Annotated in this window: 198 protein-coding genes, 1 pseudogene and 1 riboswitch (2 of these 200 only partly in view); of the genes and pseudogenes, 93 read left to right on the forward strand and 106 right to left on the reverse strand. The window is 53.9% G+C overall.

The window, feature by feature from the left end; all coding sequences use genetic code 11:
* Positions 1–21, forward strand: partial view of a flagellar assembly protein FlgT gene (locus HCH_RS06155; RefSeq protein ID WP_011395305.1) — the final stretch only. The gene continues 1,209 nt to the left of window position 1, outside the view; 21 of the gene's 1,230 nt are visible here — the last part of the coding sequence; its start codon lies beyond the left edge, outside the window; it ends in the stop codon at positions 19–21.
* Positions 22–47: 26 nt separating this feature from the next.
* On the opposite strand, the gene hmpA is transcribed toward HCH_RS06155, so the two are convergent.
* From hmpA to HCH_RS06170, 3 genes are all read right to left on the reverse strand, one after another.
* Positions 48–1,253 carry an NO-inducible flavohemoprotein gene (gene hmpA, locus HCH_RS06160; RefSeq protein ID WP_041598460.1) on the reverse strand — a complete coding sequence of 402 codons (1,206 nt, stop codon included), beginning with the start codon at positions 1,251–1,253 and terminating at the stop codon, positions 48–50.
* Between the two features lie 179 nt (positions 1,254–1,432).
* Positions 1,433–2,620, reverse strand: coding sequence for an NnrS family protein (locus HCH_RS06165; protein ID WP_011395307.1), 1,188 nt, complete (start codon positions 2,618–2,620; stop codon positions 1,433–1,435).
* Positions 2,621–2,630: 10 nt separating this feature from the next.
* Complete coding sequence (locus HCH_RS06170; protein ID WP_011395308.1) at positions 2,631–2,879, reverse strand: hypothetical protein; 249 nt, start codon at positions 2,877–2,879, stop codon at positions 2,631–2,633.
* A gap of 173 nt (positions 2,880–3,052) precedes the next feature.
* Between HCH_RS06170 and norR the strand changes: the two genes are divergently transcribed.
* The 4 genes from norR (at position 3,053) to HCH_RS06190 (ending at position 6,783) form a co-directional block, all read left to right on the forward strand.
* Positions 3,053–4,648: a nitric oxide reductase transcriptional regulator NorR gene (gene norR, locus HCH_RS06175; protein WP_011395309.1), complete on the forward strand. Its 1,596-nt coding sequence runs from the start codon at positions 3,053–3,055 to the stop codon at positions 4,646–4,648.
* 125 nt (positions 4,649–4,773) lie between these two features.
* Complete coding sequence (locus HCH_RS06180) at positions 4,774–5,304, forward strand: hypothetical protein (RefSeq protein ID WP_011395310.1); 531 nt, start codon at positions 4,774–4,776, stop codon at positions 5,302–5,304.
* 156 nt (positions 5,305–5,460) lie between these two features.
* Positions 5,461–6,153, forward strand: a complete 693-nt coding sequence (locus HCH_RS06185; RefSeq protein WP_158304931.1) for a substrate-binding periplasmic protein — start codon at positions 5,461–5,463, stop codon at positions 6,151–6,153.
* Between the two features lie 351 nt (positions 6,154–6,504).
* Positions 6,505–6,783, forward strand: a complete 279-nt coding sequence (locus HCH_RS06190) for a hypothetical protein (protein ID WP_041598461.1) — start codon at positions 6,505–6,507, stop codon at positions 6,781–6,783.
* A gap of 1,091 nt (positions 6,784–7,874) precedes the next feature.
* Here HCH_RS06190 and HCH_RS06195 read toward each other — a convergent pair.
* From HCH_RS06195 to HCH_RS06220, 7 genes are all read right to left on the reverse strand, one after another.
* Positions 7,875–8,588, reverse strand: coding sequence for a transposase (locus HCH_RS06195; RefSeq protein ID WP_011395314.1), 714 nt, complete (start codon positions 8,586–8,588; stop codon positions 7,875–7,877).
* A 573-nt stretch (positions 8,589–9,161) separates the two neighbouring features.
* The gene (locus HCH_RS06200) at positions 9,162–9,881 is read right to left on the reverse strand and encodes an RHS repeat domain-containing protein (protein ID WP_011395316.1); all 720 of its coding nucleotides are present in this window, start codon (positions 9,879–9,881) and stop codon (positions 9,162–9,164) included.
* Positions 9,882–9,893: 12 nt separating this feature from the next.
* On the reverse strand, positions 9,894–10,040 hold the full coding sequence (locus tag HCH_RS34135) for a hypothetical protein (RefSeq protein ID WP_011395317.1): 147 nt from the start codon (positions 10,038–10,040) through the stop codon (positions 9,894–9,896).
* A 251-nt stretch (positions 10,041–10,291) separates the two neighbouring features.
* Entirely contained in the window at positions 10,292–10,639 is a 348-nt protein-coding gene (locus tag HCH_RS06205; RefSeq protein ID WP_041598462.1) for a hypothetical protein, read from the reverse strand.
* A 15-nt stretch (positions 10,640–10,654) separates the two neighbouring features.
* Positions 10,655–14,950 carry a DUF6531 domain-containing protein gene (locus HCH_RS06210; protein ID WP_011395319.1) on the reverse strand — a complete coding sequence of 1,432 codons (4,296 nt, stop codon included), beginning with the start codon at positions 14,948–14,950 and terminating at the stop codon, positions 10,655–10,657.
* 123 nt (positions 14,951–15,073) lie between these two features.
* Positions 15,074–16,174 carry an SO2930 family diheme c-type cytochrome gene (locus HCH_RS06215; protein WP_011395320.1) on the reverse strand — a complete coding sequence of 367 codons (1,101 nt, stop codon included), beginning with the start codon at positions 16,172–16,174 and terminating at the stop codon, positions 15,074–15,076.
* Complete coding sequence (locus HCH_RS06220) at positions 16,167–17,291, reverse strand: parallel beta-helix domain-containing protein (RefSeq protein WP_011395321.1); 1,125 nt, start codon at positions 17,289–17,291, stop codon at positions 16,167–16,169. Before HCH_RS06220 ends, HCH_RS06215 begins: the two co-directional genes overlap by 8 nt.
* 408 nt (positions 17,292–17,699) lie before the next feature.
* Between HCH_RS06220 and HCH_RS06225 the strand changes: the two genes are divergently transcribed.
* A complete protein-coding gene (locus tag HCH_RS06225; protein ID WP_011395322.1) occupies positions 17,700–18,140 on the forward strand; it encodes a GNAT family N-acetyltransferase in 441 nt (146 codons plus the stop codon).
* Positions 18,127–18,627, forward strand: coding sequence for a YbaK/EbsC family protein (locus HCH_RS06230; RefSeq protein ID WP_041598463.1), 501 nt, complete (start codon positions 18,127–18,129; stop codon positions 18,625–18,627). The genes HCH_RS06225 and HCH_RS06230 overlap by 14 nt, the downstream gene beginning before the upstream one ends.
* A gap of 47 nt (positions 18,628–18,674) precedes the next feature.
* Here the strand turns inward: HCH_RS06230 and ribB are convergent, their stop codons facing one another.
* Both ribB and HCH_RS06240 read right to left on the reverse strand, forming a co-directional pair.
* The gene (gene ribB / locus HCH_RS06235) at positions 18,675–19,337 is read right to left on the reverse strand and encodes a 3,4-dihydroxy-2-butanone-4-phosphate synthase (protein ID WP_041598464.1); all 663 of its coding nucleotides are present in this window, start codon (positions 19,335–19,337) and stop codon (positions 18,675–18,677) included.
* A gap of 119 nt (positions 19,338–19,456) precedes the next feature.
* Positions 19,457–19,603: riboswitch (FMN riboswitch) on the reverse strand.
* A 149-nt stretch (positions 19,604–19,752) separates the two neighbouring features.
* Positions 19,753–20,028, reverse strand: a complete 276-nt coding sequence (locus tag HCH_RS06240; protein WP_011395325.1) for a DUF6127 family protein — start codon at positions 20,026–20,028, stop codon at positions 19,753–19,755.
* 244 nt (positions 20,029–20,272) lie between these two features.
* Between HCH_RS06240 and HCH_RS06245 the strand changes: the two genes are divergently transcribed.
* Positions 20,273–21,613: a sensor histidine kinase gene (locus tag HCH_RS06245; protein ID WP_041598465.1), complete on the forward strand. Its 1,341-nt coding sequence runs from the start codon at positions 20,273–20,275 to the stop codon at positions 21,611–21,613.
* Positions 21,555–22,124 (forward strand): response regulator transcription factor, encoded by a 570-nt coding sequence (locus tag HCH_RS06250; RefSeq protein ID WP_049780855.1) that lies wholly within the window; start codon positions 21,555–21,557, stop codon positions 22,122–22,124. Before HCH_RS06245 ends, HCH_RS06250 begins: the two co-directional genes overlap by 59 nt.
* Before the next feature lie 279 nt (positions 22,125–22,403).
* Here HCH_RS06250 and HCH_RS06255 read toward each other — a convergent pair whose 3' ends face one another.
* From HCH_RS06255 to HCH_RS06280, 6 genes are all read right to left on the reverse strand, one after another.
* Positions 22,404–23,315, reverse strand: a complete 912-nt coding sequence (locus tag HCH_RS06255; protein ID WP_011395328.1) for a pseudouridine-5'-phosphate glycosidase — start codon at positions 23,313–23,315, stop codon at positions 22,404–22,406.
* Complete coding sequence (locus HCH_RS06260; RefSeq protein ID WP_011395329.1) at positions 23,312–24,406, reverse strand: PfkB family carbohydrate kinase; 1,095 nt, start codon at positions 24,404–24,406, stop codon at positions 23,312–23,314. The genes HCH_RS06255 and HCH_RS06260 overlap by 4 nt, the downstream gene beginning before the upstream one ends.
* A gap of 74 nt (positions 24,407–24,480) precedes the next feature.
* Positions 24,481–26,448, reverse strand: a complete 1,968-nt coding sequence (gene fhuB / locus HCH_RS06265; protein ID WP_011395330.1) for a Fe(3+)-hydroxamate ABC transporter permease FhuB — start codon at positions 26,446–26,448, stop codon at positions 24,481–24,483.
* Between the two features lie 47 nt (positions 26,449–26,495).
* Positions 26,496–27,452 carry an ABC transporter substrate-binding protein gene (locus HCH_RS06270; protein ID WP_011395331.1) on the reverse strand — a complete coding sequence of 319 codons (957 nt, stop codon included), beginning with the start codon at positions 27,450–27,452 and terminating at the stop codon, positions 26,496–26,498.
* A 54-nt stretch (positions 27,453–27,506) separates the two neighbouring features.
* Positions 27,507–28,280 (reverse strand): ABC transporter ATP-binding protein, encoded by a 774-nt coding sequence (locus HCH_RS06275; RefSeq protein ID WP_011395332.1) that lies wholly within the window; start codon positions 28,278–28,280, stop codon positions 27,507–27,509.
* The gene (locus tag HCH_RS06280; RefSeq protein WP_011395333.1) at positions 28,267–29,049 is read right to left on the reverse strand and encodes a siderophore ferric iron reductase; all 783 of its coding nucleotides are present in this window, start codon (positions 29,047–29,049) and stop codon (positions 28,267–28,269) included. The genes HCH_RS06275 and HCH_RS06280 overlap by 14 nt, the downstream gene beginning before the upstream one ends.
* A 247-nt stretch (positions 29,050–29,296) precedes the next feature.
* Here HCH_RS06280 and HCH_RS06285 point away from each other — a divergent pair, with 247 nt between their 5' ends.
* Positions 29,297–31,549: a TonB-dependent siderophore receptor gene (locus tag HCH_RS06285; protein ID WP_011395334.1), complete on the forward strand. Its 2,253-nt coding sequence runs from the start codon at positions 29,297–29,299 to the stop codon at positions 31,547–31,549.
* 62 nt (positions 31,550–31,611) lie between these two features.
* On the forward strand, positions 31,612–31,761 hold the full coding sequence (locus HCH_RS33000) for a uracil phosphoribosyltransferase (protein WP_083769718.1): 150 nt from the start codon (positions 31,612–31,614) through the stop codon (positions 31,759–31,761).
* Between the two features lie 31 nt (positions 31,762–31,792).
* Here the strand turns inward: HCH_RS33000 and HCH_RS06290 are convergent, their stop codons facing one another.
* The 4 genes from HCH_RS06290 to HCH_RS06305 form a co-directional block, all read right to left on the reverse strand.
* On the reverse strand, positions 31,793–33,598 hold the full coding sequence (locus HCH_RS06290; protein WP_011395335.1) for a thiamine pyrophosphate-binding protein: 1,806 nt from the start codon (positions 33,596–33,598) through the stop codon (positions 31,793–31,795).
* Positions 33,599–33,800: 202 nt separating this feature from the next.
* Positions 33,801–34,193: a DoxX-like family protein gene (locus tag HCH_RS06295; protein ID WP_011395336.1), complete on the reverse strand. Its 393-nt coding sequence runs from the start codon at positions 34,191–34,193 to the stop codon at positions 33,801–33,803.
* Positions 34,190–34,699 (reverse strand): thiol-disulfide oxidoreductase DCC family protein, encoded by a 510-nt coding sequence (locus tag HCH_RS06300; protein ID WP_011395337.1) that lies wholly within the window; start codon positions 34,697–34,699, stop codon positions 34,190–34,192. Before HCH_RS06300 ends, HCH_RS06295 begins: the two co-directional genes overlap by 4 nt.
* 6 nt (positions 34,700–34,705) lie before the next feature.
* Positions 34,706–35,365, reverse strand: coding sequence for a hypothetical protein (locus tag HCH_RS06305; protein WP_041598466.1), 660 nt, complete (start codon positions 35,363–35,365; stop codon positions 34,706–34,708).
* Positions 35,366–35,530: 165 nt separating this feature from the next.
* On the opposite strand from HCH_RS06305, the gene HCH_RS06310 reads away from it, so the two are divergent.
* From HCH_RS06310 to HCH_RS06320, 3 genes are all read left to right on the forward strand, one after another.
* Positions 35,531–36,580 carry a beta-galactosidase gene (locus HCH_RS06310; RefSeq protein ID WP_011395339.1) on the forward strand — a complete coding sequence of 350 codons (1,050 nt, stop codon included), beginning with the start codon at positions 35,531–35,533 and terminating at the stop codon, positions 36,578–36,580.
* A gap of 107 nt (positions 36,581–36,687) precedes the next feature.
* Complete coding sequence (locus HCH_RS06315) at positions 36,688–37,230, forward strand: macro domain-containing protein (protein WP_011395340.1); 543 nt, start codon at positions 36,688–36,690, stop codon at positions 37,228–37,230.
* Positions 37,231–37,332: 102 nt separating this feature from the next.
* Complete coding sequence (locus HCH_RS06320; RefSeq protein ID WP_011395341.1) at positions 37,333–37,881, forward strand: NADPH-dependent FMN reductase; 549 nt, start codon at positions 37,333–37,335, stop codon at positions 37,879–37,881.
* Between the two features lie 3 nt (positions 37,882–37,884).
* Here HCH_RS06320 and HCH_RS06325 read toward each other — a convergent pair whose 3' ends face one another.
* From HCH_RS06325 to sufB, 9 genes are all read right to left on the reverse strand, one after another.
* A complete protein-coding gene (locus tag HCH_RS06325; RefSeq protein ID WP_011395342.1) occupies positions 37,885–38,433 on the reverse strand; it encodes a DinB family protein in 549 nt (182 codons plus the stop codon).
* A 151-nt stretch (positions 38,434–38,584) separates the two neighbouring features.
* The gene (locus HCH_RS06330; RefSeq protein ID WP_011395343.1) at positions 38,585–38,977 is read right to left on the reverse strand and encodes a hypothetical protein; all 393 of its coding nucleotides are present in this window, start codon (positions 38,975–38,977) and stop codon (positions 38,585–38,587) included.
* Between the two features lie 55 nt (positions 38,978–39,032).
* Positions 39,033–39,494, reverse strand: coding sequence for a SufE family protein (locus HCH_RS06335; protein WP_011395344.1), 462 nt, complete (start codon positions 39,492–39,494; stop codon positions 39,033–39,035).
* Positions 39,495–39,558: 64 nt separating this feature from the next.
* Positions 39,559–40,095, reverse strand: coding sequence for a putative Fe-S cluster assembly protein SufT (gene sufT, locus HCH_RS06340; RefSeq protein WP_011395345.1), 537 nt, complete (start codon positions 40,093–40,095; stop codon positions 39,559–39,561).
* Positions 40,096–40,100: 5 nt separating this feature from the next.
* Positions 40,101–40,466, reverse strand: coding sequence for a HesB/IscA family protein (locus HCH_RS06345; RefSeq protein ID WP_011395346.1), 366 nt, complete (start codon positions 40,464–40,466; stop codon positions 40,101–40,103).
* Between the two features lie 13 nt (positions 40,467–40,479).
* On the reverse strand, positions 40,480–41,718 hold the full coding sequence (locus HCH_RS06350; RefSeq protein WP_011395347.1) for an aminotransferase class V-fold PLP-dependent enzyme: 1,239 nt from the start codon (positions 41,716–41,718) through the stop codon (positions 40,480–40,482).
* On the reverse strand, positions 41,715–43,034 hold the full coding sequence (sufD, locus tag HCH_RS06355) for a Fe-S cluster assembly protein SufD (protein WP_011395348.1): 1,320 nt from the start codon (positions 43,032–43,034) through the stop codon (positions 41,715–41,717). Before sufD ends, HCH_RS06350 begins: the two co-directional genes overlap by 4 nt.
* A gap of 11 nt (positions 43,035–43,045) precedes the next feature.
* Positions 43,046–43,804, reverse strand: coding sequence for a Fe-S cluster assembly ATPase SufC (gene sufC, locus HCH_RS06360; RefSeq protein ID WP_011395349.1), 759 nt, complete (start codon positions 43,802–43,804; stop codon positions 43,046–43,048).
* 157 nt (positions 43,805–43,961) lie between these two features.
* The gene (sufB, locus tag HCH_RS06365; protein WP_011395351.1) at positions 43,962–45,410 is read right to left on the reverse strand and encodes a Fe-S cluster assembly protein SufB; all 1,449 of its coding nucleotides are present in this window, start codon (positions 45,408–45,410) and stop codon (positions 43,962–43,964) included.
* Between the two features lie 298 nt (positions 45,411–45,708).
* On the opposite strand from sufB, the gene HCH_RS06370 reads away from it, so the two are divergent.
* The 3 genes from HCH_RS06370 (at position 45,709) to HCH_RS06380 (ending at position 47,934) form a co-directional block, all read left to right on the forward strand.
* The gene (locus HCH_RS06370) at positions 45,709–46,188 is read left to right on the forward strand and encodes an SUF system Fe-S cluster assembly regulator (protein ID WP_011395352.1); all 480 of its coding nucleotides are present in this window, start codon (positions 45,709–45,711) and stop codon (positions 46,186–46,188) included.
* A 351-nt stretch (positions 46,189–46,539) separates the two neighbouring features.
* A complete protein-coding gene (maoP, locus tag HCH_RS06375) occupies positions 46,540–46,881 on the forward strand; it encodes a DUF413 domain-containing protein (RefSeq protein ID WP_011395353.1) in 342 nt (113 codons plus the stop codon).
* 99 nt (positions 46,882–46,980) lie between these two features.
* Positions 46,981–47,934 carry a hypothetical protein gene (locus HCH_RS06380; protein ID WP_011395355.1) on the forward strand — a complete coding sequence of 318 codons (954 nt, stop codon included), beginning with the start codon at positions 46,981–46,983 and terminating at the stop codon, positions 47,932–47,934.
* Between the two features lie 65 nt (positions 47,935–47,999).
* Here HCH_RS06380 and HCH_RS06385 read toward each other — a convergent pair whose 3' ends face one another.
* The 8 genes from HCH_RS06385 to HCH_RS06420 form a co-directional block, all read right to left on the reverse strand.
* Positions 48,000–48,482 (reverse strand): FKBP-type peptidyl-prolyl cis-trans isomerase, encoded by a 483-nt coding sequence (locus HCH_RS06385; RefSeq protein WP_011395356.1) that lies wholly within the window; start codon positions 48,480–48,482, stop codon positions 48,000–48,002.
* Between the two features lie 76 nt (positions 48,483–48,558).
* On the reverse strand, positions 48,559–49,029 hold the full coding sequence (locus HCH_RS06390) for a group I truncated hemoglobin (RefSeq protein WP_011395357.1): 471 nt from the start codon (positions 49,027–49,029) through the stop codon (positions 48,559–48,561).
* A gap of 35 nt (positions 49,030–49,064) precedes the next feature.
* The gene (locus HCH_RS06395; protein WP_011395358.1) at positions 49,065–50,000 is read right to left on the reverse strand and encodes a DUF3034 family protein; all 936 of its coding nucleotides are present in this window, start codon (positions 49,998–50,000) and stop codon (positions 49,065–49,067) included.
* The gene (locus HCH_RS06400) at positions 49,946–52,297 is read right to left on the reverse strand and encodes a putative bifunctional diguanylate cyclase/phosphodiesterase (RefSeq protein WP_011395359.1); all 2,352 of its coding nucleotides are present in this window, start codon (positions 52,295–52,297) and stop codon (positions 49,946–49,948) included. Before HCH_RS06400 ends, HCH_RS06395 begins: the two co-directional genes overlap by 55 nt.
* The gene (locus HCH_RS06405; protein WP_148212499.1) at positions 52,290–53,051 is read right to left on the reverse strand and encodes a methylamine utilization protein; all 762 of its coding nucleotides are present in this window, start codon (positions 53,049–53,051) and stop codon (positions 52,290–52,292) included. The genes HCH_RS06400 and HCH_RS06405 overlap by 8 nt, the downstream gene beginning before the upstream one ends.
* A gap of 221 nt (positions 53,052–53,272) precedes the next feature.
* Complete coding sequence (locus HCH_RS06410; protein ID WP_011395361.1) at positions 53,273–54,634, reverse strand: sigma 54-interacting transcriptional regulator; 1,362 nt, start codon at positions 54,632–54,634, stop codon at positions 53,273–53,275.
* Positions 54,631–55,149 (reverse strand): hypothetical protein, encoded by a 519-nt coding sequence (locus HCH_RS06415; RefSeq protein ID WP_011395362.1) that lies wholly within the window; start codon positions 55,147–55,149, stop codon positions 54,631–54,633. The genes HCH_RS06410 and HCH_RS06415 overlap by 4 nt, the downstream gene beginning before the upstream one ends.
* On the reverse strand, positions 55,146–56,675 hold the full coding sequence (locus HCH_RS06420; protein ID WP_011395363.1) for a sensor histidine kinase: 1,530 nt from the start codon (positions 56,673–56,675) through the stop codon (positions 55,146–55,148). The genes HCH_RS06415 and HCH_RS06420 overlap by 4 nt, the downstream gene beginning before the upstream one ends.
* Positions 56,676–57,006: 331 nt before the next feature.
* Between HCH_RS06420 and HCH_RS06425 the strand changes: the two genes are divergently transcribed.
* From HCH_RS06425 to HCH_RS06445, 5 genes are all read left to right on the forward strand, one after another.
* Positions 57,007–57,309 carry a hypothetical protein gene (locus HCH_RS06425; RefSeq protein ID WP_011395364.1) on the forward strand — a complete coding sequence of 101 codons (303 nt, stop codon included), beginning with the start codon at positions 57,007–57,009 and terminating at the stop codon, positions 57,307–57,309.
* 59 nt (positions 57,310–57,368) lie between these two features.
* Positions 57,369–57,860: a BON domain-containing protein gene (locus tag HCH_RS32155; protein WP_011395365.1), complete on the forward strand. Its 492-nt coding sequence runs from the start codon at positions 57,369–57,371 to the stop codon at positions 57,858–57,860.
* A gap of 18 nt (positions 57,861–57,878) precedes the next feature.
* Positions 57,879–58,388, forward strand: a complete 510-nt coding sequence (locus HCH_RS06435; protein ID WP_011395366.1) for an OmpA family protein — start codon at positions 57,879–57,881, stop codon at positions 58,386–58,388.
* A gap of 226 nt (positions 58,389–58,614) precedes the next feature.
* Positions 58,615–59,025, forward strand: coding sequence for a PA2779 family protein (locus HCH_RS06440; protein ID WP_011395367.1), 411 nt, complete (start codon positions 58,615–58,617; stop codon positions 59,023–59,025).
* Between the two features lie 59 nt (positions 59,026–59,084).
* Positions 59,085–60,041 (forward strand): PA2778 family cysteine peptidase, encoded by a 957-nt coding sequence (locus tag HCH_RS06445; protein ID WP_011395368.1) that lies wholly within the window; start codon positions 59,085–59,087, stop codon positions 60,039–60,041.
* A 2-nt stretch (positions 60,042–60,043) separates the two neighbouring features.
* Here the strand turns inward: HCH_RS06445 and HCH_RS32160 are convergent, their stop codons facing one another.
* Both HCH_RS32160 and HCH_RS06455 read right to left on the reverse strand, forming a co-directional pair.
* Entirely contained in the window at positions 60,044–61,348 is a 1,305-nt protein-coding gene (locus tag HCH_RS32160) for a sensor histidine kinase (RefSeq protein ID WP_011395369.1), read from the reverse strand.
* Positions 61,348–62,028: a response regulator transcription factor gene (locus tag HCH_RS06455; RefSeq protein WP_011395370.1), complete on the reverse strand. Its 681-nt coding sequence runs from the start codon at positions 62,026–62,028 to the stop codon at positions 61,348–61,350. The genes HCH_RS32160 and HCH_RS06455 overlap by 1 nt, the downstream gene beginning before the upstream one ends.
* A gap of 384 nt (positions 62,029–62,412) precedes the next feature.
* On the opposite strand from HCH_RS06455, the gene HCH_RS06465 reads away from it, so the two are divergent.
* Positions 62,413–62,862 (forward strand): Spy/CpxP family protein refolding chaperone, encoded by a 450-nt coding sequence (locus tag HCH_RS06465; protein ID WP_011395372.1) that lies wholly within the window; start codon positions 62,413–62,415, stop codon positions 62,860–62,862.
* 30 nt (positions 62,863–62,892) lie between these two features.
* Here HCH_RS06465 and HCH_RS06470 read toward each other — a convergent pair whose 3' ends face one another.
* Positions 62,893–64,026, reverse strand: a complete 1,134-nt coding sequence (locus HCH_RS06470) for an acyltransferase family protein (protein ID WP_011395373.1) — start codon at positions 64,024–64,026, stop codon at positions 62,893–62,895.
* A 245-nt stretch (positions 64,027–64,271) separates the two neighbouring features.
* Between HCH_RS06470 and HCH_RS06475 the strand changes: the two genes are divergently transcribed.
* Entirely contained in the window at positions 64,272–65,213 is a 942-nt protein-coding gene (locus HCH_RS06475; protein WP_011395374.1) for a DUF4253 domain-containing protein, read from the forward strand.
* A 45-nt stretch (positions 65,214–65,258) separates the two neighbouring features.
* Here HCH_RS06475 and soxR read toward each other — a convergent pair whose 3' ends face one another.
* Positions 65,259–65,720, reverse strand: a complete 462-nt coding sequence (gene soxR, locus HCH_RS06480; RefSeq protein WP_011395375.1) for a redox-sensitive transcriptional activator SoxR — start codon at positions 65,718–65,720, stop codon at positions 65,259–65,261.
* 80 nt (positions 65,721–65,800) lie between these two features.
* On the opposite strand from soxR, the gene HCH_RS06485 reads away from it, so the two are divergent.
* The gene (locus tag HCH_RS06485) at positions 65,801–66,382 is read left to right on the forward strand and encodes an NADPH-dependent FMN reductase (protein WP_011395376.1); all 582 of its coding nucleotides are present in this window, start codon (positions 65,801–65,803) and stop codon (positions 66,380–66,382) included.
* 9 nt (positions 66,383–66,391) lie between these two features.
* On the opposite strand, the gene HCH_RS06490 is transcribed toward HCH_RS06485, so the two are convergent.
* Both HCH_RS06490 and HCH_RS06495 read right to left on the reverse strand, forming a co-directional pair.
* The gene (locus HCH_RS06490) at positions 66,392–66,661 is read right to left on the reverse strand and encodes a PEP-CTERM sorting domain-containing protein (RefSeq protein WP_011395377.1); all 270 of its coding nucleotides are present in this window, start codon (positions 66,659–66,661) and stop codon (positions 66,392–66,394) included.
* A gap of 277 nt (positions 66,662–66,938) precedes the next feature.
* Positions 66,939–69,647, reverse strand: a complete 2,709-nt coding sequence (locus HCH_RS06495; protein WP_011395378.1) for a LuxR C-terminal-related transcriptional regulator — start codon at positions 69,645–69,647, stop codon at positions 66,939–66,941.
* Between the two features lie 305 nt (positions 69,648–69,952).
* On the opposite strand from HCH_RS06495, the gene HCH_RS06500 reads away from it, so the two are divergent.
* The 3 genes from HCH_RS06500 to HCH_RS06510 are packed head-to-tail and all read left to right on the forward strand — an operon-like array spanning position 69,953 to position 72,376.
* Complete coding sequence (locus HCH_RS06500; protein ID WP_011395379.1) at positions 69,953–71,062, forward strand: S-(hydroxymethyl)glutathione dehydrogenase/class III alcohol dehydrogenase; 1,110 nt, start codon at positions 69,953–69,955, stop codon at positions 71,060–71,062.
* Between the two features lie 18 nt (positions 71,063–71,080).
* Positions 71,081–71,926: an S-formylglutathione hydrolase gene (fghA, locus tag HCH_RS06505; protein WP_011395380.1), complete on the forward strand. Its 846-nt coding sequence runs from the start codon at positions 71,081–71,083 to the stop codon at positions 71,924–71,926.
* Between the two features lie 42 nt (positions 71,927–71,968).
* Positions 71,969–72,376 (forward strand): GFA family protein, encoded by a 408-nt coding sequence (locus HCH_RS06510; protein WP_011395381.1) that lies wholly within the window; start codon positions 71,969–71,971, stop codon positions 72,374–72,376.
* A gap of 216 nt (positions 72,377–72,592) precedes the next feature.
* On the opposite strand, the gene HCH_RS06515 is transcribed toward HCH_RS06510, so the two are convergent.
* Complete coding sequence (locus tag HCH_RS06515; protein WP_011395382.1) at positions 72,593–73,123, reverse strand: hypothetical protein; 531 nt, start codon at positions 73,121–73,123, stop codon at positions 72,593–72,595.
* Between the two features lie 51 nt (positions 73,124–73,174).
* Between HCH_RS06515 and HCH_RS06520 the strand changes: the two genes are divergently transcribed.
* The 14 genes and pseudogenes from HCH_RS06520 to HCH_RS06575 all read left to right on the forward strand — a co-directional run bounded on the left by HCH_RS06520 (position 73,175) and on the right by HCH_RS06575 (position 80,536).
* The gene (locus HCH_RS06520; protein ID WP_011395383.1) at positions 73,175–73,540 is read left to right on the forward strand and encodes a hypothetical protein; all 366 of its coding nucleotides are present in this window, start codon (positions 73,175–73,177) and stop codon (positions 73,538–73,540) included.
* A 410-nt stretch (positions 73,541–73,950) separates the two neighbouring features.
* Entirely contained in the window at positions 73,951–74,349 is a 399-nt protein-coding gene (locus HCH_RS34140; RefSeq protein WP_041598468.1) for a DUF6559 family protein, read from the forward strand.
* Between the two features lie 260 nt (positions 74,350–74,609).
* Positions 74,610–74,888 carry a hypothetical protein gene (locus tag HCH_RS06530; RefSeq protein WP_041598469.1) on the forward strand — a complete coding sequence of 93 codons (279 nt, stop codon included), beginning with the start codon at positions 74,610–74,612 and terminating at the stop codon, positions 74,886–74,888.
* A gap of 109 nt (positions 74,889–74,997) precedes the next feature.
* The gene (locus tag HCH_RS06535) at positions 74,998–75,279 is read left to right on the forward strand and encodes a DUF7660 family protein (RefSeq protein ID WP_041599291.1); all 282 of its coding nucleotides are present in this window, start codon (positions 74,998–75,000) and stop codon (positions 75,277–75,279) included.
* Between the two features lie 129 nt (positions 75,280–75,408).
* Entirely contained in the window at positions 75,409–75,750 is a 342-nt protein-coding gene (locus HCH_RS06540; protein WP_041598470.1) for a hypothetical protein, read from the forward strand.
* Positions 75,751–75,802: 52 nt separating this feature from the next.
* Positions 75,803–75,988: a hypothetical protein gene (locus HCH_RS06545; protein ID WP_011395386.1), complete on the forward strand. Its 186-nt coding sequence runs from the start codon at positions 75,803–75,805 to the stop codon at positions 75,986–75,988.
* Positions 75,989–76,313: 325 nt separating this feature from the next.
* Positions 76,314–76,688 carry a hypothetical protein gene (locus HCH_RS06550; protein ID WP_041598471.1) on the forward strand — a complete coding sequence of 125 codons (375 nt, stop codon included), beginning with the start codon at positions 76,314–76,316 and terminating at the stop codon, positions 76,686–76,688.
* Between the two features lie 133 nt (positions 76,689–76,821).
* Complete coding sequence (locus HCH_RS06555) at positions 76,822–77,139, forward strand: hypothetical protein (RefSeq protein WP_011395388.1); 318 nt, start codon at positions 76,822–76,824, stop codon at positions 77,137–77,139.
* Between the two features lie 118 nt (positions 77,140–77,257).
* Entirely contained in the window at positions 77,258–77,557 is a 300-nt protein-coding gene (locus HCH_RS34145) for a hypothetical protein (protein ID WP_158304932.1), read from the forward strand.
* Positions 77,558–77,675: 118 nt separating this feature from the next.
* Positions 77,676–78,047 (forward strand): hypothetical protein, encoded by a 372-nt coding sequence (locus HCH_RS06560; RefSeq protein WP_011395389.1) that lies wholly within the window; start codon positions 77,676–77,678, stop codon positions 78,045–78,047.
* Positions 78,048–78,174: 127 nt separating this feature from the next.
* Positions 78,175–78,696: a DUF6985 domain-containing protein gene (locus tag HCH_RS06565; protein WP_011395390.1), complete on the forward strand. Its 522-nt coding sequence runs from the start codon at positions 78,175–78,177 to the stop codon at positions 78,694–78,696.
* Positions 78,697–78,849: 153 nt separating this feature from the next.
* Positions 78,850–79,086, forward strand: a pseudogene (locus HCH_RS35165) (CPCC family cysteine-rich protein); the annotation flags it as partial.
* 68 nt (positions 79,087–79,154) lie between these two features.
* Positions 79,155–79,454 carry a hypothetical protein gene (locus HCH_RS06570; RefSeq protein ID WP_041598472.1) on the forward strand — a complete coding sequence of 100 codons (300 nt, stop codon included), beginning with the start codon at positions 79,155–79,157 and terminating at the stop codon, positions 79,452–79,454.
* A gap of 140 nt (positions 79,455–79,594) precedes the next feature.
* Entirely contained in the window at positions 79,595–80,536 is a 942-nt protein-coding gene (locus HCH_RS06575; protein ID WP_011395391.1) for an IS1595-like element ISHch1 family transposase, read from the forward strand.
* A gap of 25 nt (positions 80,537–80,561) precedes the next feature.
* Here the strand turns inward: HCH_RS06575 and HCH_RS06580 are convergent, their stop codons facing one another.
* Both HCH_RS06580 and HCH_RS33600 read right to left on the reverse strand, forming a co-directional pair.
* Positions 80,562–81,200 (reverse strand): IS630 family transposase, encoded by a 639-nt coding sequence (locus HCH_RS06580; protein WP_011395392.1) that lies wholly within the window; start codon positions 81,198–81,200, stop codon positions 80,562–80,564.
* Positions 81,201–81,608: 408 nt separating this feature from the next.
* Positions 81,609–81,845, reverse strand: coding sequence for a hypothetical protein (locus HCH_RS33600; protein ID WP_148212503.1), 237 nt, complete (start codon positions 81,843–81,845; stop codon positions 81,609–81,611).
* 541 nt (positions 81,846–82,386) lie between these two features.
* On the opposite strand from HCH_RS33600, the gene HCH_RS06590 reads away from it, so the two are divergent.
* The gene (locus HCH_RS06590) at positions 82,387–83,595 is read left to right on the forward strand and encodes an efflux RND transporter periplasmic adaptor subunit (RefSeq protein ID WP_011395396.1); all 1,209 of its coding nucleotides are present in this window, start codon (positions 82,387–82,389) and stop codon (positions 83,593–83,595) included.
* A complete protein-coding gene (locus HCH_RS06595) occupies positions 83,592–86,711 on the forward strand; it encodes an efflux RND transporter permease subunit (protein ID WP_011395397.1) in 3,120 nt (1,039 codons plus the stop codon). The genes HCH_RS06590 and HCH_RS06595 overlap by 4 nt, the downstream gene beginning before the upstream one ends.
* Positions 86,712–86,720: 9 nt before the next feature.
* Here HCH_RS06595 and HCH_RS06600 read toward each other — a convergent pair whose 3' ends face one another.
* From HCH_RS06600 to HCH_RS06615, 4 genes are all read right to left on the reverse strand, one after another.
* Positions 86,721–87,497, reverse strand: coding sequence for a substrate-binding periplasmic protein (locus HCH_RS06600; protein WP_011395398.1), 777 nt, complete (start codon positions 87,495–87,497; stop codon positions 86,721–86,723).
* Positions 87,469–89,229 (reverse strand): ABC transporter substrate-binding protein, encoded by a 1,761-nt coding sequence (locus HCH_RS06605; RefSeq protein ID WP_011395399.1) that lies wholly within the window; start codon positions 89,227–89,229, stop codon positions 87,469–87,471. The genes HCH_RS06600 and HCH_RS06605 overlap by 29 nt, the downstream gene beginning before the upstream one ends.
* Positions 89,230–89,342: 113 nt before the next feature.
* A complete protein-coding gene (locus HCH_RS06610; protein WP_011395400.1) occupies positions 89,343–90,638 on the reverse strand; it encodes an NADH:flavin oxidoreductase/NADH oxidase family protein in 1,296 nt (431 codons plus the stop codon).
* A 130-nt stretch (positions 90,639–90,768) separates the two neighbouring features.
* Complete coding sequence (locus HCH_RS06615) at positions 90,769–91,200, reverse strand: hypothetical protein (protein ID WP_011395401.1); 432 nt, start codon at positions 91,198–91,200, stop codon at positions 90,769–90,771.
* Positions 91,201–91,346: 146 nt separating this feature from the next.
* Between HCH_RS06615 and HCH_RS06620 the strand changes: the two genes are divergently transcribed.
* The 4 genes from HCH_RS06620 (at position 91,347) to HCH_RS06635 (ending at position 95,451) form a co-directional block, all read left to right on the forward strand.
* On the forward strand, positions 91,347–92,417 hold the full coding sequence (locus tag HCH_RS06620; protein ID WP_011395402.1) for an extracellular solute-binding protein: 1,071 nt from the start codon (positions 91,347–91,349) through the stop codon (positions 92,415–92,417).
* Positions 92,418–92,585: 168 nt separating this feature from the next.
* Positions 92,586–93,716: an ABC transporter ATP-binding protein gene (locus tag HCH_RS06625; RefSeq protein WP_011395403.1), complete on the forward strand. Its 1,131-nt coding sequence runs from the start codon at positions 92,586–92,588 to the stop codon at positions 93,714–93,716.
* Positions 93,717–93,725: 9 nt separating this feature from the next.
* Positions 93,726–94,586, forward strand: coding sequence for an ABC transporter permease (locus HCH_RS06630; RefSeq protein ID WP_011395404.1), 861 nt, complete (start codon positions 93,726–93,728; stop codon positions 94,584–94,586).
* Between the two features lie 10 nt (positions 94,587–94,596).
* Entirely contained in the window at positions 94,597–95,451 is an 855-nt protein-coding gene (locus tag HCH_RS06635) for an ABC transporter permease (protein ID WP_011395405.1), read from the forward strand.
* A 263-nt stretch (positions 95,452–95,714) separates the two neighbouring features.
* Here the strand turns inward: HCH_RS06635 and HCH_RS06640 are convergent, their stop codons facing one another.
* A complete protein-coding gene (locus HCH_RS06640) occupies positions 95,715–96,584 on the reverse strand; it encodes a CHAD domain-containing protein (protein ID WP_011395406.1) in 870 nt (289 codons plus the stop codon).
* Positions 96,585–96,704: 120 nt separating this feature from the next.
* Between HCH_RS06640 and HCH_RS06645 the strand changes: the two genes are divergently transcribed.
* Positions 96,705–97,529, forward strand: coding sequence for a substrate-binding periplasmic protein (locus tag HCH_RS06645; protein ID WP_011395407.1), 825 nt, complete (start codon positions 96,705–96,707; stop codon positions 97,527–97,529).
* A 19-nt stretch (positions 97,530–97,548) separates the two neighbouring features.
* On the opposite strand, the gene HCH_RS06650 is transcribed toward HCH_RS06645, so the two are convergent.
* The 6 genes from HCH_RS06650 to HCH_RS32165 all read right to left on the reverse strand — a co-directional run bounded on the left by HCH_RS06650 (position 97,549) and on the right by HCH_RS32165 (position 107,397).
* Positions 97,549–99,876 carry a PPC domain-containing protein gene (locus HCH_RS06650; protein ID WP_011395408.1) on the reverse strand — a complete coding sequence of 776 codons (2,328 nt, stop codon included), beginning with the start codon at positions 99,874–99,876 and terminating at the stop codon, positions 97,549–97,551.
* A gap of 235 nt (positions 99,877–100,111) precedes the next feature.
* A complete protein-coding gene (locus HCH_RS06655) occupies positions 100,112–100,606 on the reverse strand; it encodes an NUDIX domain-containing protein (protein WP_011395409.1) in 495 nt (164 codons plus the stop codon).
* A 33-nt stretch (positions 100,607–100,639) separates the two neighbouring features.
* Positions 100,640–102,205: a SpoVR family protein gene (locus tag HCH_RS06660; protein WP_011395410.1), complete on the reverse strand. Its 1,566-nt coding sequence runs from the start codon at positions 102,203–102,205 to the stop codon at positions 100,640–100,642.
* Positions 102,198–103,496 carry a YeaH/YhbH family protein gene (locus tag HCH_RS06665; RefSeq protein WP_202945335.1) on the reverse strand — a complete coding sequence of 433 codons (1,299 nt, stop codon included), beginning with the start codon at positions 103,494–103,496 and terminating at the stop codon, positions 102,198–102,200. The genes HCH_RS06660 and HCH_RS06665 overlap by 8 nt, the downstream gene beginning before the upstream one ends.
* Positions 103,497–103,516: 20 nt before the next feature.
* On the reverse strand, positions 103,517–105,439 hold the full coding sequence (locus HCH_RS06670; RefSeq protein WP_011395412.1) for a PrkA family serine protein kinase: 1,923 nt from the start codon (positions 105,437–105,439) through the stop codon (positions 103,517–103,519).
* A 602-nt stretch (positions 105,440–106,041) separates the two neighbouring features.
* Positions 106,042–107,397, reverse strand: coding sequence for an HD-GYP domain-containing protein (locus HCH_RS32165; protein WP_011395413.1), 1,356 nt, complete (start codon positions 107,395–107,397; stop codon positions 106,042–106,044).
* 393 nt (positions 107,398–107,790) lie between these two features.
* On the opposite strand from HCH_RS32165, the gene HCH_RS06690 reads away from it, so the two are divergent.
* Positions 107,791–108,261 carry an OsmC family protein gene (locus HCH_RS06690; protein ID WP_011395414.1) on the forward strand — a complete coding sequence of 157 codons (471 nt, stop codon included), beginning with the start codon at positions 107,791–107,793 and terminating at the stop codon, positions 108,259–108,261.
* A gap of 135 nt (positions 108,262–108,396) precedes the next feature.
* Here the strand turns inward: HCH_RS06690 and HCH_RS06695 are convergent, their stop codons facing one another.
* Both HCH_RS06695 and HCH_RS06700 read right to left on the reverse strand, forming a co-directional pair.
* Positions 108,397–108,858: an EF-hand domain-containing protein gene (locus tag HCH_RS06695; protein ID WP_011395415.1), complete on the reverse strand. Its 462-nt coding sequence runs from the start codon at positions 108,856–108,858 to the stop codon at positions 108,397–108,399.
* 392 nt (positions 108,859–109,250) lie between these two features.
* Positions 109,251–110,828, reverse strand: a complete 1,578-nt coding sequence (locus HCH_RS06700) for a CRTAC1 family protein (protein ID WP_158304933.1) — start codon at positions 110,826–110,828, stop codon at positions 109,251–109,253.
* Between the two features lie 238 nt (positions 110,829–111,066).
* On the opposite strand from HCH_RS06700, the gene HCH_RS06705 reads away from it, so the two are divergent.
* Complete coding sequence (locus HCH_RS06705) at positions 111,067–113,517, forward strand: M48 family metallopeptidase (RefSeq protein WP_011395418.1); 2,451 nt, start codon at positions 111,067–111,069, stop codon at positions 113,515–113,517.
* Here HCH_RS06705 and HCH_RS06710 read toward each other — a convergent pair.
* From HCH_RS06710 to HCH_RS06725, 4 genes are all read right to left on the reverse strand, one after another.
* Positions 113,498–114,118 carry a DUF6942 family protein gene (locus HCH_RS06710; protein WP_011395419.1) on the reverse strand — a complete coding sequence of 207 codons (621 nt, stop codon included), beginning with the start codon at positions 114,116–114,118 and terminating at the stop codon, positions 113,498–113,500. The two genes, HCH_RS06705 and HCH_RS06710, sit on opposite strands and share 20 nt — an antisense overlap.
* Before the next feature lie 79 nt (positions 114,119–114,197).
* A complete protein-coding gene (locus HCH_RS06715) occupies positions 114,198–115,241 on the reverse strand; it encodes a DUF1338 domain-containing protein (RefSeq protein ID WP_011395420.1) in 1,044 nt (347 codons plus the stop codon).
* Between the two features lie 414 nt (positions 115,242–115,655).
* On the reverse strand, positions 115,656–117,158 hold the full coding sequence (locus HCH_RS06720; RefSeq protein ID WP_011395421.1) for an L-piperidine-6-carboxylate dehydrogenase: 1,503 nt from the start codon (positions 117,156–117,158) through the stop codon (positions 115,656–115,658).
* 110 nt (positions 117,159–117,268) lie between these two features.
* Positions 117,269–118,390 carry a saccharopine dehydrogenase family protein gene (locus HCH_RS06725; RefSeq protein WP_011395422.1) on the reverse strand — a complete coding sequence of 374 codons (1,122 nt, stop codon included), beginning with the start codon at positions 118,388–118,390 and terminating at the stop codon, positions 117,269–117,271.
* Between the two features lie 133 nt (positions 118,391–118,523).
* Here HCH_RS06725 and HCH_RS06730 point away from each other — a divergent pair, with 133 nt between their 5' ends.
* Positions 118,524–118,949 (forward strand): Lrp/AsnC family transcriptional regulator, encoded by a 426-nt coding sequence (locus HCH_RS06730; protein ID WP_011395423.1) that lies wholly within the window; start codon positions 118,524–118,526, stop codon positions 118,947–118,949.
* A gap of 42 nt (positions 118,950–118,991) precedes the next feature.
* Here HCH_RS06730 and HCH_RS06735 read toward each other — a convergent pair whose 3' ends face one another.
* A complete protein-coding gene (locus tag HCH_RS06735) occupies positions 118,992–119,492 on the reverse strand; it encodes a hypothetical protein (protein ID WP_148212504.1) in 501 nt (166 codons plus the stop codon).
* Positions 119,493–119,546: 54 nt separating this feature from the next.
* Positions 119,547–119,978: a hypothetical protein gene (locus HCH_RS06740; protein ID WP_011395424.1), complete on the reverse strand. Its 432-nt coding sequence runs from the start codon at positions 119,976–119,978 to the stop codon at positions 119,547–119,549.
* A 301-nt stretch (positions 119,979–120,279) separates the two neighbouring features.
* Here HCH_RS06740 and HCH_RS06745 point away from each other — a divergent pair, with 301 nt between their 5' ends.
* Positions 120,280–120,729, forward strand: a complete 450-nt coding sequence (locus HCH_RS06745) for a type VI secretion IcmF C-terminal domain-containing protein (protein ID WP_274377844.1) — start codon at positions 120,280–120,282, stop codon at positions 120,727–120,729.
* Positions 120,730–120,765: 36 nt separating this feature from the next.
* On the opposite strand, the gene HCH_RS06750 is transcribed toward HCH_RS06745, so the two are convergent.
* Entirely contained in the window at positions 120,766–121,524 is a 759-nt protein-coding gene (locus tag HCH_RS06750; protein WP_011395427.1) for a slipin family protein, read from the reverse strand.
* Positions 121,521–122,906: an NfeD family protein gene (locus tag HCH_RS06755; RefSeq protein ID WP_011395428.1), complete on the reverse strand. Its 1,386-nt coding sequence runs from the start codon at positions 122,904–122,906 to the stop codon at positions 121,521–121,523. Before HCH_RS06755 ends, HCH_RS06750 begins: the two co-directional genes overlap by 4 nt.
* A 226-nt stretch (positions 122,907–123,132) precedes the next feature.
* On the opposite strand from HCH_RS06755, the gene HCH_RS06765 reads away from it, so the two are divergent.
* Complete coding sequence (locus tag HCH_RS06765) at positions 123,133–124,872, forward strand: leucine-rich repeat domain-containing protein (RefSeq protein WP_158304935.1); 1,740 nt, start codon at positions 123,133–123,135, stop codon at positions 124,870–124,872.
* A 2-nt stretch (positions 124,873–124,874) separates the two neighbouring features.
* On the opposite strand, the gene HCH_RS06770 is transcribed toward HCH_RS06765, so the two are convergent.
* On the reverse strand, positions 124,875–125,366 hold the full coding sequence (locus HCH_RS06770) for a hypothetical protein (RefSeq protein WP_011395431.1): 492 nt from the start codon (positions 125,364–125,366) through the stop codon (positions 124,875–124,877).
* 170 nt (positions 125,367–125,536) lie between these two features.
* Between HCH_RS06770 and HCH_RS06775 the strand changes: the two genes are divergently transcribed.
* Positions 125,537–126,454 (forward strand): DMT family transporter, encoded by a 918-nt coding sequence (locus tag HCH_RS06775; protein ID WP_011395432.1) that lies wholly within the window; start codon positions 125,537–125,539, stop codon positions 126,452–126,454.
* An 8-nt stretch (positions 126,455–126,462) separates the two neighbouring features.
* Positions 126,463–126,906 (forward strand): YchJ family protein, encoded by a 444-nt coding sequence (locus HCH_RS06780; protein ID WP_148212507.1) that lies wholly within the window; start codon positions 126,463–126,465, stop codon positions 126,904–126,906.
* Between the two features lie 8 nt (positions 126,907–126,914).
* Here the strand turns inward: HCH_RS06780 and HCH_RS06785 are convergent, their stop codons facing one another.
* Positions 126,915–127,919, reverse strand: coding sequence for an adenosine deaminase (locus tag HCH_RS06785; RefSeq protein ID WP_011395434.1), 1,005 nt, complete (start codon positions 127,917–127,919; stop codon positions 126,915–126,917).
* A gap of 97 nt (positions 127,920–128,016) precedes the next feature.
* The gene (locus tag HCH_RS06790; RefSeq protein WP_011395435.1) at positions 128,017–129,123 is read right to left on the reverse strand and encodes a BMP family ABC transporter substrate-binding protein; all 1,107 of its coding nucleotides are present in this window, start codon (positions 129,121–129,123) and stop codon (positions 128,017–128,019) included.
* Positions 129,124–129,195: 72 nt separating this feature from the next.
* Here HCH_RS06790 and HCH_RS33605 point away from each other — a divergent pair, with 72 nt between their 5' ends.
* The 3 genes from HCH_RS33605 (at position 129,196) to HCH_RS06800 (ending at position 130,037) form a co-directional block, all read left to right on the forward strand.
* Positions 129,196–129,399 (forward strand): hypothetical protein, encoded by a 204-nt coding sequence (locus HCH_RS33605; protein ID WP_148212508.1) that lies wholly within the window; start codon positions 129,196–129,198, stop codon positions 129,397–129,399.
* Positions 129,400–129,504: 105 nt separating this feature from the next.
* A complete protein-coding gene (locus HCH_RS06795) occupies positions 129,505–129,738 on the forward strand; it encodes a hypothetical protein (protein ID WP_041598481.1) in 234 nt (77 codons plus the stop codon).
* Entirely contained in the window at positions 129,711–130,037 is a 327-nt protein-coding gene (locus tag HCH_RS06800; protein ID WP_011395437.1) for a hypothetical protein, read from the forward strand. The genes HCH_RS06795 and HCH_RS06800 overlap by 28 nt, the downstream gene beginning before the upstream one ends.
* Before the next feature lie 39 nt (positions 130,038–130,076).
* On the opposite strand, the gene thpD is transcribed toward HCH_RS06800, so the two are convergent.
* The 6 genes from thpD to HCH_RS06830 form a co-directional block, all read right to left on the reverse strand.
* Positions 130,077–131,018 (reverse strand): ectoine hydroxylase, encoded by a 942-nt coding sequence (gene thpD, locus HCH_RS06805; protein WP_011395438.1) that lies wholly within the window; start codon positions 131,016–131,018, stop codon positions 130,077–130,079.
* 9 nt (positions 131,019–131,027) lie between these two features.
* Entirely contained in the window at positions 131,028–131,426 is a 399-nt protein-coding gene (locus HCH_RS06810; RefSeq protein WP_011395439.1) for an ectoine synthase, read from the reverse strand.
* A 61-nt stretch (positions 131,427–131,487) separates the two neighbouring features.
* Positions 131,488–132,759 carry a diaminobutyrate--2-oxoglutarate transaminase gene (gene ectB, locus HCH_RS06815; protein ID WP_011395440.1) on the reverse strand — a complete coding sequence of 424 codons (1,272 nt, stop codon included), beginning with the start codon at positions 132,757–132,759 and terminating at the stop codon, positions 131,488–131,490.
* A 142-nt stretch (positions 132,760–132,901) separates the two neighbouring features.
* Entirely contained in the window at positions 132,902–133,447 is a 546-nt protein-coding gene (gene ectA / locus HCH_RS06820) for a diaminobutyrate acetyltransferase (RefSeq protein WP_148212509.1), read from the reverse strand.
* Between the two features lie 549 nt (positions 133,448–133,996).
* Positions 133,997–134,950, reverse strand: coding sequence for a tripartite tricarboxylate transporter substrate binding protein (locus HCH_RS06825; RefSeq protein WP_011395442.1), 954 nt, complete (start codon positions 134,948–134,950; stop codon positions 133,997–133,999).
* Positions 134,951–135,298: 348 nt separating this feature from the next.
* Positions 135,299–135,643, reverse strand: a complete 345-nt coding sequence (locus tag HCH_RS06830) for a hypothetical protein (protein WP_011395444.1) — start codon at positions 135,641–135,643, stop codon at positions 135,299–135,301.
* Between the two features lie 354 nt (positions 135,644–135,997).
* Here HCH_RS06830 and HCH_RS06835 point away from each other — a divergent pair, with 354 nt between their 5' ends.
* A complete protein-coding gene (locus tag HCH_RS06835) occupies positions 135,998–136,996 on the forward strand; it encodes a hypothetical protein (RefSeq protein WP_011395445.1) in 999 nt (332 codons plus the stop codon).
* A gap of 30 nt (positions 136,997–137,026) precedes the next feature.
* Here the strand turns inward: HCH_RS06835 and HCH_RS06840 are convergent, their stop codons facing one another.
* Complete coding sequence (locus HCH_RS06840) at positions 137,027–138,388, reverse strand: MBL fold metallo-hydrolase RNA specificity domain-containing protein (RefSeq protein WP_011395446.1); 1,362 nt, start codon at positions 138,386–138,388, stop codon at positions 137,027–137,029.
* Positions 138,389–138,612: 224 nt separating this feature from the next.
* Here HCH_RS06840 and HCH_RS06845 point away from each other — a divergent pair, with 224 nt between their 5' ends.
* Both HCH_RS06845 and HCH_RS06850 read left to right on the forward strand, forming a co-directional pair.
* Positions 138,613–140,130: a thymidine phosphorylase family protein gene (locus HCH_RS06845; RefSeq protein ID WP_011395447.1), complete on the forward strand. Its 1,518-nt coding sequence runs from the start codon at positions 138,613–138,615 to the stop codon at positions 140,128–140,130.
* Positions 140,130–141,002 (forward strand): ribose-phosphate pyrophosphokinase, encoded by an 873-nt coding sequence (locus HCH_RS06850; protein ID WP_011395448.1) that lies wholly within the window; start codon positions 140,130–140,132, stop codon positions 141,000–141,002. Before HCH_RS06845 ends, HCH_RS06850 begins: the two co-directional genes overlap by 1 nt.
* A 14-nt stretch (positions 141,003–141,016) precedes the next feature.
* Here the strand turns inward: HCH_RS06850 and HCH_RS06855 are convergent, their stop codons facing one another.
* A complete protein-coding gene (locus HCH_RS06855) occupies positions 141,017–142,867 on the reverse strand; it encodes a sensor domain-containing diguanylate cyclase (protein WP_011395449.1) in 1,851 nt (616 codons plus the stop codon).
* Positions 142,868–143,073: 206 nt separating this feature from the next.
* On the opposite strand from HCH_RS06855, the gene HCH_RS06860 reads away from it, so the two are divergent.
* On the forward strand, positions 143,074–144,036 hold the full coding sequence (locus HCH_RS06860) for a D-2-hydroxyacid dehydrogenase (RefSeq protein ID WP_011395450.1): 963 nt from the start codon (positions 143,074–143,076) through the stop codon (positions 144,034–144,036).
* A 178-nt stretch (positions 144,037–144,214) separates the two neighbouring features.
* Here HCH_RS06860 and HCH_RS06865 read toward each other — a convergent pair whose 3' ends face one another.
* Positions 144,215–144,565, reverse strand: coding sequence for a histone-like nucleoid-structuring protein, MvaT/MvaU family (locus HCH_RS06865; protein ID WP_011395451.1), 351 nt, complete (start codon positions 144,563–144,565; stop codon positions 144,215–144,217).
* 676 nt (positions 144,566–145,241) lie between these two features.
* Between HCH_RS06865 and HCH_RS33015 the strand changes: the two genes are divergently transcribed.
* From HCH_RS33015 to HCH_RS06880, 3 genes are all read left to right on the forward strand, one after another.
* Complete coding sequence (locus tag HCH_RS33015; protein WP_011395452.1) at positions 145,242–145,676, forward strand: secondary thiamine-phosphate synthase enzyme YjbQ; 435 nt, start codon at positions 145,242–145,244, stop codon at positions 145,674–145,676.
* Between the two features lie 93 nt (positions 145,677–145,769).
* Entirely contained in the window at positions 145,770–145,922 is a 153-nt protein-coding gene (locus HCH_RS34150) for a hypothetical protein (protein WP_011395454.1), read from the forward strand.
* Positions 145,915–147,282, forward strand: coding sequence for a YihY/virulence factor BrkB family protein (locus HCH_RS06880; protein WP_011395455.1), 1,368 nt, complete (start codon positions 145,915–145,917; stop codon positions 147,280–147,282). Before HCH_RS34150 ends, HCH_RS06880 begins: the two co-directional genes overlap by 8 nt.
* A gap of 26 nt (positions 147,283–147,308) precedes the next feature.
* Here HCH_RS06880 and HCH_RS06885 read toward each other — a convergent pair whose 3' ends face one another.
* The 9 genes from HCH_RS06885 to HCH_RS06930 form a co-directional block, all read right to left on the reverse strand.
* Positions 147,309–149,732 carry a DUF748 domain-containing protein gene (locus HCH_RS06885; protein ID WP_011395456.1) on the reverse strand — a complete coding sequence of 808 codons (2,424 nt, stop codon included), beginning with the start codon at positions 149,730–149,732 and terminating at the stop codon, positions 147,309–147,311.
* 527 nt (positions 149,733–150,259) lie between these two features.
* Complete coding sequence (locus tag HCH_RS06895) at positions 150,260–151,480, reverse strand: hypothetical protein (protein ID WP_011395458.1); 1,221 nt, start codon at positions 151,478–151,480, stop codon at positions 150,260–150,262.
* A 364-nt stretch (positions 151,481–151,844) separates the two neighbouring features.
* Positions 151,845–152,588, reverse strand: a complete 744-nt coding sequence (locus HCH_RS06900; RefSeq protein ID WP_011395459.1) for a 16S rRNA (uracil(1498)-N(3))-methyltransferase — start codon at positions 152,586–152,588, stop codon at positions 151,845–151,847.
* Positions 152,589–152,590: 2 nt separating this feature from the next.
* A complete protein-coding gene (locus tag HCH_RS06905) occupies positions 152,591–153,943 on the reverse strand; it encodes an adenosylmethionine--8-amino-7-oxononanoate transaminase (RefSeq protein ID WP_011395460.1) in 1,353 nt (450 codons plus the stop codon).
* Positions 153,944–154,035: 92 nt separating this feature from the next.
* On the reverse strand, positions 154,036–156,822 hold the full coding sequence (locus HCH_RS32170) for a bifunctional diguanylate cyclase/phosphodiesterase (RefSeq protein ID WP_011395461.1): 2,787 nt from the start codon (positions 156,820–156,822) through the stop codon (positions 154,036–154,038).
* A 227-nt stretch (positions 156,823–157,049) separates the two neighbouring features.
* On the reverse strand, positions 157,050–157,913 hold the full coding sequence (gene metF / locus HCH_RS06915; RefSeq protein ID WP_011395462.1) for a methylenetetrahydrofolate reductase [NAD(P)H]: 864 nt from the start codon (positions 157,911–157,913) through the stop codon (positions 157,050–157,052).
* A 76-nt stretch (positions 157,914–157,989) separates the two neighbouring features.
* Positions 157,990–159,381 (reverse strand): adenosylhomocysteinase, encoded by a 1,392-nt coding sequence (gene ahcY, locus HCH_RS06920; RefSeq protein ID WP_011395463.1) that lies wholly within the window; start codon positions 159,379–159,381, stop codon positions 157,990–157,992.
* 105 nt (positions 159,382–159,486) lie between these two features.
* Positions 159,487–160,647, reverse strand: a complete 1,161-nt coding sequence (gene metK / locus HCH_RS06925) for a methionine adenosyltransferase (RefSeq protein WP_011395464.1) — start codon at positions 160,645–160,647, stop codon at positions 159,487–159,489.
* Between the two features lie 17 nt (positions 160,648–160,664).
* Positions 160,665–161,744, reverse strand: a complete 1,080-nt coding sequence (locus tag HCH_RS06930; protein ID WP_148212511.1) for an ArsR/SmtB family transcription factor — start codon at positions 161,742–161,744, stop codon at positions 160,665–160,667.
* A 294-nt stretch (positions 161,745–162,038) separates the two neighbouring features.
* Between HCH_RS06930 and tkt the strand changes: the two genes are divergently transcribed.
* From tkt to HCH_RS32175, 7 genes are all read left to right on the forward strand, one after another.
* Positions 162,039–164,048, forward strand: coding sequence for a transketolase (gene tkt, locus HCH_RS06935; RefSeq protein WP_011395466.1), 2,010 nt, complete (start codon positions 162,039–162,041; stop codon positions 164,046–164,048).
* 33 nt (positions 164,049–164,081) lie between these two features.
* Positions 164,082–165,095 carry a type I glyceraldehyde-3-phosphate dehydrogenase gene (gap, locus tag HCH_RS06940; protein WP_011395467.1) on the forward strand — a complete coding sequence of 338 codons (1,014 nt, stop codon included), beginning with the start codon at positions 164,082–164,084 and terminating at the stop codon, positions 165,093–165,095.
* Positions 165,096–165,198: 103 nt separating this feature from the next.
* Entirely contained in the window at positions 165,199–166,365 is a 1,167-nt protein-coding gene (locus HCH_RS06945; protein WP_011395468.1) for a phosphoglycerate kinase, read from the forward strand.
* A gap of 121 nt (positions 166,366–166,486) precedes the next feature.
* The gene (gene fba, locus HCH_RS06950) at positions 166,487–167,551 is read left to right on the forward strand and encodes a class II fructose-bisphosphate aldolase (RefSeq protein WP_011395469.1); all 1,065 of its coding nucleotides are present in this window, start codon (positions 166,487–166,489) and stop codon (positions 167,549–167,551) included.
* 191 nt (positions 167,552–167,742) lie between these two features.
* A complete protein-coding gene (locus HCH_RS06955; protein ID WP_202945293.1) occupies positions 167,743–168,846 on the forward strand; it encodes an alpha/beta hydrolase in 1,104 nt (367 codons plus the stop codon).
* A complete protein-coding gene (locus HCH_RS06960; RefSeq protein ID WP_011395471.1) occupies positions 168,843–169,502 on the forward strand; it encodes an OmpA family protein in 660 nt (219 codons plus the stop codon). Before HCH_RS06955 ends, HCH_RS06960 begins: the two co-directional genes overlap by 4 nt.
* Before the next feature lie 256 nt (positions 169,503–169,758).
* On the forward strand, positions 169,759–170,217 hold the full coding sequence (locus HCH_RS32175) for a response regulator (RefSeq protein ID WP_011395472.1): 459 nt from the start codon (positions 169,759–169,761) through the stop codon (positions 170,215–170,217).
* A 97-nt stretch (positions 170,218–170,314) separates the two neighbouring features.
* Here HCH_RS32175 and HCH_RS06970 read toward each other — a convergent pair whose 3' ends face one another.
* Entirely contained in the window at positions 170,315–171,595 is a 1,281-nt protein-coding gene (locus tag HCH_RS06970; protein WP_011395473.1) for a right-handed parallel beta-helix repeat-containing protein, read from the reverse strand.
* Between the two features lie 124 nt (positions 171,596–171,719).
* A complete protein-coding gene (locus HCH_RS06975; RefSeq protein WP_011395474.1) occupies positions 171,720–172,202 on the reverse strand; it encodes a helix-turn-helix domain-containing protein in 483 nt (160 codons plus the stop codon).
* Between the two features lie 226 nt (positions 172,203–172,428).
* On the opposite strand from HCH_RS06975, the gene HCH_RS06980 reads away from it, so the two are divergent.
* Both HCH_RS06980 and HCH_RS06985 read left to right on the forward strand, forming a co-directional pair.
* Positions 172,429–173,244: an SGNH/GDSL hydrolase family protein gene (locus tag HCH_RS06980; protein ID WP_011395475.1), complete on the forward strand. Its 816-nt coding sequence runs from the start codon at positions 172,429–172,431 to the stop codon at positions 173,242–173,244.
* A 190-nt stretch (positions 173,245–173,434) separates the two neighbouring features.
* Positions 173,435–174,478 carry a hypothetical protein gene (locus HCH_RS06985; RefSeq protein ID WP_011395476.1) on the forward strand — a complete coding sequence of 348 codons (1,044 nt, stop codon included), beginning with the start codon at positions 173,435–173,437 and terminating at the stop codon, positions 174,476–174,478.
* Positions 174,479–174,637: 159 nt separating this feature from the next.
* Here the strand turns inward: HCH_RS06985 and HCH_RS06990 are convergent, their stop codons facing one another.
* Entirely contained in the window at positions 174,638–175,759 is a 1,122-nt protein-coding gene (locus HCH_RS06990; RefSeq protein WP_011395477.1) for a DUF4124 domain-containing protein, read from the reverse strand.
* A 147-nt stretch (positions 175,760–175,906) separates the two neighbouring features.
* Here HCH_RS06990 and HCH_RS06995 point away from each other — a divergent pair, with 147 nt between their 5' ends.
* From HCH_RS06995 to HCH_RS07005, 3 genes are all read left to right on the forward strand, one after another.
* On the forward strand, positions 175,907–176,404 hold the full coding sequence (locus tag HCH_RS06995) for a DUF1801 domain-containing protein (RefSeq protein ID WP_011395478.1): 498 nt from the start codon (positions 175,907–175,909) through the stop codon (positions 176,402–176,404).
* Between the two features lie 30 nt (positions 176,405–176,434).
* Complete coding sequence (locus tag HCH_RS07000) at positions 176,435–177,277, forward strand: metallophosphoesterase (protein ID WP_011395479.1); 843 nt, start codon at positions 176,435–176,437, stop codon at positions 177,275–177,277.
* A gap of 114 nt (positions 177,278–177,391) precedes the next feature.
* Entirely contained in the window at positions 177,392–178,240 is an 849-nt protein-coding gene (locus tag HCH_RS07005; RefSeq protein WP_011395480.1) for a hypothetical protein, read from the forward strand.
* Positions 178,241–178,247: 7 nt separating this feature from the next.
* Here the strand turns inward: HCH_RS07005 and HCH_RS07010 are convergent, their stop codons facing one another.
* Both HCH_RS07010 and HCH_RS07015 read right to left on the reverse strand, forming a co-directional pair.
* Positions 178,248–178,934, reverse strand: a complete 687-nt coding sequence (locus HCH_RS07010; RefSeq protein WP_011395481.1) for a metal-dependent hydrolase — start codon at positions 178,932–178,934, stop codon at positions 178,248–178,250.
* 155 nt (positions 178,935–179,089) lie between these two features.
* On the reverse strand, positions 179,090–181,153 hold the full coding sequence (locus HCH_RS07015) for a VIT and vWA domain-containing protein (RefSeq protein WP_011395482.1): 2,064 nt from the start codon (positions 181,151–181,153) through the stop codon (positions 179,090–179,092).
* A gap of 177 nt (positions 181,154–181,330) precedes the next feature.
* On the opposite strand from HCH_RS07015, the gene HCH_RS07020 reads away from it, so the two are divergent.
* Both HCH_RS07020 and HCH_RS07025 read left to right on the forward strand, forming a co-directional pair.
* Positions 181,331–182,320 carry a phosphatase domain-containing protein gene (locus HCH_RS07020; protein ID WP_011395483.1) on the forward strand — a complete coding sequence of 330 codons (990 nt, stop codon included), beginning with the start codon at positions 181,331–181,333 and terminating at the stop codon, positions 182,318–182,320.
* Positions 182,321–182,381: 61 nt separating this feature from the next.
* Positions 182,382–182,921, forward strand: a complete 540-nt coding sequence (locus tag HCH_RS07025) for a DUF2058 domain-containing protein (protein WP_011395484.1) — start codon at positions 182,382–182,384, stop codon at positions 182,919–182,921.
* 12 nt (positions 182,922–182,933) lie between these two features.
* Here HCH_RS07025 and HCH_RS07030 read toward each other — a convergent pair whose 3' ends face one another.
* Positions 182,934–183,644, reverse strand: coding sequence for a cyclase family protein (locus tag HCH_RS07030; protein WP_011395485.1), 711 nt, complete (start codon positions 183,642–183,644; stop codon positions 182,934–182,936).
* Positions 183,645–183,912: 268 nt separating this feature from the next.
* Here HCH_RS07030 and HCH_RS07035 point away from each other — a divergent pair, with 268 nt between their 5' ends.
* Complete coding sequence (locus tag HCH_RS07035; protein WP_011395486.1) at positions 183,913–184,602, forward strand: class I SAM-dependent methyltransferase; 690 nt, start codon at positions 183,913–183,915, stop codon at positions 184,600–184,602.
* Between the two features lie 5 nt (positions 184,603–184,607).
* Entirely contained in the window at positions 184,608–187,127 is a 2,520-nt protein-coding gene (locus HCH_RS07040) for a DNA polymerase II (RefSeq protein ID WP_011395487.1), read from the forward strand.
* A 9-nt stretch (positions 187,128–187,136) separates the two neighbouring features.
* Here HCH_RS07040 and HCH_RS07045 read toward each other — a convergent pair whose 3' ends face one another.
* From HCH_RS07045 to HCH_RS07060, 4 genes are all read right to left on the reverse strand, one after another.
* Positions 187,137–187,673 (reverse strand): XAC2610-related protein, encoded by a 537-nt coding sequence (locus HCH_RS07045; protein WP_011395488.1) that lies wholly within the window; start codon positions 187,671–187,673, stop codon positions 187,137–187,139.
* A gap of 171 nt (positions 187,674–187,844) precedes the next feature.
* Entirely contained in the window at positions 187,845–188,384 is a 540-nt protein-coding gene (locus HCH_RS07050) for an XAC2610-related protein (protein ID WP_011395489.1), read from the reverse strand.
* Between the two features lie 9 nt (positions 188,385–188,393).
* Complete coding sequence (locus HCH_RS07055) at positions 188,394–189,185, reverse strand: glycoside hydrolase family 19 protein (protein ID WP_011395490.1); 792 nt, start codon at positions 189,183–189,185, stop codon at positions 188,394–188,396.
* A 95-nt stretch (positions 189,186–189,280) separates the two neighbouring features.
* Positions 189,281–190,591: an amidase gene (locus HCH_RS07060; protein WP_011395491.1), complete on the reverse strand. Its 1,311-nt coding sequence runs from the start codon at positions 190,589–190,591 to the stop codon at positions 189,281–189,283.
* A gap of 157 nt (positions 190,592–190,748) precedes the next feature.
* On the opposite strand from HCH_RS07060, the gene HCH_RS07065 reads away from it, so the two are divergent.
* The 3 genes from HCH_RS07065 to HCH_RS07075 all read left to right on the forward strand — a co-directional run bounded on the left by HCH_RS07065 (position 190,749) and on the right by HCH_RS07075 (position 193,948).
* Positions 190,749–191,636 carry a LysR family transcriptional regulator gene (locus HCH_RS07065; protein ID WP_011395492.1) on the forward strand — a complete coding sequence of 296 codons (888 nt, stop codon included), beginning with the start codon at positions 190,749–190,751 and terminating at the stop codon, positions 191,634–191,636.
* A 250-nt stretch (positions 191,637–191,886) separates the two neighbouring features.
* Complete coding sequence (locus HCH_RS07070; RefSeq protein ID WP_011395493.1) at positions 191,887–192,861, forward strand: alpha/beta hydrolase; 975 nt, start codon at positions 191,887–191,889, stop codon at positions 192,859–192,861.
* A 22-nt stretch (positions 192,862–192,883) separates the two neighbouring features.
* Entirely contained in the window at positions 192,884–193,948 is a 1,065-nt protein-coding gene (locus HCH_RS07075; protein WP_011395494.1) for a hypothetical protein, read from the forward strand.
* Positions 193,949–194,041: 93 nt separating this feature from the next.
* Here the strand turns inward: HCH_RS07075 and HCH_RS32180 are convergent, their stop codons facing one another.
* The gene (locus HCH_RS32180) at positions 194,042–196,906 is read right to left on the reverse strand and encodes a di-heme oxidoredictase family protein (RefSeq protein WP_011395495.1); all 2,865 of its coding nucleotides are present in this window, start codon (positions 196,904–196,906) and stop codon (positions 194,042–194,044) included.
* Positions 196,907–197,569: 663 nt separating this feature from the next.
* Here HCH_RS32180 and HCH_RS07085 point away from each other — a divergent pair.
* Together HCH_RS07085 and HCH_RS07090 are read left to right on the forward strand one after the other, a co-directional pair.
* Positions 197,570–199,132 carry a vWA domain-containing protein gene (locus HCH_RS07085; RefSeq protein ID WP_011395496.1) on the forward strand — a complete coding sequence of 521 codons (1,563 nt, stop codon included), beginning with the start codon at positions 197,570–197,572 and terminating at the stop codon, positions 199,130–199,132.
* Between the two features lie 1,283 nt (positions 199,133–200,415).
* On the forward strand, positions 200,416–200,727 hold the full coding sequence (locus tag HCH_RS07090) for a hypothetical protein (RefSeq protein ID WP_011395498.1): 312 nt from the start codon (positions 200,416–200,418) through the stop codon (positions 200,725–200,727).
* A gap of 52 nt (positions 200,728–200,779) precedes the next feature.
* Here the strand turns inward: HCH_RS07090 and HCH_RS07095 are convergent, their stop codons facing one another.
* Positions 200,780–201,022: a hypothetical protein gene (locus HCH_RS07095; RefSeq protein WP_011395499.1), complete on the reverse strand. Its 243-nt coding sequence runs from the start codon at positions 201,020–201,022 to the stop codon at positions 200,780–200,782.
* A 224-nt stretch (positions 201,023–201,246) separates the two neighbouring features.
* Positions 201,247–201,654 (reverse strand): VOC family protein, encoded by a 408-nt coding sequence (locus HCH_RS07100; RefSeq protein ID WP_011395501.1) that lies wholly within the window; start codon positions 201,652–201,654, stop codon positions 201,247–201,249.
* Positions 201,655–201,837: 183 nt separating this feature from the next.
* On the opposite strand from HCH_RS07100, the gene HCH_RS07105 reads away from it, so the two are divergent.
* Complete coding sequence (locus HCH_RS07105; protein ID WP_011395502.1) at positions 201,838–202,479, forward strand: helix-turn-helix transcriptional regulator; 642 nt, start codon at positions 201,838–201,840, stop codon at positions 202,477–202,479.
* 29 nt (positions 202,480–202,508) lie between these two features.
* Here the strand turns inward: HCH_RS07105 and HCH_RS07110 are convergent, their stop codons facing one another.
* A complete protein-coding gene (locus tag HCH_RS07110) occupies positions 202,509–203,198 on the reverse strand; it encodes a crotonase/enoyl-CoA hydratase family protein (protein WP_011395503.1) in 690 nt (229 codons plus the stop codon).
* 390 nt (positions 203,199–203,588) lie between these two features.
* On the opposite strand from HCH_RS07110, the gene HCH_RS07115 reads away from it, so the two are divergent.
* The gene (locus tag HCH_RS07115; RefSeq protein WP_011395504.1) at positions 203,589–205,223 is read left to right on the forward strand and encodes a M28 family metallopeptidase; all 1,635 of its coding nucleotides are present in this window, start codon (positions 203,589–203,591) and stop codon (positions 205,221–205,223) included.
* A gap of 261 nt (positions 205,224–205,484) precedes the next feature.
* On the forward strand, positions 205,485–205,967 hold the full coding sequence (locus HCH_RS07120) for a GreA/GreB family elongation factor (protein WP_011395505.1): 483 nt from the start codon (positions 205,485–205,487) through the stop codon (positions 205,965–205,967).
* 50 nt (positions 205,968–206,017) lie between these two features.
* Here the strand turns inward: HCH_RS07120 and HCH_RS07125 are convergent, their stop codons facing one another.
* Positions 206,018–207,187: a hypothetical protein gene (locus tag HCH_RS07125; protein WP_041598487.1), complete on the reverse strand. Its 1,170-nt coding sequence runs from the start codon at positions 207,185–207,187 to the stop codon at positions 206,018–206,020.
* A gap of 284 nt (positions 207,188–207,471) precedes the next feature.
* Here HCH_RS07125 and HCH_RS07130 point away from each other — a divergent pair, with 284 nt between their 5' ends.
* From HCH_RS07130 to HCH_RS07140, 3 genes are all read left to right on the forward strand, one after another.
* Complete coding sequence (locus HCH_RS07130; RefSeq protein WP_011395507.1) at positions 207,472–208,224, forward strand: TIGR00266 family protein; 753 nt, start codon at positions 207,472–207,474, stop codon at positions 208,222–208,224.
* 305 nt (positions 208,225–208,529) lie between these two features.
* A complete protein-coding gene (locus tag HCH_RS07135) occupies positions 208,530–209,135 on the forward strand; it encodes a hypothetical protein (RefSeq protein WP_011395508.1) in 606 nt (201 codons plus the stop codon).
* A 564-nt stretch (positions 209,136–209,699) separates the two neighbouring features.
* Positions 209,700–210,188 carry a DUF5063 domain-containing protein gene (locus HCH_RS07140; protein ID WP_011395510.1) on the forward strand — a complete coding sequence of 163 codons (489 nt, stop codon included), beginning with the start codon at positions 209,700–209,702 and terminating at the stop codon, positions 210,186–210,188.
* 254 nt (positions 210,189–210,442) lie between these two features.
* On the opposite strand, the gene HCH_RS07145 is transcribed toward HCH_RS07140, so the two are convergent.
* Positions 210,443–210,596, reverse strand: partial view of a GNAT family N-acetyltransferase gene (locus HCH_RS07145; RefSeq protein WP_041599312.1) — the 3' portion only. 305 nt of this gene lie beyond the right edge of the window; only the last 154 of its 459 coding nucleotides appear in the window; its start codon lies off the right edge, out of view; the stop codon is at positions 210,443–210,445.

Consider the following 210,596-nt stretch of genomic DNA (forward strand, 5'->3'; position numbering starts at 1 on the left):
GATGTCTTGATCCGCTGGTGACTATTATTGGTTTACCCATTACTGATTTACAGATCGCTATGCGGACCAAATACCTCGTAGTGGATGCGTTCCGCTTCCACGCCGCATGACAGTAGCTGTTGCTTCGCCATCGCCATGAATGGGGTGGGACCGCACAGATAGAACTGTCCTTCCGCCAGTGGGAGCTTGTCCGCAATGCCGGGTATGTCCATCAGTCCCTGGGCATGGTAATCCTGGTTTGCTTTATCCTCGTCGTTAGGTTGGCGATACCAGATGTGCGCGGACAGGTTTTTCCTTTGGCTCAGCAATTCCGTCACTCGCTGTTTGAAGCTGTGTTGCCTCCCGTTTTCGCAGGCGTGCAGATAATGAATGGGCGCGGGCTCCTCCAGCGTGGTCAGCATCTCCAGCATGGACATCATTGGCGTGAGGCCGACGCCGGCGGACACCAGAACGGTTGGGACGCCGGCCTGGGCGTGCAATGTAAAGTCTCCAGCGGGCGCCGCCAGCTCAATCGCGTCTCCTTCCTGTACATGATCGTGCAGGTAATTGGATACCAGACCGGGCTTGTCGCCGGACTCCCGTTTCACGGAAATGCGATAGGTGGCGCCGTTCGGCGCGGCGGACAGAGAATACTGGCGAATCTGCTCATAGCCATCAGGCTCTGGCCTGATCTTGACGCCGATGTACTGGCCGGGATGGAAGTCGATAACGGCGTCGCCGTCCTTCGGCGCAAGTACAAAGCTGGTCACCAGCTCGGATTCTTTTTGCTTCGACTGTACGATAAAAGTCCGGGTTCCCTTCCAGCCTCCCTGAGCGGCGGCGCGCGTTTTATACAGCTCGCCTTCTTTCGCAATGAATACGCCGGCGAGAAACTGATAGGCCTTGGCCCAGGCGTCTCTGATTTCCGGAGTAAATGTGTCTCCGAGCAGTTCCTGCAGCGTTTCCAACAGGTGATGGCCGACAATATCATACTGCGCGGGCTGGATATTGAAGCTCGTGTGCTTGTGAGCGATGCGCTCGATGGCGCCTGCTAGCGCTTCAGGCGTTTCAATGTGCTTTGCATAGGCGGCGATCGCATTGAACAGGGCGACCTGTTGCCCGCCTGAATGTTGGTGGCTGCTGTTGAAAATATTCAGCAGCTCAGGATTGTGGCTGAACAACCTGCGGTAAAAATGCTCAGTGATCGCCACGCCCCCGCTTTCCAATACCGGGATAGTGGCTTTGATGGTTGCGATAGTGTTGGAATCTAACACTCTAACTCCTTCTTGGATGGTAAATAGTCGTAGTGGTATTGAAAGGGAGAGCGCCGCCGAATTTTGTGGCGGCGCTTTCATGAAAGTCGGCTGGAACATCAGTCAGCTAGATTGAAAAACAGACGAGCCGACAAATAGACGAGCCGACAAATAGACGAACCGACAAGTAGACGTTTGCTTCAACCGGGTTTTCCGTCCGCGCGCGGCGCATTAAGAATGCCGGCGTAATGAATAACGAAAACCAGATACGCCAGCGCCCATAGCGCAGCGGAGATGCGCCAGACGGCGGGAGCTGACATAAGTAGCGGTAGCCCGGCGCGTACGACGGCCGCCGCCAGGATCAGCGCAAACGCCCAGGCCATCAGCGCGGGGGGCTGTAGAGGGCGGCCTGTGTGTCCCAATGAGACCCGGGACATCATCGCCAGAATCATGCCTCCGATGGCGCCCACGGTCACCAGATGCAGGGCGTCAGTGAAGTGCGCTCCTTGCGATAAGAGACTCAGGCCCATGCCTAACTGTCCGAGAGCCAGCGCCAGATAGGATAAGTGCAGCGACCACAGCAAGGGGACGCCAAATGTTTTCAAACTGCGCCAGTGCGCGATCCGCAATAGTTGCAACGCGCCTGTCACCAGCAACAGCACTGCGACGGTCGGCGTCAGTGAAGGGATAAAGCGTCCGCTGAAAAAAGCCAGCGCCGTCAGAGGCGTCAGCAGCGCCAGGGCCTTTTCCAGCCACCCTGGCGTCGTGATGGCGTCAACGCCTAATCCCCGTTGCGTGAAAAATGGAATGACGCGCCCGCCTAAAAGGGTGATCAAGACACACATCATCAGGACGCCGGTATTGAGAAGATGCAGAGCCAACCCAGCATCGCTGACGGTGGCGGAAACGATGTCCAAGGTCGCCATCAATAGCAGAACCGGAGCGATGATCAGGTTGCGATGATTGCCTGAACGAACCAGTAAGTTGATGAAAGCCAGGGCCGACAACGCCCACCACAGTATCTCTGCGACGATCGCCAGACGAAGCGCGTCGTCGCCAAGAAAGAATGCGATGCGGGCTGTCAGCCAGAGCAGAACCAGCGCCGCCAGCGCCTTGTTTTTCACGCTGGGCAATCCCGTCCAGGTCTGCACCGCCGTCAGCAGAAAGCCGATAACAATCGCTCCGCCGAACCCGAACAGCATTTCATGGCCGTGCCATACAACCGGCGACATAGCGGTGAGCCAGGGCGCTGCGCCATTCAGCAGCAATATCCAGTAGGCGATGGCGACGATGGAGAACAGTGATCCAAACAGGAAAAACGGACGGAACGCCAAACCCAGTAAAGGCAGGGTGGGGCGTGGGGTGCGGTCGCTGGCGATTTGCGTCATGAGAGTTTATTCAGCCTCCATTCAAAGCGATGCGACGATTGCCGATCAGTCGTAAAACATAGCCTAGTTTCAAGGCTCCGGCTGACACTACCATGGTGATATGAGCGGCGACTTGTTGTCCGATGCTGAAGCTGTCCGCATAGGGATAGCAAATCAGTGCGGTGGCGACGATAACGACAATTGACGTCACCAGCGTTCTGTCGCCGATCTTCATCAGTCTGGCGGCGAAACCGTCAAGGGTTGCGTTGGCCTGGTTCATAGCATTCCTCCTCAAGATGCGTATTAACCGGAAGTGTTGTGTCTTTATGTGCAATTGCTTTGCCAGGTTGGAGTACCCTGAAAATAAAGGGAAAAGCGCTGGATATAAGCGGCGATAGGGTTAAAATCACCTTGATAAAATGAGTCAAAAAGACATGTAAGAGTTTATTTGATATGACCGACGCGCCCCTCTCCGTGCTAGTGGAGATCGCTGTGGATCTCGCCAATAGTCTGACCAATGAAGACCGTTTTGATCGCTTATTGAGCGCCGTGCGCAGAGCCATACCCTGCGATGCGGTGGCGCTGCTCGCCTTGCGCGAGGATATGTTGGTTCCACTGGCGGCGCAGGGGTTGTCGCCGGATATTCTGGGGCGTCGTTTCAAGGCGGACGAACACCCGCGTTTCGAGCGGCTGACGCAGTCGCGACAACCTGTGCGCTTCGCCGCCGACTGCCAGCTGCCGGACCCATACGACGGCTTGCTGCTGGCGACGGAGGGCGATCTCCCCGTCCATGCCTGCATGGGCTTCCCTTTGTATTCTGACAATCGCTTGATCGGCCTGCTGACACTGGACAGTCTCAGCGCGGGGGTGTTCGACGATATTTCCCAGAAGACGCTGTCTATTCTCAATGCTCTGGCCGCTGCGACATTACGATCCGCTGAACTGCTGAACATGCTGGAGTACAAGGCCAGTCACGCCCATGAGGTGGCGTTGGCGTTGACCCAGGAGGCGCTGAGCCGCGACGGCGGCGAGCTGATAGGCGAAAGCGCAGCCATGGCGCAGTTGAAGCGGGAAATCCGTCTGGTGGCGTCCTCGGATTTTAATGTGCTGGTGACCGGGGAGACGGGCGTGGGGAAAGAACTGGTCGCCCGTACTCTGCACATGCTGTCGTCCCGCTGCAATGAGCCCCTGGTTTACGTTAACTGCGCCGCCGTACCCGACGCTCTGGCGGAAAGCGAGCTGTTTGGACATGTGCGGGGCGCTTTCACCGGCGCCAACAGTGATCGTATGGGCAAGTTCATGCTGGCGGATGGGGGCTCCCTGTTTCTCGATGAAATCGGCGAGTTGTCCCTGGCTGTGCAGAGCAAACTGTTGCGGGCGCTGCAAAGCGGAGAAGTGCAGAAAGTAGGGCGGGACAAACCGGAGAAAGTGAACGTGCGGGTGATCGCAGCCACCAACCGGGATCTTGCGCGGGAAGTGAAAGCGGAAACGTTTCGCGCGGATTTATATCACCGTCTGAGCGTCTACCCCATTCAGGTTCCGCCCTTGCGCGAGCGCGACCAGGACGTCTTGTTGCTGGCGGGCTATTTTATCGCTGCGACGCGACGCAAGCTGGGTATGGAGCAGATTCGATTGGCCCCGGCGGTGAACGAGGCGTTGCTGGCTTATCCCTGGCCGGGGAATGTGCGAGAGCTGGAGCACACCATCAGTCGGGCGGCGCTGCGCGCCAGAAGTGAACAAGCCGGTAAGCGGATCGTGACGATCCTGCCGGAGCACTGTGACCTTTCTGTTCCACCTTCCTCTTCCACGATATTGCAGCCTGACCGCACAGTTTCCGCCGAGCTGGCTTCATCGCATAAGCCTGTTAACCTGAAAGAAGAAACGGAACGGTTTCAGCGTGAGCTGATTCATCGCACACTCACCGAAGCGCAGGGCAATTGGGCCGCCGCCGCCCGTGCTCTGTCTTTGGACCGCGCTAACCTGATCAGGCTGGCCAAGCGATTAGGCGTTCATGTGGAAAGGCGGCATGCTGTCGTGCGCAAGCAATAGAGCACTAACAAAGTCTGTACTCAATCAATAGTGAGGAAGCAAGGCGCTGGTTGGTCATATTGGCCATATTGCTGAAAATAAGGATTGGGCGCGAGACTGAAAATCGAAAACTGGAGTAGTCGTTTATGTTCTGGAAAAAGCAAAGCAAGAATGAGAAAGAAACCGAACTGTTGAAGGACCCCAGACCGCATCATTACACGTTCGCCCACATCGCCATGCGTAAGTTTTGCGAAAGTGATCCGTTGCAGTTGTTCGCCTTGATCCCTACCGAGGAGCGAGCGCATCTGATTGACTTTCTCTGGTCCAAAGTGTGCGAAAACTGCGATCCGGAGGGCAAAGCGGATTTTGATCCCAATGACATTGAGTTCGCCACATTACGGGTGAAAGACTATCCGACCATTCTGATGAAAATGCCTGAGGCCAAAGCCGTCGCTGAGGCGATGCTGGTGGCGATTGTGCTGACGGCGGAACCGGAGATGAACGTGGAAAACGAATCGCCTCCATTCCGCTATTTCACCCTGGAGCTTGGCGTAAACACGGAAGGCGGATTGCGTACCGTTATGTGTGAGTGGCGCGGCGACTCTCACGCCAATCTGGGCGATGGACCTGAGCCGGAGGCGAGAGCGTTCCTGCAGCGGGTGGAGAGTCTGGTCTGAGGCGCTTCGCTCAGGCGGTGAGACTTTACAGGGGGTTGGCAAGAGCTAGACTTATAGCCACTCCCTTGAATTTTGCGGCGGGAAGTCATGCAAGTCTCACGCTGGTTCTGTGTCTTTATGCTATTACTTTGTCGCGCCCTGCCGGCTGGCGCTGAGATGTCTGGGGGCGCAAACACTGCGTTAGACGTTTATATTTCCGAATACCCTCCCTTTTGCTACACGGAAAATGGCGTCGCTAAAGGCATGGCGGTCGAAACCGTACAAGAAATCATGCGGACGACAGGGCAATCCTATCCGATCCAATCCACGCCCTGGAAACGGGGTTTGCATTACTTGGCCAGTAAACCCAACGCGGCGCTATTCACCGTGACTCGAACCGAGCAACGAGAGCCGCTGTATAAGTGGGTAGGGCCGGTGGCGATCTCCAATCTGGTGTTTTTCGCCCCTAAAAACTCCGATATCCGAATTAGCAGCATGGACGATGCGCGCGCAGTGCCTCGTATCGGCACAGTGCAGGGATACTCTGCAGAGAAATTATTGCAGCGCCAGGGTTTCACCAATTTGATCAGCAGCTCTGGGAGCGAACAATTCAATCCGGGTAATTTGGTGCGTGGCTACCTGGATCTTTGGGTGACGGTAGATGTGGTTGGCGTCTATACGGCGAGGTTGCAGGGTATAGATCCTGGTCTGATGAAAGTCGTTTATGTCATCCAAGAGCAGCCCAAATACATCGCTTTTTCAAAAGATGTTCCAGATAGCGTGATTCAAATCTGGCAGGACGCTCTGGACGAAATGAAGCGGGACGGACGCATGCAGAGCATTACGCAGAAATGGCTGGGGACGCCGTGAGCCAGAACGCTCTTTTCTAACGACTTAGATATCGCGCCACTGGCTGATCAATACTTGATCGCCTAACGTAAAATGCAACTGTACGTTTGATTTTCAACAGAGAGCTTTTTGACGGTTCATGGTGAAAAGGAGGCTGAATTAGCGCTTACAGTCACTCCAAATTGCTCTTGGCTGAACTGCCTTTGTTTATTTAACATTATGATAAATAACAAAAAATTAGGCCGTAATGTATCTAGAGTCCCAAAATAGAAAAAATGATGTATTATTGCGGCTCGTTTTCAGACGAAATCCTGACAGCGCCCGATGATATACACAGACGAAAAGCGAATCCTGAATCCCACAGGCAAACCAATGACCATATGGATAGAGCCCTGGGCTCTTGAAGTGGAAGTCCCACCGGGAAAAACCGCCTTATTCACTGCCGACAGCGAAACGGCAGGCCAATTCGAAGTGCGGATCAAAGACGATACCTACACCATCTACGCCTGGTGCGGCAGCAGCCTGAAAGTCACCATCGACGGAGAAAAAGTCTGGGACCTGGACACCCTGAGAGTGCCGGAACTCCCAGAAGGCGTCACCGTACGCAACTTCGTGGAGATGAGTTTTGAGGGGGAGAGTGGGGGTGTTTGAGGAAGGCTGCGCGTCTTTTAGTCGAAAATAACTCCCGCTCACTTCTTCTAACGTTTTTAGCAGCTTGTAAAAAATGGCCCCGGCAATTGCGGGGCCATGTAGTTAAATAACCTATTGAAGCTACTAGCTTAGCTCTCGAATAGACAGCCTCTTTGATAGCTAAAAGATACTACTAACGCCGTAGGTATTTAATTAAACCAGTTTTTGATGGTCGGTATCTTTGCGCCATATTGTCTTAAAATACTATTACAGCTTGGATCTGTATCTACCTTTGATATCCAGGTCGAATCAGCTCTATCTCTATATTCTATTAATAGGAAGCACTTTGCTTTATTCTCTCCGAAAAACTTTAATGCATATCTATGAATAGCCCCCGCCCTTTCCTGGTGAGAATTTTGGTGTTTCTATAGGTAGCGCTTGCGCCAGTTTTTCCTTGCTAGCTTTGAAACATTCATCTGTAATTTCATAACCGTCCAAATTGCATAACCAGAGCTCATCGGAAGATAAAGTGTAGCTTCTTAACTCTGATAGTAAGGACGTTTGCCTCCTCCATTCATAGCTATAATGAAGGGCGGCAAGTATCATTGGGACGATAATGAGTAATAGCTTGTATTTTTTCATTAAAGAATAAAGATATATGCGTTCCAGAATGATTGTGTCAATAGAGGCGAAGTCATAGATTCTTCATTACACAAAACTCCATAGAATTACTATCCTCATTTCTTCCTAAAAATGAATAAGCAAGATAAGAAAAATATAATTATTAGAGAGAAGCCAATAGAGTAAATTAATGCGCCATATATTTTCTTTTCTAATTCCATGCATAGGCATCGAGGTCCTATTAACAACCCGGCAAATCCAATAAGGACTCCAATAAAAATAAAACCGAATCTCTGTCTATTAATTAACCTGGGTGTAAGAAAACCGAGTACAGAGAATACAATGATTGGCGCAGCCAACCAAACTACACTTTCTATACCCATGTTTCACCTAAACTATTATGTGCAAAATCTGAATGGACAATACTGCCCGTTCTGCTATGTCTTTTTCAACCCCAAAAACTCTGAGCTGTTGTATCAATAGGGTCAGAGTCATTGATCTTTCATCACGCGAAACTTCTCAGACTTCCTATCTCCTCCTCGTCCCAATGGCTTTGCCCGTCTTCCAGTTTTGGCTTCAATCTCAGCCTTAAAACGATCATTACCCAACACCCAAGCCTTGTTAGTCGCTTCCCGGATCGCAGATAAATCTTGTTCTGGCATCCGACCACGAAATAATAGTCGGTAATGCTTCTGGCGTTCTTCCGCCGTTTTACCCAGTTGCTGGTAAATCGAATGCGGCCTGATCAACTGAATCATTCTCCCAAGGGCATTGTGCCGATAGCTTGACCAAGGATACTCAGAAGCATGCTCCACCATCTCCGCTCTGACAGGGTTTAGCTCAATATAGCGATAAACTGTTAACAGGTATGTCTCAGAATCAACTAAGGTGGACTTGTAACGTCCTTCCCACAGAGTGCCGGTGCGGCTATGGGTGTAGTTAAAGTACTGAACATACTTGCGTCCTTGCGCCTGCATCATTCGACTTATTCCCTGGTCGTCTACAGGGGTGGCAAGTATATGAACATGGTTGGTCATCAAGACAAAAGCATGGATGTCGACCTGATATTTGTCTGCCGCATCCTTTAGAAAAGAGAGATAAGCTTTGTAGTCCGCCTCATCGTAAAAGCAGGGTTCACGATTGTTGCCCCGCTGAATGATGTGATGAGCACAGCCTGGGAGATAAAGGCGAGGTAAACGAGCCATCAGAATAATCCGTTTCTGAAATTGAGGCCGGTAGGTTAACTCTTAAGCATGTAAGAATCAATGACTCTGACCCTATGATTCTGCTATGATTCCTTGACCCTATGATTCTTGAAGATCATGTGTTGAGGAATAACGTCTCTTCACGATGTATTGATAAGCCTTCTCTACTGCTTTGAACTATATTTTCTTGCAAGAAAATAATTAACAATTATTGCGCCTGAAAGTAGGCATGCACATAAAGAGATATCCCTAACAAAATATGGCAATTCAATAGGGGGGAATGTGGGAGTGCCCAATAAATAGAAATATATTATATATGCTGTAGAGAGTAGAAGTAATGCTATCGATATCATGCAGATCATGCTGGATATTCTGCGTTTTGATTTGATATATATGATTGCTATGGACCAAAGCATACATAGAGAGACATAGGAGGTCATTAAAAGGCTAAGAACACCATGCTCGCCCAGTATTGCCTCATATAGCTCACCTGCCCTCATGTAAAGATACACGGAAGACTGTCCAACTATGATTGCGCTCATTACATATATCGAATAAGCTAAAGTCCTCACATCACATTCTCTTCGGATATGGAGATCGGGTAAAAGTAGTTGACCATATTTCAATTACGCATTTACTTTTACATGCGGTAAGTCCAGCAGTGTTTCCATCTTCAACGGTGTTTCCATCTTCGCATGGCTCTTTATTACCTGGGTCGCTCTTACATTTCTGTTCACATTCTTCCTGTTGGACTATTTTTTTCCAGACTGAATAACCAGTGTATAAGGCAACCAACACAACTATCACCTGCACAGATTCTCCAGTTTTGTCATCACTACCAATAGGGCTATTCTTCACATAAGTATAACTATCATTTATCTGCGTTGAGTCTACGTATGGTATAGATATCCCCGTCATTCCAGCAACGATTCTCTGTGGGTCATTAAAGTCAAATAATATTCCTCTAGGATCACTTTGAACATACCGCCCTAAACTCGGATCATAATCTCGAAAGTAGTTATATCTTAAGCCTGACTCTTGATCAGCGTACTGCCCTGGAAATCGTAGGGGTTGAATAATTGAGCCCGTCTCTTCCACTCTCTCACCAAATGGAGTCTGCAGGGTTTTCCAGACTACATTTTGTTCGTTATCGGTCATTACCTGAGGCGTGCCCAGGTGGTCTGAGTGGATAAAGTACAGATCGGCTTCCGCATGCGCTTGTGCGCTGAGTAGGGTGGCCAATGAGAATAGGGTGCTGAATAGGGTTGATGTTAATTGGTATAGTTTTTTCATGTCTGTTACTCCTTATTCGCCGGCCCAATCCATTATGATGGCGTCTGCAATGACGTAGCCGTTGGCGTTGTCAGAGACGGAGACTTTTGCGTTGGCGTCCAGGGGGAATACGCCGATCTGGCTCCAGGAGTCGCCTCCCTGTTGTTGGTTCACTTGCACGTTGTGCGTTCCTGTTTTGTCCGAATGCCTTACATCAAGTTACTGATTTGGGCTGAGCCGTTGCTCCCGGGGTGTAAATGCTGTCATTGCCAAGCAAAGGGTCTTAAATAAAGACCCTGTTTCCTGAGCTAGGTATTTGCCAAGTTGAGCTTAGAGAAAACCGGAAAATCCATCTGTCATTAGTTTGCATCTTGGTGGCGTAATTGTTGTTAATAACGCCTAACTCAGGTCTAGGAATCTGGAGTAGAAATTTACTTCAGCAAATATATGGCTGCTGGCGCTGGCGCCTCGGTGTGAGCTGGAAGGCTTGCGCAGTTCTCCGACGCTACATCTTTGTACCAAAGCCTTACAGGTTTTCCAGTATACAAGGCAGTTTGTAAAGTAGAGGTCCATAGTTTGCAAACATCGCCAGAGACGCTTTTAAATGCGCCGTTAAGATCGCAAATTCTTTGCGGGTTGGCGTTCCACTCTCCCTTTATGTAGACACCTTGCCAAGAGCCAATTTGAACTAACTCTAACTTTCCTTCGCATTCTAATGTTACAGCTCCAACGCTATATGAAGAGAAAAGCAAAACTAATGCTGTCCAGAACTTGTTCATTTTTATCTCCTTTCATTAATAAATCATGGGGTAAACTTTGAGTGCAGGTATCAGGACCTGCAGATCCGGAATGTAATCCGCTGGGTCAGTAGGGTCGGTATGATCCTGGAATTCTGTCGAGTCTGTTGCTTTATCGCCGTCAAAGTCTTCCGTACCGTTCCGTTCAATAGTCGCGAAATACAGAACTTCCCAGCGATCAAGCAGCCCGTCGTTGTCGTCGTCAGCCCCAAGTCGCCCTCCGTTATGCTTGTTCGTCGGATTTGTCCAATGTTGGAACTCCTGAACGTCAGTGAACCCATCGCCATCAAAGTCTTCGGCGCCATTGCGGCTCATGGTGGCGAAGTAATAGAACTCCCATTGGTCCAACATGCCGTCGCCGTCTTCATCCTCGCCCAGCTTGCCTGCGTTACGCTTATCAGTTGGGTCGCTATGGTCCTGGTATTCACGCAGGTTGTTGTAGCCGTCGCCATCAAAGTCGCCGGTGGCAGTTTGATCAAGATTGCCAAACTGGCTCAGCTCCCATTCATCTGGCAGTCCATCCTTGTCGGAGTCCTCTGCGGCGTCCCCAGGACGGCTATCTTCCACCGGGTTTAATCCGAGAATAAACTCTTCTCTGTCCAAGACGCCGTCCGAGTCAGAGTCGCTGTTGCCGTCCCGCTCCAGATTTCCGAAGTATTGGCGCTCCCAGTCGTCGGACATGCCATCGGAGTCGCTATCATCGTCTGCGCCGGGCTGAGCCACGGATATCGGGACGCCATTGGCGTAGATATATTCGCGTATGAGTCGTCCTGTGCTGTCGTGTTCAGCCAACAGCTGGCCGTCATCGCCATAGAGGAAGTGAGTATCGGTATAGCCGGGGGAATTGGAGTGTTTAACTACTCGTTGCCCCATGGCGTTATACCGGTAGTTAACCGTTACGCCGTTATGAGTGTAACTTTCCATCCGGCCAGCTTTGTTGTAGGCGAAGGACTCGCCAGCAATGCCTCTGGAGAGCATGCTGCCATTGGCGTCATACTGGAATGAGCGGGCTGCTTCCCCGGTTTTCTCCAGACTCCATAGGCGGTTGCTGTCTTGTTGCGAGGTCTGTGGATTGATGTAACCGTAACTCTCCGTGATTTCTGGAGTTGGGTCTCCATCAAGACTAAGCTCTCTGGTCTGACGGTTGCCGTTATTGTCATAGCTGTAACTTAGCGCCCCGTAGGCGCCTTGGGCGCTAATGAGGCGATCAACCAGATCATAATTGAAGGACTGACTGGCTGAGCTTTGATTATGGTCGGCAATGCCCACAATATTGTTGGCGGAGTTCCATTCCAGGCTCCGGCTCATGATTGACGAGTCGCCCTGGCTTTCGATTGAGCTGATACGGTATCCCTTATCATATCCCAGCTGGTTCACCACGCCGTTTCCGGAGGTGTAGGCGGTGACACCGCCAAAGGGCAGGTAGCTGAAATCGTAAGCGACAGCAACTTCCTTCGCACCTTTCCAGGCGCGCGTGTATATGGCTTTCAGGCGGCCGCTAAGGTTGTCCCATTCGTAGCGGACTTGACGACCGCTTGGATAACGTAGCGTCGCCAAACGTCCTGCTGAGTCGTAATCGTATTCCCAGAGATAGTGCCGATCCCCGATCTGGGTTAGCTTGTTCGTTATGCGCCCTAGGTCGTCGTAGTAGTAGTTGGTTTGTCCTGACTGATCCTGAACCTCGGACAGGCGACCAACTCCGGCGCTGCCATAGTCAGTCTGGTCATAGATGTAAGTAATATTTTCCTCAAGGCTATAGGGGTAAACGACGGACGTCAGCCGGTCCAGCTTGTCGTAAGCGTAATAAGCCGTGACGCCTTGCTCGTTGGTCTGGCGGATCAGGTTGCCATTGTCGTCATATTCATACAGCGTGGTTCCTGTATCCGGGCTTACCTGTTTGACGAGTTGATTGAAGCCGTCATACAGATACTGAGTTGGAAGCCCGTTGCCGTCCTTCACCAAAGTAAGGTTGCCTTGATCTTCATACTCGTAAGAGACGCTTGGCTCGTCGCCGCTATTGTCCGCAGCATAGCTTATCTCCATCCAGCCATTTTGGTGATAGTCGTAGCGATAGGTGCGGTCTGGCGTGGTTGGGTCGCCTTTAATGACTTTACGCGTCATGCGGCTGTTGAAGCGGGCGTCTTCGTAATAGTAAAGCGTTTGGGTTCCTGCGCCGGTCTCGGTTTTGACCAGCCGGTCCAACGCGTCATAGACGGCGACTTCGGTGCGTACGGGCGTCTGTTCATCGGATTTGAACCAGGCAGTGGATACTGTTTTCTGGTGCGTCGTTTCACGATCGGTTTCTTCCTGGATAGTCAGGTAGTCGCCGTTACTTTGAGTGATTCTGGTTAAGGTTCTGGCGCTGTTGTACGCATATTCCGTCCAATATCCGCCGGGCAGCGTGATGCGCTTTACCAGTCCATTCTTGTAATAGTCGTAGCTTGTCGTCCGCCCTTCAGTCGTTGTGCTCAATAACCAGCCACGGTCGCTGTAGGTCAGCGTTGTCGTCACGCCATTGGCGTCGATTATCGTCTGAGGTTGTCCCTGGGAAGTGTGATTCAAGTACTGGACCTGATGCCCCGCGGCATTCACGAACGAGCTTAAAAATCCTTCAGGCGTGTACTCATAGGTCGAGCTGTGATTTTTCGGGCTTTTGACAATATGCCGCTGTAGCGCTCGGCCTTCCGCATCATAGTAGCTGTATTCGTGACTCCAGGTGCGCTGCCGGCCGGTTGTTTCAAACGGTAAGCCTTGCAGGGATTTCCTGTCAGTAATGGTCTTGGATTGTACGCGGCCATGAAGAGACGCGCCGGAGCCTGCGAGGGCGTAATCATAATCGACGGTGCGCCAGAGGTTATTTTGTGGTCCGCTGTACCGATCAATGTGAGTGACGCTTCCCAACTCGTTGTATGCATACTGATCCAGCGCAATGGTTCTTTCCGTCTTTCCATCGGCATTCAGAGAGGAACGGCGGCGGGTTTTATGCTTCTTGAGTTCGCTGTCCCAGTTGTCGCGGTGCTCGTAGATGTTGTCCGCGAATTTGTTAGGCATGCCGCCTTCCAGTAACCCGCCAGCTTTATATTCATCCTGACCTGGGTACTTGCTATAGTGTTCGAGTACGCCAATCATGTCGCAGCCCGGACGATCATCTGCGCCCTGGACGTAGTTCAGCCAGGGGTTTACCGGATAATTTTTGCCGCGAATATAGCTGTGGTGGACGTACTTGATTTTGCAGCCATAGGCGTTTTTGACATATGCAGTGTGCTGTTTGGCCCCTTCCATTTCCACTGGCGTCACGTCAATAACCTTGGTTTTTTCTGACTCATCGCCCAGGTAATTCTGGATTGCGTGCCCGTATTCGTTATAGCTCCAGTGCGCCTTTTGCCGGCCTTCCTCATCGGTCACCGATTCCAGTGCGGTTTGATACAGCCAGTCCGCTGCGGGATTGCTGTAGTTATCAAGATAATGGAAGCCCACTACGGAGTCGTTGGCGACAGCGTAGCTGGGGAAGGTGATGTCCGTAAGCAGGTTCACCGCCGCACTGCTTCGCCAGTTAAAGGAGTACGTTTTACCTTCTGGGTCCGTCAGTTGTATCGGAAGATTCGCTTCTGAATACTTGATGACGATCTCTTGCCCACTGGAATGGGTCACGGTGGCTTGTTTTTGGCTTCCAACAAGCTCCCAGCGAAGCTGATGATATTCGCCTTGCTTGTTCTGGACCTTCACCAACGCGCCGGAGTCGTCGAAGTAGTAGCTCAACTCATTGGGCGCTTTGTAGATATAGACGCCATCCTCGCGACTGAGGGAGCCCCACTTGGCGACGGACTGGTTGCGTAAGGTGGGCTTGAATTTACCTGCGCCTGCGTCCTCGAAGATAATCTGCTGGCCCTCAGCGGTAATCACCGTTACAGAACTATTAACAAAGCTCAGTCGTTGCCCGTAGGAATAGGTCCACTCGCCATGAAAGTAGGAGAATGAAGAACTGGGTCTGACGCGGCTGTTATAAAAGAACGCAAATGTGAGCGGGAAGCGACCGCCACTTTGGTATACCTCGTGAGGGAAGTAGACGTTTCCGGTGCCAACGTGAATAGGATCGCCAACCCCTTCGTTACCAACAAAACTGCCGGGGCCGCCGGTACAGCTAGGGGGAGGACCTCCTCCACATCCACCGCCACCCGGAGGGCCGTTGTCGGCGCCAGTCCAAGTGCCGGCGGTGTTTCCCGCCCAAGAGAAAGTAGATACGCTTGCCGCCATGGCAATGGCGATCGTCAAGCCGCTTAATCCTTTTGTCATGTTCAGAGCATTCCTGAATGGCGAGGGAAAAAGAGGCGTTATCCTTTCCCCTGTGATAACGAGTCGATGTGACGAGGCGCGAATCTTATCAAGAATTAATTATTTAGCAACGAATTCTTAACGTTATTTCTCGCAGATTCCAGATAACTGCCTGATCCAGGCTGACACTAAATCAACTCCCTCTTGATCGACCCGTGAACGCCCTAGCTCAGGCATCATAACCTCAGGCGTCACCGACGAAAGGCGTCTAAGTAACAGTGATTTCTCCGGCTTTCCTGGCACAATGTCGTACTTCAGGCCCAGGGAGGCATTGCCTGCTGCGATTGGGGGCTTGCATACCCCCAGACGATAAAGGTTTTGAATATCCCTTGTCAGGTAAAGGCGGGAACTGGACGCGAGACCATTGGCGTTATGGCAATGCCCGCAATGCACATGTAAATAATCTCGTGCGCTGTTGGTGTCCAACACGGTGTTATTTTGGGGAATGGTATCTAGCGTCAACAATCCCGATAGAAACCAGAGCTCTAATTGATTCACTGCTTTCGATGCATACTTAACTTCAATGTTGAGTTGTTCGATTACCGGCCCCAGTGGGGCCAGGTCTCCGGAGAGATCGTATCCACCATGACAGTCAACACATTGGTGTCGAGAAGGGATAAGATATGTAAAGTTTTGGGGCTCTAATTGACTGTCAGCAGAGATGGTTTCCAAACCTCCGCCGTTTAACAATTCTGCGTCGCTTTTCGACTTATTCCAACGATAAACAAGAGGCTGCCAAACGCTTCCCCTCTTTATCAGAACTCTGGTTTCTATCAAAGAACTATCCCGAGCAATGTTCCGCGTTAGAGTTTGGACTAGAGCAGGAGAAGTGTTGGGGGGGCTTGTATCGGCCGATGGGTAGTAAAAGGTTTTGACGAGCACAGTGCCTTCCGGATAGCTTAAAACGCCGCTTGCATCGGCTCGAATTTTTTTACCGACAGGAACTTTTATTGCGCGATATTTCTTTGCATAGTCCGCAAATAACTCCAGCTTGACGTTGTAGGGAAGATACTCCCGGTTTAATGACAGCTTATTTTCTGTGATTGTAAATATTTCCCAGCTTGAGAGCTTTGCTGGCGGCCACGACTCATCCTGCTGTTCAGCCCTTGCTGGTCCGGCCAAGGAAATGAGGACAAGAATAATTAATCGTTGAAACAGTAGCCGATAGAGGTTTTTGTCAAACATCTGGAGACATTACCTCAAACTGTTCCGGCTTGGACAAGCTGCAGTGAAGCTTATTGCTTGTTATAACTTTTTTTTCCTGCCCGAGAGTGCTTACAACAGCCTCGCCACTTACACACAAAGGGAGTGGGTCTTCCTCTGTGGTTTCACCATCCCATAGAATATTTACAGCACCAAATGGATTACTTATTGAAGTGCTTTTGACCCAGGGCGTAAATGCTGCTCCATAGGGGGGGCGATTCAGGAAATGATAACCGGCAATCAGAATGTCTGCATTGTCATTCTTTGATAAGACAGTACTGTTTATAAAAACATTGCTGGTTGCAATTAAAGCGATACCTATGCCAGGAGAAAACTGAGAAACAACATTTCCTTCCAGTGCGAAGTTTTTTAGATTGTTGTCATCTATAATATTTTCTTCGAAAATAATATTGTCTGACTTGGGGTAAAGCATGTCTGGCAAAGATACGATTAACGCTCCGACTGTATTGTTTTGAAGTCTGTTATTTTTAACATGAACATGTTGGCTGTTTTCGGCATTAACTCCAGTGACATTGTCATGCGAATAATTATTTTGGATTAATGTGTAAATAGACTGTCCGATATAAATTCCAGCATCGGAGGCGCCAGAAACCTCAGTGTTTTCTATGGTTATGTGTCGACTGCTTACGGGATAAATACCGTACCCCCCATTGCTGGATTTTGGAGCTTCTCCCATATTTATTCTGAGGTTTGATATCAGTACTTTTGAGCTATTTCTAATGACTACACCATCACCACCAGGATGAGCTATAGAAAAGTTTTTAAGCGTAATATTCCAGCCTCTTACAAACAAGGCCTGCGCTCCCTGCTTTTGATTGGAGAAATCCAGAATTGTCTCGCGAGGACCTGCTCCAGTAATCGTCAGACCTTTTGTGGATACTCTAAGCTCTCGGTCGAGGAAAAAATTTCCGTGAGGTAATATGATCGTATCTCCGTTCTCTGCACGATCTAGTAACTTATACAGATGGGCGCTAAAGTTATTTTTATCTACTTTGTGCTCTTTAGCGTAAAGTGAAGTCGCTTGGCCGATGCTGATAGTAAAGGCGATGAAATGTATGATCAGTTGATGGATTTTCATTCTGTTTAGAGACTGTGAAAAGAAGAGCTGTAACTTAACCAGCGATACCGGTATTGCAAGGCTGAAGGTTTCCGAGGTCGCTGTGGAGTTTATAGATCAAGGGCTAGTGGTTCAAGAATTGGCGTTATTGAGAGGTGACGGAGGCTTCTTGATGACCGTATGCCCTTAAACACAATTAACTATATACTTCAGCCCGAATTTTCAGATAGTCCCTAACTCAGGGAAATCTCAGGGGTGCGTATTAGCTAGCTGAAAACCACCCCAATATATGTCTTATTTTTGAGCGTTTTTAACTCTCTACAGTAAAAGGTGACGGCAGTATGCTGGACGATAAACCTGTAGCTGTCAGATAGACTTCATTCCAAATAATTATGGAATGCTGATGCATCATTATTTAAAAGGACAAATATGAACTTCGTATTAACGGATTCCCCCACACAAGAAGATATCGACGTTATTCATAATGGCTTGATTGCCTATAATCTGAACTATATGGATATACGGGAGATGAAGGATCTGGCGGTTTTTTATTCTGATGATCAGGGCGTCAGGTTGGCGGGGGTGGTTGGGGAGACGCTTGGGAATTGGCTTAAGGTTAAATATTTATGGGTGTCCGAGGCGTTACGCGGTAAAGGGATTGGTGGGGAGTTGTTGGCTCGCGCTGAGGCGGAGGCGATTAAGCGTGGATGTCGTTATGCCGTTTTGGATACATTCAGCTTTCAGGCGTTACCTTTTTATGAGAAGAAAGGATACATGCTGCAATTTACATTGGAGTCTTATCCCAAGCACAATCAGGCCAAGCATTTCCTTACTAAAGAATTGATTCAACCGGACAATGAGAACGCTTAACGATTTATATCGGGACACGATGGCTTTATTGCAGAAGGCCAATGTGAATTACCGCGAAGAAACTCATGAACCTGTGTTCACCTATGAGAAGGCGGAAGAGGTGGCCAGGCGTTTGGGTTTCACTGGCGCGGAAAGCAAAAGTCTGTTCATGAAATTGAAAGACGGGCGCTTTTGCATGTTGGTGACGCTGCAGCATCAGCGCCTGGATTGGAAGCAGTTAAAGAATGCGCTAGGCGGTAAAGCGTCTTTCTGTAGCGATGAAGAGTTAAAAGAAAGGACCGGGTGTGAGCCGATGTGCGCCTGTCCTTTTGGGCATCCGGCTGATATTACGCTGGTGATTGACGAGTGCGTATTCGCCAGCGAGAAGCTGGTGTTCTCTCCAGGTCCGCCTGAGAAGACGGTTGAGATCAGCGTTGAGGATGTACGCAAGGTGCTGGACTGTTGCGATAATCCGGTGGTGTATCTGGCTGAGCGGGAGATGGAGTAGACGGAGCCATTCGGCCCCGTCTGAGACAGGTTTGTGGTGTCGGGTGATTAAACCGCTTGTCCCATTGTCTCTGTCCGGTATTTCACCAAATCTTCGATGGTGAGCACTGGCATGGCGTGTTTCTCTGCGAAAGCGACGATTTCCGGCAGGCGCGCCATCGTGCCGTCGGGATTGGTCAGCTCGCAGAGGACGCCAGTGGGCTTCAAGCCCGCCAGACGCATCAGGTCAACCGTGCCCTCGGTATGTCCACGGCGGGAGAGTACGCCGCCAGGTTGTGCGCGCAACGGGAAAACGTGACCCGGGCGGGCCAAGTCTTCCGGCTTGGCGTTGTCGGCGATGGCGGTGCGGATAGTGGTGACCCGGTCCGCGGCGGAGACGCCGGTGCTGACGCCTTCGCGGGCCTCGATGGTGACTGTGAATGCGGTGCCGTTCTTACTGGAGTTCTCCGACACCATCATCGGCAATTGTAGACGGCGGATGACGTCGTCAGTGAGGCACAGACAAACAATGCCGCTGCACTCGCGGATCAACAGCGCCATTTGCTGCTCAGTGAGCGTTTCTGCGGCGTAAATCAGATCGCCTTCGTTTTCGCGGTCTTCATCGTCCACCAGCAGGACGCCCTGACCATTGCGAATCGCTTCCAGGGCTTTTTCCACCCGGGTAATAGCGTCGCCGAACGGCGTTAATAAAGAAGTTTGTGGCTGATTCATGGGATCTCCATTTGAGTTACCAGAATCAGGGCTGTGGGAATACGACCGATTTTCACCGGTCAACAGGCGTACAACGGCAGCAGGCCGTGGCGAAATCCGCGGCCCCGCTGCGACATTGGCCTTATTCTCTCCCATCCGGACTGTCACCGTCGGCTCCGGCCTCTCACCGGATCTGCTGACCCTGCTGTACTGCAGCAGGCGCTCGCGGGCTCGTCCACGGGGGACATACCGCCGGTAGGGAATTTCACCCTGCCCTGAGAATAAGTTGATTGATTGTGCTCTTTAATAAAAGCGGGGGCAGGATACCCCAGCGAGGATGGGTTCACAATGTTCAATCTTAGAGGCGGGCGGCCTGAACGACTGGGTCGCCCGCACCGGTAGCGTTTGTGGACAGACTTGACTCAAGCCGAGGCGGTTAGACCAGTTGGAATTTGACCGCGAGTCCTCCCATCAGCGTCAGAATCAACCCGGTCGTGCCAAGTCGTATCAACGTATGCCAGGCGGTCTGCTTGGCGTGTCGCAGCGCTTGCAGCAGCGCTCTTAGTTCTCGGATATCCGAGAAAGCGTCTTCTCCCGTCAGACCAAGATCAAGCAGCGCCCGTCGGGCTCCTTTCTCCGCCGCGCAATCCAGCAGCGCGTCCAGTTCGTCACGGGCGAGGCTCACCATGAGTTGGGTTTTTGAGGTGTCCATGTTCTCCTCCTGAGGTGTATTGGCGTATCGATGACTTGCATTGATGATCGAAATTCCTTCTTCGTTTGCGCTCTTCGCGCGCCCTTCTTGGAGAGGGCTACCTTGCAGCTTATCCACCAAAACGACTAAAAAATGCAGGGACGAATTGCGGAGGTTAAATTCATCAATGTGCGGCAAAATGTCGCATAGGGCGCGGACGGCTTCGCTAGTGGTATCATGCCCACAACTCCGGGGTTTGATCGATATGAATACAACACAATATTTGGCTTGGCTGGCTGCGCCATTGCAGCGGGACAGCCTGCGTTATCTGGCTTATTACCTGATCATGCAGTCCATTTCTCTGCTGGCCTTGCTGGCGTTGTTCTCGGGCCATTGGCGGTTGGAGCTGCCGTCGCGTCTGCCCTGGGCGGTGATGCCGGCGCAGTTGGCGATTACGGCGTTGACCTGTCTGGCTTCCGTCCGGATAAGGGAATTGACCACCGGGCGCTATTTGGCGGTACTGCTGGCTTCCACTTTGTTGTTGGGCTGGTTTCTCCATGACACCGGCGGACATACGAATCCATTCATTTCATTACTGCTAATGCCGGTGGCCATGGGCGCTGCGCTGCTTGGGTGGCAGTCCAGCCTGATTCTGGCGGCAGTCTGCGTGAGTATCTACTTTGCGCTGACGCAGGATTTCGTCGCGCTTACCAGTAGCCGCCCGGACGGCTTACAGAACTTTATGCGTTTGCATTTGGCGGGGATGTGGCTGACGTTTTTGTTGTCCGTCGCCCTGCTGCTGATCGTGGTGGCGCCGCTTACTCTGGCCATACGGAAGCAGCGTGAACAGATCGCTGCGCAACGGGAGCAGATGTTGCGCGATGAGCGTTTGGTGGCCACTGCGATCTTCGCCGCCGGCGCTGCCCATAAACTCGGCGCGCCGCTGGGAACCCTGGCGTTGTTGGTGGATGATTTGCGTCAGGACATCGTCGATGATCAGGCGCAGGAAGACCTTCGCGCCATGGCGACTCAGATTGATTTGTGCAAGCAGACGCTGTCTTCCATGATGCGGCAAGCGGAGGATATCCGTACGGGCGTGGTGCGCAGCGAAACCCTGCAGGGGTTCGTGCAGCGTTTACGGGAGGAGTTCTCCCTGCTGCATCCAGCGGGCTCCTTGCGACTGGCGAAGATTGAGAATCCCGACGCGGAAGTGCGCTCGGAAGAAATGCTGGATATGGCGATACTGAATCTGCTCGATAACGCCGCTAAAGCCAGTGCGGAAGATCCTGTGCTGGACGCGCGTTTGAGTGATGGCGAACTGCTGTTGCGCATTCATGACAAAGGACCGGGACTGCCGGCGCTGGTAAGGCAGAATCTGGGCAAATCTTTTGTTTCCATGCGGGAAGGCGGCAATGGATTGGGGCTGTTTTTGTCTCATTCCACTATTGAACGCCTGGGCGGCAGCTTGAGTTTGATCGACGCCGCTGATGGAACTATTACGGAAATCCTGTTGCCAATGCCGCAGGGCGCGCGCTGCGACGGGGAGAATGCGACTCTTTCACAAGGAAATCCAAACGGTGACTACGCCGCTACTACTCATCGATGATAATCAAGTCTACCTGCAAACTCTCGCCCGATCTTTAAGTCGTCGCGGGGAGTCAGTCCTTACCGCAAGCTGTGGGGAGGAAGCGTTAAGTCATCTGGAGGAAGCCAGCCCGGCTCGTGCGGTGCTGGACCTCAACCTGGCGGGCGACAGCGGGCTGCAATTGTTGAGCGAAATGCTGCAGCGGCGTCCGCAGTTACAGGTGGTCATGCTGACGGGGTACTCCAGCATTGCGACGGCGGTGGAAGCCATTAAACGGGGCGCGTTGAATTATTTGTGCAAGCCTGTCACTGCTACGGAACTGCTGGCCGCTTTCGGAGAGCCTCGTGAAGAAGCGCCTGTCGAGTCTGAAATGGATACGGATGCGACGCTGTCTGTGAGGCGTTTGGAATGGGAGCATATTCAAAGGGTGTTGCAGGAGAATGAGGGCAATATCTCTGCGACGGCGAGAGCGCTGAACATGCATCGCCGTACTTTGCAGCGGAAACTACAAAAAAAACCCGCCCGGCGTTGATGGCCGGGCGATAAAGTTTCCGCAGAGTTTCGGGACGCTGAATGCCCGCCGTGAAGCCGGACAAACGACGACCCTGGGAAGGAATGCGTTCGGAACTGCGCAAAGGGGAGTTTGCGCCGAACGCTCTGTACCTTGCTGTGAGAGGAAGTTTAGAAGGAGTCGGTCACTGTCGGGAAGACGGCAAATTGTCGCACCCAGAATGGCTTAGATCGGCAGGCTGAAAATGATCGAACGGAGTGGTTTGGCGAACGCCGTCAAACCACTCCGTAGACAAAGAGTTTAAGCGTAGTAGGACGCAGCGATGCGCGCCGCCAGGGCTGCGTTATTGAACACCAGCTGGATGTTGGCTTTCAGGCTGTCGCCACCGGTAATTTCCGCCACTTTCGCCAGCAGGAAGGGGGTGGAGTCTTTACCGCTGACGCCCTTGTCGTCCATCTCCGCCAGTGCTGCGCTGATGGCGGCGTCGATTTTGCCGCGATCCATGGCGTAGGCTTCCGGAATTGGATTGGCGATCACGACGCCGCCCTGCAGTCCCATTTCCCATTTGGCCTGCAGCGCCTGGGCGATCTGCTCTGGCGTATCCAATTGATAATCCACATCGAAATCGCTGTCGCGGGTATAGAACGCAGGCAGGGTGGAGGTCTGATAGCCCACCAGCGGCACGCCATGAGTCTCCAGGTACTCACGAGTCAGGCCCAGGTCCAGGATAGACTTGGCTCCGGCGCAGATGACCGCCACGTTGGTGTGGGCCAGTTCCTGCAAGTCCGCAGAAATATCGAAAGTTTCCTGAGCGCCGCGATGCACGCCGCCAATGCCGCCGGTGGCGAAGACTTTGACGCCGGCCATGGCGGCCAGAATCATGGTGGAGGCGACCGTGGTGGCGCCGTCGCCGCCCCGGGCGATGATGAAGGGGATATCGCGACGGCTGGCTTTGGTGACGTTCAAGCCGGCTTTGCCCAGGTATTCGATTTCCTCTTTGCTCAAACCGACTTTCAGGCGGCCTTTGATGATGGCGATAGTGGCGGGAACGGCGCCGTTGTCGCGCACGATCTGCTCCACCTGCAACGCGGTTTCCGCATTCTGCGGCCAGGGCATGCCGTGGGAGATGATGGTCGATTCCAGCGCCACTACAGGTTCGCCTGCGGCCAGAGCTGTTTGTACTTCGGGGGAGATGTCCAGATAAGCATTCATGAATAGGTTTCCTCTAACAAACGGTTTACTGCCGCCAGGGACATGTTCGGGTTGATAGTGGCCTGATGCGACATAGCCACTGCCGACGCGGCGGTGGCGAAGTTAACGGATCTTGGCGTGGACCATTGCGCCAGCCAGCCATAGGCGAGCCCGGCGAGAAATGCATCGCCGGCGCCATTGGCGTTGACCGGTTGAATGGGCGGCGGCGGATACAGTTGATGGCGGCCGGCTTCGCTGACATACACCCCTTGGGCGCCAAGGCTGATGCAGATGCGCTTAATGCCTTTCCGATGAAACCAGGACGCCAGTTGCGGTAACTGTCCTTCGTCCTTTGCGTCTACGCCGGAGAGGCGTTTCGCTTCCGCCAGATTGGGTTTGAAGGTGTGGATCGCGTCAAGCAACCCGCGCAGTTTTTCCGATTTGGGGCCGGACACAGGGTCCGCGAAAATCGGCAGGTCGGGGAACTGGCTGAGCAGATATTCCAGTACGTTGGCGGGCAGGTTGGCGTCCACGATCAACAGGCTGGCGCGGCGAATCATGTCCGCATGACTGCGCAGATATTCCACACTGAGACGCTCAAGGATCTGCATGTCGTTGATGGCGACGGACATGTCTCCACTCTCGTCGAGCACGGACAGATAGGTGGAAGTGACGGCGTCGTCCAGTTGCAGACAATGACGCATGTCTATGCCGCACTGCAGCCCTTGCTCCAGCAGTGTCTGTCCGTAAACATCCTTGCCCAGGGGCGCTATCAGGCGCACGTCGACGCCGAGACGGGCCAGGTTTTCTGCAATGTTGCGCGCCACTCCGCCGGGAGAACAGCTCACGCGGCCGGGGTTGGAGTCCCTGGCGAGCAGCTTGTCGCAGGGTTGTCCGAGAATGTCCATGTTGGCGCCGCCGATCACCACCACATAGGGGCTATCCGCCAGGATATAGCCTTTGCCGCGAATGGCGCCTTTGTTGGACAGGTTCATAATGTGGCCCGCCACCGCGGAGCGGCTGACGCCAAGACGGTCGGCCAGGGCCTGTTGGGAGATAAGCGGGTCCTGGCGGATCAAATCCAGGATTTCCTGTTCGCGTTCAGTTATCACAAACAAATGTCCGTATGGCTAACATTTGTTTGTCAGTTTACCGGTATTTCACCAACAGGCAAGGAGAAATCGCTTCAAGCGGCGCGTCGGCGGGTGAGTAAGTAGATGAAATATCCGCCGCCCAGAAGTGAAGCGATAGCGCCGGCGGGCATTTGCGCCGGATACAATAGGGTGCGTCCGAGCCAGTCGGACAGCACCATTAACAGCGCCCCCAATATTATGGCGAGCAATAACTGCTGAGCTGCTTTGCGGGCGCCAAGCATAGCCGCCATGTGTGGCGCCAGCAGGCCGACGAAGGCCACCGGCCCCATCACTGCGGTCACCAGCGCACAGGCCAGCGAAGCCAGGAACAACAGCGCCAGACGGGCGCGTTTGACGTTCAGTCCCCGGGCCAGAGCGATATGGTCGCCAGCGGAAATTAACGTGAGCCACCGTGAGCAGGCCGTACACAATACGACGAGAATCATGACGCCGGCCAGCAACAACAGGGCTTTTGTGGCGGTGGTCTGATAAGTGGAGCCCGCCAGCCAGCCGAGAATGGAATAGGCGCTGTCGCTGCCTTTGGCGAGGGCGAAGCGCACCAGGGCGTCAATCAACGCCGCCAGAGAGATGCCGGTCAGCACCATGACGCCGGGGGCGTAATGATGACGACGTCCCAATAGCAACAGAATCAGAAGCACGCCCAGACTGCCTGCAAAAGCGATCAGCGGACCGGCCTGGTAAATGGAGCCGCCGAACAGTAATACGGAAAGCACCAACATCAGCGAGGCGCCGGCTGACATGCCAAGTATGTCGGGACTTGCTAGAGGATTTCGAATCAGGCGCTGCAGGATGACGCCGGCCAGCGCCATACCGCCGCCGGCCGCCGCGGCGGTGACGATGCGCGGCCATCGCAGGGAGAAAACCAGATCGGAGGGCCAGCCAAAGCGCCAGGTAACGGCGTTGGCCCCTTCCGGCGACCATAACAACGCGATTACAGCCATGATGGGCAACGCCAGCGCCAACAGGATCAAAGCGGCTTTGGATAATCGTGTGACGCCGGCGGGCAGTTGCAGGGAACTGTGGTCGGCGGCGCTCAGTTTGCGGGGGGTGAACCAGATTAAGCCCGGCGCGCCGATCAGCGCCGCCGCTGCGCCGCTGGGAACCAGATCGGTTGTCCATTGGCTGGCCAGCACGGGGATAGCGTCCGTTCCCAGTAATAGCAATCCGCCCAATAACAGGCTATACGCCAACTCATCGCCGGCGCGACGGGCGCCCAGAGCGCGGGCGAGATTGGGCGTCAGCAAGCCAATGAAACTGATAACGCCCACTGCTGTGATGGAGCACGCCACCAGCCAAAGCGCGGCGGGCAACAACAACGCCAGGGTGGCGATAACGCCCATGCCGCGGCCTCGAGCCCCTGCCTCTCCCAGGCGCAGCAAGGTTAGGGGACGGTGGGCGAACAGCAGAATCAGCAGGGCGATGCTCAGTTTAGGGGCCAACCAGATAACCCAGTTCCAGTCGGTCTGCGTCAGGTCGCCCGCGCCCCAGATAAACAGGTCTCTGGCGTACTGGTCATTGAGCAGTACGATTGCGGAAGCCGCGGCGCCAAGCAGGATATTGACGGCCATACCCGCCAGCACGACCGGTAATCCGGCGAGACCTCCACGGCCGGCGATCAATAGCACCAGCGTGACGGAGAGACTGGCCCCCGCCATGGCGATCCAGGCGCCGTAATCCGCCATCAGAGCGGGCGCCCAAACGCTGGCGCAGACGAGCGCCAGCCAAGAGCCTGACGCTGCGCCCAGGGTCATGGGGGACAGCAGGCGATTTTGCGTGGTTTGCTGCAGCAAACTGCCAACCAACCCCATGGCTCCGCCAACCAGCAACGCCAACACCGCGCGGGGCAGGGTGGCGTAGAAGAACTGGAAGTCCTCGAACTCAACGGCTTCGCCGCCGCTGATTAACGTCCATTGCACGCTGAGCGACGGCGGCGCGTTAAGTTGCAGGTAGGCGAACAACAGAACCGGCGTCAGAGCCAGGGTGATCAGATAGCGGCGCATACGACTTCAACCTGTAGCGATTATTATTAATGGTCTATCGGGCTTGATCACGGCGTTAGAGTTAATAATGCGTCAGTGATGGATTCCGCCAGATACTGTACGGATAGCGGGCCGCCATAAGTCCAGGTGGAGCGGGCGGCGGCGAAACGTTCGCCACGCACGAACGGCATGGCGCGCCACAAAGGGGCGGAGAACAGGTCGTCCGCCTGTTCGAACGGCTCGATGTAAATCACCACGCCATCTTTGATGCGGCCCAGGTCCGTCACTTTTTTCTGGGTGATGCCCCATTGGGTGGCGGGTTGCGGCAGGGCGGGCTGCAGGCCCAGTTTGGTCATGGCGGCCTGCGCCATGGAGTTGTCGCCGAAGATGCGCAGGACGGAAGGCGTAGTGAAGCGCACGGCGGCCACTTTGGGCAAGGCGCCGTGGTAGTGTTCGGTCAGTTGCGTCCGCAGTTCGCCAAAGCGGGCCTCCATGGCCTCCAGCTTTTGTTGCGCGGTCGTCTCTTTGTGGAACAGGCGGGCCAGTTGCAGGAAGATCTGCTTGGAGACTTCGAAGTTGTCGTGATCCGCCCGGAAAGAATCAAAAAACAGCACCGGCGCCACTTGCTCCAGCTTTTCCAGCATGCCTTCCTGCATGCTGGAAATAAGAATGACGTCAGGCTTTAGCGCTGCGATGCGTTCGATGTTGGGCTCGGCGCGCGTGCCTACGTCGGTGATGGAGTCCGCCAACTGCGGCCGCACCACCCACTCCCGATAGCCTTTGATATCGGCGACCCCCGTCGGCGTTACGCCCAGTTCCACCAGATTCTCCGCCATGGACCAGTTAAGCGCGATGACCCGTTGCGGCGTTTGCGCGAACTCATGTTCGCCGCGGCTGTCGGTAACCGTAATCGCCTGCGCGGAGGCGCTGGCTATAAACGTCAGGATGGACGTTGCGGCGATAAGAGGGCGTCTATCTTTGAGGGCGGCGCCAGTAGTGAACATCAAAGTGAAGAATGCAGTCATGAATTTAACCCATTGCGAAGCGTTAACAGGAATGCTGAAAGTCAGTAGCCAGCGTCATGCGACCACCGCGATTTTGCCGCTCTGCCGAGGGTGATCGACCAACGCTATGTCAATGCCATACAGCTCAGCTAACAGGGTGGGGGACAGCAGCTCTTGCGGCGCACCGTCGAACGCCAGACGGCCTTGTTTCAGTGCGACGATGCGATCGGCGAAACGGGCGGCAAGATTGACGTCATGCAGAATGACGATCACGCCGCGTCCATGTTCCAGATTCAGACGGCGTAACAGCGCCATCACTTCGTACTGATGGGACAGATCCAGCGCGGAAGTCGGCTCGTCCAGCATCAGCAGCGGGGCCTGTTGAGCCAGCAGCATGGCGATCCAGGCGCGTTGACGTTCGCCGCCGGATAATTGGTCCGTCAGGTGGTCTGCGTAGCGGGTCACATCGGTCTGCGCCATCGCCGCGTCGATGATGTCTCCATCTTCTTGGCGCCAGCGTCCGAAGGTTCCGCGCCAGGGGAAGCGGCCCAGGCGTATCAGTTCGCGCACATTGAGGCCGGCGACCTCGGGCAGGTTTTGCGGCAGAAAGGCGATGTTTCTGGCCAGATCCCGTTGGGAGTAGTCGTTCAAAGGCCGATTTTGCAGCGTGATGGCGCCGGCGTCCGCCTGGATTTGTCGCGCCAGCAGATTGATCAGCGTCGATTTCCCTGAGCCGTTGTGGCCAAGAATCACGGTGAAACGGCGTGGGTCCAGGGTCAGACGGGGCAGCGACAGAATTTCTCTCCCTTCCCGGCGCACGCGGATATCTTCCACTTCAAGCATAGGCATTCCACTCTTCCGTCAGTCGTTTTATGCGTACTTCCGGCTTTTGTTTGGGGCATGACGCGCACAGTTCGCCGTCCTGGCGCAGGTAGTGCAGACAGCAGGCTTTACGATCCAGGGTCAATTGCAACCTCCCATTGCTTAGCGGGACAGGCGTCAGACTGCTGTATCCGCAAAGGTTCATGGCCCTCAGCCAGGCCTGCGCCCATTGCTGAATGTCTTCATTGCTGGGAGCGGGAGTGAGCAGACTGAGCCGGGCGAGCGCGGATAGCAGACTGTCCGCGACCAGACGCATGGCGATCAGCGGTTTAACCTTGGCGATGCGGTTGAGCTGCGCCAGCAAGGCTTCGCACAGTTGCGCCAGCTCTGCGCCGCTGCGCTCGATTAGCAGGGGAACGGGAGCGGGACGCAATGCGACGGGAGGGATGCGGAATCCCGCCACTATGCCTTGTGCGTACTTTTGTCCAAGCGTCGACAAGGGCGCTGCGACCCCGACGCCATGCACCGCCGCTACAGCGATAAAGGTCGGTTGCCATATCAGCATGGTCCAACTGCGCACCGCCCAATAAGGGCGGCCCGCCTCAGGGCACGCGGCGCGCCAGTATTCGTGTAATTGCGTCAGGATATCGTGATTGTCGGTCTGCGCGCCTATCAGTCCGGCGTTATCTGCGCTGATTTCTCCCGCCAGCGCAGGGTGCGCCAGTGCTGCGGCCTGTAACAGCGCATCCAGCGGGGCCGTGGCGTCAGACTGATAAATTGGCGACTGCGTTGGCATGCTCACAGGGTTATAGGGATGTCCGAGTTGGTGGCTGCGGAAGACGGTTTATCCGGCTGCGCCGATGCCTGTCAAAGTTAGGTTGCCGGAGGTCTTCTGCGTTGCATTGGCCTGAGCGTTCAGGTTGACGCAAATCTAAAATCAAATGATAATGATTTGCGTTTAGATTATCAAATAATGCATTGCCGCATTGGCCCGGACGCCACCTAGATTTCCATTCACATGTAACCTGAGAGGAACCCGCAGTATGGCGACGCACCGCTATCCCGGTAAACTTGCGCCCAGATTTTTCCCAAACTCGTCCCATTTATTCAGCGCCTCGAATCGCTCTCAACCTGCCCCGCCGTACGCCGGCAATAGACTGGCTTTGCGGGTGGCGGCGTTGTCATTGGGCGTTCTGGCGTCAGGGAGCGTTGCGGCGGAAGACGTGCAGCAGCTGCAGCCGGTGACGGTAAACGCTAAGGCGAGCGTGTCCGCTCCCAGCGAGGGAAGCGGGTCATACCGGACCAAGTCGAGCAATACCGCATCGCGAATGAACATGTCTCTGCGGGAGACGCCGCAGTCCGTATCGGTAATCACGCGCACGCAACTGCAGGACTTCGCGCTGACGGATATTAACGACGTACTTGAGTACAGTCCTGGCGTCACCGTAGAGCGGGTGGAAACCGACCGCACCTATTTCACGGCGCGGGGATTCGATATCACCAACTTTCAACTCGACGGCATTGGCGTTCCTTTCGTGTACGGCAACCTGTATGGCGACATCGATACCGCTATTTATGATCGCGTTGAAGTGTTGCGGGGCGCCAATGGATTGATGACCGGCACGGGGACGCCTTCCGCAACGGTTAACTTTGTCCGCAAGCGGCCTGCGGTGGATACTCAGGCCTCCGTGGGCCTGACATACGGCTCATGGGACAACCGGCGTGTCGATGCGGATGTTTCCGGCGCTTTGCTGGATTCCGAAAGAGTGCGCGGCAGACTGGTGGCGTCCTATCAGGACAAAGAGTCCTATTTGGACCGCTACGAGCAGGAAAAGTCGATTTTCTACGGCGTGATAGAAGCGGACTTAAGTGACAGCACCATGCTGACGTTAGGCCACAGCCGCCAGGACACCCTCTCCAATAGTCCAATGTGGGGAGCGTTGCCGCTGTATCGGACAGACGGTTCGGCGACGGATTACGACGCCTCCGTCAGCACCGCTACGGATTGGGCGTATTGGGACGGACAGATCGATAGCTCGTTTGTCGAACTCGCCCATGAGTTCGCCAACGGCTGGCTGGTCAAAGGCGTGGTGACGCGCCAGCAAGTCAAAGCCGACACCAAGCTGTTTTATGTCTACGGCACGCCCAATCCGGATACGCCGGGATCGGATCTTTACGCCTATCCAAGTTTGTACGGCTTCGATAACGAGCAGTGGATCGCCGATATCTATGCGACAGGGCCGTTCACACTGGGAGGGCGCGAGCACGAAGCGGTGCTCGGGGTGAACTGGTCAAAATCCGAAGTGTGGGATGAATCCAGATATGGCGCAGGTATTGGAACAGAGGTTGACGATATCGAAGATTGGGACGGCGACTATCCTGATCCGGAATACAACGCCGGCGTCGCTGGCAGTGAATTCACCGATAAGCGTAAAAGCCTGTACGCCGCCACCCGGCTCAAGCCCATGGATCGTCTGACTCTGATTACAGGCTTGCGTGTGACAGACCTGGATAGCAACGGAGTAAGCTATGGCGACAGCAAGCAGGAGTCCCAAAGTGGAGAAGTGGTTCCCTATGTTGGCGTCGTGGCGGACGTTCATGAGAATCATTCGGTGTATGTCAGCTACACCAAAATCTTTGATCCCCAGTTCAAGGACGACATCGACCACAACCGCCTCGATCCAGTGAAGGGCGATAACATCGAAGCCGGGTTGAAGAGCGAACTGTTCAACGAGCGCCTCAACGCCACCCTCGCTTTCTTCAAAACCGAACAGGACAACGTCGCGGAAGTGGCGGGAACTTACCCCGGAACCAGCACGAATTACTATGAAGGCGTGGATGGCGTCACCAGTAAAGGATATGAACTGGAAATCGCCGGAGAAGTATCTCCCGGCTGGGAGGTGGCGGGCGGCTTCACCTATGTGTCTATTGAAGACAAAGAGGGCGAGGACGCCAAGACCTACGTGCCCCGGCGCATGCTGCGCTTGTCCTCCAGCTATCGCGTTCCCAGTCTGGAGCAGCTGAAAGTGGGCGCCAGTTTGAGCTGGCAGGACGATATCTATAGAGAGCAAGGCGTCGCGACGACCGGTCCGAATGCGGGCGAGTCTATCCGCACCACTCAGGAGGATTACATGCTGGTCAACCTGATGGCGAAGTATGATTTTACGGATAACTGGAGCGCTACCTTGAATCTGGACAACATCACAGACGAAAAATACCTGAACAGTCTGTACTGGGCGCAGAGCTACTATGGCGCGCCGCGCAGCGCCAAGCTGACGGTTAACTGGACCTACTGATCTCAGCAGGCCCTGTCGTTGCAGACAAATAGATAGAAGGAAGCTATTTGTCTGCCTGATTAATAGCCGCCCCGGAGGGCGTCAGTCTGTTCCGTGAGGAGCATCCGGAGGTTCCCGGGTATGCGGGAGTGATCGACAGTCGCCTGGATAACCACGCCTATATCCGACCCGGTGTTGGCGACGCAGGGGATCGGATAGTCAGCGCCAGGTGAATGTAAGTGCGCTTGCATGCACCATCACGAGTTATGCGTTGCTCAGCGTTGGCGCACGAGGAGCCGGACGCGACGCCTCCAGGTTTTTAACGCGTTGTCCTATCGGCGGAGGGACTTCCTTGTCCACCAGAATATCCAGCAGCACCGGGCCCGGCCGCAGGAACAGTGACTCGATATCCAGACGCACCAGTTCCTCGAAGTCCCTGATGCGATAGGACTCCACTCCCATGGACTGGGCGAGTATTGCGAAGTTGGTCTGCGGCAGTTCATTACCGAAACTCTTCATGCCGCGCATGCGTTGCCCGTGCATAACGGTGCCCAGCACGCCGTTGTTCAGCACCAGAATCACCACGTTGAGGTTGTGTTGCTTGGCGACGGTGATCTCCTGCGCCGTCATCAGATAGCTGCCGTCGCCGGTGATGCAAAGCACCGGAATATGCGGGTTGGCGAACTTGCCGCCGATGGCGGCGCCGATCGCCCAGCCCATGGCGGCGAAGCCCATGGATATCGGCATTTTATTCACATCGATCACAGATGCTGAGCGAGGGTGCCAATAGTGGGTGGCCCAGAAAAAGGCGTTGCCGGCGTCCGCATAGAGATGCACTCCTTTCGGGGCGCACTGGCTTAGACGCCAAAACAGACGACGTGGATTAATAGGAATCGTGTCTGTATTACAGTCTTCAATGTGCAGCACACTGATATTTTGGGGTAGGATATTGTCGTTGCGCAGGGCGGGGAGCGCATCTTCACTTAGCCCCGGCGCCGGGGCGGCCTGGTTCTCCTGATTAAGATAGTCGAACACGATGCGCGGGCTGCCCATCAGGTTCATCTGCGCCATATGGGATTTGGCGAGGTGCTCCGGGTTGTTGTTGATATGCACCAGACGCCGCGACAGGATCGTACTGCCGTCCCAGCCGCAGGTGGCGTGTTCGTCGAGATTGGCGCACACCACCATAATGATGTCCGCTTCTTCCGCGGTCAGGGTTTTGCGGGCGGATTCATGTCCCGCCGTGCCGAATACGCCTCGATACAGGGGATGGTCTGCTGACATCAGGCCGCGTCCCATTGGCGTGGTGACGATGGGCCAGGCGCGCCGCTCCGCATAACAGAGAATTTCCCGCATGGCGCCGGCGCATCCGTTGCCAATGACGATGACGCCGCGCTGGTAGCCTCGCAAGATAGTGTTCAGGCGTTGTAGTACGACTTTGTCTGGGGTGATTTCCTGTCCCAGAAACGTATGCAGGGAGATTGGGTTGCGGCTGGATGGGACCGGCGTTTCGAAAATATCCAAAGGGATACTGATGTGCACGGGGCCGGGAGTGGGGCCGGTGGCGTGACTCAACGCCGCCAGCAGGTTGTGCTCCAGCTGTTCCGGGTGGGAGACCAGCGTATTGTAGCGGGTGCATCCCTTGAACATGAGAATGGTGTCGACGCCGGACGCGCTGCTTTCCTGCATGGCGCCGCGGCCGAAGGTGCTGATGGTGCTTTGTCCCGTAATGACCAACATAGGAACGCTATCCACGAAAGCGTTGCTCACGGGCGTCAATAAATTGGTGCAACCTGGGCCGGAAGTGGCGCTGCAGACGCCGATGACGCCGCTTTCCCTGGCGAAGCCGTCGGCCATGAATCCCGCTCCGGCTTCGGAGCGCGTCAAGATCCAACGGACGTGAGTGTTGTCCTCATGGCGGGCGAGAGCGCTGCCCAGTGGGTCGATATTGCCGCCGGAGACACCGAATACATACGGCACTTTTAACAGACTGAGATATTTAACAATTAACTCTGCGCAACTGATCGCATTCGCTTGACCAGTTTGGGTAAGGAGCGGTTTGGATTCCATGGGCGTTGTCCTGTGTTGAAGAGAGTTTAACAACAGGCGTGAAACCCCACCTGGGCGCTGCTGCCGGAAAACAGGAGGCGGCGCCTGAGGCGCGGTGTCTTTCAGGGGAGGGGACTAATCACGGACATCAAGTCACTTTTTTATCCCTAACAGCATAGCAAAAGCAGGCGAAAATCCAGGGGCGGGTAAGAATAATTTCGGCTTATTCGGGACTTTTTTGTATCTCTTTGCTGACCCAGGCGATCCAGACCAACGCCAGAGTGGCCAGATTGACGGTCACCGGGTTGAAGGCGTCCGTCAATAAACCCGGGGAAAACCAGGCTACATCCAGCAATAGACCGACAAGCGCGACCCCGGCGGCCAAGAGCGGGAGGTTGCTGCGCAACGGCAGGGCGATAAGCAGTCCTAAGAGAATTTCCGCCACGCCGCCCGCCATAGCGATCTGCGGCGCATACTGGCCCAGCCCCTGGGCTTCGATCATGGCCAGCTCAGTCGGGCTGAGCCATAAAATCTTGGGGACCAGGCCGTGATAAAGAAAAACGCCGGCCACGCTAAGACGCGCAACCCTGTGAATACGGTGCAATACATCCCTCATGAAGATGTTCCTGTGGTCATGCTTTCCCTTGTCGCGGGTTTGTTTTTGGGCGGCGCATGGCCACTCAGAAAGCGGCTGTTATGGTCTGGCGTGGGCAGCAGGCAGTGGTCATATTTGCCGAACAGACGGTAACGATTCTGAGCGATGAGGTCATAGCCCCAGTCCCGCAAAAAGCGCGGCAGAGTGCGAAAGACTTTCAGGTAACGCCATGGCATGGGAAACTGCGCAATGATGCGCAGGAAGGCGTCGGATTTTTCATAGGCGCGGCCGCCTTCCACGTAAAGCATGGTGTCGAAACGGTCCAGTGGCATATTGAACCAGGCGAGGATCGCCTGACCTTCTGGTGATTGCACGGAGGCCAGTTTGAAGCGCCTGTGCGTGTCGTGTTTGATCAGAAACGACGACCAGGCGTTGCAGAGCTTGCAGACGCCATCGAACAGCACGACCTGATCGTCGCTTTGCATGTGGGGAGGGATATTGGCGTGAGGCGTAGAAGACTGAGTCATCGCCGCCTACTCCGTTGTAATGGGAGCGTTCAGCGGACGCAGCCGATAATGCAGCATCGCATCGAAAGGGTAGCCTTTTTGCGAAGGAACCCAGGCAGGATTCTGCTCAACATCCGGGCCGCTGATGAGCAGCTTTTCAATACTGGCGGCGGCGATTTCCACGCCATGGGCGCGTAAGGCGTCATTCCAAACGGAAGCCAGCGGTTCGCCGGAGAGATAGGCGCTCACGTAGGCGTAAGTGTTGGGCTCATCGCCAGCATGGCTATTGGGGCTGGCCTGAGCGGCGTTCCAGTTTTTATCTTGCGTCGCTTGCGCGACGAGGGCGGCGCCAATCCAGTCATAGTCGATCAGTCTGCCGATAGAGAGGTATTCGAGTTGCGCATCCTCAGGCAGCGCCTTTAGCGCGGAGTTCAGTAGTGCGAGAGTCTCCTCTTGTCTGGCGCCGCAATAAAAAGTGTCTCCGTGAGCCAGCCGGAACCCCAGCGCTTGCGCCTTGGCGTTGTATTCAATGGTTCCCTGACATTGTCCCATTTTACCCGTCGCCAGGGTCTCCGCATGGACCGGCAAGGAAGAAAGAGCGGGGGAGAGCGCTAAGGTAGTCAGCGCCAACGAACGCAAAGTCGAGAGGGGGCGATGCATGAGTGCTTTGGGGGTAGCGGTCTCCATAAAACTCCTTGGAGTAGCCAAAAGGGAATATGTTCTCAGTATGCCCCACAACGGTGAGACGGCAAAGTCCGGCATTAAATCCCTTTAAGGTGCTATCGCGGCGCTTTATTTTGTGAGTGGCCGGTTGCAGAATCGAACATAACGGATGGAGACAGGAGCGCTGTCATGGAACAGATCAGAAAACTCATCGCCTTACTGCTGACGTTGGCTTGTATCGCCGCCTCTTCCGCCTGGGCCGAGGAAAACCGGGCGCAAGAGGCGCCGGCGGCAGTGAAAACACCTGCCCAAGGCAAAGAAAAGAATACGCCCCCAAGGGGAATATACAGCAGCCATGTGGTCGGCAAGGAGGCGGAGTCATTGCGTCCGGCTTTTGTGAAAGGCGGGCTGGTGAGAGTGTTCTGGTCGGATATTGAGCCCAAACCGGGACATTATGACTTCACTGTTATTGAAGCCCAGCTACAAGGCGTTCGTCGCTATGGCAAGTTATGGTCGCTTGCTGTGCTGGCGGGTCCCCGGGCGCCGGATTGGCTGTTCGATGACGGCGCCGGCTCCATGGATATACGCTTTCGTGGGGACAAAGTCCGCATCGTTCCTTACTGGGATTTGGTTCTGCAAGCCAGACTCAAACTGCTGGCGGAAGCCTTGGGGAAGAAATACGGCGACGATGAAACGCTGCAGCTGGTGTATGTGCCGCAAGCCACGTCCAATGGCATTGAAGGCCACTTCAACGGCAATCGCTATGAAGATCTGCAGCGCCAGGGCTTCACGCCCGACAAATGGGTGCGCGCGGCGGGAGAAGCCATAGATTCGTTTTATCGTGCGTTCCCGCAAAAATACCTCGCTTTCGAAGTGCATGAAATCGGCACGGTGGAAACGCCGGAACGCATCATGCGTCTGATCGAAAAGAACTATCGCGACCGGGTCGGCATTGCTGTCTGGTGGCTGTCAGGACGGGAAAACTATCAGCACGCCCTCCTGCAGGAAGTCCGCGATTTTCGCGGCTACAAATACGCTCAGGCCATTGGCCGCTCCGACCAGGGCCGCCGCTTCGGCGCCGGCGGCTACGGCGGCATATTCGAACAAGCCAAAAAACTCGGTATCCGCTATATCGAAGTCTGGAACTACGAAATCACCCGCAACCGCAACCCGGAAGTCACCCAATCCATTGAGGGGTTTAGCCGCAGTGAGGCGGTGCAGGGGGAACCTGGAGCCTGAGCCGAGGTCTGTCGACTTGGAAAGACATTCCCCCGATCTGTGCAATACTTGTTTGTAGAAGCGTTTTTCAGGGTTGCATGTAGACAATATCGCACGGGGTGAGTGGAATGATTGAGTTTCTATGCGGCGACATCACCGAGTTGGAGGTGGACGCCATTGTTTGTCCCGCCCATAAATACCTCAGTAAAGGCCGGGGGTTGTCCGCGCAGATTTTTGAACAGGCGGGAGAAGAGGCATTGGAGGCGGCCTGCTCTCAAGCGGGAGGGTGTAAGGTTGGCGGCGCCTGCCTGACGCCGGGCTTCAAACTTCCCGCCAAACATATCATTCATACGGTGACGCCGCAGTGGACGGGCGGCGATCAGTGGGGCGGTTCTGACCTGCACTTGCTGGCCAACTGTTATGACAGCGTCGTCCGGCTGGCGCTGGAGCAGGGCGTTAAAACCATCGCTTTCCCAGCACTTGGCGCAGGAACCAATAAAACGCCGCAATCCATGGCCGCCCATGAAGGGCTGGAAGTATTAGTGAAATACGCAGACAGCTTTGAGCGTCTGATCATCTGCCTGCACTGGGAAGCCGGACTGGATACCTGGCGGCGCACCTACGAGGATTTTTTCGCGAGAAGAGTGGAGCAGTCCCGCAAAACCGGCTGAAGGCTGGTTATGTCCGCATGAGTCGTTAGAATAGGTCGCTCATCGGCGCGGCGTTAAGGGCGTCGTCGTTTTATTCGACTTGGCGGATGGGAAAACTGTACTGTGAAACCTCTTAACATACTGGCCATCTCCGGCAGCCTCAGGAAGATCTCCTACAACACGGCGGCGATAGAAGCCTTAAGTCGGCTGGCCCCAGAGGATGTAACAGTGAAAGTCTATAAAGGGCTGGGTGACCTGCCGCTCTTTAATCCCGACCTGGAAAGTGAATTACCTGTCGCCGTAAGGGAGTTGAAGTCCGCGCTGGCGCAATCGCAAGGTTTGATTATCGCCAGTCCGGAATACGCTCATGGCGTCAGCGGCGTCATGAAGAACGCCCTTGATTGGCTGGTGAGCGGAGAAGAGTTCGTATACTTGCCTGTCATGCTCATCAACACCTCGCCCCGGGCCAGTCACGCCCAGGCCGCTCTGCGCGAAGTGGTGACCACCATGTCCGGCCGCATCATAGAAAACGCCTGCGTTTCCGTGCCTCTGCTCAGCTCCAATCTTGATGTGGAGGGGGTTATGCAATCCCCTGACATCGCCGGCCTCCTGCAGCTGAGGCTGCAGCAGTTCGTCGCTGGAATTGAAGCGCTGGGCGGAGCCGACGATTGAACCTCAGTTTGATGACGCGAGATCTGGAATATCGATCACAAAGTCAGTGACGCCGATATCCTGTCCGGCCTGAGACAGTAATGTGCTCGCCTGTCCCCGGTGATGCGTCTGGTGGTTAAAAAAGTGCGCCAGCAGCTCGCCGAAGTTACGTATGCTTTTTGCGCCCGCCATGCTGCTGTAGTGGAGATTGAGAGCGTAGTCTTCTTCCGCTACTTCGTCGGTAAGCCAGCGAATGATCAGCGAATCCAGTTGACGTCGTTTCTCCGATAGCGCATTGAAATCCGCATATAAAATCTCACTCAGCGCTTTGGGCCTGGAGAATTGCGACAGTTCCAGCAGGGACTGGTAACGGTCTGAAAGTGAGGCGTATCGGCCCAGCCAGACCAGGTCCGCCACCATAATATGATTCAGAGTGCCCAGTATGGAGCCGAAAAACGCGCCAGAATCTCTAGTGAGGATGTTCTCGTCCAGTTTTGCGGCCGCCGCATAAACCTGATTGTTCATGCGTTGGTTGTATCCGGCCATCAGTTGATAGTGCTGTTTGAATCCCATGGAACGCTGCTCCTGTTTTTATCGTCGTTTTTCCGTAGTCTAAGCGGAACAGGAGCATAGGCAAGTGTCTTGAGCTAGGCTTTGTCTCTTTGCTGGGATAAGAGATTGGTCGGTAAAGTAGAGAGGGCGCTGGCCTGTGAGCTATGGAGGGCTACTTGCTCCGTTGCGTCTCATCTATCAGTACGGTCTCTTGTTCTCCGGCATTGAGTGCGCGGAAGGGCGTTGTCAGTACGCCGCGGTATTGCAGTTCCCGCATGTAATCAATGGGAGATTTTTCTGTTTTGAAGGTCCCCCAGAAAACGAAGTCGAGTTCGTGCAGGCGCAAGCAGATGTCACTGAGGCGCTCGTTGTGGGTAAACACATAAGTAGTGGGGCTGAAGGCGTCGTAAGTGGGATAGGGAATAAAGTAAACGTTTGGCGTATCCCGACTGTGCTTTGAGGTCTTGTTGAGCTTGAGTCCCAACTGAGTCAGCTGCGTCTTATCAAAGTCCTGTGACACGGCTATTTCTATCTCATTGTCAAAAATCCATTTAACCAGATTCATGGCGTTGCTTAGATTCCTCGCCTTAGATGATTAGCCGTCCGCAACTGGCCTTCCGCTATAAAGCGCTGCGGGCGGCGTCCTGAATCTTTTTCACCATGGCGCGCAGGCCGTTGCCGCGAGTCGGGCTCAAGTGGCGCATCAGGTCCAGCTCCGTAAATAGCGAGTCCATATCAAAGTTTACGATTTCCTGCGGGGACTTGCCGTTGAAGGCGCACATTACGACAGCGGCGAGGCCTTGTACGATCATGGCGTCGCTGGCGACCAGGACATACATCGTATTGGTTGCAGCATCCAAATGGTGAATAAACCAGACCTGACTCTGGCAGCCGTGCACAAAGTTTTCATCCACTTTGTGTTCTTCTGGCATCGCGGGGACCTGTTTGCCCAGGTCAATGACGTAGCCATAGCGCTCTTCCCAGTCATCCAGAAACTCAAAACTGTCTTTGATGTCGGCGATGGTGGTGTCTTTGCCCAGTGGGTTGGCGGTGAATATGTCGGCTTGGTCTACAGCGGTCATGGTTATCGGTTCTGTCTGCTTAATTCATCGTCTGCAGGCGGTGCTCATGGCGCCTGCGGTTAGCTTATAGCATGCCTAGTTCGAGTTTGGCTTCCTCGCTGAGCATATCGTTGCTCCAGGGAGGATCGAAGACCAAATCCACTTGCGCTTCGTCCACATTGGGCACCAGCGTGAGCTTATGCTTTACGTCATCGGCGATGACAGGGCCCATACCGCAGCCGGGCGCCGTCAGGGTCATTTCCACATTAACGCAGTTTTTGCCATCCTGCTTATTGACTGCGACGTTGTACACCAGGCCCAGATCAACAATGTTTACGGGAATTTCCGGGTCATAAACGGCGCGTAATGCTTCCCAGACATGACGTTCATTGACTTCGCCTTCCGTGACGTCATCGAAATTGAAGTCAGTGACGTTTTTGCCCAGCGCGTCGGCGTCCCGGCCCTCAACTCGGGCCAGGTTGCCATTGACGACAACGGTGAATGTGCCGCCCAACGCTTGGGTGATAGTGACGAAAGTATCCGCCGGGATGGTGATTTCCGTGCCCGCGGGAACAAGGCGCGCGACGCAGTCCCGTTTGGTGAGTACAACCTCTCTTTCCATATCGATCAGGCGTCCTCTTTTATGGAAAAGCTTTCCCCACAGCCGCAGGATGAGTCTACGTTGGGATTGTTGAACTTGAAGGCGTAATTCAGGCCTTCTTTGACGAAGTCGATCTCCGCCCCATTGATGTAAGGCAGGCTCTTGGCGTCCACATACACAGGGATGTCGTCAGCGAGCACGAACTTGCGATCGTCGTCGGAAGGGGTTTTAACCAGATCCACGATATATTTAAAGCCGGAGCAGCCGCTGGCTTTGAGGCCCAGGCGGAAGCCCTGGGCGTCGGGATGCTGCCGCAGCTGCTTGCGGATGTGCTCAGCCGCAGCGTCGGTGATACGCAATCCCACTTCAGGCGTAAAGGTTTGCGCGGACATAGTGGTCTATCTCCTAAATAAACAGTCTGGTTATCTTCTGTAGGGCGGCGAACAGTTTTTCAACCTCTTCGCGAGTGTTATAGAACGCGAAAGAGGCTCGGGTGGTGCCGGGAACGCCCAGGCACTCCATTAATGGTTGCGCGCAATGGTGCCCGGTGCGAACCGCGATGCCTTGCTGGTCCAGCAAGGTGCCCAGGTCGCTGGGATGCAGGCCGTCCACCAAAAAGGAAAAAACGGAAACTTTGTCTTTCGCCGTACCCACCGGACGCAAGCCGGGGACGGACGGCGCCAGCTCCGCCGCAAGTTGCAGCAGGCTGTCTTCATGGGCTTTCAGTTGCGCTTTGTCGAATTGACTCAGATAGTCCAGCGCCGCTGCGAAACCGATGGCTTCTGCAATGGCTGGCGTGCCGGCTTCAAACTTAAATGGAGGCACGTTGAACGTAGTGCCGGAAAAGGACACGCGCTCAATCATTTCGCCGCCGCTCTGATATGGGGGCATGGCTTCCAGCAACGCTTTGCGGCCGTATAACGCGCCGATGCCGGTAGGGCCAAACGCCTTGTGGGCGGAGATCGCATAGAAATCGCAATCCAGGTCCTGCACGTCTATTTCCAGATGCGGCGCGCCTTGGGCGCCGTCTATCAACGTCACCGCGCCGACGCTCTTAGCCAAACGAATCATTTCCTTGACGGGATTCACCGTGCCCATTGCATTGGACGCATGGTTCACCGCCACGATGCGGGTTTTTTCGTTCAGCAGCGCCTGATAGGCGGCCATGTCCAGTTCGGCGTCAGGCGTAATCGGAATGACTCTTATCTGCGCGCCGGTCTGTTGCGCCACAATCTGCCAGGGCACGATGTTGGCGTGATGCTCAAGCTGGCTGACAATAATCTCGTCGCCGGGCTGCAGAGTGCTGCGGGCGTAGGATTGCGCCACCAGGTTGATGGCCTCAGTGACGCCGCGCACCCAAATAATCTCTTCACGAGACGGCGCGTTGACGAAGGCGCGCACTTTGTCTCGGGCGGCTTCAAACTCACCTGTGGCGCGGTCGCTCAGGCTGTGAGCGCCGCGATGCACGTTGGCGTTAAACTCCCGATAATACGTGTTCATGGCCTCGATAACCGCCAGCGGCTTTTGCGCGGTAGCGGCGTTATCCATGTATACCAGAGGTTTGCCGTTCACCTGCTGCTGCAGGATAGGGAAGTCCTCGCGGACGGACATAACATCAAAGGGACGTTTAATCGCCTGGGTCATGCTGTAGCCTCCTGCGCTCCTTCATTATAGAAACGCTCCGCCAGTTCGAGTACGTAGGCGTGAGCCGTTTCGATCTCCATTTCCGCCATGACGGATTCCACGAAAGCGCGGCTCAGCATGCGGTGCGCGTCAGACCGGGTGATGCCGCGGGACCGAAAGTAGAACAACGCCATGTCGTCCAACTGGCCCACGGTGGCGCCGTGCGCGCATTTGACGTCGTCGGCGTAAATTTCCAGTTCGGGCTTGGTGTTCACCTCCGCGGTATTGGTCAACAACAGGTTATTGTTGTTCATGGCGGCGGAAGATTGCTGAGCGTCGCGATGGATATGTACGCGCCCGTTGAATACCGCTTTGCCTTTACCGTTGATGATGCCTTTGTAGGTTTCTTCGCTGACGCAATGCGGCGCCACGTGCTCGATGGTCGTGTGGAAGTCCACATGCTCGCGGCCGCCCGCCAGATAAACGCCATTCAACTTGCAGGACGCCAGTTGTCCCAACAATTTCACGTTGATGTCGCGACGTTTCAGTGCGCCGCCAGTGGCGAAAGCATGTTGTTCATACTGGCTGCCGCCTTGCTGTTCGACGAACACGCAACCGGTATGAATTTGATTGGCGCCTTCGCAGTTCAGGGCATAGTGCGTCATCGTACTGTTGGCGGCGAGAAACACTTCCGTCACAGTATTTTGGAAAACTTTGCGCTCTTTGGTGTCGACATAAGTTTCCAACAGCTCCAGTTTGGAGCCGGCCTCCACTACCACGATCACGCGGTTGTAGCTGGATGCCGGGTCGCCGGAAACGTCGGCGGTGTGTACGATTTGCAGAGGCTTGAGCGCTTTGCTGTCTTTCTTGACGCGGATAAGCGCGCCGTCTTGCAAAGTGCCTGCATTCAGCGCGGCAAAGGGGTGCCTGGCGGCGTCGAAGGTCTTGCCCAGGTATTCCTTGATCAGCGCCTGACCGGCTGCGTCCGCTGACGAGAAGGGGATCGCTTCCAGAGCGGAGTCGTCGATATCAGATGCGGTCAACTGACCATTGTGGAATGTCAGAGTATAGAAGTCGCCAGTAATGCCTTGCGGGGCGTCAGCAGATTCCGTTGTCCGTAAACGCAGAATGTCGCCCTGAACGATAGGCGCGATAGGCGTATAGCGCCAGGCTTCGGTTTTACGGGTCGGTAGCTCCAGTCCGGCGAAAAGGCTGCGGCCTTCGCTGCGAACGTCGTCAAGCCAGCGTAGACCTGCGCCCAGTTGTTCGCCCCAGCTTTGTGAGGCTTCCAGACATTGGCGGTGAAAATCTGCGTAGGGGTTGCTTTGAGTCGCCATGAATACCTCGCCTACGCTACTTTGTCGTCGTCCAGATTCAACCAGCCGTACCCTTTCTCTTCCAGTTCCAGAGCCAGTTCACGCCCGCCGGATTTGACGATGCGGCCGTTGGCCAGAACGTGTACGTAATCCGGTACGATGTAGTTCAGCAGACGCTGATAGTGAGTCACCAGAACCACTGCGCGGTCAGGGCTGCGCAGCGCGTTGACGCCGTTGGCGACAACTTGCAAAGCGTCGATATCCAGACCGGAATCAGTTTCATCCAGCAGCGCCAGCTTGGGCTCCAGCATCAGCATTTGCAGAATTTCGTTGCGTTTCTTCTCGCCGCCGGAGAAGCCTTCATTGACGCCGCGCTTCAGAAACTCGGGGTCCAGATTGACCATGCCGATTTTCTGACGAGCCAGTTTCAGGAAGGTGGCTGCATCCAGCTCTTCTTCGCCGCGATGTTTGCGAATGCTGTTCATCGCCGTGCGCAGAAATTGAATATTGCTGACGCCGGGGATTTCCACCGGATACTGAAACGCGAGGAAAATGCCTTCGCGCGCGCGGTCTTCCGGCTCCATTTCCAGCAGGTCTTGGCCGTAGTAGCTGATCTCGCCAGAAGTGACGTCATAACCTTCGCGCCCGGACAGAACGTGAGTCAGGGTGCTTTTGCCTGAGCCGTTGGGGCCCATGATGGCGTGGACTTCACCGGGTTTTACGTCCAGCGTCAGCCCTTTGAGAATCTCTTTTTCTTCTACCCGAGCGTAAAGGTCTTTAATACTTAGCATGTTTGATCCCATGTATCAGAAAGACAACTCTGCGACCGTCGCTTTAATTGGTCTATTGGGTCGCGGAATTTAACTCATCAAATATTCGCTGCCTGCTCTTGCGGTTGCCTCATTGCGCATCGCAACTCACCGCAGGCGTTTATGCTCCCGCCGCTTATTAGCCGACGGAGCCTTCCAGACTGACTTCCAGCAACTTGCCCGCTTCCACCGCAAACTCCATGGGCAGCTCTTTGAAAACTTCCTTACAAAAGCCGTTGACGATCATGGATACGGCGCGCTCGGCGTCGATACCGCGCTGACGGCACAGAAACAACTGCTCATCGCTCACTTTGGAGGTCGTGGCTTCATGTTCAACCACCGCGCTGTTGTTCTTGCTTTCGATGTAAGGGAAGGTATGCGCGCCGCATTTGGCGCCAATGAGCAGCGAGTCGCACTGAGTATAGTTGCGCGCGTTGTCGGCGTTGGGGCCGATTCTAACGAGGCCGCGATAGCTGCTGTCGCTGCGACCGGCGGAGATGCCTTTGGAGATGATGGTGCTGCGGGTGTTTTTACCCATGTGGATCATCTTGGTGCCGGTGTCCGCCTGCTGCAGGTTGTTGGTCAGAGCGACGGAATAGAATTCACCGACACTGTGATCGCCTTTCAGCACCACGCTGGGGTATTTCCAGGTGATGGCGGAGCCGGTTTCCACCTGCGTCCATGAAATCTTGGAGTGCGCGCCGGCGCACAGACCGCGTTTGGTGACGAAGTTGTAGATGCCGCCTTTACCTTCCTCGTCGCCGGGATACCAGTTCTGTACAGTCGAGTATTTGATTTCCGCGCCTTCCAGCGCCACCAGTTCAACCACGGCGGCGTGCAACTGGTTTTCATCGCGCATGGGAGCGGTGCAGCCTTCCAGGTAGCTGACGTAACTGCCTTCATCGGCGATGATCAGGGTACGTTCGAACTGACCGGTCTTCGCCGCGTTGATGCGGAAGTAGGTGGACAGTTCCATCGGGCAGCGTACGCCCTTGGGAATGTAAACGAATGAACCGTCGCTGAAGACCGCGGAGTTGAGCGCGGCGAAATAGTTGTCGCGAATGGGTACTACGCTGCCGAGATATTTCTCCACCAGTTCAGGGTGATTTCTGACCGCCTCTGAAATGGAGCAAAAGATAACGCCGGCTTCAGACAGCTTTTCTTTGAACGTCGTGGCGACGGATACGCTGTCGAACACCGCATCTACCGCAACGCCAGCCAGAGCGGCGCGTTCGTGTAGAGGGATGCCCAGCTTTTCGTAGGTTTTCAGCAACTCGGGATCGACTTCATCCAGGCTCTTGGGGCCGTCTTTTTGTGACTTGGGCGCGGAGTAATAGATGATGTCGTTGAAATCAATTTTGGGATAGTGCACGTGAGCCCATTGCGGCTCAACCATATTTAACCATTCGCGATAAGCCTTGAGACGCCAGTTGAGCATGAACTCGGGTTCGTTCTTTTTAGCGGAGATAAAGCGGATAACGTCTTCGTTTAATCCCGGCTCCAGGGCTTCGCTTTCAATGTCGGTGATAAAGCCGGCCTGGTATTCCCGTTTGATGTATTGGTCAACTGAGTTTTCTGGCGTGCTCATGAGAGGGCCTCGATGATCGAAAAGAGTATTTTAACAGCGCGCATATAAAAGAAAGCTCCGATTCGTCCGCGCCTGAATTTTATAGCCTTTTCCCCGTGGCTAAGAGCGCTGACAAATCAGAGTTTTCTTATTCTTGACTTGAATGCTAGGGTACTGAAAAGCCCATTTCAAATCAATACCAAATTGGTAATCAATCGGGATTGCGGTTAGAATCGATGAGGCGTTTATTCCCTGTGCGTCGGGTTCGTTTGGCGAGCCTCGAGCCATGCGTTTGTGAAGCTGATACAGGACTTCTATTATGTTGCGCTTAGCTAGACTTGCCGATTATGGGCTATTGATCGCCTCCTCCCTGGAAGAGCCCGGTAAAGCGCTGGTCAAACTGGATCAGGTCGCTGATCAGACCAAGTTGCCCATCCCCACCGTGCGTAAAATCATGAAGTTGCTGGTGGATGGCGGCGTCGTTCATTCCGAGCGGGGCGTCAAGGGCGGCTATTGCCTTTCCGACGCGGCTTATAATATCAGCATTGCGCGTATTCTCCGAGCGGTGGAGGGCGGCGTGGCGCTGACTGATTGTTGCGCGGAAGAGCGTGTTTGCGACGTTATGCATGCGTGTACAGTGCATAGCAACTGGTCGGTCATCAATCAGACAGTGAGTGAGATTTTTGAGCGGCTCACGTTGCGCGATATGTCCCGCCGTCTAAGCAAGGCCGATGTCATCAGCAAAGTGCGTACGGACGACGACGTGGATCTCGTCATGTTGAGCGAGCTGGCGTCATAAGGGCGCATGCCTTTCATCTCTTATATCTTTCGCTCATATATCCATTCGTTTCAAAGTTAGCGCATTTGGCTCTAACGGTTATTTACTTCTGATTATTTCTGAATTTTAACCAATTCCGAAATTTCCTCTCAGCCCAGTTATTTAGGCGCTTTTCGGCGTCTGGTTACAGAAAGAAAATAAAAAATCAAGACTTTTTTCCTATAAGCGCAATTTTTGGTTGTACTCAGCGCATTGTTTGCAGATAATCGCGCCCAACAATATGGACTATCCTTACAGTAATCGCCGGGAAACAAGCGGTTTAGCTTAGTATCCGGGTTTTGGTTTTATGCTTCTTGCGGAAGGGGTTGATTTATGAACCAAAAAGATTTTGCAAGCAGTAAAGTGTTTTACGATACGAAGCACTTTCCCAGAGGATTCAGCCGGTCTGGTTTCTTTTCCAAGAAAGAGGCGGACATGCTGGAGCGTTCCGGGTATGCATTGCAAGAGCTCACAAACGGCAATCGCAAGCCTGCGACACCGGCGGAAGAACAGCTTCTGACAGTGTTGAGAGGTGAAAGAGCGCCCGGGACGGACATCGAAAAGGTGTGGATCAAGTATCTCAAGCATATCCGCACCAAACGCGTGTCCTACACCACCGGCATGGCGTTCGCCATGTCAGAGGGCGGCGACTTTACCGACGTCGAAACTGATTGACGCTCACTCTTGAAAAAAGGCGCTTTACAGTGCCTTTTTTCTTTCCCGACTCTATACTCAACTGCATTTCCATGCAGAATCCTTTTCTATACTCATTCAATGTCATATTCAGAATTATTACCCGCCAATCGGGCTGTGCTGTTTGCAAACCTGGGACAGGCTTTGCTCAACGGCGAGAAATTTCCCGGGGTGTTCGACTCCGCCGCAGATATTTCGCCTCGCTGTTACGCGGCTAAATTGAACCAACTGGCGGAAAGCGTCAGGCAAGAGGCGGATAAGCCTTTATTGGAGCTTATCCGTGAGAGTGGCGTGTTCCTGCCGTGGGAAGTGCGTTTTATTCAGTTTGGTCTCGCTACCCTGCGCATCGCGGAAGTCTTCGCCCGCCTGTGTGATTACTATGTGTTGATCGGTCGCTCATCTCGCCAGTTATCCGCCTGGTTGGCGGGTTCCTGGTTGTTGTGTTGCTTTACATTGGCGTACCTGCTGTATTTTTTCGCCTTTGGCGCACAGACAACGCTGACCTCCATGAGCGTTTGCGCCTCGGCGGCGGTGGCGGGACTGGTTGTCGGCGTGCGGCTGGCGTCGGTTTTCCTGCGTAATTGGGTGGAGCCGGATTCGCGTTTCTGGAACGCGGCCTCCCGTTTCCCGCAGATTCGGTCATTGGTAGTGGCGCGTAGCGTGTATCAGTATCTGCTGAATTTAGGGTTGTGCGTACAAGCGGGGATGGACCTGCCGCGCACGCTTGGCGTATGCGCGAAATCTGAGCCTGTGGACTGGTTGCGTCAGAGATACCATATCGTGGCGGCGTCTGTGGGTAAGGGAAAAAATCTTTCGAGGGCGTTTCTGGAAAGCGGCGTACTGAGCGAGACCCGCATCACTGCGCATCCAGATGAGAGCAAAGGCAAGCCGGCGCGTTTATGGGACCCGGGAATTATTGAAGTCGTGCGGCAGTCTTTCGATGAACAGCTGCGATATGCGTCGAAAGTGGCTCCATTGTTGTTGCTGGCGCCGCTGGCGGTGGTTTGGCTGGTGATGGCGTTTAGCGTCGGCTGAAACGACCCAGCGCTCCGTTGGTTTACTTGCGTATGAACGTTGAACCGGGAGCGCTGGCGGGAGGCTTAGTGATGGTGTCCGCCGGGGCCATGTACGTGGCCGTGATCAATCTCTGCTTTCTCCGCATCACGCAGACTGACGACTTCCAGGGCGAAAGTCAGCGTTTGGCCTGCATAAGGGTGGTTGATGTCGACGTCGACCATGGAGTGGCCGATTTTCAAGACAGTGACCACTTGCACGCCTTGCTCGGATTTAACCGGGATGGCGTCGCCAACCTGATAACGACCTGCATGCTTTAGATATTTTTTGGAAATGCGTTTGACGCTGTCTTCTTGACGCAGACCGAAGGCTTTTTCCGGGGGAAGGGTGATGTCGAACTTGTCGCCGGCGTCTTTGCCTTCCAGCGCTTCCTCTAAGCCTTGAAGCACGTTGTCATGGCCGTGCAGGTAAGTAATGACTTCGTCTTCATAGGTGTTTTCCAGTTCTTTGCCTTCTTGATCTTTCAGGATGTAGTGGAACTGGACCACTTTATTTTTGCTAATCGCCATAATCGGTCTCCGTAAAAAACTGGCCGGATTTTAGCGCAATTGCGCGCCGGTTACAGCAATTTTGCAGGCGCGTCCGTCACAGATAAATAATGTCCTTCCTCATTGGCGTCAGGAGTTTGAGCAATCTGTTTTGGGTGGGATAGGGCACTCCTTCCTTGTCCATGGCGTTGATCAGCAAGTCTACGGTCTTGTTGAAATCCGCTTCGGAAATCGACATCCCTGCGTGGCTGTCGCGCATGCTGTCGCCGGTATATTCACACGGGCCTCCGCTGAGACTGCAGATTTGTTCGGACAACTTTTCTCTGAAGCGATCAGGGTCTGTGTCGGCAAAGAAAGGGGCGATGTCTTCAGAGTAACTGATCTCTTCCATGAAGCGGTCAACCAGGCGGGCGATCCCTTGCTCGCCGCCCAGCTCTCGATATAAAGACGCTTCCTGTACGACGTTGGCGCAGCCGCTCAGAAGCAAGGTCGCTGCGGTGAGTGCAATGGCGATGGCCTTTGTCGCATCGCAGAGATATGTACTTACTTGAGAGTTGGTTTGCGTCATCTGTGTTCTCCGCGTATTGGGCCTCAGTGGCGGGGTCACCATAGATAGCCGGTCAGTGACAAATAAGCGCCTCGCTGATTGTCCTGGCCGGCGATATCGCCCAAATCCACCCAGGCCAGAGTGAGATTCACGTGCTTGTTGGGAAAGTACGCGATAAAAATATCTCTCCAGTCTTCCTCTTTCGCGAATCCCAGGTTGTCGGGCTTTTGGCGGTACTCCGCCCCGACTGCGAAATGGGCGTTGAGCAGTACGGCGACGGCGGCTTCGATTTGGGGGCTGTAACGGTCGCGTTGATCGCCGCCAAACCCGAGCAGTCCCAGTTGATTGGCTTTGGTGGCGCGTACGCCGAGGCTCCAAAGCAGGTTGTATCCGCCCACTGCGCCGAGTTGCAGTTTGCTGGCGGCCAGGTAAAAATCCGTCCCGTGATCCGCATCAGCAGCCCCAACCGCCTTGGCGATTGCATTGTCCTGCAGGCGTTTGTACTGAAAGCCTGCGCTTACCTGAGGCCAATCGCTATAAATGAGGTCGCCGTAAAGGCGCACTTTGGCGCCATAAATATCCTGGCGAATTTCTGCGCCGGCCTGTTTCAGGTCGAACTTCTGATGCGCTATGCTGATTTCAACCCGATCGTAGAAATTCAGCGCGCCGCCCCATATATCCAGGCGATAGTCGTCAACGCCGACGCGGGAGCTGAAGACGCTGCCGGCGATGTCGTCCCGGGAAGCGTAGCCCGCTAACACAGCCCAGGGAGTGAGACCGCCGCCTGCGCTGCCTTCGATCTGCGTCACGCCCGGCGCCGCCAGTATTTTTCCGTCTCCAGCGTGGGCGGCGGGGAGCAGTAAAACAGCGATGATAATTAACGCGCAGATTTGAACGAGTGCGCTGGGAGAGAAAAGCGAATGACGGCCAATACGGTTCAGACCTTGCCGAATGCTTGAGAGGGAAGTTGCTGCGCGCGCTGTCGTAACCATGAAGCCAGTTCCTTTGCAGGCATGGGTTTGGATAGGAAATAACCTTGAATATAGTCGCATCCCATTTCCGCCAGTAGATCCATACTGCGTTGAGATTCAACGCCTTCTGCGATGACCTTGAGATTAAAGCTATGCCCCAGCTCGATGGTGGAGCGGACGATAATCTTGTCGCTGGCGGATTGTTCCAGAGGGATTACGAAGCTTTTATCAATTTTGATCTCTGACACTGGCATCTGTTTCAACTTGGAAAGTGAAGAGTAGCCAATACCGTAGTCATCTACAGACAGTGTGAACCCGCGCTGACGGAAACGCTGCATAAGGGCGATGGCGTGGTCGGCGTCGCTCATCATGTCTCTTTCGGTCAGTTCAAAAGAAATGGCGCGCGTAGGCAGCTTTAGCGTCTCCAACTGGTTCAGTACGTTGTCCAATAGTTCGTCGCGCTCCAGGTCCTGGGCCGACAGATTGATCGCCGCTTGTAAGTCGATGCCCTGATCGCGCCATTCTGCGACCTGATTGATGACGGTATGCGTCACCCAGTCGGTGAGCGAAGCGATGAGTCCGGCCTGTTCCGCCAGTTCCACAAAGATATCAGGGGGAATAAACCCCTGCTCAGGATGACTCCAGCGAATCAAGGCTTCGCACTTGTCGACCCGGCCGGAGGCAAGGTGCATCTTGGGCTGGTAATACATGCAAAGCTGGCCGTCGTCTTCCGCAATGGCGAGCTTCAGGTCTTGCAGAAGCTGCAATCTGCGCAGGTGCGCTTCGTCTTCGCCGGATTCATAAAAGCGCAGGGCGCAACGTTCGCTGCGGGCTTTGTCCAGAGCGATGCTGGCGCGACGCAGCAGCTCCTCCGCCGCCGCCGCATGCTCGGGGTATTGCGCCACCCCGATGCTGAATGAGAGGGTCAGACGTAAGTCATCCACCTTAAACGGGCGGGCCAGATGGGCCAGCAACTTGTCGCAGATAGTGCGGGCGCTTTCGTTGCCAAAGACATCCACCAGGCATAAAAACTCATCCGCTCCCAGGCGCGCGCAGACAGGGTTTTTGGGAATGAACTCAACCAGCCTTTGCCCTACCGCGCGCAGGCAGTCGTCGCCGACTTTGGGGCCGAAGGTATCGTTGATGTTCTTAAAGCCGTTGATGTTCAGGCTGATGATCAGGAAAGGGGCGTTGTGCCGTCTAAGGGCGTCTTCAACTTCCGCGATCACTTTGTTGCGGTTGAACAATCCGGTGAGGCCGTCGTGGGTGGCCTGATAGGTAATTTTGTATTCCCGCTCTTCAATATCCGAGCCCATTTTTATGAAAGCCTGAAACAGGGTTTTAATTTCACTGGTGGCGATGGAGATGGGGGTGAGGTTGCGGTACTGGCCACGGGACAGGTCGCTGGCGATTTTCACCATGCGGCCAAGCGGCTTGGTCAGGTTATGGGACAATACCATGCTGCCGACAATGGATAATAAAAACGTCAACGCGGAGATCAGCAGGATGCGGTCGCGCAATATCGCGAACTCTGCGAAGGCGTTATGCAGAGGGACTGTCAATACGGCTTCGATGGCGCTGTCGCCCATTCCAGACAGGGGGCGGCGTTTACTGCTGAATGTCTGCTTCTGCTGGATCAGGGAAAGTAGTGTGTCGGGTATGGTTTCCGGAGCCCGCAGCGCTTCATTCAACTTGTCGCGGGGCAGGGTGGACACCACTTTGGCGGCCCCTTGATCTCGCCACACAAAGGAGATGTGCACGTTAGTTATTTGTCTTAACTCTTCCGCAAGTTCGCTGTCCAAACGAAAGCCAATGGCGGCGAATCCTATCGGCGCCGGTGCGTAGACCGGCAGAATGATCATTTGGTAAAGCTCTCCCTGGTAGGCGACAAACTCCGCTGCGCCGCTATGGGTCAAGGCTTGTCGCAACAGATCCTGGTGGGCGAACTTGGCGATAGGGGACGGCGAATCCTGAGTGGAAGCCTGTAAGGCTCCGCTCAGGTCAAGCAGCAGCATTAGATCGGCGCTGATGCGTTCGCTGTGATTGTTGAGCACGCTTTGGATAGTCTGGGTGTCCTGGGTCGCTACGGCTTGTTTGAAGCCAAAATCTGAGGTCAGCACTTCCGCTGTGGTGGTCAGCTGCACTTCCCGGGACTCGATAAGTTGCCCGAAGACTTTGGCGGCGCTGCTGAAATCCTGGTTGATGCGATCACTGGTGTAGTGACCGATGGATATCCAATAGGCGCCGAGTATGGTGAGCGACGCCACGCAGACTAAGCTGACGGAGAGCAGAAGGATCTGGTTACGCAGACTATTCATTCTGTTGCTTTCGGAATTTGCCGCCGAAGCCGGACTTGCCCGGCGTGCGCTCCACGCCACTTCCCTGCATGTTCAGTCGGATAACGTAAGCGTCGCGATCCGCGGCGCTGGTGGGGAGCTCAGATAAAGACAGTCGCAATATGGTTTGAGAATCAATAGAAAGTCCGGGGCTCCAGACCAAGATGTCCTGCGGCGCCGGTATGGCGTCCGGAAAGGTCAGCGTCGCTTTGCCGGATGCATTGGTCTGGGAGAAGTAGGGCGTTTCCGCAACGTAGATGTAGCCAAGCATGCTGTCGTGTATGTTGCAGCCCAGGACCACTACGCCGGGTTGCTGGAAAAGCAAAGGCGCTTCCGGCTGACCGCTGTACAGCTTCAACTCAAACATTTTGGCCGGAGAAAACGAGTAAACGTGGTGACGTACGTTATCACTGTTGGGAAATGCAACAGAGGTTCCAGCCGCTACGGCGAGAATGTGGGGGCGAAACTGTTTCTTCACCTGATCCATGATGGCCGGAGAGCCGGCGTCAGCCGGGGCGGGGGATGAGGTTTGATCAGCAGGCAGGCTGATGACTGCATTCGCTACAGGAGCGTCATTAGCGCTTAAGGCCAGGAATTGGAGAGTTTGCGCCGGTAGCGCCGGGCTCGCCAGGACGAACGCCAGCGTCAACGCCCGACAGGGACGACCGGGGGATATGGCGGCTCGGGCTGGGTCGATTTGGCCCCTGTTTACACGTCGCTCATTTGGAATAACCAAACTTCGATCCTCACGCCTTGATTGACGATTTCCCAGGCGCAGCAGTGACGACGCCAAAACGTCAACAGACCCTAAATCTCTTGATGAATTTCAGTATAGCAAAGGGTTTTGTCGACGAAGTCCGCAGGTACGAACTGTTTCAATGTTTTACGAATGATGGGACGTCAATGGACGTCCCTTGATGGCGGCAAATAGAGGAAGAATGTTTCGATTGGCGAGCGTTATTGACCAACTTTATACAGTTCGGGGTCAATACTGTGCTTTTTCACGATTTTGTAGAAGTCTGAGCGATTACGGTCCGCCATCCGGGCGGCTTCCGGGATGTTGCCATTGGTCATGCTCAGTAGTTTTTCCACGTACTCTTTCTCAAAGATGCGTTTCGCCTCGGAAAGCGTCATCTCCTGATTCTGTTCCCGTTGGAACCGGGGCAGCGCCTGTTCTATCAATTGGCGGGAAATCACGGCGCCGGCATTGAGAGCGTGACATTTCTCGCTAAGGTTGATCAATTCGCGGATGTTGCCCGGCCAGGAATAAGAAATCAGGGCGTCCAGGGCGTCCGGCGCAATGCGCTTGCAGCTTTGGCCGTAGCGTTGGGCCACGCGCTCCAGAAAATGGCTCAGCAGCAGCGGGATATCCTCACGGCGTTCGCGCAGAGGCGGCAGCACCAAATTGACTACATTGAGCCGGTAGTACAGGTCCTCGCGGAATGTCTGCTCTTCGATCATGTTGAGCAGGTCTTTGTGGGTGGCGGATAAGATGCGAATGTCTACATCGATATAGGTGGTGGAGCCGATAGGTTTAATTTTGCGCTCTTGCAGCACTCGTAGCAGCTTGACCTGCAGATGCATGGGCATGTCGCCAATCTCATCAAGGAATACGGTGCCGCCGTCGGCGGTTTCAAACAGTCCCACATGATCGCGAACGGCGCCGGTGAAGGAACCTTTTTTATGACCGAACAGTTCGGATTCCATCAATTCATCAGGTATGGCGCCGCAGTTGATCGGGATGAAAGGCTTGTCCCGACGCGGACTGGCGTCATGGATTGCCTGCGCCAGCACCTCTTTACCGGTGCCGCTTTCCCCTTGAATCAATACATTGACGTCGCTTTGCGCCACCATTTTCGCCTGCTCCAGTAGCTGATAGAGCTTGGCGCTGCGAGTAACAATGGATTGAAATACATTGGCGGCGCTTTCGTTGGCGGAGTGTCCAACCAGGGCTTTTTCGATCGTTGTGCGCAGTTCTTCGCGGTCCACCGGTTTGGTGAGAAAAGCGAATGCGCCTTTTTGGGTGGCGACCACCGCCTCTGAAATCGAGCCGTGGGCGGTTAGCATGATTACCGGGGTGCCGGGCCAGTCCCTTTGGATATGCTCCAGCAATTGAATGCCATCCATGCCGTCCATTTTCAGGTCGGATATCACCAGAATCGGTTGCTTACGGCGAATCTCCCGCAACGCCTCCTCGCCGCTTTCCACCAACCGGGAGGCGTATCCCAGCGCTTTCAGACGCATGGACATCAGTTGCAATAACCCGGAGTCGTCATCGACGACAAGAATATCGTTGTTGCTGGCGATGGGATCGTTCATTTGGGAGACTCTTCCGTACGTTGGTTAATGCCTTCTTCGATGGCGCCTATGGCTTCGATGGTTTGTTCGAGCTTCTGCTTCAGCTTCTGGTTATAAGCCAGCATGCGTTGCTGGGAGTCGGATACATCCTGCATCAGCTTAATGAAACTTTGCGCCCCTGAACTCCAGTCCTGATGTTTGCGCAATGACAGCAATGCGGTTTGCATGACGCCGGGATAGTAGTCTGGCTCGCAACTGGCGATCATGATGGTCTCGAACGCTTCCGCCTGGTTTTTTGAGGTCATGCGCTCCAGGCGTCGGGAACGGGCTTCTTTGCTTCTCTGGCAATGTTTGTCGCGTTGCTCAAGGATATCGGCGAGGCCAGGGGCGGGAACCCGCTCAAGCAGCAGCGGCGAGTTGGGATCGCCCCCCACTGCGTTCGTCACCAGAGCCAGGTTCTTGCAACCTGACTGGACCAGCAGGCCCAGGGCGACGCCAAGGGAAAAAATCACTTTTCTTGAGTTCAATACTGTCATGTGTAATCCGTGAAACTGATATAAAAGCGGGTCCCATTGGGCTCTTCGTCCATGACCTGTATGTCGCCGCCAAGATGGCGCAGGCACTCGGCGACGATCGCCAGCCCGAGTCCGCTTCCTTTCGTCGCTCCCTGGCGCTTATTGTCGCCCTGGAAGAACGGCGTGAATATTTTTTCTTTGTCATGTTTGGAAATACCCGGCCCCTGGTCGCGGACTTCCAGCCACCACCCTGCTGGCTCATCCTCCGCTTCTGTTTTCCCCCAGCCAAGCGCAATGCGACTGCCCGGAGGAGAGAAGTGGATAGCGTTACTGAGCAGGTTGTTGAAGATCATTTCCAATAGCACCAGATCGCTCTCCACGTGGATGGAAGTCTTGGGTATTTCTATGTAGACCTGATTGGCGTTGGCCAGCGAACGGTAGCGTTCAATTGATTTGTGCAGAAAATCAGGCAGCTCCAGCGATTGACGCGGGCCGCCGGCGGCCAGCCGGACGCTGTTGAAATTCAAGAGCTGCTGAATCATTTCCTGCAAGCGGGTGGCGTTGTTGAAAAGGATCTCTACTACCTTTCTCTGCTCGCCGGTCAGAGGGCCGGGAATCTCTTCCGTCAACAGCGCGCTGGCTTCGAAGATCGCCGCCAGCGGCGTTTTCAGTTCGTGAGTGACATGTCGTAAAAACGTACTTTTCTGCTGCTCTATCAGCTCCAGGTTTTCACGCAGCCACTCCAGTCGTTTTCCCAATACCTGAAACTCTTCCGGCCCTTCCACTTTGGCGCTGCCCTCCAGTTCGCCCTCTCCGATACGACGTATTGTCTGCGACAGGTTGTTCAGTGGGCGTGTAATGACATAGGACCAGATCACCATGATCACGAAGGAGGCTGGCAGGGCCAGCAAGCCCAGAATCGCCAACCACCATTGGGTGGTGCGAAAGCCTTCTTTTTGCTCCGCCAGAGAGGCGTTCAAGGCGTCATTGGCCAGGACCGTGATGTTGGATGTAATCTCCGCCGCACTGTTAAAAATAGCCGTCAGGCGCCCCAGGCTGTTGGCTTCAAATTCAGGCCCTACGACTTCGTTGAGGGTCTCTTCGGCTTCAACTCCTTTGGGCGTTGACAGTTGCTCTGGCGCGGCATCCCGTTTGTCTGGCGAGGTGATGGAAAGCGCGCTTCGGTGGGTAACCCGCAGCAACTGACTGACCATATCGCTCATCTTGGCTGAGCCGATGTTGCGCTCCAGCGCCATCGCCTGCTCCTGCAGCTTGGCGTACTTCTCTCCATAGATCTTCTCGAAACGCGCGTCCTGCAGGACGACAAACTGGCGCGCAGAGCGTTCCAGCTCTTTCACTAATTCTTGTAAAGCTGACATTTGCCGGTTAATCGCAGCGGTGGATTCCACCAATTCATTCTGGCGACGGTTGTGTTTGTCCATCGACCAGATCGCATAGCCAACCGCCACGATCAGCGGCGCCACCGCCAACAGCATTCCCAGGGCCCACTGCCGGGTAAGAGAGATAGAGTAAAAAGGAAAACCCATTGGTCGTTTTTGCAGTCCAGAAAGTTTTCGCAACCATACCGAGTTTTCTTCTTTATTCCTAGAGTTGCAAAAAAGCAACACATTAACTTATTGAAATATATGATGTTATGAGGTTTGTCGCAAACCGGGCTGTGTCCGTTAGGCAACAGTTTGCAAGCCTGAGGAAAAAGCGTTAACAAATGAAAATGTTTTTAACTGTTTGATTTGTAAGTGTTAAGTTTTTTGTGGTTCGGAAATTGTTAGTGTTCTTGTATTGTTAATCGGACTGGCGATAACCAAGTCGGTCCCCCTGCTGCTGATATTTGTTCAAGTCTTTGAGAGGAGCCGCATCATGAAATCTCTGCTAACCATAATTCTGGCGCTGTGCGTGGTAGTTGGCGGAGCGCAGGCGGCGACGATCGATAACCAGTTCGACATCACAATGCCAGGGTTTGTGGAGATGGATAAGGATGCGGACGCCTTGATCACCCGATTTGAGGCGCGGAATCGGCAGGATCTGATCGACGCGTTTGAAATGTTCGATATGGATCGAAGCGGCGATATTTCCCTGGTTGAGTATGCGGATTTTATGTCATCGGCGCACAACAAGTCTGCGTCAGTGAAGCGTAGCGTTACGCCGGAGATCAGTTCCTAGTTTGAAGTAGACAGCGAGCTCGGGATGAGCCGTCGGGTTAGCTGTAAGGGAGAGGCGAGATGTGTTCGAGAACGGTTACGCAATGGTTGTATTTATTCGTCCTGATGGCGCTAACCACTGTGACGATGGTCGCCAGGGCCAATGACAATGGACGCAGCCCCTTCGCAGAAGGTTGGAAGGAAGGGGTGATTCAAACCCGCTATTTATTAAACCCGGCGTTGCGGGCATTCGCAATCCAGGTGACGGTGATTCGCGACAAGGCTGTGTTAGAAGGCGATGTCGACACCGAGATTGAAAAAGTACTGGCGGAGCAGGTTGCGCTGTCTGTGGATGGCGTATCCCGGGTGGACAACCGGCTGCTGACTTGTGTGCAACGCCAGGAAGTCAGTCCTTCTATTGAGTCTGATCGGGTTGAGAAGACGCCGCCCCGAACTGATTTTGGGGTGAGAAGGGGGGCTGGCGGAAGAGAATTAAAGAAACCGCTTGGTGATTTTACCGGGCGCCCAAAGATAGGGAGCCGCCTAAGGAATGGTTGCCCCGTAATTAGATAGTAGAAATGAGGAAAAAACATGAAAAACCTGTCTAAATTCAGTTTGTTGGCGGCTGCTGTGATTGGTCTGTCCGCGTGTGCGTCCAGCCAGCCCGAGCCTGTGGTTGAAGAGCCGGTAGTTATCGAACCCGCCCAACCAGAGCCTGTGGTTGAGCCGGCTCCAGAGCCTGTAGTGGAAGCTGCGCCGGCGCCAAGCGCTAATATCGAGTTTGCTTTCGACTCCTCCAAAATCGGTCCTGGCGAGCAAAGCGACCTGCAACAGTGGGCGAGTTATATTCAGGAAGGCGCTTACAACCGTGTTGAAGTACACGGCCATGCAGACGATACCGGTTCTGCAGACTACAACCGCAAACTGTCCGCCGACCGCGCCAACAGTACTGTGCAGGCATTGCGCAACCTGGTTTCCGGTCAGGTTGATTTCGTAGTTGTTCCTCATGGTGAAGAGCAACCCCTGGCTGAAAACTCCGATGAGCAAGGTCGTCAGTTGAATCGTCGCGTGGAGATCGTTCCACAGGGCGCGAGCCTCTAATCAGCTCTGAGTTCGCGACGGATTGCGTAACCTGAACTGCCGACGCCGCAGGTCCGGCGTTAGAAACAATGTAAGCGCCCTGTTGTGAATAAATGTGTCGCAGCGGGGCGTTTGCACTTTCGCAATTGCGTTGCGACACTTAGAATTCTGTTTCTTTCGTCGACGCGACGCTGATGTCGCAGTAATAACTCCAACGAATCTCTTACTTAAGAAATGAGGAATGACTATGAAATCCAAACGCCTGATTAAGCAAGTTACCGCTGTATTGCTGAGCATGAGCATGTTCGTATTGAGCTTGCAAAGTGCTGCGGTGCGTGCGGCGATGGTCTCAACTGACACTCAGATTCAGGTTGAGCAGCAAAACTATGATCGCGAGCAGATTATGCGCATTACCGGCTCTGACGAGGCGAAAGAAGTGTTGCTGAGCCTAGGTGTAAGCCAGGAAGACGTTGAAGCTCGCGTGGCGAATATGACTGCGGATGAAATCGCGGAGTTCAACAAACAAATTAATGAAATGCCAGCAGGCGCCAGTTCTGCGGTAGGTATTATCCTGGTGATTTTTGTTATTTTGATCGTGTTGGATCTGCTGGGAACAACCAACATCTTCCCTGTGATCAAACCCATTGGTAAGCGTTAAGCCGACTTACCATTGTCAAAGCCTTGGTTAAGCAGGTTCAAGCTTATACAGCGGCGATTATGTTGATAATCGCCGCGGCGCTCTCCGGCTGCGGTTCCCTGCCGCAGTCCGCGGCGCTGATGGCGGAGCCGCCCAGCGATATCCCTCCTCAGGCGGAACTTACCGCAACCCCGTTTTATCCTCAATCTGAATATCAGTGTGGCCCGGCGGCATTGGCGACGGTGCTTACAACGCCCGAGCGGCCGGTTCAACCTGAAGACCTGGTTGGTTTGGTTTATGTACCGGACAGACAGGGAAGTTTCCAGGTGGAGATGGTCGCCGCCGCCCGCAGTTATGGGCGTCTTGCATATCCATTAAAACCCCGGATGGAACATATCCTGCGCGAAGTGGCTGCGGGTCACCCTGTCTTGGTGTTTCAGAACCTGGGACTGAGTTGGAGCCCTGTCTGGCATTTCGCTGTAGTGGTGGGATACGACTTTACCAAGTCGGAAGTGATTCTGCGTTCAGGAACTACCGAGCGTGAAACGCTGTTGTTGCGCACCTTTGAACGCACCTGGAAAAATGGCGGCTATTGGGCGCGAGTCATTTTGCCGTCTGGTGAGTTGCCCGCTACCGGGGAGCCTTTTCCTGTCGCCAAGGCGGCGCAGGATTTAGCGAATACGGGACACCCGCAGCAAGCCCGCGCCACTTATGCCGCAGCAGTAAAGCGTTGGCCGGAGTCCTCTATCTTGCAACTGGGGCTGGGGAATCTCGCCTATGCCGCCAAAGATTACGCTGTGGCGGAAGCCGCCTTTCGGCGATTAGTGGCGCTGCAGCCGGAGAAGGCGGAGGGCTGGAATAATCTGTCTTATGCTCTCGCCCAGCAAGGGTGCGATGTGGCGGTGGAGGCGGCGCAATGCGCCCGCGCGCTGGCTCCTGGCGACGCCACTATCTCAACCACGTCGCAGGATGTGGCGGAGATTCTGGGGCGTAAGTCTGTCGTCGCATGTAGGATACCAGGCTGCCCGGCTTTGTAATCCTAAGTATCGCTGCTTAACGGGAACCTTACTATGACGCGGGTTCCCTTGCTCTCCTCGCTTTCTATGCGCAGCTCGCCGCCATGAGCTTTGGCGATTTGTCGACATAGATACAGCCCCAATCCAAGGCCGCCAGTGTGAGCCCGGGATTGGTCGCCGCGATAGAAGGGGTCCGTCAGCATGGCTAACTGCTCCGATTCGACGCCTTGGCCTTTGTCCTCGACCGTCAGCTCGCCATAATCCGGCTGTTGTCTCCAACTGGCGACAACGTCTTTGCCCTCTCCATGTTTCAACGCATTATCAATCAGATTGGCCGCCAGCAGTTTGAAACGTACAGGGTCCAAGCGCGCCAGACTGTTCATCGAGCAATCAAGCCTGATTAGGTGGCGCTGTCTGGCGAAACGCTCTTCGATAAGCTCGCGTAACAATTTGGTTGCATCGATGTCGTGCAACTGGAGCGCACGATGACCTGTTTCCAGCCTTTCGCATTCCAGCAACTCGGTGATCAATCTGTTCATATGCTGTATTTCCCGCACCAGCTCACTGCGCTGTTGTTCGTCTTCAATCATCTCGCCAGCCACGCGCATACGGGTGAGGGGCGATCTGAGTTCATGGCTGATGGCCAGCAGCAACTGCCGCTTAGCGTTAAGCATGGACTCAATCTGGGCGGACATAATGTTGAAGGTGTCGCTCAATTGCCCTAGTTCATCCTGTCTTAGGGTTGGGATACGTTGTTGAAAGTCGCCGCCAGCGACTTTTTGCGCGGCCTGGTTCAGCCAGCCTATGGGTTTATGCAGTCGCTTAATGCTCAGAAAGCAGAGAAAGATCACCAGTAAGATCGACAGCAGCAGGGCGACACCGGTAAAAGTCAGACCGTTCTCATTTTCAAATGGGCGGGCGTAGAAATAGATGGTGGCGTCCTGACGCGGAATTTGCAGGATGAAGTAGCGTCTCCAGTGGGTGAACTCGATACGCCCATCGCCAGCGTCGCGAAACTCAAGGTCCACGCTGGCGAACGGAGGCGTTTCGGACACCCAGGCTCCAGCGGAGTTTTTGACGCCGATCTGAGTATGGGTGCGGCTCTCTATAGAGGCTATGAGCGTCGAGTCGTAGGGTGGCTGGATATCTTTGCTGAGGGAGTAAAAGTAATCCGAAAAAATCTCTTTCCAGAAAACATGGGCGCGCTCTTGCGAAATATTCTGGAAGGCCGCCACGATAAGCAGTAATACCGCGAAGGCTGCAGCCAGAAATATCATCATCAGCCTGACCGACAGAGAACGCTGACGTTGTCGTTTATGTTTGAGCATTACAGCGCTTCTCCGACAAATCGGTAGCCGGCTCCCCAGACGGTCTTTATGAACTCCCTTTTACTTTTGGTCTTCATTTTTTGACGCAGACGGCTGACCGTAATGTCGATCGCGCGGGAGAACAGCTCTACTTCAGTACCTTTGAGGCTGTTCATGATTTCGTCGCGGGAAAACACTTTACCGGGTGCGGAGGCGAATAGCTGAAGCAGGCGGAACTCGGATGTGGTCAGTGTAAGCGGACGCCCGGCCACCAGCACTTCTTGCGTCGTCAGGTTAATTTCCAAATCGCGGAAATACATGAGGGGAACCGGTTTTTCCGTAGAGGCGTGGCGACGGGTGATGCTTTGAATGCGCGCAGCGAGCTCCCTTGGTTCAAAAGGTTTCGGCAGATAGTCGTCGGCGCCTATCTCCAATCCAACGATGCGATCCGTCACTTCGCCGCGGGCAGTCAACATAATGATTGGCGTCGTGTAGTCATGGCGAAGCTTGCGGCACACGGAAAATCCGTCTTCCTCCGGCAACATGACGTCCAGAATAATGGCGTCGGGCTGGCTTTGCTTTAACTGCGCATAGGCGATTGACGGCGCGGAAGCATGGCGCAGTTCCCAGCCGAATCGCTGAAAGTAGCGGTTTAACAGGCGCGCCAGGTCATTATCGTCATCAATCAGCAACAAGTTCATAAGTGTTCGTGGCGAAAAAAAGGGGGAAATCGGAATTACATCATAGTGCGGCTGTAAGCGGCGCTGTAGCGGCAAAGTTTCAGGAATTTGTTTTCTATTTTAAAAATTCCTTTTTAATCATGAAGATAAAGCGTTACAAAGTGAAACAAGCCGATACGACGATGAAAAGAATACCCGCGCGCGTAAACCTACACTGAGCATGTTGATCATCATGTTATTAATCAGGCAGACAAATAGCTTCCTTCTATTTGTCTGCAACGACAGGGCCTGCACAGGTCAGGCCCTGTCTCCCGCGGCTAGACGCCGCGCAGGCGCATCCATGCGCCTGATGATTAACATGCCAATATCATTGCCATATTAATAACTATCACGAGGAAACGCGTTATGAAAATGGGTAAGTACGTAACAAAGCCTATGTTGTTGATACTGGTCGCCGCCATTTCTCTAGGAGCCATGGCCTGTCGCTATGACCCTGAAAAACGATGGGAGCACGCCAAAGAGTGGGTCAGTGATGAACTGGAACTCAATACAGAACAGCAAGTGATCCTGGATGAATTGCTTGCGCAGATCCAGGCGGCGAAACAGAAAATGAAATCGGAGCGGGAAAGCGCTCGTGAATTGCTGATCGGGCAGATCAACAGCGAGCAACTGGATGAAGCAAAAATTCTGACGGCATTCGAAGCGCATCAACAGCAAATGAATGAGACCGTCGCCAGTTTACTGCCAACTCTGACCAGACTGCACAGCACCCTGACTCCTGAACAGAAAGCCACGTTGGTGGCGTTTATAGAAAAACACGCTAAACGCGGGTTTCATGGGGGGAGAGACTGGTAGGCATATAGCTTGACTGATAATTCAAGGTCGTTAATGAACGCTTTTCTCTAGAATACTTCCTGTGGCCTTATGCGTGGGGGAGGTGTTTTTGGAAAGGCGTTTTATCTTTTTCGCCAACCGTATGGAAGGGCGCTCAACCATCCAATAAAGACATTGCGCCGCAACAAGGCTGACTATCAATCCCAGTAAAAACAGAAGCATGGATAAAAACGGCGTTATGATTTGGTCTTCCAGCAGTCGTTTGCCAAAAGAGACGGCTTTCCAACCGATGTCGGAATGTACCAGATAGAGGCTGTAGGATATTTTCCCCAAGTATTGCAGAGGCCATTGCGCCAATCCTGTGGTGAGCCAGCCTGCCAGGCCAAATAGGTAGATAAGGGCCACACTGGCGAGCCCTACGATGACATATCCGTTCACACTGGCGGTGCTTTGGAGTAATACTTCTACGCCCACGAACGCAAAAAACAGGTACTTCATCCAGGCTACACCGCTTAATGCAAAATAAGCCGATACTCCGAGAAAGAAATAATGCCAGTAAGGGAGAAACAAGCCTTGCAGCAGACCGGGTAACGTTTTATGGGTTTGTAGAACGGATATGACGCCTATAGCGAACATAAACAGTAAGCTGTATCGCAATACGTCGATATTGCGCCATGCCTTAAGCTTATTGGCCAACACATACACCAGGACTAAAAACAGGTAGAGTTGGACTTCAATGCAGAGTGTCCAATACACCTCTGATATCACAGGTGGATATCCTAAAAAATATTGCAGGTAAAAAATATGCGCGATGACGTTTTCCACTGATGGGTATATCTGCGCCACCTGAAATACTCTTTGCACCAGCAGCGCCAGGATTATTGTGATGGCGATGGAAGCCCAATAAGGCGGATCAAGGCGTACCGCCCGGCGCAGTGCAAATTTTCCCATGTAACGAAAGTCAGCGCCCTCGCAACGAACAGTGTGAGCGATAACGAAGCCGCTCAATACGAAAAATGTCGATACGCCGAGATAGCCATAATTAAGCGTCGCGCGTATGGGCTCGGGCAACCAATGGAGTTCGCGCCACAGGTTTATGTATAAGTGAAAAAACACTACCGCCAATGCAGCGACGCCGCGCAATGCATCCAACGCTTTGAACCGGCCCCCTTCCTCCATCTTCATTCGAGTCTCCTGTTTGGTCTGCTTCGAAGCAGACCGGCGCCATAATTTCATGTGCGGCTGATTGGCTTTCAATACAGTATATCCTTTTGCTGAGGACTGACTGTGCAGTTGCGCAGATTACACAATCGTTTACATCGGATTGCCTGCCGGGGTTTGGTTTAAACTTTTCCTGCTACTAAACTCAAGATATGAGAAAAGAAGTTGGCCACACATAAAACCTGTTAGATGTGAAGGAAGGTTGCGCAATGTTAAAAACCGAAGACCAGTTATGCGAGATTCTCAGTGGGATCGGTTATGACGAACATGAAATCGTAATGATGGATGTTCCGGGCGTCGCGCGGAAGGCCTTCGCTGTTGAAATTACCGCCGGAGAGGCGATGGATTTGTGGGCGGAGTTTCGTTCTATCTCCGAGCAGACCGGCATGTGGCCGGTGTTGCATGCCTGCTGGTTGAATGATGCCGGCAGCTGGCGCGAGGCGGTGCTTAACGAGGATGCGTTTATGCGGCGTCCTTATGGATGGGAGCCGTCGGGAGCGGATCGGGACCTGTCGCCAGAAGCGATATGCGCAGGCGCGGCGGCGGCCGATATCAAGGCGATCCTGGCCAGCCATGATCGTTTGTATTCAGAAGATCTGGAAGAGAACTTTGAGTATAGCCTGGGCCATACTAAAGAGCGCTTTGGTAAAGTTCCTTCCCTGGATGAAATCAATAAATTGATCGCCGAGAAACAGATCAATGGCTACTTTGAGTTTGAGCGCTGGATGTTGGAATGGGAAATTCAATACTCCGGCGCTGGAGACGTACTGGAGCCTGAGTACTGTGATCATATCGATTGGTATGAGCCCCAGGGACAGGCGCAGGCGTTGATGCTGTTGCCGACCACCAAACCTTGGGAGGCGCTGGCGTATATGCACTGGTACGGCGCGGAAAATGTAGGATCGGAAGCCAGTATCGCCATGTTGCGGCGCTGGCATGACAAGTACGGGGCAGAGCTGGTGGCTCATTACGGAACCATGCTGCAATTCAACGCCAAGTCGGGGCCAAAGGATATTTTCGAATCTTTCGAGCTGGCCTGTGAGCAGGAAGCGCTGGCGCCTTGCACCACTGCGCTGGCGGGGGTGTTACTGCGTGATCATGCCCGTTCGCTCATGAAAACCCGTCGTTGGTTTTTACACGAGCGCCCCTGAATTTCAGGGCTTACAAGTGAAGTAACCGTCCCGTCGCGAGCGGGGTTAATCCCGTTCTAATAAGTGCGGCCCGGGGCCTTGCTCAGCCAACTCGTCCCAGGGATTGCGAAGAGGGCAATCCTCCATCGACAGGCAGCCGCAACCAATGCATTCATCCAGTTGATCCCTTAACTGAGTCAGCTTGCGTATTCGGTCATTCAGCACTTGTTTCCATTGTTCTGATAAACGCCGCCAATCCGCTGCGCTGGGCGCACGCCCTTCGGGCAAAGTGGACAAGGCCTCTTTTATCGCTGACAAAGGCACGCCGGTGCGTTGCGCTACCTTGATAATCGCCACTCTCCGCAGGACGCCTCTTGGATAGCGACGTTGATTGCCGGAGTTGCGATTGCTCTTCAGCAGTCCTTTGGATTCGTAGAAATGTAAGGTGGACACGGCGACGCCGCTACGCTTCGCCACCTCTCCAACGCTGAGTTCTTTGTAAGCGTTACGGGCGTTGAGTTGCGCCATAAAAAACCTCTTGACCTAAAGTTAAGTTGAGGTTTTACACTGCCGCAGACTTGATAACAACCTCTATGGAGTCATGACTTATGGGCAATGATATTAACGTGGCGTTGATCTATGGCAGCACTCGGGAAGGGCGCTTTTGCGACAAGGTGGCGCGCTGGGCTGGCGGACGTATTCTCAATTACCAGGGATTGAGTCTGGATATGATTGATCCGGCGGAGCTGGCGCTGCCTCCGTACCATCAACGCGAGCGCCCTCCTGCGGTCGAAGCGCTTTGTCGTCGCGTCGGACAGGCGGACGCATTTGTTATCGTGACGCCGGAATATAACCACGGCTATCCCGCGCCGCTAAAGTTCGTGATTGATTCCGTTAATAGCGAATGGCGCGCCAAGCCGGTGGCGTTTGTGTCCTATGGCGGTATTTCCGGCGGCCTGCGGGCGGTGGAGCAATTGCGACTGGTGTTTGCGGAGCTGCACGCAGTGACCGTAAGAGACACCGTCAGTTTCGCCAGCGCCTGGGAGCAATTCGACGAGAATGGCGAGCTGCTGGCTCCCGCTCGGGCGCAAAAGTCCATGGACATTATGCTGGACCGACTGGTTTGGTGGGCGCAGGCGCTGCGAGGGGCGCGTCAGACAACGCCTTACGACAGTCGACAGGCGGCCTGATGGATTCTGTCAGTGGGAGGGGCGGCGGCGCAAAAACAGCGCCATCGCTCCCAGCCCCAGAAGCGCGATATGAGCTGGCTCCAGCGCGGTCAGGTTAGGTTGCGACGTGGACTGTGCGTTGGCGTGGTATATCGGCAAATCCGCACTTTGTAACTGGGTCTCGGCTTCAAGCGGGGCCGGCGCCTGATCGCTAACGTTGGCTTGCGTCGCCAGTGTGGACGCCGCTGCTGCTGAGCACAGCGATGAGGCCGCAATGAATAGAATCGCTTTGAACTGCATAGGCCTTTTATCTTTAGTGAGTTGGATAGATACATGCTGACGGGATCTCTCATTCCGAGAGAGCAGTCATGATACCTTTTGCTACGACGCAGTGTGTCGCACCAGAGACGAAATGAATGAATTCGAAGTGCGCGATATACAGGATATCCTGAATAGAGAGTTGGCTTTCGCTGACGCGCGGCGGCGTCCCCAGATGGGGCTCGGTGGTTGACGCGTTCCATGAAAAGCTGCTGAAACCACCTAAATCTCAGCGTTTTTTCATATAAACATCGACTTATTACACCAAGCCCTTCTCCCTTGCGATCGCCAACGCCTGAGTGCGCCGGCGCACGCCAAATTTGGCGTATATGTTGCGCAAATGCGTTTTTACCGTGGAGGCGGCGATGTTCAGCGCGACCGCGATTTCCTCATTACTGCGCCCTGCGGACAAGTGATTCAGAATGGTGGTTTCACGTTGGCTGAGTTCCTCCATTAATGGGGAGTTGCTGTGGTTGCGTTGCGGGCGGGTTTGAGGGGCGGAATAAACGGAGAGTTCCGAGATAAATGTTGTCGCCTGTCCACGGCGCGCCATATCCATCAAGAGCGGTTGCAGAAAAGTAATTTCTTCCCGAAAGGGGCGTCGTACGCCCAGCGGCGCGGCGGCGTTTACGGCCTGAGTGAGAAACTCTCTGGCGCTGCTGGGGCGGGCCTGGGCCAGCTCGTTGAGGCAGCACAGCACCAGCAGATTAATGGAAAAGTACAGGTTGCCGGCTTTCTGGATAAGGGGGAGTCGTTCCAGTAGCAGGTCCAGCTCATCCGCCTGCTGATAAATCTTGATGCGGGCGTACATCATCAGTTCGATCGTTTGTCGTTGCAAATTGACGATAGGAGCCTTCGTATCGTAAGCCGCGGCCCATTGCGCCAGGGGGAAAGGGTTGCCTGATAACGCGTCGAGAAGGACTTTAAGCGTGGCGGGACTGGGGACGACAAAATTCCACTGCGTGAAATGTTGCTGAAAATAGGCGTCCAGCTGGTGCAACGCCTTTTCCGCTTGTTGATAATCTTGTTGCGCCAGACGCAGGGCGAACTCGCCCCATTTGTGGTAAACCCGGTCTACCGCCATGACTCTCTCGTCGGCGCAGTCCCACAGTCGTTCCAACTCTTGAGCGGCCGCTGCTGGCTGCTCTAGCTCAAGTAAGATAAGCAGGCGTAGATAGTGCAAGTTACCCCAGTTCGGCAAACAGTGCATATGACGGCTTTCCAGCCAGGACTGCTGTTCATCCAGCAGCTCTTTGGCGAATTGCAGCTTGCCTTGCTGCAGCAGAACGGGAATCAACCAGGATAAGGTGGCGATCAGGCAAAACCCTTCTTCATATTTGCGACTACTGCGCAAAGCGCGCATCAGCAGGTATTGCGCTGCATGCAGCGAACCGCGAATGTATTCGTCCGCGCCCAGGCCCTGAAACAACCAGGCGGTGAAGGGAGAGTCCTGCTCTGGTAAAAAGTCCCGGCTCTGCTCAAGTTGTTCTGTGGCGAGTTCCGGTTTGTCAGTCATTCGGGCGATGTGGCTGCGCCCGAGAATGATCATGCATTTCAACTCCCTGATGGACTCTGACTCCTGCAACCCGTACTGACGCTTTAAGCGCGTCAGCGTTTGGGGATTCCCGGATTCTTCCAGCATGGCGTCAACGTAACGCTCCGCCAGATCCAGGTCGGCGTCGACTTCATCGAAACGCATTCGCGTCAGCTGTAAAAAGGCCCGCTGCGCCAATAGTTTGGGATATCGACGCATTTGCTCCGGCGGAATTTTCGCCAGCAGGCGCGCCACCAGCGGGTAATGTCCCATACGGAGAATTTCCGGCAGCGCGCGGCCGGCGCATAATGCGGTTTGCTCCCAGTCGCCCGCCAGGGTCCATTGCTCCATGGCCTCTAAAAAGTAACCTTGCTCCGCATACCATTGTGCGGCTTGTCCGTGCAGTATTTGCAGTTCTCCGGGCGGACGGTCTTGATTGCGCAATTGCAGCCAATCCCTCAGTAAATCGTGGAAGCGATACCAGGCGCCATCGGCGCTGGTTTCGGATAAAAACAACTGCCGTTTCAACAAGGTTTCCAGTAACAAGGCGGCGTCGGCGCCGGGACAAAGCTGGTTGGCGAGCTGCAAGTTGAAACGGGGAACCAGGGCCAGATTCAACAAACCAGCCTGCACCCAGTCGTCCTGTTGCTGAAAACACTCTTCCGCCAGATAGGCGGCCACATTCTCTGGCGGCGCGTTCAGGTTTAGCAGTGGGTTGGCGGGTTGCGACTGCAGGTTCAGTCCATACAACTGTAATGCGCCGATCCAGCCGTCCGTAAGGCGATGCAGTTTTTTCATCTCTGCGGCTTCCAGATTCAGACCCAGTCGTGTCTGCAGGAATTTCGGCGTTTCGATTTCGGTGAGGCGCAGATGTTCCGCATCCAGAAGCAGCAGGCTGTCACGGACCTGGCGTCGGGGAATATGCAGAGGAGGAATCGTACGGCTGATCAACGCAACATGGAGGTAAGGCGGCAGGTGATCGAGGAAATAGTCCAGCTGTTGCAACAGTATTGGATCGCTGAGGTAGTGCACGTCGTCAATCGCCATCAGCATACTTTCCGGGCGGCGCCAGGTGCGGCCCAGTTGCGTCAACTCATCCAGCAGGCTGCGTACAGCGTTCAGGGCGTCGTCATCCACTGACAGTATTCGCGCGCTGCGTGGCCCGATTTTAGGGAAGACAGATTCGAATCCCGCGCAAACATAGCGCCAGAATATTCCGGGGACATTGTCCTGCTCGTCCAGGGCGTACCACAGGTATGGCAATTGTTCGCGATGAAGAAACTGCGCCAGCGCCGTGGTTTTTCCAAAGCCCGGCGGCGCCGACACCAGAGTGACAGGCTTCTTCAATATGCCGCCAAGCCTGTGTTGCAAGGCGTCCCGCGGCAGAAGTTGCGTGGGCAGTTGAGGTGGTTGCAGTTTGCTTGTAAGGATCATAATGGTTGTCGCGACGTCCTGAGTCGCGCTCAGTATCGGTCCGGCTCTCAGCGCCTCGCAAGGGAAAAGCGATAGACTGTCGTCAAAAGTGTCGAGCAATTCCCGTTTTGAATCATATCAGTACGCCTTTTGGTGGAGTGCTGCGAAGCCGGCTGCGGGCATTGCGATGCATTCGGGCGGCGCCTATAGTGTCTCACTTGAAATCAAGAGTGTCTCACTTGAAACCAAGAGTGTCTTACTTGAAATCAAGAGTGTCTCACTGGAATCCATTACAACGCATAACCTTATAAATCAGGGAGCTTAATATGAAATCACGCGCAGCCGTCGCATTCGCCGCTGGCCAGCCGCTGGAAATTGTCGAAGTTGACGTCCAGGGGCCAAAGACCGGTGAAGTGCTGGTCAAGATTGTCGCCACCGGCGTCTGTCATACCGACGCTTATACGCTCTCAGGAGATGATCCCGAAGGACTTTTTCCCGCCATTCTCGGGCATGAAGGCGGCGGCGTGGTGATGGAAGTCGGCGAGGGCGTCACATCCGTCAAGCCGGGCGACCACGTTATTCCTCTTTATATTCCTGAGTGCGGGCAATGCAAGTTTTGCTCATCCGGCAAAACCAATCTGTGTCAGGCCATTCGCGTCACGCAGGGTAAGGGCCTGATGCCTGACGGCACGTCGCGCTTCTCTTATCAGGGCAAACAGCTTTTCCACTACATGGGCACCTCCACGTTTTCCGAGTACACCGTACTGCCGGAAATCGCCCTGGCCAAGATCAATCCCAAAGCTCCGTTAGAGAAAGTCTGTCTGCTGGGCTGTGGCGTCACTACCGGTATTGGCGCAGTGTTGAACACGGCGAAAGTGGAGCCGGGATCGACGGTGGCGGTCTTTGGTTTGGGCGGCATTGGCCTGAGCGTGATTCAGGGCGCGGCGATGGCCAACGCGGGCAGAATCATTGCGGTAGACATTAATTCTGATAAGTTTGAGATGGCGAAAGCCCTGGGCGCCACCGACTGTGTGAACCCCAAGGAATTGTCCGCGCCAATCCAGGAAGCGTTGGTGGAAATGACCGATGGCGGCGTGGATTATTCGTTCGAGTGCGTCGGCAATGTGCAATTGATGCGCGCGGCGCTGGAATCCTGCCATAAAGGGTGGGGGACGTCCGTGATCATCGGTGTGGCGGGCGCCGGTCAGGAAATTTCCACGCGTCCTTTCCAGCTGGTCACTGGCCGTACCTGGAAAGGAACCGCGTTTGGTGGCGTTAAGGGACGCAGCCAGCTGCCAGGTTACGTGGATAAATATCTCAGCGGCGAAATCAAAGTGGACCCGATGGTCACTTACAGTTTGTCTCTGGATGACATCAATAAAGCTTTTGATTACATGCACGAAGGCAAAAGCATTCGCTCTGTGATTCTTTTTTAACGCACCGGGAGGAACCCTATGCACTTGATTCAGGAAAATAAATGCCACGGCGGATATTGGCGCCGCTATCAGCACGACTCGGAAACCTGCGGTTGTCTGATGACTTTTTCCGTGTTCGTTCCCGCTGCTGCGGAGGAAGGAAAGTGCGCCACCTTGTTCTGGCTTTCCGGTTTGACCTGCACAGACCAGAACTTCGTGCAGAAGGCGGACGTCGAATCCGCCGCCGCGGAATACGGCTTTATCGTGGTGGCGCCTGACACCAGCCCCCGCAATGTGGGCCTGGACGGCGAAGATCTCAGCTATGACTTTGGCTCCGGCGCCGGGTTTTACGTGGATGCGACGGAAGCGCCCTGGCGTTCCAATTACCGTATGTATTCCTACGTGACGGAAGAGCTGTACTCGCTGGTGGCTGACAACCTGCCCATGGACCCGGAGCGCACTGGCGTATTCGGCCATTCCATGGGCGGGCATGGCGCGCTGACTATCGCGCTTAAGCAACCGGAAAAATTCCGTTCAGTCTCCGCCTTTGCGCCGATTTGCGCACCCATGTCCTGCCCTTGGGGTAAGAAAGCCTTGGCGGGCTATTTAGGAACGGACCAGGAAAACTGGAAAGCCTATGATTCTGTGGCGCTGATCGAATCCGGGGCGAAAGTGAAGACGATTCTGGTGGACCAGGGGGATAAGGATGAGTTCCTGGCGGAGCAATTGAACCCAGAGCTGCTGAAGGCCGCCTGCGCGGAGAAAGACATTCCGCTGACTCTGAACTATCGCTCTGGATATGATCACAGCTACTTTTTCATTAAGACATTCATTCGCGATCATGTGCAGCATCACCACAAGATGCTCAATGACGTAAATAGATGAGAATGTATCGTTAACCTGAATAAACTCGGAGATAAGTGGGATATGAAAGGAAGCTGTCTGTGCGGCGCCATTCAATATGAAGTGAAAACCTTCGAAGAAAACGTGTCCCACTGCCATTGCTCCAAGTGCCGCAAGTTTCACGGCGCAGCGACGGGAACTTATGGCGTGGTGAACAAAGCAAACTTCGCCTGGACGGCGGGAGAAGACCGCATCGCGGTATATCGGTCATCAGATCAGGCGGAGCGGGGCTTCTGCCCCCAGTGCGGTTCCAGCCTGTATTTCCGGTTTCTCAGCAACCCGGACTTTATCGACATCGCCCTGGGAACCCTGGACGAAGAACCGGACCAACTGCCGAAAGATCACATCTACACCGCATCCAAGGCGAAATGGTGCGTCATTGGCGATGGCTTGCCTCAGTATCCTGGGGCAAGACCAATTATCGATGAGTAACTCAACCAGGTTATAAGTAAAGTCGGCGAACCCTGCTGAGCTTCTATTCGGCGGCTGTGCATAAAAAGGAATCAAATGGACAGAGATGTAATGCCACTGAATCGCCCAGGTTTGTCGGAGGCTAATCGGTATAGGCGTGGCGTGACCATCCGGCAAGGAATAGTCACGTCGCTCATCGGCCACCCAAATGTCTAAAAATATCTAGAAATGTCTAAACTAAGACTTGTTAGACATTCGCCAGGACTTGCCTTCAGGCTCAATCAGCCCCTCTTGTTTCAGGGCCTGTAGCAGGTTCTTGACCTTATTATCCTTTTGGGTGGCATCCAGAACATCGGGCAACTTGTCTAAAAGCAGTCTGTTAATGTCTACACGCTTTGCTGTACCGAACTTCTCCAGATATTCAATTATCATCTGCTTGTAGTGCTGATCATCAAAGGCTCTGTTGCGGATATACTGCGCTCGTTCCCCGCTATGGTCGGCCACTTGCGCAGAGATATGAAAGTTAGGTTTGCGGCCTTCGATCAGGCCGAGCACTTTGAGGTGTTTGGCCTGATCCTCAGTGAGCGGTTTACGCTTTTGCACTCGGTCCAGCAGCAGAATGTCTTCTAGAGTCAAGTCTGGGTATTCTGCTAGCTTTCTCGCGTAGGCCATATCCACTACTCGGCCAGTAATGGTTACCTGAACGCGGTTATCCTGTAGCTCGTATTCTGGAAGAGGGAAATAGCGTTTCTTCTGGATGAGAAACATCTTGCGAATGCCGCTGCCGATGGTATCAATAATCGTCGGGATTTATCCAACGTGCTGCACGAAGTGCGCCTGTCATCGAAGCCGCGGCAGCGTGGCAAGGCGGGCGTTTACGTTTCCGCCACCGCCATTAACCCGGAACACTTCGACATGACGGACGACAAGTTTACGGAGCTGGAGGACACGTATACCGCCGGCATTATGAACGCCTTGGGGGAAGGTCAGATCCTGGTTTGTGGTGAAAGCGGCGACATCGAGATAGGCGACTACATTGTCACCTCAAGCCGACCCGGCGTTGGCATGCGCCAGGAGGATGACGTGCTGCGTAGCTACACCATCGCGGAGGCCCGCGAGGCGGTTAACTGGACAGAGGAGGGGAGCGACGAGAGATTGATCTCGTGTAAGTATCTTTGTGGATGAGGAGGGTGCTCCTCCTCACGCCTGCGCGATTTGAGTAAATGCCAGCTTGATGAAACTGGAGCTAGGCCCAGAGCCCCAAGGGACAGCAGTTCCTTGGTGGATCTATACTTCATCTATTGCATACTTTGGAACAAAATTGTAACAGCTAGCCAGCTTTCAGTGGTCCAGAGGAGCACTGGCTCCGTCCGATTCTCCCAGCCGTAGGGATAGAGCTTGCTATTTAATCTCTTTCCAAGCGACAGTGGACTGTTTAAAAAACGGCGCACTACTATGGTGATAAGAGGCTCACACGGTTTTCGTGAATAAAATCATGAATTTGTGCACTGGAATCAGTGGACAGGTGGATGAATCTTCCCACCATTGAAAATCGCGCATGTGCGATATAAAAATGTTAACTTAAAGAGACCAGAGTGAAGTTTTTTAATAAAGTTCTATACAGGTTTCAGTACGCTAAATATGCTAGACAGCTACCCTTTTATCTGATTCGGCATTTTGGAGTTAAGGCGAACTACTCCCCTGGCCAAGTAGATGAAATGATCTCCAAATATGGACTAAATGTTAGATTTTCTCCTATAGGTTATGCGCTCTTTTGTAAACCCGAAGTATATCTAAACCTTGCTAAGACCTATCAACCTTGTCCTAATAGGGAGCAAATTAGAAGCAAGGTTGCTGATATGTATTTCCGAGGAGATATTGGGTATTCGCTTTATGAGCTTATGCAGGTCTCATTGTTTAAATCGGACTGGAAAAATCCGGGCTATTCATCAAGTAGCGAGTATTGGGATTTGATGGCAAAATTTAAGCGATAAAGTTAGTAAGTTTAGACAATCAGACGCGATAAAACCGCGCTGCTTCTAAAAACGTTATACATCTATTCAGGTGCACGGCTATTAATTAGAATTGATAAAATGGCGTTGTATTTTGGAATGAAAAAGATCAAGAATATAGGGAGCCGTTGATTCGTGGTTTGTCAGCATAAAAGCCTAACAAGTGGCTGTTGTCGGACGTGTCTACGCTGCGCTTCGTCACGCCGCAAAGCCAGGCGTTATAAGGCTATGGAGAGTAGGCAGTGTGGCTAAAAATCGCTAATGCTATAGCTGTAAGTATCTTGGCTGCTGCCATATTTTTCTATGCTGGTGTCTTTTCAAATTCATTTAGCCAGAACATGTGCTATTCAGAGGTCTTGTCAAAGCTAGGCTCTGACGCCGAACTGGTTGCACACTCTGAAAACAAAGAAGCCTTCAAGAATTGGGCAAGATTTATTAATAAATTGCCTAACCATGGCTACGAGTCCGACTGCCAAGAAATACTTAAATATTTAGATTCTAAAAAATCATATGCGAAATAGCCGTATAACAATGCGCTCAAATCGCTCAAATCGCTCAAATCGCTCACTTCGTTCGCTGGGACGGGCTAAAACCCGCCCCTTAGCCAAACGTTAAATGTCCAAGGTACGTATGAAAGAATTGCATGAAATCATAGATGAAGTTAAAGATGAAAAGAGCTTCTTAGATTTTGCGAAAGCACTAATGAAGGATCGTGAAGTACATGAGGGTGCGCCTGTAGATGAGGTTGGGTTTGCGGGAGACTGGGCGAACAACGATATTTCCGGTTTCTTAGAATCAGCAATTGCCTGGGTAGAAGATTCTGATTTTGGTGTTAGACAAGATGCTGAGCTTAAGTCAAATAAGTGGAAACAATTCGCGGTGTTTTTGTATTGCGGAAAAATATATGAGTAGCCCCGAATTTAACAAGTTTGTCCAGCCGACGTTTTGGTCTTCTCTCCTTTTTGTGCATGGCCTTCGGCCATTTTTGCACAATAATCCACTACAACCAAAACGCGGCTGACAAAGGCGTTATACGAGAAGATGAAATATCGAGTCAGCAAAGAAAATATCGAGTTTAAGATAGATGACGAGAGCATCACGAGACTAGTTCGTGCAGTACTTAAGGTAGTCGTGCCGTCGAAATTTAATAAGCTGTATTTTCTTGGTATAGAAGGCTACTACTATCCAGATATGAATGAAATGAAGAATTCTGGTCTGGTGGTACTCACTGAAAGTAATCACTCAACCCTAATAAAAAGGGAAAGACTAATTCATAGGCATGGTTGTGCAGTTCTCGTCCCTAGTTTAAATGGCATAGTAAAGCATAACGAATGGCAACCTGTTTGTGAGCGTATTGCAAGTGAATACCGAGAAATCGTATAACAATCGGCAGCCGGGCTGGTGTGCCGGGCGTTAGGCGGCAGGAGAGAGTAAGTTGATCGTAGCAGAAACGACTGGAATTTCGATTTCACTTGATCCTCTGGAAACTGAAGATCAGGTCGGTTCGATTAAATTTGATCTAAATATTAAGTTTAATACTCAAAATCAGGCCTCTGAGTTCACTTTAAATAATCTATGGATTGAAGAAGCTGAACTTAATAAGTTTGAAACGCAACTTTAAAAAAAGCAGGTTTCTGAACTTGTTGATATGGGTGGTTTTACTATTCTTCGCCTACAGCATGTTGATGATTTTACCAAGATAGAAATAAACCCAAATAAAGAACGCATGTCTCAAGAATACGATCGAATTAATATCTCCATGTATGTAGAGTATAATTTAATCACATGTTTATATCGGGCGCTTAATGATTACGCAAAGTGGTGGTAAAGCGCCTAACAAGGCAATGCAATCTGACTCCGCAACCTGTCACTCGTTTTGCCCTAAACCCGGCAAAACCAGCGCCAGATTGCTACGCAGTTGATTGCGGCGTTATAGGTAAATCAGAATGAGCTTTACTGTTGATTTGATTCTTACGGACATTCCTGAAAACAATAAGGATGCATGGTCGTTTATAGAGAAGTTACGAGAGGAATATTATGAAGACAAATCTGTCGCCCATTCTAAATTACAAGAATTCCACGAAGTTTTGACAAAGAAGTACCCTTGTCTTTGCAGCTTCGCTGATGACGATCCTGAAATGGAAAATAGCCCATGGGCTGATGGCCCCATGATAGAAAATTTCGCAAGCAAAATGGGAATGGTGGCAATAGTTTGGTCTAGAGCTGATGAAGTATTCCCATTTGTTTTAGATAGCGCACTAGCATTGGACATAATCGTTGCTGATGGGCAAAGTGGAAAAATCTACCGCCCTGGTATGTGAACAGAAGCTCAGAACAAACCATGGTGGAGAATTTGGTAACAACCCATAACAAGGCGGTGTTGTCGCCTTCGGCTGGGACTGCCATTCCGCTGGCGCTCCATGTTAGCCCCAAACCGCGGCGTTAGGCAGAAATATGGAATTCATAAGTTACGCCCATCAAGACTTGTCTCTTAAGAGTATCAAAAAGCTGGCCAAGCAATATGATGGTGTTAACGTTTGGGATCTCATGGGAATTGATGAAGATGAGTTTCCGTTTCTAATATGGGAGTCCGAAGAGAGTTATAGTGTAATATACTGGACAAAACACAGCGGAATGATGACAAGTTTAGATGGTTGTCCTGTGCTTAATTATGCTTTTGCGCTTTGGTTAAAGGGAAATGCACATCCCGTATTTTCTAATATAGAAGACGCAGAAAAGTATGCAGAAGAACACAATTGGCCGAATAGCTAAATCGCCTAACAAGGTTGTCAAATTGACAGTTTATCCGTCGCTCTTTTTTGTGCTTGATAGCACAAGCGGGCTCCTCCAAAACTGCAATTTACAACGGCGTTAACTTATACGAGAGATTATGGGTTCCGTCACTGAGTCAATAGAAAACTATGAAGTTGTTTTGAAGTCTGCTAGGAATATGGTTTTATCTGGAGCACAAGCGTCCGATGTACTGCGTTATCTAGTTATCGAATGCGGAATACTTGGGAAAGCTCAACTGATTATTGTATTTTGTAAGGGTTTTGGCATTGAACTACGAAGGGCTAGCTGTATTGGAGGCTGGTGGCACGACGATAGTGGCGAACTATCTGACGAGAGAATTAACGAGCTGCTAAACCCAGAGTTATCAAAATATGTGTCTAGCCATGAAAAAAGTTAACAAGTATATCCAGTTGACGTTTTGGCCTACGCTTCGTTTTGGAGTGACTTCTCCACTTTACGCCAAAACTACACTTCAACCAAAATGCAACTGACATAGGCGTTATGCGATTTGAAAAATGAACGAAGATCATAATATCCGATCGTACAAATTGAACGATGATGGAAGTCTAAAGCTACAAAGATTTTACTTTGATTCTCGTTTGTGGCTTATAGTGGTTGCAATTTCAGATGGTGACGTTGAGAGCTATATTTGGTGGAGTATGGAGGACGCAACGGTTCGTGAGTCTTGGGAAACTGTTGCTCTTGAGATCAAAGAAAGACTAAGCGACTCTATTGGTAATAGTTTTGATAGAGTTAGGAAATTGAAAGATTATTGTCCCACAGGATGGGGGCTCTGGGGCTTGGGTAACCCAGCTTGTATTCGCAATAATGATTTGTTTGATGACTTGAATGAGCAAGTATTTCAGGAAGCAACTAGCAAGTTGTAGTCCCGAGCATAACAAGGTGTCGGACTTGGCCCCAGCTGCGTTCCACCAGCATATGTTCGCTTCGCTCACATTAACATATGCTGGTTCCACTCCACTGGACCAGTTGACGAGGCGTTAGGTGGAAACTATGAATAGATCAGAGATTCTTAATTCCATAAGTTGGAAAGAGGAAGAAGAATGGTTTGGGACTGCTCAAGTCGTGGTTCCGGTACTTGGAGGTAAAATAGAGATTCAGTTCCTGGTCGAAAATGAGAGAGATATTTCAGATAGATCTGTAAGAATTGTTAATGAATTGCTTCAACTTGACGAGAGCCATTTAATCAAGATTAAGCATTTTCTTTGGGAAGATTGCAAATTGTACTGTGAAGCTACAGGCTATGGTTTTGATGTGAGCGAAGGCAAAAATGAGACTGAAGTAAATCACCGGGAGTTTGGTGTATTTAACGAAACTGACGCTTATCGCACAAGTAATCTTTTATATGTGATGATCTGTGAGGAAGACGAAAAGTTTGAAGGAAACTATGCTCGTCTTACGTTTGACAACGAATGGAATGGAAATTTGTGTGTTGTGGTCATGAAGGGTGGTGATATTGTGGGATATGGTGATGATGGTTTATACATTGGGGAGTTCGAAGATGTTTCCACCTAACAAACGCATCCAGCCGACCCACAACGGATCGCGGCTGATGTGAAGCGTTATAAGTAAAACTTTATGTTCGAGAAAGTAGATAGCATCTTCAATAATAAAGAACCTGAGTGATATGAGTCGGAAGATCCAACTCCGCGGGAGCAATGTCCGTGCTGCGACTATATTTCTTTAGCCGAGCGTGGCAACTATTTGATTTGTCCAATTTGCTTTTGGGAGGATGAAGGCGGATACGTTGATGAACTTGACTCGTACTCGGGCCCTAATCACATGCCCCTTAGAAATGGGAGAGCAAATTTTAAGCATATAAGTGCTTGCGACGAAAAGATGAAAGAGAATGTGCTCTCGGAGAGTGAAAGGAAATACTTTGAATATAAACCAAGAAACTTATAACCACTCGCTGAATAAAGACGCAAACAACTACGCGCTTATTAGCTGAGTGTTATGCATTGGAGTGAGCCATGAGTCCAGATGAAATAGTTGAAAATCTTAGGTGTTTGGGATGGCGTGAATATACTCGAACGATTCGCTTTGCAATCAAGGATAATATAGATATTGCAGAGGAGAATTTGATATACGCGATTATTGAAATACCTGAACACTATAAGATCTCGTCATTGGCTCGTTACTCTAATGCTGTAAGGCCTATTACAAAGTGTTCTTACGAGAGTATAAAGCAAGCAATTATTCAAGAGGAATGTGTGGAGTCTTACAAGGAGCATTTACTTCAAGAGTTAGCGAACGCTAAGGTAGTTGAATAAAAAATAATAAAGCAGTATAACAATAAATGGTCCTATCAGTGTATGGGGAAATGCATACCTAATCCTAATTACCATCCTTCCTAAGTCATGCTATGCTGTATATATATACAGTTAAATGCTTGATTTCACAGGAGGCCTCCATGGCACGAAACAAAGTGCAGTTTCAAAAAGGCTACAGTCTGGGCGAATTCTTTCAAGCCTATGGTACTGAAGGGCAGTGTTTCGATGCGTTATTCCAGTGGCGATGGCCCAACGGCTTTCAATGCCCGTTTTGTGCCCATGATCAGTATTGCAAGTTGACTCAGCGCCAACTGCTGCAATGCAATCGGTGTCGTCGGCAAACCTCCATTACTGCCGGAACTATTTTACAGTCCACTAAGCTGCCTCTGACGCTCTGGTTTCAAGCTATGTACCTGATCACTCAGGACAAAAAAGGGCTTTCCGCAATGAGGCTTCATCGGCAGTTGGGCATATCCTACAACGCCGCCTGGCGCCTGAAGCATAAGCTCATGCAAGTCATGATGGAACGCGATGATGATCGGAAGCTGGCGGGCTTTATCGAAGTGGATGATGCCTATCTGGGCGGTGAACGAGCCGGCGGCAAGCGAGGGCGTGGCGCCGATGCAAAGACGCCTTTCGTCGCAGCCGTGGAGACCACGAGTGAAGGCCATCCGACACGCATTCGGTTATCGGTCGTCAAGGGCTTTAAAACCCAGGAGATCTTGAATTGGAGCCAAAAATATCTGGAGGTTGGCAGTACCGTGATCTCGGATGGCTTGGCCTGTTTCAATGCCGTGTCGGAAATCGGCTGTGCGCATGACCGGATTGTCTGTGGCGGCGGACGAGCCTCCGTGGAAGAGCCGGAGTTTTACTGGGTAAATACGGTATTAGGTAACTTGAAGACTTCGTTGCGCAGCACCTACCACGCGGTGCGATCCAAATACGCGCAACGCTATTTATCGGAATTCCAGTATCGATTTAATCGCCGATTTGATCTACGCATCCTAATACCCCGCTTGGCTTATGCGGCTGTCAGGACGCCGCCAATGCCAGAAAAGCTTCTGAAGATCGGCTTAGGTTGAGTGGTAATTAGGAATGCATAAGTATCTAAATAAAATTAATCTTATACTCCTGTCCAAATTTTGACAGGACATCGGTGACTGACTCCTTCAGTCTCTCAAACGTCTCATGCGAACCTAGCGGCAGCCAGTTGTACTTCACCTTTCGCCACAAGATCTCTATCAGGTTTAGCTCCGGTGAATATTTCGGAAAATAGATTGGCCATATGCTTTTGTCCATCCAATCCCACCTGTGCCGACGAAACTCTGCAGATCGGTGCACGGAGGCGTTGTCCAGGAGCACCACAGCATTCTTTAGTGGATCTTTACTCTCCGCCAGTTTATTAAAAAGCGCCACCACTTGTGCGGAATCCACCCGTTCCTCGGTTGTATGGAAAATCAGCTTCTGGCGGCGGTTCATAAACCCCAGAACGTTCAGCCTCTTGCTGTGCGAGTAAGATTTCAGCCGCGTCGACTGGCCCACGGGACTCCAGCCATAAGGCAGGTTGGAACGCTGGCTGAAGCCTGATTCATCAAAGTAGTAAAGGTCGATTTCGCCCGCATCCTCCCATGATTGAAGCTCTTTCGCAAAGCCTTGAAACTGGTGGAAAGCGTCTTCATCTCGCAGAGCGCGCAGCGAAAATCGAAATCGAAATAGTGTTGCGGTGGAAGTCGATAATCTCGGCAATGTTATCGATTTTATACCCTTTATTACTCAGCAATATGGCGTGACAGCGAATACGGAAGCGGGAATTCGGGCTGTAACGGAATCCATCAGTTAGTGTTTTGATTTCGGCAGGTTTAAGATGATTGACGTACTTCACGGTGCAAAATATGATCAGCTCGGGTGGTCGTAAGTAGCCTATTTTATTAGGAAATTTATATTTTTCTACTTAGCAGTAGATAGAGTGTAATTCTCCTGATTCTTTCGGTTACACTAACGTCTTGATAAATCCTGCCTTGTCCTATAAAAATGAGTGGTGTTGAGAAGAATGATGATGTGCAAAATGAATTTTGCATTTTTAATTATATACGTCTTTTTGTCATGCTATAGCTTTAATTATGTTGAGTGAGAAATGGTTGACTGATTGTTTATTTAGTCGTAATCCAAATCTGAAATTGAGTAGCGGTACGAGGTTAGCTTTTCTATTTCTTCCGAACGAAATCCACTGAATACGATAGACTCCGAGAGCCGCGCTAGCATGGCGAACGCGTTCACATCATTTTCACTGTCACTATGTATTTCCCACTGATCTTCCTCATAGCGAATAAGCGCGGAGACGTCAGCTAACTCCAGGCGGTTTTCTAAGAGAGCGTTCTTTACCTTGCTCATAATGACTTCAAGGTTGGGGAGAGATTCCTCAGCTGAAATTATAGGTACGTAGGCTTCCGCGAAATAGAACTCACAGCCGTCTATATCAATGGAGCATCCTGATAAAGGTCTGCTTTTTGTGAATGCGATCCAAATATTAGTCATACTTTTCGTCGACGTCTTAATGATGTGATTTTAGAAACGGTTTAGTTTAAGAAAAGTTAAGATATTTAAAATAACTGCTTTTTACAATCCGGGGTACATGTATCTAATATGTCGTTTAATTGAGCTGATTATGAATTGTGCTAATTCTTTTGTGAGTTAACACAACAAAATGACATGGTTAGATGTCTTTGTATGAAATGGCTTCAGCTTTAGGAGTGCAGCCCGTTGTTTTTTGTCAGACTCATGAAGCGTTGTTCATCACCCATTCAGCTCTAACCCACTACACTTAATTAACCAATGTTAATAGCCTATCCTGCGTTCGCGGTGGACGGGGCTTTGCGCCTCGGCGTATAAATAGGCCTAGTCCCCCTCGACCAGACAGTTGCCCGGAAGTCAGATGTTAAAGAAAGTCCTACCGCTAGCGGTGTTAGCCTTATTTGTCGGCGTCGCCTATCTCGCCACTGAGTTCAAACCTCAGGCGAAGCCTCAAAAGGAGCACCCGCAGCCCGCTATCAGCGTTGAAACCCAAACGCTGCAAACCGAAGTGTTTCCTGTGCGAATCTCCACCTTTGGCATTGTGCAGCCGCGTACGCAAAGCGCCATCGTGGCGCAGGTATCCGGGCAGGTGATGGACGTGTCGCCGAATTTGCGGGATGGCGGATTCTTCGCCAAAGGCGAGGTGCTGTTGAAAGTCGATCCTGTGGATTATCAGGTGCAGTTGCGCATCGCCGAAGGCGCGGTGACGGAAGCGAAGCTGGCGCTGGCGGAGGAAGAGGCGCGAGTGCGTCAGGCGAAGAAGGATTGGGAAAAAATCGGCGGCGTTAAAAACGCCTCGGATCTTGCGCTACGTAAACCGCAGCTGGCTGCGGCGCAGGCCCGGGTACAGACTGCTATCGCCCAGCTTACGCAGGCGCGCATCAACCTGGAGCGAACTGAAATCAAAGCGCCGTACGCCGGGCGCGTGCTCAAGAAGCAGGTGGATCTTGGCTCAGTAGTGTCGCCGCAGACCACGTTGGCGGAAATTTACGCTACGGATTATGTCGAAGTGCGCCTTCCCCTCAACAATACCGACCTGGGCTTTATCGACTTGCCAGAACAGCGCCGGGGCGGCGAGCCGCCTGGGGTGACGATTTTTAATAACCTAGCCAGCACCAAAGAAAGCTGGCGCGGAAAGATCGTGCGGACAGAGGGAGCCATTGACGCTACGACCCAGCAGCTCTACGTGGTCGCTCAAATCGATGATCCTTTCGGGCTTCAGGATGCTGAACGTTATCCATTGAAAATTGGCCAGTATGTCAGCGCGGAAATTCAGGGGCGGCGTTTGCCGGAGGCCTTGGTGATTCCTGTCTCCACTATTTATCAGGGCAGTTATGTGTATGTGGCCAAAGGGGACGTATTGCACAGGCAAAACATAGAGATTGGCTGGCAAAGCGGTAAGTCCGCCCTGATCAGCGAAGGCCTGCAGGCGGGTGAGGAGCTGATCCTGACGCCCCTGGGACAGGTCAACAGCGGCGTGCGAATCAAGCGCGCACAGAATGAACCTGAAAAAGTGGCGCGCCGCAATGCGGAAAAGACGACTGACGCAACTGCTGGAGACGTGCAGTGATCGCCTGGTTCGCCCGTAATCATGTCGCCGCCAACTTATTAATGCTGACGATCCTGGCGCTAGGGCTGGGGTCCTTGAGTCAACGTTTGCCGTTGGAGGTATTCCCCAGCGTTGAGCCTTCCAACATCTCCATTTCCGTTTCCCTTCGCGGCGCCACCCCGGAAGAAGTGGAGGAGGGCGTCAGCGTCAAAATCGAAGAGGCGGTGCAGGACCTGGAAGGCGTCGAGCAAATCGTCAGTCGTTCCTCTGAGGGCGGCGCTTCCGTCACTGTGGAAGTGGATAGCGACTATGACGCCCGTCAGCTGCTGGCGGATGTGAAAAGCCGGGTGGATTCCATCAACTCCTTCCCGGGAGATGTGGAAAAACCGGTTATCAGTCTGGCCCAGCATACCCGGGAAGTGATTACCGTCGCTATCGCCGGCCCCTATCCCGAATCCGAGATCCGCACCTTGGCGGAGCACGTGCGCGATGACATGCTGCGTCTGGAGGGCGTCACGCAAGTGGCTTTGGATGGCGTGCGCAACTACGAAATTTCTATTGAGGCGCCCAAAGCGACCCTGCAGCGCTACGGCATTACGCTGCAGACCATCGCCCAGGCCATCAGCAAGAGTTCGCTGGATATCTCAGCGGGCAATATTCAGACCGATGGCGGCGAGGTATTGATTCGCTCCAAAGGCCAGGCCTATCGCCGCGATGATTTTGAAGACATTGTGGTGCTAACCCGGCGCGACGGTAGTTTCGTTCGGGTGCGCGATCTGGCGACAGTGGTGGACGGGTTTGAGGAAGGGCGCGTGCTCACGCGCTTCAACGGTCAGCCGGCGGCGTTCGTAGATGTATTCAGGGTGGGTGACCAAAGCGCTATCGGCGTCGCCGACAAGGTCAAGGAGTATATCGAACGCAAGCAGAGCAGCCTGCCTGTCGGAGTCGAGCTGACCTATTGGCGCGACTTTTCCAAGCTGGTGAAAAAGCGTCTGCAGACCCTGACGGACAACGCGATCCAGGGCGGCATTCTGGTATTGCTGCTGCTGACTCTGTTTTTAAGGCCGTCGGTGGCGTTCTGGGTCTTTTGCGGCATTCCCATTTCTTTTATGGGAGCTTTTCTGGTGATGCCGTACTTTGGCGTCACCTTAAACATATTCACCCTGTTCGCTTTTATTCTGGTGTTGGGGATCGTGGTGGACGACGCCATCGTCACCGGGGAAAGCGTCTATACCCATCTGCGGCGAGCGGAAAACGGCCTGCAGGCGGCCATTGACGGAACCCGGGAAGTGGCGGCGCCGGTCACTTTCGGCGTATTGACCACCATGGCGGCCTTTATGCCTATCGCTTTTATCGAAGGCGTGCGCGGGCAGCTATTCGCGCAGATTGTGGTCGTGGTGCTGCCGATATTCGTGTTCTCGCTGATCGAGTCCAAACTCATATTGCCCGCTCATTTGAAGCATGTGCGCATCAACCCGGACCCTAATGCAGGGTCGCGACTGGAGCGCTGGCAACGGGCTTTCGCCGATGGTTTTGAGAGCGCGATCCTGCGTTATTACCACCCGGTATTACACTGGACCCTGCGCAATCGTTACCTGTTTTTGTCCTTCGCGGTGGGCTCTTTTATCTTGTTGAGCACGTTGGTGGCGTCCGGCTGGATCAACTTTGTGTTCTTCCCCAGGGTGCAGAGCGAGATCGCCAGGGCGTCGCTGACCATGCCTCAGGGAACGCCTTTCGAGGTGACGGACCGCTATGTCTCCAAGATGGCGGACGCCGCCTTCAAGCTCAAGGAAAAGTATCGCGATCCGCAGACCGGGGAAGATCTGATTCTGGATGTCCTGGCCACCAGCGGCGGCTCCAGCGGCTCTCATGTAGGGCGGGTGATTTTTGAAATCGTAGCGCCGGAGGAACGGGACACGGCGGTCACCAGCAACGAACTGGTTAACGAATGGCGGCGTCTGATCGGCGTGGTTCCCGGCGCTGAATCTTTGACGTTTCGGGCGGAGATCGGCCGGGTGTCCGACCCGATCGACATTCAGTTTTCCGGCAATAACTTTGAGACGCTGAAAGCGGTGGGCGATCAGGTCAAAGCGAGGCTGGCGAGCTATCCCACGGTGTTTGACATCACCGACAGCCTGTCGGACGGCAAGGAAGAGCTGCAGGTGGAACTGAAGCCTGAAGCGTATGCGCTGGGATTGAACCGTGCGGACGTCATCAATCAGATCCGGCAGGCGTTTTATGGTTATCAGGTGCAGCGCATTCAGCGCGGGCGCGACGACGTGCGCGTGATGGTGCGTTATCCGCGCTCCGACCGTCAGTCCGTCAGCGACTTGCAGAGTCTGCGTATCGCCGCATCCGACGGTCGCTTGATTCCATTGGGCGAAATCGCCGAGCTTAAACCGGGCCTGAGCCCCACTACGATTTATCGCATTGACCGTTATCGCACCATGAACGTGCGCGCGGATATCGACAAGCAGAATACCAATATGCTGGCTCTGCAGGAGGATATGACCCGTTTCCTCGACGATTTGATGCTGCAACACCCGGACATTCAGTACAGTTGGGAAGGCGAGGCGAAGGAGCAGCGGGAGTCTTTTGACAGCCTCAAGTGGGGGCTGCTGTTCGTGCTGTTTATGATCTACAGCCTGTTGGCGATTCCATTCAAGTCATACATCCAGCCGCTCATCGTGATGACGGTGATTCCCTTTGGCGCCATCGGCGCGGTGCTGGGTCACTGGATCATGGGAATAGACCTGAGCCTGACCAGCCTGCTTGGCATGCTGGCGTTGATCGGGGTGGTGGTGAACGACAGTCTGGTGCTGGTGGACTTCATCAACAAGCATCGTGATGACAAGGAAAACGGCGGCAATCTGATGACGGCGGTGTTGAGCGCGGGCGTGGCCCGATTCCGGCCGGTGATGCTCACATCCCTGACGACCTTTATCGGCCTGATGCCGTTGCTATTCGAAAAATCCACCCAGGCGCAGTTCCTGATTCCCATGGCGGTCTCGCTGGGCTTTGGTATTTTGTTCGCCACTTTCCTGACGTTGCTGCTGGTGCCCGTGAATTATGTGGTCATCGAAGATCTGAAGCGGTTGTTTCAACCTGGACGAACGCTGCGTGAGGACGCCGCCTGACAGGCGGCGTCAGTTGTTCAGCCAATCCACATCCTGGCCGAGATAATTGCGGTAAAGCTGCTGGATGGACTGGTCCTGATACATGCTTTTCAGTTCATTCTGTAGCCGCTCCACCAGCTTCGGCGGCGTACTCAGGTTGCAGCCCATCGCCCTGAGCGTGGTGAGGAAGACATGCTCCAGCTTGATGGGAAGACTGCTCTGATTGATGCTCACCGCCGCTGATACGGTGTCGCTGGCCCACAGGTTCACCCGTTTAAGCTGCAACTTGCGGATATTCAGATCATTGCTGGACGTGAGATCCACATTGAAGCCCAGTTTCTCCAGATATTCGCCGACGCCACTGCCCAGATAACTGCCGATCACCAACGGTTTGGCGTCATTCAGGGTGCGAATGTTGTAATTGTCCGTCAGGTTGGAATAGAAACCGTGTCGGGTAATGAGGATTGGGCTGACCCAGTGAAACAAAGCTTCCCGGGCCTGACTGCGCTCGATCGCCAGCACGCAGTTGTTGGGTTCCGACAAGGCGGTGACGTAAGCGCGCTTCGGCGGCAGGAACAGGACGCTATAGTCTACCTCGGCGCGTTGGAACAGCATGTTGAGAATATCAATGGCCAGTCCCGCCGGACGCTCATTGCGCAACTCCATGAAAGGCGGTTGCGCGTACGCCAGCACTTGAATTTTCTCCCCTTCGGCAAGAACGGGGACAGAGTGAATCAGCATCCAGGTTAGGCCGGCGGCCAGTAGTCGCGTCAAGGGGTTAATTCCAGACTTTGATTGACTCTTCATAGCTTAGCGTCTTTCCAGGAGGGTGTTCGTTGCGTTCCGGCTTGGGAGCTCCTGGGGCCTTCAGCCAGAACTCGCCTGAGGTCTCCGGATTAAGCCGGGGTGAGCAGGGGCCGGGTTCTTCCCGCCCCACGGTGTCCAGGCCCCGGTCCATCGCTCGGGCGAGATCCTGCATGACCTCGTCCACCGGACGGGCGCCTTCCAGAGCCAGTGAAATGTATTTCCACCAAAGGGGAGACAACTTCGCATAATTGGGAACGTTGGAGCCGGTCGGCGTCCAGTAGTTGCGGGCGTTGGAGCGATAAAACTCCACCAGTCCGCCCAGCATAGGGGCTTTCTCCGTCATGACCGACGAGTTGATGTCCGACAGGCGGATGGGCGTCAGCCCCACCAATGTTTTCTTGAGCGAAACCGTTTTCGATACCGTGAACTGAGCATAAAGCCAAGCCGCCCGCCGACGGTCTGCGGGGGTATTTTTCAGCAGCGTCCAGGAGCCCGCGTCCTGATAGCCGGACTTCATGCCTTCTTCCCAGTATGCGCCCACCGGCGAGGGCGCGATGCGCCATTTAGGCTCACCGTTGGCGTTGACGATGGGCAGACCGGGTTGGGTGGCCTGGGCGACGAAGGCGGTATACCAGAATATCTGTTGCGCAATCTGCCCCGTGCCGACCCAGCCGCCGGCTTCTGTGAAAGTCAGATTGGCCGCCTGTGGCGGCGCATATTTAAACCAGTCGACGAATTTGCGAATGGCGTAGTTCGCCGCCGGGCTGTCCAGCGCCCCGCCGCGCCGCATGCTGGCGCCCACCGGCCGGCAGCCCTCTACACGGATGCCCCATTCGTCCACAGGGGCTCCATTGGGAATGCCGCGATCCCCCATGCCCGCCATGGACAGCCAGGCGTCTGAAATGCGCCAGCCCAGAGACGGATCGGTTTTGCCGTAATCCATATGTCCCCAGACCGGGTGGCCGTCCAGTTCCTTGACGTGAACGGTGAAAAATTCAGCAATGTCCTCGTAGGCGGACCAGTTGACCGGCACACCCAGCTCATAACCATATAAGCGGCGAAAGCGCTCGCGCAGGTCGGTGCGGTTGAACCAGTCATAGCGATACCAATACAGGTTGGCGAATTGCTGGTCGGGGAGTTGATAAACCTTGCCGTCCGGGGCAGTGGTGAATTTGAGTCCGATAAAGTCCTGCAGATCCAGCGTCGGCAGTGTGACGGAGGCGCCCTCCTGCAGCATGTAGTCGGTGAGCGCGACCACCGCGCCGCTGCGATAATGGGCGCCGATCAGGTCGGAGTCGCTGATGAACGCGTCGTAAATATTGATCCCGGTTTCGATTTGAGAGAGCAGTTTGCGCACAAGGTCGTCTTCCCCCGTGATTTCATGCACGACGCGAATGCCGGTGATGTCTTCAAAAGCTTTGGAGAGAATATTGGCTTCATACCAGTGGGTGTCGATCGTCTCTGATACTACGTAGATGGTCATGCCCCGAAAAGGCTCCGCCGCCTTATGAAACCAGTGCAACTCGGCGGCCTGCTCTTTGCGGCTGAGAGTGGAAACGGAAAATTCGCCGTCTAACCAATAGGAGACGGTTTCCTCCGAGAGCTTGGGCGCTGCGAGGGCGTCGCCGCACAACGCGAGACAGAGCACTCCAGAGGCGAGGATTTTGGGCGCTACGGATGCGCTGCGACAGCGTAAGTTGGAAAGCACCGGAAGTGAACGCTCGCTTGTCATTGGGGGTTATTATTGTCGCTCTAATACAACAATCTAGCCCAATATGCCGCTTTCATCCATGATCTGGATCGGAAAAGCGGTTGAAAGTCGTTAAATTACAGCGGCTAAGCAGGTTACCTTGAGCGGCGCAGCGAGAGACGCATTTCGTTCAACAGGTGACTTCGAAGTGCGCTTCCCAACCCCAGGTTGAGGTCCGGTTGACGGCGATTGGACAGATGCAGGATCTGCTGGTAATACCAGGCCGCCTGAGCCTGATTGTTGAGCGCCCTTACCAATTTGGAGGGACTTTGCGGTCCCCAATAACCGGCCAGCGCCAGCTCTTTCTCCGTCGGGTGCGTCCGGGCGATAGCGCCGGCGAACAACTTGCGGGGGAAGTCCGGGTCCGTGCAGAAGGGACGGGCGACGCCGATCATCTGCGTCGCGCCCGCGGCGATGGCGTCATTCATGCCGGGACGACTACGGAAACCGCCTGTGACCATCAGCGGCGTCGTCACCGCTTTGGCGACTGCTTCTGCGTATTCCAGAAAAAACGCCTCCCGGCGCCACGCACCTGCGGGGCGTTTGTCGCTTTCCGTCGCCAGAAAAGCTGGATTTTCATAGGCTCCGCCTGACAATTCCAGTAAGTCCACGCCGGCCTGTTGCAGCCAGCGCGCGACCTCTACGCACTCATCAATAGCGAAGCCGCCTTGCTGGAAGTCGGCGGAATTCAGCTTCACCGCGACAGGGAAGTCCGCGCCGACGCGGGCTCTGACTTCCTCCACGGTCGCTAACAGAAAGCGGGCGCGATTCTCCAGCGACCCGCCCCACTCATCCTTGCGTTGGTTGGTCAGGGGCGATAAAAACTGGCTGCCCAGGTAGCCATGGGCGCTGTGTATTTGCACGCCGGTGAAGCCGGCTTCTCGCGCCAGCGCGGCGCTGACGCCGAAGCGGCGGATAATGGCGTTGATCTCGCTGCCCGGCAGGATGCGGGGCATGGCGAAATTGCCCGCCATGCGCAATTGCACCGCGGATGGCGCGACCGGCTTGCTATTGCTGAATCGAGAGCATTGCCGCCCCGGATGATTGAGCTGCATCCACAGGTGAACGTCGCATTCGGTGACGACCTCCGCCCACAGGCGAAAACGGGAAAGAGCCTCCGCGTTCTCCAGCACTACGTTGCCGCTGCGCTCCAGATAGCGGCGATCCACCATGACGTTGCCGGTGATCAGGAGTCCGGCTCCGCCTTCCGCCCAGCGCTGATAGAGCTGATTGAGCTGCGGCGTCGGGAGATCATCGCCGTCCGCCAGCCCCTCGGTCATCGCTGATTTGGCGATACGGTTGGGAATGACGGCGCCGCAGGGCAATGTCAGCGGCGATGCGATATTCGCAGCGACGATGGGCGCGGGTGTTGAAGCGATGGCGAGGGACATGAATGACTCCTGACAACCTGATCTGAATTCGAAATGCCGCCATGGCTATGGGAATGAGTGTCGGCGGCATGGAGTTTATAACCGCAAACGCGTCCTGACGCCAGTACCCGCAGGCTTGTGTGGAGGAGAATCAGGCGTCGTTGTTGCCGGCGCCTTCCGGCATTTCGTTGTTGGCGACCGGGCGTCGGTTGGAGCGTTTGTCGTCCCAGCTAAGGTCTTTGGGGTCGTACCAGCCGATGCTGTGCAGCACGGCCTGACGGGTATGTTCGGAGAGGGTGTCCCAAAGCGCCTGAAAATTTTCCAGTCCGCGCTCACGGCGGGCGGCGACTTTGCTGTTTAACTCGGAAGTGATGGTGGGAAGACGCAGCGCGTCGCCCAATTGCCCGGGCCTGACGATCACCTGGCCCCACACTTTTTTCTTGTGGGTGCGTGCGGCCAGCACTTGTTTCAGTGCGTCGGCGGCGAGGCGGGCGCTGATAATATCGAAGTCTTCGCTGAGCATAACAATCGTATTGGCGAGCAATAAAAGATCGCAGTATCGCAAAACGTATAATTTTAGCACGCTTCCTCAGGGATTGCGTCAGTGGGTGAGCATCTATAAATTGTCATATTTCAGTCATATGACACTGTTAGGTTGACGTGGTTTGCTGACCTGAATCGGCGACGGGGTCTTTTGTCCCGCGCTTTACTGGGAAATAAGGAAAGATCATGAAGAAAGTATTTAAGAGAGCATCCCTGACGTTATTAATCGGCGCTTTGGCAAGTAGTGTCGCCAATGCTGAAACTTTACGATTGCTGACCTGGGGCGGTTATGCTCCGGATGAAGTGGTGGCGCAGTTCGAGAAGGAAACCGGCATCGACGTGGAAGTCACCAAATCCAACAACGAAGATATGATCTCCAAACTGCGCGCCACCGGCGGCTCCGGGTTCGATCTGGCGCAGCCGAGCCAGGATCGCGTCACCAGCGCCCAGGCGGATTTCAACATCTACAAACCCATCGACCTGTCTAAAATCGACGCTGACAAATTCATTCCCTCCATGCTGGAAGCGACCCGCAAGAACACGCAGCTGGACGGCAAAGTGTACGGCGTTCCTCACGTGTGGGGCACCAGCGGTCTGATCGTCAACCGTAAAAGCGCGCCTGCTGTGGCGGACTACACCGACCTGTGCGCAACGGGCCTGAACGGCGACGTATCCTACCGCTTGAAGCGTCCGACGCTGATCGGATTCGCCTTCGCGATGGGCGAGGACCCGTTCTCCGCCTACAGCGACAAGAACAAATACCAGGCCATTCTGAATAAAGTCGAAGAAAAGCTTATTTCCTGCAAAGGCGCGGTGAAAACCTACTGGAGCGGCGGCGACGATCTGCTCAACCTGATTCGCTCCGGCGAAGTCAAAGCGGCCATGGCCTGGGATTCCGGCGGCTGGAAGTTGAACAGCGAAATGCCGGACGTCACTTTTGTGGCGCCGAAATCCGGGGCGCTGGGCTGGATCGACACCTTCGCGCTGCCGCGCAAAACCAAAGCGGAAGAGGCGGCTTACAAATGGATCAACTTCGTCATGCGTCCGGACATCGCTGCGAAGATCACCGAATCCGCCGGTAACTTCACGGCGTCCAAAGGCAGTGACGAATACGTCAACGCCACCCTCAAAAAGCAGTTCCAGGAAAGCTTCTCCGCGCAAGCCGTGGATAACATCAAATGGTATCCGCCGGTGCCTCCCGGCCTGGAAGAGATGGAAGGCAAGGTTCTGGATCGGGTGAAAGCCGCGAGACTGTAATCTCCGTTACTCTGTCGTCATAACGAAACTCCCGCCACGATGCATTCGCATTGTGGCGGGCTGCTTTTTTCTGGCGCGGTCGACAATGGTAAGCCCGGTTGAAGACTCTGTCGTTGGGCGCGCCTGCCGTCGCCATGCGTCGATCAACTTCAGTGTGTAAGTACGCCTATGTCCGATCCAGTCACTACTTCTTTTGACCTTGAGTGTCGCAACGTCAGTAAGAATTTCGCTGCGTTTACCGCCGTGGACGACGTGTCCTTCCAAATCCCTCAAGGCAGCTTTTTCTCTATTCTGGGCCCTTCCGGGTGCGGCAAGACTACTTTGTTGCGCATGTTGGCGGGATTTCAACATCCGGATTCAGGGGACATCCTTATCAAGGGGCGCTCCGTTCTGGATACGCCGCCGAACAAACGGCCGGTGAATATGGTGTTCCAACACCTGGCGTTGTTCCCCAACATGACGGTGGCGGAAAACGTGGCTTATGGCTTACGCCGTAGAAAAGCGCCGCGTCATGAGATTGAATCGGCGGTGACGGATATGTTGGCGCGGGTAGGGCTGCCGGACTCGGGCGGCAAGCGTATTGAGCAGTTGTCCGGCGGACAAAAGCAGCGTATCGCCATCGCCCGTTGTCTGGTGCTGAAGCCGGATGTTTTGCTGCTGGATGAACCGCTGGGGGCGCTGGACTTGAAATTGCGTGAGCAAATGAAAGTAGAGCTGAAACACCTGCAGGAAAAGTTCGGCACCACCTTTGTCTATATCACCCACGACCAATCCGAAGCATTGGTGATGTCCGACCATATTGCGGTGATGAATAAAGGGCGATTCGAGCAAGTCGGCACGCCGCAGGAACTGTATTACCAGCCTGATACGGCCTTTGTCGCCAGCTTTGTCGGCGACAGCAACTGCTGGCGCGGAACCCTGATCAGCCGTGACTCAGAAGGCGCGGTCATTCGCACGGCGAGCGGCTTGCAGTTTCATGTGGAGGGGGCGCTGGCGAATCTGCAGCAAGGACAGGAGGCGCAGGTTTACTTGCGGCCTGAGGCGGTGAAAATCGAATTGACGTCCCCCACGTCGCATGGCGATGCAAGCCTTGGTTGCGGAGGGGAAAACCGTTTCGGCGGCGTGGTGGACGCGGTGTTGTTCGATGGCGCCCGCAGTCAGGTGCAGGTGAGCCTGGATCAATCCAGCGAGTCCATTTCCGTGGCGCTGCCGCAAACGCCCATGTTCCACAATATTGGTAAAGGCCAGCGGGTGCAGTTGTCCTGGGCGGCTGGCCAATGTAGCTGTTTTCCAGCGTAAGGGGACGCCATGAAACCCCAACACTTCAAATTCGGTCTGGCGTTGCTGCTGACGCCGATTCTGCTATGGCTGACACTGCTGATTGCGCTGCCTCATGTGGATATGGCGCTGATCTCTCTGCGTGAGCGCGTGTCCGCCGGGACCTACGCATTCAGTTGGAGCAACTATACCGCCTTCTTCACGGAGCCCCTGTATTGGCGCACTTTCGCGCGCACGGCGGTGATGTCGATCATGGCGACCGCGTTGACGTTGCTTATCGCATTTCCGATTTCGTTTTACATCGCCAAGGTGGCGCGGGGCAGACTGCGGCCATTGCTGTTTCTGTTGTGTCTGGTGCCGTTCTGGGTCAGTGAGCTGGTGCGGACCTACGGTTGGATGATCCTGTTGCGGGAAACCGGCGTGCTCAGCTCCCTGCTGCAATGGCTGGGCTGGGTGGACGGCCCGGTGGAGATGTTGTATCAGGACGCCACCATCATGGTGGGACTGGTGTATACCTCCATGCTGTTTATGGTGGTGCCGCTGGTGTCGACTTTGGATAGCCTCGACGACAGCCTGATTGAAGCGGCTTATGACCTGGGCGCGGGGCACTGGCGGGTCATGCGCGATGTGGTGATTCCCCATGCGGCGCCCGGCATCGTCAGCGGTTGCATCGTAGTGTTTATGCTGACGCTGGGTAATTACCTGACCCCGACTTTGCTGGGCGGCAAAGACAGTCTCTGGTTCACCGAACAGATCTACACCCAGTTCATTACCCGTTTCAATTGGGAGCAAGGTTCCGCTTTTGGAATATTGCTGCTGATCCTGTCTTCGTTGATTGTCTGGATTGGGTTGCGCCTGTCGCGCCAGTCATTCACCAAAGTGATGAGCTAAGGAGTTTTTCATGCTGGCTTCAATCCCATCCAGCCGTTACTTCCGCGGCGCTTATCACGCCTATGTGGCGGCGTTCTTTGTTTATCTGGCGGCGCCGCTAACCGTGGTGGCGGTGTTTGCGTTCAATGACTCTCTGTTTCCGGCGATGCCCTGGAAAGGCGCAACCCTGGGCTGGTTTCTGGGAGAAAAATCGCCCCAGCTTGGTATCTTTCATGACACCGAATTGCTGGAGAGTATTCTGGTGAGTTTGCAGGTGGCGGTGTGCACCACGGTAGTCAGTCTGGCGCTGGCCACCTGCAACGCGTTTCTGTTTGAGCGCCATGACTTTCCCGGCAAAAATCTGCTGTATGTGCTGATGCTGACGCCCCTGGTGATCCCCGGTGTGATTCTGGGGGTGTCAGTCCTGGTGTTCAGCAGCAGCATCGCCAACTGGGTGGAGGAAACTTTCTCCTATGATCTGGAAGTGCTGCGGCCAGGACTGGTCCTGGTAGTGATCGGGCAGTTTGCATTTATCACCACTATCGCCACTCTGGTGATTTCAGCGCGGCTGCGCAAGTTCGACGTCAGCCTGGAGGAGGCGGCGCTGAATCTGGGAGCGTCGCACTTTGACGTATTGCGCACCATTACGCTGCCGTTCCTGAAGCCGGCGCTGGTCGGCGCCGGCATCGTCAGTTTTCTGATGTCCTTCGAAAACTTCAACACCACGTTGATGCTGGTGGGATCGGACGCGCCTTTGACCATCGCCATGTTCGACCGTTTGCGGGAAGGTTCAACGCCGGTGCTGAACGCGGTGTCTCTGTTGTTGATGGCGGGGTCCGGCGGACTGGCTGCGTTGTCGATCTTCGTGCGGCGTAAGGAAAACTAGTCGGCGGCTGACGGCGGAGAAGTGAATATAAGGGGAAAACCAGTTTCCCCTTGGCGGGGTGGCTAATGTCGCCACCGGGAATGTAAAAGGCGTAAAAAAAGGCTGCAAAGGCAGCCTGAATGTCGCTCTAAAACTTGGTGATCGCTGTTTAAGGAAGCCGAATGTTTACAGAGCCTTCTTCTCAGTGGCCGAACCGCGTGGAAATCCTTTCCGGCCACTGTTGGAATCAGTGTAGAAGGGGATCGTTGCAGACAGATGACAGGTCAGGAAACCTGTTTTCTTATCAAATCCCTGAACTTGTCGTCCTTATCAGCGAAGCGGCGCGAGGCCTGTTGGTCCACTTTTTCCCATAACGCCTGCTGTGCGGCGCTCAATTCCAGACGTATCTGCTCGCGTCCGCTGACGTCTGTATCCGTGACGGCGTGCTCCAGCAGATTCAGGTCGTTGGCGTCGCCCAGGCCTTCGGTGACTTTTTTCAGGCCGTTGTGAAGGCGGCGCAGCGATTTATTCCAAACGGGCTTGATCACGCGCAGCGCGTACATCAGGTCCTTCAGCCGCTTACGCAACTCATGACGGTCTTCCGCGTCGATGCCTCCCCGAACCCGCCGAAACTCGGCTTGGCCTTGCCGATACAGGCGCGCCAGACGCATGCAGAACCAGTCGGCGTCAATGTCGCCGGACCAGGGACGCTGTTGCAACAGGTCTTTGTGTTGCAGCAACAGGCAGTTGGCTTCTTGTAGCCGCGTTTGGGTCTTTTCCTGGTCTGGCGGCGGCGCGCGCTCCGCTTCTTCCTTAATGAGCACGCCGATTTTATCGATGTCCGGGTGTGACGGCAGGGAGGCTGCGAATTCGCTCCAGACGTTGACCATGACAAAACGGTCGCGGTGTGGGGCGAGAATATGGGCGGTGGAGCTCAGCGTCTGTCTCAGGTCGTCGTGGACCTCAAGGCAAACCGGCTTGAGCAGTCTTAACAGTGCGCGCAATTCCTTGATCAACTTGCGGGCGTTGTGCACCGCGGAGTCAAAGTCGAAACGGGTTCTGATCAGCTCCAGCGCCAGGTCGTTGATCAGGCTCTCCAGATAGCGCTGCAGCTCCTGCTCCAGTGGCTTGTCGAAACGCGTTTGATAACGCATAAGAGTGTGATTTCCAGAGTTAAACAAGTCATTCCTTTAGGGCGTTCCCAGAGCAACGATATCACCCCGCGTGGCGGGCTGTCTGCATGAGACTATACTTAAGGTGTTTCTTCTCAGACCATGACACCGACTAACGGGGCCGGCTACATGTCGTTGTATTTGACAAAGGCGCGTCAAGCAGTAGGGTGCGCCTTGTGCCTGATTCTGCTCAGCGGCTGGGCTGCAGCGGTGGAATATACTCTGGTGACAGGGAAGGATTCATATCCCCCTTTCAGCGGGGAAGATCTGCCTAATGGCGGTTTGGTGACGGAGATTATTCAAGCCGTCCTGGCGCGCAGCGGCGTGGGCGTCAAGATCGAATATCTGCCCTGGAACCGGGGGTTTCGTCTGGCGGAGGCGGGAGACGTGCTGGGTACATTTCCCTATGTCAAAGACCGCGATCGCTTGGACGCCTTTCACTTTTCTTCGCCTTTGTATGTGACGGTGGAGCTGTTCTTCGTTCGTCGCGACGAGGATATCAAGTATGCGAGCGATGAAGATCTTGCCGGGCTGGTGCTATGCCGTCCATTGGGTTATAGCCTGGAGAGCGTACAACCGTTGCTGGATAAGGGCGTCGTCAAGCTTTGGACTCCCAATGACCTGGAAACCTGCTTCCAGCTGCTGGAAAGCAAACGCGTGCATCTGGTGCCGATTGGGGTGAGAGTAGGGCGCTCGACCACCGAGCGTCTGTTCGGAGACTCTGAACATTTCCGGGTACTCTCCAAACCCTTACAGGTCAACGGTTTACACCTCATCATTTCCCGCCGTCGCGCGGACGCGAAAACCATTATGACGGACTTCAATAAAACGCTGTCGGAGATGTGGAAGGAAGGGGTGATCAGAAAGATTTACGACAAGCACCACACGCAGATGCCGACGGATGAACTGTTAAAAGCGGCGCCTTAGGCGCCGCGTGTCAGAATGGCTAGCGACAATCCGCGCAGAGCAACACACCCTTCTGTCCTGGAGAAGGCAATTCAATCTCGCTGTCAGAAGAACTCATGGATAAGTATCCGCCTCTGGCGTTGGAAATACCTTTCGGCCAGGAGTAGGTCAGGTCGACGGCGCAAGCGCCGCCGGGAGGCAACTGCATGGCGTACTGGCCGTTACTGGCGTTGCTGATGCAAGTAGACGACAGGCCGTAGGTCCCCCAGCTTCTTTTAGCGACAATCTCATCCACATAGAGGAGTTGCAGTGCGAGGTTGGCGTTCTTGCCGCCCTGGTTGGCGAACGTCAGCGTGCGGCTGCATTTCTTACCGGGGTTGCATCCGTCCAGCATGATTTCACCCACACCGGCGCTGTTTACGTCCAACCCCTCAACCGTTACTTTTGAACTAAGGGTCGGTTTGAACTCAGGGCTGAAGAACGTCAGATTGCTGGCGCGATCCCGGGTTCTGATGCGGACTTTGTAGGTCGCATCCGGCTTCCAGGTCCAGTTCGCGGCGAACACAAGCGAGTTGGTTCCACTCTTCTGAGCGTAGTTGGGCGTAAGATTGGTTACCAGAGTATTACCCTGGTATAAATCCAGGCTCACCTGACTGCTCTCGCCAGTCCAACGCCAGATGACGCTCAGCTTTTCCCCGGAAGAGACGGGAGGGACGATCAGCATTTCCGGCTTTTTCAGCTCAAAAGCTGGGCTCAGGCTCTTTTTACCTGGGTTCAGGTTGTCGCTGACGCGGATTTTGTACTCGCCCACCTGGTTGTAGGTCGCGTTCCAAACCAGGGAGTTGACGCCGTCGTTAAGCCCGCCACTGGATGTGATCGTCTTGATTTTGGCTTCATTGCTGGCTTTGACCAGATCTACGGAAGCGTAGCTGCCTGCGTCAAAGCACTCGGCGCGCCAGCTGATTGGCAGCTTTTGCCCAACGAAAGCCGGATTCGCCGCACTGACGTCACTGATGCTAGTGGGGCAGGGCGGTTCTCTGTCCCAGGTGGCGGTAATGTCGTAGGCGACGCCATTGAGCACGTCCAACTGGCCGGAATATTCCGAGTTGGTGGAACGGTCCGCAGTGACAGAAGTGGCGTTTTCAACGCTGACGTACCACTCGCCATAGGTCAGGTTGTCGATCTGCAGCGTCTTGTAGTTCCCGGCGTCAGTGAGCGCCACATCGGCGTTACTGGCGAAGGCGGGCTCGCCTTTTTTCAGATACAGGTTAAAGTCGTAGCCATACTCGCCGTTCAGCTCGATGGTCAGGTACTTCTTGCGCGGATCTTCAACGTTGATCTTGAAGTGGTGATACTGCTTGTCGCCGATCTTGATATGGCTGGCGTCGTAGTGCCCGGTGTTCTCATCCATATAGCGAGTGCGCCCGTTTTCCAAATCGCCTTTGATGCGCACCTGGGGCGTATAGCTCCCGTCCAGACTGCCTTTGATCGCCAGCGCGTACATGGCTTTCGTCAACTCCTCGGCTTCTTCCTGGTGGCTAAGCTCAGGATGTCGACCGCTCAGCACTAAGGTTCCGCTATGAGGATTATTGGGATCGCGCCAGCTCCAGACCGCTGGATATTGGTTTGTCCACCCCAGTATCTCGACGCCTTCAGGATACTGGTTGGACTGTGATTTGAATATGTAACCACCGCCTAAGCTCATAATATTGGGAACTTCTCTATACCCGAGCGCATCGGCAATGGTGTCCGTCAGGTACACTGTCTCGGAGGAGTCCGGCAGGGGCAGGCTTTGACCGGGATATAACTTCAAGCTGCTAGCGTCGTCATCCGCTAGGCCGGCTCCAGCACAAAAGCCTGTATATCCGCCACCATTTTGTATGAACTGCTGGATATTCTGGGCGCCGGTGCGTAGAACGGGACTGGTGGAGCCTTTCAGGAGTCTGGCGTGAACGCTACCGCCACTCGGCTTTGTTGGTGTCCTTAAAAATGAAGCCGCGCCGATATTCAACATACGATAACGGGGCGCGCCATCGGGATACAGAAGACGACCATTAAGATCGATATCCGAGCCAATGAACTTCTCTACGAAGGCTTGTCTGTCTTCCTCGTCCACTTCACCGGTCAAGATGTCGTAGGCGCGATAACTCAACGTCTCATAGGACAGACCAAGGGACTCAAAGTGTCTGGCAGGCGAGGCGGAAATGCCGGGGCCGCCGTCGATCAGGACGTCTTTATAAAAGCCCTCTCCCGCCGGAATGGGGATATTGGTCAATTGGTCTGCGTTGGCCTGACTGGCGAGGAGCAGGGAGGAAACGAGTATTTTCAGCGGTAGTCCAACCGCGTTTTTATAAGAGCGTGCTTGCATAATGATTCCCTAAATTAAGCAATGAAGATATCAACCGTCGATGTCTTAGCAGGCTGGCGCCGGTACGTGAGAGATCTCTCGATTGGGTTTCAGCGCTTTCAATGATAGGGAGGGCGAGAGCGGCGGGATTGTAAAAATATGACGTTAGTTACAGGTCGGTGATCATAGAGCAGGAAAGGCGGGTTTAAGGCCCGCCGATACGGAGTGTTCAAAAGAGTGATGCGAAAGAGGACTATTAGAGCGCCAGTAATCCCTGTTTGCTCAACCAATCACGCACCGCGAGGCCGGCGCCGAAGTTCCAGGGTTTGAGTTTTTCCGGCGGGATGCGTTTGTATTCGGCGAGTTCGTCGCCCAGTTGAATATCCCCATTACAGCGGACATGGAACGCCAGGATCAGTTGGTTCTGCTCATGGAACGCGTAATAGCCGATAAAAGTGGCGCTTTCACCGGTCAAGCCAAGTTCTTCGGAGACTTCACGCAGGGCGCAGCGTTCAGGCGATTCCCCTGACTCCAGAAAACCGGTTTGGATGGACAGCATGCCTTGCGGCCAGGTTTTATTACGGGCGAGGATGATGTCGCCCTCATGCTCCACCAACATCGCTACGACCGGCGTCGGGTTGTCCCAGTGCACAAAGTCGCAGCCATCGGAAGCGCAGCAGCGCCGCGCTTTACCGTCTATTTGACGGGTAGTGAGGTTGTCGCCGCAGAGAGGACAGAAATGGAAGTTCATGGCCGCCGGCTCCAGGCTGAACGGTCGGCGGCGTCAGTCATGAGAGTCACCCTCCTCTTCCTCGCCATGTTGCGGGCAGCTGAAGCTGCGCAACGTTACCTCTCCATCCACGGAATGGAGATGGATATCGAAGCCCCACAGGCGGTGGACGTGACGCAGTACTTCATATACGTCTTTTTCGTACAGAGGGACGCGATCAAAGGGCGTATGCCGCAGCGTCAACGAACGATCGCCGCGTACGTCCACGTCCCATACCTGAATATTCGGGTCGCGATAGCTCAGGTTGTACTGTCGCGCCAATTGCTCGCGCACGGCGCGATAGCCGTTGTCGTCATGAATGGCGGTGACGTGGTACTCGCTGTCCATCTCGTCGTCCAGAATATTGAAGAACTTGAAGTCGCGAATCACTTTCGGCGACAGGAACTGCAGGATGAAACTCTCATCCTTGAAGTTGCGCATGGCGAAGTGCAGCGTCTCCAGCCAGTCTGAGCCGGCGATATCCGGGAACCAGGCTTTGTCCTCCTCGGTGGGCTCCTGACAGATGCGTTTGATGTCCTGGAACATGGCGAAGCCCAGCGCATAGGGGTTGAGGCCGCTGTACCAGGGGCTGTCGAAAGGCGGCTGATACACGACGGAAGTGTGGCTTTGCAGGAATTCCAGCATGAAGCCGTCGGTGACCAGCCCTTTGTCGTACAGGGTATTAAGCAGGGTGTAGTGCCAGAAGGTGGCCCAGCCCTCGTTCATGACCTGCGTTTGGCGTTGGGGATAGAAATACTGCGCGATCTTGCGCACGATGCGCACGATTTCCCGCTGCCAGGGCTCCAGCAGGGGCGCGTTTTTCTCAATGAAATAAAGAATGTTTTCCTGTGGCTCCGAGGGAAAACGGCGTTTCTTTTGGGCTTCTTTCTCCCCGGGTTTGGAAGGGATGGTGCGCCACAGGTCGTTGACCTGCTTCTGCATGTACTCTTCCCGATCCCGCTGCCGGCGTTCTTCTTCCGCTGCGGAAATGGGAGCAGGGCGTTTATAGCGGTCCACTCCATGGTTCATGATGGCGTGACAGGAGTCCAGAATCTGCTCCACCGCTTCGACCCCATGACGCTGTTCGCACTGGGCGATGTAGTTCTTGGCGAAGATCAGGTAGTCGATGATCGCGCTGGCGTCAGTCCAGGTGCGGAACAGGTAATTGCCCTTGAAAAAGGAGTTATGTCCGTAACAAGCGTGGGCGATAACCAGCGCCTGCATCATCACGGTGTTTTCTTCCATGAGGTAAGCGATGCAGGGGTTGGAGTTGATGACGATTTCGTAGGCCAGACCCATCTGGCCCCGTTTGTAGAGTTTCTCTGTCTGCAGAAACTGCTTGCCGAACGACCAGTGGTGATATCCCACCGGCATGCCCACGGAAGAGTAAGCGTCCATCATCTGTTCGGCGCTGATGATCTCTACCTGGTTGGGGTAGGTATCCAGCCCATACTCTTCCGCGCATTTGCGAATTTCTTCGTCATAACGGTTGATCAGCTCGAAGGTCCATTCGGAACCTTCGGATATAGGCCTGCGATCCGCAGGCGGAGCGGCGTTGGTATGTTCAATCGCTTCAGGCATAGTCCACCTGCTTTTGGAACAGCTTGCGGAATACCGGGTAAATATCGCCTACATCCATAATCTGTTGCATGGAGAAGCGTTCCCGGAAGGCTTCGGTGAGCTTTTCATACTCATGCCAGAGCATTTGGTGCTCGTGGGGCGTTATTTCGATGTAAGAATAATATTGCACATAGGGAAGGATGGACTCCGCCAGCAGTTTGCTGCAGCGGGGGGAGTCGTCGTTCCAGTTGTCGCCGTCGGAGGCTTGCGCGGCGTAGATATTCCAGTCCTCGGTAGGGTAACGCGCCTCCATAATCTCCCGCATCATCTGTAGCGCACTGGAGACGATGGTGCCGCCGGTTTCCCGGGAATAAAAGAACTCTTCTTCGTCCACTTCTTTGGCGCTGGTGTGGTGACGGATGAACACTACTTCGATCTTTTCGTAATTGCGCTTCAGGAACAGGTACAACAGGATGAAAAAGCGCTTGGCGATATCCTTGTGGGTCTGGCTCATGGAGCCGGACACGTCCATCAGGCAGAACATGACCGCCGCGGTGGCCGGTTGCGGTTGCTTGACGTGCTGGTTGTAGCGGATGTCGATCTCATCGATGAAAGGAATGCGCTGTACGCGGCCTTTCAGGCGTTTGATCTCTTCTTCCAGCGCGCGAATCTGATCTTCTTTGCTGAATACGGGGTCCGGGGTCTCCGGCGTGCGCTTCAGCGCCTCCAGTTGCTCCTCCATGTCGGAAATTTTTTTGCGGGTGTTGCCGGACAGGGCCAGACGGCGAGCGTAGGCCCCACGCATACTGCGGATGACGTTGATTTTGGCCGGGGTGCCGTGAGTGGTGTAACCGGCGCGAACGAATTTGTAGTTGGAGGTGTCTTTCAGTTGCTTCTGCACCAGATTGGGCAGGGCCAGATCCTCAAACATGAAGTCCAGAAATTCTTCCTGGGAAATCTGAAAAACAAAATCGTCGATGCCTTCGCCCTGGTTGCTGGCTTTGCCCTGACCGGAGCCGCCTCCACCGCCGCCCCCTGGCGGCCGCGGGATGCTGTCCCCGGTGACGAACTCTTTATTGCCGGGATGGGTGACGGAGCGGCGTCCTCCCTTACCGTGTCGGAACGTCGGCTCGCCGATGTCCTTGCTGGGGATGGAAATACTCTCCCCGCGGTCAATATCGGTGATGGACCTTTTATTGACCGCATCCGCCACCGCTTTCTTGATGTGCTCGCGATAGCGGCGCAGGAAGCGCTGTCTATTGATAGCGCTCTTGTTCTTGCCATTGAGTCGACGGTCGATGATGTGGGTCATACCCATAATGGACCCTCACTTTATTGCGACTTGCGAACTCGTAGATACCACTCGCAAAGTAAACGCACTTGTTTTTCAGTATAGCCACGCTCGATCATGCGCCGTACAAATTCCTGGTGTTTCTTCTGGTCCTCCTGGGACGCTTTCGGGTTGAACGAGATGACCGGCAACAGGTCTTCCGTGTTGGAGAACATTTTCTTCTCAATCACGGTGCGCAGTTTTTCATAACTGAGCCAGGACGGGTTTTTGCCGTTGTTGTTGGCCCGCGCCCGCAGGACGAAATTAACCACTTCGTTGCGGAAATCTTTCGGGTTGCTGATGCCGGCCGGTTTCTCAATTTTCTCCAGTTCGTCGTTGATGGCGGCGCGGTCAAAGATCTCGCCGGTCTCAGGGTCGCGGTATTCCTGATCCTGAATCCAGAAATCGGCGTAGGTGACGTACCGGTCGAAAATGTTCTGACCATACTCGGAGTAAGACTCCAGATAGGCGGTCTGAATTTCCTTGCCGATAAACTCCACATAGTGGGGCGCCAGAGATTCTTTGATGAAGCGCAGGTAACGGTCATGGGTTTCCTGCTGGAACTGCTCCTGTTCGATCTGCTTCTCAAGCACGTACAGCAAGTGCACCGGGTTGGCGGCCACCTCGGTAGTGTCGAAGTTGAACACCTTGGACAGTATCTTAAAGGCGAAACGGGTGGAAAGACCGTCCATGCCCTCGTCGACGCCAGCGGAGTCTTTGTACTCCTGAATCGACTTGGCTTTGGGATCGGTGTCCTTGATGTTCTGACCGTCGTACACCTTCATTTTTGAGTAAATGCTGGAGTTTTCCGGCTCTTTAATGCGGGAAAGACAGGAGAACTGCGCCAGCATGCTCAGGGTGTCGGGCGCGCAGGGCGAGCCGGCCAGGGAACTGTGCTTGAGCAGTTTCTTGTAGATTTTGACTTCTTCGGACACCCGCAGACAATAAGGCACTTTGACGATATAAATCCGGTCAAGGAACGCCTCATTGTTTTTGTTGTTGCGGAAGGTCTGCCACTCTGACTCGTTGGAGTGAGCCATAATGATGCCTTCGAACGGCACCGCGCCCATGCCTTCAGTCGTGTTGTAGTTGCCTTCCTGGGTAGCGGTCAACAACGGGTGCAATACTTTGATGGGCGCTTTGAACATCTCCACGAACTCCAGCATGCCCTGATTGGCTTTACAGAGTCCGCCGGAGAAAGAGTAGGCGTCGGGGTCGTGCTGGGGAAAATCCTCCAGCATGCGAATGTTGACCTTGCCGACCAGCGCGGAAATATCCTGGTTGTTTTCATCGCCGGGTTCGGTTTTGGAAACGGCGACCTGATTGAGGATAGACGGATACAGCTTGACCACTTTGAACTTGCTGATGTCGCCGTTGAACTCATGCAGGCGTTTCACCGCCCAGGGCGACATGATAAAGCGTAGATAACGGTTGGGAATGCCGTATTCCTCTTCCAGAATCTTGCCGTCTTCAGCCGGGTCGAACAGACCTAGCGGCGATTCAAATACGGGAGAGTCCTTGATGGCGAAGAAGGGCTGTTTCTGGAACAAGCTCTTCAGTTTCTCAGCCAGGGAGGATTTACCTCCGCCAACCGGACCCAGCAGATAGAGAATCTGTTTCTTCTCTTCCAGGCCCTGGGCGGCGTGTTTGAAAAACGACACTATCTGTTCCACGCACTCTTCCATGCCGTAGAACTCTTCAAATTCGGGGTAACGTTTGATGACTTTATTGGAGAAGATGCGGCTTAACCGTTGATCGCGGGATGTGTCGACCAGTTCCGGTTCGCCGATGGCGAGAAGCATTCTCTCTGCAGCGGACGCATAAGCGGTGCGATCCTTTTTGCAGATCTCCAAATACTCCTCCAACGTGTACTCTTCTTCCTTGCGTGAGTCGTATCGACTGGCGAATTGACTGAAGATGCTCATATAGGCCCCCTCTTGTGATGAATAGCTCGCTTAGTGGCGCTAAAACGTCGACATGATCGGTGACCGGCTATCGTGGACTGGCGGTTTCGCCTTGCTCAGACAGGGTCATCATGCGCCTTTTTGGAGCTTTATATGCGCCCCTTTCGGCTGCGTCTGGCCTGCAGACAAGTTTCCTGACATTTTTTCAGCGCGCCCGCGGGCGTCTCCGCTGAACAGATGTGAGAAAACGTTTCTGAATGCGCCCCAACACCACTTGCATGAAGTATTCCGCTTAGAATTAGCATAGTTCATGTCTATACAATTGGATAGGAATTAATTTTCTTAGTTTCATTAAAATTTTTTATATATCATTCTGTTACGTTAGGTGACACATTAATCTGATCAGGATTGCAGGGTGATTTCGCGCGCCTTTTTGTGCGCGTTAGATACCCATTTCCTCAAGTTGTGCGCCCGGATGGGGCGCGTTGGCGGAACGCTAGGAGAGTGTTGAGAAAAGCGCCCTGAAAAGCAGCCTGGCGGCAAAATGGACTTGAACAAGGGGAGCGCGGTGAATCGAAATGGCGCAGCGGACGTTCGCTGATACGACGTCCGCCACGGGGGCTTTAGGCGACTTTTTCCTCTTTTTCCATGGACTTGGGCGCGCCCATATCAAGGACTTTGATAGAGTTGGTCAGGGCTTTTCTGAGCTCTGGCGTGACTTTCTTCTCTTCCTCCAGATAGAGATACAGCACCCTTCCCAATTGTTTCAGCTGCCACTGCAACTCCTGATACATCAGGTCCATCTCCACGATTTCACGGCTGACGGTCTGAATGATCTGATTTTCGATCACATGCTGCAGCCAGCGGCCCAACGGCGCGCTCAGCATGCCGGAGCGCGTGACCAGAGTCCACAGACGGTCTATCTTCACTTTGGCGACCCGCATGCGTTTGATGTGTTCTCTCTCCGCCAGGGTTTCCCGTAGCGCATAGATGCTCTCCACCACGCCTTCCAGCATCTGCCGCTTTTCCATAAGTTGCGCCGACATGCCGCTCAGGTCGCCTGAAATCTCCTGTTGAGTAGCGGCGTGATTCACCTGACGCAGCACGGACATGAGCGCCATATGCACCTGATTGGGGAAGAAGGAACTGTCGATCTGGAAAACCGGCATCACTTCGCCGAGGTGAATCTTGTCATTGAAACGGCGCTTCTCACAGATGGCGTAGGTTGCATCCGCCATCGCCACAACCTGCCCGACGATGCACAAGCTGTCTTCGAACAAGCCTGCGGGATAGCCGCTGCCGTCGGCGCGTTCATGATGCTCTTTGACCGCTCGGCGGGTGACGTCGGGAATCTCTTTGATATAGGACAGAAACAGTTCGCCGATGAGGGTGTGACTTTGCATGGCGCGCCACTCTTCCGGCGTGTACTCGCCAGTTTTCGCAACAATTTGCGGATCAATGTGGAGCATACCGGCGTCGTGGGCCAGTCCCGCCATAAAAGCCGCTTCGCGCTCTTCATTACTTAGATTAAGGCGCGTCGCCATGGCGAAGCTTAGCCATGCGCAGAACAGGCCCTTTTGATATTCTTTCGGCAGTCGCTTACACAGAACGGTGACTTTCTGCACCAGCAGATCGTAGCCGCCATATTTCTCGCACACTTCGATGAGGCTGGCTTCCAGGCGCATGGACGAATGAATCTCCAGCAGCCCTTCAAAACGATCGAACATCTGATGGATATCCCGGTGAATTTCCTGCCCATAAAGGGCGTCGTCCACATTGACGGACACTTCAAGCGGCTTTACCAGCTTATGGTTAAGCAGTCTGCGCGCAACTTCCGGTTTGATCGCCAACCCTTTTTTAACCAGCAGCATCCCATCCTTGTTGTATATGTCCTCGGTTGCGATGACCGCATTGGTCTCGTTCACCTCCGCTAGATGATTCGTATAGTGGTCGGGTGTTGTCGGATCGTATTGATTCATTTCAGTATTCCTGCCGAAATCAGAAATTGACGTCATGCCATTAGGATGAGGCTGGAAGTGTGGGGCGCGTGTGAGATGATCGAATATTGCTCAAATATAGCTCAGTTATAGAGGGGGGATGGTGTATTTCTGCTCATATTTTGCAATCGAACGTAACTAACGTATCTAAAAAGAAAAATCCTGAAAAATCAGGAGGGAGTGGCGTATTTCGCCAGTTAAATGTCGCGTTTGGCTGTATTGGCGTATAAAAAGTGCTCTATATTTGAAAGTGGCCGAAGCGTGGTGGCGACCAAAGAGCGGCTGATCGAAAAAGTCTGTTAGCATTCTCCTTCATAACGCAAGCGCGTCGTCGGTTCGGCGCGCGCTTCATTTGGCTGATTCAAGGAGATGTGGATGACTGAGTATTTCGCCACCGTGCGCTGGCGTAGAGGCGCGCAGGATTTTGTCTCCAATCAATATAGTCGCGGGCATGAATGGGAGTTTGACGGCGGCGTTCGAGTTCCCGCTTCCGCGTCTCCGCATATTGTCCCCTTACCTTTCTCTGTAGCCGAAAACGTTGATCCTGAAGAAGCGTTCGTCGCTTCGCTCTCCAGTTGTCACATGTTGTTTTTTCTGGCGTTCGCCGCGAAGCGCAAATTCGTCGTGGACAGCTATGAAGATCCCGCCATTGGAGTTCTCGCCAAGAATGCGCAAGGCGTCATGATGATGACTCAGGTGAGGCTGCGTCCCCGCGTTGAGTTTTCCGGCTCAGTCAGGCCGACTCATGAGGAGCTGGAAGCATTGCATCATCGTGCGCATGAAAGCTGCTTTATTGCTAACTCAGTGAAAACAGAAGTCGTGGTGGAGTTAGAGGCTCAGAATTGAGAAAGCGAGCAGGGGGGCTGAATCTGGAGATAGGGTTAGAAGAGAGTAAGAGGCTGGGATAAGGAGCCAAAGCGTGCGTCAAGTAGCGCCCGGATTTAACTTATAGACGCACGCTTTGGCTGTAACTGTCGCCGCTTATTCGGCGGGAGCGGTTTCCAGATCCGCCGGCGCATCAGCCGGAGCTGCAGGATCTACAGCCATATCAGGCTGGGGTTCCGCTTCATACAATTGACCGGCTCTGGAACCGGATGCGGTGGCTTCACCGCTGTACACTACAAACTCATCGCGGCTGATTTCGCCGTTCTGATCGATATCGATCTGGGCGAATGCTTCGTTGATGCTGGAATCAGCAGCGGCTTCTTCTTTGTTGATGACGCTGTTGCGGTCAGTGTCCAGGTATGAAAACACCTGCTCTACCGCCGGACCTGCGTACTGATCGGAGCTGGTGGGCGCTTCAGTGATTTGCACTGGGGCGCTCATTTCAGTTTGAGGCTGTTGCTCCGCCACAGGTTGTTCAGTTTGAACGCTGGTTTCGTCAGAGCAAGCAGTCAGTGCTGCCAGGAATGACGCGGTTACGATTGCGAGTGCTTTATTCATACTCTAATACCTACTAAGTTGGTGTCCTTGTTTCCATTTTTAGGAGGCAGGCCCGAATGTGCGGATTCAAAGCTCCCCCCTGTTAACCTCTCCCTTCATGAGGTAGCCGGGCTACGTCGCCTCAGCGTGTTTCGTCCTAGGTATATCAAGTTCGGCGCCAGTTTTTAAAAAATGTTTAAAAACAGTAAGTTGATATGATTTGGCTCACTTTGTGAGCCGTCAAGGGGGCGCTGAAAGTCGCAGAAAAGAGACGGCAGCAGGGGCTGCACAGGCAATATTATAAATATCAATGAGTTACGTGTTGCAAAAAGGCAACGTCGGCCGGCAGAGGGTTAGCGGAAGAATTCGGCGGCCGGGGGACGTCGCCGCGCCTGGCCGCCTGTTGATGCGTTTTATTCGTCGAGAGAAATCACTGTATTGATCGCCGGACTCAGCAGCTCCAGGCTCTTGCCGTCGGGCCTGCGCGCAAGGATTCGGGTGACGGATTCTCTGGCGCCGATTCCGAAAATCAGACGCGGGCTCTGATCCGTCATCAACCCTACTGAGGATGTCGCTTGTCGGGTATAGCTGCGCACATCATCCATTTCAATAGTGACCTCCGTTCCCAGCCATTCTGGTGAGTCCGGCAGTTGCAGTGCGATGAAGTTGGCGTCGGCGTTGTTCAGAAAGGCGCGCACGGGTCCGTCCATATTTAGCCAGACAATGTCCGGGCGGCCGTCGCCGTTCAGGTCTGTGATGACAGGAGACTGGCCAAACCAGGGATTATCCAGCTCTAAAGCGTCAGCCTGGAAAAAGCCTGTGGCGTGGCCGATTTCTGTGGGCAGTTGCAAAAATGCCTTGCCCGGCAGTTTGCTGACCTTATGAATTGGCCATTTAATGTAATTCTGCGCTACCAGCAGATCTATCTCGCCATCCAGGTTGATATCTTCAAACACGCCGCCCCAGGCGAAGCCGTAACCTGTTAACTGGTACGGTTCGGTCATATCGGTGAAGCGAAAGTCTCCTTCGTTTCGCAATAGCAACCATTCGCTGTCCTGGCGCTGGTCTTCGCGCAGGTCTCCGCTGGAGAGAAACTCGGGGATGGAGTTGCCGATATTGGTGAAAAACAGGTCCTGGTCGCCGTCGCGATCAATGTCTCCCACCGCCAGGCCCATCCAGAAGCCAAACCCTGAGTGGGTGGGAACAGATTCAAAACGACCGCCGCCGAGGTTCTTGAAAATTTCCACTTCTCCCGTGTTTTGCGCTACGACCAAGTCCTGCAGGCGATCGCCGTTGAGGTCGACGAAGACGGACAGAAATGTGTTTTGCAATGAAGCGGTTCCTGATTGTTGGGTGATGTCCGTAAATTGCAGGTCGCCGTCGTTACGCAGGAGCACATTGGCGCGGGCGTGGCCGGGGTCGTTGAAGGTGGCGCTTTTGAAAGCGTTAAAAGAGATAAAGTTGCTGATATAGAGGTCGCCGTCGCCATCCTGATCGATGTCGGAAACCGTGACGGTGAAAGAGACGGTGTTGTCCGGCAGTTGTACGGGCAGCTTTTGCGCAGTGAAACGTCCGCTGTTGTTTAAATATAAATAGACGCCATCATTGCGGGCGATAATAAGATCCACCTCGCCATCTGTGTTCATGTCCATCGCTGTAGCGCCGTAGGTGGCCGTCGAAGCGGATAATCCTGTGTCCTGAATGATGTTGCGTAACTCGCCGTCTTTCAGGCTCAACAGGGCGTCTTCCTGTCCTTCGCCCCCGCCTATAAAAATCTCTTCTTTGCCATCGCCGTCGATGTCCAGCACCGCTGCGCCGCTGAAGGGGTGAACTTTTTGGGTCCAGTGGTGGACGAAATCGGTTTTAACCTCTGTAAAAGGAGAAAGCTTCAGATCGGAAGGCGCTTCCCGGACGTCTTCCAGGGAAGCGGCGCAGCCGGTCAGAAAAAAAGGTAGTGTTAAAAGGGCGCTGATAGCAGCTGATGTTTTCATGAACAGTTTCCGCATGGTTCGCATTGCATATGACTTAAAGAAAAATAGTCGATTTGACGCAGTTATCAGAGCTCAAGCGATGCCTGTCTGAAATAGCCGGCAATATGCTCGCGCGCTGTTCATAAATTCTTCCGCGCCGGTTACACTTCTTCGCGTAAAAATACCTAAAAAGATTAGAAAATATCAGCTTTGGCGCATAAAATTGCCGCCTTTTGCCGCCACCACAAAGGATGTCGATTTGAGCGCACCTGCTTCCTCCCAGTTTAATGTCATCAGCCAGGGTAAAATTCTTTCCGGTTTCGAAGAGCGTCAGGTGCGGGATAACCTTGTTGCGCGTTTGAAGCTGTCAGACGCGCAAGTCGAGCGTCTGCTGACCGGAGCGGTAGTCATCAAAAAATCGCTGTCTACGTCAGACGCCAGAAAATATCAGGCCTTATTTGGTCGTCTGGGGCTGGCGGTGACGCTGCAACCCAGCCAGCCGCCGCCGACAGCCGCCGCGCAACCTGTGCAACCCACTGCGACATCGTCAGCCAGTGGCGCCAAACCGGGCAAAGACGCCGACGCGCAGACAGACGTGCTTGCCCTGGCGAAGCAGCGTCTGCATCAACCTATTCCCAAACTACCGGTAACCACAGCTTATAAACTGGGGCTGTTTAGCGTGACCTTGTTGAGCCTGATAGCGCCTTTGATTTACATCAGCCTGACAATCTGCGCGATAGTGGGAACGGTTTGGTACGGGATCAGTATCCCGGATATTCTGGCGGTGCGTAAAACCAACGCGATGGGGACGTTGATGCTGTTCGTACCGGTTCTGCTGGGAACCGTGTTCGCCTTGTTCCTGCTGAAGCCGTTCTTTGGTCGCGACTACGAAAACCGCACCCTGGAGCTGAATCCGAAAAAGTATCGCCGCTTTTATCAGCTTGTGCAGCTACTTACCGAACGTATGGGCTTGCCGGCTCCGGTGAAAATCTACGTGGATGGCGAGGTCAATGCCCACGTCGCCCCGGAAAAAGGGCTGCTGAGCCTGTTTCAGGGACGTTTGACCCTGACCGTCGGTCTGCCGCTGTTGGCGGGCATGAACAGCCGGCAATTTATCGGCGTGTTGGGGCATGAGTTCGGGCACTTCGCGCAACGCAACGCCATGATCGCCAACTATATCGTCAACACCGCCAATGCCTGGATGGCGAGTCGCGCCTTCTATCCTGACGCCTGGGATCGACGCTTGAGCAAGTGGCGGGAGTATTCTCCCATTTTTGCGCTGGATGTGGCGCTGATCGCGGCGCAAGGCATGATTAAAGGCACGCGCCTGATTCTGAAGTACCTGTTTTTATTCAACTTGCGCGTCACTCGTTGGATGTCGCGGGAGATGGAGTATGACGCGGACCGCTATGAGAGCTGGATCGCCGGTAGCGAGACTTTCCAAAGCACGGCGGTGGCGCTGTGGAATATGTCCATGTCGCAGCAACGTAGAGATGAGATCTGGCAATCCGCCTGGAACGAAGACCGCCTCATCGACAACCTGCCGCAAACTATTGCCCAGTTGGCGGCGGAATTATCCCAGGAAGAAATCGACGCGGTGCGGGCGAAAATGGACGAGCGCCAGACCAATGTTTGGGATACGCATCCGGCGGATAACGATCGTATCGCCCATGCGGAGTCTCTTGGCTACGAAGCGATTTGGAGCGATGAGTTTCCCGCCGCTGAGTTAATGCCGGATTTTGACGCCTTGTGCAAAATCGTCACGCTGCGCATCTACAATTCAATGGGGCTGGAGAAGCCCGAGCAGTACCTGTGCTCCTTTGAGGAAATCAGGGATGTTCATTCCAAAATGAATGAGTCGGAAGAAGCCCTGAAACGTTACTTCGCCGACTTGTTCTCCATGCGCCTGATGAAGCCGTTCAATGCGACGCCGACGGAGGTTGATCTGGCTGGGGCTGTGACCGAACTGCGAGGCCAGATTCCGCGCGCGACGGCGCAAATGGAGCTGTATTGGGAAGCCTATCAGCATATGGAGGCGGCTCAGGTAGGGCTGGCCTATGTGGAGGCGGGTTATAACATCGACGCGGCTGATTTCGGCGTGAAGGCCGGCGATATCGGCTCCGTGCAACGCAGCCTGGATGATCGACGTACGGAAGTGAAACGGATGGCGGGTGAGTTAAGCCGCTGTCTGGACGCTTATGTGGCGCAACGCATGCATCTGGCGATGGCGCAGATGTCCGCGGAGGAAAAAGCGCGGGCGGAGTCGCTATACAACACTTTCCGCCAGCTGTTTTTATTGCGGGATATCTGGGACAGCCTGCCGTTATGCATGGCGGCGCTTGACGCCCTGTATCGCCAGGATGAAGAAGAACGACCCAAATTTTTTGCTCAGGCGGCGGCGCGACATGTGCAGTTGGCGAGAGAATATTTGCGTCAGTTCCATCAGATCTCCGCCAATATCGACCTGCGTTTTTCCACCAGCAAAGAACAGACTCTGGCGGAGTTCGCGGTGAATTGGGGTGTAAATCCAGAGGAAAAGCTGGATGAGCTGAACGCCGGAGCGATCTTCCAGATCAGCGACCGTTGTTTGCGGGTGATGCGTTACGCCTATCGCCGTACGATTTCCGAACTGGCGTTGCAGTGTCTGCAGGAAGAAGAAAAGCTGGGGGTTCCTCCGTTGAAAGTCGAGATTAAACCGGCGACGGCCTAGTCGTCACAAGCCCCTGACGCGCTATGTCTGCGAGCAGCGTTGCTATCAACGCATTGGGAAACTGTCTGTAGTCCAGATAGGGCGTCAGGTAAACGTTTCCCGCTCGCAGGATACGACCGTCTTCCTCTAACGCTTGAGGTGTTTGGGAGAGCGTTGAGAACCCTTCCGCGAATTGTTGTCCCCCGATAAAGTGCAAGGGAGGCTGATGGTCTGTTGGCGTCTCCAGCAGATGTTGTTGAAACAGCAACGCCGTCGCGCCGCCTTCCGTGAATAAACGCCTGTCCCGCACCGCGCGCCAGTCTTCCTCTGGAAACAACACCCCCTGCGTTATCTTGGCGAAGATGGAAAAAATTTTGCGCCAATGATTGCCCGTCTCTTTGATGATGACTTCCGTTTCTCCAGGAATGCCGCAACGATAACCCTCCATCTGCTCATACTGGGGCATGGGCGGGCGGTGAGGGGTGTAAAGAATGAGTAGGGGGCGTGAGTCGCCGATTCCTGTTGCGTGCATGGCGAAGTCTGTGAGCGTGGCGTTGTTGGTGTTGATCGAGGAGGGGAGTATAGCCTGACCGGCTGAAAATAAGCGAAAAAACGCGCACATGGCCAACCTCGGTCCAGGCCGCTGGCTTGCAAAGCCTGGCCGGAGCGACGATGTGCGCTAATTCTTCAATATGCTGGAGTTAGCATTCCGCTGTCTCGGCCGTTTTCTCAGTGGCGCGAGTCATGGTGAAGATGCCTTGGGCGTTACTGCTGTCAAAGCGCAGGTCCATGCCCTTTTCAGCGCTTTCATTGATATCGTTGCGCTGAATGAATTCAAAGAAGGAGCCGGGAACTTCATGGGTTTCGACGCCTTGATCCGTTTTGAACTGGCGTTTTACTTTGGTGGCGCGATAAGCGGTCTGCATGATGTTGGCGTTGCGCGCCACTTCAATTTCATCCTTCATCGGGCGACCCAGCTCTCGCTGCTGTGCGTCCAGTTGACGAATGTCGCCCACGCGATCGGTCGCGTGGTTGAAAGCGTTGCCTTCAGTGGAGATCCAGGCCATTTCCGCGGACTCTTCCCGTAGCGCGAGATAGTCGTGCAGGTGAGGTACGCCGTGCTGACGGTCAAAACACTGCAGCAGGTTGGGCAACAATTCCGCCGCATCCGCCAGAGGCAGAACGCCGTTTGCGGCCAGCTTCTGCAACAGTTCTGCGGAGCGAGGCGTCAATGGATCGGAAGATACGGACACCACTCTGTCGACGGCGTCCTGGAAAGATTTAGTGAATTGCTCCGGGTACAGCTCACTGACGAAGTATTGGGCGATATCGCGGGGCAGGTCCGCATGCGTGTAGACGAAGCCGCACATTTTCAGCTTGGGCAACGGATACTGCCCGGCCACGGTAAAACCGAGGGGCTCCAGGATGCGTGCAAACGCTTTGTAACCCATCGGCAGCGCCTGGTTTTCCCAGGCTACGGTGCGTAACGCGCCATGGTCGAACACGACCTTTTCTCCGGACGCCAGTTTTTCCGCCACGTATTGCTTGCCTTCCGGCACTCGCTCCAGCAGGTCGTCAAACAACATCATATTCATCGCCTGGGCGATGACGGCGCGGTTGAGCGGCTCGTCGTCATTGTGAGGCCGGGCGAAAATGGGGTGCAATTGGACGGAATCAAGCAATTGCTGAGCCTTGGCGGCGTCAGTCAGCGAAGACAACAGTTTGAAAAGCGCAGTAGTTTGCATGGTACGGCTCGTAATCCTGAAAATAATACTGACGTTCGTCTGACCGGCGTGCGTCCAGACGCCTCAGGCGTTCTGGAAGAAAAGGAGGAGATCCGGCTTCGGTCGAAGTCCGGTTACAGGCGCACAGTCGGAAACAGCTTCCCGTACATCATCGGTATATATTAATCAGGCGGATAAATAGCTTCCTTCTATATTGTCCGCCACGACAGGGCCTGCGCATGTCAGGCCCTGTCTCCCGCAGCTGGCCGCCGCGCAGGCGCATCCATGCGTCTGGCTATTAACATGCCAATATCATTGTCATGTTAATAAGCGTTAAACCAATAAGGAAAATCCTGACCTGTCGAACCGCGCGTCCTGGCGCGGATGTCAAAAGGAGAGCTGCAAGCTCTCCTTTCAAGTCAACTAAGCAAAGGCTTAGTTGAGATCGAACTTGATACCTTGCGCCAACGGCAGCTCGGAAGAATAGTTCACTGTCGCGGTGGAGCGGCGCATGTACGCCTTCCAGGAGTCGGAGCCGGACTCACGGCCGCCGCCAGTCTCTTTCTCGCCACCGAATGCGCCGCCGATTTCAGCGCCGCTGGTGCCGACATTGACGTTGGCGATGCCGCAGTCGCTGCCCACTGCAGAGGTGAACAGTTCCGCTTCACGCATGTTCAGAGTGAAGATGGCGGAAGACAGGCCTTGCGGCACGTCGTTCTGACGTTCAATCGCTTCTTCCAGATCGGAATAGCGGAAGAAGTACAGGATCGGCGCGAAGGTTTCGTGAGCATTATTAGTCATCGCTTTGCCACCTTCCACGATCGCTGGGTTCACGTAGTAAGCCTGCGGGAACTCTTTTTCCAGCGCGCGTCCGCCGCCGTATACGTCGCAGCCTTTCGCTTTGGCGTCAGCCAGCGCCTGCTCCATTTGCTCGTAAGAGCGGCCGTCGATGAGCGGACCGATCAGCGTGCCGGCTTCCTGTGGGTTACCGATAGGCAGTTGCTTGTAGGCGGCTTTCAGACGGCTCAACAACTCGTCGTAAATGGAGTCGTGAGCGAAGATGCGACGAGTGGTGGTGCAGCGCTGGCCGGCTGTGCCGACGGCGCCGAACACGATGGCGCGAGTGGCCATGTCCAGATCAGCGGATTCCGCAACGATGATGGCGTTGTTGCCGCCCAGCTCCAGGATGGATTTACCGAAACGAGCCGCGACGCGTTGGCCAACCACGCGACCCATGGCGCAGCTGCCGGTGGCGCTGATCAATGGTACGCGTTTGTCGTCAACCAGTTGCTCGCCGACTTCACGTTCGCCGATGATGACGCTAGACAAGCCTTCCGGCGCGTTACCGAAGCGGGCGATGGCTTTATCCAGCAGATGCTGACAGGCCAGGGCGCACAGAGGCGTTTTCTCGGAAGGTTTCCAGATCACAGGATCGCCGCAAACCAGCGCCAGTGCGCTGTTCCATGCCCAAACCGCCATAGGGAAGTTGAACGCGGAAATAACGCCGACCGGACCCATTGGGTGCCAGGATTCGCGTAGTGCGTGATTGGGGCGCTCGGAGGCGATAGTCAGGCCGTACAATTGACGGGACAGACCCACCGCGAAATCGCAGATGTCGATCATTTCCTGTACTTCGCCTTGGCCTTCAGAAATGATCTTGCCGCATTCCAGCGTGATCAAGGCGCCCAGGGTTTCTTTGTGCTTGCGCAGTTCTTCGCCGTAAATACGCACCAGCTCGCCACGCTGAGGGGCGGGCAGGCGACGCCAGGCTTTGAAGGCGTCCGCGGCGGCGGCGATTTTCTTTTCTACGTCGTCTTTGCTGTCCAGTTTCAGGTTAGCGATTACTTTGCCGTCAACCGGGGAACTGATTTTGTAGTCCCCTGAAGCAAGAATGCCCTGGTCCATGTCCAGGGCTGAAAAAATCTCTTGGATATTCATAGCGGTCCTCCCGTAAAGAGTCGTAAGTGCGTTTAGTTGTCCTTGTAGCGAACGCCTGGTTCGCTACTTACCCTGATGCCGGGGCGCGGGGTCGCCGCGCCCATTTTTGATCAGGCTACGCGACGCACTGAAGCCGAAGGATGTTTTCCGTCGTCTTCCATATAGTTGCGGCCGAAACGGTTGTTTATAAAGTCTTCGAAGCGAATATCTTCCTGACGTACGAAGCCTTGGTTCGGCAGTTTGCCTTCCGCCAACAGGTCCAACGCAGCGCAGATGCCGGACGCGGTGGTGATCTGGATGGCGCTGCGCAGTTTACCGTTGATTTCACGGCTGTAAATCTTACGAGCGAAGGTTTCCTGCAGGAACAGGCCATTCTTCACGCCGCTGACGTTGGCGAATACCAATACAACGTCTTGCATGGTGACAGGGATGGCGGATTCCATGATTTCTTTCAGCAGGTCGCGACGCTCGCCCAGACGCAGATCGTTCAGCAACAGCTTCATGACGTCGCGGTGGCCAGGATAGCGCACTGTGCGGTAGTTCAGGTTGGACACTTTACCTTCCAGAGTTTCGCACAGCGTGCCCAGGCCGCCGGAAGTGTTGAAGGCTTCGTAGTCGTCACCGTCCAGAGAGAAATGCTCCAGCTCTTCCATCGGCGGCACTTCGCGCAGCTGGCCGTTAACGATGGCTTCACATGGATTCAGGTATTCGTTGATCAGCCCGTCGGTGCTCCAGGTCAGGTTGTATTTCAACGCGTTGGAGGGGAACTTGGGCAGCGCGCCGACGCGCATGTGTACGTTGTGCAGAGAGTCGAAGTGGCGCGCCAGATCATAAGCGACGATGGAAATGAAGCCGGGCGCCAGACCACACTGTGGAATGAAGGCGGATTTGGCGTCTTTCGCCAGGGACTTGATCAAGCGGGTGCTGGCGACGTCTTCAGTCAGGTCAAGGTAGTGAACCTGCTGTGCAGCGGCGGCGTGAGCGATGGATGCGCTGATATCAAAAGGGCAGGAGTTGATAACGGCGAAGTGGCCTTTGAAAGCCGCTTCCATTTCCTGCTGATTGGAGGCGTTCGCCTTCACAGTTGAGATGCCGGGAATTTCTTCGGCGATGCGGTCCAGCGCGTCCTGATTCTGGTCTACCAGCGTGACTTTGTAGTCGCCAGTGCCGTTCAGGAAATCCGTGATCATTGAGCCGATTTTGCCAGCGCCTACAACAACGATGGGTTTCATATGTGCCTCTCCTAATTGTTATTGGATGAATAAATCTATAATAGGAGGCGCAGATGTCGGATTGTAACTGTCATAGTGACGAATTTACTGATAAATTTAGACGAAATATCTACAACTGTAGTGAAATCGTCATATGGATGAAAAAAACCAACGTTTGCTCGATCTGTTGCAGGCGAACGCCCGGGAAGCCACCTCGTCACTGGCGAGAAAACTCAACCTGTCCCGCACGGCGGTGCATGAACGCATCGCCAAGCTGGAGGCGGAAGGCGTCATTTGCGGCTATACCGTGCGTCTGGATAAGGAATATGAAAAGAAGCGCATCAGCGCCCAGGTGATGATCGAAATCAATCCGAAGCTGAACAAGCAGGTGGAAACGGCGTTGCGACGCATAGACGAAGTGCGGTCGCTGTACACGATCAACGGTCAATATGACTTCATCGCTCTGATCCGCGCGGAAACCACGGAACAGATCGATGAAGTGCTGGATCACATTGGCGAAATAGAAGGCATCGAAAAAACCATGTCGTCGATTGTGCTATCGACGAAGTTTGAGCGCTAAGAGGGCTTGTCCCTCTTCATGGGTACTACTAACCAGGATGTTTCACCAGTAGGAGCTATTATCCTGATAGTCACAATTGCCCCAGCTATCGTCGTTTCTATTATTGGTTGCGTCTAATGTCGGCTCTGAACACCCCCAACTTTCCTCGCTCATAAACCACTCACTTGGCTTAATTCTCTTACCGTCTCTCATATACTCTCTTGCTGGAGCCCACTCCGCAGGCTCTGGTGCGCATGTATTGCAGAGCAGCTCTTTATCGATTTCTACGCTATAGGGTAACGAGTCGATATGAGGGCCGCCCCAGATACTATTAACGCTGACCCACTGGCCGCACTTCGCGCATCTGTCGCAATTCATTGTGTCTGGGTCGAGTTCAAGGGCTGTCGATGCTTTCCAGTTGGTCTCCTTTACGCCCCCAAATTCGTTTAGAGATGCGGCGATAGAGTCTTTTACGCCGCCCAACATTTTTGCGGCCGTATCTGAATTTGGGTCTTCAACATCGACCATTAACGTGAGGCTTAAATGGATGGTCTTCTTTGTCACAGTTGTTCGCTCTCGCTGTAGTTTTAAAAGAGGTGCTGAAAATACTTTCAGCGCTCACCATGCATCGTTGCCAGAATTCCCCCAATCGTCAGGTTTGGTCGAGGGGGGCTCCCAGAAACTTTCCTCTTTACTTGAACTCCACTCCTCAGACCTCACATGCTCCGTCGCCTGGCGTTTTTTGGGATAGCAGAAGGTACAGAGCAAATCAGTATGGCTCCAGATGCCAGCCGGGATTACATCCAAGAAGCTGCTGGTCCAGTTTCTTGCTCTCACCCACTTGCCACAGGCGCTGCACTGGCCGCAATCACTACTTTCACTCAAAGTGAAAGAGGAGTTTGGGAGCTTCTCTAAGCCTTCTTCCTCAAGCATGTGTTTAATTTGAGATAGAAGTTTTTCTTCTATAGACGCTAACGTGCTGTGCTCTGGGCTTTCTTCGATATCCACAAGAAAGTTCATGCTCAGCATCACCGTTTTCTTCGTAGTCATTATTGCAATTTTCTCGTTATAACTTTTTGTAGGGATGACGGCAGGGAAGGTGGTGGTGACGGGCTTCCCTGCTTTTTGTTTGAGGCGATTTTCGCCGTTTCTGAAATCGATTCGCCAATAATGCTATCCTGCGACGGGCTTGGCAATGGGGAGGTTTATAGGTGATTTTTTGTCTCTTTTTGGGCGTGAGAAGTCAGCGTTAATGGTGACTATAGTTAAGGCTTGTATGTGGGCTGTGTTGCTTGCAGGAATCTGTCTGAACGCGATGGCGGCAGAGGTTGGATGCTATCGAGATGATGTCATGGCGGCGTTGTCCACAACATTGATAGCGAGTCCAGCGGTTTCCTCTTCTGAAACCGCGCTAAAGGCTGGTTTCAGGGTGAGTCTTAAGCCTTTGACAATGGCTCGGTCAATTGGGCGGATTCGTATGGTGATCGGGGAGGTAAAGGCGGCTTCCACGCCTGGGCCGAGATTTTGGTCCGAATTCTCCTGGCCGGCGAACCACCCAGACGCATATGTGGAAGTAGAAACGTTGAACGGCGACCGAAAACGGTATGATTTCTTTGGGGATTGGGCGTTGTTTCGTTTCCTTGAGCAAGCGCGGATTACGCCTGAGACGGTCACATCCGGCCAAGCCCAATTTGACTTTGGAGGCCTGCAAGTGACTTATCAGATAAAAACCGCTACAGCGGCGCAATTCAACGTATTGCAGAAGTTATCCGACTATCCCTGTTCGGCATCCATGCCCTGAGTCGATTTTCAGGGGCGATTTAAGCTTGACGGGAGATTAGCTGGACTCACTCTCCTGGATGCCGAAGGCCTTGAGAATTTCCAGCGGTAACGGGAACGCGATGGTGTTGGTTTTGTCGCTGGCGATTTCCGTGAGCGTTTGCAGATAGCGTAGCTGAATCGCTTGCGGTTGTTTGGCGAGAATAGAGGCGGCCTCGCGCAGTTTTTCCGATGCTTCCAACTCTCCGGTGGCGTGAATGACCTTGGCGCGCCGAATACGTTCCGCTTCCGCCTGTTTGGCGATGGCGCGAATCATGCGCTCATCCAGATCCACATGTTTGATTTCCACGTTGGAGACTTTGATTCCCCAGCCGTCGGTCTGGACGTCAAGGATGCGCTGAATATCCTCATTCAGGTCCTCCCGCGACGCCAGCATCTCATCCAGCTCGTGTTGACCGAGCACAGAACGCAGCGTGGTTTGCGCCAGTTGACTGGTGGCTTCGTTGTAATTCTCCACGTTAATGACGCTTTTCTGTGGGTCCAGAACCCGATAGTACACCACTGCGTTGACCTTAACGGAGACGTTGTCCCGGGATATTACGTCCTGCGTCGGCACATCCATGACCACAATTCTCAAATCGACTCGCACCATTTGTTGAATGATGGGGACAATAACAATCAGACCGGGACCTTTCACTTTATAAAAGCGGCCCAGCAGGAAAACCACTGCGCGTTCATATTCGCGCATGACTCGGAACATCGTCAGCAGCAGGGAGAGCGCAATAATAACCAGCGCCATGACAACATAAGCGATCATGAGATAGCCTCCACTTCCAGGGTCAATCCCTGGATTCCTGTGATTCTGAGTTTTTGGCCTTGCTTCACTGGTGTCTCGCAATAGGCCATCCATAATTGTCCTTGAGCCGCGACTCTGCCTGATCCATCAAAATCGGCAATGGCTTCCGCCAGCGATCCAACAAGGGTTTCTGCGCCGGACACCAGCGCTTGCTTTCTCGACTTCAGGGCGAAATGCAACAACATGCTAAGCACCAGGACAGATAGGGCGGCGACGGCGATGATGACGGGCAGGGCGATTTGATAGGCGGGTAAGTGAGTGTCCATCAGCATGACGGAGCCGAGAATAAACGCCGCAACGCCGCCCAGACCCAAGGCGCCGAAGCTTGGCGCAAAGCTTTCCGCAGTCATCAGCGCGACTCCCAGCAATATGAGCCCCAATCCCGCGTAGCTGATAGGCAACAGCTGTAATGCATACAGGCCGGTCAGCAGGCAAATTGCGCCGAGGATGCCAGGAAGCGCCGCTCCGGGGTTATAGGCTTCCAGCAGCAGTCCATAAATGCCGATCAGCAACAGGATATAGGCGACACTGGGATCAGTGATAATCGCGAGAAAGCGGTTGCGCCAATCCGGCTCGATAGGGTTCAATTCATATCCAGACAGTTTTAAGGTCACCGCCCCGTTATCAAGTTTGACTTCCCTCCCTTCCAGTTGGGCCAGCAGTTGCTCCGTTGAGTCCGCCATCATATCAACGACGTTCATTTGCAACGCCTCCTCCGCACTCAGACTGGCGGCGTCGCGCACGGCTTGCTCAGCCCACTCGGTGTTGCGTCCCCGCAGTTTCGCCAAGCCCTGAATATAAGCGACAGCGTCATTGATCTGCTTGTGTTCCAGCGTGCTGAGCCCTTTCTCGTCGCCTTCTGCGTCGGTGTCAGGCTTTGATGGCGAGGATGAAGGGGCGGTGATTGATATCGGCGTGGCGGCTCCCAGATTAGTGGCGGGAGCCATGGCGGCGATATGTGAGCTAAAGAGGATGTAGGTTCCGGCGCTGGCCGCTCTGGCGCCTTTGGGGTAAACGTAGGCGGCGACCGGAGTGGAGGAGGCCAGAATCGCCTGAATCATATCGCGCATGGATTTATCCAGTCCGCCGGGGGTGTCCAGGCGCAACAGGAAGAGAGAGGCGCCCGCTTCATTGGCTTCTTCTAATGCGCGCATGAACAAATCCGCGCTGGCGGGTCCAATGGCTCCCTGTATATCAAGCGTCCATACCTGGGGCGGGTGTCTGGCGGATGCATTCACATTGCTTGTTTCTGCGGCCAGGGTTTCTGCGGTAAAAGACGAAAAGAAGAAAGAAGCGGAGATCGCGAAATAGAGCAGCCAAAACAATCTTGCGGGAAGCTGCATGCAAAAACGCAACCCCGAAGCGGTCGGCGTCCTACGCCGGACTGCAAACAAATTTGATCGCATATCCCTGGTCATGGCGTTAAGTATAAACGCAGACTGTCAATTTATCTTTCTGTGGTAACTTCGGGATGAGCCCAGAAAGGTAACACCTTGTTTTAAATGTATTATGTGGATTAGCTTTTCACTATAATCCCGCCCTTTTGACCTCATTACAGGGAGCCATAATTTGGATATGAGCAGTTCTAGCGTTTTTTTCTTCAGAAAAATCAATCAGGGCCTTCGTTACTCCTCCGTTTTGCTTTTGTCCATGATGGTGGTCGCTTGTGGCGGCGGTGGAGGTTCTGGAAGCGATGATAAGGCGCCCGTGACAACCACGCCTGTGACTGATAGCGATGGCGGGAACGCTGGCGGCGGCAATAATGGTCAAGTGGATGACGGCAATGATGGGCAAACGGATGGCGGAAGTGATGGCCAAGTAGATGGCGGTAATGATGGTCAAGTGGACGACGGAAATGGCGATGGAAATAATGTTCCAACAGATCCAACAGATCCAACAGATCCAACAGATCCAGTAGAGAAACTGGTAATTAATGCTTATGAGAGAGATAGCGTAGAACTCTCGAGAGACAGCCTAAGTGAAGTTTATACATGGGTTCAGGTGAGCGGGCCGACCGTTGAGAAAACCGATATAGATCTAAATCATATCTCCTACAAGATGCCGGAGGTTGATGCGGATGCGGAAGTCATAGTTGAGGAGTCCGCCAAGGGCGCTACAGGGGAGAAAAGAACTCGCGATATCAAGATCGTGTTGAAAGCCTATCCCATGCTGGATGACGTCGACCTGGCTCCGGAGTTTAAGTCCTGCATCAAAGAGACTTTTCATGAGGAAAAGAAAAAAGACATCGGTTATGTACGCGAAATTTACTGCCCAGATGTCAAAGTTGACAACATCCGAGGCGTAGCGGAGTTTGTAAATCTGGAGTCGTTTAATCTCCATAGCTATAGCCCGCAAACAGTTACTGGCTCTGAGGAGCTTTTAAAACTAACCAGGCTTCGGTTATTAAGACTGGAAAAAGTCACTTTAGATGATATGCATATCATTGAAAAAATAACTGATTTGACCACATTGGAGTTAGTGGGTCTCAACTTGGAAGAGCTTGATATATGGTCCAAGTTAACCCAGTTGAACGAAGTGGATATTCATGGAAGTACTATTTCATCTTTAGAGCCGATTATTTCGCACCCAGGCGTCGCTTATCTCACGATCAGTGCGGGACAGCTAAACTCCATTGAGCAACTGTCTGATTTCCCTGCGTACAATTATTTGAATATATACGGCTTAAAACAGAATGAAGCGGAATACCTCGCCAACCTTAAGGATCTAAAACAGTTAGCTTTGAAAGAGGCAGTGGTTTACGATTTTTCCTTTCTTGAAGATATGACTCGGCTGACCTATTTGAGCATATCGACATCTTCGGCCATTGATAACCTCTCTTTTTTGGCGAAGCTTACGAACCTGAGATCTCTCATGATTGAGGCCAAAGGCAACGTCAGCATGGCGCCTTTGACGCAATTGAAAGGCTTGGATTATTTGTATCTTGATGGACTGAGTGTGACGGATTTGGACAGGCTTTATGAGCTTGAGTCTGTGAAGTCACTCAATTTTGCGAATAATAAGATTCAGGACTTCTCTGTTATTGGACTGATGCCTTGGATTGAAACCTTGTACATAGCAGGTAACCCAGTTACTTCCGTGAAATTTATGGAGAATAATCTGGGAGTTAGATCGTTGACGCTGGCCAGAACGCCGTTAAATGACATTGATGTCGTTTTTGGCCTGCCTAATCTTAAAACGCTGACATTGTACGACAGTAATTCTATTTCCTGTGCGCAAATCGAGAAAATTAAAGAGGAGCTGGAGTTAGATCGTTTTGACGCACCCAGGTCTTGCGACAACGCTCTTTAAGCTCAAATAAACTCCGCCCCCGATCTTTCCGCCTGTAGCGGGAAGTTGGGGAGGAGTATTTGTTGCAGGAGGCGGCGGAAGGCGGGGTCTTTTTCGCTCAATAATTCGGCTTTTTTCTGGGCTTCGGTTTGAATCTGGCGGTTCAGGGTTTTCACCAGCTCATGAAATTCGGCCAGGGTTCCCGCCCAGTGCAGGCCGTTGTTCAGGACGTTGTCGTCTTCCGGGGAGCCGCGCTCCGCGTAGACATTGCGATAACATTGCGCGATGTCCTCCACCCAGCCGTTGAGGCTGAGTTTCAAGTCGATTATATTGCCGCGTTGGCTGGCCAGGGATTCTTGTTTTCTCAGATAGGGCCTGAAAACGGCGCTCAATGTCTGCGTCATTTTCTCCCTTTCAGATTCGCAGGCGGACAGCTCCGTCGCAGCGCCCCGTTCCGTCATCAGCGCCAGGGCGGCTATGCTAAGGATTAAAAGAGTCGGAGGATGGACTCGCATCGTACCCGCCCGTCAGCAATGCATGAAGGAATGCCGCTGAGATGTGGCGATATGTGGGTTGGGTCGCTTTAACGACATCGTCAGCGGCATAATTTAAACATAGTCCAAATATTGTGGATTGGCGAAATCTCCAATGTTTGTCGTCAGGATATGAAGTACAGGACGCAGCTATGTCTCAGGAATTTTCGCGCAATACTAACGAGTCTCTGGCGTTGCGCTATGGATTGTCCGCTGTTCTGCTGTGGTCTACCGTGGCCACCGCGTTCAAGCTGGCGCTGGCGCAGCAAAGCGTCAGCCAACTGGTATTTTTCGCCAGCCTGACATCCGTATTGGCATTGGGGGCGGCGCTGCTCTGGCAGGGGCGTCTTGCCGAGGCGATGCGTTCATTGCGGGAAAATGGCTGGCGGGCGCTGTGTTTCGGTTTATTGAATCCGCTACTGTACTATCACATCCTGTTTTACGCCTACGATCTGCTTCCGGCACAGGTGGCGCAGCCCATCAACTACACTTGGGCGTTGATGCTGGCGTTTCTCGCCGTTCCGTTTCTCGGTCACAGGCTGACGCGCTTAGATGTGATAGCCATGCTGGTGAGCTACAGCGGCGTAGTGGTGATCTCCTTTGGCGGCGATGACAGCGGGCGCCCCTTAAACCTAATAGGTATTGCGCTGGCTTTGGTCAGCACCCTGGTCTGGGCGGCGTATTGGATTCTGAACTCCAGAGACAAGCGCGATCCTGTGATTGGTCTGTTCCAGAACTTTTTACTGGCGACGCCATGCGCCGCGATTCTGGCTTGGCCTTTGAATCTGGCCCCCGCAGCCTTGGGGGGCGCTATCTACATCGGCCTGTTCGAGATGGGGGTGACCTTCATGTTGTGGCTGATGGCGATGAAATATACGCGCCACGCCAGCCGCATCAGTAATCTGATATTTATCTCGCCGTTTATTTCTCTGCTGCTGATTCACTTTATTCTGGGCGAGAAAATTCACATGCTGACCCTGGTTGGGCTTGGCTTTATTGTCGCCGGTCTGGCGATTCAGGCGCGCTCCGCTAAAAAAGGGCGGGCATCCGAACCTTTGTTGACTGAATGAGAGTAGTTATGAATAACCTGTGCCCCTGTAATTCCGGCTCGCCTTATCAAGAGTGCTGCCAGCCGCTGCATTCCGGTAAGGCTGCGGAGACGCCGGAACAGCTGATGAGATCCCGGTATACCGCCTTTGCGATGGGGTTGATGGAGTACCTGCAGCAGACATGGTGCGCGCAGCATCGCCCGGCGGATTTGCAGCCGAACGAAAGCATCCAGTGGAAGCGTTTGGAAGTGCTGGATAGGGGCGCGGAAGGCGATCAGGGCTGGGTAAAATTTCGCGCCACGTTTCAGGAAGGCGACAAATGGATGCAGTTGCAGGAACGCTCCCGCTTCATTAAAGAGCAAGGGCGCTGGTTGTATGTGGATGGCGACGCAACCTGGACGGCATTAAGCGTCGGCAGGAACGATCCCTGTCCCTGCGGCAGCGGTAAGAAGAACAAAAAATGTTGCGAGTGAGCCCTGTCTCAGTGATTTTGCAGATACTGGTCCAGCCGGGCCAGTAAACGCGCTTTCTCCTCCGAGGTCAGAAAGCTGGCCTCAAAGCTGTTTCTCGCCAACTGCGCCGCCTGCTCTTTGCTCATGGGTAGCGCTTCCTGCATGGCGATGAAGTTCTCATTCATATAACCGCCGAAATAAGCCGGATCATCCGAGTTCACCGTCACTTTCAGGCCTTTTTCCAGCAGACGCAGAATGTTGTGCTCTGACATGGAGTCGAACACGCATAGCTTGATGTTAGAGAGCGGGCAGACGGTGAGCGGAATTTGCTCGTCGATCAATCGCTGCATGAGCGCTGCGTCTTCTATGCAGCGCACGCCGTGATCGATGCGTTTCACCTTCAGCAAATCCAGCGCCTGCCAGATATATTCAGGCGGTCCTTCTTCGCCGGCGTGGGCTACGGTCAACAGGCCGGCGTTCTGCGCTTGTTCGAACACGCGCTGAAACTTCTCCGGCGGGTGACCGACTTCCGAGCTGTCGAGACCGACGCCGACAAAGTGCTGTTTATAAGGCAGCGCTTGCCGCAGCGTTTCTATCGCCGCGTCTTCACTCAGATGGCGCAGGAAACAGAGAATCAGCTTGCTGGATTGTCCCCATTGGATCTCGGCGTCTTCCATGGCGCGAGTCAGGCCGCGGATGACAACGCCAATATCCACGCCCCGGTCCGTATGAGTTTGCGGGTCGAAAAACATTTCCGCGTGTATGACGTTTTGCTCGCGACACCGTTGCAGGTAGGCGAACGTCATGTCGTAAAAATCCTGCTCATGCAGCAACACCTGGGCGCCCTGGTAATAGATATCCAGAAACTCCTGCAGGTTGTTGAACTCATACGCCGCGCGGACTTCTTCCACATTGGCGAAAGGCAGGGCGACGCCATTACGGCGCCCGATTTCGAACATCAGCTCCGGCTCCAACGAGCCCTCAATGTGCAAATGTAGCTCCGCCTTGGGCAGTCCTTTCAGAAAATCTTGCATAACAAATTCCTGCGCTCTTATTTGAGATTCGGCTTTTGGCCGCTAATGCCTTAAACATAGCATTTTGCGGCCTGTCGCGCTTATCCGATGCGATCTCTTAATGCGGAATTTCGCCTTTGATTCCCTGCACATACCAATTCATGCCAGCGACTTCTTGGTGAGACAGCGCTTCACCGGCGGGAGCTTTTAATTCACCTTTCTGGTTGTAGATGGGGCCGGTGAAGGGTTTCAGTTCGCCAGACTTGATGTCGGCGATCATGGTTTCCGCTTCTTTCACCACATCAGCCGGAATCGCTTTGTTGAACGCCGGCAACAGGATCATGTCTTCCGCCATGCCGCCCCAGTAATCGCGGGGTTTCCAGGTTCCGTCCATAACGCTTTGCACGGTGTGAATATAGTGATAGGACCAGTCATCCACGACCGACACCAGATGCGCTTTCGGACCGAAGCGGGACATATCGGAGGATTGCCCGACGGCGTATACGCCGCGCTGTTCAGCCACTTGCATGGCGGCGGGGCTGTCTGTGTGCTGCAGGATGACGTCGACGCCCTGGTCGATCATGACATTGGCGGCTTCCGCCTCTTTCGCCGGGTCGAACCAACTGCTGACCCAGAGAATCTTCAGTTCGTAATCCGGATTGACCTTGTTCATGGCCAGACGCACGGCGTTGATATCGCGAATCACTTCAGGAATGGGGAAGGAGGCGATATAACCGAGTTTGCCGGTTTTACTCATTTTCGCCGCCACATAGCCGGATACGTAGCGTCCTTCATAGGTATTGGAAATATAAGTGCTGACGTTCTTGGTGCGCTTGTAGCCAGTGGCGTGCTCGAATACGACATTAGGAAACTGGGCGGCGACTTTCAGAGTGGGGTTCATGAAACCGAAGGAGGTGGTGAAAATAACTTTATGACCCGACTTCGCCAGATTGCGGATCACCCGCTCTGCGTCGGCGCCCTCCGGTACATTTTCCACATAAGCCGTTTTTACTTTGTCGCCGAAATGTTTTTCCAGCGCCAGGCGGCCTTGATCGTGTTGATAGGACCAGCCGTGATCGCCGATGGGGCCGACATAGACAAACCCTACTTTAAAGGGCTCCTCTGCGTTGCTGATGCTTGACGCCATTAGCGCCACCGCGCCGAAAACGGCGATCAGCGGTCGACGGGCTTTTTTGAGTAACGCAGTAATGCTGACATTCAACATCGTAATTTATGCTCCCGGATCGTGTTTTTTGTTTATTGACGGCGGGTAGCCTGTGCTCAGCGGCCACCGCTGATGCAGAAGCAATTTTATGACCAGCCGGACAGGTTTTCGGAAACTTCCGCCGTATTCCGCGACGGGCTGCGTCACCGGCGATTCACTCAAGCGCCGATATTGAACCTTTGCGTATCTGAAGTCGATATATGCCCTCAATTGGGGCGAGTAGCACTCTGGCGCAGCAAAGGGTATGGAGCCCAAGTCCGTCGTTTCGATGAGTAATCTGACCCATGCAGTTAAGGCCTGATTTAAGTTCGCGCATGACGCCTTCGTTCTTCCCGACGAACGCCATGCGCGCTTTTTCATCGGATGATAAGGAGGTCTGTTATGCAATCGATAGCTCAGAGCCATGAATATTCGGAATACGTCAGCGAATTGAAACGCTGGTTTCCGCAAGACCGCTCCGTTTCACAGGAAAGTCCCGTACCTCCCCATACTTTTGAATTCGCCCTGGCGTTGGCGGGCGCAGTATCCGGCGGCGCCGGGACTGGCGGACAAGGACTCCCTGGCCCATATCCTGCTGGGGTTGTTGAGTGGTCTCAAGAATCAAACCCGGTTTGATTGTCAGGACATTCATCTGGCGGACTCTGGCGATATTTACTCTCGTTTTCTGGTGGCGCCCAGGCGTCCCGGGAAAAAGGGAAGGCTGGATATCGCCGCTGGCGGAAGGATGGATTCGGGACCGCCTGGACGGAGTGTTGCCGCAAGTGCTGGAGGAAATGTGCGGCGTTTCCTCTGGATGGCGGGGGACGTTGTTAAAGCTCGGCGTCGGTCTCTGTGAGCGGCCGGTAAAGGCGAAGCTGGTGGACAGGGTGATGCGGGAGCTGCGCGGGGCGATGCGCGAGATGTCTGAAGGATAAGGCCGACGCCCGTCGCCGGGCGCCGGGACCTGATCAGGCTCAGGACGGATCTGTCAGCGATCCTGCCTTAAGCGGCGCAGTCGCTTGCCGGGAGGCGATATATTCCGGACGCGGCTGATGGTCGCTGAAAGGCGTTTCCAGTCGATTGCTCCAGGCGTTATACACAAAGAAGGCGTTGGAGCGCGGAAAAGGCGAGATATTGCTGTTGGAGCCATGCATGGTGTTGCAGTCAAACAATATCACGGAGCCGGGTTTGCCGGTGGCGGTGACGATGCCGCCTTCGTTGACCAGCGTACTCAAGGCGATGTCGTCGGGAACGCCATACTCCTGACGCTTCAGGGATGACTTGTAGTTGTCCTCCGGCGTGCCGTCGACGCAGGCGATGTAGTATTGATGCGAACCGGGCACCAGCATCAATGGACCGTTGTATTCGAAGTTCTCGGTCAGGGTGATAGAGGCGCTGAGGGCGCGCATGCGCGGCATGCCGTCCTCCACATGCCAGGTTTCGAAGTCGGAGTGCCAGTTGAACTCCTTGCCGCGGTAGCCGGGCTTGTAGTTCAGTCGGGACTGGTGAATATACAGATCGTCGCCGAGGATGAACCGAATGATGTTCATCAGTCTCTGGTCGGTGGCGAGTCTGGAAAACAGCGGGCTAAGCTGGTGAACGCTGAATATGGAGCGCACCGACTGACTTTCCGGTTCCGTAATGGTTTCCTTGCGCTTGGCGATCATGGGATTGCGGCGCATTCTCTCCATTTCTTCGGTCAACAGCGCCACTTCTTCCTGAGTGAACATTTCCGGCAACATCAGGAAACCGTTTTTGTCATAGCTTTCCACCTGCTCCTGAGTAAGAGGGCAGGCGGCGTCGTACTCACTGTAAACCACCGGGTCGCAGCGTTTGAGAATGCAGACCTCCGAACTTTTGCGCGAAGGATAAGGGTCCGGTGGGGTGAGGTGGGCTTTATCAAGAATCATGTTCATTGTAGTGCTCTACTCCATTATGGTTTCTGCTTCCAGGGGGTACACGCCATTCTCGTCGTGGGTCTCTTTGCCGTTAAGCGGCGGATTGAAGACGCAGGCGACGGTCATTTCGCTAAAGGCGCGCAGCAGGTGTTTATCGTGTTTATCCAGTACGTAAAGGGTGCCGGGTTTGATGGCGTGGACTTCGCCATCGGCGACGGTCTCCACCTCGCCTTCACCGGAGATGCAATATACCGATTCCAGATGGTTCTGGTAATGAATCGGCGTTTCCTTGTTGGCGTATAAGGTGGTGATATGAAAGGAAAAGCCCATGTTGTCGTCTTTCAACAGCATGCGGACGCTTTCCCAATTGTCCGCTTTTACTCTGCGGTCGGATTGGCGGGCTTGTTCCAGTGTTCTAACGATCATTGCATTTGACTCCTGCAATAGGCCTGAATTGGCGACGGACGTATAAAGAGAAAAAGGGGGATCAGCTGGCTTTGCTGATTTCATCGGCCAGCGCGTCTTCCACGCACTGCGCCAGAATCACCAGCCCCTCTTTCAGTTCCTGCTCAGAAATCACCAATGGACACAGGCACTTCACTACCTGGGATTCAGAACCGCTGGTTTCGATGATCAGACCTTTCAGAAATGCGCGCTTGCAAATAGCGGCGGCCAGATCTCCGTCGCGACAGTTCAGGCCGCGCATCATGCCGCGCCCTCTGACTTGCATGAGAGTTTTGCCGTGTTTGTCAGCGATCTTGCTTAGTTCTGTGCGCAGAATTTCGCTCTTGCGCTCAATGTCGCCAGCGAAATCCGGGGTTGACCAATAGTGGCGAATGGCTGCGGCGGCGGTAATGAACGCATGGTTGTTACCGCGGAAAGTGCCGTTATGCTCACCCGGTTTCCACTGGTCGTGTTCCGGCTTGATCAGGGTGACGGCGAAGGGAAGGCCGAACCCGCTCAGTGATTTTGACAACGTCACGATATCCGGCTTGATCCCGGCTTTTTCGAAGCTGAAGAATGTGCCTGTACGACCACAGCCAGCCTGGATGTCATCCACGATCAGCAGAATGCCGTGCTTGCGGCAGATAGCCTCCACATTACGTAACCAACGCTCGCTGGCCACATTCAGGCCGCCTTCGCCCTGGACAGTCTCCAGAATGACCGCCGCAGGCAGGTCCAGGCCGCTGCTATTGTCTGTGATCATCTTGTCGAGGAGTTTGCTGGTGTCCACGTCCTTACCCAGATAGCCGTCGTAGGGTAAGTGAGTGACGCTGTTCAGCGGCACGCCTGCGGCGTCGCGATGGTGGCTGTTACCAGTGGCCGCCAGAGAGCCCAGAGTGACCCCGTGAAAGCCATTGGTAAAGGCCACAACATTGTGACGTCCGGTGACGTTACGAGCGATTTTGAGCGCGGCTTCCACGGCGTTGGCGCCGGTCGGGCCGGTGAACTGAACGACATACTCCAGCTTGCGTGGAACCAGGATGCGTTCTTTGAATTCGGTCAGAAAACGCGCTTTGGCGTCTGTGTGCATATCCAGACCGTGGGCGACGCCATCCTGGCTGATGTACTCCAGCAGCGCTTCTTTCAGCACAGGGTTATTATGGCCGTAATTCAATGTTCCGGCGCCAGCCAGAAAATCGAGGTGCTTCTCGCCGTCAACGTCATACAGATGAACGCCTTTGGCTTTATTGAAAATTTTGGGGAATGAGCGGGCGTAACTTTGTACGCCGGATTCTACTTCTTGGAAAATATTCATGGTTTCTCCTTGTCGTAGCTGATGAATGTCAAGCATGGTGCGGTGAGCGCGCGACGGCGAAATGCTCCGTCGTCTGGTTTTAATCCGGATACACTCCCTTGCTCCGGATACGGGGCCTGCGACCGGATCGTTTAAGTCTGCGTCAGTCGCGCAGACAGGATGGGTCGAACGGGCCTATGGTCAATAAAACTTCTTCTTCGTGATCGTCAGAAAACTGTGACGCATCGAATAGCGTGCGTCGTTGCATATCCGCCCCCAAGTCCTGGGCCAACTTTTCGAACAGTTTCCAGGAAGCCTGGTTGCTGGGATTAATGGTCGTTTGCAGGTGCGATACTGTTCGACAGGCGTCCCGCGCAAGAATGGCGCGCAACATTTTTCCCGCCAGTCCTTTCCCGCGCATGGTTCGATCCACCGCCACCTGCCAAATAAACAGGGTGTTGGCGTCTTCCGGCAGGAGATATCCGGAAATAAATCCTCCTGGGGTTTTCTTTCCACTTTCATCCGCTTCATCCGCGGTTTCCGCTATGACGCAGGTGCTCGCCCAATGCGTGCATTGCAGCAGATTGCAGTAAACCGAATTTTCGTCCAGTGGCGGACAGCGTGAGATGAGTTGGTGAACGGAAGGGCCGTCGTCGGCGGTGGGCGTACGCAGAATAGTCTCTGACTGACGCCCGTCTGGAATGTGCATAGCTGTATTTTCGTTTCTCATGGGGTGGAGGATTCTATACGGTTAATACTTAGAATACAAACTAAATGTTTCTTGTGTGTTTCAGCGGTCTCGTTAAAATTGCGTTGTTTGGTGTTCTTTTTAACGTTTGAGCATTAAAAATAAGTTACAGTAAAAAGTAATAATCTGAGTGGTTGTGTGTGCGTACACGCCGGGGCCGGCAAGCGTTACAGATGGTGTGGTTGCAAACTGATCAGGTTGGCGTTGGATTAAAAAGACGTCAGGAATTTGCGCTTGTAAGAATGGGAGGTGTGAGAATTGCTGGAGACTGGAAGGTTGGAATAGAAATAAACGGTTGGAATAGAAATATTAACATGGCAATGATATTGGTATGTTAATCACCAGGCGCATGGACGCGCCTGCGCGGCGACAAGCCGCGGGAGACAGGGCCTGACATGTGCAGGCCCTGTCGTTGCAGACAAATAGAAGGAAGCTATTTGTCTGCCTGATTAATAAAAAGGGGCCGCCAGATTGGAGCCCCTTGTCGAATGCTTGGAAGTTGATTCGCGCTTAGATGCTGTTGAGCAATCGGCGGATGGTGACTTCCTGTTCTTCCAGAAAACTTCTGGCGTCCTGCGCCGGAATGTACAGAGACTCCCAGCCGTATTTTAGTCTGACGGTTTTCCAGTCTGGAGACTTATCCAGGCTGGCGAGCATGTCCGCATATTTTGTGACGGTTTTGTCAGGCGTGCCGGGGGCGACGAAAAAGCCGCGCCAGTTGGCCAGGACGACATCCAGACCCTGCTCTTTCATAGTGGGGATATCAAACCCTTCCAAACGCTCGGCGCTGGTGACGCCCAGTGCGCGCAACTCTCCAGACTTGATCTGCTTCACGACTTCCCCCATGCCGGTCACCATCGCCAGCGCATAGCCGTTGGAGAATTTGCGCATAGCGTCGCCGCCGCCGTCACTGGCTGAGTAACGCAGCTTTTTAGAGGACATGTTGGCCGCTTCCAATACCGCCAATGCGGTAATGTGGTCCAGGCTGCCTTTGGCGGACCCGCCAACGATGGGCTTACGCTTGCCAATATCTTTGATGGCCGCCAGCAGCTCATTCATATTCTTGTAGGGAGAGTCTTTGTCCACCACCACGACCTGGTATTCCGCGATCAGCATGGCGACTGGCGTGACGTCCCGGAATGAACGGTCATAGACGCCGGACAGACTGCGTAGAATCAGCGGCAGCGACTGCACCATCAGTGCGTCTTTGTATTCTTTGGAAGTCGCCAGCGCGTTCAATGCGCGTCCACCGCCTTCGCCGGAATAATTCACATACTTGGCTCCGCCGATCAGGCCCATTTTGGTCAGTGCGGCGCCGGTTTCTCTTGCGGTAGTGTCCCAACCTCCGCCTTCGCCGGCGGGGATGAGAAACTTCTGCACATCCGCATGAGCGGTCGGCGCCAGCGCCAGCATTAGGGCGGCGGCTCGTAAAAACGTTTTCACATTCCTGAAAAATATTGGCATATGCGTCTACCTCCTGTGCTTAAGATTTTAGGTAAGATTTGAAGTGGATTACAGGAGTAAGTCGCGCGGCGGCGAGTATTGTCCGGCGCGCTCTTCTGGAGCTTGCGGAAATACGTATGGAGTGGAAGATTTTGAAGATACTGCTTTCATGGTCTGCTCCTGTTATTTTTATCGAGCATAACGTATAAGCGCCTGAGAAAAAACGAGATTTCTGTAAACAGGAAACTGCTTTTTCGCCTGTTTTTTGATCAACAAAAAAGCGGGGGCGACGCTTCTTCCCGAATATACTGACCTAAGCTGTCACCAACCTGTCATGGAAGCGTTCCCATTAATTTTTTGTGACAGGGTTTACATTTCTGGCCCCAGCCCACTGAGGTAATCGGAGAGCGTGTTTTGGGCGCGTGAAAGCTCATTGACGCCTTGCTCGGAACGGGGTACGCCAGCGCATAAGCTGAAGTGAAAAAGTTTGATTTTTAACCGCAACCCGCGAGGACAACGTTTGCGTCTGACGATGAGATCGGCGGCGGGATAGTCGCCTTTACCAGCGTTGTATTTTCCTCGGAGCGTTGTCGCTATGGCGTCGTTGGCGGGGCCCTCGTCGGCGTCCAGCAGTTCCAGTGCAGTATCCGCCCCATGGCGGCAAGCGGTCAGGGCGCGCAAAAGCTCTTTTGCGCTGCATAGAGTGAGTTTCATATTCCGTACTCCGCTGTATCTGTCCCTGTCTTTCCGAGCATAACTCATGCCGGGACAGCATGTATGACCCGGATCAATATCTTCCTGAGGCGCCTATGTTCGAAGATGCTATATCGAAAGGCGCTATATCGAAAAGGAGAACCCTGACACGGAATTAATGCTATGCCGGTGACTGGATATTCATTGATTTGCCGCGTATAGATGTAGTTCAGGCGTTTTCGTGAAGGTGTTGTTTTGCATCGACGCAGCTGTCGGCGACGTCAGCTTTTGAACGCGAAACTGTTAGAGGGTTTTCACAATAATCATGTCATGGCCGGCGTTGCGTTCGCCAGGTGTGACGGTAGGAGGTGGTTCGTGTCTTCATTGCCCAGCGCCGTTTTTGTAAATACGCATGGCGTCGTAAATAACCATGGCGCTAAGAGTTGTTTTATATGTGGGCTGACTGTACAGCGGGTTGTGGTGGGCGCGGCGGCGTCAGCGGATCTGACTTGCGATAACCCGGAATGTCGACGTCTGGCGGAGCGCCGCGCTTCAACCCCGCCAGCCCTGTTTGACGCACAGGTGAAATTTCACCGCCAGCGGATGCAAGAGAGAAAGGTCCTCGCGGAAGCTGAGCAACGCCGAATAGAAACTCAAAGCGCAGAGGAAGCAAAGCAGAATCAAGCGCTGTATGCCCACCTCGCCAAGTCGGAAGGCCTTGATCCCGAAGGCGCTCCGGTCATCATTCCCACAGCGTCGACGCGCCTCGCCACGCTGCCGAAACACCGTATCCGGCAGTACCGCGATTTCCTGACGCAAATTATCAGCGAAGCCTGCATGCACGGCTTTAAGGATACGGATGACGAGCTTACCAGTCGCGCGCGCGCGGAAGTCAACAACAAGCCTTTGGAGCATTCCGAAACCCTGGCCAATATGAACATGCATCTTTGCACCATGTGTAAAGGCGGCTGCTGCACCAGTGGGCGTGAACACGCTTATCTGTCGGCCAGCGTTATTCGGCGTTTTATGCGGGAAAATCCCGAACTTCGTCCTCGCCATGTTCTACAGCTCTATCTGGACAAACTTTCCGGTAAGTCCATACGCGGTTCTTGCATCAATCATACAAACAAAGGCTGCAGTCTCCCGCGTGAGATGCGTTCAGACATTTGTAATGGCTACTTTTGCGACTCGCTGAAAAGCTTCAACCGCAAATATGCGCAAGAGACGCCGCCGGCGCGCATTATCGCCATCGCCAGGGCGCAGGATAATTGGAGCCGCTTCCATCCCGAGCAAAGCAATGACGTTGTCGCCGTCGCAGTGGTGTCGTCGGATGAGGCGAAACTCCTGACATTGCCTGAGAATGCCGACGCATAGATCAGCGTCGGCGTGCTACATCATTCGCTTTCAGATATCTAACTCCGCCTCGTCCAGATACTCTGGGGCTGAGGCGCGCCAGCCCAGTTCATCGGCGATGCGAAGCCTTAATGCATCCGCCGCCACACTTTCGCCATGGGTGACATAGGTGTGCCGGGGTGGGTGCTTGAAGCCTCTCAGCCAACTCATAATCTCTGCATAGTCCGCGTGCGCGGACAGACTCTCCAAATTGATCACCTCCGCTTTCACCGGGAAATATTCGCCATGAATTTTGACTTTTTCCGCGCCGTGGGTGAGGGCGTCCCCGCGGGTGCCCGGGGCCTGGAATCCGGCGAAGACGATCGTGTTGCGGTGGTCCGGCAACAAAGTCTTTAGGTGGTGCAGCACTCGACCGCCGCTGGCCATACCGCTGGCTGAAACGATGATGCAGGGAAACTTCCTGCGATTGAGTTCTATCGATTCCTCCACGGTGCGGACAAAGTGCGTGCCCTGATCGATCAGGGCGCAGTCCTCGGCACTGAGGCGGTGTTCTTTGTGATAGTGGCAGAAAATCTCGGTGGCGCTGATCGCCATCGGGCTATTGAGGAACACTGGCAGGTCGGGGATGCTGTTGTCGGCCTTGAGTAACTGGATCAAGTAAAGCAGGTGCTGGGCGCGCCCTACGGCGAAGGCGGGAATCAAGACAACGCCGCCGCGTTTGGCGGTGGCGTTAATTGCCTCGCTGAGTTGCGCGCGCACATCGACTTTGTCATGCAGACGGTCGCCGTAAGTCGACTCCACAACCAGATAGTCCGCCGCCGCAATAGTTTCCGGCGGGTACATGATGCGATCTTCCTGCCGGCCCAGATCGCCGGAAAATACGATGGAGCCCTTGGCTCCGCTCAGTTGCACGCTGCCCGCCCCCAGAATATGGCCGGCGCGGTGTATTTCCGCAGTAACCCCGTGGATAGGGGAAAACTTTTCATGGAAATCCACGGTTTCAAAATGCTTCAGCGCTTCCCAGGCGTCTTTTTCCGTGTACAGAGGCAATGCGGGACTGTGTTTGGAAAACTTGCGCTTGTTGGCGTAACGGGCGTCTTCCTCTTGCAGAAAGCCGGAATCCGGCAGTAGCACTTTCGCCAGCGCAAAGGTGGCGGGGGTGCAAAAGACTTTGCCTTTGAAGCCATGTTTCATCAGGGCTGGGATGTAGCCGCTGTGATCCAGATGGGCGTGGCTGAGCACCACAGACTTGATTTCCGACACCTTGGCGGGGAAGGGTTTCCAGTTGCGCTCACGCAGGGTTTTCACGCCTTGATATAAACCGCAATCCAGCAATAACTTCCCGGAGCCATCGCTGAGTAAATATTTGGACCCTGTCACCGTACCTGCCGCGCCGAGAAATTTCAGATGCATTGTGAGACTCCCTGAAGAATTAAAGAAGCATTCCGTCTACTGTAATGGCGGAGTGAGCTTGGGTTTTTGATTTAACGCAGATAAGCCGTACTCGTGTTTATTACACTGGTCTTAGATGCGCCCTGATGTAGCCTGTTATTATCTTAGTCCAACGACGACGAATCAGTTGGCGAAGCCAACGCGGACCTGTTGGGGCGAAGTTCGAACAACTTGCGGAAAACACTATGCAGCAACGCGAACTTAATTATTTGTTTCTTAAACGGATCGGCATTAATACCCATCAAGAGCCGGTGGTGTATATGCGGCAGGATTGCCACGTATGCCGGTCGGAAGGTTTCAATGCGCACTCGCGGGTGCGGGTGACGACCAACAAGCGCAGCATCATTGCGACGGTCCATCAGGTCACCGACGGTTGGCTGTCGCATCAGGAAGCGGGTTTGTCGGACGCCGCATGGCGCCTGCTGGAGGCGGAGGACGGCGAGGTGGCTTATTTCAGTCACACCAAAGCGGTGGATTCGATGAGTCATGTGCGCGGCAAACTGTATGGCGCCTCGCTGACTCAGGAGAGCGCTGACGAGGTGGTGAAGGATGTCGCCGGCGGCTTGTATTCGGACGTGCAACTGGCGGCGTTCGTTACCGCCTGCGCCGGCAGCCGGTTGAATCAGGATGAAGTGGCGGCGCTCACCAGCGCGATGGTGAAGGTGGGGCAACGCATTGACTGGGGGACCTCGCCCATCATGGACAAGCATTGTGTCGGTGGTCTGCCGGGCAACCGCACCACGCCGATTGTCGTCGCCATCGTCACCGCCTGCGGCTTGCGCATGCCCAAGACCTCCTCCCGCGCTATTACCTCTCCAGCGGGCACTGCGGATACGATGGAGACGATGGCTCCGGTCAATTTAACGCTGGCGCAAATGAAAAAAGTGGTGGAGCAGGAAGGCGGTTGCATCGCCTGGGGCGGTTCAGTCAGTCTGAGTCCGGCGGACGACGTGCTGATCCGCATTGAGCGCGCGCTGGATCTGGACAGCGAAGGACAACTGGTGGCCTCGGTGATATCCAAGAAAGTGGCCGCCGGCTCCACTCATGTGCTGATAGACATTCCCATCGGCATGACCGCCAAAGTGCGTAGCCCGGAGTATGCGGAGCGTCTGGCGTCTCATATGCGCTATACCGGAGTCAAGTTGGGCATTCAGGTGGAGGCGATGTTCACTGACGGCGCGCAACCTGTCGGGCGAGGCATTGGGCCGGCCCTGGAAGCTCGGGACATTTTGGCGGTGCTGCGTAATCAGGCGGAAGCGCCGGCTGATTTGCGCGTACGGGCCCTGACGCTGGCTGGACGCTTGCTGGAGATTGGCGGCGTCGCCAGCCATGGCGCCGGCGTCGCCCGCGCCAGAGAAACGCTGGAGTCCGGTGCGGCGCTGCACAAGTTTATGGCCATTTGTGAGGCGCAGGGGGGATTTCGCGAGCCAGCGCTGGCGCCGCACTGTTACGAGGCCACCGCTGATCGGGTCGGGGTGGTTTCCTTCGTGAATAACCGTTTCGTAGCCAAACTGGCGAAACTTGCGGGAGCGCCCTCAAACTCGTCTGCAGGTGTGGACTTCCATGTTAAATTGGGGCAAAAGGTGAGGGTGGGAGAACCGCTGTTCAGCATCTATGCGGAAGCGCCTGGCGAATTGGCGTACGCACTGGACTTTTTGCGCGACCATCCCAATGAAATCCGTATAGAAGAGGAAAGTCTATAATGTTGCTTTACAACCTGGCGCCGGGGCATCCGGTGGCTGAGAGACTCGCCGCCGCCCCCGGGATGGACGTCGGTAACTATCAATTGCGACAGTTTCCCGATGGGGAAACCTATATTCGCATCGAGGGGGAAGCGCCGAACAAGGCGATTGTGTGCGCCGATCTTTCCAGTCCGGATCAGAAGATACTGCCCGTATTGCTATTCGCCGCTACTCTGAGGGACTTGGGTGTGGAGCATATCACCCTGGTGGCGCCCTATCTGCCCTACATGCGTCAGGACATCCGTTTTCATCCAGGCGAAGGAATAACGTCGCGATATTTCGCTCGTATGATTTCCGCCCACTTCGATCGTTTGCTGACCGTCGACCCTCATCTACATCGTTATCATTCATTGGATGAGCTATACAGTATTCCCGCTCGTTCATTGGCGGCGGCGCCGGCGATTGCGGACTGGATTCGCACCCATCTGGACAAGCCGGTCATCGTTGGGCCGGACAGCGAGAGCGATCAGTGGGTCAGTCATGTGGCGGAGCTGGCGGGATGCGACCGTCTTGTGTTCAGCAAAACCCGTCTCGGCGACAAAGACGTCATTATCGACGCCAGGAATGCGGAAAAATATCGGGAGTACTCTCCGGTGATGGTGGACGATATCATTTCCACTGGGCGCACCATGATTGAAGCTGCGGCGGAGCTGGCGGCGGCGGGTCTGCATCAGCCTGTCTGCATCGGCGTGCACGCGGTGTTCGCGGATGACGCCTATCACGCGATTCAGGCGGCCCCCATTGCGCGGACGGTCAGTTGCAATACCGTGATTCACGCCACCAACGGCATTGATGTTGGCGGGTTGCTGTTGCAGGCGTTGCAGGAGCGCTGATTCGCCTGCGTTGGTTACATGCGGAAGCTGACGCCGTTGCCGCCGTTCATTTTTGCTTCGGCCAAAGCTTCCCGGGCGCGCTCCATCAAATCTTTCGGCTCCCAGCCTTGACTGGGAATGTCGCTGGACAAGCCGATGCTGACAGTGACGCTGAAGCGGGCTTCATCCACATGAATCAAAGTGGCTTCCGTGCGCGAGCGAATCTGCTCCGACAATTGCAGAGCGCCTTCAGCGGAACAATGCGCCAGCACTAGCACATAACAATCTCCTTCATAGCGGAAAATGCTGTCTCCGGCGCGACGCGTCATCGAACTGATCAGTTTGGCCAGAACCTGCAGGCAGGTGTCACCGGCGAATTGCCCGAATTGCTGGTTAACCTTCTGGAAGCGGTCAATATCTATAAACACCAGTGACAGCGCGGATATGGAGCGGGAGCAGCGGCTCCACTCCTGCAGCAGCACTCGCTCGAAACTGGCCTTGTTCTTCAATTGGGTGAGCTGGTCGAACGTGGCGATTTCATTGAGCTGTTCATGGGCGACGGATAGCTTTTTCATTGCTTCATTCAGCTCTTCCGTACGGATGGCGACGCGGCGCTCCAGCTCGTCGTTGGCTTGCTGCTGCGCCATCAGCATCGATTGTTCCGCTTCCCGTGCGCTGCGTTCACGATGCAGCGCCAGCTCACGCATGGAGATATGGCGACGACGCTCGATATTGATGCGTTGCGCCAACGCCAGGGAGAAAATCATTACTTCGATACAAGCCCCGATCTGGGGCATGAAGCCAATAATGGTCAGATTTGGAATCAGCCCGATTTTCTCCAGAGAAATGGCGATGTTGCCAACCAGGAATACGGCCCAGGCCAGTGTGAAGTAGGCGGCGGTAGGTTCGCGGCGCGACCATTGCAGGAGACCGATGATCAGCCAGACTATCGATACCACTCCGGTGGCCAGTACGGCTATCTTGATGCCGGTGGCGTAGCTGGCGGAGAACGCAAGCGCGCAGCAGAACAGTCCGAAAAAGGCGCAACTGATGGCGATGTACGGCAGGATTCCCCCGCGCACATTGAGATTGAGAAAGCGATAGCCGAACAACGAAGCGAAAGTGACGCTACACCCTATGAAAAATACCAGGCTGATCTGATTCCATTGCGGCGAATGCGGCCAGATAAATTGAAATGGCGCCCCATGCAGCGCCAGTTGCACGATTGCGATGGACACCACGTAGCCTACATAGTGCATGAAGGTGAGATCGCGAATCACGAAGCCCAGCGCGAGATTGTAAGCCGCCATGGCAAGCATGATGCCGCTGAACAGGAACTGAGCGGCGAGTTTCCACTGGTCAGCCTGCACGAAGGCGGTGGGGGACCAAAGGTCCGCCGGTAATTCCAGAGCCCCCTGTGTCTGGATGCGGATATAAACCGTCGACTTGCTGTGAGGCTTGAACTTGAACGGAAAAATAAAGTTGCGGTGAAATACAGGGCGTTCGCGGAAATTGAGCGTGTCGCCGCTGTGATAGGCCTCTACGACTTTTTCCTCTTCCGTCAGGTAGACCCGGATGTCGTCCAATACCGGATAACTGATTTCCAGCCAGCGTTCTACCGACTCAGCGCCGGCGTTGGTGACGCTGAAGCGAAACCAGCGCGGCGATACGTCAAGTCCGAAGTTGGGATCGAAGCGATTGTTCTGTCGCCATCCCATGGGGGCGGTTTTGCGCTCCAGAATATCCTCGATTTTAATTTCTCCATGATTTTCCGCCACCCACCAGAGGTAGGGGGCCACCTCCAGACGCTCTTGACGGGAGGTGAGCTGGATGGAGTTATAAGTTGAAGCGAAAACCTGCGCGCACAGCAGGAATAACCCGCACATGGCGGCGCTGCGAAGAAGGCGTGAGGCCGCTCTATGTTGGCGGCGTGGTTGGGCGCATTGAATAAGCCCCCGAAAAGAGCGTATAAAGTTCACGATTTTGAATAGTTCCCGCGCTCGATGGGTATTGTTGTCATAGTTCTATCAATTTATAGCCGATGTTATCGAATCCTGTAGAGCCGGAATACGGAAAGGGGAGACTTATCTTCATGAAAGCTGTGATATTGGACGCCGAAAGTCTGGGCGCGGACGTCAGTCTGGACTCATTACAAGAACATGTAACCGCCTTCGATAGCTACGCGGCGACAGCTCCGGAACAAGTGGCTGAACGCATCGCCGGCAAGGACATCGTTATTGTTAACAAAGTGGTTTTGAATGAAGCGCACATGATCGGCAGTCCTGAACTAAAACTGATCGCCGTCACCGCCACCGGCGTCAACAACATAGATATGGCGGCGGCGAAGAAGCATGGCGTGGAAGTAAGGAACGTCGCCCACTACGGAACCGCCACTATTGTGCAGCATGTATTCTCCATGGTGTTGGCGCTGTCGAATAACCTGCTCCGATACACGGCAGCGGTAGAACGGGGAGATTGGGGAAGCGCCCGCCAGTTTTGTCTGATGGATTATCCCATCCGAGAGCTCAGCGGTAAGGTGTTCGGCGTCGTTGGATATGGGGATTTGGGACGCGCGGCCGGCGCAGTGGCGCAGGCGTTCGGCATGGAAGTTAAAGTCGGCGCGCGTCCGGGAACGGAGCCCGGCGTGCGGGGTGGCGTAAATTATCTGCCGATGGAGGAACTGCTGTTTCAGACGGATGTGCTCAGTCTGCACTGTTTGCTGTCCGAAGATACGCGCAATATGATCGGCGCGGCGGAGCTGGCTTTGATGAAGCCTGACGCCCTGTTGATCAATACGGCGCGTGGCGGACTGGTTGATGAGGCGGCGCTGGCGGATGCTCTACGTAACGGTCGTCTTGGCGGCGCCGGGTTCGATGTATTAACGGAGGAGCCGCCGGTGAATGGCAATCTGCTGCTGGCCCCGGATATTCCCAATCTAATTATTACTCCCCATTGCGCCTGGGCGAGTCGGGAAGCGAGACAGCGACTAGTGGATAAAACCGGAGACAATATTGCGGCGTTCGCCCACCGTGAAGAGCGGCAAGTGCGTTTATAGCGAGCAGGTAAACTGTATTGGAAGGATGCGCCGCAACCCTGAAAAGTTGCGGCGTTAGAAATCGCCGGCGCCTTCCGGGCCAACGACTTCAATCATTCTGATTAGCGGTAAATATTACATCCTTATTGTTATTACGCTGTTGCGCGACGCCTAAGGTCGGCACTATAACCGGCGTTAATTATGAGACCAGCCAGCTTTCAACTTTCTCTTTACCGAACTTTTGTTTCCACTCGTTCAGCAACTTGTGATTGCCGCCTCTGGTTTCAACAACTTCACCGGTTTTTGGATTTTTATACACTTTTAAAGGACGACTGCCACGACGCTTGTCTTGCTTCGGCGAAGTCTTTTCTTTGCCGTACATCTTCAATACATCCTCCAGAGTGACGTCGTATTTGGCCAGCAGATCTTCCAGCTTCTTTTTAAACTCCAGTTCTTTCTTCAGGCCTTCGTCTTTCTCCAGACTTTCGATCTTTTTTTGCAGTGCTTCAAGCTCGGCAATAGCGGAATTATAAGCGTTTAATTTTTTCATTCTTATCTCCTCTGGTTAATGCAACAACGGCGTTCTGGTTTTTATAGTCGTTAATAGTTTAAATTTCCAGAAAATTATAAGAAATATTATTATCGAATGTTAATAGGAGGCAAATAACTTTCGTCTAGAATATTAAAGGCGCATGACCCCTGTCTCATTCTCCCGCCACTAAAGGTAGCTGTCGAGATTCTGATTTTCATATTCAGACGTCTTTTAATCCAGAGCGCACCACCCATCTTGAAATAGAAAAAAGCCAAGCGCGGCCTTAAGTTGGAAACGCTATCGAATTGGGGAATAGCTTCGCTGGGAAACTGGATCGAGCGCAGACAATCACTTTGACTTATTTAGGCGCGGTATTATTGAGAGAAGCCTCCTGCGATGTTTCAAACTTATGTCGGGACTTTAAAATACGCCATATAGACGGGTCGTCAACTTACGCAGGAAAAGGCGAATTGGATTAATCTCTCTGAGTCGAAAACCGGAAAGCTTGTTTCCCCTAATACCTCGAACCTAAGTCTGGCCAGAGGGCTTCTGTCGATACGGAAAGAACAGTATATGCAGGAGAGTTGGCGTTTTTAAAAGAGGGGCCAGGTGGCGCATAAGTAACGTCAGGCGTTCATTGTTGGCCTGTGGTAAAGTTCCCGATTGAAGCAATACGAGTTGAGATGGCGAATATATGTGGCTGCAGAAAGAAATACGCTTGAAGCCCAGGCAACGGGGCTTTCATTTAATTACTGATGAAATAGTGCGAGAACTTCCGGAAATCAAGACATTCAGAGTTGGGATGATTCAGCTCTTTATAAAGCATACATCCGCTTCTTTGACGATAAATGAAAATGCGGACCCAACTGTTCGCCAGGATTTTGAAAGCTATTTCAATCACGCGGTTCCAGAAAATGAACCCTATTATCGTCATCTCGATGAAGGTTCTGATGATATGCCGGCACATCTTAAATCCAGCCTGTTGGGGTGCAGCGTCAGTCTGCCTATTACTGACGGATGTTTTAATCTTGGAACCTGGCAAGGGGTAGGACAGTTGCGAACACCGCAATCATGGCGGAGTGAGAAAAGTGGTGGCGACCATTTGGGGGGAATAGAGATTCTGCTTTAAGCGCCGTGCTTTTGGCGTACATACGGACCAGTTCATTGATATACAATGTTTTTACCGGGCTTTTCCAACAAGCCTTTCAAGACGCCCATTTTTATGTCATACGTACGCCGTGCAATGGCGAGCGCTGCTGTGATGGCGGCGTGCGTGGAGTGGCGGCTACAATTTGGAGAGATCAACACGGGATGGCTGCTTTTGAACAACCTGATAAGTCTGAGTTCGGCGCAAAACGAGAACGACTATGAGTAAAGCGACGATTGAAACCTGGGTGTCGCGATTGGATCGCTGGCTTTGGGAGAACGAAACCGGCGGCGCCGCAGGCGGCGTGATGCGGGTATTGTGGCATAGTGCGCGCGTTTTGTTTGCGGTGGTGCGCGACGTATTATTCGGCCATGTGACGCTGCACGCGATGGGATTGGTGTACACGACGCTGCTCTCCATCGTGCCGTTGTTGGCGTTAAGTTTCTCCGTATTGAAAGGATTTGGCGTTCATAATCAGCTGGAGCCGCTGCTGGAGAATGTTTTCCAGGCGTTCGGGGAAAAAGGGCCGGAACTGGTGCAAAACGTGCTCGCATTTGTCGACAATGTCAAAGTCGGCGTGTTGGGCTCGGTGGGCCTGGGATTGTTGATCTATACGGTCATCTCTCTGGTGCAGAAGGTGGAGCGCTCCTTTAACGAAATCTGGCGGGTGTCGCAGATTCGCTCCCTGGCGCAACGATTCAGCTCTTACCTTAGCGTCATTGTTGTCGGTCCGTTGCTGGCGTTTTCCGCCATGGGCGCCACGGCGACTCTGGTGGGGACGGACATGGCGCAAACCGTCTTGAGTATTGAACCTTTTGGACGGCTGTTTTCTCTCGCCACTCGTATGGCGCCCTATGTCATCATCGTGGCGCTGTTCACCTTCATGTATCGCTTTATCCCCAACACCAAGGTGCGCACCCGGTATGCGTTCATAGGCGGACTCGGGGCGGGGATCGCCTGGCAGACTACAGGTTATGTGTTCGCCAAGTTTGTGGTCGGTACATCCAACTACGAAGCGATTTACTCGGGCTTTGCTGTGGGCATCCTGGTCCTGATCTGGTTGTATATCTCCTGGCTGATCCTGTTGATGGGGGCGTCAGTGGCGTTCTACGGCCAGCATTCCCACCAGATCACCCGACAGCGGCGGGTGCGCCCCTGTGCGGTGATTGACGAGCGCACAGGGCTGGCCCTGGTGTACAAGGTGGCGAAAAAGTTTGATCAGCAGGGAGGAGGCGAGAGCATCTCTGATCTGGAGGATACTCTATCGGTGGGGCCTGAGACGATTCAGCGCATTATCGACAAACTGTTGAAGAAGGGCGTGTTGGCTATTATGGGGGACGAAGCGGATTCGCTGATTCCCGCCCGCCCTTTAGACCGCATTACCCTGGCGGAATTGATGCATGTGCTGCGTTCGCCGGAGCACAGTCTGCCTGCCTCCTTGTACTCAGATAAGTCTGTGGACGCTATCGCCAAGGGAGTGACGGCGGCGATGGAGGCGTCGCTAGGGCAAATGACCCTGGCTGCCTGGGTGCGGGGCGAGGAGACGGTGGTCAGAGAGGCGACGTCGCCGGAGAGAGCGGCGAGTTGAGCAAGGGCGCATCGGCGCCCTTGTCATTAAATTTCAAACTCTATACGGCCTTTGCCGTCGCTGTCTTTTTCCACTTCAGGATTGCATAACAGGATGCGGGAAGAGGCGATCTTTCCGCCTTCCAGCACCTTTGCTTTGAACTTCTGGCCTCGTTCCTCCGCTAACTGCTTTAGTGTCTTCAGTTGCTCTACCGTCAACGCTTTCGTGTCGGACGGATAATTCAGTTCTGCGGGGGAAGCGATGGCGCAGGTTTTCACTTGCATGTCCTCTTTGTCCAGCAGCAGTTGGCGGAATTCGTTGACGAAGGCTTGTTGTTCGGGGCCGACGTCGGACTGGCCGGCCTGATATGGCAGGGGCTGGATACGGACTTTCAGCGCCTGTTCGCCTGCGAACTTCACTACCGTGACGACATTGGCGTAGGGCACGAAGGTTTTGATGAGATAGCCGCTGGCGGCCTCAAAAATGGCTTTTTGAGCAATCAGGGCGACAAAACCGCTCCAGCCGAAGCTGGGACTGTCGACATCACCGGACAGGGGCATGGCGAGCTCCACGTTGCCATTGCCATCTTTCAGCATCCCCAGCGCCACGTTTAAAGGTATCGCCCCGCCTTTCTGGATGGCGTTGGCGTCAGCGCTTTTGTCCGCTCCTAAATCCATGCCGCGCAACATGATCTTGGTGTCGCCGCTGATGCGTCCTTCATCAATAATCATGGCGAGGTTCATATCAAACTGTCCGTTGTTGATGTCGTAACCCAAGGCGTCGCTCAGGTAAGGTGAAACCGGCGGCAGGTTGATTTCCGCAATATTGGTGCGGGTGTCGAGTGACAGCTTGGGAGCGAACGGCCAGATGCGTGTGTCTGACTGAATCTTGGAGTACTGGTCGGTCTGCGCATCCAGGGTGACGTGGAAAGCCTGCTCTGGGTTCTCAGTAGTCAGGCTTTCGGCGACCAGAGAGTTAATGCGGATATCCTGTTGGAAAGGCGGCTTCACACCTTCGTCGATGAAGCTGAGCAACGAGTCGCCTTTGATGGAGATTTGGTTGATCACCAAATTGAATGGCGAGTTTTCCGGCGCTTCGCTTGCAGGCGGCGTCTCAGCGGCGGACTGAGCGTCGGTTTGGGCGTCGGCTTGCGGCGTCTGCGACGCTGCTTCGGAAGGGGAATTCGCTGACAGGGGGGCCAGGGTAATCAGGTTGCGTTCTTTGTCCAAATGCACATTGGAACGTATGTCGCTGAGCTCCACCATTTCAATAAACGCCCGCTTGTCGCTGGCCTCCACATTCGACACAAACAGAGTTCCCGCCTGCAATAGCGGCGGCAGCTCTTCATTGTCGAGGGCGGAGCGCGACAGCACCAGATTCTGTGAACTGATCTGATCCACCTTGACGTTAAGCGCCTCGTCCATGCTGAAGGAGACGGGCGTCAGGTCCAGTTTGTCCCATCCAGCGAGGATGTAGCGTCCGGCGCTGTCGTTGACGCGGGTTTTGCCGCTGTGGATCTTGCCGTTGAAGGCGACTTCCGGATCGCCCCCCGGCGCCAGGTTGATTTGCAGCGGGTTCAGGTCGATGCTGGTGATGTCGCTTTCAACAGTCATGTCTTTAAGCTTCAGGTCGACCTGGGAGATATCCAGCTTTTTGGTGGTCGTGGTCAGCGTCAGGGCGCCGTTGCGCCAGTCCACTACGATTTCCGCACTCAGATCCAGACTGGCGTTGCTGTCGCGCAGATCGGCGGGCAGATAATGCGCGAACTGCTGCATTCTCGCCTTAAGCGAACTGATGTCCAGCCACTGCACGAACTTATCCGGGCCGACGCGAAATTCGGTGGCGAGGACGATATCGGCGCCGTTCACCTGAGTCATCACATCTGCAAAGCCATTCCACTCCGCGCCTTTGCCTTTGATGTTTTTCAGGTTGAGGCTGAACAGGCGAATTTCGTCTTGCAGGGGCGCTTGATCAGCGGCGTCTGCTGGCGGCAGCCGACTTATATTGAAGGCGCAATTGCGCAACTGAATGGAGGGCAGGCTGATCGTCCAATCCTCGCCCGCCGACTCTGGAGCGGGGGTGGCGGACTCCTCGACTCCAGTGGGGAAAAGCACCCCGGCGACGCGCCAGCCTTCCTGCTCCTGCGCGATATTCAGTTGCAGACCGTCCAGGGCGATTTTGTCGACGACCACGGTGTTTTCAAATAAAGGCGCCAGCTGCGCGGAGACCTGCAGGGCTTCGAACTTGAGCTCCAGTCCTCGTGGGGTCGTGACTTTGACGCCGCGGCCATTGATCTCGGAAGTGAAGGGGTTGATGGAGAGGGATTCCGCAGAAAAGTCTGCGTTGTGCTCAGCGAAGTATTTGGTGAGCGCGTCTTTGGCGACGTAAGGGCCGAGCCCCCAGATTCCCAGAATCAACAGACAAAGAATGCTCAACAGAGCAATTAACGTTCTGCGGATGATTCGCTGCATATCGGCGCCCTTGGTGTTTTTTCGTGGCATCCCGCGCAATGGCGGAGTCTTTCTTGATCGTCGCCCGCCGCTTCGACTTGTTGGCGTTTGAATGCCGAAAGCTGAGTCGTGTCAGAAGGTTACGGAAAGTTTAGCCAGTCCTGCGCGGCTATCCAAGGGGAAATACGCCATCCACTGGCTTTGAGTCTCCTGCGCGGTCACATGCGTGAGATTTGGCCCAGCACGTCGCAACGCTCAAGGATCATCCTTTCATAGGATTCGACCATTGCAAGGTTGCTGGAGCCGCACGACTTCCGGCTGTCCAGGTACCGAATAAGCCGCTGTACGTCTCTGAACAGCTGTCTTTCCAGTCGGTCCTTTGAGCTGGCGTTGTGCGATGACTTTGTTGGAATGTTATTGATCGCCATGAATGTCACACTCTGTTACTTTTTGCGTAATTGTAGATAAATAACATTGCATGTCAAAAGTAATAGGCCAAAAGTATTAATAAATTTGTGGCGCGCCTCTCGTTTTTGGCGTTAATTTGATCAAGTGAACACAAAAAATACCTGCGCCAGCCCGGCTAACGCTCCCAATACGCCGCCAATGGCGATCAATTTGATCTCGTCTTCCTGAAAGCAGGGCCGCAGCAGGTTCTGAAACTCTTCCGGGGATAACGCTTCCATGCGGGTGCGCATGATGCTTTCCACCACAATGGCGCGCTCTTCGTTAAAAAGCGGGTCCTTGAAGGCGGTCTTGGAAATTTCCAGGGCTTTTTCGCCGACTTTCTTTTTCAGTTCAGCGAACGCAGTAGGGCCGAAAGCGATCTGAGTGATGGGCTTGGCGACCCCGGTCGTCACGTCCACCAGCGGCTTGACGTGTTTCTTCACCAAGGCGCGGGTGCGCGCCCCGTTGGGACCATTGAGCATGGCGTTGACGATGTTGCCGACAGTCAGAATATCGTGGGTGACGATGCGACAGAAGGTCGCCGCCACCTGTGGCTGTCTTTTCAGGAACAGCCCCTGAACGGTCAGTGGACCGACCTTGGTGGGGTTGAGAGGGCGGAAGATAAGATTAAGCGCGATCCAGTTGGTGGCCCAACCCACCAGAAAGCCGCATACCGGCAGCACCCAGTCAACGGAATAAAAGAACCAGAGCGCCATCTGTAAAACGCCGAAACCAAATCCCAGCCAGAGTCCGCTGTGAATCAGAAAGCGAAACTCCGCCGCGCCGCATTCCAGAAAGATGCGATTCAGCAACTCCTTATCCGCCACCAGCCGCTCCGTCACCATGTGTTTGAGGTCCAACAGGTCTTCGATCTGATGACCGATGTCGCTCACCAGATTGTCGATCAGTCGCGGGGCGTTTTTGCGCACGCGTTCGTAAACCTTGTTTTTCACTGCTTGCGGCAGGTTTTCCCACAGCGTGCGGTGTTCCGACAGCATGATTTCGTCAACATATTCCTCCACCCGGGGCAGCATGCCGGCGACAATGTGACCGGCTAACGCCTGTGGATCGATTTGCTCGAATAGCTCCTCCACCGCTCCCAGCTTGGAAATGGTTGAATCCACGCTGATGACCGCCATTTTTCCGGCCTTCGAAGGAATGATGCCCTGCCATCCGAAGAAGGGGCGAAAGCCAATAAATTCAAGAGGATAAAAGGTAAGTTTGATCGCCAGCCAATTGGTGCTCCAGCCGATCAGGGCGGCGACCAGGGGGATGCTCAGATACTTCCAAAACTCGGGGTTCTGTAACCACTGCCAATCCATCGTTTCACTCTCTCTGCAAAGGTGGGCGCGCTATTGTCATTAAAATGTCATAGGTTATGCACACTAATTGAACGTGGCGTTGAAGCGTCAAAGTTTTGAAACATGCCCGCCGTTTTCGGAGGGAGTCAATAATAGACTGAAAAATAAAAGGAAAAGAAAGCCCTAAAATACGGACGGGCGCACATTTGTTGAACTGAGGGCAAAAAGCGGCCCGGTAAAGCCGCTTTTCCACAAAGTTATCCACAGTTCGCCCATTTTTGGGGCGGTATTTCAGGACGAAATATCGACGTGCTCAGGGGCGTTCGAAGAAGTGTATGTAAGCGCCCGCTTTCTCTTTATCTATTGGGTGGAAAGGGGGCGGGGTTTATTTCGCCGAAGAGTCGCCGGCGTCTCCCCATAGCCACTGCATCAACGCCAGCGCCGCCACGGGAGCGGTTTCGGTGCGCAGAATACGTGGGCCGAGTGGAGCATGCACAAAACCATGACGCTCGGCCAAAGCCACTTCCTCATCCGTAAAGCCGCCTTCGGGCCCAATCAGCAGGCAGACGCTGGCGGGAGGTTGCGCCGGGCTCCAGGCGCGCGCATCGCCGGGATGCAGGATCAACTTCAGATCCGCAGTAGCGCTTTGCAACCAGCTTTCCAACGGCGTGACGTCGCCGATGTCGGGAACGCGGGCGCGTCCGCATTGTTCGCAGGCGCTGATTGATACTTGCCGCCAGTGACGCCAGCGTTTGTCCTGGCGTTCTCCATCCAGGCGCACTTCGCAACGCTCGCTCAACAGCGGCGTGAGCGCCGTGACCCCCATTTCCGTGGATTTCTGCACGGCGTAGTCCATGCGTTCGCCCCGGGACAATACTTGCCCTAGGTGTACGCGCAGGGGAGACTCCGCTTCGATCGCCAGCGGTTCGGACAGCGCCACTTCCACATCCCTGCGGCCCACCGCCAGGACTTTGACGGGAAAATCGCGGCCGTCCCCACTGAATAAATGAAACGCGTCGCCGGGACGCATGCGCAACACGCGCCCGACGTAATTGGCCTGATCGCCGGTCAGCGTCAGTTGGCTGAGACCATCCAGAGGCTGGTCGATAAAGATTCGGTTGTTTCTCAAGTTCAGTCCTTAACCGCCAGTTGCAATCCATCCCAGGCCACTTTGGCCAGGTGCGCGATTTCGTCTTCGCTGATCACATAAGGCGGCATGAAGTAGATGACATTGCCCAGTGGACGCAGCAGCGCCTGATTCTTCAACGCATGCTCATAAACCCGTATGCCGCGCCGTTCCTGCCAGGGGAAGGGCGCGCGAGAGGCCTTGTCCTGCACCATTTCAATCGCCAGGATCATGCCAGTCTGGCGGACTTCCGCCACATTGGGGTGGTCTTCAAAATGCGCGGTATGCTCGCGCATGCAGGCGGCAAGCTGCTTATTTTGCTCAATCACAGGCTGATTTTGGAAGAGGTCCAGCGTCGCCAGGGCCACACTGCAGCCGATCGGGTTGCCGGTGTAACTGTGGGAATGCAGAAAGGCGCGCATGGTGGCGTAGTCGTCGTAGAAGGCGTCATAAATGAAGTCGTGGGTCATGACCACGGACAGGGGCAGATAACCGGCGGTGAGGCCTTTCGACAGACACAGGAAATCTGGTGAAATATCCGCCTGCTCACAGGCGAACATCGTACCGGTGCGACCGAAGCCGACCGCAATCTCATCTGCGATCAAGTGCACGCCATGGCGGTCGCAGGCTTCCCGCAATAGCTTCAGATACACTGGGTGATGCATGCGCATGGAGCCGGCGCACTGCACCAGCGGCTCGATGATCACCGCCGCGGTTTCATGGGCGTGTTTCTGCAGCGTTTCCTCCATGTGCGCGAACTGGCGGCGGCAATACGCCTCCCAGGATTCGCCCGCCTCCCGGTGGAAACAATCGGGACCGGGAACGTTGATGACCGGTTTAAGAAGCGCGTTGTAGGTTTCTTTATATAAGGCGACGTCTCCCACCGCCAGGGCGCCCAGAGTTTCGCCGTGATAGCTATTGCTGAGATTGATGAAGCGGGTTTTGTTCGGTTGGCCGCTGTTGCGCCAATAGTGGAAACTCATTTTCAGCGCCACTTCCACTGCGGAGGACCCGTTGTCGGCGTAGAAGCATTTGTTGAGGCCGGCGGGCGTTACTTCCGCCAGTCGCTCCGACAGCCGCACCACAGGTTCATGGGTGAAGCCGGCCAGGATGACGTGCTCCAATTGCTCTATCTGGGATTTGATGGCGTCATTAATGTAAGGATGACTATGGCCGAACAGGTTCACCCACCAGGAGCTGACCGCGTCTATATAGCGATTGCCGTCAAAATCCTCCAGCCAGACGCCCTTGCCGCTTTTAATTGGAATCAGGGGGAGAAACTCATGATCCTTCATCTGGGTGCAGGGGTGCCACACACGCTTGAGGTCGCGTTCCCGCAGTTCTGCGTTGGTAGTCAATTCCAGGCTCCTAATTTTGTCCGGTAAATTCGCCGCCTATTGTGACATAGGGTGGAGCCCGGGTGGAGACTGGCTGTAGGTCGACAAAAGGCTTAATCGTCTTGGGTCTGCACGTTGAAAACTTTTTCCAGCATCATGGAAAGTTCGCGGGGTTGCGTCGGGGGACTGAACAAATATCCCTGGCCGTAATCGCAGCCGGACTCCCTGAGCACGGCCAGTTGTTGCGGCGTTTCCACGCCCTCGGCGACGATTTTCATATCCATGGCGCGCCCCATCTTCACCAGGGCGTCCATCAATACTTCCTCCTTGGTTTGGCGGCCGAGATTGCGAATCAGCAAGCCGTCCAGTTTCAGCATGGAGATAGGCAGATCTTTCAGCAGGGTGAGGGAGGATGCGCCGTGGCCGTAGTCGTCCAGAGATAGCCTGACGCCCATCTGATGCAGCTCTATCAAACAGCGGCGGCTTTCTTCGAATTCGTTGAGCAGATTGTGTTCGGTCAGCTCCAGCACCAGTGAGCTTGGCGGAACTTCGCTTTGCCGGATGATGTCGCGCCAGCGCTTGATATGTTGCGAACTAATCAACTGGCGCCGGGACATATTGACGGCGATGAACGGTTGTTGACCGGCGGGTCGGGAATACTGCCACTCCGCCGCCAGGTTGAGGGCGTTTTGCAGCAACCACTCGCTGATCTGGACAATATTGCCGGTTTCTTCCGCGATAGACATGAACTCCCTGGGGTGCAGTTCGCCGAAGCGCGGATGCAACCAGCGCAGAAGCGCTTCGGCGCCGGCCAGCCGCATATTTTTCAGATCGATGATGGGCTGAAATTCCAAATGGAACTGTTCATTTTGCGTGGCCTCTCGGATATCGCCCTCCAGCATCAGACGGCTGGCGACGGCCTCGTTCATGCGCTCCTCAAAAAAACGATACTGATTGCGGCCGTTGTCCTTGGCCTTGTACATGGCGATATCGGCATTTTTGATCAGAGTGGAGGCGTCTTCGCCGTCTTTGGGAAAGAGCGTCACGCCAATGCTGGCGCCGATATGGAGTTCGTAGTCTCCCACGCTGAAGGAATCCGCCAGTTGTTGCAGCAGCATTTTGGCGACGTGGATAGCGTCGGTTTCTTCCCGTAAGTGAGGCAGCACCACGGTGAATTCGTCGCCGCCCAGGCGCGCCAGCATGTCGCTTTCCCGGAGGCGTGACTTGAGGCGGGTGGAAACCTGTTGCAACAGCTTGTCTCCCACGCCGTGTCCCAGGTTGTCGTTTACTTGCTTGAAGCGATCCAGGTCGATGAACAACACCGCCAGACGCGCCTGCTCACGCTTGTGACTGGCTATCAGCGAGTTGAGATGCTCAAACAGGTAACTACGATTTGGCAACCGGGTGAGAGGGTCGTAGTAGGCTTGCAGTCGAATCTGCTCCTCACTGCGTTTGCGATCAGTGATGTCGTGGACGATCAAATACAGGTAGGAACTGGCCTTGTCCTTGATGTCGGAGACGTACATCTCCACCAGACTGGAGCGGTTGTCGCCGCGTCGGGCGGCAATCACTGTCTTGCCGGATTGCAGGGACGGCAGCCAATTCTCACCCAGCATTTCATTGTTTTCAGAGAGAAATAAACGCGAGGCGGAGATATTCCCCATCATTTCGCTGGAAAAGCCGAAGAAGTCGCAGGCGGCGGGGTTGGCGTCGATGACCTTGTTGTTCGTGGGGTCGAGAATGATCTGCACGGCGTCGCAATGCTCAAACATTTGTCGGTAGCGGCGCTGGCTGCTCTCCAGTTGTCCGGCGGTAAGAAAATAACGTTGTATGAGCGCAGCGAAGAGTACGATTAAACCCGCCAGCGCCATCTCCGGCGTCATCTGCTCAATGATGGCGCTGCGTATGGTGGATTGCTTCACGCTTAGCAGCAAATGCCAGGACGTTTCATCGATATTGGTGCGAATCAGGGCGTAGCCTTTGATTTCCAGAAAGGTGTCGGTGGGGATGTCCTTGGGATGAGAAATGAAGTTGTCGACGCCTTTCGGTAGGGCTTCTGGAAAGGTGGCGGCGGTTTTCGCGTGGGACGACGTCAGTGTCGGATGAGCCAGCAATTGATGCGATTGGTTGACGACAAACAATTCTCCCGCCGACAAGTTGGGGTTGATTACGAACTCTTTGAGAACATCGAGGGTAATATCAATGGCCACCGACCCAAGGAAGACGTCGCTGGCGTAGATAGGCGCTGCGGCGGTAACCATCAGTCCTTCCCCAAACTCGTCGACGTACACGCGGGTCCAGAAAGGCGTGCGTTCAGGGTTGTGATAGGGCAGGGCCAGGGTAAAGAACTCCAGTGACAGTGACTCATTGGTGTAGGCGAATTTATTGGAATCAATCCAGGGCGCAATATAAAGAAAGCGGTTCTGGGAGATGTAATAGACCCAGTTGGATTCCGGCAGATTTTCTTTGGTTGCGCGGAAGATCGGCGTCAACGACAGCGCCATTTCTATTTCGCGATAGTAATTCGGCTGGCGTCCCTGGATATTCCCCAGACCGGTAAGGTTGCCTGCCTGATCCGTGGTGAATGGCGGTTGCAGGGCATCCATGTCGAAGAGATTACGAGAGGGGTCGTAGACGATATTGGCGGACAGATCGCTATAGAGATGTTCCTCGTGATGGTTCAGTAAATAACTTTCCGCTGCGCGGCGCAGAATGGCGATATGCTCCATGATGCGACGGGTGGACGCGCTGACGTTCTTCTGCGTCTGCTGTAGCTCCACTTGCATGGATTGGTAGTAATTGCGCGTGCGCTCGCGGTAATCAAGCAGGATCAATACGACGCAGGCTATGAGAATAAACAGCAGCGCTGCGAGTCTGCCCGCGGTAGCCCCCAACTTCATTATTAGCCTGCCCCCTGGTTTATGGATTCAGTATAGGTAATGGCCGGGTATTTGGCGAAACGCCGGGCGTTGCGGTGAAGTAGCAGTGAGGCGGATAAGAGAAGAACCGCCGTGACGGTTATCGATGCGGAGAAAGTGAGAGCAGGAGGGTAGCGGGAGAACGGCGAGACAAGCGAAGGGTCTGTTGGGTAACAGACCCTGTCTTTGAGGCGAGGTTGGAACCTGGGTCAGAAAGAGATCTTGTCGCCCAGGTTCAGATTGTCCCAGACCGCCAGACTTGGCTCCGCCTGGTTCAGGGTGTAGAAGTGGATGCCGGGAGCGCCGGCGGCGAGCAGACGTTCGCACAGGCGCGTCACCACTTCCTCGCCGAATTTGCGGATGCTGGCTGAATCGTCGCCGTAGGCTTCCAGCTGTTTGCGCACCCAGCGCGGAATTTCCGCGCCGCACATGTCGCTGAAACGGGCCAGATTGCTGTAGTTGGTGATCGGCATAATGCCGGGCACGATGGGCAGATTCAGGCCTGCTTTTTCACATCGTTCCACAAAATAGAAATAGGAGTCGGCGTTGAAGAAATACTGAGTGATGGCGCTGGTGGCGCCGGCCTCCACCTTGCGGCGGAAGTTGTTCAGGTCCGCTTCGGCGTTTTGCGCCTGGGGATGAAACTCAGGATAAGCCGCCACTTCGATAGAGAAGTGATCGCCGGTGCGCTCGCGAATATAGCTGACCAGCTCGTTGGCGTAGCGCAGTTCGCCGGGGGCGCCCATGCCGGAAGGCAGGTCTCCGCGCAAAGCTACAATGCGCTGAATGCCGTTGGAGCGGTACAGGTCCAGCAATTCGCCGATAGACTCCTTGGTGGCGCCGATACAGGATAAATGGGGCGCAGTGGAAATGCCCTGTCTGTGCAGCGTCAGTACGGTGTCGATGGTGCGCTCGCGGGTGGAGCCGCCGGCGCCGTAGGTCACGGAAAAGAAATCCGGCTTGCGCTTGGCCAGCTTGTCCCGCACAACCTGCAGTTTTTCCATTCCCTCAGGGGTTTTGGGAGGGAAGAACTCAAAACTGAAGCGCCGTTTAAACTGAGTTTGGGATTCCATTAGCGTATTGCCTCCGGTTTAGGGAATCTCTCTGAACAACCGGCGGCGCGGGGGACCGCGCCGGACCGGCGATCGATCAGTATTTGTAGTCCGTTGGTTTGTACGGACCTTCCACTTCCACGCCAATGTACTTGGCTTGCGGTTGAGTCAGCTTGGTGATGACGCCGCCGAAGCCTTGCACCATGTAGCGCGCGACTTCTTCGTCCAATTGCTTGGGCAGAACGCGTACGTACAGGTTCTTGGGCTTCTCATCCGCAGGCAGGTCTGCGAATTTACGCTCGAACAGGTACATCTGCGCCAGCACCTGGTTGGCGAAAGAGCCGTCCATGATGCGTGAGGGGTGACCGGTGGCGTTGCCCAGGTTCACCAGACGACCTTCGGAAAGCAGCAACAGGTGGTCATTTTGATCTTTGTTCCGGTATATCACATGCACTTGCGGCTTCACTTCTTCCCATTCCCAGTTATCGCGCATGAAACGGGTGTCGATTTCGTTGTCGAAGTGGCCGATGTTGCACACGACTGCGCCGGATTTCAGCGCTTGCAACATGTACTTGTCGCAGACGTTGACGTTGCCGGTGGTGGTGACCAACAGGTCAGTGTGGCCCAGCAGGTCGCGGTTAACGCCATCGGCGGCGCCAGTGTTGACGCCGTCGATATAGGGAGACACGACTTCATAGCCGTCCATGCAGGCCTGCATGGCGCAGATCGGGTCGATTTCGCTGATCTTGACGATCATGCCTTCCTGACGCAGTGACGCTGCGGAGCCCTTGCCCACATCGCCGTAGCCGATGACCAGCGCTTTTTTACCCGCCAGCAGGTGGTCGGTGGCGCGCTTGATGGCGTCATTCAATGAGTGACGGCAACCGTATTTGTTGTCGTTCTTGCTCTTGGTGACGGAGTCGTTGACGTTGACTGCAGGCACTTTCAGCTCGCCTTTCTTCATCATGTCGAGCAGACGGTGAACGCCAGTAGTGGTCTCTTCGGAAATACCGTGAATGTGATCCAGCATTTGCGGGAATTCATTGTGCAGAATTTCAGTCAGGTCGCCGCCGTCATCCAACACCATGTTGGCGTTCCAGGGCTGGCCGTCTTTGGTGATGGTCTGCTTGATGCACCAGACGTACTCTTCTTCGGTTTCTCCTTTCCAGGCGAATACGGGAACGCCAGCCGCCGCGATCGCCGCCGCCGCGTGATCCTGAGTGGAGAAAATATTACAGGAGGACCAGCGCACTTCCGCACCCAACGCAACCAGGGTTTCGATCAATACCGCGGTCTGGATGGTCATGTGGATGCATCCCAGGATGCGGGCGCCGGCCAGGGGCTGTTGCGCGCGATATTTTTCACGCAGCGTCATCAGCGCAGGCATTTCGCCTTCGGCGATGTCGATTTCTTTACGTCCCCATGCCGCCAGGCTGATGTCCTTGACCTTGTAGTCGCTGAAGTTATCTACAGATTGTAACTGAGCCATGTTTGGTGTCCTATTGCTGATCCTAATGAGGGGGGCGGAGCGAGTCCGCCGGAAGTCTCGGTCTGTTGCAAAAAGAGCCTCAGGGGAGGCTCTTTGCTATGGGAATCAGATACCGGCTGCGGCGCGCAATGCGTCGGCTTTATCGGTTCTTTCCCAGCTGAAGCTGTCGCCGGTGCGGCCGAAGTGTCCGTAAGACGCAGTCGGACGATAAATCGGACGTTTCAGGTCCAGCATATCGATCAGGCCGCGCGGACGCAGATCGAAGTGCTCGCGCACCAAGGTGGCGATTTTGTCGTCGCTGATCTTGCCGGTGCCGAACGTGTTCACGGAAATAGAGGTGGGCTCCGATACGCCGATTGCGTAGGACACCTGAATTTCACACTTGGCCGCCAGACCGGAAGCGACGATGTTTTTGGCTACATAGCGGCCTGCGTAGGCTGCGGAACGGTCAACCTTGGACGGATCTTTTCCAGAGAACGCGCCGCCGCCGTGACGAGCCATGCCGCCGTAAGTGTCGACGATGATCTTGCGACCGGTCAGACCGCAGTCGCCCACTGGGCCGCCAATGATGAACTGGCCAGTTGGGTTGATGTGGTATTGGGTGTTGCTGTGCAGCCACTCTTCCGGCAACACGTGCTTGATGATCTCTTCCATTACCGCTTCACGGATGTCGGACTGCTTCACGTCAGGCGTATGCTGAGTGGATAGCACCACCGCTTCAACCGCTACCGGCTTGCCGTTTTCGTAACGCAGAGTCACCTGGCTCTTGGCGTCTGGACGCAACCAGGGCAGGATGCTGTTCTTGCGCAGGTAAGCCTGTCTTTCCACCAGACGGTGGGAGTAATAAATCGGAGCGGGCATCAGCACGTCAGTTTCATTGGTCGCGTAACCGAACATCAACCCTTGGTCCCCGGCTCCCAAATCTTTTTCGCTGGCTTCGTCCACGCCCATGGCGATGTCGCCAGACTGCTTGCCGATAGCGTTCAGTACTGCACAGGACGCGCCGTCAAAGCCAACGTCTGAGCTGTTGTAACCGATATCCAGAATGACGCTGCGGACGATGTCTTCCAGGTCCACGTAAGTGTTGGTGCGCACTTCGCCGGCGATAACCGCCATGCCCGTCTTCACTAAAGTTTCAACCGCCACTCGTGCGTTCGGATCATCTTTAATGATGGCGTCAAGGATAGCGTCAGAAATCTGATCCGCCATCTTGTCCGGATGGCCCTCAGATACTGACTCGGAAGTAAAAATGGAATATTCGCTCATCGCATGCGTCCTTATGGTTAAAGATTACAATGACTGGGGTGGGTTGATGTTGCGGAACCTTCGGACTGACATGCGGCTTCGCCGGTCAGCGCTCGGTTCCCGTTCTTGGGCAATAAAAATTGACGCACCTGGATTTGAAACCCATTGCGCACGCCTATATAAATGCTTTCGCCTTCCGCCAGGCCCGACTGCGCTCCCCAACGGGAGATTTCAGTGCTGTCGAAGCCCAGCCACAAATCGCCGCAGGACTCTCTGGCCCAGGACTGATCGTGGCGGCTCAAGTCGCTCAAAATCAACATGCCGCCGGGGCGCAACAAGGCCGCGCAATCGCGAATCATGTCCGCCGGCGACGCCACATGGTGCAACACCATGTTCATCACAATCACATCAACGCTGACGCTCTGTTCGAGGGCGCTACGCGTATCTCCTACGATAAAGCGCACGTTCGACAACTGTCTGGCGTCCGCAAAATCGCGTGCTTTCTGCAACATTTCCTCGGAGTTATCCAAGGCGATGACGGAGTCCGCCATCTGCGACAGGTCTTCCAGAAAGGCGCCTTCGCCAGGGCCGATTTCCAGAAGCCTGTTGACCTTCTCGCCGGCCAACTGTTGTTGCAACATATCCCGCACAGGCGTGGCGTATAACGGATATTCCGCGATCAACTCCTGGTGCGCCTGGAAATGCTCAGCGTACCGGGAGAAAAACGCCTGACTCTGCTGTGCGCGTTGTTCACCTACATTGCCAATACGGTCGCGGGTGTCCGTGGTCAGCGGCAACAGGTCCAGATTGCTGTACAACTGCAGCCGCGCCAGCTCGGCGCTGTCGTCGCCGGCCAGAATAGGACGTCGGTAGAAAATACTGTTGCCCTCCCGCTGGGCCTCCACCATCCTGGCCTTGGCCAACACTTTCAGGTGATGGCTCATGGCGGATTGTTTGACGTCGAATATCGAACACAATTCCAGCACCCCGTAGGCGTTCCGTTCCAGGACACGCAATATTTCCAGACGCAACGCATCGCCGCAGGCCTTATAAACGCCAGCCAGTTCTGCGTAGTCCGCAGCGGCTTCGGTACCTGCGCTGTCGCTGTGTGGGAGCATGGAATCATTCATAGGCCAAAAGTTTAGCAACATCAAAAAATGCGTACAAGAACTATATCAAAAAAATTTGATATAGTTTCTCTGGCGCAAAAAATGGGCTGTTTTTTGCAGTGAATGGCAGTAGGACAAGGCGGCGTCGCCGCCTTGGAGACGGGCTTGAGGGATGAACGGGCGGTAAACTGGGGGATTCGGGCGATGAAATTTGCTCCTGCCTCTTTAATGTATGAAAATACGCACTCGTTTTTGACCCCCCTAATCACAAACCAAAACTCGATCTGAGAGGGAGTGAGCTGAATGCCATCTCGTAAAGAACTCGCCAACGCCATTCGCGCGTTGAGTATGGATGCTGTGCAAAAAGCCAAGTCAGGACATCCCGGAGCCCCGATGGGTATGGCGGACATTGCGGAAGTGCTGTGGCGCGACTATCTGAACCACAACCCGACCGATCCCTCCTGGATTAACCGCGACCGCTTTGTTCTGTCCAACGGTCATGGCTCCATGTTGTTGTACTCCCTTCTGCACCTGTCCGGATATGATTTGGGCATCGAAGACCTGAAAAACTTCCGTCAGCTACACTCCAGAACGCCAGGACACCCTGAATACGGCTACGCCCCCGGCGTGGAAACCACCACCGGTCCTCTGGGGCAGGGTCTCGCCAACGCGGTGGGCATGGCGCTGGCTGAGAAAGCGCTGGCGGGCCAGTTCAACCGCGACGGCCATGACGTCATCGACCATTACACCTATACGTTCCTCGGCGATGGCTGTCTGATGGAAGGCATTTCCCACGAGGTGTGTTCTTTGGCGGGCACTTTGGGGCTGGGCAAACTGATCTGCTTCTATGACGACAATGGCATCTCTATCGATGGCGAAGTGGAAGGCTGGTTTACCGATGACACGCCCAAGCGCTTCGAAGCCTACGGCTGGCAAGTGATTCCGGGCGTCGATGGACACAATGCCGACGCCATCAAGCAGGCGATTGAGCAAGCGCGCGGCAATACCTCACAGCCGACGCTGATCTGCTGCAAAACTATCATTGGTTACGGCGCGCCCAACAAGCAGGGCAAAGAAGAGTGTCACGGCGCGCCTCTGGGCGATGACGAAATCGCCGGCGCGCGTCAGGCGCTGGGCTGGACCCACGAGCCTTTCGTGGTTCCCGAAGATATTTACGCCGCCTGGAGCGCGAAAGAAAAAGGCGCGGCTCTGCAACAAGCCTGGTCCGAGAAATTCGCTGCATACCAGCAGGCGCATCCTGAATTGGCGGGAGAGCTGCTGCGTCGCAGCGCCGGCAAACTGCCGGAAGACTTCGCCGCCAAAGCGGACGCTTATATCGCTGAGTGTCAGGCCAAAGGCGAAACCATCGCCAGCCGTAAAGCCTCTCAGAACAGCATCAACGCATATGCTCCGCTGTTGCCGGAACTGTTGGGCGGCTCCGCTGACCTGGCGGGCTCCAACCTGACTATCTGGAAAGGCAGCAAAGGCGTTAGCAAAGAAGACGCTGACGGCAACTACATTTATTACGGCGTACGCGAGTTCGGCATGTCCGCCATCATGAACGGCGTGGCGTTGCACGGCGGCTTCATTCCTTACGGCGCCACCTTCCTGGTGTTCATGGAATACGCGCGCAATGCAGTGCGTATGGCTGCGCTGATGAAGCAGCGCTCCATCCTGGTTTACACCCACGACTCCATCGGTCTGGGCGAAGACGGGCCGACTCACCAGCCGATCGAACAGCTGGCGAACCTGCGCACCACGCCAAACATGAGCACATGGCGTCCCTGTGACGCGGTTGAATCCGCTGTCGCCTGGAAGAGCGCGATCACTCGTGAAGACGGTCCAAGCGCGTTGATTTTCTCGCGTCAGAATCTGCCGCATCAGCCACGTGATGCTGAACAGGTAGCGAATATCGAGAAAGGCGGCTACATCCTGAAGGATTGCGCGGGCCAGCCTGACCTGATTCTGATCGCAACCGGTTCTGAAGTCGGCCTCGCTGTCGCCTCTGCTGAAGCATTGACCGCGCAGGGTCACAAAGTGCGCGTTGTGTCCATGCCGTCCACTGACGTTTTCGACAAGCAGGACTTCCACTACCGCCAGCAAGTACTGCCGTTGGAAGTGAGCGCTCGCATCGCGATCGAAGCGGCGCACCAAGACTTCTGGTACAAGTACGTGGGGCTGGACGGTCGCATTGTGGGCATGAGCACTTTCGGCGAGTCCGCGCCTGCGAACCTGCTGTTCGAAGAGTTCGGCTTCACCGTGGATAACGTGGTGGCCCAGGCGCAAGATCTGTTAGACTCGCTGGATGCATAAATCCACTTACTGACAGAAGAACGCCTTAGCGGTATGACCCATCGTATTGCCATTAATGGGTATGGCCGGATCGGGCAAAGCGTGTTGCGCGCGTTGTACGAATCCGGCTATCGCCAATCCATGGAAATTGTCGCCGTCAATGAGCTGGCGGACGCGGAAACCATCGCTTACCTGACGCGTTATGACACCACCCACGGACGTTTCCGCGGGGAGGTGTCTTTACGGGACGGGCAACTGATGGTCAATGGCGACAGAATCCGCATCCTGCGGGAAGAAGATCCGGCCAGGGCTCCCTGGGCGGATATCGGAGTGGACCTGGTGCTGGAATGCACCGGGGCCTTTTCCGATCGCATGACCGCTGAAAAACATCTGCGCAGCGGCGCCAGTCGCATGCTGTTTTCGCAACCAGCCGAAGCCGACGTGGATTACACCGTTGTATACGGCATTAATCAGGACGGGTTGCGGCAAAGCCATCGCATCGTTTCCAACGCCTCCTGCACCACCAACTGCATCGTTCCCATCATTAAAGTGCTGGACGACAATCTCGGCGTGGAGCGTGGGGTGATCACCACTATCCATTCAGCCATGAACGACCAGCCGGTCATCGACGCCTACCATCATCATGATCTGCGCCGCACGCGTAGCGCGATGGCGTCCATCATTCCGGTGAACACCGGTCTGGCGAAAGGCATAGAAAGACTGTTGCCGTCCATGGTCGGTAAGTTTGAAGCGAACGCGGTGCGGGTGCCGATTATCAACGTATCCATGATGGACCTCACGGTGTGCGTATCCCGTGAGACGGATATGGAGGAAGTCAACGGCTTGCTCAAGGCCGCCTCACAGAACGCTTACACTGGAATCCTTGGCTTTTCCGAAGAGCCGCTGGCTTCCTGTGATTTCAACCACGATCCTCGCAGTGGGGTGGTGGACGCCAATCAAACCAAAGTCAGCGGCGGACGACTGATAAAAATAATGGCCTGGTTCGATAACGAATGGGGCTTCGCCAATCGCATGCTGGATACATCAGCGCATTGGCTGAGTCTTTAGCGCCAGATCCCGGCCGCCGCGGCGCTCGCCGGGATTTTCCTGCCGACGCCATAGGGAAGGGTTTTAAACGATAACAACTGTTTTGTTGAAATGAGGAACTGTTATGTCTGTGATTAAAATGACGGATCTGGATTTGCGCGGCAAGCGAGTGTTGATCCGTGAAGACCTGAACGTGCCAGTCAAGAACGGCAAAGTGACGTCCGACGCGCGTATCCAGGCGGCGCTTCCCACTATCAAATTGGCGATGGAGCAAGGCGCCAAAGTGATGGTGATGTCTCACCTGGGGCGCCCGGAAGAAGGACAGTTCTCCGAAGAAAACTCCATGCAGCCCGTGGGCGCTCATCTTTCCAGTTTGCTGGGGCATGACGTACCAGTCGTGCGCGACTACCTGGACGGCGATTTCGAGGTGGAAGAGGGCGGCCTGGTTCTGTTTGAGAACGTACGTTTCAACGTCGGCGAAGGCAAGGACAACGAAGAGCTGTCCAAAAAGTACGCCGCGCTGTGCGATATTTTTGTCATGGACGCCTTCGGCACTGCGCATCGCGCCCAGGCTTCCACCCACGGGGTCGCCAAATTTGCGCCAGTGGCCTGCGCCGGCCCTTTGCTGGCCGCGGAGCTGGAAGCGCTGGGGCAGGCTTTGGATAAACCACAAAGACCCATGGTCGCTATCGTGGCGGGCTCCAAAGTATCGACTAAGCTGGACGTGTTGAACTCTTTGTCGGAAGTCTGCGATCAGTTGATCGTCGGCGGCGGCATCGCCAATACTTTCCTGGCGGCGGCCGATCACAAAGTCGGCAAGTCTCTGTGTGAAATGGACCTGCTGGACACGGCTCGCAGTATTGCGGCCAAGGTGCAAATTCCGCTACCTACGGACGTTGTTACGGCGAAAGCGTTCAGCGAGAGCGCTGAAGCATCCGTTAAGCCGATTGCCGAGGTGACGGACGATGATATGATTCTGGATATCGGGCCTCAGTCTGCGGCCGCCTTGGCGGAGCTGCTTAAATCAGCTAAGACGATTCTGTGGAATGGTCCGGTCGGCGTGTTTGAATTCGATCAGTTTGGCGACGGCACCAAAACCCTGGCTCAAGCCATTGCTGAATCGGATGCGTTTTCCATCGCCGGCGGCGGGGACACCCTGGCGGCGATCGATAAATATGGCGTATCTGAAAAGATTTCGTACATTTCCACCGGCGGCGGCGCCTTCCTCGAATTTGTGGAAGGCAAGACCCTGCCGGCTGTGGCCATGCTGCAAAAGCGGGCCGCAGAGTAAGTTTTGGGGACAGACTGTAGTCAGATTGTCGGCTCAGAAAACGCGACGGGCGAAGTATCCGTCGCGATGGTCGATGCGAGAGATTAATTAACTAAAAATTGAACACTATAGGGGATGAGAAATGGCACTGATTACCATGCGCCAGCTTCTGGACCATGCGGCTGAACACGGTTACGGCGTTCCTGCATTTAACGTCAATAACCTGGAGCAGATGCGGGCCATTATGGAAGCTGCGGACCAAACCGACAGCCCAGTTATCGTGCAGGCGTCTGCGGGCGCCCGTAAATACGCCGGAGCGCCGTTCCTGCGTCACTTGATTCTGGCGGCGATTGAAGAGTTTCCTCATATTCCGGTCGTGATGCATCAGGATCACGGCACTTCGCCGGCTGTATGCCAGCGTTCCATTCAGCTGGGCTTTTCCTCCGTCATGATGGACGGTTCCCTCGGGGAAGACGGCAAAACCCCGACCACTTATGAGTACAACGTCGACGTTACCCGTCGCACGGTGGAAATGGCGCATGCTTGCGGCGTTTCCGTGGAAGGCGAGCTGGGCTGTCTGGGCTCTTTGGAAACCGGCACGGCGGGCGAAGAAGACGGCATTGGCGCTGAGGGCGTTCTCAGCCACGATCAGATGCTGACTGATCCGGATGAAGCGGCGGACTTCGTCAAGAAGACCCAGGTAGATGCGTTGGCGATCGCCATCGGCACCAGCCACGGCGCTTACAAATTCAGCCGTCCGCCTACAGGCGACATCCTGGCGATTGATCGCATCAAGGCGATTCACGAGCGTATTCCCACCACGCATTTGGTTATGCACGGCTCTTCCTCCGTTCCTCAGGACTGGCTGGCGATCATCAACGAGTTCGGTGGAGAGATTGCGGAAACCTATGGCGTGCCAGTGGAAGAAATTCAGGAAGGCATCAAGTACGGCGTGCGTAAAGTGAACATCGACACCGACTTGCGTCTGGCCAGCACTGGCGCGATTCGTCGTTTCATGGGGCAGAACAAGTCTGAATTCGATCCTCGCAAATACTTGGCTGTAGCCACCAAGGCTATGAAGGAAATCTGCGTGGCGCGTTATGAAGCGTTTAACGCCGCCGGTCAGGCCAGCAAAATCAAGGCAATGTCGTTGGAAGCCATGTTCCAGCGTTACGCCCGTGGTGAACTTGATCAGAAGATCAACTGATCCGCTGACCGCATAAGACCTTAAGGAAGGGAATGACCCGCCGCAGATAATGCGACGGGTGTTCCCTTTTTTATTGTTAATCTTGGCGCAAGGCTGATCATGCTAAATTAGCCCGGACCGCGAGCCCGTGATTGGTCTATGCTGAACAGACGTCGGTTTGAAATCCGATGCGAAGATAGCGGCGGCGATGAATGCCTCGCCAAAAGGAATCTGGGGCGGGCCGGCCCGACCTGAAATTAAGGTTTGATTTTTTCATGACGCCATTCTGGGACAGAGAACTCCTGCGCAAGCAACTGCGTCCGATTTCATTTAAAGACGCGCCCCATCTGACTGAGATAGAAAAACACTACTGCAGTTACTATCGCATCGATAAAGAAACCCGCATAACCGGCGTGGCGCATCGTCTGGGTTACTTTGAGGCTATTGGTTATCGGCTGGCCTGTCATATGTATACGCCTCCCCGGCCGCGCGGTACGGTATTTGTGTTTCACGGCTACTTTGATCATGTGGGACTGTTCGGGCACTTGGTTGAACATTTGTTGCGCGATGGCTACGCGGTGGTCGCATACGACTTACCCGGTCACGGACTGTCCAGCGGAGAGACCGTTTCGATCAAGAACTTTGCTCAATATCAGTCTATTTTGGAAGCCTGTCTGATGCTGTGCGACGGCCATATGCCGAAACCCTGGATGTCCGTGGGGCAAAGCACGGGCGGGGCGGTTTTAATAGAGTATCTGTTCAGTAACCGGTTTACGCCCGAAAGCAGCCCATTCCTGCATTGGGCGTTTTTGGCGCCATTGGTGCGTCCGCAGGGGTGGCGCTCTGTGATAATGCTGCATACCTTGTTTGGGCCTTTTATCCGTACTTGGCGTCGGGTATTTATGGCCAACTCCAACGACCCCGAATTTATTAAATTTCTCAAAGACAAAGATCCTTTGCAGTCGAGGGCGGTGTCCATTGACTGGGTTGGCGCGCTGCGACGGTGGGTAAAACGTATTGAAAGCACGGACCCTCTGGAGCAACCTGTCACCATCGTGCAAGGTAAGGAAGACACTACCGTGGACTGGCGCCATAATATTCCGCAATTACAGCGCCTGTTGCCAAATGCGGAAGTGCAATATCTGGAGACTGGACGTCATCAACTGGTAAACGAATCGCCAGAGATCCGCGCAAGGGTCTTTGGCTGGATCAGTGAAGCTTTTGACAGAGCTATCGCTGATCAGCGTTCAGCTTCTGTTAAGAAAAATGAAACTAGAATTACCGCCAACTCTGATAAATCTGGAGATAGAGAATGAAATTTAAGCTTTGTGCTCTTGTAGTAGCGGGTTCCCTGGCCGCTGGATGCCAAACCTACGATCCCTACACCGGGGAGAAGAAAACCGCTAACGCAACTACCGGCGCTGTCATCGGCGCGGTTGCTGGCGCAGCGATCGGCGCAGCCACATCCAGCAAGAAAGACCGCGGCAAGGGCGCACTGATCGGCGCAGCCGCAGGCGGCGCTGTAGGCGGCGGCATCGGCTACTACATGGACAAGCAAGAGTCCGAGCTGCGCCACCGTCTGGAAGGTACTGGCGTGCGCGTCGTGCGTAACGGCGACGAGATTACGCTGGTTATGCCTGGCAATATCACCTTCGATACCGGCCGTGCGGAAGTGAAAGCGAACTTCTACGACACACTGGATTCAGTTGGTCTGGTGTTGAAAGAGTTCGATAAGACTATCATTCAGGTTAGCGGCCATACCGACTCTACCGGTAGCCTGGACCTGAACCAGCGTCTGAGCGAGCAGCGCGCCGGCAGCGTTGGTCGTTACCTGATTTCACAAGGCGTGTTGAGTTCGCGCGTTCAGACTATCGGTTACGGTCCGCGTTATCCTGTGGCCACCAACAGCACGACCGAAGGTCGCGCAGCCAACCGTCGCGTTGAGCTGAAACTGGTGCCAATGCAAGGCTAATACGCCAGCAGCATTTGTTGAAAAAGCCAGCCTGAGAAGGCTGGCTTTTTTGTTTGTGGGACAAACACGGTTAAAGTCTCGGTTTAAACTATGCTTAAATCGACCTGTCGCCAGGGAGCGGTTCCTCTGGCGGGTTACTATCAGCTAGATGTCCATTTATGTTTGCTCACCGTCCGCGTTTTGCAGAAATGCGACCTTCCCTGCGTTAACCTCTGAGCGAGCATTTTGATCATGCGTTTCATAAGGAGCGGAAAACGTGTCTTATGCAGATTACCGTCTGTTGGAAAGCAGTACTTCACACAACCGCAGGGTTCTGGTGATTGAGGACGATCAGGACACGGTGGACCTCATGCGTAGGGTTCTGGAGCGTCGGGAAGTTCGATGCCAGTGCGAATTTGTGGACAATGGCGCCAAGGCGATGTTCAAGGTCCAGAATGCTCATTTCGACCTGATTCTGGTGGATCTGGGGTTGCCAATCGCCAGTGGCTATGAAGTCATGCAGGCGATCCGTAAATCGGACCATAATCGTTTTACGCCTATTGTCGTTCTGACGGAATCCACCCATGAACGTACAGCGATTGAGTGTTATAAATCGGGCGCATCCAGCTTGATCAGCAAAAGAATGGAATATGGGATACAGGACTTTTACGACACCATTTACTCGATCTTCTATTACTGGTTATCGAAAAATGAGTTTCCCAAGACGGAGTATTAGCGATTCATAGGGCTGGACTGAAGACGCGGGAAGCTGCCAGGGCAGTTTATGACTGCCCTGGTGATGCATTAATCACATGCGTGAGGGTTGGTTCTCCTCACTGACATTGATTATTCAGGACTGTACCTTGCCCTTCAAACTGGAAGTTGGGGCCGCCATTGCTCTCGTTATCGCAAAAGTTATTATTTCGCACATTCATCCCAGTATTTTGGCTCATTACGCGTACGCCGCCGTTACCATATACCTTTGGGTAACGCCAGCGTCCACTGGAGCCCCAGCCGTTGCCGTGCACTTCGTTTGTCTCCTTGCTTCCTGAGGCAATGGTGGTATTGTCGCCATTCTCCACATAGATGCCCCACCATTTGCACCCTTCTACTGTGTTGGCTCGTACATCTACGTTTTGACCGTTCTCAATGAATATACCCATGCGATCGCAATTGTATATTTTATTCCCCGAGATCTTGACGTCGGGCGAACCTGCAAGGACATGTATGCCGTAAAGAGTATTACGAATAACGTTGTTTTTAATGATATTCCCGCTACCAGAAGGGCCGTGCACATCTTCGCCGACGCCAATTCCTCGGCCTAACGTCTTGTCGTTGGGGTCGCCCACAATTGTATTGTCTATAACGATGTTGTCGTATTCACCTGTTCCGTGCAGATCAATGGCGTCTTGTTTTGTGTCTTTGAAGTAATTGTTGTTTACAGTGATGCCATGGCTGGGTCGGTTAGTTTTTTTGTCGCCTTGAATCACTACGCCGTGACGAATATCGGGGCCATAGAAGTAGCTGTCATCCACTCTGCCTCTATCACACCCGTTTGTATAGACCACGCCATAGCCATGTCCACCCTTTTCTGTAATAGTCGCATCCTGAAATCGAGAGTCAGCGACTCTGCCGTTGATGGTGTTATTAAAGTAAATGGCATGCTTTATGAACCGATAAAAGCTGCTTTCATTAACGCTGACATTTTCAGAATCTATGATGGAAATTAGCTGGCTGACTCCCTCTGGATGGATGGTTTTCAGTCTCAGCCCGGATATGGTGACCGAAAACAGGTGCCTGCCTTTAATTAAGGTCTGATGTTCGTCGTCATTGCCCTCACTGGTGTATACCGCAGTAATCGTCGATTTGGCGTACCCCGCGCCTTTCAGGTTAACACGGCTCTTCAGTATGATTTCCTCGTGGGTGTGAAAGGTTCCTTCAGGAATGATGACGGTATCGCCATCGCGAGCGGCGTTAATGGCGGCGTTGATGGCGATGGAGTCATCGTCTCTGTGATTATCTGGCGTAGCGCCGTAGTCAACAATGTTCAAATTGGTGGCGAAACAGGCGCTGGAGAGCGCGCACCCAAACAGGGCTCCTAGTGCTGATTTCATAAAATATCCTTTTGTTTCTAATGCTTAGGGTAGTAGGCAGTGTGCAGGCTCAGCAGCAGAGGGGCAATATGGGGTTTACCCTAAGGAAAGATGTTAGGGAAAATCCGGTTCTATGGGCGGAGGGTCAATTGGCTCTGTTCTTGTGATTATTGAGCAGGCAACGATCGCCTAACGTCAGCACGTCGATTAACTCCGCCAGTTTCCGGGTGGCTTCGGGAGTGCGCTCCAGCAACATTTTCACTACATACTTGAAGTGAATGTCTTCCTCCCAGCGACTATAAAGGGTGTCCAGCGCATGCTGACTATTGCGGGACTTGCGAGGCCCGTTGACGCCAGTAAGCAGGTAGTAAGGTTCCTGCTCAAAGTAGTGACACAAGGCGAGCAGCTCCGGATAGTCCGGCATTTCTGTGCGGTTGTTCAATTCCCACTTGGCGTATCGGCTGCGGCAAAGCGGGTGGGGGCGATGCTGTATTAAGGGCAGGAGTTCATTGACGCCATCCACGACCTTTTGCTGGGTATAGCCGAAATGACTGCGCAGCTCTTTCAGACGCTGTGCAAAGTCGCTTTTTCGAAATTGGCGGGGCTGGTGGAAAAATTCCGCATTCATGATTCTACCGCTCTGCTTTTTGAAATGTTCTGAAAACAAACATTATTCAGCATATATGCTTTGTTACGTTCCGCCATGTAACAATCGTGCGTTTTTCAATGTGCTCGGAGTTGTTATAAATGCGTTACATCCTGATAGCGAACTGTCGCCAAGTTTGTCCCGGCGGTGGGTGTCCCGGATGGCTAGAGGGTGAGGTACTGGTTAAACCACATGGAGATCAAGAATAGTGAACGCATTACAACTGATTGTGAGACTGCTGCTCGCCACTGGAATTTTCCTGTCCGCCTCCGTCGCCGCGACGGACAAACCAATATTACTGATCGGCGCTTCTTACGCCAGCGGCGATACGCCTCTGAACTCTGACTTGCAGGGGCCTTTGGCGGGGATATCGGTTGGCTCTGGAGACTATGTGGATCTAGGGACGGCGTTGACTCGGTTTGGAGTAAAAGTCAAAAGCGAGGCGCAAGCAGGCGCTACGACCTTCAGTCGCATCAGTTGTAACCCGGTGTGCGGTTCCGCCCGATGGGATAGCTATTCGACGCAGTTGCAAAAGGCGTTATTGCGGGTGGCGCAGTACGATCAGACAGGCTTGACCGGATACAACGCCGATTACGTGATCATCAGCATTGGCAATGATTGTCTACATTCCGACTCATTTGGTATCGAACAATCTCAAACAGTTTTGTGCGGTAACGCCCAAATGAACGCAGTAGTGGATCGTCTGATCGCTATTGGCCGACAGGTGCTGGATCTTGGTTTAACCCCGGTATATCCCCTGTATCCCAACGCGGATGACTTGGATTTACCTCTGTTCGTAAGCCTCTCAGGGTTGGCCTGGGCGATGAGCAATGATGATTTCAACTATTTCGGGCGCTTATATGCGCATAGAATTCATGATGAGCTTGAAGGCGCTCTACTGGTGAACCCCTGGCGTACATTCGAGCATCGCGGCGATGGCATTCACCCCACTGAAGACACCATCATGAAAGCTGCGCGCAGAATTATGCGGACAATTCAAGAACATGAGATGTCTCCGCGCTGACCCTGGCGGTCTATAGTTAAGGCTGCGGGAGTGTTCTGCAGCCTTAACAGCATCCTCGTCTGCCACTCGGGAACAGGTGGGCATCAATTAGTCTGATCATCTCGGTATGTGATACTTCTCTCCCGAATATGGCTCTGAGTAACTATGAAAGTTAGGCTTTCAGATACCTTTTCCTTTCTGGAGATATACCGTGACGGCGATCTTTCATTTATATATCCTGCCCTGCCTGAAAATCCTTCTTGTTTTGGCTTTAGCCGTCATATTGTTTCTCGCCTGTCGTAACGGGCTCCGTCGCAGGTCGGATTATCCGTTGGACTGGTTCAGCTCCATCGCCGTACATCTGATTCTGGCCATTGGCGTCGTATCCGCCATCGGCGCTTCCATTCTGATACCTCGTAGCGTCTCCGGCATGGAAGGACTGGGCGTTTTCTATTTATGCGCGCTGGTTCTGTCTCCGGCTATTCTGGCCATGTTTGTCTGGGGGCTTTCCGCCATATATCGAGTTTCGATAGCGCATATCGCTTTGCTGTTGTTTCGTATGGTGATTGTGATCGCGGTCCCCGTCTGGTTGGCGGAGGGGACATCCGGTATTTTTATCCAGGGAAAATGGGATGCCAGACGTAGTCTGACCGCTTCGCCAAAGGCGGCTGAAGGCGTTATTGAATTAGTGGGAAATGAAGTATGGCGTATGCCTGATGGTGAAGCGATCAGGCATGCTGTTTTACAAAAGCCCGTGGGAACGGAGGTGCTGCGCTTGAACCTGGAGTTGGATGGCAAGCGCTATGAGGATATTGAGCACTTGGCGGTGACCTATGCATGCTGGTTGGATGACGAACTGCATATTGTCACTCCAGCGGAGTCGGAGATCGCTATCGGTTATATCTGGAGTTCTGACCCATACAGCAGCAATGAAAGCGCTATTCGCATCGACACGGACGCTTCACTCTCCAGCGACTACAGGCTGGACGAAGAGCGGGGCAGGCTGACGCTTCCTTTCCCGACGCCCTATAACATGCTTCGTTTCAGTCAGAGGGCTGGCGCAGCAGATAACCCAGTCTGGATGCAGGCGTCGTCAGCAATGGCCAATCCGCCGCGCTCCGCCGCCTGTCTGCATGGGAACATTGAGGTGGAGCCGAGATACCGGACGGTAGGTTTATTCATGACTAATAGCCGTCCCGGTAACGCCAGGGAGCGGTTTTGGCGATGGCCGCTTGATGGGAGCGACGTCCAATAGTTATTAATATGGCAATGATATTGGCATGTTAATAATCAAGCGCATGGATGCGCCTGCGCGGCGGCTAGCCGCGAGAGACAGGGCCTGACCTGTGCAGGCCCTGTCGTTGCAGACAAATAGAAGGAAGCTATTTGTCTGCCTGATTAATATAAATGGAAGCTAGAGCAGCTTGGCCAGATGCCCCACATCCCCCATTGCGCTGGTGACCGCGCCAAGGCTGTCCACCTGGCTGCAAGGCGCCTCGGCGAGGTCATTGAATATGTCTGCGATGACGCGACGCCCTTCGCCGGAACTGTTCAGATACGCCACTAATTTGTGTGACGCCATATAGTTGCTTTCTGCGCTGGCGTTGTAAAAGTCCTGATGCTTCGTAGCGAGTAACTGGTTGATAGCGTTCTCGCTTAAATCAATGGGCAGCGCTTTGTAAGGCAATCCGCCGTGTTCCAGGTATTCCGCCATGCCTTCATTGAGCCAGGTTGGCATCGGGCCGACCAAGCCGGCCAAGACGGCGTGAACCACTTCATGCTTGGCGATGGCGACGGTGGTTTCCAGTTGGTCTTCGTTAACCATATAGATGGTGTTCGCCCCATGGGAGAAGAACGCGGCGGCGTTGAAACCAGGGAACACTTTTTTGCGCAGGGCTTCGTACTCTGCGCGATCGCCGTATAGCTCCAGGTTAAGAATGATCTGTCTGCGGCGTTCAGGCGCCAGGTAAGCCTCCAGTTGCGTATAGACCTGCTGAGCGGCGGCTCGGATCTTGTCTTCCACCAAGCCGTTGCGAGGCATGCCTTTGCTGGTCAGCTTGAAGTCAAAATACTTTTTCTGCGAGGCGTAGCTCTCGCCTACGAATTGCGCGCTCTTGTTCTGGGCGCTGTCAGAGAAATGAACGCGTCCGTTGGCGTCAGTCCACTTGTAGATCTGCGGCGTTTCCACGTCCCGAATATCGCGAGTGGCGGTTTTTCCGCACAGAGTCTGAGGCAGGGCGCTGTGCGCCATCTGACGCAGAGCGGACAGGACGTTAGGCGCCGCCTCTTGCGATGACATGGCGGATGATGCGGGTGCGTCAGGCGTAGACGATGTTTCTGTAAAAGGCTCTGCTTCGGGCGGCCGCTGCGGCGCGCTACCAAGCAGGGCAAGTAAATTGCCTTCATGTAGCCATGAGGGATCTTGCGGCAGATTCAACAACGTCAGATAGGTTCTGCGTTGATCCGGCGTAGAGATAAACCAGACTGCGGGAACCAGCGCGACAACCACCAATAATTGCAGCAACCATCTTTTCATCGTAAAAATTACATCCTCGTAAAGTGCGCTGGAGAGCCAAAAGTCCGATTATAAACCTCCCACGCAGCGCGCTTTAAAGGCTGTGTTGCAATAATTTGTTAACGATGCGTTGTGAGGGCGTTGCAACCGCCGTACGCTGAGGCGCGAATGTCTACTTACAACCTGGCGAGCCATCTGCTCTCGCTGAATCTTAAAGAAGGAAGCCAAATGAGCGACGCCCATGTTGAGTTCGCCGATGCGCGCGTGCAGGCGGTCTTCGCTGCGTACCCGGACGAAGTGAGAGAAAAACTGTTGTTCCTGCGTGATCTGATTTTTGACGTGGCGAGAAGCACTGAAGGCGTGGGCGAGCTGCAGGAAACATTGAAATGGGGACAGCCCAGCTATCTGACCGCAAAGACGAAAAGCGGCAGTACGCTCAGAATAGATCGTCTAAAGACCCAGCCCTCCGGGTATGCGGTGTATTTTCACTGCCAGACCAACCTGGTGGAGACGTTTCGGCGCATTTATGGCGATGAGTTTCGTTTTGAGGGAAACCGCAGCATTCTGTTTGATGCGGCGGATGATATTCCCGTGGAGGCGTTGCGTCATTGTATCGCTATGACGTTGACCTACCACTTGCGCAAAAAGTCAGGCGCGGAAAGTTGATTTAGTGAGAGGCGGTTTGGAGTTCAGGCAGTGAAAGTTTTTCGTCGTATTATGATGGGCCTGGCTATGTTGAGCATCGCGCTCGGCGTCTGGGCTTTTTGGATCGAACCTGCGTCTTTGGTGGATAATGAAGTCAGCATCGCCATTCATCCTTGGCCGCAATCCTGTGATGACTTACAGGTGGCGGTAATAGCCGATCTGCATGTGGGATCGCCACACAATGGTTTATCACGGTTGCGGGAACTGGTTGACGAAACCAACGCGCTGAAGCCTGACCTGATATTGCTGGCGGGAGATTTCGTTATTCAGGGCGTTATCGGCGGCGAATTTGCGGAACCCCGCGACATCGCCGCTGAGCTGGACAGGCTACAGGCCAGTCTGGGCGTGTACGCCGTCATGGGCAATCATGATTGGTGGCATGGCCCGCAATTGATTCTCGACGCCTTTGCGGGAACCCATATCGAGTTTCTGGAAGACGCGTCCAAAGAGCTGACTCAGGGGGATTGCCGTTTTTGGTTGGCTGGCGTCAGCGACTACTGGGAAGGCGCGCATGATATCGGCAAAGCGCTTGCTGATATTCCTGCCGAGGCGCCCATTCTGGCGTTTACTCACAATCCTGATGTGTTTTATGACTTTCCCCATCGCGTGTCCCTGACTTTCGCCGGTCATACGCATGGCGGTCAGGTTAACCTGCCGTTGATTGGGCGGCCCATTGTGCCCTCGCAATACGGTGAGCGATTCGCCATTGGGCATATTGATGAAGACGGTCGACAGATGTTTGTGACGCCGGGAGTGGGGACCAGCATTCTTCCCGTGCGTTTTCGGGTTCCTCCAGAAATTTCCCTGGTCACACTAAAATCCATGTCGCGCTAAGCTTCTCGCTCTGGAACAGTTTGGGCTGACTTAAGCCCGAACTGGTCTACTATTTATAAAGCCGTCAATGATTAAGTTGCTGATATCCGCCCCTATGCTGGGACAACCCACGTTATGGCGACCCGTATCTTTTTCCTTTTTATATTCGTCATGCTATGCAACCGTTCAGCGGCGGCGGACTTCAAGCTGGGCCTGCTGCATGGCGACGCTGAAATTTTCAGCTACGAAATCAGCGTTGTGCAGCTGGCGCTTAACTATGCGCCCGGTGAACATACTCTGGAAGTAGTATCTATGGGAGACGCCACTCAGGAGCGTATCCTAAATCTGCTACATCGACGCTCGGACATTCTCAATGTGTTTTTCACGGGCTACAGCCGCAATCGGGAAGAACGCTTTTTACAGGTCGATGTGCCCATGACGAGGGGGCTGTTGGGGCACAGGGTATTCATGATTCGTGAGGATCAAGTGGAAAAGTTCTCCAAAGTCAGCACACTGAAGGATCTGCAGACCTTGACGATAGGCTCGGGCGTTAATTGGCCGGATACCGATATATTGCGCTCCGCAGGCTTTACCGTGATCGAGTCCACTTACGCCAGTCTCTGGTTGATGTTAAAGCGAGGTCGCTTTGACGGCTTTAATCGCGGCGTTCACGAAGCGGTTATTGAACTCGGCGAGCATGCGGGGGAAGGGGTGATGATCGAGCCGCGGCTGATGGTCGCGTATAAGTTCGATTATTTTCTCTATCTGGGGAAAGACGATGTCGAGCGTTATCGTATTCTCACACTGGGACTGCGGCGGGCGTACGAGCATGGCGCCTTTATGAAAAACTTTGATTCCCATCCCGCCATCAAAGAGATGATCGCCGCCCTCCATCCTGAACGGCGAAAAACTTTCTATGTCGATAATCCCTATCTAAGCGACAAGGTTAGGGCTATTCCAGATTCGTACTGGCATAAATTTTAAACGGGCTTTAGGAGCGCGACAGCCAGATATGATCCAGAGTGGTCAGTCTGACTACTTCAAGATGCAGCTTGTGCGGCGGGGGCAGTTGCATTGCGCAGTAGATAGCAATAGCGAGAAAGAGACCGCTGGCCCACCAGTTATCGATACTCACTGGTTTGAGCGCTGTTCCAAATGAGCGCTTGAACTCCATATCCGCCAGATTGACGGCGTAACACTCGTCAAGAATCAGGTGGACGATATAGCCAGCGAACACCATGGCGCCCAGCGCCCATGAGAAGTCCACGCCTTGATCGATGAAGCGCCAGCATAAAAATGCTGAGCCCAACCCAAAGCTGGTGGCGGCCAATAGTGAGTGGAAAGAGCCGCGGTGCTCGGTGAGGTGTGCGAACACTTGCAGCACGCCAATGCGGACAGTCAGAAATGCGGCCAGCATAGCGCCCCACAAGGGTAAGAGAGGCAGATCAGGGAACGTGAACAGCACGACAAAAGAAGCCATCACGCCGAGGGCGCTGAACAACCCTTTTAAAATGGCGGTCGTGTCAGCATCCAGATCAGGCGCCAGGCTCGCCAGGGTTCCCGCCACCCACAACGCCATGCCTTGTCCGGGGGTGAACAACCCGGTTAACAATAGTGTGGAGGTCAGTACGCCCGATGCGGCGGCTCCGCCGAGTAGATGTGTATTAAAATTAGCCATTTAGCGTCGGTTTTCCTTATATGGGATATGGCGCGATTGGCCAGCCATGCTATACCAGCGTCGTTGAGCCGATCAAGTTGGGCAGTAGACATTTATGTCATTGTCTTATAAAGAAAAAGAGACGGAAGTCTCCGTCTCTTTTTGGTTTTCCGAAGTTAACGCTTGCGTAGGCGGAAACAACGTCCGGCTATCGCCAGTGCGCCCAGCAGCGCCAACATGAATCCGTCGATGGCTCCACCGCCGCCGCCACCGCCGAATGAAGGACGGCTTTTGGTGTACATTGGCTGCTGATTGTCCACGCGGTGAGATTGCCCGGGTTGCTGGGCTCGTATTTCCCGGGCGGACTCTTCGCGGCTGATGCGATCTCCGATGCGACGGTTCACGCCATAATGCTCAAAGCGACCTTCATCCAGCACCAGCATTGAGGTGTAATCCGTCACCAGGCCGTATTCGACGGCCAAGTCCGTGACGGCCTGTTTGCGATCCGCATCCTCGCCATAGTCCTGTTGCTGATCCATCAAGTCTTCGATCTGTGCGAAGGCCCAGAGACGCTCCAGTTCAGGATGCAGGGTCCCGTCTTTGACTTCGAACTGAGTCTGATAGCGGATAGGAGAGCCTGAGACTTTGCCAGTCAACTCCACTTTCGCCTGCCCGGAACCGTAGTAATGCCCGAACATCACCAATTGCTGGCCGCGATAAACGCTGCCGATCTGTTTGGGAAAGACGTCAGTGGTTTTGATGCCGGAAATCTTCAGGTTGGCGCCATGCAGGGCGGCGTGGTCGACTTTACTGGCGGCCAGCATGAGCTGTCCGATAATGTCGTCGCTATTGCTGACGCTGATGGCGAAGCCATTGCTGTGTTTGGTGATCGCTTCCAGCAGCGGTCGGTTGGCGGAGTTGCCCATGATGAACGTGAACAGGCGAATATCCTTTTTCTCCAATAACTCAATAAACGCCTTTTGCTTGGTTTCGCCGACATTGGCTTCTCCATCGGTGACCAGCCAGATCGCGTTGGTGCGGTCCGCATCCAGTCCGGTGAGCGCGCTTTGAATCGCTGACATCAGGTTGGTGCCGCCGCTGGGACCTGCATTTTCAACGGCGCCGACGACTTGCTGCAGATTTTCCGGCGTCGCCTGCACCCATCCATTGGTGACTTCAGTCGCGTTGTCATTGAACATGATGACGCGAACGCGGTCATTGCGGTTGAACTTGGCGAACCCTTTACGCAATCCTTCCAGCAATGTGGAGAACTTGCCTGACATAGAGCCGGAGCGGTCCAACACCAGCGTCCAGTCACGTCCTTCGGTTATCGCGGGCAGGTCATCACCGGGCGTCACCGTGAGCATAAAGGTCCCTTTGTCTTTGCCTGGCTCTTTATAGGTGATCAAGTCAACGGAACCTGGCAGGTTCTGTTGTTGCCGCCAGTAGACCACGATGTCCTTATCCAATCGGTAGGCGCTGGGAGAGGAGGCGGGCGCGTTGGCGTCGCCTTCCTGAACGGCTTCCATACTCTGAGCGTTTGACTGTAGCGAAACCGTCCAGCGACGCTCGTCCATTCGCGCGATCTGCGCCTGTGGATGTTCGGGCAAACGCAAGGCTTCCACCGGGTAGCCGCTGCGTAAATCAAGATTGAAGGTGAAGCGCTCTTTCACCGTTTCATTGGCGGTCCAGAAAGCCAGCTTTTCCTCATCCACACCGCCTTCTTCCAGCGGGTAGACGTAACGGCCGATTCCGGTGTCCATATGCACTGGCTGCAAATACACTAAGCGTATTTTAGTTTCCTGTTGCGGTAAGACCTGGCTGATGGAAATATCGAACGTTTTATAAGCGTCCTGTTCGGTCAGGCCCGCGTTGCGGCCTTCCGACTTTTCCTGTTCATAGATTTCCCGGGCTTGTTTTTTGGCGACGACTTCGCCATGAACCGGCGCGCCGTTGATCCAATAGGTGAACTGGGAAACCGCAGCTTTTTCCGGCACGGGAAATGAGTAGATAGCTTCCAGGGGCTGGGCGTTGGGGTTATAGAAAACCTGGTCGACAGTGGTGATGGCGTACTCGCCTTCGATGGTGACATTGACGTCTTGGGAGCGTAAATCCAGGTCTGGTAAACTGCCGCCTTGGGGTTTGAGTAATCCCGCCGCTTGCGCTGCGTCAGGATTGGATAGGGATAACATTAATACGCAGGCGGAGAGAGATGCTAGTCCGGCCTTTCCATTTAACATATGCAATCACCTTTGCTATTGGGGAGAACGCCGTCCGGAGGCAAGTGTGAGGAGTTATTGGGTTCCGGCGGCTACCTGGAGGCATGCTTACCCAGTCGTCATACGTATTGAACTTCTTTGCGGAGAGTATTGCTTGGCGATACCTCCGGTGTGGTATGTGAGGCTTTGGAGCTTTTTATGCGTTGGATTGTCATTTTTTGGGGTTGGCTATGTTTCTGCGGTTTCGCTAATGCAGAAGAAGAGGATTCTTTGGCGGTGATCCTCTATGCCGGCTATGGCTCCGCAGGCAAGTTTACTCTGGAAGGGCGCGTGATTGAGTGGGACGAAGATTCGGCGGGTGGATCTTCAGATGACGGCGGCGCGACCAATCTACGCCGCAACCTGGCGCAACTATTTAACGCAGAGCAGGAAAACGTTGCTGTGCGTATCCAGCTGAATGAGCAAAGTTGGCGAGTGAAGACGGACGAAGAAGGTTATTTCCGGCTGGATGGCGAACTGACGGACGCAAAACGGTCGGGCTGGCTGACGGTAACTGCGCAAACAGAAAACGCAGAAGCTGTTGAAGGCGGGGTCTATATGGCGCCGTCTGAAAATCGCTGGGGCGTGATTTCCGATCTGGACGACACCCTTATGATCAGTGAGGTGACGGCGAAGACCTCATTGCTGAAAAATACCTTTTTGAAGAATCCGCTTCAGCGTGAGGCGGTTCCAGGCGTCTCTGGATTTATCGGCAGTATTATCGCAGACAATGCGCAGATGGATGCGTCGCCGGTCTTCTATTTGTCCGCTTCGCCACGGCAGTTGTACGGTAATATTTTATTGTTTTTGGAACATAACGGTTTTCCCCGGGGCGTGGTGGTCGCCAAGAAGGTCTCGAATGAGTCCGACAGTGAACCCTGGCTGGATCAGGCGGCTTATAAAACCGCTCATATTGAAGATTTACTGCAGCGTTTTCCGTGGGTGAATTTCGTTTTGCTAGGCGATGACGGCGAGCGTGATCCAGAGATTTACCGGGATATTCAAGCGCGCTTTGCTGATAGGATCGCCGCAGTGTATATACGTAAAGTATCTCCTGATCCTGAACGGCCGGTATATGAGGGGCAACAGGAGCTGGCGGCGGCGATCGCCAACATTAAGGACATACGGACGGGAGCAAAAGAGCGCTGAAACCTTGGCGTTGAATTTGTTAAAATCCTTTTCGGTTAACTAATGGTTTGGAACGCGAATAATGGCTAAGTCTCTTCAAGAGCAGCTCCTCAAGGCGGGGCTGGTTGATCAGAAAAAAGCGAAACAGTTAAAACAGGAAAAGCGCAAGCAGGCGAAACAGACGCCGAAAGGTCATCAGGTCGAGGACGAGACGAAACTGCGCGCGCAACAGGCGCGTGAGGAAAAAGCGCAACGGGATCGGGAGATGAACCGTCTCCGGCAAGAGGAGGCTGACCGTAAGGCGTTGAAGGCGCAAGTCAAACAATTGATCGAGATGAATCGCATCAACCGCAATAAAGGCGAGGTCGGCTATCAGTTTGCGGATGAAGGTAAGGTCAAGAAAATCTACGTCACGCAAGAGCTGCAGGATGGTTTGGCCTCCGGCCGATTCGCCATCGCCAGAATGGGGGACGCTTACGAAGTGATCAGCAGGAAAGTGGCGGAGAAAATCCGCGAGCGCGCGCCGGAGTTTGTTGTGGTGCTCAACGATAACAAAAACGCTGAGCCTGACGAAGATGATCCTTACGCCGCTTATCAGATTCCTGACGATCTGATGTGGTAATGCCCCGGGCGTTCAGGGTATGAACGCCAGAACGGAGACTGGCGATCCTGAACCGCCGCGCAATCGCAGCAGGCCGATCGCCAATGTGACGCCTTTGGGCGGCAAGCGGTCCAGGTTGGTCAGGCACTCCAGCACAATGCCGGATTGCGCCAGCGTCATGCAATTGACCTGGTGTTCCACACTGAAGCCGGGATCGACGCCATGGGTGTCTATCCCGAGTCCACTGACCTTTCTTTCTTCCAGTAAATACTTGGCTGTTTCCGCCGCCAGACCGGGAAAGTGCATGACGCCCTGCGCATCCATGTTGAAAAAGCGCTCCGGCGTTTTCCAGAAATGTTGGTAGCCGGTATAGAACAAAACTATGCACCCGGCGGGTATGACGCCATGGTTTTGTTCCCAGTGATGTATGTCCTGTATTGTGACGGTGTAGTCCGGTTGTTCCTGCGCCTGGGCGCTGACATCGATCACTACCGCTTCCGGCATTAATTGCTCGGGCTTATAACTATCAATTGTCATTCCATCAGTGAAAAAACTGGCCGGGGCGTTCATGTGAGTGCCGCTGTGCTCGCCGATCTGAAAACTGCGCAGGAAGTAGCCGTCTTTTGCGATGCTGGCCTCGTCGGTGAAATGAACCGTAGGGTCTCCCGGCCACAGGGGGATATTGGCGTCAATGGGGTGGCTTAAGTCAATGATATTGGAAAACTGCAGCGTTCGAAGGGGCATAGAGATTCTCGTCAAATATTTGATCCGCTAGTTATAAGTCAATCTGTCAGTCATAAATCAGCCTGTCATTTATAAATCAAGCTGTTAGTTATAAATCAGTCAGTCTTTTATAAAATAAATAGTAGCGGCGAAAACAGAGTTTCGGTGTTAGGATGCCTTAAAACTCAATTCAGACATGTTGTTTTGTCTTGCCGGGCGCGCCCGGGTTTTGTGATGCTCGCGCAGGAAGAGGGATGAAACGACGGTCGGCCTCCAGGAGAAGTGATAGATGGAAACAGTTTCCCGACCTGTGGATAGCAGAGTAAAGCTGTCGCAACGCTACTTTAACCCGCTGACATTGGCGGTCTACGACTTGGCGCTGTTTGGTTTCATCGATAAGTACGCCTGGGGCTGTCCAACCGAGCGGGTATTGCGCCATTATCGCGATCATCTCAGCGCCAATCATCTGGAAGTCGGCGTTGGCTCGGGCTACTTGCTGGATCATTCGACTTTCCCTTCCAAGGAACCAAGGCTGGCGCTGATGGATCTGAGTGAAAGCTGTCTCCAGAAGACGTCACGTCGGCTCACCCGTTATCACCCACAATGCTATCGTCGCAACATACTGCAACCTGTCGAGATTGGCGCGCCGGGTTTTGATTCTATCGCGGTGAACTATGTCATGCATTGCGTGCCGGGGAACTTCGAACGCAAAGGCGAGGCGTTCGGGCATTTGAGTCACTTGTTGAATGATGACGGCGTCCTGTTCGGCTCCACGGTGCTGAGCGTTGGGGTAGAGAAAGATATGTTCACCCGGCTCTGTATGAGCAGCCTCAACAAAGCTGGCGTTTTCTGCAACGAAGAGGATTGCGCAACGGCGCTTCATGACGTTTTACGACGCTACTTTAATCACGTCGAAATGGAAATAGTCGGTTGTGTGGCGCTGTTCGCCTGCCGCGACCGCAAACGTGAGGCTGAATAATTCCAATGTCCGCGCCGCTGAAAGGGTTTCTGCTGACCCGCCAATGGGATGACCTTGTCCCTGAGCAGGAAAGGGCGCGGGGCGGACTCACCAAATCCTTGGCGTTGCAATTCTGGATGCTGACGGATCGGGGGCCGGTGCGACTGATCGTCAGCGATCAATATGCGGTGTTTTTTCTGGAAAGTTCGGCGATGCCTGTGGCGCGTCGTATTCTGACCAACCTGCTCGGCGATAGCAGTGGCGAGCGCCCTCCCTGGTATGAAAAAGAGCTTGAACTGAAGGATTTTGGCGGGCAGCCGGTGCACGGGGTGTATCTGCGCGAGCAACGCAACCTTTATCGCGTGCGCGATATGCTGATGCAGGCGGGCCTCGCGCCCATGGAGGCGGATATTCATCCTACAGACCGTTTCCTGATGGAGCGTTTTGTGACCGGCTCCATGGTCGTTCACGGCGAGGCGGTGGAAAAGGATGGCGTGCTGGAGTTCCACAATCCACGCATAAAGCCCGCGCCTTATGCGCCTTATTTCAAGGTATTGTCACTGGATATTGAAACGTCCATGGATGGGGCGCAGTTATATTCCATCGGTTTGGCGGCGACATCTTACGGCGCGGATGTCGGCGCTGGCGCCATGCAGCATCGTGTGTTCATGGTGGGTGAGAATGCGGAAGACAGCCCGGATTACCTGGTTTACTGCGCTGACGAATCGGAAGTGTTTCGGCGCTTTGTGGAGTGGTTTGACGGTTTTGATCCCGACATTCTGATTGGTTGGAATGTCATCAACTTCGATCTGCGCTTTCTGCAAAAGAAGGCTGACGAACTGAACTTCCCTTTCCATCCTGGACGCGGCGGCGCAGCGATGGACTGGCGCCAGTCGCGCAGCGACGACCAGCATTTCACTTTATGCATTCCTGGCCGTGTGGTGCTGGATGGCATTGATACGCTCAAATCCGCCACTTATAACTTCGAAAGCTTTTCTCTGGAATATGTCGCCCAGCACTTGTTGGGACGAGGCAAATTGATTCATGACCCGGATAACCGGGGCGATGAAATCACCCATTTGTTTCTTCACGATAAGCCCAGATTGGCGGCGTATAACCTGGAAGATTGTCAGTTGGTGTGGGAGATTTTTCAGCACGCGCTGTTGATTGAGTTCGCCGTAGAGCGGGCGCAACTGACTGGGTTGGCGTTGGACCGTTTCGGCGGCTCGGTGGCGTCTTTCGATAACCGCTACTTGCCGCGTTTGCATCGCGCAGGCTATGTAGCGCCGATGCTGCCGCAGAATCCTGTCGGCGTGGGCAGCCCCGGCGGTTATGTGATGGATTCGATTCCGGGACTGTACCGCAACGTGCTGGTGTTGGACTTTAAAAGCCTGTATCCCAGCATCATCCGCACCTTCAAAATTGATCCGCTGGCGCGTATCAGGGGGATTGAAATCGAACGCGGACAGGATGTTCTGCGTGAAGATCTGTGGGATCAACAGGAAACCGTGAAGGTTGACCGTAAACGGTTGGTTCCCGGCTTTAATGGCGCGGTTTTTTCAAAAGATCACAATATATTGCCGGATATTATCGGTGAGCTGTGGGCGGCCCGGGATGAAGCGAAACGCCACAAAAACGCGGCGATGTCGCAGGCGATAAAAATTCTGATGAATTCATTTTATGGCGTGCTCGGCACGCCGGGTTGCCGGTTCTTCGATCATCGCTTGCCCAGCTCCATCACATTACGCGGACACCGGATTCTGTACCGCACCAAGGAGCTGATTGAGCAGCAGGGGCATCAGGTCATCTATGGCGATACTGACTCAGTGTTTGTCTGGTTGAAAGAGCATAAGCAAAGCGCGGCGGCGGAAATTGATAGCGTTGGAAAGCAACTGGCTGCGACGCTGAATCAGTGGTGGCGGGACTATCTGATGCAGGAATACGGCATCGAGAGTTTTCTTGAAATACAGTTTGAGACGCACTTTTTGCGCTTTGTCATGCCGACCATTCGCGGCTCCGAAAAGGGCAGCAAGAAGCGCTATGCCGGCTTGGCCGCCAGAGGAGAGGGCGAGCCGGAAATGGTGTTCAAGGGGCTGGAAACGGTGCGCACCGATTGGACGCCTCTGGCGCGCACTTTCCAGAAAGAGCTTTATCGTCGCATCTTTCATAATGAGCCCTACGAGGATTACGTGCGCGATCTGGTGAGCGATATTCGCGCAGGCAAAAAAGACGACCTGCTCTACTACCGTAAGCGTTTGCGTCGTCGGCTTGATGAGTATCAGCGCAATGTTCCGCCTCATGTACAGGCGGCGCGCACGGCGGACCGGATTCGTGAAGAGCAGGGGCTGCCGCCTCGTTATCAGCGCGGCGGATGGATTGAATACGTGGTGACGGTGAATGGGCCGGAGCCTCTGGAGTATCGACGTTCCGCGCTGGATTATGACCTCTACGTAGAGCGACAGATCGAGCCAATCGCCGACGGCATTCTTCGCTTCATGAACGCGTCCTTTCAGGATATCTCCGGCGGGCAAATCGGCTTGTTCTGAGGCTGGTTCCTAGTCAATGGGAATCAAGTCTGCGCCCTTCCACTTCAACCGCTTTCTCTCATACTGCGTTTCGCTGACTTGAACTTGCAAACTGAGGGTTTGAGTCGCGGGGTCGAGAGTTAGCTCCGGCAGGTTGCCCAGCCTCATGAAGCGCTTGGCGTTTTGGGAGTACAGCCAATAATCCAGAAACACGTGTTTTGCGCCCGCAGAGGTGGTGATGGCCAGGTCGGGAAAACCGTCGAAGTTGATATCGTCAAAAGCGATATGGCCGATGTCGCCAGCGAAGAATACCGTGTCGGGCGCTATCTCCAGACGTTGCTCCTGACCGTTGATGGAGACCGCTACGGCTTGCAGCAATACCTGATCATCCGCAAGCGTCGTCAGTACCGGTGAAGCTTTCACTTGAAGAGTCGTAGACGTATGTTCACAGGTTGGAATGCGGCCGACGCCAAACAAACAAGCGTCCCCGTCTTTCGATATGGATTGAAGCGGCGAGACGCCGCATGACGTGATGATGGGAAATAGAAGAAGCGCAACGCGTCGCATAAAAAGTCCTTCTCGTCGAGATAAGAGTCAGACGCCCTGGGCGCCTGATATCACATAGAGGAGTCGTACTCACATTAATGACTCCCCGTTTCCCGGGCGCATTTATGCTAAGCGCGAGACGCCGCAACGGCAATTCGTCTGTAAGGGCTAAGGCGTTTGGCGTTCAATCAACTATTCAACCACCACAAGTTCTAATCCGCGCCATTGGTAGGCTTTTCTATCGTATTGCGCGGCGTTGAGACGGACTTCAGTTGTGACTGTTTGCGTTTCTGGATGGAGTTTGAGCACAGGGAAGTTTCCAACCTTCACATAACGCTTCTGGTCCTCCGAGTAGACCCAATAATCCAGATAAAGATTGGCGGCCCCTAAGCTGGTGGTGACGGCGATATCTGCATGGTTATCAAAGTTGATATCTTCGAACGATATATACCCTCTGTCACCCGGCAATAGTAATGCATCCGGCGATACGCTCAGAGTTTGCCGGCGCTTGCCCCGAGAGATGTTGATAGCAGAGATATGAAGCTCATCGTCATTACTGAGATGGGTTGTCAGCGTTGCGGATATCTCATTGCCGCCATCTTCAAAGTGACAGGTATCTATCTGCTCAGACTCAAATGCGCAAATCACTGGCGAGGCGTTCTGCTGTGGCTGATTTTGAGCCTGCGAACAGGCGGCCAGGAAAATGGTTAGTAGTATGTACGGGTTTCGCATAAGTTGACTCTAAGGCAAGAGAAAGAATTTGGCGCGATCAAGATAGTCTCGCCTGTCCTGTAAACCAGTGTAACCACCGTTTACACGATAAGTAACGCCACGGAGATCATCTTTATCAGCTTTGGTGTTTAAGCGTCGCTTATTCCAAAACCAGAGACTTACATCCAATGCATAGGCGGGAGTTAACGCCACCAATACCTCATTTCCCTTTTTCATGAGGTCAATTCTGGAATACTCGGCATACTCTGAGTAATTGCTGCGACCAGTTAGCTGAATTAATCCTCGCCCTTTGAATCGAACGCCATCGCCTGATTGTGTATTTCCGAGAGCTAGATTGCCCTCGTAATTGGCTCCACTGGCTAGTTCCTCTGTGTATCTAAAAGACAGACTTTCATGGCCGACTTGGGCAAGAAAGTGCGCAATGCGAAGCGGTGAATTTATCTGGTATCGGGAAAGGTTATTTTGGAGCAAGGGAAAATACTTATTAATTACTGATGATTTCCCGTGCGCCATGATTGCTGCCAAAGCGTATTCGCTTAATCCTTTCGTGACGCCCTGCTTTAGAGTTTTAAGTGTTTTCCCCTTGGGGTCGACTTTTCCGTCAGGCTTGGATATTTGTACCGAGGATTTTTGAAGTAGCGTTATGGCCTGTATGGTTTTTGGGCCTATCTGTCCATCTACAGTTAATTTCGACTCTAAGAGAAAAGAGCCAGATGTATAAAGATTTAATGCTGCTTGAATGACTTTTACGTCTGTTTTTGAATTGGTCCCGTGCAGGCCCACACTGCTCTTTATGCACATTGAATAACCTCCTTGTATGCGTAAGCGAATAGAAATCAAATTCTAAGAGGAATAGCTAAAACGGGTCACTCGGGTATAAGGTCTAATCTACATTGTCAGTAAGGCTTTAAGGTCATCATTGATGTGCTCACTCCCAACGCGCCAGCGATCACTCTACCTACCTCCAACAACCATCCATCACCTCCTTGTATCCCTACGATTTGCAGTCCCACTGGCAGGCGACCAGGGAGGGTGAGGGGGATGTTGAGTTGGGGGACGCCCAGGGCGTTCCAGACTTTGATCAGATCGGATGTGCCTGTGGTAAGAAGGCCTTCCGGGGCGGAGTGGGGCGTGCTGAGGGTGATGATGGCGTCGTAGTCGGCCATGAATTGAGGGTAGGCGTTTGCGGCGGCGTTGATTGTGGTTTTGGCCGCGAGTTCTTCGACGAAGGTCAGGCGTAAGCCGTTCTCGATCATTTCCAAGGTGGAGGCGCTGAGCTGGCTGCGGCGGCTGGCGTACTCATAAGCCAGAGCGCGGCTGCCCTCTCTGTCGTTCACAATCTTATGGCTCTCCGCCAACTGCCTCAGACCGAATGGCGTGGAAGTGTTCTCAATGTGATGTCCCTGGGAGCGTAGAGTCAACAGGCTGGTGAGGAAAGACTCCTTGACTGACGTCTCCACTGTAGGCCAAAACTCGTCGATGACGCAGGCCAGCCGGAGAGGGCGGGTGACGGGAGACGTCTGCAGTGATATGTAGGGTTCCAGCAGGACTTCCGCGAGTAACCGCAAGTCATTCATGCTGCGTCCATACCAGCCGACGGTGTCAAAGCTGGGCGCCAGAGGTTTCACGCCTTCCAGAGAGACAATGCCGCGAGTCGGTTTAAACGCGAACAGGCCGCAATAGGAGGCGGGCTTGAGCAAGGAGCCCGCCGTTTGCGAGCCCAACGCCACCGGGAAGAATCCCGCCGCCAATCCTGCAGCTGAGCCGGCGCTGGAACTGCCTGGCGTGTGATCCATTGCATGTGGGTTACGGGTTGGTCCGGTATGCATGAAGGCGAATTCAGTGGTTTCCGTTTTCCCCATGACGATAGCGCCTTCTTGCCGAAGTCGCGCCACCACGGAGCAGTCTCGCGAGGGGCGGTGATTTCGATAGATAGGAGAGAAATATTCTGTGGCAAAGTCGACGGTGTCGAAGATGTCTTTTACGCCGATGGGGAGTCCGCTCAGTTTTCCTTTGCTTGGGCGGGAGTCTATCGCTTGAGCCTGCTGCAACAGCTTTTGAGGATCGAATGCTGCGAAGGCGCGTATGTCTGGTTCATAGCGATTAATCTGAGTGATCAATGCTTCACACATTTCTTCCACCTTGCACTCGCCGTTCTGAATGGATTTCACCCATTGTGCCCCGTCGTCGGTTAAAGGTAGGGACACAGTCTTTCTCCGTATGATTAAGGACCTCAGCGGAGTTACTCTATTGATTAATTTTTGGAATTTAAAACAATAAATTTTTAGCCTATTATCAAATTTTATTGATCAATTCGTTTATCCGAAACTGTCTATCCGTGTAGCTACAGAGGCCCAATCGACGATGTTGAGAGAGCTTAAAACCTTTCTGGAAGTCACCAGGTGCGGGACGTTCGCCGCCGCAGGCGATCGTATTGGCTTGACCCAGTCTGCGGTTAGCGCGCAGATGCAACGCCTGGAAGAGGCGCTGGGCTACCCGTTGTTTGAACGTGCGGGGCGGTCGGCGCAACTGACGGCGGAGGGCAGGGCGGCGATTGGGCGAGCGGAGCAGATTTTGGACCTGTTCGGCGGTATGTGCGAGGGGACTGAGTCGCGGCCTATACGGGGGGAAGTGCGGCTTGGCGCGGTTTCCACGGCTCAAGCCGGATTGTTGCCGGTAACGATGTCCCATCTGCGTCGAGCGGGAAGCGAGATATCGCTACGAATTATTCCCGGCTCATCGCTGCAGCTGCTGGCGCTGGTCGATAGCGGCGAAATCGACGCTGCAATATTAGTGGAACCGCCTTTTGCACTGCCTCGTGAGTTGAACTGGTCGCCCCTGGCGAATGAGCGTTACGCGTTGATTGCCCCCCATGACGCACATGAAAGCGACTGGCGCGCGCTAATAACGGCCCATCGTTTTATCCGCTATGACCGCAGCGCATTCGGCGGTCGTCTGGTGGAGCGTTTTCTGCGTCGACATCGTCTGCATGTGAATGATTGCGCAGAGATGGATGAACTCACGGGGATCGTCAAAATGGTGGAGGAAGGATTGGGCGTCGCCTTGTTGCCGATCTCGCCGGGATTGGATGTCAGCCAAGTGCGTGTTTTTGAATTAAAGGGTGATGTTTTTTATCGGCGTATTGGCGTGATTGAACGCTCAGAGCCGCGCTCCGCCGTATTCAGCCTGTTCTCTCGCGCTCTTGGCGAAGCCGCTCATGAGTTATACATTGCAACGAGTAGTCTGGGATGAGGCGTAAGAAGACAGTATAAAAGGAAGTTTTCCATTACCGTCTCTTCCACCGCGCTGGAATAGGATGCTTCACGTTCAGCGACAAACAGGCTCGGTTGTCACTGCGTTCTTCCGCATGTTATGTTCAGCGCCATTTGTCGTCGTCGGATATACTGGCGCTTTTTCTGCGTGAGCCTATGCTAATAACGCGTACGGAAAAGGATGTGCTTAAAACCGACGCGTGGTCACTGCATCGAAAGGAGATAGTCAGATGCGGCTTCAAGCATTCATTGCTTTCCTCATGGTAAGTGTTTCGGTGGCGGCGGCTGAGAGTTCTCCTGAGACGACCTCCTCGTCTGAGCAGCCGTCCGCGCGGGGAAAATCTGCGCCGACGCCCGATTCCGGATTCATTCCTCCCGCAGAGCAGGGAGTCATCTCGCATCAAGACATGGCGTATGTGAGTAACGGCCATGCGCAACAGAAGTTGGACCTGTACCTCCCCTCCGCCGGTAAAAATATCCCTCTGATTATCTGGATTCACGGGGGCGGTTGGATGAATGGCGATAAGGTCAAAGGCGTTCCCATTGACTACGTAGACGAAGGATACGCGGTAGCCAGCCTCAACTATCGCCTTAGCAATGTGGCCAAGTTTCCCGCGCAATTGGAAGATGTCAAAGCGGCAGTGCGCTGGTTGCGCGCCAACGCCAAACAATATGACATCGATCCTGATCGCATTGGCGCATGGGGCGCTTCCGCCGGCGGTCATCTTGCCGCTTTACTGGGAACGACGGGAGATGTGGAGGACTTTGACGTCGGCGAGAACCTGAACGTATCTAGCCGGGTGCAGGCAGTGGTGGATTATTTCGGCCCTACGGATTTCCTGCAGATGGATGAGCACCGCCTTCCCGCCAGTGAGTCTCATGATAAGGCCGACTCTCCCGAATCCCGTTTGATCGGCGGCGCGATTCAGGACAACAAGGATAAAGTCAAGCGGACCAATCCGATCACTTACGTCAGTGAAGGCGACGCACCATTCCTGATTGTGCATGGCGATGCTGATCCCATCGTTCCCCATCATCAAAGCCAATTGTTAGAGACGGCTTTGAAAGAAGCGGAAGTGCCGGTGTCTTTTTACACGGTTAAAGGCGGGCAACATGGACGCTTTAATGACCTTAAAGTGGTGGAGTTGACCAAGGCGTTCTTCACTAAACATCTGAAACCGGTTGGCTACTGGGCGCTTAATTGATGTCGGGCGGAGCGGCGGCGGAATGAAGACTGTTTACTGCGCGATTTCCTTTCATGGTTTCGGACATCTGGCGCAAGCAGCGCCCGTACTGAACCGCCTGATGAGTGCGCGCCCGGATATCGAACTGGTCATCCAAAGCGAAGCGCCGCTGTCGATCCTGCAAACCTGGTTGCAGTGTCCGTTTCGGCATGTAATACGCCAAACGGACTTGGGTATGCCGATGTTCAATGCGTTGAAGGTGAACGTCCAGGCGACCTATGAGGCCTACCTGAACGAATATGAGCGCCGGGCGGACATATTGGCCGCAGAAGCGGCGCACCTGAGCGGGCGCCAACCTGATCTGGTGCTGACCAATATCAGTTATCGGCTATCCGCCGCCGCAGGCAGGCTACAGATACCGTCACTACACTTTTGCTCTTTGAACTGGGCGGATATTTTTCTGTCCTATTGCGGAGATAAACCGAATAGTCGTGAGATCTACGACTGGTTGTGCGAATCCTACAATCAAGCCCAGGCGTTTTTGCGAGTGAATCCGGGGATGCTGATGACGGGCATGGCCCATGTGAAGTCAATCGGGCCGATATCGCGATCCGGTCGCCGATGCGATTTGCGTGAGGCGTTGCAGCGTCCGGACGCAGACAGATTTGTGTTGGTGTCTATGGGCGGGATGCCTTACGCCATCCCCTTTCACGACTGGCCGGTCACTCCAGGGCTGGTTTGGTTGACAGGGGAGCCGGTAAACGGCCGGGATGACTTTATCTGCTACAAAGACTTCCCAATACCACATATCGATCTTCTCGCCAGCTGCGACGCCGTCGTCACCAAACCCGGCTATGGCACGCTGGCGGAGGCGGCGGTGAATCAAACGCCGGTGTTGTATCTGCCCAGACGAGACTGGCCGGAAGAACCTTCGCAGATTGAGTGGCTGCAGCAGCATGTCCCATGTCAGGAAATTGATGAGAGGCGCCTGTTCAGTGGCGCGATTGTCGATGAGTTGAATCAGATCTGCGCCGCGCCGCCCATGAAGCCTCCAGCTTTGACAGGAATTGACGAGGCTGTCACGGAGATCCTCGCCTTATTGGCTTGAGGGCTAAAAAAAGTAAAACGTAGAACGTAAAAAGGGACGCTAGCGCCCCTTTTTAGTCTGCAACAGTTTTATGCTGCGCGTTTAAGCTCGGCTTCAGTAGTTGAACACTTCGCCCAGCGCGTCGCCAGGGCCGGGTTGAAACAACTGCCCGGCCGCAGGGCTATATGCGTAGAAGCGATGGCGCAAGGTTTGTACCTGTGCGTAATGCGACGCCGGGTGCGTGATGCTGTATCGGTATGAGCCGTCACTGTTGGCGGCTTCCTGCGCACCGTTTTGCAGGACTCCGTCCGCTTTCAACATTGGCGCCCAGAAGTAGCCTGAACCGCCGTTTTTCTCCACAAACAACTGCACGCGCTCCATTCTGCTAGGGAGCGTGATGGAATAGGTGACGCTGCCATCTGCGTTCTTTGTAATGCCTTGCGGCTGCGGATCTGGTCCGGGCGCGTCGCCGCCCACTTTCACGTTGACCTGCGCTCCGCCCACAAACTGATGGTCGGCGTTCGCCAGTTTCACGGCGATGGTGTGCTCGCCATCGGACAACCCGGAGATGGCGATAGTAGACGCGTCATAGCGCTCGCCCTGGTCGACGCCATCCACGAACCAATGCAAATGACGGCCATCAACGTTCATTTCCCAGTTGCGCAGGGTGAAAGTCAGGTCGAAGTCGCGCTGCACTTGGCTGCCCTGCGTCGGTGAAACGATCGATGCCGATGGTGTTTTCACGGCAGGTCCCCCATCTGCGACAGGATCAACAAACGGGAATCGGGTATATGCGATCAGGTCTTCGCGCTCAGAGGGCGACATGGCTGAGAAGGCGTCCCGTGAGGCGGCGGCTTCGCCTCCGTGCCACATAATCGCCTCTTCGATAGAGGTGGCGCGGCCATCGTGAAGATAACGGGCGTTGCCGTTAACTTCCGCGAAGTGCCCGATCGCCCATAGCGGCGGCGTTCTCCACTCATAACCGGTTGCGGCGTATTCGGGGCGCTTGTCTGCGAGTTCTGGTCCCATGTCGTGCAACAGGAAATCGGAGAAGGGTTGGATAACCTGATTGCGAAGCGAGACCACTTCAAAGTCCGGCGAGGTGGTCATAGTGGGAATATGGCAGCCGCTACAGTTGGCTTCCTTGAACAGCTCTTTGCCTCGTAGCTTGCTGGCTTGTGACGCCTCATCGGCGAAAAACTCCAGATTGGGCGGCACGGCGAGATGGCGTACGTAGGACTCGATCTTATGCAAATCCTCCATGGAAAACTCTGCGCCGTTTCCGAAGATAGGGTTGGTGACGCCCATGTCTTCATGAGCCGCCTTGGCGGTCTGTTGCAGTACGGTGGGTTGTCCGGCCTTCCAGCCATATTTGCCCAGACGCATGCTTTGCGATTGCCTGTCCCACACATAGTTGGCTTTGCCGGAAATGCCGTCGCCGTTGGCGTCATCGGGATCAGCGAAAGCTAATAGGGTGGCGTCGGAGATAGCGTCGATCAGCCCCATACCAGTCAGTTGCGGCGCAATGCGCGGTGAGAACAGAATGTCGCCGCTATTGATGGGGGAGTCCAGCGTCCAGTCGTAAATTGGCTTGCGCAGAGTGTAGGTTCCTCCGCCAATGTGGTTGCGGGTGATGCTTTGGTAAGTCACGCTGGCCTGTCCTTCGCCAGATCCGCCATTCACGCTTTTGTCCTGTAACTGCGACCCGTAAGTGGGGTGCGGCGCAGGGCCGCCGTGAGCATCCGTTCCCGCGACGCTGAGCGCCAGCAGCATGGATTGCATAGGTTGTCCCGGCTCCGGCGGAGTTCCGCGGCCGTCATTGGTATGGCAGGCGAAGCAGGAGCTGTTGTTGAACTGCGGTCCCAGCTGATTCGCCAGCGTCACCGGCGTACGCGCACGTTGTGGAAAGTCGATGAATTGCTTGGGGGAAGGCTGATCGCCGATACAATCGTATTTTGTTTGGGGCGCATGCAGTGCGATATCCGGGTTGCTCTCGCCGAAGTCAGTGTCGAATAAGGTTTTACCCGCCAGGAAGTCTTTCATTTCCTGACCGCCAATATTGACTACATGCTGTGCGAACAGGAACTGCTTATCCTGAATAATGTTGGGTGTGGTGTCGCCGCCAGGCGAGAAGTAAGGGTGTTGACGCTCCTGAGATAGACGTCCCTCGCCAATGCGGATGCGGAAAATGTCGTTGTAGTATTGCTGATCGGTGCTGGCGCGCTTGAACGTCCACTCCAGATCAATCAGTTGGCCCTCTTTGACGTCGTTAATGACATAGCGCCAGGTGTTGGCGTTGACCTGCTCCATGTCGCCGCCTTTATCGAATTCCGCGCGATAGCAGACATCCTGCTTGTTTAGCGGGTCAGGCACGCCGATATGGTCGCTCCAACGAATGTCGCCGTTATCGGTAGGATCGTCGGTCACGACAGTCATTTCCAGACGATCGCCCCAGTCTTTGAAGGTGGCGATGTAACTGGTGCCGCTGGTGTAGCCGGCGACATAGTGATCAAAGCGGCCTTCGCCCTCATGCCGGTCGCGAAAACGGCCGCCGAAGGTAAAGGTAAGCGGGTAGGCGGGCTTTGAGAAACCTTCGCCGACTTTGTATTTGAACCAGCCGCTATCCACCGGCAGTTCTGCGAACTGGGCGTCCAGCACCTGGGTGTAGTAGTACTCAATGCGGTCGCCGTCGTTTAATCCGGAAATCTGGGCCTCAAAATCGGTCTGCGAAGCTGTTTCCGTCAGCTCTTCAACCTGTATTTGCGAGCCATTGATGCGGTAGTTGATATATACCCGTTCCGTGGGGGAGCGCAGGTTGAGGGCTTGAGGAGAGTGGAAGCGCAGCATGGCTGAGCCGCCATTCATCTGTAGTGTTTGAGTGAACTCGCGAGGGTCGCCGGGATCAGCGGCGTAGGCGGTTCCTGAAAGCAGTAGTAGAGTCGTCAGCAGCTTGTCCATGATGGAGTCTTTAGTTTTCATAGGCGGTCTCTTTATGAAAGCGTTACCATTTTTGTCTTAAGGAAGCGCATACATCTAAAGCTATCCCTGTTTGGTATTGGCCAGTTCAGGCTTATACAACGCTCAGGTGCTGAGATGAATCGGTAATCCGGACTAGCATTTTCCTTCATGCCAGACGCAAGCGTTGACGGAACTGGCGATGTTTGTTCCTTTTAATATTTATTTTCAAATAGTTATCTCCATGTTGCCTCCTTGTTAATCCGTTATTAACTCTTGTCTCAAGCGTCCTGATTTTTATGAATTTTGTGAAAGCGTTTTCATTGTGGCGTTAAGTATAGTCGTTATTACGAGACACGAGACACGAGACACGAGACACGAGACAAATTGAAAGCAGACCAGGATATCGATTATTTATTATGATAATCATTTATTTTTATAGATATAAAATTCACGTTCTGAAAACTGAAATTTCTCCATGAGAAATCAAGAGATAAAAATATAATTGTTTTATATCAATGAGTTAAAAAATATTTTCAGATGGTTTTGGAAAGTTGGCATTTAGGCTGCAATACATCTGGCAAGTAAACAAACAATGTTTTAGAACACTGCGATACAGCCTGACGACTAGAACAAGCAGCAGTGAAATTCAGTAAAGCCGAATGTATTGTCGGCGGGAGTAAAGAAATGGCGAGTAAAACACTATTCAACACCCAGCGCGGAAATATGGCGCCTGCGGCGGATACCTTTAATCAGGCCGGCGGCCTGGCTTATAAATATTCCGCAGAGCATGCGCTGGCGCAGTATGCGGTGACCGGATGTTTCACCAGTACATTTTATGCTTCCGCTGAAGATCAGTTGGGAAAAGTCCTGGAATTCGCGGCTCAAGTGGAGCCTGAGTTTATCGCAAAACTGGCGGTGTTCGCTCGGGAGCGCGGCTTCATGAAAGATATGCCGGCGCTATTGACTGCGATACTGACTGTGAGGGCGCCGGAGCTGGTTCCGGCTGTGTTTAAGCGGGTCATTGATAACGGACGCATGGTGAGAAACTTTGTGCAGATCATGCGTTCCGGCGTAGTGGGGCGTAAATCCCTGGGAACCATGCCCAAGCGGCTGGTGAAAGAGTGGATCAACGCTCGTGGCGAGTCCTCTTTGTTCATGGATTCAGTCGGCGCGTCGCCTTCGATGAAGGATGTCATCAAGATGGTGCGTCCAAAGCCGGAAAGCCTGATGCGGCAGGCTCTGTACGGTTATCTGATCGATAAGGAATACGATGCGGAGAAGCTGCCGCAGGTAGTGCGGGATTATGAAGCCTTCAAGGCGGACCAGTCTCAGCCGTTGCCGAAAGTGGAATTTCGGTTGCTGACGGCGCTGAACCTGACGCAGGCGCATTGGGCGGGCATCGCCCGTAATGCCGGATGGCAGATGACGCGGATGAACTTGAACACCTTTGCGCGGCAGGGGGTGTTCAATGAAAAAGGAATGGATCGTGTGATCGCTGATCGTCTGCGTGATGAGAACGCCATTCGCAAGGCCAAGGCGTTCCCGTACCAGTTGATGGCCGCTTACACCATGGCGGGCGAAGGTGTGCCTAAAATGGTGACGGAGGCCTTACAGGATGCGATGGAAATCGCGCTGCAGAATGTGCCGGCGCTGGAAGGGCGGGTTGTCGTGCTGCCGGATACCAGCGGGTCTATGACTCAGTCGGTGTCAGGTTATCGTCCCGGCGCCTCCAGTAAGGTGCGGTGTATCGATGTCGCCGCTTTGGTGGCTGCGGCTATCCTGGCGAAAAACAAGGATGCGGAGATTCTCCCGTTTGCGACCTCTGTGCATCAGGTGCGTTTGAATCCCCGGGATTCGGTGATGACCAACGCGACCAAGCTGGCGCAACTGGGCGGCGGTGGAACCAACTGCTCCGCGCCCTTGGTGGAGCTGAACCGGCGTAAAGCGGTAGTGGATACGGTGGTCTTCGTTAGCGATAACGAGTCATGGATCGACACGAACGGCCGTTATGCGGGTTACAACTCAGGGACGGCGGTAATGCAGGAATGGCTGAAACTAAAGCAGCGTAACCCCAGCGCAAAAATGGTGTGTATCGATGTTGTGCCCAACGCGTACACCCAGGCGATGGAGCGCGATGACATCCTGAACGTGGGAGGATTCTCCGATCAGGTATTCACCGTGATGAAGTCCTTTTTGAGCGATAACCCACAGACCTGGGTGCGCACCATCAGGGAAATCGAACTGTAGCCAGGGATCTTGGTGGAGAAAAAGGCCGCCTGCGGGCGGCCTGTTTCGAAGGCTTAGATTTTGATATCGGCGAATGCCAGTATGACTACATTAACCATTTGGTCCCGGGTTCGAGTCCCGGCGGTCTACGACCGTAGCTCAGCTGGTAGAGCAGATGACCTGTCATACGCCCTTATTGTCGCCGTGTTTTTTAAGGCCAAATGCCGGTCAGGATTACATCCAAAAACATCCTGACCACAACTTGTTGGCCGCCCAATGTTGATTTTGGCGAATGCCAGTGGGATTACATCGCTGTTAACGACCAGGTTGCGGGTTCGAGTCCCGTTCGCGCTGAAGTCTTGCGCGGTAGCTCAATTGGATTAGAGCAGGAAAATATCTCACATACATTTGTCGCTGAAGGGAAGGGCTCGTGAGAGCGCTTCCTCATGACAAGAACGTTATGGGAAAGCGCTTTGCTGTTAATAATCAGGAGTTTTTAAAGTTAAACCGGCGAATGCCTGTGTGACTACACCACTTTTAATGGCCAGGTCGCGGGTTCGAGTCCCGCCCACGCTTAAAATGGCGTGGTAGCTCAGTTGGGAGAGCAGGACTGTCACACATACTCTTGTCGCCGAAGGGAAAGGCTTGCAAGAGCGTTTCCCCATAACGATGAAATTATGGGAAAGCGCTTTTGCGTTTGATGCAAAGGTTCTTAGGTTAAATCGGCGAATGCCCGTATGACTACATCGGGGCTGCGAATTTCCGGGTTCGAATCCCGGCGACTGGTCACAGTTGAGGCCCATTGGAAAGGCGCGCGGTATATGCGTCATACAAACTTTTGTCGCCGACTTTTTAGGCCAAATACTTTGCTGGGCTACATACTTCACGCCTTGCGCTGCGCTTGTTGGCTTCTTTTCGCTCTTTTTAGCGAATGCGTATAAGACTACATACTGAAACCATGCTGCGTCTTATGCATTTTTGTCGCTGAAGGGAAGCGCTCACAAGAGCGTTTCTCCATAACGCCAGAGCTGAGGAATATCCTGGGTCTTAGCTTTGGGCGTATATGGAAAAACGTTTTGGTTTACGCTGACGAATGTCCGTATGACTACATTGATTCGTGAGGTCCCGGGTTCGAGTCCTGGCAGTCTTTGATGACTGTAGCTCGGTTGGTAGAGCTCGCGAGATTGTCATGCAAATCTTTGTCGTCGGCTTTCTTCTCCCATTTCGATCTCCTCTGCTTAGTTTCACTGTCTCTAATACTGTAAATTATCAGCCTGAAACTTATTCGATATCAGAGTGTGTAGATGAAGACGATTATTGTGGCGCTAATGTGCCTCTTGCTGGGATTTGGCGTGGGGTATCTTATGCAATGGAGCGAGTTCGCCGGGCGGCTTGAAGACGCCGTTCGTCGTGAGATGGTCTTGCTAATGCGTTTTCCCGTTCCGCCTTGCGACAAAGTGATGGCGAAAAGCGATATGCGGGTCAGTGAAGCCCAAGGCGGGGATCAATCCCTCTGGTTTTATGAGAAGAGTAGCGATAGGTTGCGAAGAGTGGTTGTCTCCCCTGATCTCGTTGTCGGCTATGAAGAAATGTCGTTAGGTTGTAAGCAGCGTTGATCGAAGCTCGGCATAAAACGGGGGCTGAGCGCAGAGTCACTTAGCCATGGAACTAAGGGCGGTTAATCTCAACGATATGCCAGGTGACGTCGGTATAAGTGACCTTGGTGTCCGCTATCGCTGCAACAGGGGCGTTGATGCTGTCTTTCAGATAGTCAGCGATGATGAGCTGGGTGTTGGCCAGCGTTTCCTCCAGCGTGCCTCCCACGCCGCAAACCAGAAGTCCGGGGATTGAAGAGAAATAGTCCGCTTTCTCACTTTGCTTGACTGCGACCCGGAAAACTAACTTGGTCATAGCACTCTCGGTTCTTGTAATAATGTTGAGTCATGGTATCCGATGGCGGCGGGTTTCTCCGATAATTATTTCGCGCTTATTTGTGAAACTTTGTTAAATAAAAGCCTCGAAAATGGACTTTTCCTGCGCGTTGGTTGCTAAATCGCCAACTTTTCTGGCATTGACTAAAAACGCCCCATTTACGAGGCGTTTAACGTCATAAAATCTCGGCTAAAGTTCGCATCTTAATAGAGATTCCTCTCCTTTGGCTTGTCGCTCAGATATTGCACAAACTCCCACTCAATACCGTTTGGATCAAAGTAGTAAGCTCTGCGGCGGAAGGGATGGGCTTCTGTCTCGTAGCCGTCGTAACCGCGTTGCTGTAAACGGTGCGTCACTCCATCAAGATCCTCCACCACCATGCCTATATGGTTGATGCCGTCGTGGATGTAACGGGTGCTGATCTCGCTTAGATGGTCGTCGCATTGCTGTAGCGCGAAGTAGAAGCTGTCATTGCCCACATGCGCCCATTTTCCGCTTTGATTCATCAGGCTTCCTTCGCCCCGTAATGCAAAATCAGGGAAAGCGGTTTGCAGAAACTCCATGGACTTTTCGATGGATTCAACAGTGATGTTTGCGTGCTCCAGATACATGGTTCGTCCTCCATTGTCGCCCCGTCCAGGGCTGGGATTTTTGTTAGGTTTATATAGTAAAGCGAATGCTTTCCAAAATAGATTATTCCCGTTGTCGTCTTTAGTAAAGCTATCGCTTTACTAAATTTTTCCTATCGACGTATACTGAGGCGCTATCCACATAATTTTAATGGTGAGGCTTCTTTGACGACGCAGGAAGACAGCGGCGAGCGCATTCTGTACTTGATTAAATCCCGAGGGCCGGCCAGCGCTCCTGAGTTGGGCGCATTGTTGGGCATGACCACTATGGGCGCGCGGCAACATATAGCGAAACTGGAGCAGGAAGGGCTGTTATATAGCGTGGAGGAAAGGAAAGCGCGGGGTCGCCCAGTGGCGAAATGGCGACTGACGGAGAAGGCGCAGAGCCGGTTTCCCGACAGTCACGCCAACCTGACTGTGGATTTGATCGCATCCACTCGCGAGGTGTTTGGCGAGAAGGGATTGGAGAAGCTTATCGAAGCTCGCAACGCCAAGCAGCTGCAGAGTTATCTCACTGCGCTGTCGGTATACCCGGATATGGCTCAGCGCGTCGCTGCACTGGCGGAGCTACGTAGTGCGGAAGGCTACATGGCGAATGCTTTTTTTGAGCAGGACGAGGGTGTTTGGTATCTGGTGGAAAACCATTGTCCTGTTTGTGTTGCGGCGCAGCATTGCCAGGGACTTTGCCGCGCTGAACTGCAAAATTTTCAGCGTTGTTTTGAGGGGCTTGCAATGGTGGAGCGCACGGAACATTTACTGAAAGGCGCGCGTCGCTGCTGTTATCGGTTTACGGGGAAATCTCGATAATGAGCGGGCGCGCCTGAGGCGGATCGGGATTACAGAGATCCAGCCGCGTCTTTCTCAATGGCCTCCGCCAGCTCATTCAAGAACGCACTGCGCACTTTCAGCTTGGTGTTCTTGTGCGCTTTCAGGTTCAGCGAAGCCAGCTTTTGGGCCTCTTCCATCGCTCGCGCCATCAGCTCCGACTCGTCTACCACGATGTCCAGGAAGCCGGCTTCTTTGGCCTGTTGGGGAGCAAACATTTCCGCGTTGATGACGCAGCGGTTGAGGAATACCGGCGCCAGACGCGCACGGGCGATGGCGATGCCGGCATGGTGCATGGTCATGCCGATGGCCACTTCATTCAGGCCTATTTTGTAAGGGCCTTCGACGCCGATGCGCAGGTCCGCGGACAGCAACAGGAAGGCGCCTTTAGCGATGGCGTGACCAGGGCTGGCGACAATAACGGGCATGGGGAAGGAAAGCAGGCGGTGGGACAAGGTGGACCCTTGCTTCACCAGAGCCATCGCTGACTCCATGCTTTGCGTCATGACCTTCAGGTCATAGCCGCCGGAGAGCATGCCTGGAGTTCCCGTTATCACTACCACGGCTTTGTTCTGCTCCGCCGCGTCCAGGGCGGTGTTGAATTCATCAATCAATTGCGGGGAAATGGCGTTGACTTTGCCGTTGTTCAGGGTGATGACGGCAACATTGTCCTTGAGTTCATAACTCAATAATTCGCTCATCGTGGACTCCTTAACTGTGTGTGTTGGCTGTGTTGTTATATGACTTATCAGGCGGCGTATTATGGCACATAAACCTTTTCAGAGAGGCGGTTGAATAGGCCGGGAATGCGATTCATGCGCGCTAACTTATTGTCCAGCCGAGACTATTGGGATAGTCCGCTAAGGGTTGACATTATAAAGTGTGAGCCTCTTCACATTAATTAAACGTGAGGGATAATGGCCCTCGGTAATTACCTATCTAAAGCTCGGACTAACCCCTTCCGCATAGACTCAATCTGACTACTATAGACGGATCGCGCCTAGGAGGAGTTGTATAGGGCGAAAATGATAGCCGGTCAAAAACAGGCCTATCAGATAAAAATAAATCTCCTATATGGACTGGAGGAATAAATGCTAACGAAGAAGACAAGCCTATCCATGGCTTTGAGCTCTCTTACTCTTGCTCTCGCCACCGCCGCTCATTCGGCGCCCCCTTCACGCAGCGATCTCTTGAATGAATTCTGGAGCCCAGACCGCCTGCACCCACTGGAATGCCGTTTTGGCGTTTTAAATAACTCCCCATGGGGACTGCCTCGTTGTATGCAGGCTAACAACGTCATGTCGCACCTGCAAATGCTGAACGACATCGCTGGCGCTAACGACGGCACTCGCGCTGCTGGCTTGCCGGGTTACGACGCTTCCGTCGACTACATCAAATCCACGCTGGAAAGCGCGGGCTACAATGTGACGCTGGCGCCGTTCCCGTTCAACGCGTTTTATCCGCAGGGTCCAGGAACTCTGGAATCCACTGCGCCGGACACCACTTCATATGAGTGGGAAGTTGACTTCACTTATCTGTCGCAAACCGACGCAGGCGATGTAACTGGCCCTGTGGCTGCGGTTGATCTGGCGTTGGGTCCGGATAACGCCTCCACCAGCGGCTGTGAGGCGGAAGACTTCACTGGCTTCCCAGCAGGCTCTATCGCGTTGATTCAGCGCGGCTCCTGTACTTTCCAGATCAAGGCGGAAAATGCAGCAGCGGCTGGCGCAATCGGCGTCATCATCTTCAACCAGGGCAACACTGACGACCGTAAAGGTCTGATGAACGCCACATTGGGCGATGATTACACCGGCGGCATTCCTGTCGTGTTCGCGACCTACGACAACGGCGCCGCATGGGCCAGCGCCGAAGGGCTGCAGATGCACGTAGTAACTGACGTGGTGAGAAAGCAAACTGAAACCGTTAATGTGATTGCTGAGTCCAGAAGAGGCAATCCAGACAACGTGGTCATGGTTGGTGCGCACCTTGATTCCGTCTATGAAGGCGCTGGCGTCAACGATAACGGCTCCGGCAGCGCTGCGCTTCTGGAATTGGCGTTGCAAACGCGTCGCGCGCATCCCCGCAACAAGATTCGTTTCGCATGGTGGGGTGCGGAAGAATCAGGTCTGGTCGGCTCCACTCACTATGTGCAGAACCTGCCGGAAGATGAGCTGAAGAAAATCAAGGTCTACTTGAACTTTGATATGATCGCTTCTCCGAACTTCGCCTATATGATTTATGACGGCGACGGTTCTGACTTCGGTCTGGAAGGCCCTCCCGGTTCCAAAGCCACTGAAAAACTGTTCGAAGACTACTACAAGCTGCGTGCGCTGCCTTATGAAGGCACTGAGATCAGCTTCCGTTCCGACTATGCGCAGTTCTTCACTGACGGCGTAGCCTTCGGCGGTCTGTTCACTGGCGCGGAAGTTGCGAAGACAGAAGAGCAGGCTGAGAAATACGGCGGCGACGCCGGCGTAGCTCTGGACCCCTGCTACCATCAGGCTTGCGATGACATCAACAACATCGCGCAGGACGCACTGGAAATTAATATCGACGCTGTGGCGTTCGTAACCAGCTGGCTGTCTCTGTCCACCAAAGTCATCGATGATGAAATCGAGGCTGCGGCGAAGAAAGACGAAGGTGTTGCAGCGATGCGCGCATTCAGCGCGAGCTCCAGCGCTTCCTCTTATGACATTACTCACTGGGGTAAACACTGGATCAAATAATCCACTGATCCTTGGTTGATAAACCCATAGCGCTTAGCCCGGCCGACTCGTTCGGTTCCGGGCTTTTTTGCGGCTGTAATCCGGCTCTTTGCATGGCGGATATGGACAGGAATACGAATCTGGTTTATTTATTCACTCGGCGGACAAGCAGCTTCTTTCTATTTGTCTGAACGGACGCGCTCTTATATGTCCGCGCCGTTTATTCACGGCGCGCCGCCATAATCACATTCTTCGTTTTCGGCGCCATTGTGCTTTAGGACCATGCGAAAAGAGAAAATTCACCAACTGATCATCGCTAAATTGCAGGACGACTTGGCTGTCGCCCAGCAGGCGGCCAATACCGCTCACGCAACCGCTACTCATGAAGAAAGCGTGGCGGAAAATAAATACGACACTTTTGGTCTGGAAGCGTCTTATCTGGCGGAGGGGCAATCCCGACGCGTAAGGGAGTTCGAAGCGGCGTTGGCCTCTTACCAGAATACCCCGCCCAAACACTTCACTGATCAAGACGAAGTCGCTGTTTTCGCGTTAGTCACACTGGAAGCGGAAGATGGCTCAGAACGTCGTTTGTTTGTGGGCCCTGAAGCGGCTGGATTTAAATTCTTGCTGGATGAACAAGAAGTGTTGGTCATTACGCGGCGCTCTCCCATTGGTATGAAACTGATGGGGAAAATGGTGGGCGATGTTGTTGCCCTTGTCGCTGGAAATGGGGAGAAAGAGTTTGAGATTGTCGAGATAGAGTAGCTGGATTTTACGGGAAGCCTGGATCAGACTTCCCGTGCAGCCTTTCCTAATCAGGCGGCGATATCCGCCATGCTGACATGATTCAACTGCATCCATGCCTGAATATTTTCGTTGGCGCCGATTAAGTCCGTAAAGTCGTGAGCGATTGCTTCCTTCAAATCCGCCACAATCGCTTTGCGCACAGGCGGGGCAGAGGGGTGATTATTGCGAAAGGCCTCATCCAAATTAATGCGGCAGATGGCGCGGTTGAATTCATAGTATCTCCAGCCTTCTTCCTTATTGCCGCCGCGAATGTCGATGGCGCAGGTCAGCTCTTTTAAAGCGTCCTCCCACTCGGGAGTTACTTTGTCCTTGAGCGCGAATCCCAGTTGTCCATGGTTCATATGGAAGCGACCGTCGGGGTCGGCTTTGACCAGGGCGCGAAACACAGGAATGGTCTTTTCCATAAGCTGCTTGTTATTACGCCAGCTTTCTCCACGCACTTTCCAGGTCTGGTAAAAAATCTTCGCCTTGGCCTCCGGAGAGGCGGCCGCAATGGCCTCGTCCAGTTCCGGCTGTGGCGCGGGAGGCAATTCAAAACTTGGACTCAACTGGCGATCCACCAAATTCTGCGCCTCAGCGTCCATCTTGGTTTGTTTTTTAATTTCCTCAATATCGCGATTCGCCCGCTCCATGCGTTCAGATAACGTCCCCAGAGCGGTTTGGTCCGCCTGCCGGAAGGCGCCGGCAAGGAACAGGCGTGTCCATAGATAACCGAACAAAAAACCGATAATGGAAAAATACAGTAGCACCGAGAGCGCGAATATAGAGGCGTCGCGTCCGCCGCCGACGCCTTCCGCAATATAGCCGGTGACGACGCGCAGGTGTGAAGGCATGGCGGTCAATTGAGTCAGACCGACGCCAACCAGCATCTTGGTCAGCCAGTCGGAAATTTGCTCCAGGTTGGTGTTGGCGAGGTAGCCTGCTCCCTGACTGTCCGCCGCTCCTGCTTCCTGCTGCAACGTTCGGGGGATGCCGAAGATAAAGCCCAATACGCCGCCCAGCAGCAGGAAGGCACCGGCTACCATCAGGCCGACGCTGGCTACCGCTGTTTTTTGCGAGATCGCCGAAAACTGCAGCGCGTAGAGTCCTATCGCCGCCGCGCCGGCGAACATGGCGGTGCGTAGTGTGCGCAAGGCTTTGTTGCTGTCCGAAGTCTGCTCCCTTTCAGTGCGTTCCATGGTGTTGATCCTACCTAAAAGCTTCCTGTAATAGTCTTTGTATCCGAACATATTTGCGCTCCCTTTATACCTCAGCGGCGGGACAATTGCAGTGATGAAATTGGCTGTACGCTGGGCGCCAAAACGATGATGGAATTGCTTTTATCGATGGCTGTATTGATCCTTGCCAAGAATACGAAACACAACGACCTGTCCCGTCTTGTGTGGAAAGAGGGAGGCTTGCATCTGTTTGATAACTATGGCGTTATGAGATCATCAATAAAACCGCAAGGAGAAAAACTGATATGCGCAGCCACGAGGTGGACTACAAGATCATAGGCCACGATATGCAAATGGTGGAAGTGGAGCTGGACCCAGGTGAAACCGTCATTGCGGAAGCTGGGGCCATGAACTATATGACCGGCGGCATAGAGTTCGAAACCAAGATGGGCGATGGCTCGGACCCTGAGCAGGGCTTCTTTTCCAAGTTGTTCAGCGCTGGCAAGCGCATGATGACTGGGGAGTCGCTGTTCATGACTCACTTCACCAACAGCGGCCACGGCAAGCAGCAGGTTTCATTCGCGGCGCCATATCCCGGCAGCATTATACCGGTGGATCTGGCCAATCAGGGTGGAACCATTATCTGTCAGAAGGACTCTTTTCTGGCGGCGGCCATGGGAACCCGCATCAGCGTAGAGTTTAATCGCCGACTGGGGAGCGGCTTTTTCGGCGGCGAAGGCTTTGTGCTACAGAAGCTGGAAGGGGATGGCATGGCTTTTATCCACGCCTGCGGAACGGTGGTGGAAAAGCGCCTCGATAACGAAACACTGCGCCTGGATACAGGCTGTCTGGTCGCGTTTACGCCTTCCATCAGCTATGAAATCGAGATGGTCAAAGGCATTCGTAGCATGTTTTTCGGCGGAGAAGGCATGTTTCTGGCGACCTTGCGGGGAACCGGGACCGTTTGGATTCAAAGTTTGCCTTTCTCACGGCTGGCGGATCGAATCTTGGCTCATGCGCCGAAACAAAATGGCGGCGTAGAAGTAGGAGAGGACTGAAACTGACGTTTTATCATGATAGAGTGTGACGTCGTAGGCGTTTAACGTCATCACGCGGGTGATCGTTTATCACATTAATGACGGTTGTCCGCTTGATGCGACGCTTGCTCAATTGGCGGCTCATGAAGCCCGGAATGCTTTCATTGAGCCGCCGCACGCCCGGACCCAGCATTGTTCGCGGCGTATGAGAGGGATGTCATGCGGTCGAATCTGTATTGCCTTGCAAGGCCTTGCCTCTCTTAATGTGAAACTCTCTCACATCTCCTGATACTAAAAACGAAAGCAACATTACAGGCGGCTATGGTATGGATATTTTGGCAACCAGAGTTTATGGGAAGGATGGAAGTCACACGGCCGACGAGAGCGCAAGCCGAAGCAATACGCGCAATGGTCAATCTGAAACAGCATCGCCACTACAACTGTCCGCGGAAATTTATGGCATCCTCACCGTTGCGCTGGCGCGACATTTAGGGCCGGTCTCAACACACCTGATTCGCAATGCCGCCTCGCATTCCCGCTCGCTGCCGGAAATGATAGATACGCTGTCATTGCATATTCCCAAAGGCGCGGAACGGGATACTTTTCTTGATCGCGCCCATAGAAACGACGTTATGACTCATCCTGGTCGCAGCATGGATTCCACCGCGCGCCAGAAAGCGGCCGCGCCTGCAGCGAACAGACTGAAGCCTAAGTATAAAAGTAGCGTTGGCACCGCCTTGAGCGAAGAAAAGCTGCAACGCCTGACACAGCTTCTCAGCCGTTATGTCGGGCCGCTGGCGGGCTGTATCGTGCGCAAATGCCGCGAAGAGTCACCGACGGAAATCAAGCTCTATCAGGCTATGGCGGAGTGCATTCCCGACGAACATGAGCGAACGCAGTTTTTAAACAAAGTCCGGCTGAGAAGCTACTGAAAAGCCTCGCATTACAGTGGGAAGAGCAAGAACGCGCTGCACTCATACAGAGTTGCGGCGCTTGGTTATATGTGGCGGTATAGGCGTTGTCCGCCGGTGCGGTGTAAGTGTCTCCCGTCATAACGAAATCGCTTGCGCCGGTCATGTGCAAGAGCCTTGTTTCAAGCTGGCGGAGTTATACATATCGTTCGGCCCTGACTGACTGTGAATTGAGCCGCTAATCTGCTTAAACCCCTCATCGCTCTCCAGCAACTCTGTCTGCGCCTTGATGGCGGCGTATTCATACATGACCTGCTGTATTGAGCTGATAAACGGGAGTGTTGTCAGCAATTTGCAAGGGTGGCCAATTATTCTCTATCCACGTTTATGAATACAGGGCTAGCATTAATACTAGCTGTCGAATCAAAAGGGTATTTGGTAACGTTGGTGACAAATTCACTCGAAACGCCCCATGTCTTTACGCGGATAACAAAGATTTAGTGGGCGTCGATCATCACAGCTTTAATTGTGCAATGGCCTGCGCAATAGAATTACAACGAGCCTAATATTCAGAGGTAACTGAACTTGAAAACAATAGAGCCCAGCAGTGAGCAAACTCAACGTTTTGTAGAATTAGCCCGGGAATATTGTCAATGGAGCGAAGCGAGGCCGGGCTCAGCAGAAGAAGAAATGGCGACAGCCGCCAGACTGCTGGCCAAGCTTTATGCGACGATTCTGGAGCTTCCTTTCGAACCGGCGGGTACGGACTTGGAGTTTGAAACCATGACCCACGATGCCTGGCAAAAAATCTACCAGAGATTCGGTTCCATGCCATTTACGCAGTATCGCGATATCGACGACCCATTCGACATGCAATCCGCTTCCGTCAATGCGGGAGACATCGCCGATGACTTGGCGGATATCTATCGCGATATGAAAGACGGCCTGTCCTTATGGGATCACAATCACACCAGAGAGGCGGTGTGCTATTGGGAAGAAAGCTTTCGTATTCACTGGGGGCAGCATGCCATCGACGCGTTAAAAGCGTTGCATTGGCGTCGTCATAATTGCTAAAAAAAAATTCCAAGTTTGCGACAGTATCTGTCGCTGCAGAAGGTAATATTACTCCTGCGACGGGATAGCGAGGGACGCTCTCACCAAGGACTCACAAATGGACTCACAAAAGGATTAGCCCGCTGACCCGGCTGGGTCGAAACGGACTTATAAACGGAATTGACGCAGAAGCGCTGTTAAACCCAGGCATGGAGGCCGCCTGTCGTCCTTCTATCTGACAGAAGACCTTGAAGGGATTTCCCTGTATAAGAAATTTATTTTTTCAGCAACATATCAATATGAGGAATGCCGTCCTCGTCATACTGCTCGGAAATAGTGACGAAGCCGAAGCTTTGATAAAACTTTTCCAAGTAAGCCTGCGCTTGAATCTTGATGTCGTGTTGCGGATACAGCTCCCGCGCCCAACTC

Source organism: Hahella chejuensis KCTC 2396 (assembly GCF_000012985.1).
Lineage (GTDB): Bacteria > Pseudomonadota > Gammaproteobacteria > Pseudomonadales > Oleiphilaceae > Hahella > Hahella chejuensis.

What these genes read in the sequence shown, in the direction of transcription:
- HCH_RS06370 (WP_011395352.1), top strand. Translation starts at nt 45,709, where the DNA reads ATGTTGCGCTTAGCTAGACTTGCCGATTATGGGCTATTGATCGCCTCC.
- HCH_RS06315 (WP_011395340.1), top strand. Translation starts at nt 36,688, where the DNA reads ATGATTGAGTTTCTATGCGGCGACATCACCGAGTTGGAGGTGGACGCC.
- norR (WP_011395309.1), top strand. Translation starts at nt 3,053, where the DNA reads ATGACCGACGCGCCCCTCTCCGTGCTAGTGGAGATCGCTGTGGATCTC.
- HCH_RS06490 (WP_011395377.1), bottom strand. Translation starts at nt 66,661, where the DNA reads ATGCAGTTCAAAGCGATTCTATTCATTGCGGCCTCATCGCTGTGCTCA.
- HCH_RS06395 (WP_011395358.1), bottom strand. Translation starts at nt 50,000, where the DNA reads ATGGTTACGACAGCGCGCGCAGCAACTTCCCTCTCAAGCATTCGGCAA.
- maoP (WP_011395353.1), top strand. Translation starts at nt 46,540, where the DNA reads ATGAACCAAAAAGATTTTGCAAGCAGTAAAGTGTTTTACGATACGAAG.
- HCH_RS06725 (WP_011395422.1), bottom strand. Translation starts at nt 118,390, where the DNA reads ATGAAACCCATCGTTGTTGTAGGCGCTGGCAAAATCGGCTCAATGATC.
- fba (WP_011395469.1), top strand. Translation starts at nt 166,487, where the DNA reads ATGGCACTGATTACCATGCGCCAGCTTCTGGACCATGCGGCTGAACAC.
- HCH_RS06335 (WP_011395344.1), bottom strand. Translation starts at nt 39,494, where the DNA reads ATGACCGCTGTAGACCAAGCCGACATATTCACCGCCAACCCACTGGGC.
- HCH_RS06275 (WP_011395332.1), bottom strand. Translation starts at nt 28,280, where the DNA reads ATGCCTATGCTTGAAGTGGAAGATATCCGCGTGCGCCGGGAAGGGAGA.
- HCH_RS06510 (WP_011395381.1), top strand. Translation starts at nt 71,969, where the DNA reads ATGAAAGGAAGCTGTCTGTGCGGCGCCATTCAATATGAAGTGAAAACC.
- HCH_RS06690 (WP_011395414.1), top strand. Translation starts at nt 107,791, where the DNA reads ATGACTGAGTATTTCGCCACCGTGCGCTGGCGTAGAGGCGCGCAGGAT.
- HCH_RS06220 (WP_011395321.1), bottom strand. Translation starts at nt 17,291, where the DNA reads ATGAAAATCCATCAACTGATCATACATTTCATCGCCTTTACTATCAGC.
- HCH_RS06240 (WP_011395325.1), bottom strand. Translation starts at nt 20,028, where the DNA reads ATGGACACCTCAAAAACCCAACTCATGGTGAGCCTCGCCCGTGACGAA.
- ribB (WP_041598464.1), bottom strand. Translation starts at nt 19,337, where the DNA reads ATGAATCAGCCACAAACTTCTTTATTAACGCCGTTCGGCGACGCTATT.
- HCH_RS06635 (WP_011395405.1), top strand. Translation starts at nt 94,597, where the DNA reads ATGCTGGCTTCAATCCCATCCAGCCGTTACTTCCGCGGCGCTTATCAC.
- HCH_RS07040 (WP_011395487.1), top strand. Translation starts at nt 184,608, where the DNA reads ATGTCCGCGCCGCTGAAAGGGTTTCTGCTGACCCGCCAATGGGATGAC.
- HCH_RS06295 (WP_011395336.1), bottom strand. Translation starts at nt 34,193, where the DNA reads ATGAGGGATGTATTGCACCGTATTCACAGGGTTGCGCGTCTTAGCGTG.
- HCH_RS06845 (WP_011395447.1), top strand. Translation starts at nt 138,613, where the DNA reads ATGCAGCAACGCGAACTTAATTATTTGTTTCTTAAACGGATCGGCATT.
- HCH_RS06720 (WP_011395421.1), bottom strand. Translation starts at nt 117,158, where the DNA reads ATGAATATCCAAGAGATTTTTTCAGCCCTGGACATGGACCAGGGCATT.
- HCH_RS06665 (WP_202945335.1), bottom strand. Translation starts at nt 103,496, where the DNA reads ATGACCCACATCATCGACCGTCGACTCAATGGCAAGAACAAGAGCGCT.
- HCH_RS06225 (WP_011395322.1), top strand. Translation starts at nt 17,700, where the DNA reads ATGAACTTCGTATTAACGGATTCCCCCACACAAGAAGATATCGACGTT.
- HCH_RS06785 (WP_011395434.1), bottom strand. Translation starts at nt 127,919, where the DNA reads ATGCAAGATTTTCTGAAAGGACTGCCCAAGGCGGAGCTACATTTGCAC.
- ectA (WP_148212509.1), bottom strand. Translation starts at nt 133,447, where the DNA reads ATGCACATTCCAGACGGGCGTCAGTCAGAGACTATTCTGCGTACGCCC.
- HCH_RS33605 (WP_148212508.1), top strand. Translation starts at nt 129,196, where the DNA reads ATGCAGAAGCAATTTTATGACCAGCCGGACAGGTTTTCGGAAACTTCC.
- HCH_RS06700 (WP_158304933.1), bottom strand. Translation starts at nt 110,828, where the DNA reads ATGAAAACATCAGCTGCTATCAGCGCCCTTTTAACACTACCTTTTTTT.
- HCH_RS06445 (WP_011395368.1), top strand. Translation starts at nt 59,085, where the DNA reads ATGTTGATAATCGCCGCGGCGCTCTCCGGCTGCGGTTCCCTGCCGCAG.
- HCH_RS34145 (WP_158304932.1), top strand. Translation starts at nt 77,258, where the DNA reads ATGGGTTCCGTCACTGAGTCAATAGAAAACTATGAAGTTGTTTTGAAG.
- HCH_RS06780 (WP_148212507.1), top strand. Translation starts at nt 126,463, where the DNA reads ATGAATAACCTGTGCCCCTGTAATTCCGGCTCGCCTTATCAAGAGTGC.
- HCH_RS06380 (WP_011395355.1), top strand. Translation starts at nt 46,981, where the DNA reads ATGTCATATTCAGAATTATTACCCGCCAATCGGGCTGTGCTGTTTGCA.
- HCH_RS06385 (WP_011395356.1), bottom strand. Translation starts at nt 48,482, where the DNA reads ATGGCGATTAGCAAAAATAAAGTGGTCCAGTTCCACTACATCCTGAAA.
- HCH_RS06170 (WP_011395308.1), bottom strand. Translation starts at nt 2,879, where the DNA reads ATGAACCAGGCCAACGCAACCCTTGACGGTTTCGCCGCCAGACTGATG.
- HCH_RS07030 (WP_011395485.1), bottom strand. Translation starts at nt 183,644, where the DNA reads ATGCCCCTTCGAACGCTGCAGTTTTCCAATATCATTGACTTAAGCCAC.
- HCH_RS33015 (WP_011395452.1), top strand. Translation starts at nt 145,242, where the DNA reads ATGTGGCTGCAGAAAGAAATACGCTTGAAGCCCAGGCAACGGGGCTTT.
- fghA (WP_011395380.1), top strand. Translation starts at nt 71,081, where the DNA reads ATGCACTTGATTCAGGAAAATAAATGCCACGGCGGATATTGGCGCCGC.
- HCH_RS06440 (WP_011395367.1), top strand. Translation starts at nt 58,615, where the DNA reads ATGAAATCCAAACGCCTGATTAAGCAAGTTACCGCTGTATTGCTGAGC.
- HCH_RS06645 (WP_011395407.1), top strand. Translation starts at nt 96,705, where the DNA reads ATGACACCGACTAACGGGGCCGGCTACATGTCGTTGTATTTGACAAAG.
- HCH_RS06750 (WP_011395427.1), bottom strand. Translation starts at nt 121,524, where the DNA reads ATGATCGCTTATGTTGTCATGGCGCTGGTTATTATTGCGCTCTCCCTG.
- HCH_RS06710 (WP_011395419.1), bottom strand. Translation starts at nt 114,118, where the DNA reads ATGTGCGCGTTTTTTCGCTTATTTTCAGCCGGTCAGGCTATACTCCCC.
- HCH_RS06955 (WP_202945293.1), top strand. Translation starts at nt 167,743, where the DNA reads ATGCCTCGCCAAAAGGAATCTGGGGCGGGCCGGCCCGACCTGAAATTA.
- thpD (WP_011395438.1), bottom strand. Translation starts at nt 131,018, where the DNA reads ATGAACATGATTCTTGATAAAGCCCACCTCACCCCACCGGACCCTTAT.
- HCH_RS06795 (WP_041598481.1), top strand. Translation starts at nt 129,505, where the DNA reads ATGCAATCGATAGCTCAGAGCCATGAATATTCGGAATACGTCAGCGAA.
- HCH_RS06165 (WP_011395307.1), bottom strand. Translation starts at nt 2,620, where the DNA reads ATGACGCAAATCGCCAGCGACCGCACCCCACGCCCCACCCTGCCTTTA.
- HCH_RS07045 (WP_011395488.1), bottom strand. Translation starts at nt 187,673, where the DNA reads ATGCGACGCGTTGCGCTTCTTCTATTTCCCATCATCACGTCATGCGGC.
- HCH_RS06285 (WP_011395334.1), top strand. Translation starts at nt 29,297, where the DNA reads ATGGCGACGCACCGCTATCCCGGTAAACTTGCGCCCAGATTTTTCCCA.
- HCH_RS06715 (WP_011395420.1), bottom strand. Translation starts at nt 115,241, where the DNA reads ATGCAAACTACTGCGCTTTTCAAACTGTTGTCTTCGCTGACTGACGCC.
- HCH_RS06400 (WP_011395359.1), bottom strand. Translation starts at nt 52,297, where the DNA reads ATGAATAGTCTGCGTAACCAGATCCTTCTGCTCTCCGTCAGCTTAGTC.
- HCH_RS06770 (WP_011395431.1), bottom strand. Translation starts at nt 125,366, where the DNA reads ATGCGAGTCCATCCTCCGACTCTTTTAATCCTTAGCATAGCCGCCCTG.
- HCH_RS07090 (WP_011395498.1), top strand. Translation starts at nt 200,416, where the DNA reads ATGAAGACGATTATTGTGGCGCTAATGTGCCTCTTGCTGGGATTTGGC.
- HCH_RS32165 (WP_011395413.1), bottom strand. Translation starts at nt 107,397, where the DNA reads ATGAATCAATACGATCCGACAACACCCGACCACTATACGAATCATCTA.
- metK (WP_011395464.1), bottom strand. Translation starts at nt 160,647, where the DNA reads ATGAGCGAATATTCCATTTTTACTTCCGAGTCAGTATCTGAGGGCCAT.
- HCH_RS06865 (WP_011395451.1), bottom strand. Translation starts at nt 144,565, where the DNA reads ATGAAAAAATTAAACGCTTATAATTCCGCTATTGCCGAGCTTGAAGCA.
- HCH_RS06500 (WP_011395379.1), top strand. Translation starts at nt 69,953, where the DNA reads ATGAAATCACGCGCAGCCGTCGCATTCGCCGCTGGCCAGCCGCTGGAA.
- HCH_RS06210 (WP_011395319.1), bottom strand. Translation starts at nt 14,950, where the DNA reads ATGACAAAAGGATTAAGCGGCTTGACGATCGCCATTGCCATGGCGGCA.
- HCH_RS06625 (WP_011395403.1), top strand. Translation starts at nt 92,586, where the DNA reads ATGTCCGATCCAGTCACTACTTCTTTTGACCTTGAGTGTCGCAACGTC.
- HCH_RS06310 (WP_011395339.1), top strand. Translation starts at nt 35,531, where the DNA reads ATGGAACAGATCAGAAAACTCATCGCCTTACTGCTGACGTTGGCTTGT.
- HCH_RS06300 (WP_011395337.1), bottom strand. Translation starts at nt 34,699, where the DNA reads ATGACTCAGTCTTCTACGCCTCACGCCAATATCCCTCCCCACATGCAA.
- HCH_RS07070 (WP_011395493.1), top strand. Translation starts at nt 191,887, where the DNA reads ATGCGGCTTCAAGCATTCATTGCTTTCCTCATGGTAAGTGTTTCGGTG.
- HCH_RS07055 (WP_011395490.1), bottom strand. Translation starts at nt 189,185, where the DNA reads ATGTGCATAAAGAGCAGTGTGGGCCTGCACGGGACCAATTCAAAAACA.
- HCH_RS06590 (WP_011395396.1), top strand. Translation starts at nt 82,387, where the DNA reads ATGTTAAAGAAAGTCCTACCGCTAGCGGTGTTAGCCTTATTTGTCGGC.
- HCH_RS06540 (WP_041598470.1), top strand. Translation starts at nt 75,409, where the DNA reads ATGAAATATCGAGTCAGCAAAGAAAATATCGAGTTTAAGATAGATGAC.
- HCH_RS07095 (WP_011395499.1), bottom strand. Translation starts at nt 201,022, where the DNA reads ATGACCAAGTTAGTTTTCCGGGTCGCAGTCAAGCAAAGTGAGAAAGCG.
- metF (WP_011395462.1), bottom strand. Translation starts at nt 157,913, where the DNA reads ATGGAATCCCAAACTCAGTTTAAACGGCGCTTCAGTTTTGAGTTCTTC.
- gap (WP_011395467.1), top strand. Translation starts at nt 164,082, where the DNA reads ATGACCCATCGTATTGCCATTAATGGGTATGGCCGGATCGGGCAAAGC.
- HCH_RS06420 (WP_011395363.1), bottom strand. Translation starts at nt 56,675, where the DNA reads ATGGGTTTTCCTTTTTACTCTATCTCTCTTACCCGGCAGTGGGCCCTG.
- HCH_RS07100 (WP_011395501.1), bottom strand. Translation starts at nt 201,654, where the DNA reads ATGTATCTGGAGCACGCAAACATCACTGTTGAATCCATCGAAAAGTCC.
- HCH_RS06255 (WP_011395328.1), bottom strand. Translation starts at nt 23,315, where the DNA reads ATGAATGCTTATCTGGACATCTCCCCCGAAGTACAAACAGCTCTGGCC.
- HCH_RS06860 (WP_011395450.1), top strand. Translation starts at nt 143,074, where the DNA reads ATGAAAGCTGTGATATTGGACGCCGAAAGTCTGGGCGCGGACGTCAGT.
- HCH_RS06455 (WP_011395370.1), bottom strand. Translation starts at nt 62,028, where the DNA reads ATGAACTTGTTGCTGATTGATGACGATAATGACCTGGCGCGCCTGTTA.
- HCH_RS06695 (WP_011395415.1), bottom strand. Translation starts at nt 108,858, where the DNA reads ATGAATAAAGCACTCGCAATCGTAACCGCGTCATTCCTGGCAGCACTG.
- HCH_RS06930 (WP_148212511.1), bottom strand. Translation starts at nt 161,744, where the DNA reads ATGCTCCCACACAGCGACAGCGCAGGTACCGAAGCCGCTGCGGACTAC.
- HCH_RS06755 (WP_011395428.1), bottom strand. Translation starts at nt 122,906, where the DNA reads ATGCAGCTTCCCGCAAGATTGTTTTGGCTGCTCTATTTCGCGATCTCC.
- HCH_RS06975 (WP_011395474.1), bottom strand. Translation starts at nt 172,202, where the DNA reads ATGAATGCGGAATTTTTCCACCAGCCCCGCCAATTTCGAAAAAGCGAC.
- HCH_RS06185 (WP_158304931.1), top strand. Translation starts at nt 5,461, where the DNA reads ATGTCTGGGGGCGCAAACACTGCGTTAGACGTTTATATTTCCGAATAC.
- HCH_RS06825 (WP_011395442.1), bottom strand. Translation starts at nt 134,950, where the DNA reads ATGCCAATATTTTTCAGGAATGTGAAAACGTTTTTACGAGCCGCCGCC.
- HCH_RS06415 (WP_011395362.1), bottom strand. Translation starts at nt 55,149, where the DNA reads ATGACAGTATTGAACTCAAGAAAAGTGATTTTTTCCCTTGGCGTCGCC.
- HCH_RS06555 (WP_011395388.1), top strand. Translation starts at nt 76,822, where the DNA reads ATGGAATTCATAAGTTACGCCCATCAAGACTTGTCTCTTAAGAGTATC.
- HCH_RS06605 (WP_011395399.1), bottom strand. Translation starts at nt 89,229, where the DNA reads ATGACAAGCGAGCGTTCACTTCCGGTGCTTTCCAACTTACGCTGTCGC.
- HCH_RS06550 (WP_041598471.1), top strand. Translation starts at nt 76,314, where the DNA reads ATGAGCTTTACTGTTGATTTGATTCTTACGGACATTCCTGAAAACAAT.
- HCH_RS06895 (WP_011395458.1), bottom strand. Translation starts at nt 151,480, where the DNA reads ATGGATTGGCAGTGGTTACAGAACCCCGAGTTTTGGAAGTATCTGAGC.
- HCH_RS06570 (WP_041598472.1), top strand. Translation starts at nt 79,155, where the DNA reads ATGAGTCCAGATGAAATAGTTGAAAATCTTAGGTGTTTGGGATGGCGT.
- HCH_RS06470 (WP_011395373.1), bottom strand. Translation starts at nt 64,026, where the DNA reads ATGAAGATGGAGGAAGGGGGCCGGTTCAAAGCGTTGGATGCATTGCGC.
- HCH_RS06200 (WP_011395316.1), bottom strand. Translation starts at nt 9,881, where the DNA reads ATGAAAAAACTATACCAATTAACATCAACCCTATTCAGCACCCTATTC.
- HCH_RS07115 (WP_011395504.1), top strand. Translation starts at nt 203,589, where the DNA reads ATGCTAACGAAGAAGACAAGCCTATCCATGGCTTTGAGCTCTCTTACT.
- sufB (WP_011395351.1), bottom strand. Translation starts at nt 45,410, where the DNA reads ATGAGCACGCCAGAAAACTCAGTTGACCAATACATCAAACGGGAATAC.
- HCH_RS32155 (WP_011395365.1), top strand. Translation starts at nt 57,369, where the DNA reads ATGTGTTCGAGAACGGTTACGCAATGGTTGTATTTATTCGTCCTGATG.
- fhuB (WP_011395330.1), bottom strand. Translation starts at nt 26,448, where the DNA reads ATGCGCCGCTATCTGATCACCCTGGCTCTGACGCCGGTTCTGTTGTTC.
- HCH_RS06660 (WP_011395410.1), bottom strand. Translation starts at nt 102,205, where the DNA reads ATGCCTGAAGCGATTGAACATACCAACGCCGCTCCGCCTGCGGATCGC.
- HCH_RS06600 (WP_011395398.1), bottom strand. Translation starts at nt 87,497, where the DNA reads ATGAAGAGTCAATCAAAGTCTGGAATTAACCCCTTGACGCGACTACTG.
- HCH_RS06515 (WP_011395382.1), bottom strand. Translation starts at nt 73,123, where the DNA reads ATGTTTCTCATCCAGAAGAAACGCTATTTCCCTCTTCCAGAATACGAG.
- ahcY (WP_011395463.1), bottom strand. Translation starts at nt 159,381, where the DNA reads ATGGCTCAGTTACAATCTGTAGATAACTTCAGCGACTACAAGGTCAAG.
- HCH_RS07005 (WP_011395480.1), top strand. Translation starts at nt 177,392, where the DNA reads ATGGCGACCCGTATCTTTTTCCTTTTTATATTCGTCATGCTATGCAAC.
- HCH_RS06850 (WP_011395448.1), top strand. Translation starts at nt 140,130, where the DNA reads ATGTTGCTTTACAACCTGGCGCCGGGGCATCCGGTGGCTGAGAGACTC.
- HCH_RS07050 (WP_011395489.1), bottom strand. Translation starts at nt 188,384, where the DNA reads ATGCGAAACCCGTACATACTACTAACCATTTTCCTGGCCGCCTGTTCG.
- HCH_RS06775 (WP_011395432.1), top strand. Translation starts at nt 125,537, where the DNA reads ATGTCTCAGGAATTTTCGCGCAATACTAACGAGTCTCTGGCGTTGCGC.
- HCH_RS06180 (WP_011395310.1), top strand. Translation starts at nt 4,774, where the DNA reads ATGTTCTGGAAAAAGCAAAGCAAGAATGAGAAAGAAACCGAACTGTTG.
- HCH_RS06990 (WP_011395477.1), bottom strand. Translation starts at nt 175,759, where the DNA reads ATGAAAAGATGGTTGCTGCAATTATTGGTGGTTGTCGCGCTGGTTCCC.
- HCH_RS06560 (WP_011395389.1), top strand. Translation starts at nt 77,676, where the DNA reads ATGAACGAAGATCATAATATCCGATCGTACAAATTGAACGATGATGGA.
- HCH_RS06205 (WP_041598462.1), bottom strand. Translation starts at nt 10,639, where the DNA reads ATGAACAAGTTCTGGACAGCATTAGTTTTGCTTTTCTCTTCATATAGC.
- HCH_RS06485 (WP_011395376.1), top strand. Translation starts at nt 65,801, where the DNA reads ATGGGCAATGATATTAACGTGGCGTTGATCTATGGCAGCACTCGGGAA.
- HCH_RS07075 (WP_011395494.1), top strand. Translation starts at nt 192,884, where the DNA reads ATGAAGACTGTTTACTGCGCGATTTCCTTTCATGGTTTCGGACATCTG.
- HCH_RS06620 (WP_011395402.1), top strand. Translation starts at nt 91,347, where the DNA reads ATGAAGAAAGTATTTAAGAGAGCATCCCTGACGTTATTAATCGGCGCT.
- HCH_RS06250 (WP_049780855.1), top strand. Translation starts at nt 21,555, where the DNA reads ATGCGACTCTTTCACAAGGAAATCCAAACGGTGACTACGCCGCTACTA.
- HCH_RS06215 (WP_011395320.1), bottom strand. Translation starts at nt 16,174, where the DNA reads ATGTTTGACAAAAACCTCTATCGGCTACTGTTTCAACGATTAATTATT.
- HCH_RS07025 (WP_011395484.1), top strand. Translation starts at nt 182,382, where the DNA reads ATGGCTAAGTCTCTTCAAGAGCAGCTCCTCAAGGCGGGGCTGGTTGAT.
- HCH_RS32180 (WP_011395495.1), bottom strand. Translation starts at nt 196,906, where the DNA reads ATGAAAACTAAAGACTCCATCATGGACAAGCTGCTGACGACTCTACTA.
- HCH_RS06655 (WP_011395409.1), bottom strand. Translation starts at nt 100,606, where the DNA reads ATGAACTTCCATTTCTGTCCTCTCTGCGGCGACAACCTCACTACCCGT.
- HCH_RS06495 (WP_011395378.1), bottom strand. Translation starts at nt 69,647, where the DNA reads ATGATCCTTACAAGCAAACTGCAACCACCTCAACTGCCCACGCAACTT.
- soxR (WP_011395375.1), bottom strand. Translation starts at nt 65,720, where the DNA reads ATGGCGCAACTCAACGCCCGTAACGCTTACAAAGAACTCAGCGTTGGA.
- HCH_RS06945 (WP_011395468.1), top strand. Translation starts at nt 165,199, where the DNA reads ATGTCTGTGATTAAAATGACGGATCTGGATTTGCGCGGCAAGCGAGTG.
- HCH_RS07015 (WP_011395482.1), bottom strand. Translation starts at nt 181,153, where the DNA reads ATGTTAAATGGAAAGGCCGGACTAGCATCTCTCTCCGCCTGCGTATTA.
- sufD (WP_011395348.1), bottom strand. Translation starts at nt 43,034, where the DNA reads ATGGCGACTCAAAGCAACCCCTACGCAGATTTTCACCGCCAATGTCTG.
- HCH_RS06830 (WP_011395444.1), bottom strand. Translation starts at nt 135,643, where the DNA reads ATGAAACTCACTCTATGCAGCGCAAAAGAGCTTTTGCGCGCCCTGACC.
- HCH_RS32160 (WP_011395369.1), bottom strand. Translation starts at nt 61,348, where the DNA reads ATGCTCAAACATAAACGACAACGTCAGCGTTCTCTGTCGGTCAGGCTG.
- HCH_RS06435 (WP_011395366.1), top strand. Translation starts at nt 57,879, where the DNA reads ATGAAAAACCTGTCTAAATTCAGTTTGTTGGCGGCTGCTGTGATTGGT.
- HCH_RS06880 (WP_011395455.1), top strand. Translation starts at nt 145,915, where the DNA reads ATGAGTAAAGCGACGATTGAAACCTGGGTGTCGCGATTGGATCGCTGG.
- HCH_RS06730 (WP_011395423.1), top strand. Translation starts at nt 118,524, where the DNA reads ATGGATGAAAAAAACCAACGTTTGCTCGATCTGTTGCAGGCGAACGCC.
- HCH_RS06325 (WP_011395342.1), bottom strand. Translation starts at nt 38,433, where the DNA reads ATGGGATTCAAACAGCACTATCAACTGATGGCCGGATACAACCAACGC.
- HCH_RS06740 (WP_011395424.1), bottom strand. Translation starts at nt 119,978, where the DNA reads ATGACTACGAAGAAAACGGTGATGCTGAGCATGAACTTTCTTGTGGAT.
- HCH_RS06960 (WP_011395471.1), top strand. Translation starts at nt 168,843, where the DNA reads ATGAAATTTAAGCTTTGTGCTCTTGTAGTAGCGGGTTCCCTGGCCGCT.
- HCH_RS06610 (WP_011395400.1), bottom strand. Translation starts at nt 90,638, where the DNA reads ATGTCCCTCGCCATCGCTTCAACACCCGCGCCCATCGTCGCTGCGAAT.
- HCH_RS06855 (WP_011395449.1), bottom strand. Translation starts at nt 142,867, where the DNA reads ATGTGCGGGTTATTCCTGCTGTGCGCGCAGGTTTTCGCTTCAACTTAT.
- HCH_RS07110 (WP_011395503.1), bottom strand. Translation starts at nt 203,198, where the DNA reads ATGAGCGAATTATTGAGTTATGAACTCAAGGACAATGTTGCCGTCATC.
- HCH_RS06970 (WP_011395473.1), bottom strand. Translation starts at nt 171,595, where the DNA reads ATGAAATCAGCACTAGGAGCCCTGTTTGGGTGCGCGCTCTCCAGCGCC.
- tkt (WP_011395466.1), top strand. Translation starts at nt 162,039, where the DNA reads ATGCCATCTCGTAAAGAACTCGCCAACGCCATTCGCGCGTTGAGTATG.
- HCH_RS06885 (WP_011395456.1), bottom strand. Translation starts at nt 149,732, where the DNA reads ATGCAGCGAATCATCCGCAGAACGTTAATTGCTCTGTTGAGCATTCTT.
- HCH_RS06390 (WP_011395357.1), bottom strand. Translation starts at nt 49,029, where the DNA reads ATGACGCAAACCAACTCTCAAGTAAGTACATATCTCTGCGATGCGACA.
- HCH_RS06410 (WP_011395361.1), bottom strand. Translation starts at nt 54,634, where the DNA reads ATGAACGATCCCATCGCCAGCAACAACGATATTCTTGTCGTCGATGAC.
- HCH_RS06650 (WP_011395408.1), bottom strand. Translation starts at nt 99,876, where the DNA reads ATGCAAGCACGCTCTTATAAAAACGCGGTTGGACTACCGCTGAAAATA.
- HCH_RS06575 (WP_011395391.1), top strand. Translation starts at nt 79,595, where the DNA reads ATGGCACGAAACAAAGTGCAGTTTCAAAAAGGCTACAGTCTGGGCGAA.
- HCH_RS06280 (WP_011395333.1), bottom strand. Translation starts at nt 29,049, where the DNA reads ATGCCAACGCAGTCGCCAATTTATCAGTCTGACGCCACGGCCCCGCTG.
- HCH_RS06190 (WP_041598461.1), top strand. Translation starts at nt 6,505, where the DNA reads ATGACCATATGGATAGAGCCCTGGGCTCTTGAAGTGGAAGTCCCACCG.
- HCH_RS06465 (WP_011395372.1), top strand. Translation starts at nt 62,413, where the DNA reads ATGAAAATGGGTAAGTACGTAACAAAGCCTATGTTGTTGATACTGGTC.
- HCH_RS06810 (WP_011395439.1), bottom strand. Translation starts at nt 131,426, where the DNA reads ATGATCGTTAGAACACTGGAACAAGCCCGCCAATCCGACCGCAGAGTA.
- HCH_RS06350 (WP_011395347.1), bottom strand. Translation starts at nt 41,718, where the DNA reads ATGACCCAGGCGATTAAACGTCCCTTTGATGTTATGTCCGTCCGCGAG.
- HCH_RS07130 (WP_011395507.1), top strand. Translation starts at nt 207,472, where the DNA reads ATGCGCAGCCACGAGGTGGACTACAAGATCATAGGCCACGATATGCAA.
- HCH_RS06670 (WP_011395412.1), bottom strand. Translation starts at nt 105,439, where the DNA reads ATGAGCATCTTCAGTCAATTCGCCAGTCGATACGACTCACGCAAGGAA.
- HCH_RS06565 (WP_011395390.1), top strand. Translation starts at nt 78,175, where the DNA reads ATGAATAGATCAGAGATTCTTAATTCCATAAGTTGGAAAGAGGAAGAA.
- HCH_RS06270 (WP_011395331.1), bottom strand. Translation starts at nt 27,452, where the DNA reads ATGACTGCATTCTTCACTTTGATGTTCACTACTGGCGCCGCCCTCAAA.
- HCH_RS06535 (WP_041599291.1), top strand. Translation starts at nt 74,998, where the DNA reads ATGAAAGAATTGCATGAAATCATAGATGAAGTTAAAGATGAAAAGAGC.
- HCH_RS07010 (WP_011395481.1), bottom strand. Translation starts at nt 178,934, where the DNA reads ATGGCTAATTTTAATACACATCTACTCGGCGGAGCCGCCGCATCGGGC.
- ectB (WP_011395440.1), bottom strand. Translation starts at nt 132,759, where the DNA reads ATGAATATTTTCCAAGAAGTAGAATCCGGCGTACAAAGTTACGCCCGC.
- HCH_RS06640 (WP_011395406.1), bottom strand. Translation starts at nt 96,584, where the DNA reads ATGCGTTATCAAACGCGTTTCGACAAGCCACTGGAGCAGGAGCTGCAG.
- HCH_RS06245 (WP_041598465.1), top strand. Translation starts at nt 20,273, where the DNA reads ATGAATACAACACAATATTTGGCTTGGCTGGCTGCGCCATTGCAGCGG.
- HCH_RS32170 (WP_011395461.1), bottom strand. Translation starts at nt 156,822, where the DNA reads ATGAAGTTGGGGGCTACCGCGGGCAGACTCGCAGCGCTGCTGTTTATT.
- HCH_RS06995 (WP_011395478.1), top strand. Translation starts at nt 175,907, where the DNA reads ATGTCTACTTACAACCTGGCGAGCCATCTGCTCTCGCTGAATCTTAAA.
- HCH_RS06745 (WP_274377844.1), top strand. Translation starts at nt 120,280, where the DNA reads ATGGCGGCGTTGTCCACAACATTGATAGCGAGTCCAGCGGTTTCCTCT.
- HCH_RS06330 (WP_011395343.1), bottom strand. Translation starts at nt 38,977, where the DNA reads ATGAATCTGGTTAAATGGATTTTTGACAATGAGATAGAAATAGCCGTG.
- HCH_RS07065 (WP_011395492.1), top strand. Translation starts at nt 190,749, where the DNA reads ATGTTGAGAGAGCTTAAAACCTTTCTGGAAGTCACCAGGTGCGGGACG.
- HCH_RS07085 (WP_011395496.1), top strand. Translation starts at nt 197,570, where the DNA reads ATGGCGAGTAAAACACTATTCAACACCCAGCGCGGAAATATGGCGCCT.
- HCH_RS06790 (WP_011395435.1), bottom strand. Translation starts at nt 129,123, where the DNA reads ATGTTGAATGTCAGCATTACTGCGTTACTCAAAAAAGCCCGTCGACCG.
- HCH_RS06195 (WP_011395314.1), bottom strand. Translation starts at nt 8,588, where the DNA reads ATGGCTCGTTTACCTCGCCTTTATCTCCCAGGCTGTGCTCATCACATC.
- HCH_RS06230 (WP_041598463.1), top strand. Translation starts at nt 18,127, where the DNA reads ATGAGAACGCTTAACGATTTATATCGGGACACGATGGCTTTATTGCAG.
- HCH_RS06305 (WP_041598466.1), bottom strand. Translation starts at nt 35,365, where the DNA reads ATGGAGACCGCTACCCCCAAAGCACTCATGCATCGCCCCCTCTCGACT.
- HCH_RS06345 (WP_011395346.1), bottom strand. Translation starts at nt 40,466, where the DNA reads ATGTCCGCGCAAACCTTTACGCCTGAAGTGGGATTGCGTATCACCGAC.
- HCH_RS06290 (WP_011395335.1), bottom strand. Translation starts at nt 33,598, where the DNA reads ATGGAATCCAAACCGCTCCTTACCCAAACTGGTCAAGCGAATGCGATC.
- HCH_RS34150 (WP_011395454.1), top strand. Translation starts at nt 145,770, where the DNA reads ATGTCATACGTACGCCGTGCAATGGCGAGCGCTGCTGTGATGGCGGCG.
- HCH_RS06425 (WP_011395364.1), top strand. Translation starts at nt 57,007, where the DNA reads ATGAAATCTCTGCTAACCATAATTCTGGCGCTGTGCGTGGTAGTTGGC.
- HCH_RS07135 (WP_011395508.1), top strand. Translation starts at nt 208,530, where the DNA reads ATGGATATTTTGGCAACCAGAGTTTATGGGAAGGATGGAAGTCACACG.
- sufC (WP_011395349.1), bottom strand. Translation starts at nt 43,804, where the DNA reads ATGCTAAGTATTAAAGACCTTTACGCTCGGGTAGAAGAAAAAGAGATT.
- HCH_RS07125 (WP_041598487.1), bottom strand. Translation starts at nt 207,187, where the DNA reads ATGGAACGCACTGAAAGGGAGCAGACTTCGGACAGCAACAAAGCCTTG.
- HCH_RS07020 (WP_011395483.1), top strand. Translation starts at nt 181,331, where the DNA reads ATGCGTTGGATTGTCATTTTTTGGGGTTGGCTATGTTTCTGCGGTTTC.
- sufT (WP_011395345.1), bottom strand. Translation starts at nt 40,095, where the DNA reads ATGGAAAGAGAGGTTGTACTCACCAAACGGGACTGCGTCGCGCGCCTT.
- HCH_RS07120 (WP_011395505.1), top strand. Translation starts at nt 205,485, where the DNA reads ATGCGAAAAGAGAAAATTCACCAACTGATCATCGCTAAATTGCAGGAC.
- HCH_RS33600 (WP_148212503.1), bottom strand. Translation starts at nt 81,845, where the DNA reads ATGAGCAAGGTAAAGAACGCTCTCTTAGAAAACCGCCTGGAGTTAGCT.
- HCH_RS07035 (WP_011395486.1), top strand. Translation starts at nt 183,913, where the DNA reads ATGGAAACAGTTTCCCGACCTGTGGATAGCAGAGTAAAGCTGTCGCAA.
- HCH_RS06840 (WP_011395446.1), bottom strand. Translation starts at nt 138,388, where the DNA reads ATGCATCTGAAATTTCTCGGCGCGGCAGGTACGGTGACAGGGTCCAAA.
- HCH_RS06475 (WP_011395374.1), top strand. Translation starts at nt 64,272, where the DNA reads ATGTTAAAAACCGAAGACCAGTTATGCGAGATTCTCAGTGGGATCGGT.
- HCH_RS06630 (WP_011395404.1), top strand. Translation starts at nt 93,726, where the DNA reads ATGAAACCCCAACACTTCAAATTCGGTCTGGCGTTGCTGCTGACGCCG.